The organism is Niabella sp. ZPM-14 (genome assembly GCF_055693045.2).
The window spans coordinates 1,840,261-2,070,946 of record NZ_CM181148.1; the positions used below are offsets into that span (position 1 = coordinate 1,840,261).

The following is a 230,686-nucleotide window of genomic DNA, read 5'->3' on the forward strand; positions in this document are numbered from 1 at the left end:
ACCTTCAAAACCGGAAAGGCCAAACTATTGCCAGCGCTTACAGTGTCCGTCCTAAAAAGGGTGCTACTGTATCGGCGCCGCTCGATTGGAAAGAAGTAAAAAAAGGACTGCACCCCTCGCAATTTGATATTTACACGATGCCTGAAAGAGTGGCCAGGATCGGGGATATTTTTAAACCGGTGCTGGGCAAAGGTGCTGATATCATGAAATGCCTGAAAAAAATGGGCGGTTAACCGCTGTCTGATATCTCCAACATGCGATGCAAAGCGATAAAATTTACACCACAGAACTACGAATGAATGATCTTGCGAAGCCTGCGCGTCAGCGATTACGAATAGCGAGTTTGCGTGTCTGTCCCCTCATATTACGCGTACCGGATGGACAAGTCGGGAAATCCTAATATCTTCGCAGCCTTTTAACAGACAACGAATGAAGTTTCACGACGAGATTATGAGGCGGCGGACTTTTGCCATCATCAGTCACCCGGATGCCGGTAAAACAACGCTGACGGAAAAGTTCCTGCTTTTTGGCGGTGCTATCCAGGTGGCCGGCGCCGTAAAAAGCAATAAGATCAAAAAATCGGCGACCTCGGATTTTATGGAAATTGAGCGCCAGCGTGGTATTTCGGTGGCCACTTCCGTGATGAGTTTCGAATATAACGGCACTCTCATTAACCTCCTGGATACCCCGGGCCACAAAGATTTTGCGGAAGATACGTACCGAACCCTTACTGCGGTAGATAGCGTTATATTGGTTGTGGACAGCGTGAATGGCGTTGAAGATCAGACACGCCGCCTGATGGAAGTGTGTCGCATGAGAGATACACCGGTAATTGTGTTTGTTAATAAAATGGACCGCGACGGGAAAAACCGTTTTGACCTGCTGGAAGAGATTGAAAAAGAATTGAATATCCAATTACACCCGATGACCTGGCCCATCAACAGTGGCAAGGATTTTAAGGGTGTGTATAACCTGCATGATAAAAACCTGCGGCTCTTTACGGCCAACACCAAGGCCGACGACGAAGATGCCATTGCCATCGCTGACATCAACGATATGGTGCTGGAAGATAAACTGGGAAAGGCTGACGCGGCGGCCTTGCGGGAGGATGTTGAATTAGTGGACGGCGTGAACGGACCACTTAACGTGGACGATTACCTGGCGGCTAAAGTATCACCGGTATTTTTTGGAAGTGCGATCAACAACTTTGGCGTTAAGGAAATGTTGGACACTTTTATTCGCATTGCACCGACACCACAGAGCCGCGAGACGACCGAAAGAGAAGTGAACGTTGAAGAGCCGAAGCTGAGTGGCTTTGTATTTAAGATACATGCGAATCTGGACCCTAAGCACCGCGACCGTATTGCATTTTTCCGCGTCTGTAGCGGCAGGTTTGAAAGAAACAAATATTTTCATCACGTGCGGCTTAACAAGGACGTGCGCTTCAGCAACCCCTATAGCTTTATGGCACGGGATAAAAGCGTGATTGAAGATGCTTATGCCGGCGATGTGGTGGGCTTATTTGACACGGGTAATTTTAAGATCGGAGATACGCTTACAGAAGGGGAAAATTTCTTCTTTACAGGTATACCATCTTTTTCACCGGAAATCTTTAAAGAGGTCGTGAATAAAGACCCGATGAAAACCAAGCAGCTGGAAAAAGGCTTGCTCCAATTGACCGACGAAGGCGTGGCCCAGCTGTTTACGCAATTTGGCGGAACGAAAAAGATCATTGGCTGCGTGGGTGAACTTCAGTTTGAGGTGATTCAATACCGGTTACTTCACGAATACGGCGCATCGGTGGAATTCAGAGCTTTACCATTCTACAAAGCCTGCTGGCTGACCAGTAAAGATGAAAAGAAGCTGGATGAATTTACAAAGTTCAAATTAGCTAATACTGGTGAAGACAAGGACGGGCACGTAGTGTACCTGGCGCAAAGTGAATGGTTCTTGAATACGGAGATCAGTAATAACCCTGATATTGAGTTTCACTTTACCAGCGAGATTCATAAATAAATTGAAATGCTTACCTCATATATCTAAGATCGTTATGAGATAAGCCCCATTGCTAAGCTTTTATAATTTTAAAAAAAACACTTAATGAAAAAGACAAAACAAACGATTATGAGAATGTTGGCAACTATCACACCGCTACTTCTATTACTCCCGATGTCATGTTCGAAAGACAAGGATATTGCCCGCGTCAATGCCAAGGTTCTAACTTCCTCCTCATGGCAGATGCAATCGGTCTATGGCATGTTTGGGAACAATGTGTTTGGCTATACCAGGGGTCACGAACACAACACGCAAAGCTTTGATAATGAGTATTACGTTTTTAATGATGATTTTACCGGCTATGAGATAGATAACAACGGAGTAAAACACGAAATTCCCAAGTGGGAGCTTTTGGAATCGGAAGGCAGAGTAACTTTAAAAATGATTTATTATAATGATAAAAGCGGTACCAGAAGAATGAATATCGTTTGGGATTATATCATTTTAAAAGATGGTATGCTACATTTTGATGAATACTATTTTAATCCAGAGCTATATATGTCTTTCCAAGGGAAAGTAATACGATCCAAAAGGAAACAATAAAATCTTTAGTTAAATTGCTTTATTTACATTTAAGAGTCCGCATAATTTGCGGGCTCTGTTGTTAATAGCGAATAAGGAGCCTCTGAAATAACTTGTATTTTTGAGAAAATTGCTGTCAATGATCACCGATATATCTCAATTAGACCGAAAGAAAAAGTCATTGCAAAGCTTTCTTCGCTCCTCTCGATGTCCGTCTGACGAAGCACCCAAAATCGGATAATGAAGTATACACTGTCGTGCAGCCTGATATCTGCGTGATCTGCGATGAATCTAAGATTGATGAACGCGGATGCATCGGCGCACCGGACCTGATCGTGGAAATCATTTCCCTTACACGGCCAAAAAAGACATGAATGATAAATACAATCTTTATGAAGAAAACGGTGTAAGAGAATATTGGATCGTTTTCCCGGACACCAACGCGATCAACCAATACACGCTGAAAGAAGGCGTGTACGACTCCACCGATCCGCAGTTTATACAAGATACCATTACGAGCACCGCATTTCCAGAGCTTTCAATAGCGCTGACAGACGTGTTCCGAAATTAATATTCAGCCACGATGCACGTATGAGCTATAAGATTTGTCAAGGAACGTGCGATTCTACAGCCTTATGACAAATGATAAATCATTATTGAAGACGCTATGTCCAGAATGGAGGATTTATTCTACATAGGGAATTTAGACCGGAGATGCCACTAACAAAAGAAGGAAATTGGATCTTGACAAGCGTCCCGTCTTTTCAACAGAAATACTCTTCGCCTTTTCCTACGTCTATAGGACAAACTACTAAAATCATTTCAAAATATGATATATTGCGACTATATTCGCTTCTACAAAAAATAAAACTATGAGAACTTCAAAACTGGCCTATCTTATCTTATTTTTTTCTGTTATTGTTTCAGCACTTTTCACAACAACAGCCTGCACCAAAGAAACCGTCATTGAAAGGCAGGTAGAAGATACTCTTGTTGACGCTGCTCTTTTAACTTCATCTCGATGGAAGGTTGAGTCAGTTTATGGCATGCTAGGCAATAGTATACTAGGTTATACAAGGGGAGCCAATGATAATACCGAAAGCTTTGACAACGAATATTATTTATTTAATAAGGATTTTACCGGATACGAAAAAGATAATAGTGGTTCGAAGCATGAAATTTCCAAATGGGAGCTTATACAATCTGCTGGCAGAACCACGCTAAAAATGACTTATAACAACACGGCAGATGGCAGTATAAAAATGAACATTATATGGGATTACCTAACCTTAAAAAACGGGATGCTACACTTTGATCAGTATTATTTCAACCCACAGCTTTATGCCTCTTTTCAAGGAAAGGTAGTTCGCTCCAAAATGAATTAATATTTTGCCACGATGCCGGTATAGTTATGGGGCGTTATCTTTTTCAGCTCCGCCTTGATGGCGGCCGGCACTTTCAAAGTGCCAATGAACTCGTGCAGCGATTGTTTTGTAATGCCCTCCTTCCCTCTTGTAAGATCTTTCAAAGCCTCGTAAGGATTTGGATATTTCTCACGCCTTAATATCGTTTGAATCGCTTCGGCTACCACCGCCCAGTTGTTTTCCAGGTCCGTTTTAAGTCTGGCCTCGTTTAAAACAAGCTTGCCAAGGCCTTTTTCAATACTCCGAATAGCAATAATAGTGTGGGCTACAGGCACACCAATATTTCTGAGCACCGTGCTATCGGTGAGGTCACGTTGCAAGCGGCTGACCGGGAGTTTGGCAGCCAGGTGCTCCAGCATAGCGTTCGCCATGCCTATATTTCCTTCGGCATTTTCGAAATCGATAGGGTTTACTTTGTGTGGCATAGCAGAAGAACCAACCTCACCCGCCTTTGTCTTTTGCTTGAAATAGTCCATGCTGATATAAGTCCAGATGTCCCTGCACAGATCCAGCAAGATGGTGTTGATCCGTTTTATGCAATCAAAATGGGCCGCCAGGTTATCGTAGTGTTCTATTTGCGTAGTAAACTGCATACGTTGCAGACCCAGTACTTCTTCTACAAAATGATTTCCGAATTTAATCCAGTCGGTTTTTGGATAGGCTACGTAATGGGCATTAAAGTTGCCGGTAGCACCGCCAAATTTTGCAGCAACAGGAATATAGGAAAATAACTGGATCTGATGCTCCAGTCGCTCTACAAACACCATGATCTCTTTGCCCAACCTTGTAGGAGATGCAGGCTGACCGTGCGTTTTGGCAAGCATCGGAATTTCCCTCCATTGCTGGGCCAGCTCTAACAGGTGATTTTGCAGGTTCAGATATGCCGGGAGTAGTTCAAACTCAAGGCTGTGCTTCCAAAGCAAAGGGATAGCCGTATTATTGATATCCTGCGAAGTGAGGCCAAAATGGATCCACTCTTTCGCCTCGCCGGCATCCGTCTTGTCTAGTTCTGACTTTAAAAAGTATTCAACCGCCTTTACGTCGTGGTTCGTGGTTTTTTCGATCTCTTTAATCGCCTCAGCCTGTGCAACGCTGAAGGATTCCTTCAACCCGCGCAAATGCTTTTTCGCTGCTGCAGAAAGTTTCAGAAATTTTTTGTCTGACAATAATAGCAAATACTCAATTTCTACTATGACACGATATTTAATCAATGCATATTCACTGAAATATTCCTGAAGTCCCTGCACTTGCTTGCTATAGCGGCCGTCGATGGGCGAAATGGCGGTTAAAGACATTTTGTTTAATGTTTAAAGTTGAACAAGTTTAACGTTGAACGTAGAACATTAAACCTGGAAACCTGCTAATTTCGCGCAAAAATAAAGGAATAAAGATTGGAACAAAAGATAAGAGTGGGAATTGTAAGCTATTTGAATACACGTCCGCTCATTTATGGCCTTCAAAGGTTGCCTATAAAAGAAAAAATAACGCTGGTCGAAGCTTACCCGGCGTCTCTCGCCACCATGCTGAACAACGGTGAAATTGATTTAGGGCTGGTGCCGGTGGCAGTGATACCAAAGCTGCCGCACTATGTCATCAATGGCCATTATTGCATCGGCGCGGTGGGAGAGGTAGCTTCAGTAGCCCTATTCAGCGATCAGCCGATCGAAAAAATAAGCAAAATATACCTGGATTATCAAAGCCGTTCTTCTGTGCAGCTCTTAAAATGGCTGGTGAAACATCATTGGAAGATTTCACCTGAATTGGTGGATGCCCGGGATGAGTCCTATATTAACGAGATCAAAGGCGATACAGCCGCCCTGATCATTGGAGACAGGGCCTTGCAACAGCGGAAGAATCACCAATACATCTATGACCTCGCGGGAGAATGGAAAGCTGCGACAGGTTTGCCATTTGTATTTGCCGCCTGGGTCAGCACCCAACAGCTACCGCACGGTTTTATTGAAGAGTTTGATGCGGCTAATGCTTATGGCCTGCAGCATATCGATGAGATCGCCGCCGAACATGCAAACGGAGTATATGACCTCAAAAAATACTTTTCGGTGAATCTGAGTTATGAGCTGGATAATGAAAAAAGGAAGGGGCTGGCTCTTTTTTTGAAGGAAATAGAGAATAATTCCTAGTGTTTTCTAAAGCAGAATATGTTCAATTGTACATCATAGCTGCTTTTATCATTAGTCTCCCGGTTAAATGGATGAGGGTATGTATTATGTGCTTCTTTTATATAAAATGTAAACCCCGCATCAGACACCCAGTTCAGCATATCTAAAAGTTCATTTTGCTGAGAAAAAAGACCGTGATACTCGATAAAAATATTTTTAAGCAAGTGTAATTTTTCCGTAACGTCCTTCAATACTTCATACTCCGCGCCTTCAATATCCAGCTTAAGAAAATCCACTTCGTTTGTTAGTAAATCTTTTAATCTCACAGCTTCAACCTCGTGCCCGTATCCCTCGCCGTTCACAATTTTACTTGACATGGAAGCTTGTGATGCAAACCTAAGTGTAGTATTTTGATTCCAAATGGCTTCTCTTCTCAAAAGAATATCGCTATAGCCTTGCGCTGAGACATTCTTTTCTAAAAAAGCAAAGTTCTTCTCGTCGGGCTCAAATACTGTGATCTTAGCGTTAGGATACATCCGTTTAAAGTAAATTGCACTCAACCCGATGTGTCCACCACAATCCAATATCACGGGACGTTTATTATCCAGATTTACGCAATAAATATTATTAATAAAGATTTCTTTCAGGCCATACAAAAACTCTGAAACATCATTAAACCGGATTTTTCCATTCAAAAAATGCTGCTCATAGACCTCTTTTTTGGGCATATTTTTTAAAACCCTAAGGTCAATCCAGCCAATACCAAAATCCTTATAAGGATTGTTGAAAACTTGTTTCACCTTTTTGCCAACACCGTTAATTATATTTTTGAAAGTAGGTGCCATATAAAAATTAATTCAGTTTGCCCATTTTGCCGATTTTGTAATGCCAACATGCTAAAATTAAATATCTAATAAGAAGCGCCTTTTTCTCACCATAAAGAAAATTATTCTTTATTCGATTTAAAATAGCAGCTTTTCTTTTAGGAAACGTTTTCGGCTGCTCTCTTCGGTATATATTACTTACATAAAGGTAATTTCGCACCATATAATAAACCCTGATTGGGGAATGGAGGGTACGAGGCGTCAACTTTAAACTCTTTAATGATCGATGAGTCGATACAGTACCAAGTGAGTGATTGAGGAAAATGTTATTGAACTTTACAGTTTTGTACCCGTTTTTATTTGATTTAAAACAATATTCAGAATCCACCTCATCAATAAACAAGCGTTCATCGAAACCGCCATTTTGCTCGAATAAGGAAAGGTTAACCAGACTGCCAGAAGTAATTAAAAAAGTCGTCTCTTCTGATTGGCAGTTTAAATGATCACGTCTGTGTTCATACTCTAGTCCAAACATGGCCACTTTGCCTCTATTCTTGAACTCATAAACACAAGAAAAATAGCTGTCCAGAACTTGCTTATCAAAGAAAGAATCCTGATCCATGGTGAGTAACCAATCACCTCCCTGTTTAATCGCGGCGACAGCAGCCTGATTTAAGCGTTCGGAGATGCCTCTGTTTACTCCATCAGCAATATATTCGATATTATCACCCAGCACGCTGAAATCCAACGGGCTAATTATTTCGCTATTGTCAAATATGTAGAGCCTCGACACTTTCTGCGCATAACTTGTAATATTTTGAATTACATCATTTGCAGGATGATACAGTATAACTACACCAAAAACATTTTTCATTGTTGTTTAAAAACAAATTATTTTGCCAAGGTATGAAATAAGCGATAAAAAATCCCTTTGCAAGGCATTGAAATAGCTTATTTTTCTGGTCCTTTTTCAATCATTAAAAAAGCAAATCCTTGAAGTTATCTGACTCCATAATCACTGCGATAAGTTCGCTTAGACATACCGACAAAAGGGATACCATCGCATCGGCAAGATCTTTAAAGGGAAAAACCGGAATCGAAATTGGAGGCCCGAGCGACTTCTTTAAGCAAAAGAGTTATTTTCCAGCTTATTTGTACGCGTCTCGTATTGACGGGGTCAACTTTAATACCAGCACGGTTTGGGAAGGGAATATCATGTCCGGACAGAATTATCAGTACCTGAAAGGATACCCCAAAGGAACGCAATATATTACAGAAGCTGCAGACCTAAATGGCATTGAGAACAGCCGCTATGACTTCTTGTTATCTTGCCATAGCCTGGAACACATTGCCAATCCCATAAAAGCATTAAAACGCTGGAGGGAGGTATTGAAATCTAAGGGAGAAATCGCATTGATCGTACCAAACAAGGAAATAACATTTGATATGAACAGGCCATACACCAGTTTTCAGCACTTGCTGGACGATTATATCAATAATGTAGATGAGACAGACGCTACTCATTTCGCCGAGATACTACAATCCCATTTGATTGCAAAAGACCCGGGTATAAACAGTCTTAAGGATCTGAAAGAAAGAACCATAGCTAACTTTCATAACAGGTGCGTACATCATCATGTCTTTTCTCTAGATTTAGTGAATGAGTTGCTGAAATTTTGTGGATTTACAGTTTCTCTTCAGAAAAAAATTCATGAACTTCACCTATTCACACTCGCTACGAAGAACGACTAACAAATGCCATTTATTTCAATTTGCATACCCGCTTATAAAAGAAGCCAGTATCTGGAGCGGTTGCTGCAATCCATAACTATTCAAAGCTTCCGCGACTTTGAGGTCGTCCTTACCGATGACAGCCCTGACGACGAGGTGCAGGGGGTATACGAACGATATAAGCATCAGCTGCCTTTACATTATTATAAAAACAATACTGCTTTGGGCACGCCCCGCAACTGGAACCAAGCCATTTCACTAGCTAAAGGGTTCTGGATCAAGCTGATGCACGACGATGACTGGTTTTCTGATAAATCGTCATTGCAACATTTTGCAGATTGCGCAAAAAAAAATAATGATGCATTCATCTTCTCGGCCTACATGAACAGTTATGAACACAACAATACAGAAAAGCAGGTCTTCCCTGAAAAGTTTCGTTTGTTGCAAGCAGACAAAGAGCCTTCAATACTGGTAGCCAAAAATTTTATAGGTCCGCCGAGCGTGACCATGCATAAGAACGATGGAAAACATTTATACGACCCGGCACTAAAGTGGCTGGTAGATATAGACATGTACAGGCGCCGCATCGAAACTGATAAATTGGCTTATATCAACCAGCCATTGGTAAATGTCTACATGAGCCAATCGCAGGTGACCGCCTACACTAAGAATATCGGAGCCGTAGAGATTCCCGAGCACTTCCACGTTCTAAACAAAATGGGCATTGAAAAGCTTAAAAACATCCTGGTGTATGATTATAACTGGCGCTTCCTGCGAAACTTTAATATAAAGCATGAGAAACAAATCCGGGAATACGGTTACTCGGGGCCCATCCATCCGGTGTTAAAATCGATGATCTCAGCACAGGCAAAAATCCCTGGCGCACTGCTACGTAATGGAGTCACCTCAAAGATGCTTATGACCTTTCATTTCATAACGCATAAAAAAAATCTAGAATCAATTCTTTAACAGCAGGTTTCTGTAACTGTTTATAAACTCTTCTTTGGAGAATGCTTCACTAACATAATTGTAGCCGTTCAAAGAGATATTGTTTAACATGCCTATATCTCCGCACATCAGAGTGATTCTATCAACAAACTTCTTCACCAAAGCATCTTCATCCAACAGGTTATTTACCAAAAAGCCCGTTGCGTCATCCTGAATGAACTCTGGAATGGCGCCTACATCGGTCGTGAGCACAATTGACCCGTAAGCCATCGCCTCCATAATAACTATAGGAAAGCCTTCCCAGGCGGACGTCATCAAAAGCACATCATTTTGTTGATGAAAGGTGTACATATCATCCCCGCCCTTTATTTCTCCAACGTATATGTCACCGTCGATAAGCTCTTGGGGCATTTCTTGTTCGAATGGCCCTGCTAACTTGAACTGTACTGGTAAATTTTCCTTTCTACACGCTTCAATAATCCTTACTATCAGCCAAAGTCTCTTTTGAGGGCCTCCCCGTCCCGCGTAGTATATTTTCAATGGTAATGAAAAGGAGGACTTCGGATATAGCGTTGGGATTTGCTCTAAACAGTTTCTGATAACTATGATTCGTTCGGCATAGGCAGACGGTATTCCTAAGATACTATACAGTTTTGAAAACTCCTTTTGAAAATGCTTTGCTAAAACCACCCTGGCTTCAATAAATTTTATAAACGGAGCCCACACCCACGTAAAATTCCTATCTAACATATGTATCAACTCATATATGTGGACACCTTTCCTTATATGCGGAGTCAGTTTATATCCAAAGTTGCACTGGCCTATAAAAACTACAGGCTTTGATTTTTGAAGATTGATATAGCTACTACATATACCCCTATAGATAAAGTTATTCCAGTACCGAAATTTATTATCTGTCAATGAGCTGATATCCTTTAAAGTCACATTTGGCGCTGAAAAGAAATGTCTCATACCCGCGTTCGGCGATCTTTTAGTAAAAAATATGATAATCTTTTTATCAGGAAACGATTTCACTATTTCCGCATTCACTCTTTCCGCCCCCCCAATGGCATAACCAGGGAAAAAGAAAAAAATATCAAACTCTTCGCATAACGGAGATCTACGAGCTTTTAGTTTGCCTATGAGGACAAAAGGAAACATTATCAGTTGTTCTAAATATCTCTTGATAAAAAATAATCCGTATAACATTCTTTTCCTGTTTGGGTAATAAGTTATTTAAACTAGCAAAAGATTAATTATTAAAAATAAAAATCTTTTTCGCATATTGAAAATACTTCATATATTTACGTCGCAAACCTTGTATGCTAACGTTACATTCTAAGTTTACGCAATTTTTTTAACACCAATTCTTAACACCAAAATTTTAAAAATGAAAAAACAATTGCTTACTGCTGCGCTTTTAATTGCCAGTTCCGTGTCCTTTGCTCAAATCAAATATTCAAACAACCTTTTGACTGTTGGAGCAGTCTCTCCTATTCAGCATTATGCCAATGTGATGCATGGGAGTCTTTTTTTGACTGCTACAGATGCTCACACCAAGTTTTTCCAGTTTGACATTTTTAATGGCCGAATAGCTACCAATAACAACTGGTGTGTGTTTTATAACTCGCAAACAAGCACGTTTAACGACCTTGCTGTTGGAACAGTTTATAATTATTCCGATCTACGCGCCAAAACTAACATAGTTACTTTGAAATCAGGTCTCTCGGCTATTTCCAAGTTAAGGCCTGTAAGTTACAATCTTCTTAAAAATCCTTTGGGCGAAAACGACCATAATCAAATCGGTCTTATTGCCCAGGAGCTCGAAAAGGTATTCCCTGAATTGGTAAGGACCGACTCAGAGGGAAAAAAGCTGGTAAACTACACCGGTCTTATCCCTGTATTGATTAAATCGGTGCAAGAACTGCAGCAGCAGGTTGCAGAGCTAAAAGCTGCTCAAAGGTAACCTCGCACGAAATTCCTATCGTAATGTATTTAAGACATATGAACTATCAATGCTGAATACCGATTACATGTTTCCGTAAAAAATAAACAAGAATTTTATGAAAAAAAGAGATAACGTCCTATGGCGGTGGCTATGTTTTGGGCTTGTCCTAACAGTTAGCTTCGGATGCGCAAAAACAAAAGATATTATGCGCAATGAAGGAACAACAGCCCGTTCTGTGGACTCGACAAATTGTACACCAGTCAATTATACTAACAAGACAGTGTCTACAAATACTACTGTTGCTGGCTGCGCTGTGGTGACCCAAAATGTGACTGTTAACAGCGGAGCAAAACTTACATTAAACGGTTTACAATACGTGTTGCTTAACAACAATTTCACGGTGAAAAGTGGCGCTAACTTTGAAATAGCCCAGCAGTAAACTTTTCTGGGACTTGACTAATCTTCGGCACAGACTTTTCTGTGCCGGGGATTATTATTTAAAAGGTTCCCGATCAAGCTGTTTACCGAATCGTTTAAGTTAAACAATGGGTAAAAACGTCTCGTCTATAAAAGGCAGGCTGTTGTTTCCCACTTTCGTCGCTTAAGCAGCCCGGGCCTCCTAGAAATATTGAAGAGCTAGCAGTCGTTGAATTAATCCAGCCTAAAAATTCAATATCAGCGCTTGTAGAAGGGTTACCTGTTCAGCCCCATAAACGTCCGAAATCCGAAAGTTCAGACTTTTGATAAGGAATATAACTCTGGATGCTTGAAGTTTGCTATCACCCATCGTCCACAGTAAATCAACCCAAGACCTACATCCTCTTCCGAAAAACCTAATATGCGTAAAAGGCCACGTCTTCGTAAACATAATCCGAAAGATTTGCTTCATTTTTATCTTTCGTATAATGATGATCATTTTCTGCTAAATTAAAATACCGGTACACAGGAACAGATCCGTTTGTTTGGGAAGCGTAAACATAAAATACTATGCCCTCATAGGTATACCACGGCTTCGCAATTCCTTCACTCTGCCTCGTGGTGTAAAAATGATCATTAAGATCTTGCCGATAATATCTGTACACCGGAACTGTTCCCGGTTGCGGCTCAGGAAAAGCGAAAAACCCAACTCCTTCAAAGATATAGCCGTTTGACACTGCAACTGTCCCCTCATACAGACCGGTTGTAAACAAGTGGTCAAGCTTTTCATAGCCTCTTATCGGATATAGATATCTTAAAATAGGTACTGTCTTTGGAGCACGGCGATTCGGTGGATAAAGAAATTGAAAAGCAAGAATATCGTAGCCAGAAAGTAGTGTGCGACCAATTCCACATTCGCTTCCATTCAATAAAGAATGAATGTAAATGCCGTCCGAAATCTCCAGAATTTGCATGGCAGAGTCTCTGGCCTCTTTGTCCGGAAATGGTCTTGATAAATTGTTATAACCTTGCCAGTTCGTATGTCTGAGTCCGATTGTGTGTCCTAGTTGATGTGCTATAGCTCTTTTTCTTTGCTCGAAAGAGTTTGTATCCATTTTATCCCTATTAATCCTTATTAAACGACCCGGCAAATTGTTCAAAGGAAAAGATGCAGCTCCGCAAACTTCATCACCCCATTCAGCTTTTTCAATTAAAACGTGCTGATTTGCAGAATTAGTCAGTGTGAATTTGACCCTGCAATTGGGCACGCCGTTCCATAAATCAATAGCCCCATTAATCTCGTTTAAATATTCATTCATCGAAGGATCAATTCGTACAGTCACGTTAGGCTGAACGTCATATTTAACATAAGAAATCTCTCCATCCGGGTTTGCATTTGTTGCGGTACCTGCCGACGAAATGCCTATTTTAACGTTTTTAGAAAATAGTATGTCCCCATCCACAACATATTCGTCCCCGGCATCAACTATTTCATTCTCCTTAAACCCAAGCTCTTTGATATAATCATAAACTGTTTGCGTAGGTTCGGCTGCGTCGTTCTTTTTAGTACATGCTACGATAGTCATCAATCCTAAGGCTAGAAGGCCATAAATAATATTTTTCATGGTTTGTTTGGCTATTGAATTTGTTGTTATTGATTTAATAAATCGGTTTAGTTTTAAACGGGCAACGATGTCATTGTTACAAGCAGATTTTCGTGAGGCTTTAAAAGCGGAAACCTGGCAGATAGCAGGCGAAGATAAGACCGGAATCTAATCTTCCAACTTAAATTGTAAAAAACATATCGCGTTATACTATTTTAGTTGATTGCGAAGAGTCCTTTTACTACAGAAATTTCTTGTGTTAATCCAGACCATTTTTCCGGGCAGTTGTCAGCTCATATTGCAAGCTTTAACAGAATTCATTATAACTGATCAATCGCACTCAACGCTTTCCTCGCAATCGCATCCCAGCTAAAATGCTGGAAAAAAGCAGCAGGAATGTCCGCGTAGGGCTTTTGCAACTGGTCGATGACCGCCTGAGCCAATGCCGCACTATCCCCATCGGCAACGATTGTAAGATGGCTGCCTGTTACCGATACAGGGATTCCGTAAGCTCCGGCCTTAAAAGATATCGCCGGCGTGTTTGCACCCAAGGCTTCCACCAGCTTGGTTTTGATGCCTCCCCCGTCAGTAATAGGATTAATAAAAATATCAGCCGCCTTAAAATACTGATCAATATCATTCACAAAACCTTTGTAAATAATATGCTGGTCTTTAAAGGCTTCCAGGTTTTCATAACGTTGCGGCAGACGCAAGCCGCAAATAATGATCTTATAAGGAACAGGGCTGTGCTTTAACAAGTAAGGGTTGATCTCGTTTAGGATCCGGTCTAAACCATCACGGTTGGGCCTGTAATCTAAGGTACCATTGAAAAGAATCAGTTGCGTTGCCGGGGATAGACCGAGCTCTTGCCTTACGGCGTCCTTACATATAGCCTTCTCTTCAGGCGAGGGAGCGGCAACCGCTTCGATACCATAAGTAATAACAGCGCATTGAGCCGGGTCGAGGCCGTATCGTGCGATAGCGTAATCTCTATCCTCAGCAGTAATGAAAAAATTGAAATCGGCGTTGCGGTGTGCAAACTTTTCATAAAGATGCATCATACGCCACCAGGGCTTGTTCATGCTTCTGAACCGTGCAGCTTCGATATTATGCGAGTGAATGATCAATTTAAGGCCTGCCAGCTTTTTCAGTGCATAACCAAGCCATCCATAGTAAGGATGCTCGATAATAACATGCCGGATACCTTTTTCTTTGCATGATCTTTTTATCGAAAAAAACAAAGCGGGGTTGACATAACGAAGCTTGTGACCAGCACTTCCCAATCGTGATGTAAAATCGACCTCGTTGCTCCGTCCACTATTTTCATCCACTGTATACGCAGTGACTTCTGCATATCGTGCCAGGTATTTTAAAAAGAAAAAAATGCCCTTCTCTCCTCCTTTGACAGGTGGCACCACTTTATAAGGTACTATGGAGGCTATCTTAATCAGGACATGTTATTTGGCAGGTACTGGATATAACTGTAAAAGGATATGGTTCCGTCAAACTATGAACCATTGGCCACCGCCCCTTTCTTCCGTTCCAGCCACCATTGCATGAAGAATCCACCGATGACGATAATCATCACCAACCAGGAGCTGATATAAGAAATATTCATTCCCGCCTTGACCACTTCCGGATCGAAAACCAGTTTGATGGTATGCTGTCCGGCCGGAACCGATAAGCCCCGCATGAAATAATTGGTTTTTACGATTGGGGCGGGCTTTCCGTCGATGAAGGCCTTCCATCCTGCCGGGTAATATACTTCACTCAATACAGCAAATCCACCGGAGGCAGTATTCGCCTTATATTCAATTTCATCGTTGGTATATTTTATCAGCTCGATCTTCGATGCTGAGTCAGCCACTACAGCCGCGCCCTGCGGCAACGCGCCTTGTGGGACGACTGCCGTATCTTTCAGATTGGTATTCCCGATAGTCTGCAACGCTTCTACATCGGTGCCTACCGGTTTTACCGCTTTCACAAACCATGCCGCTCCGTAAGCGTTAGGGTTCGGAATCAACTGCTGCTGGCCTTGCTGATCGGCATTAATAATGTATCGTACATCCAGGACATTCAGGATCTGTTCATTCGGCATACCACTGAAATATCGTTCGATGATATCCTGGTAGATACGCAGTTTAGCCGGGTGATATCCCAAAGCGGACCTGTGATAATAAGAAACACGGTTATCGTTCATCCCTCTCACATCATATACCCGGAAGTGAGGGTCTTTATCTTTTAATATTTCCTGGTCGATGGGAGTAGGCGTTGCCTCTGCTGTTTGAAGTTCATCTTTAGCGATGTATTGCTCATCACTGAAGTACACCTTACCTACCGCCCAAAGATCAATTAAAGTAATAACTGCAAGCAGGGATACCGTAACAACCGGCTTGATCATGTTCTTCATAGTTGCATACAGCGCTCCTAAAACAAGGATCATGAACAATACGGTTCGCAACACCTGACCACCAAACATACTTTGACGATCTGCTTTTAAACCGGCTACTATGGCGCGGTTCAAAGTGTCGTTACCGTCCTGACTCAAAGGCATCTGCATGATCTGCTCATCCAAACCCGACGAGTAACTCTGGCCCAGGTATAGCAAAGCAAGCAACAGCGTGATACCACCAAGCGTATACAATATGTTTTTAAAGTTGTCCTTTAATCGGGCGTTGGCGTCTTTTGTAAACAAAAGGGTGTACACCGTGATCACCGCCATCAAAGGCATTGTGAACCCCGCAATGACCAGCGCCATGGATGGGGCACGAAACTTATTATAAAGAGGTAGATTGTTCAGCAAAAATTCATTGAATCCTAAAAAGTACTTGCCCCAGGCCATTAAAATGGAAAGGACGGTGACTACCAGAAGCGCCCATTTTACGGGGCCTCGTACCACTACAAACCCAATGACCGCTAATATAAAAATGATAGCACCAACATAAGGAGGTCCGGCAGTACCCACTTCCCCGGCGCCTATCATTCCTCCCCAATATGCGGGGAAGGGCATCTGACTTAAAAATTGAGAAGCCTGCATTTCAGGTACGCCAGCTTCGATCAGTTTCTCAACCACTTTCGAGTCCTCCTTCAGCGGAGTACTACTGCTGCCGCCGAAAGCCTTTGGCATCAACATGACAAGTGGTTCGGCATTTCGCATACTATACTGCATGGCATAGTCCACATCCAGACCCTGCGTGTTGACGGCCTTAACTTCGTCGCCTTTGATCTCCACATTTTTTCCGCCCCTCATGGTGTATTCTGCATACTCCTTGGTCGACATAAAGGCTAAAGCATAGCATCCCAGCCCTACAAGAGCCGCTACGGCGCTTAAACCAAACGAAATTCCGATATGCTTAAAATCTTTGTCTTTGATCCACTTTACCAGATAAGCGATTGTGACCGCACCGGCAACTAAAAAGAAATAGTAACTGATTTGGGGGTGATTGGCCATCAACTCGTACATAGCACCCAGCGTGGCCACAGCCAGACCGATCCAATACCTTTTCGTGTAGATCAGCAATAATCCGGCTAATAGTAAAGGCATGAAAGAGATAGCCATCATCTTGGTTTCGTGGCCGGCACCGATGATCATAGGATTATAGGTGGAATAAGCAAAAGCCAGGGCGCCGAATATGCCAATGGCCGGATGAAACCGCAATACCACGCAAAGAATGTAAAAACACACGCAAGCAATGAAAAAGAAGTTCATCGGCTTGGGCAAACCTAATCCGATCACTTTATTCAGATCGACAGGAATGGCACTCTTTCCATCCATCGCGATCTGGTAGTTTGGCATGCCGCTAAAAACACTGGTGCTCCACAAAGGCAGGACACCGGTCTTTTCTTTAACATCAAAAGCATTTTGTGCCGACCCCTTCCATCCGCTGATACCCGTATCATGTTGATTTAACACTTTTCCATCCAACACAGGTTTGCAGAACAGAACAGATACCAGTAAAAATATCAGTATAGCTAACACATGTGGAAGTGCTTGTTTCACCCGACTATTCATTATTTTGAATGTTTTATTTTTTACTTGATGTATGAATCAGACAACAGAGATGGCAGAAGTGAATTTCAGAAATAACCGATCCCCGATTGCCATTGACTATTAACCTTTTCAGTGATGGGCAAAATAATACTATTTTATACGAAACCTATAAAAATTTTCAGGCCAATTGACGAAACAAAACCTTAATTTTTTTTAGCTAACGACCATCATGCCTAAGTTTAAAATAATACATTTACAAGATAAATTCGCTTATGCGTTGGTTAATACTATTGTCGAAAGCAGCATTCCTTAGCGGCATTTTCATGTTGCTGGCCTTTTCGCTGTTAATGTTAAGGCGAGATGAAAGCGAAAACATTTCATCCACCATTATCCTTGCAGGGTATGGGCTGGCCACCGTGGCATTGCCTTTAACCGGCTTTTTATATCTTATTGTAACTTTAGCTGGCAAAAAGCCAACCCGCTATATGCCCCGGTGGCTTGTGTTCACCAACATTGCTTTTCTAATCCTATTGCTCATCTTTACTTTCTATATCAATGATCCGTACTATCATCGGGGATAAATCGACCAAACTCTTCATTTTATTGGGCGGCTTTTTCATCGCCAACGCTATTATTGCCGAGGTAATTGGCGTAAAGATATTCTCACTGGAAAAAACGCTGGGCATTACGCCATTTAACCTTACAATTTTTGGCAATAACTTTTCCTTCAACCTTACAGCGGGCGTGCTGCTTTGGCCGGTGGTTTTTATCATGACTGATATTATCAATGAGTATTTTGGTGTCAAAGGGGTGCGGTTTTTGTCATTTATTGCAGCGGCGCTGATAGCTTATACCTTCATTATGTTTCAGGGAGCGATCGCATTGAGCCCTGCTGATTTTTGGACCGGTAATTATCAGGCTCAGGGCATTAACGATGCGAATGACGCTTACCGGATCATTTTAGGCCAGGGATCATGGATCATTATCGGTTCACTGGCCGCGTTCCTGCTCGGACAAATTTTAGACGTGTTAGTATTTCACAGCATTAAAAAAGCTACCGGTGAAAGGGCTATCTGGCTCCGGGCCACAGGATCCACGTTGGTATCGCAGCTGGTAGACAGCTTTGTAGTACTCTTTATTGCATTCTATGTGGGCCCGCGGGTGTCCGCCAATCAGGGAACACCCTGGAGTCTCGGCCTGGTGCTATCGATCTGTGTAGGAAATTATATCTACAAATTCATCGTAGCCGTAGTCATGACACCCGTGATCTACCTGGTTCATGGCGTCATAGAAAGATATCTTGGACCGTCTATTGCTGCTGAAATGAAACGGCAGGCGATGACGGGGATAAAGATTGCGAATTCACGGTAATACGCTGTAATAACTGATCTTGATTATTCATGATGCAATTTTCTACATGCGATTTACAAAATAATCCGCCGGAGTCCATAAATTTTAACCTTCAAAGCAATCAAATCCCAAATTTTAGCCCTATTTTTGCACGATTTTTTTGTTGAGATCTTTTCCATCAGTTGAAGCGTGTGCCCCTTCCACCAACTCAGGATAAACTCCTATATGGTTGATTGACAATCGGAACGATCGACCGGGCCTGCCGACTTTCGTTCAGGCGCCCGCCCGTGCCGGTACGGACGGGGGCGTGGCAACGAAGATGATAGCAGCACTTCAGCTGGTAACATAAAAAATAAAATACATGTCTGAAACACAATCCCGCGCTATTTTATTACTGGAAGACGGAACCGTTGCCGAAGGTTTTGCTTTTGGCGCCATCGGTACGACGACCGGCGAAATCTGCTTTAACACAGGAATGACCGGCTACCAGGAAGTTTTCACCGACCCTAGCTATTATGGTCAGATCGTTATTATGAACGCCGTGCATGTCGGTAACTACGGGGTAATTCCCGAGGATGTGGAAAGTGACAGTGTTAAAGTGTTGGGTGTTATTGCTAAAAACCTCAACGAAAATTATTCCCGCAAAAGAGCGGAAGGCTCGCTGGACGCCTATCTTAAGAAAAACAACATCGTTTCCATTCATGGCGTTGATACGCGGGCGCTGGTGTCGCACATTCGTACTAAAGGGGCGATGAACTGCATCATCTCATCAGAAACCTTTGATATTGAAGAATTAAAGCGCCGCCTGGCGGATACGCCTGATATGAGCGGCCAGGAATTGGCTTCGAAAGTGTCCACAAAGGAAGCGTATGAACTGGGTGATGCCGGAGCTGCGGTTAAGATCGCGGTGATGGATTATGGTACCAAACAACATATTTTAAAATGCATGGTGGATCGGGGTGCACATGTGAAAGTGTTCCCGGCCAAGACGCCTCTGGCTGAAGTTAAGACCTTCAATCCGGATGGCTATTTTATCTCCAATGGTCCCGGGGATCCTGCGGCGATGGATTATGCTGTGGACACCGTTAAAGAGATCCTGAAAGAAGATAAGCCGGTGTTTGGCATTTGCCTGGGCCACCAGTTACTGGCATTGGCCAACGGAATCAAAACCTTTAAAATGCACCACGGGCACAGAGGTCTGAACCACCCGGTGAAAAACCTGGTGACCGGCCGGTCGGAGATTACGACGCAAAACCATGGATTTGGCGTAGATCCCGAATCGGTTAAAGCATCTGACAAAGTGGAAATCACGCATGTTAACCTGAATGATCAGTCAATTGAGGGGATCCGCGTGAAAGGTAAACCAGCATTTTCGGTACAGTATCACCCGGAAAGTACACCCGGACCGCATGATTCCAGGTATTTGTTTGATGATTTTATCTCAATGATTAAAGACGCTAAGAACTAAGTCTTTTATTAGTTAGATCATATTTTGAAGCCAGGTTTTAATTAAAACCTGGCTTTTTTGTTTGCAGCGTCTTACGATAAACTTGCGGCCTTCTTCTGACTTATGCAAATTTTTTCTGCTTTTTGCGGTTTTGTGCAGGATTTTATATTATCTTTAATACGGCCTTAACAAAACTTAAAGAGATTGCCCGACGACGAAAACTGATCTACGTAGCCCTTAGACCAACGTAGAACTGAAAATGAGAAGCGGTTTTGTTCCATAGATTCTGAGTAATTGACGCCGTCATCCTTTTTTATTACGCTTTAACACAAGTGCGTGTGTTTTATGCCCTTTTGTGTACGGACGACGCCTTTTAAAATATTGAAACTGATTTCAACCTAAAATATAATAAGTATGAGAAAACTTCTTCTCTTAATTGCGCTCTTTACCGCCCTCGTATTTTCGAGTTTTACTGCAACGGCACAGGACAACAAAGTTTCTGGTTTTGTCCGCTCGCCGGAAGGCAGTCCCCTTACGGGTGTTACCGTTTCGGTAAAAAATACGAATAAAGCGACCCTTACGGAGTCTTCCGGATTCTTTTCAATTAGCGCTGATCCGGGTCAGACGCTGGAATTTTCTTCCGTTGGATACACTACTCAAAATATTTTGTTGGGCGATTCAATCCAGATAGAAATTACATTAGTTCCGCGAGAAGCAGATTTGGATGAGGTAGTAGTGGTAGGATACGGACAGCAGCGCAGAAGCAATGTTACCGGAGCTGTTGCTACGGTAGACGTAGAGAAGACATTAGGAAGCCGGCCGATAGCTGATGCGGGCCGTGGTCTTCAAGGCGCCATTCCAGGTTTATCTGTTAGAATTCCTAGCGGCGAAGTAGGATCCGACCCTCTGATGCGAATCCGAGGATTTGTTGGTTCCATTGAAGGTTCCAGCCAACCTCTTATTCTGGTCAACAACGTTGAGGTGCCGAGTATTCAGATGATCAATCCAAATGATATCGAAAGCGTGAGTATACTTAAGGATGCGTCTGCCAGTTCTATTTACGGAGCGAAGGCGGCCTTCGGTGTGATACTGATCACGACCAAGCGCGGTGCCAAAACGGATGGAATCAACCTGTCTTATACCAACAATTTATCCTGGCAAAACCCCGCCAAAAAAATTGAAATCGCCGGTATTGACGGCCTCGAATACACATTGGAAGCCCATAAAAACATGAAAGCAAGTGGACCGGCGGGGGGATTTTGGCGGATCAGCGAAGAAAGCCTGCAAAAATCCCGGGAGTGGCAGCAAAAATATGGAAACACTGTGGGCGCTTTTGATCCGGTAGTTTATAATCGGGATTGGTATTTTGACGGTGTGGACAAATTTGGTATCAGGATCTACGATCCGGTTGAAGCGATGATCAAAAAAGTAGCTTTCACACAAAATCATAACATCTCTCTCAACGGCAAATCCAATAACACAACCTATAACGCGAGCTTCGGTTACTTCGGACAAGAGGGCATGATGAAACCAGCGCCGCACGATGATTATACCAGGTACACTGCTAATCTGAATATCTCTTCTAAGGTGAGTGACCACATTACCATACGTGGAGGTACTTTGTTTTCTGACCGAACTAAAAGATATCCCAATTCAGCAACCGGGTTCGGTGCAGACCCTTGGTTATATCTATACAGATGGAGCCGCTATTTTCCCACCGGCGTAAAAGAGTTGGGAGAGGAAATACGTGATCCCTATTGGGATACGAAAAACGCACACACGGCGATTCTGGGAAATAAATATACCAACCTGAACTTCGGAACGACGATTGATGTAAATAAAGACTGGCAGATCATTGCAGACTATACTTACGACGTGCGACAGGATTTATCGAAGTCTTCTTTACCCACTTTTTCGGGAGCCTGGCATTGGTACGCTCCCGTAGCCTGGAACGACGAGGAAGGAAACCGCGTGTATGTTGACGACGATGGTAATCCAACAGAGTCGGGCGGTGTTCCTGGTTACAGGTTCCCCGTGAGCCAATATATCACGAAAGATCAAACCTACATTTATCAGTCTACGTTAAGAGCACAGAGGCACACGATCAACGCATACTCTACTTATAACTGGAACCTTAACACGAACAATGACTTTAAATTCATGCTTGGTACGAACATCGTATCCAATAAATGGGACAGCCATTGGTCTAGAAAGACGCAACTTATCAACGAAGAGAATCCACAGTTTGACTTTGCAGTGGGCACAGAGACGACGGGCGGAGATGCCAACTGGGATGCTCAGGTGGGTTATTTCGGAAGAATCAACTATGCCTTTGCTAACAAATATTTGCTTGAGGGTAGTTTGCGATACGACGCTACTTCTAAATTTCCCGCACATCTGCGTTGGAAATGGTATCCGTCTTTCTCTGCCGGATGGGTCCTCAGTGATGAAAAATTTATGAACGATGTGAAACCAGTCCTGAGCTTTGCTAAATTCCGCGGCTCCTGGGGTTCTATTGGCGATCAGTCCGTGTCCAACAGCTTGTACCTATCCACCATGGACATATCGAAAAATTCCTGGCTCAATAGTGCCGGCAACCAATTTGTTCAATTAGGTACGCCAAACCCGATATCGGCGGGTATAACCTGGCAGGACATCGTTACACTAAACTTTGGTGCCGATCTGCGCTTTTTCAAAAACAAATTCGGCTTAGTCTTCGATATCTATCAGCGTGAAACTAAACACATGATCATTTCGGGAAGAAGTCTTCCTGAAACCTATGGAGCCGCGGCGCCGAAGGGGAACTACGGAAATCTTAAGACCAAAGGCTGGGAACTTGCGGTGGATTACAACCACAGATTCAAAAGCGGGCTGGGCATTAACCTGATGGCTAACTTGTCCGACGCTGTAACAGACATAACAAAGTCCGCAGACTGGAATATGGCATACGAAGACCGGAATATTGATGGAACTTATACTACGGGTAAGCGCTACGGCGATATCTACGGCTACGTAACTGACCGGCTTTATCAAAAGGAAGACTTTATTTATGATGCCAATGGAAACTTTGTGCAGGAAACGATTGTATGGCAGGGGACTGCTAAAAGAACGAACAAACTTGCGGGTAACAATCCCGTGTATCAAACATATTTTGAAGACGGCAACCAGATATTATTAATAAGCCCGGGTGATGTAAAATTTGTCGATGTGAACGGCGATGGATATATCACGCCGGGTAAAGGAACATTTGGCGATCCGGGCGACAGGGTGGTCATCGGCAATATTCTTCCCCGGTACGAATATGGTTTCAGAATAGGGCTGGATTATAAATCCTTCGACTTTTCAGTAATGGGTCAGGGTGTTGGCAAACGTCACATTTGGGGCGCAGGTCAATTGGCCATTCCCGGCTTCCATGTAAAAGATGGCGCCATGCCTCAAACGTTTGCAGAAGACTTCTGGAAGGAAGACCGCACTAATGCTTTTTATCCAAGAGCCTGGAATCTGAATGGAGCCAATTCCGGTTTCGTGATGGTGCCACAAACAAGATACCTGTTGAACATGTCATATTTCAGAATCAAGAACATTACGTTGGGGTATAACGTTTCGCCGAATATCCTTAACAACATAAAACTGAAGCAGGCGCGCGTTTATGTTTCATTTGAAAACTTCATCACTTTCGACAAACTACGAGGGCTACCGATAGATCCTGAAGCGATCTCCGGTAGCTCCATGTTAGCCGACAATTATAACCTGGGCCGCACTGGCACATCAAACCCCACCTTCAAAATAGCTTCTGTGGGCGTAAACGTATCACTATAATTAAAAACAACTATTGTCATGAAATATACAAACACTTCGCTTTTTATACTTGCTTTTGTAGTAATGACCTCGTTGGGTTGTAAAAAATTTTTAGACCGCCCGCCACTGACCGTTGCTAACGATGAAACTACCTGGACTACCGAGGATAACGTGAGGCTTTATGCCAACAAGTTTTACCCCACCTTTTTTACAGGATATGGTTTGGGCTTTACCACTGACGGCGCAGCGATGATGGGCTACCAGTTTAGTGATGATGTTTTTCTCATGGGCAACCAAGGAAATTTTACCCGCGCCGTGCCCAACAGCAGTATATGGAGCATGACGAATGTCAGGTCTATTAATATCATGTTAGACCGTTTGGAAAACAGGATGAAAAGTATATTGGAAGAGGAAGCTTTTAATCACTGGACTGGTATCGGCCGGTTTTTTCGAGGCCTTGAATATGCGGAATTATCCACCAGATTTGGGGACGTTCCTTATTACAGCAATGTCCCTACCGATCTCGATTTGGATAATTTATTCAAACCCAGGACACCGCGAAATGAGGTGATGGATGCAGTTTATGAAGATTTAAAATTTGCGCTTGAACATGTGAGAGCCAATGATGGAGACCAGTTCGTTAACAAATACGTTGTTGCTGGCTTCACGTCGAGAGTAGCGCTTTACGAAGGAACCTGGCAAAAGTATTATTATAACAATAATGAAAGAGCGAGGAAATTTCTGGAACTTTCAATGGAAGCCGCCAACATTATTATTTCCAGCGGTAAATATGATATTGTTACAGATTTCAGATCGTTGTTTGCATCCAGCACCCTTGCCAATAACAAGGATGTAGTGTTTTACAGGCATTATGATCAAGCTGTTAATATTCTGCATTCAATAGCTTCATATAACAATCTGTCAGAGACCCTGGCATTTGGGCCTACTACTGATCTGATCAAGTCCTTTATTTGTGTTGATGGCGAAGTTTGGCAGAACTCTTCTGAAGAAGATGCGGATAACTTCTCATTAACACAAATCATCACCACGAGAGATTCCCGCCTGGAAGCATCCTTCTACGATAAACCCACGCCCCGTAACAGAGCTGCCTTTTGGTATGTCAACAAGTTTATCCCCCGAAACGTAATCACTTCTGTGGAGGCCGGAAACATTCTTCCCAACGAGTTTACCAGCAACAAAAACGAAACAGATTATCCGGTATTCCGATATGCTGAAGCGCTGCTAAACTGGATTGAGGCCAAAGCAGAACTGTCTACCGTCGGAGGCGCAGTGGTTACCCAGGCTGATATAGACGCATCCATCAATAAGATCAGGAATCGCCCGCTGGCTCCCGAAGCCGTTGATAAAGGCGTTAAAAAAACCGCGCCTTTAGACCTTAGCGATATGCCCAATGACCCCACGAAAGACCCGTCTGTTTCATCATTAATTTGGGAGATCAGGCGCGAACGGCGTATGGAACTGGCGTTCGAACATTCCCGTTTTGAAGATCTGAAACGTTGGAAAAAACTGGCGTATATGGATACTGATACCAGAAAAGACATCACTTCCGGCGGCTGGGTTAACTTCCCTGCCGAAGTTCCTTCCGAATTAAAAGCAGGCGTATCAGTAGTTGACATGGCGGGTAATACAATTGTCTACAACGGATCTAATGGAGCTTTATTAAAAGGCTTTTTCCGTACGACCAATACCAATGGGCGGTTGCCGTTCCTGAATCAAACCGGCATCAATCCTTACTTATCACCGGTGGGAAGAGTGCAGATAGACGAATACACCACTAACGGCTATACACTCACCCAAACAGAAGGCTGGCCTCAAAATTAATCAGTACTCAGTCCAAACTTTAAAAAGATAGATATGACTCACTATATATCAAAATCACTGTTAATGCTGGTTTCATCAATACTGGCACTGCTCGTCGTAGCCTGCACGAAAGACTTCCCGAAAAATGTAGATTCTTCAGACGAAGTAGTACTCAAAACTATCAAAATAGTAAATGCAGGAGCTGCGGGAAACGTAGTATTGGAAGGCGTTATAGACGAAAACTTGAAAACGGTATCGTTTCCACGAATTGACACTTTAACAGATTTTACCAACATCAAATTTGAAGCCACCCTTTCGAACGGCGCTCAACTTGACCAGGACTCCTATACTTTCCCATTCACAGAAGGAGCCGCCTCTAACACATCTATTGTTAAAGTGATAAACAATAAAAGATTCCGAGAATACAGAGTTACATTGCGGTTGGACATACCTGTATTTGGCGCTGATTTTGCCAAACCGCAAATCTTTGATTATACTAATAATGAACTAGGCAATCCGGTTTACCCCACCTTCATATCTCTGTCAACAAGAGGTTCGGGTTTTGACGGTGAGCATGTCTTGATTGTAACACGTGCCGCAGGAGGGTCGCATTTATTGAAAGCTTCTGATCTACGTAATAACACAATCGCTCCGATCACGTTGAACCAAACCGGTGTAGCAGGCGGCACCTATCCTGTTAATGTCGGTGCCCAGATCAATGGACATACCTATATCGCCAACCTATCCGGCGGGCAGGCTTCGCCATTTAAAATTTACCACTGGACAGATCCTGCAGCAGCGCCCGATATCATCGCTAATCTGAACATTGCCACGATACCAGGAGCCGGCGTTCGGCATGGCGATAACATGTCTCTCAACCTCGATGCCAATGGCAACGGCTTCATGTATTTCGGAGACAACGCTGTTTCAAAAATCCTACGTTTAAAGGTAACTGGCTATACCAATATATCTGAGCCGACTGTGTTACCTAACGCCACCGGTTCCACATTTGTAATGTCATTCAACCAGGTAGGAAACACTTCGGATTACATTTACACAGGATACGATGCTCCGATAAGGGTCGCTAATGAATCCGGAGGGATCACTTATTCATTAAGCAATACCGCTGTTCCTGTGAGAGGCTCCGCCGCGCGTGTTATTCAATTCAACGGAGAGCGATATTTAGTGATGACTACCGCTGCAAGGTCTGGTTCAGATCCGGTGGTCTTATATGTTTATGATATCACCCGCGGCAACAACACAGTAGAAGCATTAACGCTTTTCAATGAAAGGGCAGACAAGTCTCCGGTATACGAATATTCTCTTTTAGGCCCCGCGAATACAGCTCCTTCTACGCAAACAGGCTGGTATATCACCAAAGATGATGAGGGCAGAGACGCTACGCTTACGCTATACACAGCTTCAGCAGACGCCGGATTTGTACTAATCGATTTTCCCAGGAAAGAACAAACCGATTAGTAGACCAATAGTTCTATTTTTCCATAAGTGGCTGATCATATTTATATTCAAATGAAAAGATACATACCCTTAATCCTGCTGGTGTCAATAAGTCTGATGACCGCTTGTAGCAAAAGTGATAAGGACATTCCTAACCCTCCCGATCCTGAGCCCAAAGAGACTTCCATGCTTCTTCCTAAAAAGCAGATGCGCGCGGCGTGGATGGCTACTGTATGGGGCCTTGACTGGCCGCAGGGAGATTACGACGCAACCTCCCAAAAGCAACAATATATCGCTTATCTCGACAAGTTTAGGCAGCTTAATATGAATGCAGTTTTTGTACAGGTAAAAGGAATGGGTGATGCTTTTTACAACTCGGCCTACGAGCCCTGGAGCGCCAATATATCCGGAAGCAGAGGCCAAGATCCCGGCTACGACGTGTTACAGTTCATGATAGAAGAGGCACACGCTCGAGGCATTGAATTTCATGCCTGGATCAATCCGTTCCGGATTGCCACGAGAGCGAACAGTGGAACGCCCTATCCCCCGCTGCATCCATCCATTCCCTCCAATTGGGTAGTAAGCCACGAAAAATGGCAAACCTATAACCCGGCGATCCCTGAAGCCCGGCAACGCCTGGCCGACATCGTAAAAGACATAATCACAAAATACAACGTTGATGGCATACACATGGACGATTACTTTTACCCGGATCCTGCATCTGCTGGTCAAATGGTATCTGATGCGGCAGATTACGCCGCCTACGGCACAGGGTTCAGCACGGTAGAAGATTTTCGCAGAAGTAATGTGGATAAAGCCATTAAAAGTGTCTACGATGTGATCGTTGCATCTAAACCAGATGTCGTATTTTCCATCTCTCCTACTTCGGATTTTAGTTATAACAGGAATACGCTTTTCGCCGATGTCAGGAAGTGGGCGCAAGAAGGTTGGATGGACATAGTCATCCCTCAAATTTATCATAATAACACTTTTGCGACCAAACTGACAGAATGGGATACCTTTAATAACAAACCTTTTCTGATGATCGGCCATGGTTATTATCTGATGAACAACCCTTCAGAACTCACCAATCAATTGAATCTCACCAAAAATAAAAAAGCTGTCGTGGGCAATTTGTTATACAGTGCGAAGTACCTGAATGAAAGCCCGGCACTTACCACTAAGCTGGCTGAGTTTTTTAGTAGTCCTGCAGTCATACCATTTTTAGGTAGAAGTGTGGCGCCTCAGCCCATTACACCGCAAAACGTAAGAATAGAAGATGGTATGCTGAAGTGGAGCAGCACGGGCAACACAAAATCCGTTATTTATCACACTACGGACCTGCAGCAAGAGAGCCGTGTGTTAGCGATTACTACAACGACACAATGGGAAGCCAGTGCTCCTGGTTATTACTGCGTGACCACATTGAATCAGGATAACAAGGAAAGCAGTGTTTCGGCAATCGTCTCAAAATAATATATCAGCTATCGAAAAGAATTTATTTATCTTAGTCACTTAGTTTAACAATCAAAAGGTGCTTAAAAAAGAACGGCAGGCCTATATATTGCATCAGCTCAACCTCCATAACAAGGTGTTGAGTGTTGATTTATGCAGTGAAATAGCGGTTTCCGAAGATACGATCAGAAGAGATCTTCAGGAATTATCGGAGGCAGGACAATTAATAAAAGTGCATGGCGGTGCTCTTTCAATGGCTTTTAACGAAGTACAGTTTGAGCCCGTAAATGTTTACTCCCAGTCTCAAAAAAAGATTATTGTAAACAAAGCATTGCGATTGATCGAAAACGGAATGTTTATCCTGACAAGCGGCGGCACGACCATCCTGGAGTTGATCCGGGCTCTACCGCCCCACCTAAAACTAACTATAATGACAGGAAGCATTCCGGTGATCAATGCATGTATGGTGCATCCCAAAATAGAAGTGGTAGTTATAGGAGACAAGTTATCAAGAGATTCTAAAATAACCGTCGGTGCAGAAGCGATTCAAAAGATCAGCAATGTCAACGCTGATCTCTGCTTTTTAGGAACTAACGCTATTGACGTTGATCATGGCGTAACGGATAATGATTGGGAAGTTGTCCAGATCAAAAAAGCGATGGTAAGCTCTGCATCCAAAGTTATTTGCATGACTATCTCAGAAAAGCTGCAAACGTATCAGCCTATAAGCGTTTGCGGCGTTGATAAAATTGACTACCTAATAACCGAACTGGATGCTACGGATGAGAAGCTGAATCTTTTTGGCCAAGCCGGTGTTCACCTGCTGTAATAACCGATAAGGACTAAGTAATCCACATAATAATAAACAAAGAAAACATGAGAAAGACTATCTCAAGCATTATCCTATTTTGGATGTTCTACTGCTTATTGCCTATCCAGGTCTTTGGACAGTCCCGGACAATAACAGGAACCGTCGTAAATGATGCAGGCCCGATTCAGGGTGTTACCGTGTCTGTGGCCGGTACTCAAACGGCTACATCGACCGATGCAGAAGGCAAATTTTCGATAGCCGCAGAAACGGGGCAGGCGCTAGCGTTTAGCTATATTGGCTACACCACCCAAACTGTCGTGGTCGGCCCAACAAACAACATCAAGGTAACACTGATTCAGGGCCAGGGTGTACAGGAAGAAGAGGTTGTAGTTACCGCCCTGGGAATCAGGCGGGAAAAGAAGGCGCTGGGTTATGCTGTCCAGGACATTCAATCCGAGGAGTTGATGAAAAACAAGCAACCGAATTTGATCAATTCCTTAAACGGTAAAATAGCCGGATTGAATATCACCAATTCAGGTGGAGCACCGGGCGCGTCCGCTTCCATCATCATCCGGGGTGGTACTTCGCTGGAACGCGACAACCAGCCGCTGTTTGTGATCGATGGAATCCCGATGGACAACTCTACCGGCGTGGGCGATATGTCTGCTTTTGATGGGAATACTAACATAGCTACAACCAACGGTAACCGCGCCATGGACATCAACCCTGAAGATGTAGAGTCGATCTCTGTGCTGAAAGGTCCGACCGCCGCCGCGTTATACGGGATAAGAGCCGCAGCAGGTGCGATCGTTATTACTACTAAAAAAGGTAAACAAGGCTCGGTGTCAGTAACGCTGAACTCGAGGACCGGCGCAAATTGGGTAAACAAATTACCAGAGCAGCAGTCAAAATATAAGCAGGGATCGAACCTTGATAATAATTATACTGAAGAGTCGTATTTTTCCTGGGGTAATGAATTTGCCAGCGGAGAGGCCCAGTATGACAATCTAAAAGACTTTTTTGAAACGGGGTATACTTTCGATAATAATTTCAGTGTGACCGGAGGGAATGCCAATGGCAATATGTATTTGTCGGGCGGGAACCTGTATCAGACAGGTATCGTACCGACCACATTGTACAAAAGAACAAATTTCAGGTTCAATGGCGAACAAAAACTAGGGATATTCACGTTCGGAGCCACCACGGCTTATTCTCAAAGTGCAACAACGAAAACGCTGACAGGAACCGGCCTGTATGGATCGGGGGGCAATGGATATATGGAGTCTATTATAGCCTGGCCGCGCAACCGGAACATGAAGGATTGGAGAAAAGCAGATGGCTCGCAAAATATTTTATTTCCTGACATTCCGCTCGAGGACAATATTGACAACCCTTACTGGACTATCAATATGAATCCTCAAAAAGATAAAACCAATCGCTTCCTGGGGTCATTTTATACCAATGCCAAAGTCGCCAAATGGTTAGATTTAACTTATCGACTGGGTGTAGACAACTACACATCCACTTATTCCACGCGCATTTCTGCCGGTTCAGCGACTATCGAGGACTATCAAAGAGGTATGATTTCGCAAAATGTTCGTCAGTACAATTTCCTAACCAATAATTTCTTAGCAAATGCACACAAGGTATTTGCCGAAGATTGGGATGTAAACTTTTTGCTGGGAGCGGCAACAGAAGATATTTACACCAAATCCACATCAATTAAAACTCAGAATTTCACTATCCCGAACTATTATTCTTTCAATAACGCGTCTGATAATGACAAGTTCTCTACCGATAACCTTGTTAAAATTCGCAGAGTTGGTGTATTTGGAGATCTGAAGTTTGGATACAAGAATACAGCCTTTATCGGGGCGACATTAAGAAATGACTGGTCTTCGACATTACCTAAGAAGAACCAATCATTTATGTACCCCTCTTATAGCGGTAGCCTGATATTTTCCGAATTTATTCCTAAAAATAACTTCCTGACTTACGGTAAAATAAGAAGTTCCTGGGCTGAAGTGGGTAAAGACGCGCCGGCTTATAAGACAGCGACCTACCTTGATATTCCTTTGAATACAGTTGGCGGAGGGGTGATCAATCAATACACTTTGGGCAACCCCGACTTAAAGCCTGAAAAAACAAAGTCTTTTGAAATTGGGACAGATCTGCGTCTTTTCAGGAACAAGCTCGGTATTGAATTTACCTACTACAACAACCAGTCCGTTGATCAGATTCTGTCACCCAGAGTGGATAACGCAACAGGAGGTATCTTGAAATATGTAAACTCCGGAACACTTCAGAATAAAGGTATCGAGTTAACGGTGAACACTACCCCGGTCAAAAGCGACAACTTCTCGTGGAACGTGGCACTGAACTTTTCTCACAATACAGGCATTGTTAAAGATCTGCCAGGCGATATCACCATTCTTTACGTAACCGACGTACAAGTAGCTGGCGGAAAAGCGGCCTCTTTCGAAAACGGAGATTTTATGGGTCTTAGTGGTCAGTCATGGACAACTGATGACAATGGCAAGTATATCTTGAATTGGACTACCGGGTTACCTTCTATTAATACAAATACTACTCAGATAGGAAACCGCGAACCGGATTTTATCGGAGGACTTAACAACAATCTCACTTATAAAAACTGGAATCTTTCGTTTCTGTTGGATTTCAGAAAGGGCGGCGATGTGTTGAACGGGACAGAGTACCTGTTAACTTATTACGGTTTGAGTAAACAAACCGAAAACAGAGGACAAACCGTTACTTTAAACGGAGTCGCTCGAAATCCTGCAACCAATCAATATGAAGATGTTACCCGCGAGGTGGTGGCCGATCAAAGCTTTTATCAGCGCTACTACAGCCAACAAACCAGTAACTTCATCGAAGAAGTGAATTGGCTGCGCTTAAGATCCGTAAACCTTACCTACGATTTTCCTAAAACATTTTTATCTAAATCGAAGGTGATTAAAGGGGCATCCTTGCTGCTGAACGCCACAAATGCGTTTCTGTTGACCAACTATTCCGGTATGGATCCGGAAACAAGCGCGGCTGGCGCAGGTGTTGTAGGTTCGGGCTCTGTCGGAGTCGATTATGCGGGCGTACCCAGCACCAGAAGTTTAACCTTAGGTATAAACGTAAAATTCTAAACAAAATGAACAAGAAATTAATATACATGACCGTGCTGTTATCGGCTTTAACAGCAACCTCCTGCCAAAAATGGCTTGACGTAAATGCTGACCCTAATAATCCGACCGCCGAAGTAGCCACTGCTGAAATCAGGCTACCGGCCATTATGGCTCAATTTATCGATGGCTATGAAAGCGCTGGCACCAGGGCTGCACTGATATCCGGGCAATTGGCGGCCACCGGCACTTCGAGCAATAACTACAAACTGGCTTCGTGGGAAATCACTTCCGCCGCCGTAAACTGGCCTTACCAATCCTGGTATATTTTTTCGGCTGTCAATATTCCCTATTTATATGATGCGGCTGAGAAAGTAGGTGCCTACCATTACATAGGTGTTGGTAAGATCATTTGGGCATGGGGTTTTGGAAATCTGGCCGATATGTATGGCATGGTGCCTTATGATGAAGCGTTTAACAGCACTGTTATGAGCCCAAAATATGACCAGGGTGATCATATCTATGAGCAAATCTTACCGATGCTGGATGAAGCAATCACTTATCTTGGGAAAACTCAGGACGCTGGAGCCCCGGCCTTATCCGAGGGCGATTATCTCTATCAGGGCGATGCTAATAAGTGGATAAAATTAGCTTATGGTTTGAAAGCAAGATTTTTAAACCATCTATCCAAGACAAATAAATATGACCCGGATGCTATCTTGGCGTCGATTGCTAAAGGCCCCCAAACCGTTGGTGAAAGTGCTATATTTCAATACCAGGATGAAGCCGTTTCTGGCTTTTCTGCCACCCACGCGCTCCAGTATCAAAACAACAGTGCCACCCGTGTTTCTAAATTATACATCGACTATTTATTGAATAACTACACAGGAGCACCAACCGGTACTGCCAATGTCCAGGATCCGCGACTGAAAATTCTTGTGCCATACAAAATCAACGGAACAGATTCGGTTCGTACAAAAGGTGTAGACATACCAAACCTAACCACCGCCGGAATTACCTCAGGCAATCCTGATTATCTTCCATTGAGACCCGCCGCGACCACGACAGGAACCTGGTATACAGCAAAAGGTTCAAAAGGCCTTTTACTTACCAGCTCGGAAATGCAGTTTATCAAAGCGGAGATCTATTTGAATAAAGGCAACAGACAGCTGGCTTTACAGGCATACAAACAAGGTATTGCGGACCATTGCAAGATCTTGGGAATTGATCCGGACGCCTTCCTGGCGAGTTCTTCCGTAGTGCAAAATGCATCTGATCTGACATTGAGCCATATCATGATCCAGAAATACATCGCGCTATCCTATTCTCCCGAATTATTCAATGATGTGCGGAGAATGGAGTATTGCACGGACGCTTCCGGAAACTACAACGAATCGGTGGGTGTTTACAAGGGTCTTAAAAGACCAGGAAATGTGTATGCGATTGCCTTTCCGGGAACGAATACCTGGCCAAGAAGATTCAACGTAACCGTATACGGCATCAGTTATAATATAGACCAGGTTAAACTTGCTGATCCAGACGCAACCTCGCCTACCTATACAGGCAAGCGTATCTGGTGGGATGTAAAAAGATAATCTACCTGAAAAATAAATAACTCACTGCGATTGCAGTGATGATACCCGCTAAGTCTGCCAGCAGCATCGCTCCGACAGAATAGCGGGTATTTTTTATGCCTACGGCACCAAAATAAACTGCGATGATGTAGAAGGTTGTATCGGCCGATCCTCTGAATACTGAGGTAAGATTTCCTGCAAAGGAGTCCGGGCCGTGTGTTTTCAAAGTATCGATCATCATCGCACGGGCGCCGCTGCCGCTAAAGGGTTTTAGAATAGCGGTAGGCAATGCGTCTACGATGCGCGCATCGCCGCCGAAAAACGCAAAAAGGGCTTTGATCCCGTCCATGACAAAATCAAAAGCGCCGCTGTTACGCAGCAGGCTGATCGCTACCAACAGGCCTACCAGGTAGGGAATGATCTTAATCGCTGTGTCAAATCCGCCTTTGGCCCCGTCGATGAAGGCGTCAAATATGGGCGCCTTCTTATAAATAGCACCGGCAATGATCAGCAGGAAGATCAGCAAGATCAGGCCGTTACTCAGGCTTGTCGAAAACAGCTGAACCCCTTGTATGTCAAGTGTCCGGACATATAAGATCAACGCCGAAAAAATGGCGGTAATACCCAACACCCACGCTATAATCACGGGCTGAAATATTTTGATGCCCTGCTTAAAAGCCACTATGGTCATGGCGGTGATCGTTGCTACAAACGTGGCGATCATACAGGGAATAAATATTTCCGTGGGAAACTGCGATTTCAGGGCTACCCTGTCTGCTATGATCACGGTAGGTATTAAAGTGAGGCCGGACGCGTGCAAACACAGGAACATGATCTGCGCATTGGTAGCCTTCGTCTTATCAGGATTCAGCTCCTGGAGGCTTTCCATTGATTTGATACCGAATGGCGTGGCCGCATTGTCCAACCCTAAGAGATTGGCCGAAAAATTCATCACCATATGTCCCATCGCCGGGTGATTGCGGGGCACTTCCGGGAAGATCTTTGAAAAAAAAGGGCCGATGATCCTGGATAAAAACCTGACGCCTCCCGCCTGCTCGGCAATATTCATAAATCCCAGAAATAACGCCATAATGCCTATCAGCCCGATGCAGAGCATCACGGCATCTTTGGTCGTTTCAAACACGCCATTGGTAGCCTGGAGATTGTACGCCACAACGCGGCCATCTTCGCGGGCGGCCACCTGATGCCCTTCCCAGGTCACCGTCTGTCCGGTGGCTACTTTCGATTGCAGCGGAGCCGGAAGCATGGCAGCGTTAATGTCCCTTACATAAGTGGTGTCGCCACTTTTGCCGGTCACCATTTGGGTGAAAATGAGTTCCTGCCCCGGCTGAAACACAAACTTTCCAAGGGCGACTGCCAATGCTATGATAATAAAGGCACTCCAGATTCTGCTTAAAACCATAATCAGTAAAAATAATACTTTTCTTAACCCGACTTAATAATAAGTCGCGCCTGTTCGTAGACCTTTGACTGGCCGGCCAGGTAACCGAACACATTGGGTTATTCTTCTTCTCCCTCAACATTTGCCCTTCCCCCTCCTCCTATTCAGCCATAACACTTAACTTTGCGGACTTTTGTGATCAAATCATACATCTAAAAATCGTAAATCTCCAATAAAATATGGCTTTACAAGCAGGAATAGTCGGATTACCCAACGTAGGAAAATCAACTTTATTTAATGCCGTAAGCAATAGCGCCAAAGCGCAAGCCAGCAACTATCGTTTCTGTACCATCGAACCGAACGTGGGCCTGGTAGATGTTCCGGACGAGCGTATCTCCAAGCTGGCGGAACTGGTTCAGCCCGACCGCACCGTGCCTACACAAATTGAGATCGTGGATATCGCCGGCCTGGTGAAAGGAGCCAGTAAAGGTGAAGGGCTGGGTAACAAATTTTTAGCCAATATCCGCGAAGTGGACGCTATCATTCATGTGATACGTTGTTTCGAAGATGAAAACGTATTGCGCGAAGAAGGCGCGATCAATCCTGTGAGCGACAAAGAGATCATCGATACTGAGTTGCAGCTGAAAGACCTGGACAGCGTGGACAAACAAATCCAGAAAAAGGAAAAGCAAGCCAAGACTGATCCTAAAGCGAAGCCGGAATTGGAAGTGCTGCAAAAATGTAAAGCCCACCTGGAACAGGGAAAAAGCATCCGCTCATTAGATTTAACCAAAGAAGAAAAAACAGCAATCGCTGATCTGTTTTTGCTGACGGATAAACCTACGCTTTACGTGGCCAACGTGGACGAGCCGTCCATGCACACAGGCAATAAATATTCCGAAGCTTTGAAAAAAGTGGCTGAGGAAGAAGGCGCTGAAATCATCATCATGAACAATTCTATCGAAGCGCAGATCTCTGAAATGGAAGATCCGGACGATAAAGCTTTGTTTATGGATGAATATCAAATGAAAGAACCGGCGTTAAACCGGTTGATCCGCTCTGCCTACAGGCTTCTGGGCCTGAATACCTACTTCACGGCCGGCGTGCAGGAAGTAAGAGCCTGGACCTTCCACGAAGGCTGGAAAGCACCGCAATGCGCCGGCGTTATCCACACCGATTTCGAAAAAGGATTTATCAAAGCAGAAGTGATCGGCTACGACGATTACCTGCAATACAAAAGCGAAGCGGCCTGCCGCGAAGCGGGGAAATTAAGAATTGAAGGAAAAGAATACCTGGTGAAAGATGGCGATGTGATGCATTTCCGGTTCAATGTGTAACAGTCCGGAAACAGCATAATCTGTTTCGATTTCCTGATTCGTTAATATCATTCGTTTACCCGCCGACCACACAATTCGGACCGGGAGCGGAGCGCGATTCTTAAATCGCCATTAAGCTACATCCCCTTAAATCGCTGTTATCCCTGCGGCCGGTAATTTCAAAGCTGCTATCCGCATGCAACACCCCCAGATCATCCGTTGCAATGAAGCTGCAGGAATAGATATTGGCCAAATCGATCACATTGATCAGCCCTCTTGTTTTGCCGGCAGCCGGGCTTTGCTTTATGGTTAACGGATCGTCTTCATCTCTCAACACGATACGCATCCAGGCCGGTGTTTGGAACAGCCCCCCGCCGCTGGAATAAGCCTGCGACAAGAGTTCGGTCATCCCGTATTCAGAATGTATCGCATCCACCGAAAACGCTTGTTTCAGAACATCATGCACTTCGTGCCGGATCATCTCTTTTCTTCTCCCTTTCATACCCCCGGTTTCCATGATGGTGGTGTGCTTTAACGGAAGCCGATGTTGTTCTGCAAAATCGAGCAGACCGAAAGTAACGCCGATAAGCAGTGTCTGTTGTCCTTTCGCCTCCAGTTCCTGGATCGTTGCAAAAAGTTTGTCAAATTCGTTCAGGTAAAAACCGCTTTGCTCGTGCCCGCTTCGCGCAACGAGGTGTTGCACCATATACACCAAAGACGAGTGTTGCCGCTCCAGATAAGAAGGCAGCAAACCTAATATACACCAATCTTCCGGCTGTTGATAGAACTGTTCAAAACACCGGTTAAAGCTCGCTTCATAAATGCTTGCTTCCTTTACATAATGCCGGCTGTTGATCGTTTCCGTAGTGCCGCTGCTTTCAAAAACGAGCTCCGCGTTGAAGGGTGTGGTAGTGACCGGGTGACTTTTAAAGAACCTGATCGGTAAAAAAGGAATTTGCGTATGATGATGGATATCACCGGCCCGAACACCCAACGCATCTACGAACTTTCTATAAATGTCGTTGTGATGATACTGAAAACGGAACACTTCAACGCAGGTTTCATCAAAATCAAATGTGCCGTTAAAAATATTTGTTATCTGCTGCGGGCCAATATCCATCTAATTTTTAAATACTTTTGAATAACAAAAATAGATGTAATTGCGGGCTTCCTACAACAGAAAATTTTTCGATTTTATTGTCTTCAGCAACATTTTTATCGCGCTTTGCGCGGTAGCGATGGCCGGATACAGCACCCATCTGTTTGCATTAGGATTTCCGCCGCCTCATTTTGCCGGCTTCCTGTTTTTTTCCACCCTCGCCAGTTACAGCATTCATTGGTACCTTACTGATGAAAACACTGAGGTCACGGCCTCCCGGACGTATTGGCTGGCAAGAAATAAATGGATACATGCCTTGTTCTTTCTTATCAGTTCCGTCGGATGCTGCATCTTTTTGCTGAAGGAGTTTAGTTACATCAAATGGATATTACCCGCCGTGTTCCTCACACTGATGTACACTGCACCCAAGTTTCCTTTTCAGCCGTTTATCTCTCTCAAAAGATTCATCCTCGGCAAAACGATCCTGCTGGCGTTAATGTGGACCTATATCACTTCAGCATTGCCGTTTTTTATTCTGGAGGAAAAGTGGAGCACGGCGTTTGGACTGTTTTTTTTCAACAGGTTTTCCCTCATCTTCCCTATTTGTATCCTGTTTGATCTGCGCGACAAGGAGTACGACAAAGCGACCGGGGTGAAAACCTTCGTCACCCTGCTTCCCAATCAGAAAGTCAAAAAACTCTTTGATATATTTGTCATTCTTAATGTAATCAGCATCCCCGTCCTCGGCTGGTATGCCTCCCTCTCTCTTGTGGATAATTTTATTTTATTGATTCCTATCATCTTAACCTTTGGCTTGTACGCTAATGCCACAAAAACCAAGAATGATTATTTATTTTATTTTATCTTAGACGGCTTAATGGCGCTGTCGCCGATATTGTACTTCATCAAAATATACCTGACCGGTACAATATTTGCGGCCTAATTAAATATCTTATTCTGGCAATGCACACTTCATTTGTAAAGATTATACATTTCAGCAGACTGGTAAAAATCAACGGTAGGTTACGGGAGTTCAACTATAAAAAAAACAATAACGCTGGTGACTACGTGTTTGATGTTGATACAGCAGACGACCGCGGCAACAGATTGTTTTTCCGGCTGAGCAAAATTGATAATGAATGGACGCTCCACTCAACACAAGCCATTCCTGACTGGATCGGGCAACATTTACAACAGCTGGTAACAGAACTGGAAGAAGGTATCCAGTCCAACTAATCAACCCGCTCCACTTTTTCTAATTTTCTTCTGCTAATCAAAAGCTTATAACTTCTTCACTCTGGTTGTGAAGTGAGTGAATTATAGTTAGTTTTGTTCCACCCGGTACGCCGTTCCGGATATTTATTAACTATACAATTTTATCGTTGAAATCATTTCAGATCCAGGGCCGGTTTGTCCACATTAAGAGCAGAAGTATTACCCCAGCTGAGATCGTCATCAGCAACGGACGTATCACGTCTATTGAGCCAATGGAAGGTCTTAGCGACACCGCGCCTTTTATACTACCCGGGTTTATTGACAGCCACGTACATATAGAAAGCAGCATGCTCATCCCCTCGGAATTTGCGAGGCTGGCAACAGTGCATGGCACAGTGGCCACCGTGAGCGATCCCCACGAGATAGCCAATGTTTGCGGGCTTCCCGGCGTCAATTATATGATCAGCAATGGCGCAACGGTTCCCTTGAAATTTAATTTCGGAGCGCCGAGCTGCGTGCCTGCCACTTCGTTTGAAACCGCCGGTGCTGTATTAGGTGTTGAAGAAGTCACTTCATTGTTACAGAAAGATGAGATCAGGTATCTCAGCGAGATGATGAATTTTCCCGGAGTATTGAACCAGGATCCGGAAGTGATGCAGAAAATAAAAGCAGCCCATGAGGCAGGGAAGGTCGTCGATGGACATGCGCCCGGACTGCGTGGCGCTGACGCGAAAAAGTATGCGGAAACATTGAGTTCACCTTCGGGTCAGGCTGCTACCGATCATGAATGTTTTACAGCTGAAGAAGCGCTCGATAAATTGCAGGCTGGCATGAAAATACTGATACGCGAAGGCAGTGCCGCCAAAAATTTTGAAGCTCTGATCGATCTGTTGCCTCAATATCCCGACAGGATCATGTTTTGCAGCGATGACAAACATCCGGATAGCCTGGTGGAGGGGCATATCAACCAGCTGTGCGCCCGCGCCGTCGCCAAAGGGATCAATATATTTCATGTGCTGCAGGCCGCCTGTGTCAACCCGGTGGAACATTATCAACTCGATGTAGGATTGCTGAATATCGGGGATCCGGCCGATTTTATCCTGGTGGATAACCTGGAACAGTTCAATGTGTTGCAGACCTATATCAACGGCGAACTGGTAGCCGATGGAGGGCGCACGCTGATTGCATCGCAGCCGGCGGAGCTGATCAACTTCTTCGATTGCCGGCCCAAAGAAGTAAGCCAGTTCGGCATCATGGCCGGTAATGAACAAACCATTCCCGTGATCGAAGCGCTGGACGGACAACTGATCACCCGCCGACTTCAGTTCACGCCCAAAATAGAACACGGGCAGATCGTGAGCGATGTGGAACGCGACCTGATGAAGATCGTGGTAGTGAACCGGTATCACGATGCCCCGATAGCCACCGCGTTCATTAAAAATTTTGGATTGCAGAAAGGAGCGCTTGCCTCTTCAGTAGCGCACGACAGTCATAACATTGTGGCCGTCGGCGTTGACGACGAGAGCTTGTGCAGGGCGGTGAACCTGGTGATCGCTCATAAAGGAGGTATCAGTGTTGCAGGCCATGAACAAGAAGAAATGATATTACCATTGCCGGTGGCCGGACTCATGAGCACGGAAGATGGCTATACGGTTGCCGAAAAGTATACAGCGATCGATGCAAAAGCCAGGGAAATGGGCAGCCGGTTAAGCGCCCCTTTTATGACGCTTTCTTTTATGGCATTGTTAGTGATCCCGGAATTGAAGCTAAGCGATAAAGGACTATTTGACGGTAATCGATTTGAATTTATAAGATAAAAATGCGGGGAAACTTGATTGATATCACGAAAACTCCTTTTGTGCGGACGTACCGGTTTTTAAGCATCCTGCCACTCACCGACCGAACCCCCACATTCACCGATATATTAAGTTTATATACAATAAACGTGTTGCACACGCCGTTGCGTCGTCCTATTTTTACTTAAAATTGAAAACAATGAGCGAAAACAATCCATACAACACAGAAATGTATAAAAGTGAGCCGGGCGGCTACCCTCAACCGGACCCTAACAGCTTTCGGCCCAAACCCTCTCAAAGCCACCTTTGGATTGGTGGATTTTTGTTGGTTGTCGGCATCGTATATCTTTTAAGGCGTATCGGCATCGATCTGCCCGACTTTATCTTTTCCTGGCAGATGTTCTTAATTGCCCTGGGTATCTTTATCGGTATCCGTAAAAATTTCGAAGGGCCGGGATGGATGATCATGGTTTTGATCGGTTCCATTTTTCTGATTAACGAATATTTTGTCTTTGGGGAGCTGAAGCGGTTTATTCTCCCGATCATCCTGATCGGATCCGGTCTGTTCTTCATCTTCAGGCCTAAAGGGTCCAAAAATTATATCCAGTTTGACGAAAGCGGCACAGCGCCACTGGCGGGCGCCAGCGGACAGGATTATATCGACACGACCTCCATTTTTGGCGGCTCAAAAAAGAAAGTTTTTTCAAAGAGTTTCAAGGGTGGAGATATGACCAACGTGTTTGGTGGCAGCGAAATAGACCTTTCACAGGCAGATATCAACGGAACAGCCGTGCTGGACGTGACCGCACTCTTTGGCGGAGCTACTATGATCGTACCCTCCAACTGGAACGTGATCTCCGAAGCGGTAGCGATCATGGGAGAAGTGAAGGATAAACGCGTGATGCAGGGTGTGCCGGATATCAATAAAACTTTGCTGATCAAGGGAACCGTAATATTTGGCGGAATAGACATCAAAAGTTTTTAATTTAGCTAATGGTTCATAGTTTACGGTTATTGATAGAGAGCTGTCAACTATGAACCCTATATCATAACCCTGATCAATAATGCCTTCTCCCTTATCGGAAAAACGATTTATCGGTTCGCTTATCGCCGGATGGATCCTGCTGATCATCCTGCAGGCGCTGATCCTGCACCGGCTCAATTTCCAGCTCAGCATTGCTTTGGTGGATAGCTTCCTGAGTATTTCATTGTTGTTTCTTGCAGGGCTTTTGGTCTTAAATATCACCAAGTATTATCTGCCGACTACCTATCAATATGTGGGCGTAGTGGCCTCTTCTCTGATCCTGGCGGCGCTTTGGCTGCTGGTTTCTAACAGCTTTCTTAAAATTATTTTCACCGGGGAGACCGCCTATCTGCCGTTCTTACACAATTCGCTGGTCATAAGATTTGCATTCGCTTTCCTGGTACTGACGATCATTACCATTGCCTCCATCCTGTGGTACAACTGGCAGGAAAAACAAAAAGAGGCACAGAGAAAGTCCGATGTAGAAGCCCTTTCGCGGGAAGCGGAGTTATTCAAACTCAGGCAACAGCTTCAACCGCATTTCTTATTCAACAGCCTCAACTCGATCAATGCGCTCATCGGCCTTGATCCGCAGCTGGCACGGAAAATGGTGCAGCAGCTTTCAGACTTCCTGCGCGGCACGCTTAAAAAAGAAGAGTCGCAAATGGTAAGCCTGGAAGAAGAAATAGGATACCTCAATCTATATCTTGAAATCGAAAAGGTACGTTTCGGCAACAGGCTGCAGACCAGCATTAACATTAGTGACGGATGCAAGCCAGCCTTGCTGCCAACGCTTTTATTACAGCCGATCGTAGAGAATGCCATAAAGTTCGGGCTGTACGACACAACCGGCCAGACATTGATCACCATCGATTGTCGTTCGGATGGAAATGAGCTGATCATCAGCGTGAAAAATCCATTTGATCCGGAAACGTCCATGCCCAAAAAAGGCACCGGGTTCGGATTATCTTCCATTAAGAGAAGATTATATTTGCTCTTCGCAAGAAATGATCTGTTAACGACCGCGGTGCACGACACAATTTTTGAAACAACTGTTAAAATCCCTCAGCAGCAATGAGTAAAGTAATCATTATAGATGATGAGTTCCTGGCCAGGAGCATGGTTAAAGAATACCTGAAAAAACATCCCCAACTCGAAGTGGTGGCGGAATGCGGCGACGGCTTTGAAGGACTGAAAGCCATACAGGAACACGAACCCGACCTGATCTTCCTCGACATACAAATGCCGAAGATCAGCGGATTTGAAATGCTCGAGCTGGTGGAAAACCCGCCCGCGGTCGTGTTTGCCACGGCCTTTGACGAATATGCGATCAAGGCTTTTGAAGCGCATGCTATTGATTACCTGCTGAAGCCTTTTGACCAGGAACGTTTTGATAAAGCAGTGGCCAAGTTTGAGGCCCAGAACCGGCCTGCTATGGCCGAGCAGACCAAAGAACTCCTCAACGATGCCCAACTGCCCGGCAGCAACACCCGCATTGTGGTGAAAAACGGCAGTAAGATCAAGATCATACCGGTGCAGGAAGTGCTATACCTTGAAGCTGCAGATGACTTTGTGAAGATCTTCACCAAGGACGGCTATTTTCTGAAGAATAAAACGATGGCATTCTTCGAATCCTTTCTTCCGGCGGATATGTTTGTACGCAGCCACCGTTCGTTTATTGTCAACATCCAGGAGATCACCCGCATCGACCCTTATGAAAAAGATGGCCACGTAGCCGTATTAAAAAACGGCGCCAAAATAAATGTAAGCCGCAACGGGTACAGCAAATTAAAAGGAGTACTAGGATTATAGTGATCCGCAGAGTTGTTGGGATGTATCACATTTTTCCTCTTTTCTATTTTTGCTTCTTGCGTATTCTCTTTGAGATTTCTGAGATAAAAACACAATAAAATCGAAAAAAGTAATGCACCCGATTTGTTTACTTGAAATATTTTAAGCATATTTACGGTAAACAAAAGCAGCTTACTATGGGAAAATTTGTAATCTCTATCCGGAAAAACGACGACTACCAATTTAATTTACATGCCGACAATGGCCAGGTGATCCTCTCCAGCCAGGGCTATTCCAGCAGGGCCGCCTGCGAGAATGGCATTGCATCTGTTAAGACCAATGCGCCTGACAACTCCAAATACGAATTGCTGGATGCTGTCAATGGAAAGTTTTACTTCAATTTGAAAGCAGGCAACGGGCAAGTCATCGGCACCAGCCAGATGTACGAAAGCCGTCAATCGCGCGATAACGGCGTATCCTCGGTAAAAGCCAATGCGCCCGATGCCAGTGTAGAAGAAAATAAATAACCGGCTTTACAGAACATCAAAATTAGCGCTGATGATCTATCAGCGGCAGGGGTCTTGCATGTGTCGAAGACAGGAACATTACGACTTTCAAAATAAATTTATTGAATTACAATAAATTTATTTTGTTTATTGATAATACACTCGTAGCTTTGGCATTAAAAATAATTACTCATGAATGCCAGAACCTCTATCCGCATCTTACTGCCGATCAGCACCATCGGCTACTACGCCTTGATCTTCTTAACTGCAGGCTTCCTGATCATTTCCCTGCTTAACATCGCAGGCTTCCGCAGCGTGCCATCTACCAAGAGTTACGATGTCGTGGCTTTTGGCGTAAAGAGTGAAGGCGATACGCAGGCTGCGAAAAATGCAACGTCGTCTTATACCAGGATCTTAAATCATTTTAAGTACAATGTGCGGTTGAACAGCCCATCCGGATATTATAACGTGGCCATTACCCTTTTTTACATGTGCCTGGGCATTCTGACGCTTTGGTATTTCCGGAGCATTTTGAAAGATGTATCTGCGGAGCGGCCTTTTCACAGTAAGATTGTCCGATACATGCATATATTGGCTTTCCTGTTTATCGGCAATGAGTGTCTGAAGATCGTTGATTATTTTATCAAGAAGCAGATTCTGCAGCAAGAGTTCCCGGGTATGTTTTTCAGCCCGGCGGTCAATATCGGCAGCGGGTTCATCATCGGGCTGATACTGTTTGTAGTAGCCTCCGTATATCAAAAGGGCCTGATGATCCAGCAGGAACAGGAACTTACTATCTGATCCGCTCCCGAGAAAAGCGACCATTCATCGCAAGTGAACACTTCAAACTCCCGTCAATGAAAACAACATTTATACTCAGGGTTCTCCAGGTGATTGCCTGGATCATATTTGCCGGCCTTTGTGTGCAGGCCGGAGGCTTACTTACCAATGCCATCTTCGTCCTTGTCCGACCAGAAACTGTTCCTTATTTGTGGCAGGAAGCGGACCTGACAGCCCTATTCAACTACGACCATCAATACTTCCTGGCACAGGTAGTAACGATGGCAATCACTGCTTTGTTGAAAGCTTATCTTTTTTACCTCATCATAAAAATGCTTCACAATAAGAAGCTCGATCTGGCAAGACCTTTCACCCGCCAGGTCACACATTTTATTTCCGGGGCAGCGTTTCTTGCCTTATTGATTGGCCTATTTTCGGCGTTCGGCAGTAAGTATGTTTATTGGCTGAAAGGCGGGGGGGTACCCATGCCCGATTTACAAGATCTGAACCTGGCCGGCGCTGATGTGTGGTTGTTCATGTGCGTTACCTTGTTTGTAATTGCACAGGTGTTTAAAAGAGGGATTGAACTTCAAACGGAAAATGAATTAACGGTGTAGTATGGCAATTATAATTAATCTTGATGTGATGATGGCGAAGCGTAAAATGTCGCTTAACGAGTTAAGCGAGCGGGTAGGCATTACGCTGTCCAATTTATCCATTCTCAAAAATGGCAAGGCCAAAGCCGTCCGCCTTGAAACGCTGGACGCCATTTGCAAGGCGCTGGATTGTCAGCCGGGCGACCTTTTAGAATACAGACGCGAATCATGGAAAACACAACCATGAAAATTAAAAATTAGATTTACAATTTTCATGGTTAGTTAGTATCTTTAAGTATCATGATAAAGCGGATACTTATCAAGAAGGTACACGAGTTGTTGAAACAGTTTCCCGCTGTTGCCATCCTCGGTCCCAGACAAGTGGGAAAAACTACTTTAGCAAAAACAATCGTAAAAAATCTTGCTAAAGAAAGCGTTTACCTTGACATTGAAAGGCCTTCGGACAGATTGAAGCTCTCCGACCCGGAAACTTATTTACAGTTTCAAAAGGATCATTGCGTCATACTGGATGAGATCCAATACATGCCTGAACTATTTAACGTACTTCGATCCCTCATCGATGATAGCAAAAAGCCGGGACGCTTCATTATAACGGGCTCCGCGTCGCCAGACCTCGTAAAAGGCGTCTCCGAATCGCTGGCCGGCAGAATCGCTTACATAGAATTGACACCCATAGGTCTTACTGAACTACCCAAAAGCATTTCTTTACAAAAGCATTGGTTCCGGGGTGGCTTTCCCGATGCTTTAACTGCAAAAACCGAGAATCTCAGCAGAGACTGGATCGACAACTTCATAAGAAGTTATATAGAACGGGACTTGAACCAACTTTTTCATATCAACCTGAACGCCTCACTAATCCGGAATTTTTGGCGGATGCTTTCATATAATAACGCAGCTCTTTTAAATGCTGAGAACTATGCCCGGGCCCTTGGCGTTACAAACCCTACCGTGCATCGTTATCTTGACTACCTCGAAGGTGCTTACTTAATACGAAGACTGCAACCCTGGTTTATCAATGTTAATAAACGGCTTGTCAAATCTCCTAAGATCTATATACGCGACAGCGGACTGCTGCACAGGCTTGCCGGCATTGAAACAGTGGATGAGTTAAGAGGAAATGTTCTTATCGGGGCATCATGGGAAGGATATGTTATTGAACAGATAGCCCAGGCGCTTTCCCCAGGCATCTCCTTATTTTTTTACCGCACCCACAACGGTGCCGAAATAGACCTGGTCCTGGTAAAACGAAATAAAGTTCAGGCCGCTATCGAAATAAAAACCAGCACACAGGCATCGGTATCACGTGGCTTTTACGAAAGTATAGAAGCATTAAAGCCACCTAAAAAATTCATCATTACGGCCTATGGAGACGTGTATCCCGGGAAGGATAACGTTATTCATTATAACTTAAAACAGTTTTTGGAGCAGGAACTGCCCAAAATATAAACATGAAAATTGCAAATCTCATTTACAATTTTCATGGTTAATAATATTGAAGACCTAATGTCTTTTTTTACTATTTCGCGCTTACTTTCCAGATAATACCTGAGGTATCATCATTTACCAGCAAGGAGCCGTCTGTAGCAACCGTAACGCCCACCGGCCTTCCATATACTTCGCTCTTTTCTTCGCTGGCAATAAAGCCGGTCAAGAAATCAACCGGTGGCTGTGGCTTGCCTTTAACGAAGGGAATAAAGACGACTTTATATCCTGAGAGTTTGGAGCGATTCCAGGAACCATGCTGACCGATAAAAGCCCCGTTTTTGTATTTCGCCGGAAACTGGCTGCCTGTATAAAACGTCAAGCCTAACGAAGCCGTATGCGGGCCCAGCGGCACATCAGGAATGATGGATTTTTTCACCAGGTCTTCATGCGGCTCTTCTTCCCAGCGGGGATCCCTGACCTTTCCATAATAGCTGAACGGCCATCCGTACCAACCGCCCCGCTTTACGCTGGTAGCGTAATCCGGCACAATATCGTCACCCAGACCATCCCGCTCGTTAACTGCCGTCCAAAGCGCTCCGGTAACAGGGTTCCAATCGAGTCCCACCGGATTGCGTAAGCCGCTCGCATATATTTTCAAACCGGAGCCATCAGGATTTGCTTCATAGATCAGGGCGCGTCCTTCTTCCTTTTCGATGCCCTGCTCGCCGACGTTACTGGCAGACCCTACGGTGATGTATATTTTATTTTTTGCTTTATTAGTAATGATATTCCGTGTCCAGTGGTTGTTATAGCCGCTGGCAGAAAGCGGGATGATCTTTTCCCCCTCCCCTTTAAGACTGGTGGCACCGGGTTGATACGGATAGCGATAAACGCCATCTGTATTGGCGACGTAGAAATAATTGCCCAGCACCAGCATTCCGAAATTGCGGTTCAGTCCTTCGATAAACACATGTCGTTCATCTACCGATCCGTCTTTGTTCAAATCTCTCAGCAGCGTGATCCGGTTGGCGCTTTTACGCGTACCCGCTTCTGCAACAAAATAATCACCATTCGGTGCAAGGTAGGTCCAGCGCGGGTTTTCCAGCTTGTCAGCAAAGCGCGTAACAGTAAACCCTTCCGGTGCTTGCGGTGTGCGTCCCTCCGGCCAATCAATGGTCTTACTGTTCTTGTTAGCCGACTCTGTTTTAAAAGGAGGTTGTAATACCAGCGGGCCTACAGCGGTTTTTACCGTTACCGGCGATTGTTCCGCCCACTTCTTCTTCGCCTCATTATTGATCTTGCCCTGAGCAGATACAGCGGCAGGCAGGATCGCCAGCAGCAGCAGGGGCATCGTATTTTTTAACCGGGTCATAATAGAAATTTGAATATTTAATAGATGATCCAAGTATTTCGGATGAAGACTACGACGCTCGTCTGAACGCCATTCCACCAGTTTATGCCGGAGGGGCCTTATCCGAGCAAGCAATATTGATGCCATCCCGATTGCGAAAGAGCGGCGGCCCGGCAACAAAGAAATTACGCGCCGAATTCGTAGCCAATATCTTTCCGGAAATACATATCATCAAACGAAATTCCGGAGAGCGCTTCCCTTGATTGGGCTACAGCGCCCGGAATATCATCAGCAAAGGACGTCGCGCATAACACGCGGCCACCGCTGGTAACGATATGATCATCTTTGGCTTTTGTCCCTGCCTGGAAAATGATAACCTCCCCCGGCGCTTCCGAAGGAGGGGGGAAAGTAATTTTATATCCCTTTTCAAACGCGCCCGGATAGCCGCCGCTGACAGCTACCACCGTCGCCGCGCTGCGTTTGTCGGTTTCAATCGCAACCTGGCTCAACCGGTGCTCCGCCGCCGCGAGACAAAGTTCGGCCAGGTTATTTTTCAGACGCGGCATGACCACTTCTGTTTCAGGATCGCCCATGCGGCAATTGTATTCGATTACGTAAGGTTCGTTGTTCACTTTGATCAGGCCAATAAATACAAAGCCGGTGTAGTTGATCTTTTCCTGTGCTAAACCTGCAACCGTCGGCTCAATGATCTTGCGGGTCACTTTTTCCATAAACTCAGCTGACGCAAACGGCACAGGGCTTACAGCGCCCATGCCACCTGTGTTAAGGCCGGTATCTTTCTCACCGATCCGTTTATAATCTTTTGCTTCGGGCAACAACACATATTCTTTGCCATCGGTCAGGATGAAGACACTCATCTCGATCCCATCCAGGAACTGCTCCACCACCACCGTCTTACCCGCCTCACCAAACTTGGCCTGCACGAGCATCGCTTCAAACTCGATAATTGCATCGGCATGCGTCTGGCAAATCACCACGCCCTTACCTGCTGCGAGCCCGTCTGCTTTCAAAACGATCGGCAATGAATGTTCCTTCAAATAATTAACGCCTTCTTCAAACTGGGCAGCAGAAAATTCCCGGTAGGCAGCAGTGGGGATCTGGTGCCGTTGCATAAAGGCTTTGGCAAAGGCTTTGCTGCCTTCCAGCTGAGCGCCAAACTGGGAAGGGCCTATAAAATGGATATGCTTCAGCGCATCTTTTTGAAAATAGTCCCAGGCGCCCTTTACAAGCGGCTCTTCGGGACCTGCAATCACCATATCGATTTTTTGCTGAAGGCAAAACTGGCCCAACGCTTCAAAATCAGTCACTGCAATATCAATATTAGTACCGCATTGTGCAGTGCCCGGATTCCCCGGTGCGATAAACAGCTCATGTTGTCCCTGCCCTCTTTCCTTGATATTCCAGGCCAGTGCATGTTCTCTTCCACCGCCTCCGAGTATTAATATATTCATTTCTTATGCGTTTTTAGTGGGCGTGAAGGTAACAAAAAGAATTACCGGGCGCAAGGTTGGTGGCCGGTAAAATATTCAGAAAGTTACCTTTAGCAGTATGCGCGTGTGGGCCGGAGCAGCTGAAGCCTACAAAAAAGGGGTTGGCGATCAAAATCGTGCAACACCCCCTATATTTGCCCTGTTGCATTTGCTTACAGGTAAATTATTATATTTACCAATATCGTTAAAAAAAATTAATATGTCCGCAACCGAAAACGACTTTTTTAAGAGCCGCGTATTGGGTCATCCCTCAGGCCTGTTTGTATTATTTTTTACGGAAATGTGGGAACGGTTCTCCTACTATGGCATGAGGGCACTGCTTGTATTATTTCTCACTTCATCTCTTATAGGCGACAATCCAGGCTGGGGATGGCCGAGGGAGCATGCATTGGCCTTATACGGATCCTATACGGCGATGGCCTACCTGACCCCGATCCTGGGAGGCTATTTTGCTGATAAGATCCTCGGATACCGGTGGGCAGTGGTTTTGGGCGCGTCGCTAATGACCCTGGGACACGCATCGATGGCCATAGAAACGGACAAGGCCTTTTTATACATCGGGCTGGTATTGCTCGTATTGGGCAACGGTTTCTTTAAACCCAACATGACTTCCATCGTCTCTGAGTTGTATAAAAAACATCCTGAAAAAAAAGATGGCGCCTACACGATCTTTTATATGGGCGTGAATTCAGGATCATTCCTCGGTATGTTGTTGTGCGGCTATCTCGGTGAGAACGTGGGATGGAGTTACGGATTTGGTTTAGCCGGTATCTTCATGCTGGTGGGTATGCTACAATTTTATTTCACCCAGGGAATCTTTGGCAATGTGGGACTAAAGCCTAAGAAGGCGGCTGACACTGCTGCTGCTCCTGAAGTTGCAGAATCTGTGGAAGCGGTTATTGCAGAAAAACCAGCCGTCGGCGACATTGATAAAGTAAAGATCAATCCTTTTTCAAAGTTAGACCTGGTGCTGATCGTACTGGTTTCTGTGCTCGGACTGACGTGGGTGATCAACGATCCGGTGTCTAAAATATCATCTTTCAACATGTTCCCTTTCAGTGTTGGCAGCCTCGACGGAAGCAATTTTGTCGTACTGGTGGCGCTGATCTTGTTTGTGCTGGTGCTGTTCAAAAGAATTTTTCAATATGAGGCACTGTTGCGCGACCGGATGATCGCGATTGTGGTACTGGCCTTTGTTTCGATGTTTTTCTGGGCATCGTTTGAGCAGGCCGGAGGCTCTATGAGCATTTTTGCAAGAGATTATACAGACCGCGTGTTAACGGATCATAGCAAACTTATTTTCAATATTGTGAATACGCTGATCGTGATCATCCCGATGGTCGTGATCACTTACGTGCTGCTGAAACTATTCGGACAAACCTTTAAAAATTATGCTACCGGTAACCTGATCCTGGCAATAGGCTTTGCTATCATCTGGATCCTGGTGATTTATATGCTCTACAACCAGTTCATTGCCGCAGCTACCGAAGTGCCTGCTTCCTGGTTTGGCTCTTTGAATGCTTTGTTCATTATTACGCTGGCACCGCTGGTGTCCAAAATTTGGGAAAGCCGCTTCAATCCGCCGGCGACAGTGAAGAACGGCTTAGGCATGATCCTGCTGGGGATCGGCTTTGGCGCATTAGCGTTTGGCGCATCAGGCATCCCGGTAGGCGCCAAGGTAGCTTCTGTCAGCATGATCTGGCTGGTGATCGCTTATCTGTTTCACACGCTTGGCGAACTGTTTGTATCACCAGTGGGTCTTTCTTATGTGAGTAAGCTGGTACCGGGACGCATGGTGGGCATCATGTTCGGTATCTGGTACCTCCAGATGGCTATCGGTAATAAACTCGCAGGCACCATGGGCGGTATGATCGATGAGATCACCACCAAATATTCCATGCAAACCTTCTTCCTGATCTTCACATTGATTCCGATAGGTCTGGGCGTCCTGATCATGCTGCTTACACCCGTCATGAAAAGGTTAATGCACGGCGTTAAATAAATTATTTTACTTTTAAACAACCAGTCCTAAACATTGCTTTAGGACTTTTTTAATTGGACTATATGACCCAAAGAGCCGTAGGCAAACAGCCCCGCCAGTTGTATCTCTTATTTTTTTCCGAAATGTGGGAACGCTTTTCCTTTTACGGGATGAAAGCCTTGCTGATTGCCTACATGGTGACCGAGCTGAAATTTGATGAGCCCAAATCTTATGGGATCCTTGGCGCTTACTCGGCCCTCGTGTACACGATGCCCATGCTGGGCGGTATGCTGGCAGACCGGTTCCTGGGCTATCGCCGCGCGGTGATCTATGGTGGTGTGTTGATGACCATCGGGCACCTGGTGCTGGCGCTACCGCAGGAGTGGAGCTTTTTTTACGGTATGGCCTTTATCATTTGCGGCAACGGTTTTTTCAAACCTAATATTTCAAGCCTCGTGGGCACTCTTTACGAGGAGAATGATCCTCGGCGCGACAGCGGCTTCTCTTTGTTTTACATGGGGATCAATATCGGCGGAGCGCTGGGCGGACTACTATGCGGTTACGTAGGCCAGGTGATCAACTGGCATTATGGATTCGGACTGGCCGGTATTTTTATGGCAGTCGGATTGATCGTGTTTTTGTTGGGTCAAAAATCTCTCGGACACCGGGGATTACCACCTAACCTGTTGGCGCTGCAAAAAAGAATCGCCGGCGTTAACCAGGAATACCTCATCTATCTTGCCTCCTTGCTGGTAGTGCCCATTGTAGTGGCGCTTTTCAACCGGCACGAGATCATGGACTACTTCATGAGCATTCTCGGTATTGTGGCCGTTGGCTACGTGTTGTGGGAAGCCTTCCGGATGGAGCCGGCAGAAAGAAACAAGCTGATCGCAGCGCTGTTCATGATCATCTTTTCAATATTGTTCTGGGCATTTTACGAGCAGAACGCCGGCTCGCTGAACTTGTTTGCCATGCGTAATGTGGATATGAACGTCATGGGCGTGGAACTGGCGCCCCTGGCCGTTAATAATTTTTTACCGCCGGGTTGGGTGGTAGTGCTTAGCTTTTTCTTTGCCTGGCTGTGGACCTGGCTGGCAAAAAGAAATGCAGAGCCTGCTACACCGGTTAAGTTTGGATTTTCGTTTGTCTTTATGGCCATCGGCTTTCTGGTGTTCTACCTGGGCTGTCTCCATGCGCAGGCGGGCCTCATCAGTCTGATCCCCTTCATCATGGGCTATATGTTTATTATCGCGGGAGAGCTTTGCCTCTCGCCTATCGGCTTATCGATGATCACCAAGCTTTCGCCCGTGAGGATGGTCGCAGTGATGATGGGTATCTGGTTCTTTGCAAGCGCCGGCGGCGAGTTCCTGGCGGGGAAAATAGGCAAGCTGATGAGCGTGCCTTCGGCGGTACAAAATAATGCGATCGCTTCGCTCCCTTATTACGCTACCATATTGAAGCAAATTGCGATTGCATCTGCTGTTGCAGGGGCATTAATACTGCTCTTATCTCCGCTCGTGAAAAGGTGGATGGGTAATGTTAAATAGTTGATGCCGATAATCTATGGACTATGGACCATGGACTATGGTCTATATTCCATGGTCCATCGCTCCTACATAAAATCATCCACCTCCCTGTAAGCCTGTACGAGCCTTTCCTCACCCGCCTTGCCGGGTTGCGAAATGCCATGCTCCATGCCTACCACACCTTTGTATCCTTTCTCGTGTAAAAATTTGAATACGTTTTTATAGTTGACCTCACCTGTTGTCGGTTCTTTACGGCCGGGGTTGTCACCCACCTGTATATAAGGAATCTCATCCCAGCAGAGCTCCATATTCTTAATGAGGTTGCCTTCATTTTTCTGCATATGATACGCATCGTACAAGATCTTACAACTCGGGCTATCCACAGCTTTGCAAATCTCGTAAGTCTGTGTGGAATATCTCAGGAACAAGTCGGGCGTATCACTGAGCGGCTCGAGCACCATCACGATACCATGAGGTTCAAAGATCTCGGCACCGCGGCGCAGCGCTTCCACAACGTTGGCGGTTTGTACCGCCAGAGGCAGTGATCTTTCAAAATCACCCGGAACAACCGTCACCCATTTGGCATTACAGCGTTTAGCTATCTCTACAGATTTCCGGCAGCCATCGAGGAAAATATCGATATGTTCCTTCTTCTTAGCAGCCAGGGTATTCGCACCGTTCCCACCTTTGGGCACTACAAAAACACCCATCCGCATACCCAGCTTGGAAAGGGTTTCCCCGATCTTACTTTGCATGTCGGGCGACCTGCCGGCCATGCCGTTGTCCTCTATCGACCTGAAACCGCGATCATACATATACTTGATCTGATCGATAAAATCTTTACCGCCGCTATTGGCAAACATGCCATCGTGTGGCGCATAGTCGAGGTGAAAGGGCTGATCTTTCCATTTTTGATTATTGCTGAAACCGGTTGAAGTGACAGCGAGGGCGCCGGTTGAGAGCACAGTTTTCTTTAAAAATGACCTGCGTTGCATCGTTACGTTTTATTTAATAAAATGCTTTCTGTTGAAAAATAAAGGAAAATAGATACCGGAAAATAGCAAAACTTGGCGATCCAACCTAAACAATCGTTTGCACAACATTTTTTTCCCGTTAGTTTTATATCTTTAAGGCCATGCAATATTCTCTTGTAACGATGTGTGCTGTGATTGCCCTCTCCAGTGCGCATGCCCAAAATGTTTCTTTTGAAAAGTACGAACAAGCCATTCCGGGATCAAGCATCCGTTTTACGATGGTACCGATAAAAGCAGGGAGCTTTGTAATGGGAAGTGAAGTGGAAGCGGATGAGCGTCCGCCCCATCAGGTGAACCTTAGCGCTTTCTGGATGGGCGCCAAAGAGGTGACCCACGATGAATTTGGATTATACCTTAATGATGAAACCTACGCGGAAAACAGTGAGGTAGATGCTATATCCCGCCCGTCAAGGCCTTATGTAGATGTTACGCTTGGAATGGGAAAAGAAGGTGGTTTCCCTGCCAATAGTATGAAGCAACATGGTGCGATCATGTATTGCAAATGGCTATATGAAAAGACCGGTGTGTTTTATCGACTTCCTACGGAAGCTGAATGGGAATATGCCTGCCGCGCCGGATCCAAAACGGTTTATCCCTTCGGAAAGGACAGTGCGCAATTAAAGGACTACGCGTGGTACAGTGCTAACAGCGAAAATAAATATCACAAAACGGGTCTTAAAAAACCCAATGCCTGGGGATTGTTCGACATGCTGGGCAATGTGCAGGAATGGGTGCTCGACCAATATGCCGAAGACGCTTATGGCAAGGCCGGAAAAGGAGCTACAGACCCGGTGAACACCCCGACCACCAGACATCCTTTGCTAGTGCGCGGTGGTGATTATGACGATCCTGCTGACAAACTAAGAAGCGCCAATCGCGAACCTTCTGATCTGATCTGGAACAGAAGAGATCCCCAGATTCCTAAAAGCAAATGGTGGAACGCAGATGCCCCTTTTGTCGGGTTCAGACTGGTGAGACCTGTAAAGCAACCGACGAAAGCCGAAGCTCAGCAATTTTTTGATACTTACCTGAGCTTGTAGGCCTCGGTTGGAACGGTCGTTGAATGATAGTTGAAGAGTGGGTTCAGAATTGCGAAGCATTGTATCCGGAAATGGTAACCCATCATTCAGCCTTCTTAAGCTGACGTAACGAATACTTCATACATTAAACATCAAAATAAAAAAGATGGACAATAAAACAACTCGTAGAAAGTTTGTACAACAATCCGGTTTGCTTGCCGGTGGCCTGATGGCCGCACCTCTTCTCAGCAGGGCCAATTTCTTTTCCGGCGCTGCGGGTACCATAAAAATTGCATTAATCGGATGTGGCGGCCGCGGAACGGGCGCTGCATTTCAGGCCCTGAGCACTAAACAAAACGTGCAGCTGGTGGCGATGGCAGACGCTTTTAAAGATCGTATCGACAGCTGCTATAAAGCGATTACGGGCAACCTGGCGGAGAACGGACTGGACAAAAGCCGCGTGGATGTTCCGGAAGAAAGAAAGTTTGTAGGCTTCGACGCTTATGAAAAAGCGATCGCGCTGGCAGACGTGGTCATACTCACCACACCTCCGGGTTTCAGACCGATCCATTTTGAAGCAGCAGTAAAACGCGGCAAACATGTATTCATGGAGAAGCCGGTTGCGACCGATCCTGCAGGCATTAAGAAAGTACTGGATGTAGCGGAGATAGCTAAACAAAAAAAGCTGAACGTAGTAGTCGGGTTACAAAGAAGGTATCAAAACTCCTATCGCGAGTTATTTAAAAATAAAGACCTGATCGGCGACATCACTTCCGCACAAGCGTGGTGGAATAATGACGGCGTGTGGGTGAAAGAGCGCGAAGCGGGCCAGACAGAGATGGAATATCAGATGCGCAACTGGTATTATTTTAACTGGCTGTGCGGTGATCATATCGTAGAGCAACACGTGCACAATATCGATGTGATCAACTGGTTCAAAGGTGGTTTCCCTGTGAAAGCACAAGGCATGGGCGGTCGGCAGGTACGCACCGATAAAAAATACGGAGAGATCTTTGATCACCATTTTGTGGAGTTTCATTATGCTGATGGCAGCATCCTGAACAGCCAGTGCCGCCATATTCCGCGCACCATGAGCAAGGTGGATGAACTGATCGTGGGCACTAAAGGAAAAATTTTCGGAGACGCCGCCGTAATAAAAGACCATACCGGCAAGACCTTGTTTGCTTTTGATAAAAAGAAAGAAAACAACCCCTACCAGACCGAGCACGACGAATTGTTTGAAGCGATCGCGAAGGGTGAATACAAATTTGATAACGCAGAATACGGCGCATTGAGCACACTGACCGGTATTGTAGGACGTATGGCAACCTATAGCGGACAGGTGATCGATTTCGAAAAAGCACTGAACAGTGGCATTGATATCATGCCGAAGAAATACAGCTTTGACGCAACCCCGCCTGTTGTTCCCAACGCTGACGGAAGCTATCCGATAGCAGTTCCCGGCAAAACGAAATATATGTAAGCATACTGCTTATGATCTTTTTAAGACCTGCTTCCCGGCAGGTCTTTTATTTTATTCAACTTTGGAACATCCTTTAGTACTTTGCAAAAAAAACGCCATGGGAAAATTGCCTGTACATCAATTTCATGCTATTCTGGAGATCATTGGTATCAACCCGTATGTCCCCGTCCCCGATGATATACTTACAGCAGTTTTTAAACAGGCCGGTAAAGACAAAGGCCCTATACCGGTTAAAGGCACCGTTAATAAACAACCCTACCAGCAGACTTTGTTAAAATACCAGGGCGACTGGAGGTTATATATTAACACGACCATGTTAAAGGATTCTCCGAAACGCATCGGCGAAACCCTTGATATCACGATATCTTACAACACTTCTCCGCCAACCGTCACTGCTCCACCCGCATTCCTGAAGGCGTTGCAGCAAGATAAAGAGGCAGCATCTGTGTACGAATCACTCCCTCCCTCACTGCAAAAAGAGATCACCCGGTATCTCGCCGGGTTGAAGACAGAGGACAGCCTCAACAGGAACATACAACGCGCACTCAACTTTTTAAAAGGCAGGGAACGATTTATTGGTAGAGATGAACCGAGGTGACTGAGTGGCTATTTAGGAATAACAAAGGCATGCATCTCCGCCAGGAACTCACGCAGCTCCGTCATGGATGGAATCGGTTCAGCAATCAGCAGGAATAATTTGCCGGTCTGTTTTAACCGGGCCTTATTGGTTTGTGTTTGCAGGTATTCAATGATCTTCTGGAAAATATCCGATTCGAAATAAGGAGAATCCGGACGATTGATGAAGTGACAACGCAGTGTCTCATTTTTGAGACTCATCTTTTCAAAACCCAGGTCTATCGCCAGCTTGCGGCATTTGACGGTTTCAAACAGGTCATCTACCTGCGCAGGCACCGGTCCAAAGCGGTCCGCCAGTTCATCATGCATGGCCTGCAGTTCTTCATCATTTTCACAGTTATCCAAACGCTGGTAGAGCGACAGCCTTTCGGTGATATTCTCAACATACTCATCCGGGATCAAAATTTCCAGGTCTGTATCGATCGTACAATCGTGGACAAAATCATCCTGCTTGCTGATCTCTTCTTTAAACAGATCTTTAAACTCCGTACGCTTCAGTTCGCGGATAGATTCGTCCAGGATCTTTTGGTACATTTCAAAACCGATCTCGGCCATGAATCCGCTTTGTTCTCCGCCGAGCAGGTTTCCTGCCCCGCGGATGTCCAGGTCGCGCATCGCAATCTGGAAGCCGCTTCCCAGCTCACTGTGTTGCTCAAGGGTCTGAAGCCGCTTCCGCGAGTCGCTGGGCAATGTGCTCATCGGCGGTGCCAGCAAATAGCAGAAGGCCTTTTTATTACTCCGGCCCACACGACCCCGTAACTGGTGCAAATCACTCAAACCAAAATGATGCGCGTTGTTTACGATGATCGTATTGACATTCGGTATGTCTACGCCGCTCTCTACAATATTGGTACATACCAGCACGTCATATTTCCGGTCGATAAAATCCAGGATTTTTTCTTCCAGCTTATGCCCTTCCATTTGCCCGTGGGCGTAGCTCACTGACAGATCGGGACATAGACCCTGTATCAGCGTAGCCATCTCTGCCAGACCCGCCACCCGGTTGTGAATGAAAAACACCTGTCCGCCCCGCTCCGTTTCAAAATAAATAGCGTCCCGCACAAAGTCTTCATTAAATACCTGCACTTCCGTCTGGATGGGTTGGCGGTTGGGCGGCGGTGTATTGATAATACTCAGATCCCTTGCTCCCATCAGCGAGAACTGTAAAGTACGCGGGATCGGCGTTGCCGTCAAAGTCAGGCAATCCACCGTGGTACGTATCGTCTTTATCTTTTCCTTGTGGGCCACACCAAACTTCTGCTCTTCGTCCACGATCAATACGCCAAGGTCTTTGAACTTCACATCCTTCCCGATGATACCATGCGTACCGATCAGGATATCGATCTTGCCGGCCTTCAGCTTTTCGAGCGTTTCCTTCTTTTCTTTCGCAGTCTTGAAACGATTGATAAAATCTACCGTTACCGGGAACTCTTTTAGTCGCTCGCTGAAAGTTTTATAATGCTGAAACGCGAGAATCGTGGTCGGAACGAGTACCGCAGCCTGTTTACCGTCAACACATGTCTTGAAAGCCGCGCGGATCGCGACTTCTGTCTTTCCAAAACCTACATCGCCGCAAATCAACCGGTCCATGGGCGAAGAGGACTCCATATCTTTTTTTACATCAGCAGTAGCCCGGCTCTGGTCAGGCGTATCTTCATAAATAAATGAAGCCTCCAGCTCGGTTTGCATGTAATTGTCGGGCGTATGCGCAAAGCCTTGCTGGGCCTTACGTTTAGCGTACAGCTTGATCAGGTCAAACGCGATCTCCTTAACCTTGGCTTTGGTCTTTTCCTTTAACCGGTTCCATACATCACTACCGAGTTTATTGACTTTCGGCACGCTGCCGTCTTTGCCCGTATACTTAGCTATTTTATGGAGCGAGTTGATATTGACATAGAGTACATCTTTGTCTTTATAGATCAACCGGACGGCTTCCTGCAATTTGCCGTTGACGTCCATCTTCTGTAACCCGCTATAGACGCCCACTCCATGATCTATATGCGTGACATAATCGCCGGGCTGCAGCTCACGCAACGTGCGCAAGGTGATGGCTTTATTTTTATTATACGCTTGCTTGACCTTGTATTTGTGGTACCGTTGAAAAATTTCGTGGTCGGTATAACAAACGATTTTAAGATCATCATCAATAAAACCCTGGTAAATAGAGAGCGAAACCGGGTTGAATACAAGCTCCGCTTTCAGATCATCAAAAATGGTCTGGAGCCGCTGAAGCTGCTTAGGGTTTTCAGAAAAAATATAAATGTTATAGTTCTTCCGCTCTTTTTCTTTGAGATCTTTGATCAGCAATTCGAACTGCCGGTTGAACGCCGGCTGTGATTGGGTGTTGAATTCAAATTCCTCTTTGGCATTATAATCATTCCCGCCAAAATGCACGACCGGCCTGCGTTCTATCGACTTCAAAAAGTCTTCCGAATTAATAAAATCATCCACAGAAAGATCTTTCCTGATCAGTTTATCTTCATCTCCACTCGCGGAAACGGATGGCGTGGGATAGGCTTCTAAAAAATAGTTGAGCTCTTCAACATTGTCCTTGAGCCGTTCTTCACACAGTTCCCGGTCCTGCAACCAGATAGTCGTGTTATCGGGCAGAAAATCGAATAGTGACGTTCTCTCTTCCGAAGTAAACTGTGTGTCCACATTGGGAATGATAGACACGGAAAGCAGCTTTCTTTCGCTCAGCTGTGTTTCAGGATCAATGATACGGATAGAATCAACCTCGTTCCCAAACAGCTCAAAACGGTAGGGTTTCTCATTCCCAAAAGAATAGATATCAAAGATCCCTCCGCGCAATGCATATTGACCGGGCTCGTACACGAAATCGCTGCGCACAAAACCAAAGCTATCCAGCTTCAGCAACAGCGCGCCAATATCAATACTTTCTGAAGTTTTGATATGAATAATGTTATCTGAAAGCGTTTTGGATATGACCACTTTTTCAAACAGCGCTTCGGGGTAGGTCACCAGTATCTTCCGCCTCACTTCGCGTCCATCATTGCCGGAAGCGAGCTTGGTCAGCGCCTCGGTTCTCAACATGACGTGAGAGGCATTGAGGAGCCTGTAATTTTTTCTTGTCTTGAAAGAAGAGGGAAAATAAAATATATCCAGCGCGCCGGTGATATTTTCAAGCGTATTCTGAAAATAAGCTGCGTCCTCGGCTTCATTTAAAACGACCACATGATTGAGCTCGGGCGAATGGTGTGCCGCAGCCGCCACAACGAAGGGAACAGAGCTGCCGAAAAGTCCGTTGAGTGCGATAGACGAACCGCTTTCGGAAGAACGGGGCAATAGAAGGCTGGCCGCTATCTGGGAACAGCGGGGGTCATCCTGATAAAAATTCTGCAACACTTCCTGGCTCATCCGTGTGCAAAGGTACAGAAACTTTGGACTTTTTACCGGTGGAACCTGCCTTGATTCAGATCGGTGCGGCGTGGAAAATAATCCTGAAGTCGGAAAGATGTAAACGGTTTTTGAATGATAAGCATTTATATATATGTAACTTTCGAAGTATGTCGCTGCATAGAAAACAATATAAACGAAACGGTCACGTCAAAGAAACTTAGCCCTGTCCCCTTAGACATAATGATTGACAAACACATTGGAAACGTGGAACTAAAAAGCGCGAGGCATTTGAACAGGAGCTCAGAATTGACCTTCCGGGACAAGCTATAAGGCAGGCGAGACAAGAGCGTCAGTTGACTCAAGAGCCATTCGGCGACCTGGTTGGCGTGCAAAAAGCTCAAATCTCTAAAATTGAAAACAGTATGAAAAATGCACGCTTGGAAACGGTCCTGAAAGTGTTGGATGCGCTTGGTGCAAAGGTGAACTTCAGCGTGGGGCTAAACGATAAAAGTCTCATGTACTAACATGTTCCTGCCTACACATGCATGGGCCCGGAATCACTACCCACTCACGCATCTCGGTTATGTTTTACGCCCTCACAAAATATGATCGATACTCAGTCGTTCAGAACTGTAAACCAGCGGGATCAGCGAAAGAATTACCAGTAAACGTTTCATTTTCGTTATGTTTTGATGGTCAAATCGATGGGAGCCATTTCGTGATGCTCCTTCACGGGCGCTGCCTGGCGCCCCTGATTCAGGACGTTTTTAAAAAGCCATTCGTAACAGCAAACTGCAACTTTTTGCGGTTATATTTGACATTTATAAAAATTCTTTAACATTTATGCGTAAGATAACGGTCACTTTTGCTTTGCTGCTCTGTACCATTTTAACGTTCGGCCAGTATGAGCCCAACTGGAAATCTCTCGACGCCAGACCTATACCTGAATGGTTCACGAACGCTAAATTCGGCATCTTCATTCACTGGGGATTGTATAGCGTCCCGTCGTGGGCCACGAATTCTAACGCCGATGGCTTTGGCAGTAACTATGCCGAGTGGTATTGGGAGCGACTGAACAATGAAAAGCTGAAGATCCATAAAGAATTTGTTGACTTTCATAACAAAAATTATGGCCCGCAATTCCATTACCAGGATTTTGCCAGCATGTTCAAAGCAGAGCTGTTTGATCCGCAACAATGGGCAACCATCTTTAAAGATGCAGGTGCTAAATACGTAGTGCTTACCAGCAAACACCATGACGGGTTTGCGCTGTGGCCCAGTCGTGAGTCCTGGAACTGGAACGCCGCTACTGCCGGCCCTCATCGCGACCTGGCAGGCGACCTGAGCCAGGCAGTGAAAAAAGCCGGACTGCACATGGGCTTTTATTATTCCTTGTACGAATGGTATAATCCGCTGTATAAACAAGATGTACATCAGTATGTAGATGAACACATGTTGCCCCAAATGAAAGATCTGGTGACGCGTTACAAACCGGATATTATCTGGCCGGATGGCGAGTGGGATCAAAGCGACACCACCTGGCGCAGCCGCGAGTTTCTAACCTGGCTGTACAATGAATCGCCCGTAAAAAATACGGTGGTGACCAATGATCGATGGGGCGGTGGCCGCAACCATGGCGGCTTTAACACGACTGAATACGGCAGCGGGAACTCCAGCCTGGAAAGGCCCTGGGAAGAATGCCGGGGCATCGGTGAATCATTTGGTTATAATAGAAATGAAAACCTGGAACAATACCAGACCAGTAAACAGTTGATTCATATGCTGATCCATATCGTTTCGCGCGGCGGCAACCTGCTACTGAATATAGGCCCCGCAGCCGACGGTACCATCCCCGTGATCATGCAGCAGCGTTTAAAAGACATGGGCGACTGGCTAAAAATCAATGGCGACGCTATTTACGAGACCACCGCCTGGAAGGAAGCCCCCAAGCAAAAGGACACCACCGCTTTTTATACCCGGAAAGGAAATGACTTATACCTGTTGACCACCAGCTGGAAAAAACAAATCGCGGTACCTGGAGTTAAGGCCACGAACGTGACATTGCTGGGCTACAAGGGCAAAGTTGCTTTCGCTAAAAAAGGAAACAGCATCGCCATAACAGCGCCCAACCTTGCTCCGGGCGAGCATCCGGGACAATACGCGTGGGTCTATAAAATAGCTGATGCCTTTTAAGAATAAAGTACCGCATATTATCCTCGCCCCTAATGCTTTTAAAAACAGTCTTCCTGCGGACGAGGTCGCGCAGGCACTGCAGGAAGGTTGGAAAAGCAGTGGATTGCCTGGTACCATGGAAGCCTTGCCCGTTGGGGACGGAGGGGATGGCACCGGAAAATTACTTTCTAAATATTTAAAGACATACACCCGCTTTTACAAAACGGTCGATCCGCTGGGAAGGACGATCACAGCGCCTGTCTACTACACGAAAGATAAAAAGACCGCGGTTATCGAACTTTCTGATGCATCTGGATTAAAACTATTGACACCGGATGAATACGATCCGATGACTGCTTCCACCTTTGGCACTGGGATATTAATCAAGCGGGCGTTAAATGCACAAGTTTCAAAGATTATTTTAGCCATCGGCGGGAGCGCCACTGTTGACGGAGGTGCGGGATTATTGCAGGCTCTGGGTGTTCGGTTTTCAGACGAAGACGGGAACACGATATCCAATATTCCTTTTGAATTAGGATCGGTGAAAAGTATAGACCTGACTACAGTAAACAGGCGGCTGATGCGGACAGAGGTAGTAGTGATGTGCGATGTGCGAAATAAATTGTTGGGGAAGCATGGTGCCGCTCGTGTATTCGGGCCGCAAAAAGGAGCCGCAACAAACGATATCCCAAAGCTGGAACAAAACCTGGAAGCCCTTGATAAAGCGGTTTACAACATATCCGGGATCCATATGAGTTCATTGCCGCACAGCGGCGCTGCGGGCGGTATTGCGGCGTCGCTTGCTGCACTCTGCAACGCTACGTTGGTCAATGGCATTGACTATTTTTTAGACCTGATAGATTTTGAAGCCGCACTTCAAAAAGCGGATCTGGTTATTACCGGCGAAGGCGCCGTTGATCACCAAACGCTGCAAGGCAAGGCGCCGTATGGCGTGGCACTGTTGGCTAAAAAGGCGCACCTCCCGGTGATCATCGTTGGTGGCACCGTTGATGATACCGAAAAGAAATTGACACGTTATTTTAATCAGCTAATATCTATCAATAACAAAACGACCAGCCTGGAAACGGCAATAAAAAACACCAGGAAAAACCTGGTTCAGAAGGGAAGGGCATTGGCACTTCGCTATTTTGAAAAGCAGAAAAAACCTTTGAAGTTTTGAAAACCTTACAGGCCTTGCATGTCAGGCTTACAATCAAAGCGCGCTGTACACCGGCCAGACAGTATTCTACCCGGGTAAAGTAAAATGTGCCGTCGTCTGTTAAATGTGCCGCGCAAAACCTACAAAGTAGCTACTTTTACAGTAACAAAAACGAATGATCATGCAGGAAAGTAAACGTCAGAAACAGGTAGCCGGGTTATTGAATGAAGAGATGAATACTATTTTCCAAAGGCTGGGACTGAATATGGTCGGCGGCGGAATGGTATCTATTTCTTCTGTGAAAGTGACCCCCGATCTGTTGGAAGCAAGATTTTATTTGAGTTTTTTCCAGGTCGATGATAAAGAGGCCGCGCTGAAAAAAATAGAAGACCGCCACCATGAAATTAAAAAAGAACTGACCGCATCCGTAAGACACCAGCTGCGCAGCATGCCGGTATTGCGCTTCTTCGCGGATGATACACTGGATCATGTATTTCGCATGGAAGAATTGTTCAAGAAGATCGAAGAAGAGCGGAAAGAGAGAAACGATTAAGTCGAAAGTCTGATGTACGATGTCTGATATATGAATTTAAATGATGCTTCTGAGGTCAGACATCAGACATCATAAATCCTAAATCTCAAATTCTAAATTATTGACTTCTCTTTTTGCGTGGCGCTATTTTAAAGCCAAGAAATCCACGAATGCGATCAATATCATTTCGTGGATCTGTATTGTTGCTATTATTGTAGGAACTGCCTCGCTCATTTTAGTATTAAGCGTTTTTAACGGTTTCGAGGGGCTCGTCAAGTCCCTTTACGCCTCTTTTTATCCGGACCTCAAGATCGGCCCTGCCTCCGGCAAGATCATATCGCTGACGCAGGAGCAGATACAGCAAATACGCGGCCTTTCGGGAATTAAAAATTTCTCGCTCGTGGTCGAAGAGAAGGCCATCCTGCAAAACGGCAACAACCAGTCCATTGTTCACCTAAAAGGAGTGGACCATAACTATGAAACAACCACAACGGTAAATCAACATATTTATTCGGGTAAGTTTGACGTGGGCAACAGCCAGCATCCTTTGCTGGTGCTGGGCGTGGGCATAGAAGGCGCGCTGGGCGTGAGGGCCGGCAGCGATGTGGATCCACTGACCATTTACATTCCACGCAAAAGCGACTCGGAGGAATTGAACGAGCTGGAAAACATCAGCACGGACACGATCCATACAGCCGGGTCGTTTATGATCCAACAGGATTTTGACAATAAGTATGTGATGACCAACATCGATTTTCTGCAACGGTCTATGCAATTGAATGCGAATGAATACAGCGGAGTCGAGATCGCTGTGAAAGATCCGTCGGAGACTGAACAGATCGGCCAGCAACTTGCCTCTATCTTCGGACCGAAATACACTGTTCAAAACCGCTACCAGCAAAACCAAAACCTGTATGCGATCATGAACCTGGAGCGGTGGATCTTTTATGCTGTATTATGTATTATACTGATTGTAGCCGCCTTTAATATGGTGGGCGCCCTGACGATGCTGGTCCTGGAAAAACAAAAAGACATCGGCGTGTTAAACGCCCTGGGAGCGCCTAAAAGTTTTATCCTGAAAATATTCCTGGGCGAAGGGTTTTTGTTGGCTACCATCGGTGCAGGCATTGGCATGATCATCGCGCTGGTACTGGTGTTGCTGCAACAGCAATTTCACCTGGTTCCTCTTGAGGGCGGTTCGTTTCTGATCAATTACTTTCCCGTAGAACTAAAAATAACAGACTTCCTGCTCGTAGCCATTACTGTGATGGTGGTCTCATTCCTTGCTTCCTGGGCACCGGCGGTCAAAGCTTCGAAGCAATACTTTTCCTTGCGAAGTGAATAATTACCGGTTTACCTCTCCTACCAGGAACACACTTCCACACACCAGGATCAAATCATCCGTATGCGCGTGAGCAAGCGCTTCGCGAAGAGCATCGTTCACATTTTCATAGACATGACCAGACAGTCCCAACGGGCCGGCCATCTCTTTTAACACAGCACCTTCGAGGGCGCGCGGAATATGAGCATTGGTAAAATAATACCGCGCCTGCTGCGGCAGTAACTGCAACACCGTACTCACATCCTTGTCCTTTACCATCCCCAGCACTATATGCAGGCGATGGTAAGTCGTCAGCTCCAGTTGATTCATCAGCTCGCGCATGCCGCTTTCGTTGTGGGCCACATCCAGCACAACGCGCGGCTGTTGCCGGATCGTTTCCCAGCGGCCGTGCAGGCCGGTTTGCTTTTTAGCATGCCGGAGTCCCTGTTGCAGATGGGCTTCCGTAATCATAAAGTCTGCCTCTTTCAACAGCTGACAGGTTTCCAATGCCGTCAACAGGTTTTTTGATTGGTATTGCCCCGTCAGGTCCAGGTGATAGTTTCTATGATCAGTTTTGCCACGCTCCGCTACCTGTACGATCAGCTCGTGGTCTGTTGCAGTCCAATCCATGACCTGGAAATGATCTCCTGCAAAATAGAGCGGCGCCTGTCTTTCTGCTGCAACATTAGTAAAAACGGCTTCGGTTTCACTGTTGCGTTCGCCGATCACCACCGGCACCTGTTCCTTGATGATGCCTGCTTTTTCCATGGCGATCTTCTCCAGTGTGTCGCCCAGCAATTGCATATGATCAAAGCCGATGTTCGTAATGACAGAGACTACAGGGCGTATGATATTGGTACTGTCTAACCGCCCTCCCAGCCCCGTTTCGATCACCGCAACATCGACATCACTTGTCATAAAATGATGAAAGGCCATGGCAACGGTTATTTCAAAAAAGCTAGGGCGGATCTCCTCGATAACCGGTTGCAGTTTCTCAGTAAAATCAATCACGACTTGTTCAGGGATCATTTCCCCGTTGATTTTAATGCGCTCGCGAAAGTCTTTCAAATGAGGGGAAGTATATAAACCTGTCCGGTAACCTGCCGATTGCAGCACGGATGCAAGCATGTGGCTCACCGATCCCTTGCCGTTCGTGCCGGCAACATGTATCATTTTTTTATGCTGATGCGGGTGGCCCAGTATTTCGCAGAGGACTTTGATATTGGTTAATCCCTCCCTGATCGCCAGGCTTCCGTCGCGGCTGAACAAGGGGAGGCGGTGGTATAGATAGTCTAAAGTTTCCTGGTAGTTCATGATGAGCAAATATACGATGGCGCCCGCCTGGAGAAGTGCGAAACCCGATGATAATCGTATTAAAAACTAGTCGTCCGGCCGTACATTTGCCGGATGAAGAAAGTTGCGATTATCGTTGCCGGAGGTTCCGGGAAAAGAATGGGCGGCAACCTGCCGAAACAGTTCCACATGCTGCATCATAAACCGGTATTGTTTTACACCCTTCAGACCTTCCTGGCTGCTTATGAAGACATGCAGATTGTGCTGGTGCTGGCGGAAGATTATGTCGATATGGGACGCGAGATCATTGACGCCTATTTTGAGAAGGACCGCATCCGGATCACAACCGGCGGACCGACCCGCTTCGACTCCGTGAAGAATGGTCTCTCGCTGATCACGGAGGAAGCGATCGTCTTCGTCCACGACGCGGCAAGATGCACACTTTCTACTGCCTTGATACAGCGCTGTTATGAGACAGCTTTAGAGACCGGCAGCGCCATTCCCGTTGTTCCCTGCAGCGACAGTTTGCGCATCATCAACGAAGATGGCAGCAACGAGGCGCTCGACCGCAGCAAAATCGCGCTGGTACAAACCCCGCAGGTATTTCACAGCAAGATCCTCATACCGGCTTTTAACATTGATTATAAAGAGTGGTTTACAGATGAAGCGAGTGTGGTAGAGGCTTTCGGCATGATGGTGACATTGGTAGAAGGAGAAAAAGAAAATATCAAGATCACTCATCCGGCCGACCTGGCAACGGCAGCAAGCATTTTGTCGGCATCCACTCCGGCAAAGAACAACTAAGCAAGTGATTGTTGCCGGCGATTATCCGGCGATGCTGGCATTGCCAATTTTAGCCAGGATCTGGTGGGCCACATCCATGGCTTTAAGGCCGTCAATTTCCGATACCACCGTCTGGGTATTATTAATGATGGCATCTTTAAATTCTTCGAGCTCTTTTTTGATCGCATTCACCTGTGGCACAGGTGGATTAGCAATGGCAATGGTCTTGGTGCCGCCAGGCGTAGCCATTTCAAAAGCAAATACATCTTTATCCTGCGGCTCTTTGAGCTTGATGATCTCTGTTTTTTTATCCAGGAAATCGATCCCGATATAAGCATCTTTCTGGAAGACCCGCATTTTACGCATTTTCTTCATGGAGATCCGGCTCGACGTCAGGTTGGCCACGCAGCCGTTATCGAATTCGATCCGCACGTTGGCAATGTCAGGCGTGTCGGTCATCACGGCGACGCCACTGGCAGAAATTTTCTTCACGTCGCTCTTAACCAGGCTCAGTATGATATCGATGTCGTGTATCATCAGATCGAGAATCACGCTGACTTCCGTTCCCCGCGGGTTGAACTGCGCCAAACGGTGCACTTCAATGAACATGGGCTTGAGATCGATTCCTTTCAAGGCTAAGAAAGCGGGGTTGAACCGCTCTACATGGCCCACCTGCAGTTTGATATTGGACTCTTTGGCCAGCTTCACCAGCTGGCGGGCTTCGTCCATCGTATGGGCAAAAGGCTTTTCTACAAATACATGTTTTCCCAGCTTGATGGCGCGCTCACACCATTCATAATGATAATTGGTAGGGGCTACAATGTCTATCGCATCGCATAAGCTTAAAAATGCATCGGTATCGGTGAACCGCTTGATCCCGTATTTTTCTACCACGGCGTCAGCATTCTCATCGTTAGGGTCTACAAACCCTACCACTTCCACGTCGCTGATCTCGATCCAGTTGTTCAAATGAAATTTTCCCAGGTGACCGACGCCTACTATTCCAACTTTAAGCATGTCCAAAAGTATTCATTTTTAAATTTCCGTTATCTTTTTTCGGCCGGGTGATAAAAAAAAGAGCAAGTCTGTTAGACCTGCTCTTTTTGCGTTGACCCATAAGGATTCGAACCTTAACTGACTGAACCAAAATCAGTAGTGCTACCGTTACACCATGGGTCAATCCTGTTCCGATTTCTCAATCGGGTCGCAAAAATAAGCAATTCAATTATTTTGAACAAACGGATTTCAAAAAAATATTTTGAAAAAGAAGCGGCCCATAAATATCAGTAAGTTATGAATGGGGTTTGGACCATAACAGTTAATTTAGCAATACCTTATTTTAAAACAAAAACAGATGTAACACATGGCTTGATTCCCCGGATTCTGATGCTTTTCCGGGCTTCCTGCGACCGACACCGTTCGGATCGCCGCCAGGTCAGGCACATGCGGTCTTAAAAAAACAAAAAAATAAACATATGAAAGTAACCGTAGTGGGTGCCGGCGCCGTTGGAGCTACCTGCGCCGATAATATTGCCCGCAAAGAGTTGGCGTCTGAACTGATCTTACTGGATATTAAAGAAGGCGTTGCAGAAGGTAAGGCCATCGATATGATGCAGACCGCTGCGCTCCTCGGCTTTGACACAAAGATCAAAGGGGTGACGAACGATTATGTAGCAACCGAAAATTCGGACGTGGTGGTGATCACTTCCGGTCTGCCCCGGAAACCTGGCATGACGCGGGAAGAACTGATCGGGGTGAACGCCGGTATCGTGAAAAGTGTGACCGAGAACATCTTAAAACATTCTCCCGATACGATCATCATTGTGGTGTCGAATCCCATGGATACCATGAACTATCTCACGCTGAAAACTTCCGGCCTGCCTAAAAATAAGGTGATCGGGATGGGCGGCGCGCTGGACTCAGCACGCTTCCGCTACTACCTGAGCCAGGAACTGCAATGTTCCCCCGCTGATCTGAACGCCGTAGTGATTGGCGGACATGGCGATACAACCATGATCCCGCTGATCAAGCATGCCACCTGGGGAAGCACTCCGGTGACTAATTTCCTGAGCGAGGAACAGCAGCAAAAAATCGTATCGGCAACAATGGTTGGGGGCGCAACACTGACCAAGCTGATCGGCACTTCGGCCTGGTATGCACCGGGAGCAGGCACAGCAGCGATGGTGGAGAGCATTCTCCGTGACGAGAAAAAACTGATATCCAGCGGCGTATACCTTGAAGGAGAATACGGTCAAAGCGATATTTCCCTCGTGGTGCCCGTGACCATCGGAAGAAACGGCTGGGAACAGATCCTGGACTTTAAACTAAGTGAGGAAGAGCAGGCGACCTTTAACAAAAGCGCCGACGCTGTCAGAACGATGAATGATGTATTAAAAACATTATAAAGAACAACTCCTTATCAAAAGCTTCGGTCCACCCCGGAGCTTTTTGATTTTATAATCAGTCCCGTTTTATGAATATGAATAACCGCATGTTAACAAGCCAAGTCCGCACCTCTGTTGTTGGGATGATCCTTCTTTTGATTTGCAGTAGTCCTGCTTTCGCCCAGAGCAAGTTGAAGCCCGGCTTTGACGCCAAGGAATACGTTGCCTTGTTTTCACTATTCTATTTCGGCAGCTCGATTCCCGACAGCAATTTGAGGAAGACAGCGACGGATCCCTATACCCGTCTCTACCGTTCGCCGGAAGTGGGGCTGAAAAACCAGTGGTCTCTGTATCTGAGCAAGGATAATGTGGCGGTCATTTCTATCCGGGGAACGATCGGCGACAAGATCAGCTGGCTGGCCAATTTTTACGCGGCAATGATTCCCGCTGTGGGCAGCCTGCACCTGAACGACTCCACTGATTTTAAATACAAGCTGTCCGCTGACAGCCAGGCTACGGTACACGTGGGCTGGACGGTATCCATGGCCTCGATGGCGCCGGATATTGTCAGCAAGATCGAAGACCTCTATCAAAAGGGCGTGAAGGACTTTTATATTTTCGGGCATAGCCAGGGAGGCGCTATCGCGTTCCTGCTGAGGTCGTACCTGCACTATCTCCAACAAGACGGTAAACTTCCGCGCGATGTTCAATTTAAGACCTATTGCAGCGCCGCTCCTAAGCCGGGGAATATGTACTATGCCTACGATTATGAAAATATCACGCGCGACGGCTGGGGCTTCACCATCGTGAACAGGAAGGATTGGGTGCCTGAATCACCATACACCATCCAGCGCATCCAGGACATGAATGAGCCAAACCCGCTTATCAATACTAAAACGCTGTTGAAAAAGCAAAAATTTGGTGTCCGGCTGATCGGTGGTATTTTATTTGGCAGGGTCAACCGGAAGCCCCAGAAAGCGCAGAAAATGTACACCAAATACCTGGGCAGCACCATTTATAAGCTGGCGATTAAAGACGCTCTTCCCGGCTTTAAAGAACCGGAATATGTTGCTACAAGCAATTACATGAGGGCCGGCACGCCGGTGGTGCTGATGCCGGATGAAGCGTATGACAAGCGATTTAAAGATGAGGGTAAGGACAACTTCCTTCATCACCACTTTGCGCCTTATTATTACCTGGTGCAGAAGCATTATCCCGAATAAAAAAAGCCGGGATCTTTTACGTCCCGGCATTTTTTAACCTGTTCAGACCAATTTCTACAGAAAAATGATCTGCCAATACTTTATTAATAGCAGTTAGGCCAGTAGTTCCTTAACCATCGCTGAAATGGTCTTCCCGTCTGCTTTTCCTGCGAAGGCCTTGCTGGCAACGCCCATCACTTTACCCATATCCGCCGGAGAAGAAGCACCCGTATCTGCGATGATCTGCTGAAGTGCGGCTTTCAATTCTTCAGGCGACATCTGGGCCGGCAAATATTTTTCGATCACGACAATTTCCTGTCTTTCTTTCTCAGCCAGGTCCGGACGATTTTGCTTTTCGAAGATTTCCAGGGAGTCCTTGCGTTGCTTTACGAGCTTCTGTACGATTTTAATTTCTTCGTCTGCAGATATTTCATCCTTCGCGCCTTCCGCTGTTTTGGCCAGCAAAATTGCGGCTTTAATAGCGCGCAGGCTGGTCAGTGCGTTAGCATCTTTTGCTAACATGGCGGTTTTGATATCTGCATTGATCGTTTGTTCTAATGACATGTCTTTACGATTTATTTCAAGGTGTGAAAAATTGATAAAGGAAACTGCTGCACTTCAACCCGCTCATCAAGATGACCTTTTTTTCGCGGGCGCTTTACGGGCAGCCGGCGGCTTAGAAGTGGCAGCCGTTTTACGGGCGGGCTTGTAAGAGGAAGGTCTTTCTGATGCCGGTTTTATACCCGCATTTTTGGATTTGTATGACCCTGGCTCGAACCTCCTGGATGCTGGCTTTGTCGCCGCCTGTCTTGCCTCCGGCTTTTGAAAGCTTTTCCCTTTTGATTCGAACTTTTTTGCTGCCGGTTTTGCAGCCGTGGGCTTTGATTGAAGTCCGCGGGGCTGAGCCGCCTCCTCTCTCACTTCGGCCTTTTTGGCTTTTCCTTCCTTGCCAAAATATTTAAGATTTCTAACTTCCTTTTCTGAAAGGAATCGAAATTTACCCCTTTCCACATTCTTTTTGGTGAGGCCTGCAAACATCACCCTGTCCAGGTTTTTCACTTCATAGCCCTGGCTCTCAAAAATCCGCCTCACAATCCGGTTGCGTCCGCTGTGTATTTCAATGCCGACCTGTGTCTTATCCTTGAGATCGCTGTAGGCCAATACATCTACATGAGCAGGGCCGTCTTCCAGCGTCACTCCTTTTAAAATATTGTCGAAATGCGCTTTATCCAACGGCTTGTCCAGCGTCACGGCATAGATTTTCTTCACCTGGTTGCTCGGATGGGTCAACTTTTGAGCCAGTTCCCCATCGTTCGTGATCAGCAAAACACCGGAGGTATTCCTGTCCAGGCGACCCACTGGGTACACCCGCTCAGGCGTTGCATTTTTAATGATGTCTAAAACAGTCTTACGCTTTTGAGGATCATCGGTCGTGGTGATGTAGTCTTTAGGTTTATTCATCAGGATATACACCAGGTTCTTCGTGATCACCACTTTTTTGCCATTGGCCGTTACCTCGTCTCCTTCGGCCATTTTGTATCCCGGCTCAGTAACCACTTTTCCGTTGACCTTTACTTTCCCGTCGCGGATGAAGTCGGCCGCTTCCCGGCGACTGGTCACCCCGCCATGAGCCAGGTATTTATTCAGAGGCATCTGGGCCACTTCCACTTTTTCGCGAATGATCTTGGGAGCTTCAGCCTGCTGCTGCCGGGCTTCTTTCTTTTTCTGCTCGAAAAACTCGGCCCGCTCTTTTTTGTATTTTCTTTTCTCTTGCTTGAAAGCTTCCTTTACAGCGGCGTTGCTTTTCTTTTTAACAAACTTCGCGAAGCGGGGATCAACTTTTTTCATCCGTAAATATTTTATGTTTTTAACGGTCGAATGGAACTTATCAGGTATATCCCGATGGCTATCGAGATCATTCCCCCGTGTGATAAACTATTTGCTGTTTTTCAACAGTAATTTTAAAAAACAAAGATAGCCATTGATAAAAGAAAAAGCCACCTTATTGCTAAAGTGGCCCTGTCATTTTTGACCATGGAGCTTTTTGCCTGCTGCTTACTGTTATTCCGCTTTTGTCTTCTTGCCCCTCTTGCCTCTTTCTTTCATTTTTGCTTCGAGCTTTGTTTTTTGATCGGCGGTCAGGATACCGTTTACCTTTTCCATACGAGCTTTTCTAAGTTCCATCATTTTTTGTCGCCTGGCGTCATCGCTCAATGCCTGGTCATCTTTCAGCGCCTGGAATTTGGTTCTTTGCTCCTCGTCGATGGCTTTCATTTTGTCCTTTTGATCCTTGGTCAGGTTCAGGTCTGCATACATATCGCGTTGGCCGCCCCTTTTCCGGTCACCCTGCTCCTGTTTGTCTTTGGCAGGCGCATCCTGCGCGAAAGCAGAAGTGATGCTGAAAGCGCTGATCATGGCAGCGAGAAAAATTGTTTTTTTCATGTGTTTATTTTTTATTTTTTTATTAATTCGAACTGTTTGAAAAATGGTCGATCATTTCGCAGTACCGTTTGTTTCGCCGGCATAGCGCTGTGGTGCCTTCAGCAATGTGTTCTGACGCGAGCGGCGCTGGCGTTCATCCCAGGCGGCTTTCTGTTCAGCCGTTAAGATCATTCCCACCCTTCGGCTATACTCCTGCTGAACCTGCCGCAGCTGCTGTTGCTTATCACGTCCCTTTCGCACTTCATCATTTCTTATCGCCTGCAGCCGTAATTTATATTCCTCGCTCAGTTGCTTCAGCTCCTTTCGTTGATCAGCAGTCAGGTTAAGCTCGCTTCCTCCGGTGGCCCATACTTTACTGCTGCGCTTTGGTGTCTTCGTTGCATTTGCCGCTTTGCTTAGTCCGTTCAAATCTTTCCCTGCGCCGGAGGTAGTGTTATTGATCACTCGCCCGGGCGCCTGAGCTGTATTATCTTTTTTACGGATCGCCTGTGCCTGTTTGAGATACTGCTCCTGCTGCTCCGGCGTCAGGATCTCATCCCGCTTTTGCGCCAGTTCCTTTTTCGCCTCGAGCAGCTGCTTTTTTTGCAGTTGTGGCGTCAGGGAAGCGTTTCCCCTGACCTCTTTTACCTTTTGCTGATACTGCTTTTGTAACGACTGCAATTCACGGGCCTGCTCCCGCGTGAGATTGAGATCAGCAAAGGCGCTTTTCTTCGCTTTCTTTTGGGAGGTTGTCGCCACCCCATCGTGAACGCGGGAGGGGATCTCCTGGGCCAATAACGAGCTGGTTATCAATACAAGCCCTGCGACAAAAAACGATCTGATCTGTGCACCCATATTTCCCGGTTTTTGGATTAGATGATTTTCCTGCATCCCACCTGTTGCTGCTTACTGTTAAAACATTTACAAACGATATGTGACCTGATTTTATTTACCGGGTTTAAAAGGCAAGCGTTAAAGGATGCACAAAACGCCCGCCGGTAAATTTTATACCCAATCCTTTTAAAGCAACGCCCCACTTCGTACCTTGCGCCCATGCAGGATTATTTAAAAGGATTGAACGAGCGGCAAAAGGAAGCTGTTTTACATATTACCGGCCCGATCATGATCATCGCAGGAGCGGGAAGCGGTAAAACCAAGGTATTAACCACGCGGATCGCCCATCTGATGGCAAGCGGCGTGGACTCTTTCAATATATTGGCGCTTACGTTTACTAATAAAGCCGCCAGGGAGATGAAAGAGCGGGTTGAACATATTTTAGGCAACAACGAAGCACGGAATTTATATATCGGAACCTTTCATAGCGTGTTCGCCAGGATATTGCGGGCCGAAGCGCACCGGCTGGGTTATCCCAACAGCTTCACCATCTATGATACGGACGACGCCAAAAGCGTAGTAAAAACGGTGATCAATGAAATGCAGCTGGATGATAAACTGTATAAGCCGTCGACGGTATACAACCGCATATCTTCTGCCAAGAACGCCCTGGTGACACCGGCCGATTACGCCAGTGATTACTATGTGCAGCAGGAAGATATCCGCGCCAATCGCCCGGCAATGGCCAAGATCTACGATGCCTATTGCAAGCGGTGTTTTAAGAACGGGGCGATGGATTTTGATGATCTCTTACTCAAGTTTTATGAATTGCTGAAAACCTATCCGGATGCACTCAGCAAATACCAGCATAAATTCAAGTTTATCCTGATTGATGAGTACCAGGATACCAACCCCGCACAGTATGAGATCATCAAGCTGCTGGGCGCCATGCATGAAAATGTATGCGTGGTGGGCGATGATGCCCAGAGTATCTATAGTTTCCGGGGTGCTACCATTCAGAATATCTTACAGTTTCAGAAAGACTACGACGAAGTGAAAGTGGTGAAGCTGGAGCAGAACTACCGCAGTACGCAGACGATCATCAACGTAGCCAACGAGGTCATCAGCAATAATAAAGGACAGATCCCGAAGGTACTGTTCACTGAAAACGCCACCGGCGAAAAGATCAGGATCGTTAAAACGATGTCGGACAATGAAGAGGGAAAATTTGTTGCGGACAGTATCCAGGAGCAAAAGCTCCGCAACCATTTCCTGAATAAGGACTTTGCCATACTTTACCGCACCAATGCCCAGAGCCGTGCCTTCGAGGAAGCCCTGCGCCGCATGGCCATTCCTTACACGATCTACGGAGGCATCAGCTTTTACCAGCGGAAAGAGATCAAAGACCTGGTAGCTTACCTGCGCCTGGTAATTAATACAAGAGATGAAGAAGCGCTCAAGCGCATTATTAATTATCCCGTTCGCGGCATTGGAAAAACCACTATTGATAAGATCATTCTGCTCGCCAATACCCATAATAAAACGATGTGGGAAATATTGACGGAAGCGCCGAAGCATGGTTTCCGCGCGGGCACACTCGACGTGATCAACCAATTTGTAACGATGATCAAAAGCTTTTCGAGCATGCTGGAAAAGCATAATGCGTATGAAGTAGCGTTCCACGTAGGCAAGCAAACGAACCTGGTGAAAGAGCTGTTCAATGATAAGAGCACCGAGGGATTGCAGCGATACGAAAACATTCAGGAGTTGCTCAACTCCATTAAAGAATGGGTGGAAAGCCCCGACAACGAAGAGGGCGAAGTGGTGGATAAAACATTGGGCGCCTACCTGCAGCAGATTACTCTGCTAACGGACGCGGATGAAAAAGATCCGGAGGCGGACACGGTGAAACTGATGACGATACACGCCGCTAAAGGGCTGGAGTTTCAATGTGTCTTTGCCGCGGGGCTGGAGGAGATGTTATTCCCCAATGCGATGAGCATCAATACGCGCGAGGAGCTGGAAGAGGAACGCCGTTTGTTTTATGTGGTAGTGACGCGGGCCAAAAAGAAACTCTGGATCACTTATGCTAATACCCGCTATAAATTCGGGCAGCTGGTACAAAACGAACCGAGCCGCTTTATAGAAGAGCTGCCGGAAGCCCACCTGGACCGGAGCTATTCGGGTGGCGGCACCAAGATGTCGGGCGGTTTTGGCGGAGGAGGCAGCGCCTTCGAACGCATGAGCGGTGGCTGGGGAAGCGGCAGGAAGGCCGTGGCCGATGCGCAACAACGGTATGGCCCGCCTCCCACAAAAAAAACTACTACTCCGAGCTACCTGCCGCCTAAAGCGGAACAAAAAGTGACCGAACATACGCCGAGCGAAGACTTTACGCCCAGTGATATTTCGGAACTATCCGTGGGCAAAAAGGTGGAACACCAGAAGTTTGGATTTGGAGAGATCGTGAAAATGGAAGGCGCCAGTCACAACCCGATGGCCGTGATCCGGTTTGACACGAACGGAGAAAAGAAGATCCTGCTGAATTACGCCAAACTGAAAGTGGTGGGGTGATCTGCGGATCGTTAGTCGCAGATAAAACATTCATCAACGAAACATGGTTAATGTGAAGCGGTTGCGCTTCACATTTTTTTTCCTTAAAACGCCTGTTTGGCCTGCCTTCTCCCGGTCTCCGGCCATTAAATTTATCGTTTGTATCTTTGCGGCTCTCTAACAGGGCATCTCTGCATGCTTCGAATCTCAAAAATGAGCCCGTGCAAAGGAAAAAAATCATCACCCATAACTATTTTAAATTAGGATTGATATCAGCTTTAATAGGCATCATCAGCTGCCTGTTGGCATTTTCATTGAAACACCTGACGGAATATGTTGAGCACAGCATTTGGACCACCGCCAATTCGGTGTCCGCTGCGCTTTTCGTCGTCCTGCCGACCATCGGTATTACTTCGATTTATTTTTTAAGAAAATATGTGTTCCGAAACCGGAAAAATAAAGGCATTACCGAGATCTATAAAACGCTTGATCAACGCAAAGAGCACCTGCCCTTTTTCAAGATTCCGTCTCACTATATTAACGGTTTTCTCACCGTGATCTTTGGCGGATCCACGGGCGTGGAAGTCTCGACCGTTGTGGCTACGGCTACCGTAGGAAACATGGGGTATAAAAGAGAGTTTTCAGCTAAAATGTATAAACGTGAACTAATCTGTGCGGGCGTCACCGCGGGTGTCGCCGTTCTTTTTGCCAGCCCTTTGGCGGGTTGGCTTTTTGCTATGGAAGTCATCGCGCGCAGGATCAGTAAATCGCTGATCATTAGCTGTACAGCTTCTGCCATCGTTGCCGGTCTCTTTGTTTTCTTTTTTGACAATAGCCCGCTGTTGCATTTCCGGATCGGGGAATGGCACTGGTATGCCATCCCGTTCTTTGTCCTGCTGGGTTTGCTGAGCGGGACCCTGTCAATGTATTTTACGCTGCTGGTAACACGCATGAAAAGCCTGTTTGCCCGCATTCATAATAATTTTATCCGGGTGAACCTGGGCGCACTGGTCGTGGGCGCGCTCATCCTGTTCTTTCCGACGCTGTATGGCGATAGTTATCACGGGCTGCACGAGATCCTTCAAACCGTTATCAGCCAGGAAAGCCTTTCGCTGTTACTGCTCGCTGCACTGATCTTGTTAAAGCCGCTGGCCGCCTCGCTGACGCTGGGCGCCGGTGGTGATGGCGGTGTGTTCGCTCCCAGTATCGTGGCCGGTGCTTTCCTGGGCCTGTTGTTCGCCTTGTTCTGCAATCATTATCTCGGTACACAACTCGTGCCGCTCAATTTTGCATTGGTGGGCGCAGCGGCTACACTTTCGGCAGCCATCTTCGCTCCGTTTACCGCGCTGATCCTTGTTTGCAACCTGGTGCCCAATGGCTATGATTTGTTCCTGCCCATCCTGATCGGCTGTTTCACCGCCAAGTTGTTTTCGCAGAGGTTGTTGCCTTACAACGCTTATACGTATGATTTTTACAAAGCGGTAAAAACGGCAGAGACAAGATAGATCTCTCGCTTTCGTTTAGGACTTTGATTGAGATATTTATCTGTAAAATTGGCGTAACTTTAAAATATGAAAACGCTGACAGTTAATATTCCCGACAGCTTAGACGAACAGGAGGCAAAGGTTTTATTTGCCGCAAAGTTATATGAAACAGGATCCTTGTCCCTCGGGCAAGCAGCAGAGATGGCCGGTCATACAAAAAGCACATTTATGGAACTCTTAATTAAGTACGACGTGTCCGTTTTTAATCATTCGGAAGAAGAACTGGAAAAAGATCTGATCAATGCAGAAAGCTATCGTATCTGACACCAGTTGCCTCATCCTTCTCTTTAAGATCGGAGAGCTGAAGTACTAAAAAATTTTTTTGGTATTGTCATTACCACACAAGAAGTTCAACAAGAGTTTGGACATCCTCTTCCCTCTTGGATTAACATTCAGCAACCGAGAGATAAAAATTATCAATCAATACTTGAGGCCACTGTTGACAAAGGAGAAGAAAGCGCTATCGCATTGGCTGTCGAACTTCATGACTGTCTTCTTATTCTCGATGACAAAAAAGGGCGTGGATTAGCAAGAAGGCTGGGTTTGTCCATCACCGGCACAATCGGAATATTGCTTAGCGCAAAACAAGCAGGCTTGATTCATGCAGTGCGGCCCATCCTGGACAAAATTAAAAAAACGAACTTCAGAATCGCACCGGATCTGGAACATGCCATCTTAAAAAAGGCAGGGGAATAGCCCGCCTCGCTTTTCTACATCAATAGAAACAAGGATATTTGCCACCTATTTTTGATAGTATGGATGCAAAAAGAACATATGCGCTTGACGAGATCCGGCCAGCGGCACAATGGCTACTGGATCAGCTTAAAGACAGCAAGGTGGTGGCACTTCATGGAAACATGGGTGCGGGTAAAACCACGCTGGTGAGCACCGTTTGCGAACTGCTGCAGGTGGGTGATGCCGTAAGCAGCCCAACTTTTTCCATCATTAATGAGTATCAATCCCCAGGAGGGAGTGTGTACCATATTGATCTTTACCGGCTCAAAGATGAGGAGGAAGCGATTCGCGCCGGTGTGGAGGATTGCCTGTATAGCGGAGACTATTGCTTCGTGGAGTGGCCCGAACGCGCACCAGATCTGTTTCCTACGGAAACGGTTCATGTCCACATCTCGCTCGAAGATGATACCCATCGAAGGATCGAATTAGCGCAGAAATAGCTAAATTTGGAAATGGGAGCGAATATCGATAGAACATGGGCTATCGGTTCGCTGCCGGTAACCGGATGACGATATTTTTTAGTCGTATTAAATATTATAAACCAAGATAGTATAGTCCAACCTGTATGAGCAAAAGACAGCCTGTTATCAGCACATCCTTCAGCTACGAGACGCTGGAAGAAACCCTTGATATAAAAGTGAAGGGTGAAGGCATGACGATCGGGATACCGAAGGAAATCGCTTTCCAGGAAAACCGGGTGGCGCTGACGCCGGACGCGGTAAGCGTGCTGGTAAGCAATGGTCACAGTGTGATGCTGGAACATAACGCGGGTGATGCCTCTCATTTCAGGGATAAGGAGTACAGCGATGCCGGCGCCAGGATCGTGTATAGCCGCGAAGAAGTCTTTAAAGCGCCCATACTGGTAAAGAGTGCGCCCGTGATAGAAGAAGATCTACCTCTGCTACAAATGAACCAATCCATCATTTCACCGCTACACTTATCGGTATTACGCTCGGAAGTGTTGTGTACGATGATGAAGAAAAAGATTACGGCACTTTCTTTTGAAAATCTCAAGGACGACAGCGACTCCTACCCCATCGTGCGTAGTATGAGCGAAATTGCCGGAAGTGCGGTAATGCTGATCGCCGCTCAATACCTCGGTTCTGCCAATCATGGAAAGGGTGTGCTGCTGGGGGGCATCTCGGGCATTGCTCCTACGAAAGTGATCATCCTGGGTGCAGGCATTGTGGGCGAATATGCCGCGCGTGCAGCACTGGCGCTGGGTGCCTCTGTAAAAGTGTTTGACAATAACGTAAGCCGTTTAAAAAGGCTTCAGAATACAATCGGACAACGCTTGTGGACTTCCGTGATCGAACCTAAATTATTAGCCAAGCAACTGCGCACCTGCGAGGTGGCGGTGGGTGCATTGGCCAACCAGAACGGCCGGACGCCCATGGTGGTAACCGAAGAAATGGTAAGTGGCATGCGTCCGGGGTCAGTGATTATCGACACCAGCATCGACCGCGGCGGCTGTTTTGAAACTTCAGAAGTCACTTCCCACGAATCGCCGATATTCATGAAATATGGCGTCATCCATTATTGCGTTCCTAATATTCCTTCGGGCTTTGCGCGCACCGCTTCCCAGGCAATCAGTAATGTGTTGATGCCCCTGCTGATCGACGCGGGTGAAGAAGGCGGCATTGAAGATCTCGCCTGGCACCGCATCCACCTGCGCAACGGCATTTACCTGTTTAAAGGGCACCTGACTAACTTTTACCTGAGCCAAAGATTTGATTTAAAATATACCGACCTGAATTTGCTGATTGCCAGCCAGAGATAGTAGTTTGAAGATTGCGTATTTTGTATTGCCGGGTAGTTGCGCATGTTATATTGTCACGTGTTCCTCAAAAGTAATTGGCTGATAAGTAGATTGTTAGGGCAATTGTGTGTTCAGAGGAGTTGCGTATATTTGAGAGTTGTAGGCAATACTACCGACCCCATTCCAAGACTTAACATATGGAAATAAAAAAAGTACTCTCTTATAGTTTTTTAGCACATACTCAAACGTCAGGACTTTTAATAAATGACCTATTAGATGTCTTTTTACCACTTGTAAAAAAGGGTTTATCGAACCTATGTCAAAAGGGGTTGAATCGTGACAAAAAAATAACAGTCATTCAAAAAGAAATATTTGATGTTTTTGGAATTGACATTCCAATACCTGTATTAAAACGAGTGCTAGCTAAAATTTCCAATGAGATAAACGATGATTCAAAAACCAAACTCATGCTTTATGGAGATGATTCTTATATTCTTGATGAGTTCGTTTTTTTAGAATATGATGAGTTTGAAGAAAAAAAGAAAATTGAAATAAAAAAAATTGAAAAGTACTTTGAAGAATTTTGCAAACTGAATAACGTTAACAAAGATGACTATTCCTCAATTTTTACATTTATAGAACTCAATAAAGCCTCTCTTTCCAAATATTTTAATGAACACAGAAGTAGCAAAGGACCTCAAGACTTTTCAACTGAGGCAAATTTTTTAAATTTTTTCAAAGGTATACCAGTTGTTTTTGACGAGGTTAAATCAATTTATTTGGGTTCTATCATTTCTTCATATTTAGATTATCAGCCCAATGGAATGTCCCAAAATATGTTAATCCTTTTGGACACAAACTTTTTAACCAGTCTAATAGATTTAGATACACTTGAAGCATACGACACCTGTAACAAATTTATTGAACTCTGTAAAAGTTTAGGCTATAAGACAGGTGTATTGGAAACCACTATACACGAGAGCCAAACATTGTTAAATAAGTTTGCAGAGAACTACAATAAAACATTCCTTGTAAAAAGAATTTATAAGGAAGGAATTTATAGTGCCTGTGATAGGAACAAACACAATCAGGCAGACTTATATAGAATATCAGACAATTTGGAAGATACTTTATTTCAAAAGGGTATTCACATAATGCAGGTTCCGCAGAATATTATTAATACGGCAAGATATAGTAACGAATACGAAACATTAAAAAGAGTTAGAAATAATGATAAAGCTGCTCTTCACGATGCAATAGCAATTTATTATGTGAAAAACCAACGCGGCAATAAACGAATTAAAAAATTTGAAGAAGTAAACTGTTGGTTTGTTAATAATTCGGCAAGTATACTACCTAATACAAGCACGAGTAATAGACTTATACAAAATGGCAATGAATATTTTCAACCGGAAGATATTAAGGTTGATGACTTGATTAATATTTTTTGGCTAAGTAACCCAAACTTTTCAGCGAAGATATCTTTAGACAATTTAGCTGAAATAGGGCTTCACACTTTAATATCACTTTCAATAAATGAAAAATTACCCAAAACTCAAATTTTAAGAGAATTGGATGAAAATATTCAAAAATACGCTAAGGAGAAGATTACAGAACGAGATGTCATTAGAATTGCTACAAGAATTTCGCAACGGAATTTCATTGATATTGATGAACTAAATAACCTTGCTAAAACTGATAATGAAACATTTGTTTCCAAACTTCAAATAGAAGCACAGAAGCAAGCAGATGAAGAAGAAGATAGACGACAAAAAATGGAAGCTCTTTTTAAGGAAATTCAAACCCAGAATAGAAAACTAAAAGAAAGTCGTATTTCCTACCAGAACAAAACAACAATGGTTTCAAAAAGAGAAGCCGAATTGATGCAAGAAAGAGATAGGCTTAAGCAAGATTTTGAGAGAAAAGAAAAAGAGTTTCATAACTCAAATCGACAAAGACTTAGAGAAGATTTTATAAAATCGAAATTGTATAATTGGCGAAGAAAAGGTTGGATAGAACTAATTGTTTGCCTCTTACTTATTAGTGGTATATTAATGTATTGTTTTTATTTATCAAAGTGGAATTGGGATTCGTTTTTTGACAATTACAAGAATAATGTGGTTGTATCAGTAATGCTAACGGCGGTGCTTGCTTTTATGCAAATTGTTACAGTTAGGTCGTTGGTTGACAAGTATCGTAATCATAGTAACATCAAAGCATTTAAAGAACAAATTGTAATCCCTGATGAATTAAGACATATACAATAAAAGTACTGGCACCAACATGGTATTTGCAATAGTGCGGCTTGACGTTAATACTCAACTCCGGTATTTCTATTTAGCTTCAGTGCAAAATCAGCTGACGGAATACTATTTCTGCACCATCGCAAAACCGTACCGCTGGTAGCAATTTTATCCGACAAGCTGCCAACACAAAACACGGAAAATTTTATATCGGAAACCCGCCTATTTACCAATTTTTGGTAACTTTGGAGAAAGTTTATAAAATGAAAAATACATCAATATCACTAGGGGACTATTTTGACCAATTTGTAAGTAATCAAGTATCAGCAGGCCGTTATAAAAATGTTAGTGAAGTTGTTCGGGCTGGACTTCGGCTTTTAGAAGATGAAGAAAACAAAGTAATTGCTTTGAAAGCAGCAATCCAAAAAGGATTGGATAGTCCACGAGTTGAGAATTTTGACTTTAAAGCAAATTTGAAAAGGCTAAAAGAAGAAAAATCAAAAAATGGCTAAAGTTATTTTACTACAAGAAGCCATTAATGACCTAAATGATATTTGGACTTATACTTTTGAAGAATGGTCGGAACAGCAGGCAGACAAGTATTATGCGACTTTGGAATTTGCCTGTGCACAAATTGGAGAAAACCCTGAGCTAGGAAAAGGATATGAAGGAATAAACAGTAACTTGATGGGACTGAGAAGTGGTAAACACATTATTTTCTATCAAGTTATAAACGAACAGGAAATTGAAATAATCAGAATTTTGCACGAACGAATGGACTTGAAAAATAGACTTAATGACTGAAGGTAGAATGGAACCTGCAACGCACAATTGCCAAGATCAATTACCGCATTCACACCGACGCTATCAAAGAAAATCTCATACCACAGCAGGTTACAAAACAGCAGACCGGTTTCGTTTACTCAAGCGAAGCAGACTTATTAAACGTGGCCTGTTCGGAATCACCGCAAAAGAATGGAGCGCCAGCCATCCTGGCCAAAAAGGAAACGTCAGGGATTTCGCAACATTGGAACAATTAGTGGTGTTGAGCAATATGGAAAGCATTAACGCCTTGCTGATCCAGCAGGGATTATCGCAAAGCGAAAGATTAGTCCAGCTCAATAAGGTCGCCATTACGCAAATGAAATCCTTGTTGCAAAGTCACTCGATCAAGACGTTGAAGTAAGAGGATAGTCATAAATAGCGTAACTTAATCACCTCAACCGACTTCCATGATCAACGACGAAGTAAAAAAATATATTGAGCAGAGCGTCTTGTGCTGGTTGGCCACCGTTAACCGGCATCACGAGCCAAACGTCTCGCCCAAAGAAATGTTCACCTGCCTGGACGATCATACGCTGCTTATCGCTAACATCGCCTCGCCTGGCAGTGTCAGCAACATCCGGGAGAATCCCCATGTGTGCGTCAGTTTTGTAGATGTCTTTGTTCAGAAAGGGTATAAGCTAAAAGGAAGGGCCACACTAATCGGTAAAGAGGAGATCAGTTTTCACACACTGGCAAAGCCACTAACACACCTGTTTTCCGACGCCTTCCCCATCCAGTCGATCATCAAAATAGCTGTTACTAAGGTAGACCTCATCCAGGCGCCCAGCTATTTGTTGTATCCCGAAACAACCGAGGAATTACAGGTAGAGCAGGCCATGAATACTTATAAGGTTCAGCCCGCCCGCCGGTAACGGCCTGTCCCCAAGCAGGCTCCTTTGCTGGCCGAGGTGATTGACCGCTACCGCTATCCGCATTTGTACTTACTTTTGCAAAATGCACTCAAGCGCGTAAGACACAGCCGTGCATCTTTTAACATCCAATATCGTAACATATGTCCATAACAAAAGAAGCTGAACTGACAGGAATGCAGAAAGCGAGTCAGGCCGTGGCCGAGACGCTGAGACAAATGATCGATCATGCCCGGCCCGGCATGAGCACCCGGGAACTGGACGAGTTCGGCGCAAAGGTCCTGGCAGACTATGGCGCCAAATCAGCACCTTATCTTACTTATGGATTTCCGGGGTGGACCTGCATCAGCGTTAACAATGAATTTTGCCACGGCATCCCTTCAGGCAAACGCCTGTTGCAGGAAGGCGATCTTGTTAATATTGATGTATCAGCAGAACTGGATGGATTTTGGGCAGATAATGGCGCCTCCTTTGTGCTGGGCAAGGATATTCATCAGCATCAGCAACTGGTAGACGCTTCTAAACATATTCTTCAAAAAGCGATCAGCCATATCCGCGGAGGTGTTAAAATAGCCGACATCGGCCACCTGATGGAATCTGAAGCGAAAAAGCGTGGGTACAAAGTGATCAAAAACCTGGGAGGACATGGCGTAGGCCGAAGCCTGCACGAGCAGCCGGTGGACCTGCTGAATTATAAAAACCGGTCAGACCAGAGAAGGTTTAAAAAAAACTCGGTGGTGGCCATTGAAACTTTTATTTCGACTGCATCTTCGTATGCGGTTGAGCTGAATGACGGGTGGACCATGGTGGGAAACAAAGGTGGATATATGGCGCAGCACGAACATACAATTGTCATCACTGACGGGCAGCCCATAGTGCTGACCGAAGCCAACGGTATTTTACTATAAACCTCAAACGGCTGAGGCCGGCTGAGGCTTCGACAACTAGCCTGATGGCTAAGAATGACTGAGCATTTTCAGTGTGTATTCAATGCGGCGGATCGTTTCGTCCTTACCAATAAGTTGTGCGATCTCAAATACACCCGGGCCGAACTTACCCCCGACCAACATGATGCGGAAAGGAAGCATCACTTCTCCCGGCTTTAGCTGGTTGGCAGCGGCGATCTCTTTAAAATTGTTTTCAAGGTCTGCTGCTTCCCAAAGGGATGCCAGCTCGTAGTTGCGGATGAGCTCCTGGAAGAAGAGTGTCTTTGTCTCGTTCCACTTGGGCTGAATCGGCGACAAATCAATAGCCTCCGGTGTTTTGAAGAAATAGCTGCTCTGCTCGTAGAAATCAGTAAGCAGCGCACATCGGTCCTTTACAAGGTCGATCACCTTGCGCAATGTAACTTCATCTTTCACATCCATATCCTGAAGCTGCTCTTTTACCAGTGGCAACAGGCTATCTGCGGGCAGCTTTTTGATCCACTCATGATTGAACCACCTGGCTTTTTCATAATCAAATTTGGCCCCGGCACTGTGAACCCGGTCCATAGAAAATTTTTGCACCAGTTCTTCCAGCGAAAAAATTTCCTGTTCGGTTCCGTCGTTCCATCCAAGGACGGCCAACAGGTTGATAAATGCTTCCCGAAGAAATCCTTTCTCTTTAAAACCTTCTGTCAGCTCTCCGGTTTTGGGATCGGTCCAGTTCATAGCAAATACCGGGAAACCGTACTTAGCACCGTCTCGCTTGCTGAGCTTTCCGCTGGGACCTAATATCAGCGGGAAATGTGCCCATTGGGGCATCTTGTCTTCGCCAAACAGATATTTCCAGAGCAGCACATGTACCGGTGCGCTGGGCAACCATTCTTCTCCGCGGAAAGCGTGAGAAATTTCCATCAGATGGTCATCTACCACGACCGCCAGGTGATACGTAGGCATCCCGTCGGCTTTGAGTAACACCTTATCGTCCACCAGCGATGTGTTGAAGCTCACATCTCCGCGGATCATGTCATTGAACCGCACGATCTCTTCCTCAGGCATTTTAATACGCACCACATAAGGCGTATCGCTGTGCATCAGCTCGTGAACCGTATCGCCGTCTAATGTCAGGGAGTTGCGCATTTGCATCCGCACTTTATGATCATATTGAGGCTGCGGATTCTCTTCCGTTTTAAAATCTTTGCGCATTTGTTCCAGCTCTTCAGGGGTGTCGAAGGCATAATAGGCATGTCCTTCGGCCACAAGTTGCTCCGCATAATTCTTATACAACTCTTTGCGCTCACTTTGGCGGTACGGGCCAAAGCTTCCACCATGTTGAACACTTTCATCCGGTTCCAGGCCCGCCCATTTCAAACAATCGAAAATATATTGCTCAGCCCCCGGCACAAACCGGGTCTGATCCGTGTCTTCTATTCTTAAAATAAAATCGCCTCCATGCTGTCTGGCAAACAGGTAATTGTATAAAACCGTTCTCACTCCGCCCAGGTGCAGTCCCCCGGTGGGAGAAGGGGCAAAACGTACTCTTACTTTCTTATCGCTCATAGCGCAAATGTACATTGGTATCAGGAGAAGTTGAAAAGTTTATCAGTGCTGCTTTTTAGCAAAAAAATAGCCCATCGACGATGATCGATGAGCTATAGTATTCTTCGGTATGCAGGCTACCGGTACTTCCGGTTTCCTGAGATTACAATTCTTTCAAAATAATATCTTTCCACTTTACTTTGATACCACCACCATCGTGGATCTGCAAAGCGATGAATCCGTTGCCTGCACCTATTTTACTGTCAGAAAAGTCCACCATTTGGTGACCATTCAACCAGGTAGTCACCCGGTCATCTACCACGCGGATCTTCATAGTGTTCCATTTACCGGCTTTCAGGTGCTTTTCATCTTCGGGTTTGGGCTTTATCAGCCATCCACGTCCGTACGACTCATAAATGCCGCCTGTGTGCTTCCCTGCCGGGGCCACTTCCACCTGCCAGCCGTTGATCTTAACCCCTTCAATAGAAGAACGGATAAAGACGCCGCTATTGCCATCTGCTTCCTGTTTGAATTTCAGATTGAGCTCGAAGTTTTTATATTTCTTGTCTGTTGATAAATAGCCGTATTGCTTATCAGGTCCGCTTTCACAAACCAGCTCTCCTTTCTCCACATACCATTTTTCAGTTCCATGCACCGTCCATCCGGTCAGATTTTTACCGTTGAAAAGCGCCACCATTTTCTGCGCATGAAGCACATTAGCGACTAGTAAGACAAAAGCAATAGCCAAGACTTTTTTCATGAATTTGTTTTTTATTGCCCGCCCGGATAAATTCCGGTCGGACGGGTTTTTAATGATCGGGAACTAAAATACGAACTTTTGTTGCACGCACCATATTCCGGTCGCCATTCCTCGCCAAGTCGTTTTGATGCCGGTTTAAAAAAGTCGTTTTCCTTCAGATCCCAATTTAACGTAAGTTTACAGTAAACCAGACATATATGACTGACCTCTTCTCTCAGGAAGGCGTGAACGCTTTCTTACAACGCATTCATCAGCTAACCCCTGACGCAAAGCCGCTGTGGGGTAAAATGAGCGTAGACCAGATGCTTGCGCATGTGAATGTTGCTTACGAAATGGTGTACGAGCCGGGCAAACATCGCAAGCCGAAGGGCCTGATGAAGTGGGTGCTGCGCAAATTCGTGAAGAAAAACGTGGTCAATGAAGTCCCTTATAAGCGGAATACCCGTACGGCACCCGCTTTTATTATTTCCGGCTCCAGGGACTTCGAAAGGGAGAAAAAACGATTAATTGATTTTGTGATAAAAACCCGGGAGTTGGGACCTGATCACTTCGAGGGCAAGCCGTCGCTTTCCTTTGGTCCGCTTACCACAACCGAATGGAACAATATGTTTGCGAAGCACCTGGATCATCACCTCACCCAATTTGGCGTATAATTTTTATCCTTTATTATGAGAAAGATTTTATGCTTCCTGCTATTCCAACTGCCGCTGGTGTTGATAGCACAGGACAATCCGGGCTACGATAAACATCTGGCTGACAGCCTTGGCGCTGATGCTTATGGCATGAAGCGGTATCAGTTTGTCATTCTGAAAACAGGCAAAACGACCATCGAGGATAAAGATTCTGTTCAGCAGATCTTTAAAGGACATATGGCTCAGATCAACCGGCTGGTAAAAGATGGCTACCTGATCGTGGCGGGCCCTTTCGGCAAAAACGATAAGCAATATCGCGGGCTGTTTATTTTCAACGCGACCGATCAGCAAACCGTGCGGCAACTGATCGCCGCCGATCCGGCCATCCGGTCGGGCCTGCTGGATTATGAAATATACGACTGGTACGGATCGGCGGCTTTGCCTCTATATTTACCTCACAGCAAGAAAATAACCAGGACCAATCATTAGATCGGAGGTTCCGGCCTGAGTTCCGGCGCCAGGTTTTCAGTTCCTAAAATTTGACCGGGGCTTTCGTTCGTGTATTGTGAAATACATGTTGTAACTTTAATTAGAACCGGCAAAAACCAAGACGATGCAGGCATTTAAAAAGACCCTCTTATCCCTTATAGTCCTGGCAGGCCTACTGCTGGTCATTGCTTATTTTATCGACGGGACCTTTACAGTTGAGCAATCCATAGATATCGAGGCACCGGTGGCTACTGTCTGGAAATATACCAACAGTCTGGGTCATATGAATCAATGGAACAGCTGGTTTGAAAAGGATCCGCGTATGAATACGACCGTATACGGCACGGAGGGCAAACCAGGTTCAAAGTTTTGCTGGGATAGTGATCATACCAAATTGCGGAAAGGATGCCTGACGCTCGCCGCCCTGACGCCACAACAATCGGCAGAACTTCACATCCGCTTTTACATGCCTTACGAGGCGGACGCCAGGCTCATGATCCGGCTGAAACCGCTGAACGGGCACACCAGGGTCACGCTCCGTTTCGTTGGAGCCCGCAAGTATCCGTTTACCATTATGAAAGTTTTCCGGCGGACTGAACAATCTATTGCTGAGAATTATGCCATCAGTCTCAGGAAGTTAAAAAGGCTCAGCGAGGCGCAATAAACAAAAGTCATTTTTTTCTGTTTTTAACAGCATCTGAAAAAGTATTTCTATGCAGTAATTTTGCTGCGTTGTACTTTATCCAATTCAACTTGTTTGTATGATCCAAACTTATGTACTGATCGCTATAGCTGTAGCTTTTAGCGTTATGATGCTCGTGCTTCTGGGGCAGAAGCTGAAGGTGGCCTACCCGATCTTCCTCGTGATCGCCGGCCTGATCATCAGCCTGATCCCGAAGATGCCCACTTTTCAGATCGATCCGGACATTGTTTTCCTGATCTTCCTGCCACCGATATTATTTGAGGCCGCGTGGTTTACGTCCTGGAAAGATTTCTGGAAGAACCGTAAGCAAATATCTTCCATGGCCTTTGGCCTGGTATTTATAACGTCGCTGGTCATTGCCTATGTGTCGTCTTCTCTTATTCCGGGAGTTACTCTGGCGATGGGTTTTTTACTGGGCGGTGTCAACTCTCCGCCTGATGCGGTGGCAGCAACCTCCGTGCTAAAACACCTGAAAATACCTCAGAAAACAACGACGATACTTGAAGGGGAAAGTCTGCTGAACGATGCTTCGAGTCTTATCGTTTTCAAGTTTGCGCTGGCAGCTGTAATGACCGGGCATTTTGTGTTCAAAGAGGCGGTAGGCGATTTCTTTGTGATGGCGGTAATGGGCATCGCAATCGGATTGGCGATTGGTTATCTTTTTTCGGCTTTGCTGCGTATTATCCCCTCTAATTCAAATATCGATACGATCATTACCCTGATCGTGCCTTACGTGATGTACATTACCGCAGAGCATTTCCATTTTTCCGGCGTACTCGCGGTGGTGGCGGGCGGACTGATGATGTCTTACCACTCTCATTGTTTCCTCAGCCACACGACGCGGTTGCAGGCGGGTTCTGTATGGAGCACGTTGATATTTGCTATCAATGCCTTTGTATTTATCCTGATCGGGCTGGAGCTACCCGTTGTGGTCTCACACATGAAAGGTTATTCTATTGCCGACGGTATTAAGTATGCTGTGATCATCGGCGGGGTGATGATCGGCATCCGGCTGGTCTACAGCTATGCGCTGGCTTACCTGCCGGGTTTCTGTTTCAAAAAGATCCGGTTGACCCGTCCGAAACCTAACTGGAAAGAGCCTTTTGTGATCAGTTTTGCAGCAATGCGCGGCGTGGTGTCGCTGGCAGCGGCTTTATCCATTCCGCTTGATATGCCGCACCGGAATATTATTTTATTTGTCACCTTCGTGATTATCCTGATCACGCTCGTCGGCCAGGGGTTGCTCCTGCCTTCCGTGTTAAAATGGTTGAAGATCGAAGATACCGAGCAGCGCGTGCCTCATGAAAAACAGGAAGCGATCATTCAGCAACAACTGAAACAGGTGGCGTTAGAAAAGATCAACAGCGATTACAGTAATGAATTGACTGAGAACAGCCTGATCCGTCATCAAAAAACAAAGCTGGAAAGCGAGCTGGAATTGTTGACCGATAAATTCAGTTGTATCGACCATTCAGAACATTTTCAACTGGCAGCGGCCCGCAACAGGGAAGTAGTACGCGATATCCTCCGGCTGCAACGCCAGGAGCTGCACCGGATCCGCAAGCAGAAAAAATATGATGATGTGGTGCTTCGTAACCTGGAAATGCAGCTTGATTTTGATGAGACCAAGATCACCGGGTTTCAACACTAACCGATATTGAGAGGGCTGCCATTGAGTAGAATTGGATCAGTCCGAATGAACGCCTGTGTCATGCAAAAAGCGCCACCCCGGAAAAGGTGGACGCTCAGAAATTTCTTACGAAAAGAAGATCTGCCTTAAGTACTACTTCGCGTCTACCCCGAAGGTCGGCGCGCCAGTGAACAGATAAACGAAACGGAATAGAAGTATTCAGCGCTTCGTTCGCCCTACTTCTTCCAAAACTTCTTCCGGATTCGTTTGCCGGCCTCATTGATGGCTCCAAACTGCTCGCTTATCGTTTCGATCAGTTTAGCATCGGCTTGTTGAATATCCGTCATGTTAATGCTGGTATCCAATTGCTCAGGATAAAGAATGATATAGCTATGTTTGGTGAAATAGTTCGACAAATAATAAGGTAGCTTATTCAGCTGCTCGATATACGAGTTATAGCCTTTCCTGGATGAAACGATAATGAACAGATCGTTAGTAACCAATTCTCTTGAGAAGATCAGAAAGTCATCCCAGGTTTCAAACCGGTTGTAAGTGATCTGTAGCGTGTCGCTAAAACGTTGGGACACGATTTCCACCGCAGAAAGCGTTTGTTCAGTACCATGAAAGCTCATCTTCATTCCCGATTCCTTCGCTACTTCCGCCAGCTTATGTACCCAATGGGTAAAGCCGGGCTCTGTTTCTGCGTTGGGCGGCACCGCGACCAGCATACGTTTCAAGGTATTGAATGGCTGGGCCGGTTTATAGATATAGATCGTTTCGTAGATCTTACGAACTACATTTTCAGTAATGTCGCCAAAAAAGACTTTTTCATCGGCGCCTTTGTGCAACCCGATCACGATATCAGTGATATCCTGCTCTTTAATGGTATATACGATCCCATTGCTGATGCTTGAATCGTGCCTTACCAGCGGTGTGATCTTATTCTCGGCCGCTTCGGCATGAGCAACCGCCTTGTCGAGGATCTTTTTGCTTTTGACAGCTGCGTTTTTAGATTCGCTGTCTTCATCAATAATATGCAATGCGTATAAGGGGATCACGCTCTTCTTAGGCTTTAGCATCACACCCAGATCGACCAAGTCCTCGGCAATGTCCAAATGCGCCAGCGATACCAGGATCTTCTCCGGATGTTCTGTCTCGTGCTGCCCGGGGTCTTCATCCTCCTGCATGATCGCAAGTGTTTTCGAAGCTTTCTCCGTGATAAAGGACGCCAGACCACAACTCACCAGGATGAGCAATACTGTTGCGTTCAGCACGTCTTCAGTAAGCAGCCTTATTGGCTCGCCGTCAGTGGTTTCGCCGATGATGATATTGTAGCCCACCGTCGCGATAGCCAATGTCGCGGCCGCATGAGAACCGCTCAGCCCGTGCAGCAATCGCCCTTCCCAATAATTCAGACGGAAGATCTTTTGCGTGATCCAGGCCGCAGTAAATTTTGAAAACAGCGCTGTTCCAATAATAAGCCCGGCTACTTTGGCGGTTTCCCAGCCCTTGAACAACACACCCATGTTCACAAGCATCCCCGCACCGATAAGGAAGAAAGGGATGAAGATCGCGTTGCCGACAAAATTGATCCGGTTGAGCAGGGCGGATGAATGCGGGATGAACCTGTTGAGCACAAGGCCGGAGAAGAACGCCCCGATGATCGCTTCGATGCCGGCGAGTTCAGCCAGAAAGGAGGCGAGAAATACCATCCCCAGCACAAAAATGTATTGAGACACACTATCATCGAAGCGTTTGAAAAACCATCGTACGATAATTGGGAATACGAAAAATACGATACCTACAAAAATGATAGACGACACACCGAGCTGGATCCAGAATGCGGGCGTTACCTGGCCCTTGGTCATTCCCGTTAAAGCCGCCAGCAGCAACAGCGCAATAGTATCGGTGATCATAGTGCCACCGATGGCCATCGCCACCGACCGGTTGCCGGTAATGCCATATTTACTGGCAATGGGATACGCCACCAAGGTATGGGTTGATATCATCGCTCCAATGAGCAGCGAAGGGATCAGGTTAAACCCGAGTATGTAGTAAGAGGCCAGTCCTCCCAGTGTGAAGGGCAACAAAAACGTGATCAGTCCAAAAACAAGTATTTTCTTTTTGTTCTTTTTAAATTCAGCCAGGTCGATCTCCAGGCCCGCGAGGAACATGATGTAAAGCAGTCCTACGGTACCGAACAGCACAATACTGGTATCGCGTTTCAACAGGTTCAATCCATAAGGACCCACGATCACGCCGGCAATGATCAGCCCGATGATATGGGGCACTTTGATCTTGCTAAAAATGATCGGTGCAAAAAGAATGATGAAAAGCACCAGCGCAAAAATGATCACAGGGTTAGTAAGCGGCAGTGTCAGATCAACAGATGATGATAGTAAAGCTATCATAGATAAATTTTAATCGCTAAAGTTATAGTCTTCCAGCAGTTATTGAATAAGTAGTTTTGCAGTCCGGCAACCTGATTTCGCGTATACCGTCCATTTTTCCTTCGTTGAGGATTCGAAGTGTAACTTCCATGGTAGTGGAGCTGTGAGAGTTTTGATCCACCAGCTGGAGGCCGCTCCGGGTGTAGGTACCGTTATAGATCCTGGAAAGGCTTTTACCCGCGTAAGCTTTTACAACGATCGCGTTGTTCTCGGTGCTGAATACCCATTGTTCATTTTTGATATCGCCGATAGCAGATCCTTCGCAGGAAGTTTCCACACACTGCATTTGCACCTGCCATTTACCTTCCACCGACGGACCATGGATCACGACAGAGTCTATTTCCCTTTTGGTGCTATCCAAACGGCGTTCCCGCTCTCCCAAAGCCATTTCCCTTTGGGTCAGCTGCTGTTCCCACAGCAACAGTTCCTGTTGTTTTTCATTAAGCGCTGCCTCCTTTTCTTTTCTTAACTTATCCCGCTGGTTCACACCGCAGGAACAGCACAAAAACAAAAAAATCAAAAGGGCATGTATTATTTTCATTTCGTATATATTTTATTCTCAGTAAGGATATGCGATGACCGGTATCGTTACTAGCAACGACATAGACCTAGCGACTTGCATAGGTTATACGAAGGAGGGACATCGGGGTAAATATAAGTAATCTGGGGAAGTATTGCAACACCTATTTGCCGTCCAGCCTCTTCTGGATGACTCGTTTACTGCGTAATACATTGAGATAAATATACAGCACGGTATATGAACTCATTTAATAATATGGTACCTTTGCGTTTTGGATGCCAGGCGGCTACAGCGTAGAGTGCGGTAAGATCAACCGAAAGGGAGGAGCGACAACAACTTATAGCGCTCCCAGGTGTTTAATCAGATGTAGCCAACATAAAAATGAATAAATGAACAACACATTTTCTGCAGATAGTATTAAGATAAGCGATACAGCTAAGGAAAGGATCCAACAGATCCTGTCTGAAAAAGCGGAACAGGGCGCTAACAGCTTCGTGCGTGTGAGCGTAGTGAGTGGTGGCTGTTCCGGTTTGAGCTATAAGCTGGATTTTGACAGCGAAGAAAAGCCCAGAGACCAGGTATTTGAAGATAATGGCATTAAAATAGTGACCGATATGAAGAGTCTTCTTTATTTGCTCGGCACGACGCTTGACTTTTCCGAAGGATTGAGCGGGAAAGGATTTTTCTTTAACAATCCCAATGCCGCCCGTACCTGTGCCTGCGGTGAAAGTTTTGCAGTCTAGCGTTCGCATATTTATCATTATATAATTATTCATGACACCCGATCAAATTTCCTACCTCGTATTCGGTATTGTAATCGTCATTGCCCTTGTGTTTGACATGGGACTTTTCAGTAAAAAAAATACTGCTATTACCATCAAGACAGCGCTGTGGCAATCCATATTCTGGGTGGCGCTGGGACTGGGCTATTTTGTGTTTCTCCTGTTTGAAGAGAATCAGACTGTAGCGCTGGAATACCTGAGCGCCTACCTGATGGAAAAGAGCCTGAGCATTGATAATATCTTTGTATTCATCCTGATATTCAACGCCTTCAGGGTTAAGGAAATTTATTACGGCCGGTCCATCCTTTTCGGTGTGTTGATGGCCATTGTGTTCCGCGTGATTTTTATCACGCTGGGTGTTGAGCTGGTAGACCGATTCGAATGGGTGTTATACATCTTCGGAGCCTTCCTGGTCTATACGGGTATCAAGATGTTTACCGCAAGCGACGATGATGAGTTTGATCCCAAGGCACATCCCGTCTACAGATGGATGAAAAAAGTCCTGCCACTGGTTCCTCACGACGGCGGAGGTCGTTATATTATTAAGGAAGACGGCAAACGACGCTACACTATCTTATTCGTGGTAGTGATCATGCTATCGGTGATCGACCTGGTGTTTGCTGTAGACTCCATACCCGCAGTGATGGGTATCTCCAAAAATAAAATGGTGATCTACACTTCCAACATTTTTGCGGTATTGGGGCTGCGTTCGCTCTTCTTCCTGTTGCGCGGCGCCGTCAATAAATTCGATTACCTGCAACAAGGGGTGGCGATCGTACTGGTCTTTATCGGAGTAAAAATGCTGGCCGAGCACTGGGTGTCCCAATGGATCGGGAAAACAGAGCAGGTGCTCCTGTCACTCGGCGTGATCATCTTGTGTATTGTGGGAAGCATCATCTATTCCAAATACCATGATAAGCCTAAGCCACTGAACAACACGAACACAACTCCCGACGGAAGACCGGAATTATAAACGCTATGTATCCACTGAAGGACATAGCACGCATCCTGAAGATCCCGGCGAAGCAATTGCCCGATCTATCGATTGGTACATTGCTGACGGATAGCCGCAAGCTAACGCATCCGGAATCTTCGCTTTTCTTTGCCCTGAGCGGTCCGCGGAGAAACGGGCATCTTTTTATCCCCGAATTATATAAGGCAGGCGTCAGGTATTTTGTGGTTTCGGAAAAAATACCAGCCAAAGCCTACCCCGGCGCCGCGTTTTTGCAGGTCGGCGACGTGTTGGCCGCCTTGCAGCAACTGGCTGCTGCCCATCGGTCAAAATTCAATATTGAAGTGATCGGTATCACGGGCAGCAACGGGAAAACCATTGTAAAAGAATGGCTGTACCAGGTACTGCAACAGGATAGGACTATTGTCAGAAGTCCCAAAAGCTACAACTCACAGATCGGCGTGCCGTTAAGCGTATGGGAATTGCAGCCGCAACATGACCTGGCAATCTTCGAAGCAGGGATCAGTCAGAAACACGAAATGGCGGCGCTGGAGACCATCATCCGGCCAACGATAGGCATTCTGACCAATATCGGGGCGGCCCACAGTGAAGGTTTTAAAAACGATACAGAAAAGCTCAAAGAAAAACTTCGTCTTTTTAAACGGTCAAAAGTCCTGGTCGCCAACGCGGATGACCCGCTCATCCGGCGGGAAACGAAACAATTGGGTATCCCCGTGTTTTACTGGGGAAATGAAGCGGGCTGCGACCTGCAGGTACTGAACGTACACAAGGAAGCGCTCACCACGACGATACAACTGCTCCACGAAGAAAAAAAATTTTCCGTTCAGATTCCTTTTACGGACGACGCGTCTATCGAAAACGCACTTAGCTGTTGTGCCGCCGCGTTGTATCTTGGAGTCGGTACAGAACGGCTCATTGAACGCATGCAAACGCTGCAGCCGGTGAATATGCGGCTTGAGTTCAAGAAGGGCGTTAACAATTGTGTTATTATCAACGACAGCTACAGCGCAGACATTGACTCTTTTTCGATTGCCCTGCATTTCTTGCAACAACAGGCGAAAGGCCTTCGAAAAACTGTTATCCTGTCTGATTTTATGCAAACCGGGCACGACCTCGAACCGCTTTATCAAAATATTCTCGCACAGCTTCAACAACACAAAGTGACCCGGCTGATCGGCATTGGCAGCCAGCTGCAGGCTTTAATGCCCGCGTTGATGAAAGCAGGCAAAAGCAGGATGGAAGCGAGCTTCTACCCTACCACCCGCGACTTCATCAAACAGTTCCGGACCTTTGATTTCAGAGAGGAAGCCATTCTGATCAAAGGTGCGCGCGTTTTCGGATTTGAAGAGATCGCTGCGTTGCTGGAACAGAAGGCACACCAAACGATACTGGAAATTAATCTGAATGCGATAGCTCATAACTTTAAGGTTTTTCAGCAGCTGCTGCAACCGCGCACCAAAATGATGGTGATGGTGAAAGCCTTTGCCTATGGCAGCGGCGGCACCGAAGTAGCCAGCCTGTTGCAATACCATAAAGCAGACTATCTCGGTGTAGCTTATGCGGACGAAGGCGTTGAAATCCGTGATGCCGGCGTTACCACGCCAGTAATGGTACTGAATCCCGAAGAGAGCGCTTTCGACGCCATCACAGAACACCGCCTGGAACCCGATCTGTTTTCTTTTGATCAGTTAGCGGCGTTCGAGGCGCACGTACAACAAAGTGGATTGACGGATTATCCCGTCCATATAGAAATTGAAACCGGTATGAACCGGCTGGGATTCAGTGTAGAAGCCGTCCCTAAGCTGATTGACAAGCTTAAAAAGAACCGATACCTAAAGGTGCAGTCCGTTTTCTCTCACCTTGCAGCAAGTGAAGACAAGGTAGAAGACGCGTTCACACTGCATCAGTATGAATTGCTTTTGAACGCCGCTTCCGATATAAAAAAAGGGTTGGGCTATAACTTCCTGCGGCATATTGCCAACTCTTCTGCCATTGCACGTTTTTCCGAACTTCAATTGGATATGGTACGTCTTGGCATCGGACTTTACGGCATCAGCGGCCCCGAAATATCATCCCGGCTGCAGCCGGCGCTGACGCTGAAATCGACGATTGCCCAGTTGAAGGAGGTGAAACAAGGCGAAACCATCAGCTATAATCGCCGCGGTGTAGCTGCCAAAGCATCATTGATCGCCACCGTGCGCATCGGTTATGCTGACGGCTATTCACGGCGGCTGAGCAACGGAGTAGGTTATATGTTGGTCCGCGGGAAAAAGGCACCTGTGATCGGTACGGTGTGTATGGACATGGTGATGATCGATGTCACGGATATTGCGGGAGTGAAAGAGGGGGACGATGTAGTCGTTTTTGGCAGTGGCTTACCCGTAGAAGAGCTGGCAGAACGCATCGGGACAATACCTTATGAGATCATGACGGGCATTTCTCAACGCGTAAAAAGAGTTTATTGGAGTGAGTAGCTTGCAAAAATTAATCCCCGAAAATTAAAAATTAAAAATCATCTTTGCAAACTTATGAAGGCAGGGAAGTTAAGTACATCTATACTGATTATCTTATTGGTCCTGATCGTTGACCAGGTGGTCAAGATCTACATCAAAACACATTATCCGGTAGGCGAAGTAACGCGCATTTTCGGATGGGATTGGGCACGTATCCACTTCATTGAGAACAGTGGTATGGCCTGGGGCTGGAAGTTTGGCAACGAAGGCGGGAAAGTCGCTTTGACGCTGTTCAGACTGGTAGCGGTAATATTTGGAAGCTGGCTGATCGTCAAATTTGCAAGAGAAAAGTATTCTCGCGGTTTCATGGTTTGCGTGGCCCTGATCTACGCCGGCGCGCTGGGCAACCTGATCGATAGTATGTTTTATGGAATGCTGTTTGACAAAGGCCTCCATTTCGATCCCGCGGTAGGCGACTATGTGGGCTACAGCGGCATTGCTACGCTGGGCGGCGAGGGATATGCTTCCTTTCTGCATGGTAGCGTGGTAGACATGCTTTATTTCCCGATGGTGAAAACCACTTACCCTTCCTGGGTGCCTTGGGTGGGAGGCGAACCCTTCGAGTTCTTTGGACCGATCTTTAATATCGCCGACATGGCCATTTCAACCGGGGTGATCACACTGCTGGTATTTCAAAAGAAATTTTACAGGAAAGCGGATACAGTAGAAACACAAGAGCCGCTGATCGGACAGCCATTACAATAAAAATCCGCTGAACGCAAACTCAGCGGATCAACGGTGTTTGTCAGAATATCTTGAAGTTGTGGTGGCTTGTCTTCGAGGGCGGCTTGCAAAACCGGCTCAATGTCCAACTCGGCTGAACGTCGGCTTTCAGCCCTTATCTTCCGCACAAAGTTACGGTCATTTATTACCACTCCCGATAAAGCCCTATCACCTATTCGGGTGACCCTGCCGCCTTTAGTTGGTCCTGACCGGTTCATTTTTACGAAAGCGTTCAAATATTGCTTTACTGGTTGACTCATCTATCGCAGAAGATTTTTTGAGTACGCTAATGAAATGTTCCACTTCGTTGGCAGCCGCCGGGCAACCGGCATTAGTACCGTCGGGCATGGTTGCATCGCCGAGTACGTGACCTTCAGGATCAAAAACAATCCAAAACGGAATCCCTGAATTGGCGGGAGCATGCTTATTAAACAGTGCTTCAGCTCCGGGATTTTCCAAATGCTTCTTATCCTTTGACTCAAGGACGGTGAGATGCTCTACGACATAATTATCCGAAAAGAACTTCTTGCAGGCCACATCATTCATGGCTGTATCCATCTTCCGGCACCAGCCACACCAGGAAGCATGAAAAATTATGAACACATTCTTTTTTTCTGCTTTAGCTTTGCTGAAGGCTCGCTTCAGTACTGCATCAGCGGTTGGCGGTGTTGATTGTGCAAACGCACCGTAACTTAAAAAGCCTACGAGCAAAAGGAACATTAAATTTTTTATCATATCGTTGTGTTTTATTTAAGCAGTTTAACGGCGATGAAGCGCAACAGAGGTTAAAGGATCCACCGCGGCACAATAGCGCTCCATCATTCCCTGATCGCCTCTAATTAAAATTGTAGAATAATGACGAAACTCTCTGTAAATATAAACAAAATCGCTACCCTTAGAAATTCGCGCGGCGGGAACAATCCCGACCTGGTGAAGATGGCCAAAGATGCCGAACGGTTTGGTGCCTCAGGAATCACGGTTCATCCGCGTCCGGATGAACGACATATCCGGTATGCCGACGTTCGTGAATTAAGACCGGTGTTAACCACAGAATTCAATATTGAAGGAAACTGTCGCGAACAAAAATTTATTGATTTAGTATTAGAGGTTCGACCCCACCAGGTGACGCTGGTACCAGACGCCCTGGGCCAATTGACGAGTGACCACGGATGGGATACGATCGCCCATAAAGACTATCTTAAAGAGATGATCGGCACTTTTAAGGAAGCAGGCATCCGGGTGTCGATTTTTGTAGACCCTGATGAAAGAATGGTAGAAGGTGCTGCTGAAACCGGTACTGATCGTATTGAGTTGTACACAGAAGGGTACGCACGACGTTATCATGAAGACCGCCAGCAGGCTATCGCGCCTTATTTGAAAGCCGCCGAAACGGCAAAAGCACTCGGCTTAGGGCTCAATGCGGGACACGACCTGGACCTGAAGAACTTACAGTTCTTTGCCACCCGGATTCCCTGGCTGGACGAAGTCAGCATCGGTCATGCGCTGATCTGTGACGCGTTGTACCTCGGTTTCGAAAACACAATACAATTGTATAACAGACAGTTGGCCGGCAGTTAAGATCCTAACCCGGATATCACCAAGGCATTACCGCTGTTTCAGGGTCTTCCTTCCAACTTTTGCGGCTCTTTTTGCGTCAATTGGATGAATTGAGACAAATGAAATATTTTTTGACCATAGCATCGTTGTTCCTGCTCTTTGCGGCAAAGGCGCAAAAGGTGGAGAGTATCCACTTTCACCTGTACACCGACAGCCTGAAAAAGGGAACGCATAATTATATAAACGTCGATGGCAAGCTGAGCGACGGCAACTGGAAGCCGCTGACGGCGAAAGAAATTGAGTTCAAAACCGACTATGGAAAATTTGAAGGCAATGACCTGGTGCTCCCGGAAAACACCCATGTGCAGAAGCTTACCGTTACTGCTACGCTAAAAGCCAACCCTCGTGAATGCAAAAAGATCACCATCTGGATCAAGCAACGGCCTGATCCACCATTACAAACGGAGAAAAGGCGCCGATAGTTAACAGCGCTCTCCTAACCAGCCGGTTCCATTAAGCCTGTGCGGTAGGACCGCCAAAATTGACGGGAATCTGAACTTCATCGAGGTCTTTGATCTCTCCTTGTGCGGCTTCAAACTTTTCAATATTATCTACCAATGCTTTCATGAAACGCTTGGCATGTTGCGGTGTTAAGATGATCCGTGACTTGACCTTACTTTTGGGTGTACCTGGCATGATATTCACGAAATCAACGACAAATTCTGCGTGGGAGTGGGTGATGATCGCCAGGTTAGCATATGTTCCTTCTGCTACTTCTTCTGAAATTTCTATGTTAAGCGGATTCGGCTCCTGTTGTTGCTGCATGAAAAAAATTTTGGGTGAAGATAAAGAAAAAGGAACCAAGACCGAAAGGCTCGGCGTTGGTTCCTGCCTGTTTTTAAAAAGATGAACAGATCACTTAAGAAGGAGGGTATTATAATCGAACTAGCGGTTGGGCACGACCCAGGTCTACCTATTAACATCTGGAGGAGTGATTGATTTTGCGGCCAAGGCCGAAGGTGAACTACCGCGGTTTTCAGTATTGCCCCGACTGATCGTGTCGCCCCATCTTTCAGGTCAAACCTGTCAACCCTTTGCCCCATAATTTAATAGATACATTTTATTTCTTCCCATAGTTCAGCACCCATTTTAGCAGTGGTGAACGCAGGAGCCCGGTCGGAAGTTTTATTAAGCTTAACTAAACCAGCTATCCATTTGAAGCGTTCATCGCTTGTGCACGCATAAAAAATCCCTTCGCTCTTGCAGTGCGAAGGGACATTAATGGAATGTTCGACAATATTATTTAGATTCTTTGACCATTGATCCAGGTCGATAAGCATTGAAAGCAACAACAGCTTTTGTACCTTCTGCTGGATAACCTAATCTGAGATTTCCGTATTTGGGACTCGTTGCTGATGTTAAGGTTATCGTTCCCTTGACAACGTCAACTCCGGACGGAAAGTCAGCGTCAGGAATAGTTATAGATACATTTTGAGAGGTAACAAATTTTTTATACGAGACCTTCGTAGTCCGACTGTTTCCTCCCGTTATCTGTATAGTTAGCGCAACATCTATATCTTCCGCAAAACCGACTCTGGATTCTAACGCAATATTTTTAGGGGTTAATGTATAAGACGGTGAGCCCCCGGTAGTTTTACCGTCGTTGAAAACGATAGACGTTGTAGTAAACCTTAAATAATTGTTCGTTTTATCCGAAAAATTATATGAGTCGCCATCATATTTTTGACACGAAATAATTCCGAAGGCAAATAAGATCAGCGTCAGAATGAGATTCATTTTGTTGTTCATAATTTTTTATTTTTCAAACCATAATTTATCAAAGTACTGTGCCTGCGCCGGCGCATTAGGGTTAGCTGATAACTCAGCAGATACAGGATAAGGCCATCTGTGAAAGAGGTTACCAGCCGGCGCGCCTTGAGGGATAGAAAGAAGAGGAACCCGTAATTCATCATTGGGCCCACCAGACCTTCTCCAGTTAACCCATGCATCAAACGGCCGATCCATAAAATCAATAAATTGCTGTAAATGTATTTCAGAAACGGCGTTGGCAACGGCGTTCAGAGATTTGGAAGTGGCCCAGGCCTTAGCATCTGTTCTGCTCACTCCATAATAAACACATGCTTCCTCTAATGCCTGCTGAAAGTACTGATTCGCTTTTGTTAAATCCTGGGCAACTCCCAATCCTCTGGCATATATTTCTGACAAAAGAAATAATTGCTCCTGGAAAGACAGTACTAGTTCGGGGGCGTTCATAGCGAAAAGAGGCGACTTAGCTCCCGCGGATAAAGCAACTTTGGAGGAGGATATGGTCGCGGTATTTGCATTGGCTGTTTGTCCGCCATTTACACCCACATAAGCACTGCTCCCCGCTGGCAGGTCAAAATATTTAGAAAGACGCGGATCTTTGCGTTCGATCATCGGCTGTAAGATGGCATTGTGAGCAAAGAACTGGCTATTCCTCCCATCTTCCAGGTACAAACCATAGTTGTCTAAAACAGAAAATTTGGGGTTTTGATTTCCTTTGGCAGTTCCATAAGGAAATTCCATGTTATCAGCAGCAGATGCAAGTAGATTGTTGCTTTGCACTAATGTGGCGATTGCAGCAGCTTTTGTCGGGTCTTTATCCACCATTACCATTAAGATCCGCAACTTCATTGCGTACGCTGCCCTTTTCCACTTGGAGAGATCGCCTTTATAGAACAGATCACCTTCGGTTATCGCCGTAGCATTGCTGGCCGGAATTTGAGCAATCGCTTCATCAAGTAATCGAAGTAGAGACTCAAGTACCTCTTTTTGAGTATCGAACTTCGGATAGGGAATAGTAGACGCCTGCCACGCTTCCGAAAAAGGCACATCTCCCCACAACATAGTTGCCGTGTATATCTCTTGAGCTAACAGAATTTTACATTGCGCCGCAGCAGCATCATTTCTGGGCGTGCTATTTTCTGAAATATCAATAGCTAGATTCAGATTTTGTCCTCCGTTCACATAGATAGCTGTCCAGGTATTACCTGTAGAAAACGTACTAATGTCATATGCATCTCCGGCCGCCCAGCCGTATGTGCCGCCATCAGACTGTGTTTGCGCGGCCAATATTAATGGAACGTAAAAGTCCCCGGCAGATCTGTTCGAACCATATGTCACGATAGCGTAGTTAAATAATAGCTCAGGCTTGATAGTAGTAACCGCATTCGGGTTATTGTTAACATCAAGATACTTTTTACACGACGATAGCAGGATCGAGGTCAAAGCAATTAAGAAAAGTATATTTATCTTTTTCATTATCTCTATAGTTTAATTTTCAGGTTAAAGCCTAGTGATCTTGTAGTAGGGAAACTGTTGAATTCAACACCGTCACCAGCGCTATTATTTCCAAAGAAATTCAATTCAGGATCCACATGCGGCGCATAGGACTTTATCAACCAGAGGTTTCTTCCCTCTAGTCCGAATTCTAGTCCTTTTATTATACCTCGGAATGGAACTATAGCCTCGGGAAATCTATACGATAAGGTTACTGATCTTAATTTAACATAGGAAGCATCAAAGACATTTCCCTCCGTATTAGCTGTGGCAGAATAGGTAGCCCAAAAATCCTGCATGCTTTGAACGGGAGTGGTATTTTCTACATAGGTAACACTTCCATCATCCTTCGTAACAGCATTCACGCCTTTGTCAATAAACGTCCCGTCCCTGTTAGCTTCCGTTTCCGCTACCATACCTGACGCACGAAGAGAGGCTACAGTCCCTGAGTAAAAAACGCCACCTTGTCTAATATCAATCAAGAAGCCTAAGGAAGCGCCTTTGTATGAAAGATTGTTATTAATTCCCAACAGGTATTTCGGATTGATGTCTCCTAAATACTGGTCTGCATCTGTTAACCTTAATCCAGTGGCTGCGTTGATTACAAACTGACCATCGGGAGAGCGACGCCATTTGTTACCATACAAAGCGTACGGTTTACCAGGAACAGCCTTTATTTGCAAATTGCTCCAGCCGCTTGCGATGCTATATTGAGTCAAAGACGGTTCTAATTCATTAACAACTTGCCTATTAGTGGAGAAATTCCCTGTGAGATTCCAGGTAAAGCCGCTTGTTGTTTTGACAGGAATCAGGTCGAGGGTAATTTCATACCCTCTGTTCGTAATAGACCCGGCATTAATCGTTTTCGAATAATAACCGGTCGACCTCGGAACCGACAAATTCAATATTTGATTTCGGGTCTTTGTATTATAGTAAGTCAAGTCGATACCAATCCTATTGGCAAGGAATTTCAGGTTGGTTCCTATCTCAAATGAGCTGGCAATTTGTGGTTTTAAACCAGCATTCGGCAGTACCTGTGGTGCATTGAAGCCTTGTATACCCAGAAACGGGAATGTTCCCGGCAAAGAAAATTGAACAAAATAGGTTGAAGGCGCTCCATATGTTGTTTCAAGCAAATAGGGATCTGCATCAGACCCCACCTGAGCGTAGCTAAGACGTAGGTTACCGAAACTCAACACATTTCTTCTCTGAAGTAGCTCTGAGAAAACAAAACTACCACCCGCAGAATAATAAAAATAAGAACGATTTTCGACAGGCAGGGTGGAGCTTATGTCATTCCTGCCCGTCAACGTCAGATAGATCATATTCTTGTAAGAAGGGGAAATCTCCCCATAAAAACTTATGAGTCGCTGTTGTCGGAAGCCTTCTGTAGTAGTTACGGTTTGAGCATTATTAGGACGATAAAATCCGTCTATTATTAAGTTGCTGGCATCAATATTTATCGCGAAGGTTTTACGATCCAGAATACTACTTCCTATCATCGTTTTTAAATCGATGTCTGAAGTCAGCTTAGTCTTTGCAGTCGCCATAAGATCATTGCTCACTCTTCTCACGGTTAAAGTATAATCTTCGTAACTACCCAGCATATCGCCCGCAGTCCCTTGCCTGTTAAAAGAATTTTGTAGTTGATTGGCGTAATCATATCCTGTATTGTTCGTTATCGAAAGCCAGGGTGCTGGTTTGTACTCTAAAAAGGCACTCCCAAAAAAACGATCCTGATCGCTGTTGTGCATATTTTTGTTCGCTATCCAATATGGGTTATTCCCATTCCTATCGGTACTGAGGTAAATTTGATTACCCAAAGAGTCCTGATAATTATTCTTTAAGTCGTTGACATTTACTGTAACAGGAATACTGTAAACTGAGGTGGTAAGAATATTAGGCGAATTAGAGCTTTGCTCAGGACGCCCGAATACTAAATTTTTAACATAATTGGTCGAGACGCGCGCCGAAAGCTTCTCAGAAAAATGATACCCTGCATTAGCACTGATATTGTACCTGTTTTGTTTTTGGTTGGGCACGATGCCATTTGCTGTTACGTTACCGAAACTAACCCTGAAGTCTCCTTTCTCGGACCCACCGGAAAGTCCGATTGTATTGATATACGAATTGCCCGTGATAAAGAAGTTCTCTGCATTATCGGGGTGAGACTGCAACTTAACATCTCTTCCCAGAAAATCAGGAAAAGTCTGATCCTGAACGTCTGATATTTTCGGGCCCCAGCCATTTGTATATCTTAGATTGTAAACGCCGTAGTTTCCCTGGGCGTACTGTGTTTGAAAATCGGGGAGTCGTAAGGGATTATCCATCCTGTAGGATGAGTTGATGTCAATTTGTGGCTTTCCTTTAGTGCCGCGTTTTGTAGTAATTACTATGGCTCCGTCTTTTGCAAGAGAACCATATTGTGCCGTTGCAGCCGGACCTTTTAGAACCGTCATGGTAGCTATGTCATCGGGGTTAATATCACTTATACCATTTCCGTAATCAACGTTTCCGGTAGTTCCGGCAGTAAATGCGGTATTAGATAGAATAATACCATCTACGACGAATATCGGCTGGCTGCTTCCTGACAATGAAGATCCGCCACGGATTATTATTTTAGAAGATCCTCCTAATGCTCCCGACTGAGCGTTAATGCGGACGCCCGAGGCCTGGCCGGCCAAAGCATCCACTACATTTAAAGCCCTCGCGTTTTCCAGCTTATCAGCAGAAATGGTTTGCGCACTATATCCTAAAGACCTATTTTCTCGCTTAATTCCCAACGCCGTAACGACTACCTCCTCAATTAACTGTCCGTCGCGTCTCAACACGACTGTAACGGCAGGGCCTTCCACTTTAATTTCCTGAGCCAGATAGCCCGTAGCCGAAAAGACCAACACAGCACCATTTGCTGCACTGATACTAAACTTTCCCTCGGCATTGGCAGATGTGCCGGTAGTTGTTCCCTTAACTGACACTGAGGCGAAAGGCACAGGATCTGCCAATTCGTTGAGTACTGTCCCGGTGATAGTTTTGGTTTGTGACCATACAACGCACGCGTTTAACAGTAGCAGCGTCGTTAGCATTAGCCTTAATTTTGTCATGCATTAAGTTTTTATTAAATAATGCTAAAGTAACCAAACACATTAAACTATAAACGAATAAAATATAATCTATCTTTTTAAATTTAATAAATTCAACAAATTAAGTATATATATTAAAACTTATTTATAAACAGTCGGATGGATAAGGAATTTAAAGCCCCAGACGCTGAAAAATTTTGATGGTTTAAAAAAGGAAAAGCCGCGAGTTTTCTCGCGGCCTTATATTTATGATTTTTCTTTCGTCTATTTCCTGGCGCAATAGCTGATCATCTTCTTTAAGCCTTCTACATCATCCAGCTTTATGTCATTCTTCTTAATGAAGGCGGTTATTTCCTTCCGATTAATATTACAAACATGGGAAATGTCGGCCGTGGTACTAAATGGTTTCAGTTTAGCTCCCTTTAACAGCCAAAACTCCCTGACATACTTTACACCGTTCGTGTTATTATACCTCTTCACCAGGCCAACATTAGAAATGTTATTACTGATAGCAGCAGTTTCCTTTTGTGTAACCCCTTCCTTTTCAAGCGTGCTCATCTTAGAAACGGGCTTGTTTGAATAGGAAATAAGCAGATCGGTATGAGAAGTTTGCTCGTAAAATTTCCCAGACAGCGGGGTAAAAACACTTTTTCCAATCCTAACTTCCTTTATATCTTTCAAATTTGCCAGCTCCATCATTTGCCCACCCCCTATAAAAACGATCGCCTGATTATTTGTGTTGTAATTCAATTCTGCTTTTTCAATACGCCCTGAGGTCATTATTACCTCTCCTTCAATAAAACTTCTGAACAGCAAAGGTCTGGTGTCGATAGAGCCCTGACAAAAACCATTGGACACCGAAATCGATAACAGGAATAAAAAGAAGACTTTCATAAAAGTAATTTTTGGGTTTATAAAAAACACGAGGTCACCTCGTTTAACGTGGCGACCTCGTGCTATGAATAGCAGAAGGATTTATTAATCTCTTGGTCCTATATATTCGAGAGTATCAAAAAAGGCCCTCTGAGGATTGTTTGCATACATCCACGATACAAAAATATCTTTTGTCGCGGGATCCTGACGATTAGATAACGCCCCAGGTCCGGTGCTTTCGGTATAAAGCGAAATCACAGTTGCGCCGCCAATATTGTATGCACTAACAATCTTATCTGTGCTTGCATCAAACACGATAACAGGAGATATTGCAGAGCCATACCAACTCATTTGATTGTTAGGGCCGATTCCGATCGGATGTCCACTGCTAGCAGCGTCCGGCCAGTAGAACATAACCGAAGTCGCTCCTGCGGTTATCAGCTCTATCTCGGTTTCATACGGGAAGTTGTATGGAGTTCTGTTATGGTATCCTGTAAGCTTATAAAGCCCATCGTACTTGTTCCTCACAAGGAAGGAATACACAGCAATTCCGAAATTCCCACTGATAATGTGTGAAGGGCTGGTCGATGCAATTTTCAAAGGAACACCATAGGTTTTATTAAAATCAAACTGCTCGTTGATATTTATTTTCAGCTCAACAGTAGTTTGCCTTGTCCCTGCCTTAATGACAACACTAGAGGGAAATGAAAAAATACTTGCATCCGGCATCTCAAATTCGCTACCGTTTTGCTCGTTAAATAATTCTAGTGCAGCAGCGTCCAATTCAAGATTCACTGTTATATCACTCGGTGCAGCGTCAACTCCGGAATAGCCAATATTCACATTCATAGACGTTGACTGGCCAACAGCGACTACGCCTAAGTCCTTATTGTAACGCGGGTACTTCGATGCTTGAAGTGACAAGTTGTTACCGGTGTTTTTAAATTCCACCACGTTAGTAGTGTTTCCGTTGCCGGTATCGATATTTCCAATCCTTTCCTTAAGGCACGAACTCAGGGAAAGCGAAAGCAAAATCAGAAGGAACGAATAATTAAAAAGTTTCATAATTGTTATTATAAATTAATAATTTATGTTGCATTTACTATGGAAGTGCCCAGAATATCAGAGATGTGTACTGGCTGATTCCTTTGGGAACGTTGTCCGGATTGTAGGTTCCTTCACTTGTCGGATATAATATGCGTGTAGGCAACTTATCAGGTCTTGTTGACTTCGATTGAAGTGACGCAAAGGTTTGCACACCTGTAGCACCGGCAGAATTGACAATCGAAGGATAACGGGTTCTTCTGTAGTCGTTCCAGGCTTGGTCTGAGTTGATTGTATTTAACGCAATATACTTTTGTGTGATGATAGCTTCTTGCCGCTGAGCCTGCGTTGTAGCCAGGGAGAAGTTTACCAGCCGGCTTTCTGCGTTATTCGTTATGTAAGTATTAGCCGCAGCCACCGGATCACCGCTATACGTAATGTTGTCCGGCAGTTTATATAGATAATCAAACGAAGCTCTAATCCCTCTGTAAAAAAGAGTATCGGCAATAGCCTCGGTAACAGTTGAAGAAATCAAACCACTGTTAACAGCTTCGGCCTGGATAAAATAACTTTCTGCTGCGGTGATTATAGGTACACCGGCGTCAGGTCCTTTTAGCACTCCTCTTGAGTTACCGGCACTAGCCCCGGTCCTGTTAGAAGAAGAATACCAGTTGCTGCCGCTTGGGCTGGAGGGAACGTCCTGAGCTTCATTGCCCAATCTGTTTTTTCCAGTATTAGGAAATTGGTAGTAAACAGCGGCGCCTCTTCCGGGGTCATTGAGTTTAGTATTATTATAAAACGCAAACACAAATTCATTTGGCATCCAGGCTTTGTTAGCATCCGACCCGGTATAGCTGAATGCCCAGCTATTCCACATTGGATTTTGCCTTCCGTTGTCCCTTTTATAACCAGGATCAACAATTGCATCTTCTGTCAAGAATCCAGCATCGTCGAAAGCCGTATTTGCGAACTGCACTTTACCATTGGAGGTCACCATGATTCTCAATTTTAAAGTGTTGGCAAATTGCTTCCATAACATCATATCTCCGCCAAACATAGGATCTTGTGCTTCGGTTACTGCAACCGGAGCGACCGTTGCTTCTGCTCCGGCGTTGATATCCGCTATAGCTGTGTCAATCTGCGCTGCCAGATCTTTATAAATAGCAACAGGATCGTCATACTTGGGAGTTAAATCCCCCTGACCTTTAAGCGCGTCAAAATATGGGATGGAGTTATAGGCATCGACTAACATCTGAAAGCCATGAGCCTTCATAATACGGGCAATCGCATCGAAATAAATCAAGGAAGCGTCTTGCTCTGCCATCTGCATCACCAAATGATAATCCTCCAGAACATCATACATGCCCCAACGCGCCTGGTTATCACTGTTTGAAAATTCATACGTAACCGAGGATCCAAAGCCACCGAAACCGCCGGCATTGGCCCAATAACCCACTAATTGCGCACCCATAACATTGTATCCCACTACTTGGTTAGCGGATGCAGTTATGGCCTGCGGCAGGATTAGCTGAGGCGTAGATGATACAGCCTCATTAGGGTTTTGATTTATATCCAGGAACTTTTTACAAGACGTTCCTGCTATAATCAGTACCACTAAAAAAAGAATATTATATTTTTTCATTTGATCTATTTTATTCTGCTCAATGAAATGAATGATGTCTAGAATTTAAAGGTTACAGTTGCACCGTAAAACCTTGAAGGAGGAGTTTGTCCGATACCTGTCAAACCGATACCATTGCTGTCTGCCCCGGCATCACTATACTCCGGATCGGTGTAAATATTATCTTTCGGTAAAAGTATAAACAGATTCCGGCCTTGTAAGCTTACCCGAACACCTTTAACAATTTTTCTGTCTCCGAGGATTCTGTCGGGGAATTCATAGCTGATAGCCATTTCTCTTAATTTCCAGAAGTCGGCAGATGTTACGTAGTTAGAGCTTACATCTCTGTTAACACCATCCGTCCAGAAACCAGCATTTCCGTTACCATCTTTCACCGTGATATTTGTGTTTTTCACATAAGACTCTGTTGCTTCATCCCAATAAACAGAATTAGGAAATACAAATCGCTCACGATTATAGGTAGCTGTTCTGATACCTGTTCCTGACCAATCCATTTCAGCACCCATGTTATTATACATAACGGCTCCTCCCCTGTATTCCATCAAAGCAGAGAATGATAGATTTCTCCAGGAAACAGCAGCATCAAGACCCAACCGATGTTTGTATACCGCACTACCTAATACCTGGATGGCATCCGTACGTTTGGGCAGACCGGTAATTGCATCAACGATTACACGACCTTGATCATCTCTTACATAATCGAATCCCTGAATTACAGGAAAGGGCATACCGGCTATAGCATATGAGCCCGCACCGTTTCCGTAAGTTGCTATTGAAAGCGAAGGCAGATCTGCCGTAATAGAAAGAACATTATTATCAAGACGAGTATAGTTACCACCTACTGTTACATCCCAGTCTGAGTTTCTAACCGGCGTAACGTGAGCAGACACCTCTAATCCTTTACTTTCTGTCTCACCCACATTCGTCAATAAGGCTGTAAATCCGGAAGACGCGGCAACTCCTGTGCTGATAGTCTGATTATTGGTTCTGGTTGCGTAATAAGTAACAGATGAAGTGAATCGGTCCCTGAATAAATTTAAATCAAAGCCAAATTCAGGTCCTGTAGTAATCTCTGGCTGTAGTCCTTCAGCAACCAGTTGATTGCCGATCGTAAAACCAGGCGAGGTTTCGTAAGGGTACCCGTAAGCCTGATTATAAACAGGGAGCGTAGAATAAGCTCCGTAAGGCCGGCCACGTAAATTCACCTGACCCACTTTAGCCCAGCCTCCGCGTACCTTCAGATAGCTGATAACATTGCTGTTTTTAATTACATCAATGGCATCGCTTAAAATTACCGACGCATCTATCGAAGGATAAAAGAAAGTATTATTGCCCGGATCTAAAATCGACACAGCATCTTGTCTGGCCGTACCGTGCAGGAACAAAAAGTTCTTATAGCCAACTCTAGCCTCTGCGTACACACCAACTTGTCTGGCTTTGTAGTTGCCCTCGCTAGCGCCAGGAGTACCAACCCCATTACTAACGTTAAACAGATCGGGCACAACCAGGCCGGACGCACTCACACCTACAGACTTCTGCTCATCTTGCCTTATCTGTACGCCGCCCAAAACACGCAAGCTAAAGTCTTCGGTAAGATTTGCATTGTTGTATTGTGCAAATAAGTCGGTAAGTAACTGAGTTGTAAAGCCGCTTCCGTCTGACACGCTTGCTGGAATGTCTGCCTTCTGGCTAGACTCAGTATGTTTAGAGTATTCACTGTAAATGTATTGACCAACCGTGTTTTTATTGGAAAAATTTCTCGTCGCTAAACCCTGACGGCCAACGATATCCAATCCTTTTATCGGGGTAAATTTAATTTCCACGTTTCCAGTCAAATAATCGTTGCGTGTTTTTGAGCGATAGTTATCTGCACTGAAATAAGGGTTTAAATACCAGGGATTGTAAAAGCCGATAGGACTGGCAAAGTCATCCGTACGCCAATTTGCGTATTTAGTAATATCAACGTTTTGAGGCATGTTCAGCATGTTAGTGTACATCGAAGCGGTCTGGGTAGTGATGTCATAACGATTTTGAACGTATCCAGTGCTATAGGTCAACAAGATTGAATTGCCGATTTTACGGGTTCCGTTTAACCTCATACTAGCCCTGTTATATTTATCTCCGGGCGTCGTACCAGTTACATTGGCAAATTGACCAGAAAAGTATAAGGTAGACTTGTCATCACCTGTTGTCAGAGATATATCTTCCTGATTGGTGACGCCGTTTTGCCAAAAATCTTTCCAGCCGTCATTATAAGAATAATAGGCTGAATCCTGACGCCCGTCTTCCAATGGAGCTCCTAAAGGTCTGTAGCTTCCATCGAACGCATCACCGTAAGATTGGTTTTCAATATAAGACCAAGTTACTTTTCCGAACTCGTCGTATCCGTAGCTGGAACCACCTGCACCAAATAATTTCTGATTCTTGGGATAAAAGGCAACATTTTCTAATGTGGTTGTATGAGAAAAAGTAACTGCAGTTTGTCCGTTACGACCTTTTTTAGTAGTAACAATCACCGCACCGTTTGACGCCTGAGACCCATAAAGAGCGGCAGCACCTGCACCGTTCAATACAGTTATATCTTCTACATCATTTGGATTGAGGTTGCCCAAAACATCGTTTGGCACAATCACATTATCCAATACTAATAATGCCTGGTTGTTACCGGTTAACGATCGTTGTCCTCTTAAGATCAAACGATAATTAGGGTTAACGCCACCGCCAACACCATTGATCATTAGACCTGCCACTTTTCCCTGGAGACCGCTGGCAACGTTTATGGCCCTGCCTTTAGTAAGCGTTTCGCCTGTTACCTGTGTTGCAGCGGTACCTATTTCCTTTCTCTTCGTTTTCACACCACCAGCTGTAACAATCACCTCCTCGATGGTACGTCCCACGCCCTTGAGGTTGATTGTGATAGTGGTACCCGAAGGCGTCACCTCCTGATCTTCGAATCCGGTAGCAGTAATAAGCAAAGTAGCTTTCTCGGCAACTGTAATACTAAAGTCGCCGCTCTCATCAGCAGAAACCCCATTGTTGGTTCCTTTCTCGGTAACTGAAGCGAATGGAATTGCGTTGCCGGTTTCATCATAAACATGGCCAGTGATAGTTTTAGTTTGCGCGAATACACAAACAGAAAAAGCCATACTCATTGCCAGAAGCAATAGAAATTTTCTCATGTAAAACTTTTTTGTTAAAAATGTTAAAAAAGGGCGGTTGATTCTATTAAGCCAGTCAGCTTTTTAAGGATTAACCGAGTTTTCGTACAGGGCAAGTTATATTTTTTTTAACAAAAAGATCATTGACTTTTAATAATTTTTTAAAAGTTATTATTCTATTAAAATAGTAGAAAAATATTAAAAAATTGATAATCAATCATTTAATAAGATAAAATCTAACATATTCTGGAAAAAAATATTGATAGCCGTCAATAACAGCGTTGCAACATCAAACGAATGTTAGCTTTTTGCTTTTTTCTAATCATTATCGCCTATCGTTAACAAATATTCATATAGCAGACAGACATCATTTGACAAAAAGGAGACTTTTGTTTTAATTTTTAGAAAAAAAACAGGTAATCTCAGGTCATTATTTAAAAAATGGAGTTGTTCTTCCCTTCATAGTTTTTCTAAAAAAATAGGCCGGTGTGTAACCGGCCTATATGCGTCTTGCACCAGGACTGCTCAATTAATTCACGTCCCAAAACACTTTAGTTGTTAAATTATCGCCGCCTATGGCGTCTGACGCTGCTCTCCAATTGGCACCGTTCACTGTTTGTTCATTGATCGGATAGGTCATTCTCACGGGAACTTTCCCTTCCGCCGCAGGTACGGCATTCGGTGCTGTCAAAGCCGGGTAATCTAATCTTCTGTAAAAATTCCACGATTCAAAAGCGCGGTTAAACATTGCGATGTAAGCCTGCCGACCAATCTTCTGCTTCCAATCGCCTGCCGCAGTTGCATAAGCAACGGCAGGCCTGGCCAGGTAGGCGGTAACTGCCGATCCCAAACCATATTGGTTAAAGGAGGCGGTAATGGCCGCGTTGTAGTAAGATGCTGCGCTTCCACCTACGGAAAATCCTCTTGCTGCTGCTTCGGCCAGATAGAAGTTAACCTCCGCTGCATCGAACAAATAGCCCGGCGCTTCAGGCAATACCAATTGCTCCCCGACATGTGAAAAGTCAGAATACATCTGGTTCGCCGCTCCCAGCTCGGCACCTCTATATTGTCCGTTTACGGTGGTGAAATAAACCGTCCGCCGGGGATCAGACAAACTGTTCATCATGTTTACAATCGTTTCTTCGACGATATAATCATCACGCCCGCTGGCGATCACGTTCGCATGTATCGGGTTGAATGTAGGAGCCCCAATGGTATAAGTAAATTCAACATTATTGCTATTCTCTTTGATCACGCCAGCTGCCACGGCACTTTCTACGGTGGTCTTTGCCAAGGCATTGTTAACGTCGGAAAGATTGATTCCGATCTTTAATTTCAATGAATTTCCAAAGAGCTTCCACGCTGCCACGTCGCCGCCCAATAAATATTCCTCAGCCTCGGTGAACGAACCTGCCGATACGTCTAATGCGGATAAGTCTGCATTTAAGCGTTCGATCAGGCTTTCATATACCGCCTCATCATCATCGTATTTCGGCAATACATTCTCCGGCGTCACGGATTCAGAATAAGGGATATCACCAAAAGAATCGGCCAATATCTGATAAGCATAAACCTGCAGGATATCGAGAATGGCTATTTTGTTTTGCTGTTGCTTGTCCCACTCACCCTGCGGTACGGAAGCCGGCTTTGCTTCAACATTTACGGCTGCTTTGGCAGACTCAAGGTTGCTTAACACATCGCCATACAGCGCATTCCAGTGGTTGTCGGGCACTCTCCTCGTTCCGGAAAAATTGAATCTTGCATCGCTAAAATAGGTGGTCATCGTCCAGTAGTGCTGGAAGAACCTGAATACGTTCAGGTTCACATCCGGCGTCGTCATCTGGTCCGTCAGCTCCCGTTGCGCGTTGGTCAGCAGCAGCGAAGGCGCCACTTCGTACGGTTTGCCATGGTCATTATTGAAGTCGGGGGTGTCTTTCACACAGCCCGAAATGATTATCGAAAAAACAATAGCCAGGGTGGCTGTTATCTTAAATTTTCTTAATTGCATTGCTTACTGATTTAAAAATTCAACTTAGCATTAAATGATATCACACGTGTTGTAGGCATTACCCCACTCTGATAACCTTGTATGTTACCTGAAGAAGTACCCGCTTCGGGATCTGCGAAGGGCACATTCTTATGAATAATCCAAAGGTTGTTACCCACCAGCCCCAAGGTGATACCTTTAATAACACCTTTCTTAAAAATATTATCACCCAATGTATAAGAGATATTGGCCTCCCGCAGCTTGACATAAGAAGCGTCATAAATGAATGCCTGATCGGGAGACACGTCAATATTACCTCCTAATGTTCCATATGCACTTGCATCTAACCGGATATCGTTGGGTGTACCGTCTTCTTTCACACCGGGGAAGATGACGCCGCCGCCTTCATCGATTGGGTTTCGCAACGGATTGCCCAGGTCATTTAAACCTGCTGTGTTCGGGTATAAGCCTGTCGACTGGCCGTACGCCTGATCGAGCGAGAAGAGATCACCGCCACTTTTCACGTCTATCAAAAATCCAAAGGACAGATTCTTGTAGCTTAATCGGTTATACACACCGCCTATCCAATCTGGTTGGATATTACCCAGCACCTGGTCCTGAACGTTGATATAAATACCATTTTCATCCACCACCGGCTGACCGTTTAAGAACTGGTATCCGATACCCCGGAAAGTCCCGTAAGGCTGACCAACAGTGGCATTCAGCGATGTCACCTGGAAATTTGCCAATTGGAGGTTTTCTCTTCCTTCGTTGAGAGCTACTACCTTATTCTTGTTCTTAGCCCAGTTAATATTCATGCTCCACTCGAAATTCGGTGTGCGCACGGGCACCACGCCCAAGGCTACTTCAATCCCTTTATTCTCCGTTTCGCCCGCATTCACCAACGAAAATGCGTAACCGGTGGCTGTCGACTGAGGCACGTTGAACAACAGATCTTTTGTATTGGTCTTATATAAAGATAGATCGACAGTCAGCCGCTTTTCGAGCATAGAAGCCTCGAGACCTACCTCCCAGCTTTTTTGTCTTTCGGGGCGAAGGCTTTCATAATCTACGAAAGTGTTGCTGTTGGACGCCATCGGATAACCTGCGATCAAACCATTGTTGCGCCTGAAGCCAGGTAAGCCCGGAGGAAGATCGTTACCCACTTCGGCGTAACTTAAACGCACTTTGGAAAAATTAAGCCAATCTGCGTTGCCATTTTTTCTCAGCAATTCTGAAAACACAAAACTGGAACCTAACGAGTAATACACATAGTCGCGGTTGTCCTTCGGTAAGGCGGTTGTTTCATCCCTTCTGATCGTTCCTTCCAGGAACAAGGTTCTTTTATAATCAGCTGAAGCCTGCGCATAGATACCTGATTTTTCTAGTGTGATATCGCCTTGTATGGGCGGGAAATATCCCACTGAATTGCCTAAGGTATAGAGTTTAGGGATCACCAGGCCACCAGTTGTTGAGGCTTCAAAATCTTCCTGGTGCGATTTGATGAACGTACCACCCGCCAGAAAATTCACAGCAAAATCATTGTTCACCTTCCAATCGTAGGTACCGATGAGGTCATAGGTTTGCTGAATGAATTTGTTAGTAAACAACCAATAGCCCGAGGTTTCTCCTGCAGCGGATTGGGCAACACCAAATTCTTCAGAATGGCTACCGATCGCTTTGCGGATCTCCTGTTTGCTGTTAGAGTAGTCGATCGTAGCACGACCCAACACATTCAGGTTATCGGTGATGTCCCAGCTCAGGTTCGCGCCGGTTAATATCCTTGTGCGATCATCTGTTGGAAAGTTTTCATAGCGATCCCAGTATGGATTATTCCAGAAGGCAGGCGCCAGGTTACCCTCCCATGGACGCGCCATATTCCAGGTCACATTTTCATGATTTCTGAAATATTCCTGCTCCAGCTCTTTAATGTCAACATTAACGGGCCACCACTGCCTGAAACCGGTAAGAATATTATCTCCGTAACCCACACTGTTTCTACCTATTGTGGACTGATCCACAAATGTTACAAATGCTGAAGATTTGAACCGGTCAGCGATTTGCCGGGAAAAGTTACCGTTAATAGTATTTTTTGCCAGGCGGCTGTTGGGCATAACGCCTGTTTCATAGTGATTCGTGTAAGTGAAATTGTATGTTGTATTTTCTCCCCCTCCATTAAAGTTCACGCTGTTAATAGTAGTAAAAGCTTTTTTGAAGAAAGTAGACGGATCATTAGCCGCTGCTACCCAGGGCGTTGCCTTGCCAAAGTTCGGGTTTCCGGGTGCAAATGCGTTCCATTGATACACCATCAAATTGGGATCGAACGCTGTACCGTAAGATGCATCGTCACCGGTAGAAGCGATCAGTTCGTTGACACCATCACCGTCCAGGTCCCGCTCTACGAAGCCAGGCCCGTAGCCTTGTCCGTATTGCTTTTGATAGGTAGGAAAGGTACTTTTATCAATACCTCCCACTGATACGGTTGAATTAAGCGTAACACCCACAGATTTGTTGAGCTTTCCTTTTTTCGTAGTGATCAACAAGGCTCCGTTAGAAGCCTGGCTACCATAGAGTGCAGTGGCAGCGGCACCTTTCAACACGTTGATCGACTCAATATTATTAGGATCGATATCAGATGCAGAGTTACCAAAGTCAATACCATCACGCCCTCTGGCAGCATCGCCTGTATTGAGGTTACTATTGGATACCGGCACCCCGTCTACCACGATGAGCGCCTGGTTGTTGTAAGAAATACTCTTTGTACCGCGAAGCACAATATTTGTGGAGCCCCCAAAATTCGAGTTGGTCTTAATGTCCAAACCGGCCACACGGCCCGATAAGTTGTTTAAGAAGTTGTTTGTAGGCCTGGAGTTTACTGCAGAGCCGTCGATCTGTTGCGACGAATAACCAAGCGCTTTCTTGTCCCGGGAAATACCCAGAGCAGTAACCACGACTTCGTCAATCGTCGTTCCTTCTCCACGCTTCAGTACGACTGTTGCCGCGTTAGAGGCGAGGACTTCCAGATCGGTAAAGCCGGCGGCACTCACTACAAGAGTAGCGCTGCTGTTCACTTTGATCGTGAACCGCCCTTCGGCATCAGCCGACACGGCATTTTGTGTACCTTTCTCAGTAACAGTAGCAAAAGGCACCGGAGCGGCAGTTTCATCGAGGATCTGGCCCGCAATGGTTGGCGTTTGAGAAAACGACAGGAACGGGCATGCGACAAGCATTGCCAGTAGCAATAGAATTTTCTTCATGAAAAAACTTTTTTGTTAAAAATTTTTGTTTTTAAACCGGATTAAAAAATGAATACGGACGTACGGTGCAAAAGGACTTTTTCTTAGAATTAAAGGGGAAAGTTATTCGATTTCTTAACAAAAAGAACACATTGGCGTTAATATTTTCACAACGCCGCTGCAATTATTCCAGGAATTTAAGCGTAATCAATTGTATGACAGTCGCTTTGAAATCCGGGACCTTCCTGCATTTATTGATCTGGATTAACGGCGAAAACTGACCTTGAACATGATATTTCGCTCGCGATTATTTTTTATGACCTCTAAAAAAACTTATGCATCTTTGCACGATGCAAATACTGGATGGAAAAAAAACGGCCAAAGCTATTTTAAACACGTTGAAAATCGATGTGGCACAACGTGCTGCAACCGGTAAGAAAGTACCACATTTAGCCGCTATATTAGTTGGGGCAGATGGTGCCAGTCAGACATATGTCAATTCGAAAGTTAAAACCTGTAACGATATCGGGTTTAATTCAACCATGATCGAGTATGAAGAAGATATCAGCGAGATGAAACTGCTGGATAAAATCCAGGAGCTTAACGAAGATATCTCGGTCGACGGCATCCTGGTGCAATTACCGTTGCCCGGCCACATTTCGGAAAAGAAAGTAATTGAAGCGATTGCAGTCACCAAGGATGTAGACGGATTCCATCCGGAAAATATCGGGCGCATGATCATGGGGGAACCGGAGGCTTTCATTCCGGCTACACCTTACGGTATCATGTTGCTGCTCGAACACAATAATATTAATACCAAAGGAAAACATGCGGTAGTATTAGGTCGCAGCAATATCGTCGGCCGCCCCATGAGTATCCTGCTAAGTAATAATGCGAATCCCGGCAACTGCACGGTAACCGTATGTCACTCAAAAACAGAGCGTCTCGAAGAAATCTGCAGTCAGGCAGACCTGGTGGTCGCTGCGATTGGGAAACCAGAGTTCCTGAAACCGGAAATGGTGAAGGAAGGAGCAGTGGTTATAGACGTAGGCATTACCCGTCTACCCGATGCCTCCAAAAAATCCGGTTATAGACTGGTAGGTGATGTTGATTTCGAGAAAGTAGCGCCTAAATGTTCTTTTATCACGCCCGTACCAGGTGGTGTCGGTCCCATGACCATCGCAGCGCTGATGAAGAATACGTATAAAGCCTGTGTTGAGAAGGATTAGCGGCTGTTCCTTTGTTAATTACGATCAACTTCATTTCCATAGTGACCACATGATCACTATGGGTTGTACATTGCAGTGATTTTACGCTCTAAACAAGATCCAGATACAAAAGTGATCAATCTTAAGCCAACAATATCATCCACATTGCCCGTGATGGAACATTTTTACACCATCCAGGGCGAGGGCTATCACCAGGGACGTGCCGCCTACTTCGTTCGGCTCGGCGGGTGTGATGTAGGCTGTGTCTGGTGTGATGTAAAAGAAAGCTGGTCACCCGAGGGACACCCGGTGATGACCGTGAACGAGATTGTTTCCGTGATCAAAGAATCAGGAACGCCTCTGGCCGTTATTACAGGCGGTGAGCCCCTGATGCATCAACTGGACGGATTGACCACCGCGATTCAAAAGGAAGGGATCGCTACCAATATAGAAACGTCCGGCTCCTCGCCGCTAAGCGGAAATTGGGACTGGATCTGTCTTTCACCGAAAAAATTTAAAGCGCCCTTGCCAGAAATATTACCGCGGGCCAATGAATTAAAGGTCATCGTTTATAACAAAAGTGATTTTGAATGGGGCGAAAGCTTTGCCAGGCAAGTGTCACCGGAATGCAAACTCTATCTTCAACCTGAATGGAGCAAGGCGGCGGCGATGACACCGCTTATTGTAGATTATATCAAACAAAACCCTCAGTGGGAACTCAGTTTGCAAATCCATAAATATATTGATGTGCCATAGGCAAGGCTTGCAGATGATGGCTGATAGTAAATAGTGATTATCGATCAAAGTCAACAGGCAAAAAAAGCACCCTTTATAGAAATAAAGGGTGCACTCTCGAAAACTATCTGCTTAAGGAAAACTATACTTGTTTGTTGGTGGGCATCCTCTCAAAAACTACCAGTATGTACTGATATAAAAAGCCAGAGAAACCCGATTGCTTTTGTTAACACAAAAATAGACGGCTCTTCAAATTAACGTTGTCGAAATCGGGAAAACCATTTACGAGATGCGGAAAAAGAAAAATCCATTCATGCAAGGGATATAAAAATATCCGGTGAATGAATGGATCCTGCGTTATTGTTACAAAGAATTTACCGCCTTCCTCTTCTGTATTTCTTTTGTTGGCCCGGCGCAAAGTGTTTTGCAGACTGGGCTCCGTAATATTTTTTAGCTTGTCCGGGCGGAAGGTGCCGGCTATGACCATAACCTGGCCCGCGATGATAATGAGGATGCGCACAGGACATGAGTCCAAACAGGAACGCCACTATAACAACCAGTGACAAAACCTTCATTGATAACCATTTCATAATTTTACTTTAACAGATGAATAGTCAAACGCTGTACCACATTACAACGTGATACACATTTATGACGGCCTTTATGCCTTGAGAACTGTTAATGATATTCAAATATTAAAGTCAATTATAGTACCTGGCAATTTTCTCGATATTTAAACTCCTGGCAGACGCATCGAAGATCTCCTTATATACGCCCTCTTTCCTGATCAGCTCGTCATGCCGGCCCGATTCCACCAGGCGCCCTTGCTTTAGCACGTAGATGGCATCTGCATCTACAATCTGCGAAATCGAGTGCGAGATAATAACGACCGTCCGGTTGGCTTTAATAGCGTCCAGGCTGTTCTTGATCTGCTCGGCAGCAATAGCGTCGAGGCTGGCAGTAGGTTCGTCCAAAAAAATGATCGGCGGATCTTTCAAAAATAATCTTGCAATAGCAATCCGTTGTTGCTGGCCACCGCTAAGCAACTGTGCATCGCTTTGATATTGATCAGGCAGCTCCATGATCTGATCATGCAGATACGCTTTTCTTGCCGCCGCTACTACTTCTTCAGAAGAGGCACCCATTTTTCCATAGCGTATATTCTCTTCTATCGTTCCTTTGAAAATGTGATTTTTTTGAAGGACCAAACCAATATCGCTGCGCAGCGAACTGTTGTTATAGGACCTCAGATCAAGACCATCTAATAATATCCCGCCACTGTCCGGCTCATAAAATTTGTTGAGCAGATTCAGGATCGTGCTTTTTCCGGCGCCACTCAGGCCCACGAGTGCCGTAGTTTTTCCCCGTTCGATCCTGAGACTTACGTGGTGCAAGGCCTTGGTACCATTGGGATACGTGAAGGTCACATCCCGCATTTCAAAGTTGCCTTCCAATTCAGCCACGTGATGAGTGCCCACTTGCTCTACACTTCCGTCGTCTTCGATGATCTGGAAATATGCTTCAGCATAAATGAAGGCATCATTCACCTCGTCGTAAATACGGTGAAGCTGGCGGATCGGCGCTGATACGTTGTTGAATAGCATGATGTGCAACATGATCGCACCGATGCTGATTTGATGATTGAGCACCAGGTAAGTGGTCAGAATAATGATCAGCACCACTCCTATCTGCTCCACAAAAGTCTTCACCCCGTCGTAAGTAAAATTGGTTTTGCGGGTGTATAATTGATCGTTGGTCAATTGTTGTTGAATCACCAGCTGCTTTCTCTCTTCCACATCTTCTCTTACAAAACTTTTGATCACCGTCATGGACTCAATCAGGTTGAGCAGTCCATTGCTTTTATTTTCTCTTCCTCTGCGCAGCTGCCTTCTGACGCCCTGTAACTTTTTGGCCTGTCGCGCGCTTACGTAGAAATAAGCCGGCAGGATGGTGATAGCCACGAGACCCACGTACACGTTCGCCATAAACATGATCACCAGGGCCAGTATGGAATTGCAGAACAACGGAAGGATGTCAATAAAAAAATTCTGAACGAGTCTTGTTAGGCTTTCTACACCCCGATCGATCCTTGTCTGCAGCTTTCCTGATTGATTTTCGGGAGCGGTAAAGAAACGCATCTGGTAAGTGAGTATTCGCGTAATGGCTTGCTGCGCAAGACTATTGCTGACATTGATCCTTATCTTTTCCCCGTAAAATTTTTGCCCGAATTGTATAAACACATTCAACACCTCTTTCGCTAATAAGACTACCGATATAAAAATCAGCAGCCTCGCTCCTTCTTTCATCGGATTGACGGCGGGCAACAGTGCATCGACATGATCCACCGTATATTTAAGGATGAGCGGATTCACCTGAGCAGCCAGGGCACCGATCAGCGTCAGCGTCAAAGTGCCGGCAACCATTTTCCGGTAAGGCTTTACAAAAGGCCATAACTGCTTTACGATATTGACCAGGTTTAAGGTTTTAGTAAACGGTTTAGCCATTTGTTGATGACAGTTTTTTTGTTGGACGTTGAAACAGATCAAAACTTTTAAAAAAAAGAGCCGCTAAAAGCAGCCCTCTTATCAATATGCAGTAACGGTGCGAATTACAACCGCTCAATGATTCCCGCGATGCCCTGTCCGCCACCTACACAGGCAGTAACCATACCATATTTTTTATTTAACCGCTTCAGGTCGCCCAGCAGTTGTATCGTCAGTTTGGTTCCTGTACATCCGAGCGGATGGCCCAGTGCGATGGCACCACCGTTGATATTTACTTTTTCCGGATCGAGTTGAGCTTCCTGTATCACCGCCAGCGATTGCGAAGCAAAGGCCTCATTTAATTCTATCAGATCAATATCGTTCAAACTTTTGCCGGCCTGTTGTAATGCCTTAGGAATGGCCGCAACCGGCCCTATACCCATGATGCGAGGATCCACACCGGCTACAGCCGAGGAAACGAGGCGGCCAATCGGTTGCAGTTGCAATTCATTCATCATCTTTTCACTCATCACGATCACAAAGGCAGCACCATCGCTGGTTTGTGAAGCATTACCCGCTGTAACAGTACCTCCTGCAGCAAATACCGGCTTAAGCCTGGCCAGCGCTTCGAGAGACGTATCAGCTCTGGGCCCCTCATCTGTGTCTACTGTATAACTTTTCTTTTGCCTTTTTCCTTTTTCATCCAGGTAGATCTCTTCCACGTTGACAGGTAAAATACCCTCCTTGAAATATCCTTTGCTGATGGCTTCTATAGCTTTCTGATGCGAGTTATAACTGAATTCATCCTGTGCCGCTCTGCCGATCTTAAAATCTTTAGCCACTGCCTCGGCAGTTAAACCCATGTTGAGGTAATAGTCGGGCGCGTCACTGGCGATATTAAAAGAAGGAACCGTCTTCCATCCCGATGCCGGCACCAGGCTCATGCTTTCCGTACCACCGGCGATGATGCAATCGGCCATACCCGTTCTGATCTTGGCGGTGGCCATGGCAATGGTTTCGAGGCCCGACGCGCAATAACGATTAACAGTAACACCTGGCGTATCAATGCCCAGTGCTCTTGCCGCTATAATGCGGCCCACCTGCAACCCTTGCTCCGCTTCAGGTACGGCGTTACCTACAATGACGTCATCCACCCGGCTGGCTTCCAGCTGAGGCACACTTGCCATCAGTCCGCGGATCACCTCTATAGCCAGGTCATCCGGCCGGTAAAAACGGAATCCACCCTTTTTGGCTTTTCCGACCGCTGTCCTGTAACCTGCAACAATATATGCTTCCATAGTGTCGATTTTATTTCTAAAAATAGTTGCATAAACAACTTTATACCTCAAATTTAAGAAAAATTGAGCAGTTTATAGGTAGTGGTTGATAAGTAACCGTGTCAGATGGGACACACAGCCTGATACGATTTTCAGGCAGGGTCATACACATCTCTCAGGACTTCGCAGACTCCTGTGCTTCCTTCAAAAACCTTTTTCATGCGGCGTCCATCTGAACGAACGGGCGGGCAATGCTGCTGCCACCTGTTCTGCTGCGGGTATTTGAGTCAGAAATCTCAAATCATAAATCTGAAATGGAAGTATATTTGCGCCCAATGTATTCTTTACTTCGAAAATTGTATTTTTTATTCCCTCCGGAACAGGCCCACTACATGGCGATGAACCAGCTGCGCCTGCTCGCTGGGTCGAAACTGGGAAAAAAGATCGTTAGTGCCGCAGCAGCCCCATCACGGGTCCATGAAACCCGGTTTCTACATATGGTACTGAAAAACCCGGTAGGCTTGGGCGCGGGATTTGATAAGAACGCCAGATTTCTGAACGAACTGGAAGCGCTGGGTTTTGGCTTTGTAGAGATCGGAACGGTAACACCGTTGGCACAGGAAGGCAATCCGCAACCGAGGTTGTTTCGTTTGCCCGAGGATAAAGCGCTGATCAACCGCATGGGGTTTAACAACGACGGAGCGGACGTGATTGCGGAAAGGCTACGGCTCTGGAGAGAAAAAAAGGCGGGCAGCTCTGAAAAATATCCATTGATCATCGGGGGGAATATTGGAAAGAACAAAGTGACTCCCAACGAAGATGCCTGGAAGGATTATGCCACCTGCTTCAACAAGCTACATCACTACGTCGATTATTTTGTAGTGAATGTGAGCAGTCCCAATACGCCGGGCTTGCGGGAGTTGCAGGAAAAGGAGTCGCTGCGAAAGATTATCTGGAACCTGGCCATGATCAACAACGGAAAGGCAACGGCGAAGCCGATCCTGTTGAAAATCGCACCGGATCTGACACAGGCGCAGATCGACGACGTGATTGCCCTTGCCGGCGAGGTAAAGCTCGACGGCCTGGTGATCAGCAATACCACGATCGACCGCAGTGGATTGAATACGCCGGTGGCCGTGCAGGAAAAGATCGGCGCGGGCGGATTGAGTGGTAAACCGGTGCGCGCAAGAAGCACGGGCATTATTGAATATGTGTATAAACAAACGGGTGGGTCGATTCCCATCATTGGCTCGGGTGGTATTTTTACCGGCGTCGATGCGAAGGAGAAAATGGCCGCAGGCGCTTCGCTCGTGCAGGTATGGACCGGCTTTATCTACGAAGGGCCTGGCATTGTTAAACAAATTTGTAACGCTTTATAATATCATTTATGGATCTGCTCTTTATATCTGGTTCAGAATTGTTCACCTTTGAGTCATTGATCAGCTTTGTCATCCTTGTAGTACTGGAAGTGGTGCTGGGAATCGATAATGTCATATTTGTAAGTATCATTCTTAACCGGCTGCCGGAGCAGTTGCAAAAGAAGGCACGCCGCACCTGGATGATCACTGGTATTATCAGTCGCTGCTTGTTATTGGGAGCGCTGAGCTGGCTGCTGGCACAAAAGGGTAAATACATCATTCCGGAAAGCTGGTTTGGGAAAGGCTTTGACCTGGCGAGCATTGTCATGCTGGTGGGAGGATTATTCCTGATCTATAAGTCCGTTAAAGAGATCCACCACAAGCTGGAAGGGGAAGATCCGAATGAAACCACGCAGGCGAAAAAGAAACTGAGCTTTGGACAGGCTATTGCACAGATCATGATCATTGACGCGGTCTTCTCATTTGATAGCGTTATTACAGCGGGCGGAACCGCTAAACACCTGGAGATAATGATCGGCGCTGTAGTGGTGGCCATGATCGTGATGTTTACCTTCAGTCCGAAGATCGCAGCCTTTATCCAAAAACATCCTACTTTGAAAATGCTGGCTTTGTCGTTCCTGGTAATGATCGGTGTCAGCCTGATCGTGGAAGGATGGAATTCGGAAATGGCTCATGAGCTGCACCTCAAAAACTACATTTACTTCGCGATGGCTTTCTCCTTCATTGTGGAGCTTCTAAATATGTTTATGCGCAAGAAGACGGCGCCGGTGGTGCAGTTAAAATCGCCTTCGCTTGAAAATGCGGACGCCAGCAAGAAGAATTGATATTGCATGAAGCCTCCCTTCAGCCGGAGCAATAACGATAAACAGGGCCTTGTAAAGGGGCCCTTTTCTTTTGCGCGCAAGGCTGAGTTGTTTGCTAAAACGCAGGCTATCAGCACACTTTAGGATTTAATTGACAGTGTAAATAACGCTTTGGTAATACTAAACGATCTTTTTATGCGTTTATAGTTAATATGTCAGGAAGAATACATAAATTTACTCCTATTTCTTACCTCTTGCAAAGCCCCAGAACTCTTTTATGAGCCATACTTCTATTTTACAGTGCCACACAGAGCCTATTCATATATCAGGCAAAATTCAGAGCAGGGGATTTCTGATCGGGATCGAGAAGGATAAGGAATCTGTATCTCATGTCAGCGAAAATCTGAGCGCCTTTATCGATCTGGAAGCGCAGGATATCATCGGCAGAAATTGCAAGGTGCTGGACAAACATATAATCAATCCTGATTTTGTTTTTTCTAACTACGTCAAATCCATCAATAATAACGAGCCCGGAACCCAGAATCAGTATCCTGTCATCCGTTGCAAGGGAGAAGATTTTTACCTGGTCCACTCATACAGCAGCCATGTGCTCATTTTTGAGGCGGAGCCGGTATTGCAAAGTGATGACGTATCCAATAAGGTCTTTGAAATTGTCGATACCGTTATCGGCCAGAATTCCATTTCAGATATTATGGATGCTGCGGTTTCGGAGATCAAATCCCTGACAGGCTTTGAGCGGGTCATGGTGTATCAGTTTAACGAAGACGGCAGCGGACAGGTTGTGGCGGAAGCCATCGACGCGGAGCTCGAGCCTTTCATAGGGTTAAGATATCCTGAAACTGATATTCCCCGCCAGGCGAGAGAGCTGTATAAAAAGAATCATATCCGGCTGATTCATGAGGCAGGAAGCGATACACCGGCGATACTGTCGGCGATTCCTTCACCGCTGGATCTTACGTTTTCGGTATTGAGAGCTGTGTCGCCCACCCATATCGAATACCTGAAGAACATGCAGGTAACCTCCAGCTATAGTGTATCTATCATGGATGATAATGTGTTGTGGGGACTGGTCTCCTGCCATCACAGTCATCGCAAGATCGTTGACTTTAAGGTGCGCCAGGCCACTTTGCTGGTAGCCAAGGTAATGATGTCGCGCATTTCTGAAAAACTGAAAGATATTGCAAAGCAGGCCGAACGCAAGTTTGCAACGAATTATTCCCGCTTACAGGAATATATCATCCAGGAAAACAATTTAAAGTCCAGCTTAAACAAAGGCATTCAACATCTTTATCAAACCACCAATGCATCGGGGTTTGCGATGTTGTTTGACGGACAATTATACAGCTATGGTCAGGTTCCGGAAAGAGATCAGATCACAGCTATTGCAGACTGGCACAGGAACAATAAAGTATTGGGACTCTATTTCACGCAACGCTTTTCCAGTGAAGATCCCAACGCTTTGGATTATTATAAAAAGGCCAGCGGGATCCTGGTAGCGCCGTTATCCATCGAAAACAGCTACCTGATCTGGTTCAAAAAAGAACACCGCTACCTGATACAGTGGGCCGGCAACCCGAATGATAAAGATACAAAGCCGGTCAAAGGACATGAGGACATGCGTCAGTATGTGCCGCGTAAATCCTTCGCTGTGTGGAGAGAAAGTGTTACCCGTCAGTCAGAACCGTGGTCCAACGAAGAAGTGGCTTCTGCACAACGTGTGGTTCATCTCTTAGAATCGTCTTTCGAGAAAGAAAACAGGCAGATCCTCGACTACCATAACAAACTGACGCGTGTGACCAAAGACCTGGAGTTTTTCAGCTACACAGTTTCGCACGATCTTAAAACTCCGTTAACCGTTATCAGATCTTATGCCCAGCTATTGATGATGGCGGGAGACTCGATGAGTCCGAAGGAACGGGAGATCACGAAAAAAATCCTGGGGAGTGTAGACAAAATGGACGAGATGATCTCTGGTGTCAACCAGTTAACACGCATCAACAAGAATGACATCGCTTACCGTGAGGTAGATGTCAATAAGCTGATCAGAGATATTGTGAGCGATCATACGATTGCGCATGAATACTATAAAACAAAAATTGTGATCGGCAATACGCCGGAAGTGTTGGGCGACTATCAGTTGCTGTATCACTGTTTTTCCAATATTATCGGCAATGCTTTGAAATACAGCTCGAAGATCAACCAGCCGCGGGTTGAGATCAGCGGAATCAAAAAAGACAAATACACTTGCTATAAAATCCTGGATAATGGCATCGGCATTCCGCCGGAAGACCATGCACATATATTTGATTTGTTCAACCGTTGTCAGAATGCAAGTGAGTTTGAAGGGTCCGGAATTGGCTTGCCCATTGTCCAGACCATTCTCGAAAAGCACAAAGGCTTTGCCTGGTGCATCAGCAACCTGGGAGAAGGGACTGCCTTTTACCTGGTTTTTCAAAATACTCCGTCTTAAATGCTAAGTACGATACTAAAGAATGAAACAGCCGGTTTCCACAAGGAATTGGAGCAGGCATTGTTTTCAGATGATATTTTTAACGGCAGTTTTACTCCTGAAAAATACACGACAGTGTTGCAGGTCAATTATGAAGTGCACCGCGCGCTTGAGGATCCTATATTACAAGCTGTTTCGCCGGAAGACCTTCAAGCCATTCACGCAGATAAAAGAAAGAAGTTATCTTCTTTGTTGCAGGACCTCGAGGCCTCGCAATTAACAGCTGTGGACGAAAGTTCGCTGCAGCCTCCTGCCTTTCACAATGCGGACGAAGCCATCGGTGGATTATATGTATTGGAAGGTGCCACACTGGGCGGACAAGTAATTATGAAGCAGCTAAAAAAAGACCCTTTTTTTGCTGATTTGCCATTGGCCTATTACAATGTGTACGCAGCCCATACCGGTCCGATGTGGAAGCAGTTCCTCGAGCTCGTGAACCAGCCGTCCAGGGAACAGGAGGCAGTGCTGGAAGGCGCTAAGAAAGTCTACCAATATTATCTCACCGTTACAGCCGCTGTCAAATCCCGCGGTCTGCACGGCGCACAATAACAGCTTATTTTTGCTGCCGGCAAGGGCGAACTATCCGGGCATCCATCGCCGGCATACGCGCCGGGATCTATTCTTATTCTATCTTTATTGCAAAATAAAATGCCATGAGCAAAAGGGAAGATTATATCACCTGGGACGAATACTTTATGGGAGTGGCCTTGCTTTCCGGGAAGCGGAGCAAAGACCCGTCCACGCAAGTCGGGGCCTGCATTGTCAATCCGCTCAATAAAATTGTAGGTGTAGGATACAATGGACTGCCGATCGGCTGCAGCGACGATGAGTTTCCCTGGCAAAAGCAGGGCGACTTTTTAGAGACCAAATATCCTTACGTTTGTCATGCAGAGCTGAATGCCATTCTTAATAATATAGGCATTAGTCTTCAGGGCTGTAAAATCTATACGGCGCTCTTCCCCTGCAATGAATGTACAAAAGCTATCATCCAGGCCGGCATTACGGAAGTGGTTTATTTGTCTGATAAATATGCTACGCGTGAAAACTTTATCGCTTCGCGTAAAATGCTGGAAAAAGCAGGCGTCAGTATTCGCAAAGTGAAAACAGAGGCGATGCAGATTACGCTTTCACTGAGCGAAGAGGATGTGTGACCGTCACAATAACAACGGCTCAAAAGCCGTTAGGGCATCGTCGAACACTACAAACCTGGCGTCATACCCCGGCTTAATGTGCCCGATCTTATCGTCCATATTGATCGCCCGGGCTACCCGGCTTGTACTCATAACGATCGCTTCGGAAAGCGGAATACCCACATGATGTACGGCATTGCGTACTGCGTCGATCATAGAAATAGCAGCCCCTCCCAGGTTACCGGCTCCATCGCGGTAGAAGCCATCAGTCATTTTAATACTCAGGTTGTCCCAGTCAAATTGTTGTTTCCGCCTTCCCAGGAAAGCCGCGTCAGATAAAAGGATCAGCCGGTCTTTCTTCTGCTGGTAAGCGATACGCGCCGCTGCATAGTGGCAATGCCCGCCATCCAGGATGATCGGTGCGTAGACCGAAGGGTTATCGAATATGGCTCCCACCAAACCGCACTCGCGGTGGCCCATCTGGTTCATCGCATTGTACAAGTGCGTCACCAGCCTGATCCCCTTCGAAAAATAATACTGCGCCTGATCATAGTTAACATCACTGTGCCCGGTAGACACAGTTATCCCGCTATCGAGCAATAGCTGCAACTGCGCTTCCGTAAACACTTCGGGCGCTATGGTGATGATCCTGATGACGTCACGCCCGCGCCTGACGATCTCTTGTAACTCGTCGTCGGTTGGTTGCCGGATAATATGCTCCGGATGGGCGCCGCGTTTTTTCTTATTGATAAACGGTCCTTCCAAATGCATTCCCAATACGCCCCGGTCCTTTTGCATAAACGTTTTGACAGTATCGATGGCTTTGAGGATCGTTTCCGGTTCAGAGGTAATCAATGTCGGAAGTATATATCCTGTACCATGATCCACACTCGCCTGCAGCATATCCTGCACAGCTGCTTCGGATACCTCTTTGGAAAAATACAGGTCGTATCCGCCATTGGGCTGAATATCTATGAACGACGGGGCGATGTTTTTACCGCCGATGTCTATAATGGTGGAATCACTGGGTTGATCGGCAGTTATATCGAGTATTTTACTCCCGGCAACGATAATATTTTTATCCCTGATGATTTCTGTCTCCCTGAAGATAGTCGCGTTGGTAATAGTGTGTAACATCCTATCAAATATAGTGCAACTACCGCTGGATTATCGCTGCGAGACGATTTCTTACCTCCTTAGTTTCCAGTAAGGGAATGTTTATTCAGGTGTAATGTGTACAGATAGTGCAGAAAAGCAAAAGATTTCATCGATATAAAATACTTCTGTGGTGACTCATATCCGAGGGGAAAAAACACTATCTTTTAAACTGCGTTATCCTCTTATTCGCAACAGCGTCGCAGCTACCATTCCGGCGGTTTCTGTTCTCAGCCGCGTATCACCCAGCGTCACAGGCTGATAGCCTTTGCTGATCGCGTCTTCAATTTCTTCCGGCGTAAAATCGCCTTCGGGTCCGATGAGAATGACAGATGAGGATGGCCGGAAGGTCAAAGGCTGTTTGTCTGCCTCCGCGCAATGTGCCACATATCTACAGGTAATAGAAGTATATGTAGTATCAGCCATGAAGTCGCTGAATGCAACAGGCGCCTTTAGTTGCAGCACCCAGGTTTGCTGGCTTTGTAAAAGCGCACTGATCACAATGTTCTGCAGGCGTTCTTCCTTGAACTTTTGTTTCTCGGTTCGTTTAGTAATCAAAGGCACTACGCTATGAACGCCCAGCTCTGCCGCTTTTTCCAGGAACCATTCAAAGCGGCTGGTGTTTTTGGTGAGCGCTATCGCGATGGTCACTTGGGGAGAGGCAGGCTCAGATTGTTTAATATCGGTTATCTGAACCTCGCAATATTTTTTGTGATCGTTGACAATGGTCGCTGTTAATAAATGTCCTTTACCATCGGTGAGATGGAGCTGGTCTCCCGTTTTCATCCGCAACACCTGGACCGCATGGCGCGAGTTGTCTTCATCCAGCACCATGGATGCCTGCTTCGAATCAAAGTCTTTTATGTAGAAATAGGGAAGAATACTGATTGCTGATTTATGATGTAGGATTCACGAATCGAATCTATATGCAAATTTGTCAAATATACGGCGTAAGCGTGTTTTATCAGGCCCTTCCGAAACATATATCCGATGTTACCGGAACCGGGGGGGAGCCGGTTAACAAAACCAAAAACCACGGGCTATACACTACACTAAAACGGCGCTTCGTCGAGTTCGTCGTCGCTCATATTGTTCATCTTGCTTTGTGCCTGGAACAGTCGTGCACCGCCACCTTCAGCATCATCATTTACCGGGCGCCAGGTGCCGCCTCCTAAACCAATCGCATTGTACGGATCATCATCCCAGGTGATGAACTTCTGTATATGTAACAGCGCTTTCAGCTTGATCGTCTCGAGCGAACCGTTACGGTGCTTGGCGATCTTCACCTCTGTCAGCCCCTTTTGATCTTCGCCTTCAGAGTTGGTATTCATATCGTAGTAATCCGGGCGATACAGGAACATCACCATATCCGCATCCTGCTCGATCGCTCCCGATTCCCGAAGGTCACTCAACTGGGGAACACGGCTACCATCCTTGGTACCCCTTTGTTCCACCGCACGACTTAACTGGGAAAGTGCGATGATAGGAATATTCAACTCTTTCGCCAGGCCCTTCAGATTACGGCTGATGGTGCTGATCTCCTGCTCACGATTACCATTCCGATTGTCTCCTGCCCCACTCATCAGCTGCAGGTAATCGATGATCACCATACCGATGTTATGTTTGTTCTTCAGCTTGCGACATTTGGCGCGCAGCTCAAAGATATTCAAGGCAGCAGTGTCGTCAATAAACAAAGGCGCCTGCGATAAACGCTGTATCCCTTTTGTATACAGCTGCTTCATCTCATGCTCTTCCATCTTACCACGAGCGATCTTTTCCAGCATGATCTCACTCTCAGCAGACAACACCCTTTGCACCAGCTGTGCGGCGCTCATCTCTAAAGAGAAAAATGCAACAGGTGTGGGTTTGGCCGGGTTCATAATGGCGTTCCTTGCCAGGTTTAGCGCAAAGGCGGTTTTACCCACCGCCGGCCTCGCTGCCAGGATGATCAAATCACTGTTTTGCCAGCCATAGGTCACTTTATCTAAAGGTTTAAAACCGCTTGTAACCCCCGTCACGTCTTCGTTTCGATGACGCAGGTCTTCTATTCGTTTGATGGTATCCACCAATACCGAGTCGATGGATTGCATCGTACTCTTCATGTGGGAATTGGTGATTTCGAACAGCTTGGACTCTGCATCATCCAGGAGATCAAACACGTCGGCACTGTCTTCGTAAGCATCCGAAAGGATTTCGCCGCTGATGCGGATCAGTTCCCGCTGGATGAATTTCTGCATGATGATCCGCGCGTGAGACTCTACGTTCGCGGCAGAAACCACCGTATTGGTAAGCTTGGTTACATAATAAGGTCCGCCCACCATTTCCAGCTCTTCCTTGGACCGGAGCTCTTCCACCACGGTCAGAATATCAATGGGCTGGCTCTTGTTGGCCAGCGATTGTATGGCACGAAAGATGCGCTGATGAGCATCGACATAAAAACATTCAGGATTGCGGATGGTCTCTATCACGGCATCAAATGCGCCCTTCTCCAGCATGATAGCGCCCAGCACCGCTTCTTCCAACTCCCGTGCCTGGGGCGGCACTTTGCCGTACACCATGGTGCCCAGGTCTACAGCGCTCCCCGCCCTCCTTTTTTGCCCGCCCGGATTACCTGGTCGGACGGGCTTCCTGTCTTTATTTAAGTTTATTGGATCCATTGTTCAATTCTAACGATAAAATATCCTGTCATTAGTTACTACCAATGATTCGATGGGTGCAATCCTGCTTGTAATTGTGTTAAAATAATTAGTTGAGGCCGGCTAACCCGCGAAATCAAAGGGCGAATTTAGACCCGAAAGCGGGTAGAAAAAAATCTTTATTTCCAAACATTTTCCTTACACAAAAACACAGGTTATGCACATTTGGGATAGCAAATACATTATAAATAAAATTATTTTATCTAATTTAAAATAATCGGTTTCCATAGGTTGGCCATTGTACGATCCAAGCCAGCTGTGGATTTGAAGAAATTAGTTTCCATCCTATGAAAATATATCAGGTATATACTTTCAGTCCTTCACTTGCATATTTTAATATGGTATCGTCAGCGGTTATCATGGTATAGCCCTTAGCAATTGCAGTCCAGATCAGCATCCTGTCGAATGGATCCCTGTGATAGGTGGATGTGAGTTGGTGGTAAGAGCCGCAGATGTCTGCATGCAGCGGTTCTATCGTGAAAGCCATCGCCTCACAGAGTCCTGGTAAGTCTTGAGGCTGCACATTTTGCAAATGCATCTTTCCCAACGCGCTCTTTAAAGACACCTCCCAAAAGCTGATCGCACTTATGATGATTTCATTTTCCGGGTTCGTAATTACAGTTTTTAACTTTTTGGAAATACGTTTACTATCCATAATGGCCCATAACATATAAGGTGTATCTAAAAGGTATTTCATCGGTGTCTTTATGTATACTATTTATATTCCCAGAAACTCCTTTTCAGATATTTTTCGATCCCCTTTTACAGTGACCCTGGCGATATTGTCCAGCACCCCTATTCTCCTTCTTAGCGTAGGATCCTTTTTAGGTACCAGCCTGGCAACAATTTCCTTCTTCTTTCCATAAGATATGGCAATCTCTTCCCCCTTCAATACATGTTGGAGCATTTCTGAAAAACGGGCTTTGAATTCGCCTACGGTGACTGTTTGTATAAGCATCCTTTTTTACAAAGATACTTTTTCCTGACAACTTGTCAAGAACAGTCATTCGCATTGCAGGGCAACCGTATCTTAAATACACCTCAAGCACATCATTGGTGTATGAGTCGCCTTTCTCTCATGGTTTTAACCAGTATATCCACCCTTCTTACCATTTCAGATGCATGGGTCCTGGTAGTTAAACGGGCTCTTATGCTCTGATCTAAACATTGCTTATCTTCGCCGCTAATAAATTTTTTATCAAAAGATGACCATTTCTTACAATTGGCTGAGCGAATACCTGCCTGAAACAGTGCAACCCGAAAGGCTGAGCCAGATCTTAACTTCGATCGGACTGGAAGTAGAAAGCACCGAGCATTATGAATCACATAAAGGCGGTCTGAAAGGACTTGTTGTAGGCGAGGTGTTAACAGCTGAGAAACATCCGAACGCTGATAAGTTGAAATTAACCACCGTCAATATCGGAAAAGAAGCGCCTTTAAAGATCGTATGTGGCGCGCCCAACGTGGCTGCGGGTCAGAAAGTAATTGTAGCGCCGGTTGGCACGACTATCTACCCGATCGGCAATGAGCCCGTTACTATGAAAGCGGCTAAGATACGCGGAGAAGAAAGCCAGGGGATGATCTGCGCAGAAGATGAGGTAGGATTAGGCAGCTCTCACGATGGCATTCTTGTGTTACCGGAAACATCCATTCCCGGAACACCGTTGTCTTCGTTGTTCAATGTGTATACCGACCTGGTTTTTGAAATCGGGCTCACGCCCAACCGCATGGACGCTATGAGCCATTGGGGTGTGGCAAGGGATGTGTCGGCCTACCTGGCACACCACGATAAGAAAAAAAGCGGCGTCCGCCTGCCCGAAGTCAAGCCGCTACCGGCTTTCAAAGGAAAGAACCCGATTGAAGTGGTGGTAGAAAACGCCGGTGCCTGCCCACGCTACAGCGCCATCTGCATCAATGATGTGAAGATCGGCCCCAGCCCTGCCTGGCTGCGCGACAAACTGCAGGCAATCGGTGTCAAATCAATTAATAACCTGGTCGATATCACTAACTATATCCTCCATGAAACCGGCCAGCCACTTCATGCTTTTGATGCCGATAAAATCAACGGCAACAAAGTGATCGTTAAAAACCTGCCACAGGGTACGCCCTTCGTCACTCTCGACGGCAAGGAAAGAAAGCTTAATGACTTTGATCTGATGATATGCGACGCCGCAGGCGGCATGTGTATCGGCGGTGTCTATGGCGGTCAAAACAGCGGTGTTACAGAAACGACAAAAAATATTTTCCTGGAAAGCGCCTGCTTCGATGCAGTCACCATCCGTAAGACATCTTTTGCTCACGGTCTGAGAACCGACGCAGCTACCCGGTTTGAAAAAGGGACCGACATTTCGGCCACCGTCAACGTACTCAAACGCGCGACAGCACTGATCCTCGAGTTATGCGGCGGAAAGCCCGCTTCGGGAATTATTGACGTTTACCCGGAAGAAAAGCCGAAAACAGTTGTCACGCTTAAATATCATTACTTAAAAAAGATCAGCGGTAAAAATTACCACCCCGATGCTGTAAAGAAAATATTGACCGCCCTGGGATTCGTGGTGGATAAGGAAGATATCGACTCCCTGCAGGTTGCCGTGCCCTATCACAAGCCCGATATCAGCCTGCCTGCGGATATCGTGGAAGAGATCCTTCGCATTGACGGACTGGATAACGTGGCCATCCCCACATCGGTGACGATGACCCCCGCGGTAGAGGAACATCGGGAAGCAGAAGTTCTGAAAGAAAAAACAGCTGATTACCTGATGGGACTGGGTTTTAACGAAACGTTGACCAATTCGATCACGAACAAAGCCTACTTTAGTGAAGCGGTGCTGGAGCGGACCGTGAAAATGAAGAATAGCCTGAGCGCAGAGCTGAACATCATGCGTCCGCAAATGTTGGAGACCGGACTCGAAGTGGTAGCCCATAACCTGAACCGGAAAAATGAGCACCTCCGCTTGTTCGAATTTGGCAAGACCTATTCAGTAAGCGAAAAAGGTGGTTTTGAAGAGCAGGAACACATTTGCCTCTATCTGACAGGAAAGAAACAGGCAGACGCCTGGAAAGGAAAGTCGCCGTCCAACGATTTCTTTACGATCAAGGGCATTGTTGAAAAATCGCTGCTCTTGGCAGGCATCCGGGACATCAGTTATGAAGAAACGACCAATCCTTCATTGCAATATGGCCTGAATATACTGGCAGGCAAAGAAGTGATCGGGAGCCTGGGACAGGCATACAAAAAGACGCTTGATCTTTTTGATATAAAACAGCCGGTGTTTTTTGCTGATCTGAACTGGGACCTGATCGTGAAAAGATCAAAAGAACAGAAGGTTCAGTTTAAGCCTTTGTCTAAGTTCCCTTCTGTTCAACGGGATATCGCGGTAGTGATTGCTAAAGATCAGCCCTATGCTGCGATCGAAGCCCAGGTAAAAAAATTAAATCTGAAAAAACTGAAATCTGTTCAGCTTTTTGACGTTTTTGAAAGCGATAAGATCGGTAAGGATAAAAAATCGATTGCTGTAAACTTCACCTTTCTGGACGAGGAAAAGACGCTGACGGACAACGAGATTGACGGATGGATGAAAAAGATCATGCAGAGCCTCGAAAGGGAATTGCAGGCAGAAATAAGAAAGTAATCGGAGATTGCGGTTGCTGGTTAGGAGTTGGCGAAAAACATCTGACTCAGGCAACTTTGGAACCTTAATATAAATAACGTTCATGTCACAGGTTCTTGAAAATAAAATCAAGTCGGTCCAGGACAAGCTCCAGGTATTGATCAAACAGTATGCGGCTGTCCAAAAGGAAAATCAATCCTTGAAAGAGGCGTTATCGGAAGCCCGCCTTCAGGCGAAAACAGCCTCTGACGCGGCCGACGCCCTTCAGCATCAGCTGGATGCAAAAAAATACAGCCAGGCGCTGATGGATCCGGAAGAGAAAAAGGCGTTTGAAAAGAAGATCAACGGTTATATCAAAGAGATCGATAAATGTATCGCGCTATTAAGCGTGTAGCTCAACCGTTGTCAATAGATCATTGTCCAAAGATTAAAAATTACAAAACCCATGGCAGAAAATCTGATTCCCGCTAATATCAATATCGCCGACAGGATCTACCGCGTGCAAATGTCGCCCGGAGATGAGCAGACCGTGAGGCAGTCGGTAAGAATTATCAACGATAAAATCGTTGAATTCAAGACGAAGATACCCGGCAAGGACATGCAGGATTACATCTCGATGGTACTGGTCTGGTTTGTCACAGAAAGCAGTAATAAAAATGTGTCCATCGCAGATGAGAACCATTTATCAGGCAAGCTGGATCAGATAGAAGCCTTGATTACAGAAGCTTTGAAGTAAGCAGACAAGAAGAATACGTTGGCAGGAACCCATTGCAAACCAACATCACTCAAATCTCACCCCTAAATCCCAAATTTATTTTTATCTTCGCCCACTACCCAACCCATTGGCTGGGTATTTTTTTGATAGATATTGATTTGTAGAACCATTTTTCGAAAGAAAAAACAAATGACATTTAATGGATCCCATAATAATTACTGTAATTGCTGCTGCGATAGCCCTCGTGGTGGGCATCATAGCGGGCAAATTTATTTTTGCTAAAAACACACAACAAAAAATCGATGAGGCGGAATTAAAAGCCAAAACAATCGTCAGAGAAGCGGAATTAAGTGCAGAGAACATCAGGAAGGAAAAAGAGCTGCAGGCCAAAGAAAAATTCGTAGCGTTGAAATCAGCTCACGACAAAGAAGTGAACGAACGCAACCGCAAACTGACAGAAAGTGAAAACCGCATCAAACAAAAAGAACAGTCGCTCAGCCAGAAAGAATCGAATCTTGAAAAGCAGGTAAAAGATAACGACGTTATCAAGGACAACCTGAACAAGCAGATTGATGTTGTCAATAAAAAGCGTACAGAGCTGGAAAAGCACCAGGAAGAGCATATCCGCCGCCTGGAAAAGATCGCTAATCTGACGGCTGAAGAAGCAAAGACCCAACTGATCGAGAGCCTTAAAAACGAGGCACAGACCCAGGCAGTGGGCATCCAGCAGGACATTATCGACGAGGCCAAACAAAAAGCCAATAAGGAAGCCCGCAAAATCATTATCCAAACCATACAGCGTACCGCTGCAGAACAGGCCATTGAAAATGCGATTACCGTATTCAACCTGGAAAGCGACGAAATCAAAGGCCAGATCATCGGCCGTGAAGGACGTAATATCCGTGCGCTGGAAGCAGCTACAGGCGTGGATCTGATTGTAGATGACACGCCGGAGGCCATCCTGCTTTCCTGCTTCGATCCGCTGCGCCGCGAAATTGCACGATTGAGCCTGCAGCGCCTGGTAACAGACGGAAGGATCCATCCGGCCCGTATCGAAGAAGTAGTAGAAAAGACACGTAAGCAAATTGAAGAGCAGGTGATGGAGATCGGCGAACGTACCGTGATCGACCTGGGTATTCACGGCTTACATAAAGAGCTTGTAAGAATGGTAGGCCGCATGCGCTACCGGTCTTCTTACGGTCAGAACCTGCTGATGCACAGCCGCGAAACAGCGAACCTGTGTGCTACAATGGCCGCGGAGCTGGGCCTGAACCCTAAACTGGCGAAACGCGCCGGCTTATTGCATGATATAGGAAAAGTTCCGGATGAAGAAAGTGAACTGAGCCACGCCTTGTTAGGTGCGAAACTGGCCGAAAAATATGGAGAAAACCCGGCGGTGGTGAATGCCATTGCAGCGCACCACGATGAAGTGGAGATGCAGTATGTGATCTCGCCGATTATCCAGGCTTGTGATGCGATCAGTGGTGCCCGTCCCGGTGCGCGACGCGAGATCATGCAGCAGTACCTGCAGCGTATCAAGGACCTTGAAAACCTCGCTACCAGCTATCCCGGCGTAGAAAAAGCCTATGCCATCCAGGCGGGACGCGAACTGCGGGTGATCGTAGAATCGGATAAAGTGACCGACCAGGACAGCGATAAACTGTCGTTTGAGATCGCTCAAAAGATCCAGACAGAAATGACCTTCCCCGGTCAGATCAAAGTGACCGTGATCCGCGAAAAAAGAGCAGTAAACGTGGCCCGCTAAGAGCTGCGTTTCAACAATAGTCAGTCCGGAAGCCTTGCGACTTCCGGATTTTTTTATTAATAATATCTGACGTTATTCTGAAGGTTTCTTGGTCGGATATATCTACAGTGTTACAGCTGCTAAACAAACACTAAAAACTATTCGTTATTTTTGCCTTTAAACAAACCAAAATTGACTGAAATGAAAAGTGGACAGCACCTTTTGTTATGCACTGTATTTTCCCTAATGTTCTCAATTGATTCATTTTCCCAGGTCGGTTACAGTCCGGCGATGGGCGGCCTGGCATATACACGGATGCCTGGAACTTATCGGAATTATGGCGGCGTTGACGCCCTTAAAGGAAGTTATCGCATTTATATGAAAGATGAAAAACAAATCGGTGCAACCGGAACCGTAAAATCGGTAAAGGGAGGTGTTGTTTTTAAAGGAATGAGCCAGTACGGCGGAAAACTTAACCTGAGTCCAAAAGAAACCTTGAAGATCGCGCTTTATGTAGAAGGAAAATTGGTGGAGTTTCTGAGCTTTGATGATAATTATTGGCTGGCGAGTGCGGGTAGTGCATTGCCGAATGTATACTATGCTTTAAAAGCGGAGCACGTGGCGGTTATCAAAGAAAACGACAAGCTGAGGATGCTTTCTGAACAAGAGGTCGCTGATCTGCTGAAAGGACATAAAAAGGCGCTAAAGTTTGCCAGCAAAAAAGAATATGACAGAGCGTTTGCGGAATACAATGGCATCAGCACCAGTCCTTACAGACAGGGAAAAAAAGGAGCTGAAAAAGGGAAAGAATAAATCGCTAATCGAGGCGCTCTGCCTCGAATTAAAAAGCCGGCGCCTCCGGGCGCTTAATGCAACCGCATGATTTCATGTTCCAGTAACAGCGTGAGGTAATAGGCTTGTGACTGGTAAAAGAAATTGGTTTTCCTGCTTTTTACAAAAGCGCCTTTTACCGGATTGGGAAAAACCGAAGTCATATTCGCTACGAAAAAATAGAAATGATCCATGTCGTGCTGCGAAACGGAAACACGATTCTTCACTTGTTCGCCAAGTCTTAACAAAGAAGTTTGCAGCAGTACGCGTTCCATCTCGTTGTCTACTTCTTCAAGCTGATGTTGTATATCCCCGATAAGCAACGGCTTCATCGGCGCCAGCAACGGATGCTGTTCGTAAGCGCCTACCAGCCTTGATAAATGATACAAGATGATGGAGGGACGTTGGTAATGAGGTGATACATACGCAGACCTCCGGAGATGCTCATCGCGTTGAACCATGCTGCTTACAAGCTCGATGGTAGCACTGTCATATTGATTTAACGGCAAACGGTTATCCAGCACGAAACGCAACCCGTTGGCCTGTACACAAATATCAAAATCCACCGGCATATTCTTTCCAAACCAGGTTGAATAGGCCGGTATCTTTTTATACCGCCGAAAGGTGTTGCGGATGGCGGCTTTGTGTCCATTAGCATTTTCCGCCATAAGCGCTTTAACCATCTGCTTCAAACTGTCAGGATAATCGGCCGACAGATAAAGAATGGCCGTGTCGTCCAGGTCGTCAGGAATAATATATTTAGTCCTCGAAGAAAAATATCGGCTGTTGGGAAAATGCCGTGAGGGTTGGGTTTGCCAGAAATTATATACCGGCTTTCCATCCTTATTCCGGTACCGGTCATAATTGACAATGGCTTTGCGCGCTATCGCATCCGCGATGACCTGGTTGCCGGAAGAAAGCTGTGACCGGATACTTTTTAACGTCCAAATGATTAAGCCTGTAAAAAATATATTATCATCTTCTTTTGTAGGTTTCCGGCGCGAGCGATACACCCTCTGGGAAGGAAACATACCGGCTTCATAGAAAGGATTTTTCTCCGCGACCTGCAAACTGGCGATCCTGGTAAGCAATGAATCGACATACGGATTTTGTGACCACGCGCCGGCAGTGGCGGCACAGAGTGCCACGATCGTGAGTGAAACCTTCCGTATCAGTTGTCCATTGCCCATTGCTGTGCGCAAAGGTACAGGCATCGGTTCTCATGATCGTCAACAATCGTCAATGGAGGATAATGAACCGAAAAGCATAAGCCCATGAATCAGACCCGGTAAAGCAACGACGGAATTATCCTTTGCCTGCTGATCAAATTTACTTTAATTTCGCCGCTCTCGATACCCGCAACATTGCTTGCCCAAACACAAATTTTAGCATGAAGGGCAATAATAATTTTTTCAAGATATTCATCCTGGGTTTGCTTTCGGCGATCGGTCCGTTTTCGATAGATATGTACCTGCCGGGCTTTCCTGATATAGCGAAGGAGCTGCAAACGGATGTCAGCAACATCTCGCTTACTTTATCCAGTTTTTTCATCGGTATCTCGGCCGGGCAGCTGCTTTATGGCCCGCTGCTGGACAAGTACGGCCGCAAAAAGCCATTATATTTTGGTCTTTCCCTTTACATCGTCGCTTCGTTGGGCTGCGCCATGTCTACTTCTGTGGGCATGCTGATTGTCTTCCGGTTCTTACAGGCGCTGGGAGGTTGCGCTGGAATGGTAGCGTCTCGCGCGATGGTAAGAGACATGTTTGATGTGAAAGATAACGCGAAGGTGTTTTCGTTACTGATGCTGGTCATCGGCGTGTCACCGATCATTGCACCCACCCTGGGAGGCTATGTTTCTGCCACGTTAGGGTGGAGATACGTTTTTGGTGTACTGCTCCTGATAGGGATCGGCATCTTATGCCTGTGTCTCTTCAAATTGCCGGAGAGCAAAAAGCCCGAAGAGGGATATTCATTAGCGCCGCGTTTTATCCTGAAGAAATTCGGCGAGGTGTTCCGGCAGCCGCAATTTGTGATTTATACCTTCACCAGTTCCTTTACCGCTGCGGGACTGTATGCGTACATCGCAGGTTCTCCTCATGTATTTATGGAAATTTTTGGCGCCAGTGAAAAAACGTACGGCCTGATCTTTTCGGTCGTTGCTGCCGCGCTGGTGGTGGCCACTCAGATCAACGCGCAGATCTTAAAGTTCACATCAAGTCGCCAGATCATTCCTGTGGCGATCGCCTTCCAGTGTGCCGCAGGTATTTTGCTGGTTCTCGGGTTCATGAACGGCTGGTGGGGTATGACGAGCAGCATCGTATTGTGCAGCATCTTCCTGGCCTGCCAGGGGTTCACTTTTCCGAACGCCTCCGCATTGGCACTGGCTCCGTTTGAGCAAAATGCCGGCAGCGCTTCTGCGCTCATCGGGTGTATCCAGATGGCGACGGGTACGTTGTCCTCAGCCATGGTGAGCGTGTTTCATAACGAAACGGCCCTGCCGCTGAGCTTCGTAATGGCTTTTTGCGCCATCACCGCATTGACGATTTTGCTGGCCGGGAAGGGGATCGTGAAGCACCGGGCCCGCAAAAGACAGGTGGAAAGAAACGCTGTAGAAATGCTGTCCGACATGTAGGATCAATCCGGAGCAGAAAAACTTTGGGAGACTTGTACTAAATTAAAAAATTCTCCCTACCTTTGCAGTCCTTAAAAAAATAAGTTATGAGCAGCGCAATAGCTTTCGTTCACGAGCAATTGACCCAGACAAAGAAATTCCCCGCTTTCAAAGCAGGCGATAATATTACTGTAAACTATAGAATTATAGAAGGAAATAAAGAACGTATCCAGTCTTTTAAAGGAGACGTTATCAAGAAACAAGGTAGCGGTCAAACAGCGACTTTTACTGTTAGAAAGATCTCTGACGGTGTAGGTGTTGAAAGACTGTTCCCATTTGCTTCTCCTAATATCGATTCTATCGTATTGCACAAAGTAGGACAAGTGCGCAGGGCTAAACTGTTTTATCAGAGAGAAAGAAGTGGTAAAAGTGCCCGTATCCGTGAAAAACGCATGGCCGTTGCCCTTAAAAAAGTGGCTGAAAAAGCTTAATAACAAGCTTCATATAATTAAAAAATCCCGCAACAACAGCGGGATTTTTTTGTTACACTAGATAGAGGATGAAGGAACCTTGCCATTTTTTAGTATTTCAACATCCAAGTTTGTACAGTTCTCGTATCTTTGACAACTAATTTTTATTAATTATGACACAAATTCAACTATTAGGAGCTTTAGGCACTAATGAGATCATCATTATCATGGTGATTGTATTGCTTTTATTCGGAGGCCGTAAGATTCCTGAATTGATGAGAGGCCTGGGTAAAGGCGTTCGCGAGTTTAACGATGCTAAGGACAATGTGAAAAAAGAGATCGAAGAAAGCGCAAATACGATCACCACTGAACCTAAAAGAGCTGAACCATAAGGCTCTTCTCATTTTTATTTTACTGACTTACAAAAGCCAAACCTTTTGCCAGATTTCGTTTCTATTGCCCGGTATCATCAAGAATTAAAAGAGGGCAACACTTCCTGTTTAGCTACTGTCGAAAAGTATCTTCAAAGAATAAAAAAACAAGCGCATCTGAATGCGTTTGTCGAAGTGTACACAGATGAAGCGATCTCCAGGGCAAAAGAGTTAGATAGCCTGCCCTCCTTCCAGGGAAAGTTGCATGGTGTCGTAGTCGGCATCAAGGATGTGATCTGCCACAAGGACCATGCTTTAACCGCCTCTTCCCGTATACTGGAAGGCTTTACCTCCATTTTTTCAGCAACAGCCGTTGAGCGGCTACTGGCCGAGGGTGCGATCATCATCGGCCGCCTCAACTGCGATGAATTTGCCATGGGTTCGACCAATGAAAATTCAGCGTATGGGAAGGTGTTGAATGCGGCGGATGAAACGCGGATTTCCGGCGGCTCGTCCGGTGGTTCTGCAGTAGCGGTACAAGCGGGCCTATGCATGGTGTCGCTGGGAAGCGACACGGGCGGCTCTGTGAGACAGCCTGCAGATTTCTGCGGCATAGTAGGCCTGAAACCCACTTATGGCCGCATTTCACGCTACGGATTGATTGCGTATGCTTCCTCTTTCGATCAGATCGGTATTTTTTCAGTCAATATCCCCGACGCCGCGCTGCTCCTGGAAGTCATGGCTGGTAAGGATGACTTTGACAGCACGGTATCGCAACAGCCTGTTCCGGAATATTCTACTCAACTTAACGAGGGGAAAAAATATAAAATTGCTTACTTCGGCGAAGCACTCTCTCATCCCGGTCTCGACCCCGCGATTGCTTCTGCTATCGAAGGGAAGCTTGAAGCCTGGAAGGCAGCCGGGCATACAGTAGAAGCGATCCATTTCGATTTGCTGGACTATATTGTTCCGGCTTATTATATCCTGACCACAGCAGAAGCTACTTCTAATTTATCCCGCTATGATGGGGTAAAGTATGGATACCGCGCGCAAAATGGCCTGAATGACCTGGAATCATTCTACAAACAAAGCAGATCAGAGGGTTTTGGCTGGGAGGTGAAGCGCCGGATCATGCTGGGCAACTTTGTATTAAGCTCCGGCTATTACGACGCCTATTTTACCCAGGCGCAAAAAGTTAGGCGAATTTTAACAAATAAGATTTCCCTGATTTTCAAAGATTTCGACTTTATCTGCCTACCGGATGCACCATCGGTCGCCTTCAAAATAGGCGAAAAAATGGAAGACCCCGTTTCGATGTATATTGCTGATATATACACAGTTATGGCCAACCTAACCGGCGTTCCTGCCATCTCACTCCCCCTATTTACCCATCCCGACAATAACATGCCTTTCGGGCTTCAGCTTATGTCGTCTCACTTTAATGAACTATCTTTGCTTTCTTTTTCTAACAATATTTTGCAGAATTAAACGTTATTACTAATTCGGAAACTACCAAACCCAATCCTACACACTTAATTGACTCATTTTTAAAAAACATTTTAAAAAGAATGATTAATAAAAAGCAGGCAGTGAAGCATTATGGAATGGCTGTTCTTTTCTCTTCCCTTACATCTCTTTCATTTGCACAGATCAGTCCTTTAGCGGCTGTTTCTCCAACGATTAGCAATACTTCCGAAGCTGTTAAAAAGGCAGACCCTAAAAGCGGTTTTAAAAATCTTTTTGAGGGAGCATCGGGAACCGCGTCGAAACGTATTTCTCTGAAAGGTGTTAATATGGAACACCTGAATCCACAGGCGCTGAGTTTTGTCCAGGATTACATGGAAAAGCACTCGGACGATCTGAAGGAATTACAAAGCTGGGGGAAACCTTATTTTGATATGATGGACGATGTCCTGACTCAGAATGATATTCCCAAACAATTAAAATACCTGGCAGTCATAGAATCGAATCTGAGGGCTTCAGCGACCTCATGGGTGGGAGCTGTCGGTCCCTGGCAGTTTATGCCCGCTACGGCCCGCACAATGGGTCTGCACGTGAGCCGCGGAGTGGATGAGCGCCGGGACTATTTAAAAAGCACCAAAGCGGCGAGCAAATATCTTAATTACCTGTTCGACATTTATGGCGACTGGCTTTTGGTAGTAGCGGCTTATAATTGCGGACCGGGTCGCGTAAACTCTGCCATTGCTAAGGCGGGTACCAGCGATTTCTGGAAATTGCAATATTATCTTCCCACGGAAAGCCGTAATCACGTGAAGAAATTCATCGCTACTCACTATATCATGGAGGGCGAAGGAGGCATTACGACGGTTACCAAAGAAAAAGCGCTGGCTTTGATGGCGACTGTTAAAGACGAAACCACGCACAAAGACGTAAAAGTTCAAACGATCAGTGGTCGTTATAATTCCAAAGCGATCATCAAGCACCTGGGCATGGATCTGGAAGAGTTTACCACGCTGAACCCCAGTATGGACAAAGTACTGGCGTCAAACAGCACGTACCAGTTGAAATTACCGGTTGAAAAAATGGAGATCTTTCTTTCTAAAAAGAATGAGATGCTGAACGAGTCGATCCAGATGCTGATCAATCCCGAATACAGAAATTAAAGGTTTAATATATGATCGAGGCCGTCCGGTAAACCGGGCGGCTTTTTTTTGGCGCTACAATCATCGGGTTACACCGGCTTCCTCCGGACATGTAACTGCCTTACAGGAATATCACCCTCTCACTTCGCATAGCCAGAACCGGCTCCGGTGTCCAAGAGACCTCCAACCATTTTGATATCATGTTCTGGAAGCACATAAAGATCATCTTCGGATTTGCAGCGTGTTCTATCGATCATCGCGCCTTGCATTTCTGTAAAAACCTAAAGTAATCACATAAACAGCAAACCATCCAAGGTTATCTCTGCCCCCCCGTTGCCGGAAGGATGGGATGAAGTGCTACGAAATAATACCTCGCGACAAGTCGATTCGGGATCGTTACTGCTGCAACCGAGTATAAGCTCGCTACACACTGATCGCAGATCCTCTTCCCGGAATGGAGCCCAACTTTTTACCGGAGCTGCCAAGCCACAGGCACTTCTATTATCCTCATGGTCCCCCGCCAATGGCGGCCAACAGTTCCTCTAATGCCGATTCTCTACTCAGGTACCTAAAAAAACCCGCCACAATGTGACGGGTCTTACTAAATAAAGTGTAACGTGATTATTGATCGGTTACCTGGAAAGTGATAGGCTGCTTCCTGTAAGCTTTTACCTCTCTACCATTCTGGATGGCAGGTTTCCATTTACCAGATCTTTTAATAACCCTCATCGCTTCCTGTTCCATTCCGTAACCCTGCTTAGTTAATGCTTTTACATCACTAACGTTACCGGCAACGTCCACGATGAACTGGATAATTACAGTATAGGTTCCGGGAGAAGCACCGTTATCAACCGCTACCTGTCCGTCCAGGTTTCTGGTGAGGAAGTTCACCCAGTTACCAGGGTAGCTGGCATCAACCTCCACTTTAGTAAATACCTCTGGTTCCTTTTCTACCGGCTTAGCCTCTACGAGACCTTTACCAGCATCCACTGCTGCGGGAGGCGTAACGATACCAATATCTTTGATACCTTCCTGGTTGATGGTACCAATCTTGGTCTCCTTCAACTCTTCTACTGCGGGTGGCGGCTCCTTCACTTCCTCGTCTTTTACGATCTTAGGAGGTGTAAATTGTTTCATTTCAATTTTGGGAGGCGGGGCCTGCTTGGGCGGCGGCGGTGGTGGCGGGGGTGGTGGTTCCTCCGGCTTTTCCTGTTCGATCTGCTGGATCGTAACCTCATTGATCTTAACTGCCTCAGTATCTTCAGGGCCTTTTAACTGGCTCTTCAGATAGATAGCACCTGCAATCACACCAAAGCCAAGGATCGTGAACCCTAACGCCATGATCAAACGCTTCCTGTAGCTACGGCGAAGCTCGTAAGCTCCGTAGCTCTTGTTGCGACCATCGAAAAGAAGATCGAGGAAGTCGGTGCTTAAAATTTTATTGGCTTCCATTGTTCTTTTAAGTTTGTTAATGATTAGATGCTGCTCGTGTCAATTTCCACACAATCAGCCATGTTTTATTGCGCTGGCGCCGCAGCCGGAGCTGTTCCCTGCGATGCATTGATCAGGTCCTTTTCGGTATCGAAAGGCTCTAACAGCGCATAACGTGCTACTTTATTGATCGTCATTTCATCTAACAGATCGATCACGTTTTTGTAGTTGGCCTCTTCTGTTGGCTTGATCAACACGAAGAAGTCTTTCTGACGACAGTCCGCGGGATCCTTACCTTCCTGCCTTGCTTTTGCCTCACACGCGGCATCCGTAACGTAGGTAGACTCTACCTGCTTTTTCTTGTTGATGATCGCAGTTCTGATCTCCTTAAAGCTGGTCGACTTGAAGTTGCTGCCATCGGGTGCCAGTTCTCCCTCATAATAAAACAGGTTATTATCCTTGCCTACCATGATGGTCAATGCACCGGATTGCTTCACTTTGGTCTGGTCTTCCTCGTTTTTATTGTCTTTAGGCATGTTGAGGTCCATTGTCGTCGGAGAGCTCATTGTTGCTGTAAAGATAAAAAATGTAATCAGCAGAAAACCCAGATCCACCATCGGTGTCATATCCACGCGCGTGCTTAGCTTTTTGGCTTTTTTAACGCCGGGGCCTTTTTTGTGGCCGCCGCCGCCATCACCAGTATCTAAACTTGCCATAACTAAAAATTAGGTTTAAAAAATTAAAAACTATTTGTTCCTTTCTCTCCACAACTCGCTTCCTTCAGGAGCACCTTCCGGCATGGTAACCAGGTTGTACTTCTGCTCATCATTACGTTTCAGCGCGTCGATTACTGATTTGAAAGCGGGGTATTTTGATACGTTGTCCCCTTTGATCAAATATTTCATCGGCTTACCGGCGAAAACAGTACGGGTGGCCGCGATCCAGTAATACAACTCGTTATTAGCTGAGTCTTTTACCGGGATGCCTTCCTGAACGTACTTCTTCTTTTCGTCGTTGGACATCGATAAGAACGATCCCAGTTTATTGAAAGGCACGCCGATCATATCGCCGGGAAAGTAACTTTGCGCTTGCGCATCGCTAACAGGAATATTTCTTGCCTGTGCAGCTCCTTTGATAATATCAACGGCTGCCTGCTTATCATTTTGTGTCATGATAGAAAAATAAACCTTATCATCTTTGTCGATGCTGATCATTACCGCATCATTTTCCGGCAATTTTTGAGAGGAAACCGAGTTAGGCGTCTGAATGGGAACTGCCTCATCTGGCTTAAATTTCGTAGCCATGATGAAGAACGACAGGATCAGGAACGCCACATCCACGAAGGGGGTCATGTCCGTATCGGTCGACTTTCTGGCTATTTGAACTTTTGGCATTTCTATTAAATTTTGATATATGACGAATTAATCCGGATTTTCCATAAAACACTATCCGTCTTCTTTGCAGCTTATTTATACAAAGAAGCGAATGACTGAGTTAAAGTAAATCCTGATTCATCGATACCATAAGTAATGCTATCAATACGAGTAGTCAGCATGTTGTAGAAGATCAACGCTAAAGCTGAAGTACCGATACCCAACGCTGTGTTATACAGGGCCTCAGAGATACCAACCGCCAGAGCTGAAGAATCGCCGCCTCCACCGCTGCTACCTAATGCTGCGAATGAACGGATCATACCCATTACCGTACCTAATAACGCGATCAGTGTTGCACCTGATACGATCGTTGATAAGAATACGAGGTTTTTCTGAAGCATAGGCAATTCTAATGCAGTAGCTTCTTCTACTTCTTTCTGGATAGCTGCTACTTTTTGTTCAGTTTCCAGGTTAGGCTCAGTGATCATTTCTTTGTAACGACGCAGACCTGCTTTCATTACATTACCTACAGAACCTTTTTGTTTGTCACACTCTGCGATGGCAGCGTCTACATTTTTATTAGCCAGGTGGTACTGCACTTTGCGTACAAAGTTGTTGATGTTACCTTTTCCTAATGCTTTACCAATGGTTAAAAACCTTTCGATGGCGAAAACAATTGTCATGAATAAAGTACCAATCAGCAGAGGTACGATGATACCACCCTCGTAGATCGCGTTGAACGCTCCTTTAGGTCCTTTATGGTGGGGCCAAAATCCGCCCGCCTCGTCAGGGGCATCAAATCCCGCAGGATTACCCATTCCGAACCTCCACACACAATAACCCAAAATAATACACAAAATTGGGGCAAGCCATGAGATAGCGTTACCGCTCTTTTTAGGTTGCACAGATGTCGTTGCTGCCGCTACCGGCTTAGCTTGATTTTCAGCCATGATCTTAGTTTTTTTAGTTTTTTAAATATTAAAGCTTGTGAAATAGATTACAATTCTAACAAAAAAAAATTTATAACAAAATTTTTCTCTGTTATTTTTTTCTCATTTAAAAACAGAGAGATTCGGGTATTTTCTTCAATTCTGGCAATAGCAACAGCACGTTTAAAGATAAATAAAAAGGCCTTTCCTTTTGCAGATTAGCCGGTCAAATTCCGCATGAATATAATACTTTGTTGGTTACAATATTCATTTTTTTAAAAAGCGTTTATTTAAAATGATTTAACCGATACTTTTGTCTGAGCTTAAAAATTAAAATAAAAAAACAATTCACATGTCAGAAATCACACTCAAAGGCAATACGATCCACACCTCAGGCTCGCTCCCCGAAGTGGGCAGCCCGTTAAAGGACTTCACGCTTGTTAAAGACGATCTGTCTGAAAAAAGCTTGGGCGATTATCAGGGAAAAAAACTGGTTCTCAACATCTTCCCCAGCGTGGACACCGGTGTTTGTGCCGCTTCGGTCAGAAAATTTAATGAGCAGGCCAGCTCTCTGGAAAATACAGTAGTGATCAACGTTTCAAAAGATCTACCCTTTGCATTGAAGCGCTTTTGTGCGGCAGAAGGTCTGGACAATGTCGAAAATCTTTCGGATTTCCGCGGCAGCTTCGGGGCTGATTACGGGGTAACTATCGAGGATTCCGGCATGAGAGGTCTGCTGAGCCGCGCGGTGGTGGTGGCTAATGAAAAAGGCGAAGTGGTATATACCGAGCAGGTGCCGGAGATTGCGCAGGAGCCGGATTATAATGCCGCTCTTGCTGCGTTGAAATAAGCCTGGACATTACCGAATTATGGAAGCCCTGGTTTTTAAAAATCAGGGCTTTTTTTTTGATGGTAACTTTTTGAAAACTGTTAAGACAACAGGGCATTAAGATGAGTGCATGACATTTTAATTTACCACAGAGGCATCAAAGAAATACACAGAGAAGCACAAAGAGAAGAGAAATATTATGCCGGCGTTGAGACATTATTAAGATAGTGAAGTCGAGTGCGTCCTAGCTTCTTAATGGTTGTCGTTCGCATGCGGTGAATATCATCCGCGGCAGTCTCAAAAATATCTCACGTCTCACCGCCTCTTCACGCGTTGAAAATGTTTCAGTGTACACAATAGTAAAAGGAATATAAGGTCGAATGGAGCGTGTCTTTCCCGCATTATGCCGGGCCAACCGCTCTTCCATATTTTCACAATGTCCTTTGTAAAACACGTCGAAATGGACGCTTTTCAATACGTAAGCAGTATACATCCAGGTTAGCTTGTGATGGCCTCGCCCAGAATCCCCGCCCGTACCGAACGGTACGTTCGGGCGGGGAACCGGGATCCGGAGCTTCGCATGGTAGGGTCACTACATCTGAATCTTTGTTTTCAAAAACCTTCTGCCAGCTGCAGTCTTAAAATACCGCTCACGTCTCACCGCCTCTTCACGCGTTGAAAATGTTTCAGTGTACACAATAGTAAAAGGAATATAAGGTCGAATGGAGCGTGTCTTCCACGCATTATGCTGGGCCAACCGCTCTTCCATATTTTCACAATGTCCTTTGTAAAAGACATCAAAATGGACGCTTTTCAATACATAAGCAGTATACATGAAGGTTAGCTTGTGGTGGCCTCGCCCAGAATCGAACTGGGATCTGGAGCTTCGGAAACTCTTATACTATCCATTGTACTACGAGGCCATTGATCCGAAATACTTTTTCGGGGTGGCAAAATTAAGGTTAAAACAGCTAACGGTTGCGCAATTATTTGCAGAATATCGGGCTGTATATGAAAAATAGTCCTATGGTATGCTTTTTGGGAGCATATATTATAATTAATCCCTAATTCATTAAATTCTAGCTTATGGCAAAATATGGTAAAGCCGCTTCCAAGTCTGTAAAGACGGCCATGCACGAAATGAAAAAAGGCAAGTTAACGTCTGGCAAGTCTGGCAAAAAAGTCACTTCCAAAAAACAGGCAGTAGCCATCGGCCTCTCCGAAGCGAGAGAAAAAGGCGCTAAAGTTCCTGCAAAGAAAAAAGCAGCGGCCAAGAAAAAAACGGCTCCTAAGAAAGCCGCTGCAAAGAAATCTGCTGCGCCTAAAAAGGCAGCGGCCAAGAAAAAAGCAGCACCAAAAAAGAAAACCGCTCCCAAAAAATCAGCCGCAAAAAAATCGTCCGGAGCCAGGGCTTCAGCTAAAAAAGCTGCCACTCCTAAAGCAGCGCCAAAAAAGAAAGCCGCTGCTAAAAAGAAATCTCCTGCAAAGAAAAAATCGGCGCCTAAAAAATCAGCCGCTACTTCTAAAGCCAGGATGCCGATCGAGACTTCCGATACCGGTGCGTTTGTAGACAATGATGCCAAAACCACCACCGACGATATTGTCACCAACAGCGATGTGAGCAACGATATTACGCCGGAAGCGGAAAGCGAAACAGCCGTTTTTTCAGGAACAAGACCTGACCAGCAATGGATGCCCGAGGAGATGAAAGCAACGCCCCATGATCCCTTTCATGGCAACGTTCATCCTTCAAAGGCAAAAACAACGATGAAACCTTCCGGGAAAAAGCCCCTCTGGGATTCCCGCAAATAAATACTTCTTTTCAAACGGTATCAACTGATCGTTCAAGGTCACCAGATAAAAGTGATCTATCGTGCGGCGGTCGATACCGTTTTTACATTCTTCCACTACAGATCCTGAAACGCTTTGCCTGCATCCCGTATTAACAGCCGGTTCTTTACTTCACCGATGATCTGACCCTTGTAAATACTGTTGTGGCCAGACATGAGATAGGCGATGACACAACTTAGGCCAACATAAACGCCGCATTCAGCTCCGAACAATTCTATTCCCATTAATGTACAAGCCAACGGCGTGTTAGTAGCACCCGCAAACACCGCCACAAAACCCATTCCGGCCAGCAGCGCCGCGGGCAAAGGCAATACCAATGACAGCGCGCTTCCGAGCGTAGCCCCAATAAAAAATAGTGGCGTCACCTCGCCCCCTTTAAAACCGGCCGCTAACGTGATCACCGTAAAAATGATCTTTAAGATAAATACCTCCGGATCTGAAGCCGCGGAAAACGCCTCGAGAATGCCCGGTATTCCCAAGCCTAAATACTTGTCGGTTCCCAACAGGTAGGTCAGTAAAATGATCAAGGCCCCTCCGACAACCGGCCTCATCGGCGCATAGGCAATCGTCCGTTTGAAAATATCGCTTGCCCGGTGCAGAAGCCGGCTGAATAGTGCGGCACACAAGCCAAAAATGATTCCCGCACTGACAATATATAAAAGAAGCACCGGCGAGAGATCCGGTACCCAGGGAATATGATAGTGGGTATGGCCCACGTTCCAAAGTTTTGTAACCAAATCGGCTAAAACAGATCCGGCAAAGGCAGGAAATATAGCGTTGTAGCGCATGCGCCCGATCAGGAATACTTCGAGCCCAAAAACCGCTCCCGCCAACGGCGTTCCGAATACGGACCCAAATCCCGCGGCTACCGATGCGATCAGGAGAATCTGCCGGTCTTCCGTTGTAAGCCTGAAGGGCCTCGTCAGTTGATCCGCGATAGAACCCGCCATTTGTATGGCTGTTCCCTCCCGGCCTGCAGAACCGCCAAACAAATGCGTGATAACCGTGCCGGCATACACGAACACCGACATCTTCAAAGGGATGATCTCGCGCGGATTTTGAATGGTTCGCAATATCTGGTTGTTGCCCGCCTCGACATTTTTACCATAACGATGATATACCCAACCTATAACAAAGCCCGCTACAGGCAGCAAAAACAGGATCCAGGGAGTGGCCTGGCGTATGGACGTCACCCATTTTAATGATTCAAGGAACAGTGCTGAAGCGGATCCGACGAGGATGCCGAGAATGCTGCAAATAATCAGCCATTTGCCGATATAGGGAAGACCCGGATATTTTGAAAAGAAAGCGTTACGAACGGAAGAAGTTTCTGAAGCAGACATAATGATCCTGATTAAAATGTTTTTATAAAAAATTAATCAGGCGTCATCAGCATCGCCGTGGGACGAGCGGTTGGGTAAGGAAGAACACCATTTCCTTTTGAGTCGCAAAGATAAGTGGTATGCAGGAATTATGATGATTCGTCTCCCCGAATCAAATAAATTTCATGCCCCCTGCCGATACGCGGGAAATATTTCCCCCAAAAATCCTGTCAGGCGGGCTTGTCCGAACGGTACGGGCGGGCCTGTCCGAACGGTACGGGCGGGCATTCCGGAGGAACCCGGCAGAGAACGCAATGCATTTTGCGGAAGACTTCTGATCCAACAGCTTTTTTACGAGCGCTTAAAATCTCTTTGAGATCCTTCCAGGCAGCAGACACGCAACATTATTGTGTATGGCTGCAGACATTTACCGTGTACCCGACGCTGCAAATCACTGCAAGAGTCCGGCCGCATTGGCTGCGAAGATCTTCACAGAGATTGCCAGCAGGATCACTCCGAAAAATTTACGAATGGCCGTCAAACCGCTGGGTCCGAGCAATCTTGAAATGCCGCTCAATGATTTTAAAACAATGTAAATAACCACCAGGTTCAGGAGAATAGCGATCAGGATGGTTTGCACTTTATAATTGGCCTTGAGCGACATGATGGTGGTCAATGTACCCGAGCCCGCAATCAGCGGAAAGGCCAGTGGCACTAATGTAGAGCCCTTCACATCATCGTCCGACTTGAAGAATTCAACGCCCAGGACCATTTCAAGACCCAAAATGAAGATCACTATAGACCCCGCCACGGCAAAGGATTTCACATCCAAACCGAGTATGTTCAAAATGGGATCACCCAAAAAAAGAAACAGGATCATCAACGCGCCGGCAATAAGCGTCACTCTCAGTTCCCTGATTCCTCCGGCCTTATTTTTTATAGAGATCAGGATGGGTACAGACCCGATGATATCAATGATCGCAAAAAGGGTAAATGCAACGGTCAGAATGCCTTTGTAGCTGAAGTCCATAGTATCGGTTTGGTTTATCGACAATCAAAATACCGCTACGAATATATACCATTGTTTTCGCTCACGCGATGCCGACACACTCGAAATCTGATTTGACACAAACCCCGGTCTCACTGTCCGTTATAACTTCAGCCTCAATCCTACCGTAAGAGAACGCCCCAGCACATCATAGCCATAGACCTCGTAATAATCAGCATCGAGCAAATTGGTCAGCTGGGCGAAAGTGCTCACCCGTTGTCCGAGAAAACGGTATTCAGCGTACAGATCCCACAGGCTGTAGGCTTCAAGAGGCACGTTTAACTGGCGGTACGGCGGCGCGGATTCAAAATACAAGTCGCTTCTTTTTCCAAAATGCTGGAAGTTGGTACTTACATATAAGGCGTTGGTGACCTGGTAGCCCAGGTTGGCGCCGAAGATATGTTTCGGCCTTTTGAACAGATTGTTATAGGTGGTATCGCCCGCCGCTGAAGCAGTCGTTACTTTTCCTTCCGTAAAGGTATAAAACAGCTTCAGCCGGATATCATCAGTGAGACGCCATGCAGATTCCACTTCCAGGCCATGATCCTTTTGACGATTGTAATTAACATATCCCTGGCTTTGATAGGTGATGATATTTTTGGTATTGCGCGCAAATCCGACTACCCGGATATCCAGTTTTTCGTCAAGTGTGGTGTATTGCACTCCTCCGTCCAGGGTACGGGAGGTTTCCGGCTGAAGATCGGGGTTGGCGCCAAAAGCACCATACAGCTCTGATAAGGCAGGCGCTCTGAAGGCCGTTCCGTAGTTGATAAAGAGCTTGATCTGCCGGTTGATGGAATAGGATGGGCTGAAAGAATACGTGAAGTTGTTGCCATACCGGGAATGGTGATTCCAACGCGCTCCGGCTTCTATGTTCAGCCCCTTCCAGTTGCGGAGGAAAAGAGAAAGATAAGGGCTGATCATTTGCGTGCTGGTGTCAGCAGTTTCCGGATTAGGATTTTGCATTGTGATGTCATCATACCTGATGCCTGCTAATGTCTGGAAATGCGGATGCCAGTCGATGTTGCTGAACAGCTCCGCAGTTTTCTTATTACCTTTATAAGACTTGACGAATCCTTCAGGATACTGCCGTTCCACGTCATCAAAAGAAAATATCCCGTTTATACTGGCTTTGTCAAAGCGATACCGCGCCTGCGTTCCGGCTGAAAGCAATTCGGATAAAAACCGGTTTTGACCGCCCACAAAAGCATCGTTGGCAAAACTACTTTTAAAATAAGCGTAGCGGAAGAAGGGCTGCACATGGAACCGATCGGTCACTGCGCCATCGATATCCAAGCTGACAGCGTTTCTCAGCATGCCATTTCTCGGGAAGTCCTGTGTTCCCAACGTATCTTTTGCTTCTGCAATGCCTCCCGTTTCATCGTGCATGAAAGATATATTGTAAGAAGATTTGTCAACGCTTCCGCTGAGGCCTGCATGCGCCTTCAATGTGTTATAGCGCCCGTAGCTTAGTCCGCCATACAGGTTTGCCGGCTTGCCCGCGCCTTTTTTCGTAATGATATTGATCACACCGGCCAGCGCGTCTGTTCCATACAGCGTGCTCTGGGCGCCTTTTAATACTTCTATTCTTTCGATTGCATCCACCGGAAACATTCTCAGATCGTAGGCACCACCCACGCCGGTAGGATCATTGACCGGTACTCCGTTGACGAGGATGACGGTGTAGGCATTGGACGCGCCACGCAGGTAGACGCTCTTATCCTTACCTGGATTGGTGTTAGCCCCGTTGATGATCAGGCCTGCCTGTTCGTTGAGCAACTGCGCCAGGTCTTTTCCGCCGGCCTTCTCGAGTTGTGCACTGGTAATGATGGTTACCACCTTGCCTGTTTCGCTGACATCTTTGGGAAACCGGGTTGCCGTTACGGTCACTTTTTCTAATTGCTCATCAGCAGTTGTGTTTTGCGCTTCAACGAAGCCATAAGCCATTAAGGCGGTCATGGCCAGAATACATTTTTTCACTTTGACTGTTTTTGGTGATGGCAGGGAGAACGGGGAAGTATATAACGCACGGCGGTTACATCTTCACACTTTTCACCCGAAAGCCTGAATAATAGTTGATGTTGGCAGGTCTTCTGGCTCAGGGTTTACTTTGATGCCTTCCCGCCTGCGGAGTGCAGGCAGTGGCTCGTCTCAAAGCTGCTCTTCCATGAAGAGGCCCTTTACAGCTACGGGGATAGCGCCGGTCTTTCACCGGACTTCCCTTTTAATCCGCTGCCCGGTGGCAGCGAAACCAAAATCGCCGCAAAAGTAGTGAAATATGCCCATGTTGAATGATTGGACCTCAGAGGTTTTTGACACCTGCGAGGTTCGACAATGATTACCGCGCGTGGGGCGTGCTTTTATTTTACCAGCCCGGTCACTTCATGAAAAATAATGTAGAGACCCATGAGCAACACAAACCAGCCAAATCCCCGCTTTAACGTTGCGCCGTCCAGGTTGCGGCCAACAAAAGCGCCGAGCAGGATCCCGGCGACGGATATGGCAGTTATTTTCAACAGCAAGCTCCAGTCCATTTGATGATGCGTGACGTCGTCTGCAAAACCGATGAGACTATTGATGGTAATGATCACGAGCGAAGTCCCGATAGCGGTCTTTACAGGCAATCGCAATAAAATCACCAGGGCAGGGATCAGCAAAAATCCGCCCCCGGCGCCCAGCAAGCCAGTCACCAGGCCCACGCCCGCTCCATAACCTGCAATCCTGAACAGTCCTGCAGGTTTTAGAGGCTGAGCCGCTGCTTTGAGAGCACTGTCTTTGATCATGGAAAAGGAAGAACCGATCATCAGGACGGAGAAAAGTATCATGGTGAGAAATGAAACCGGAACCACCGTCCCCAGGATCACCAGCTCGCGCGGCAGATGTGGTATCACATAGTGCCGGATACAAAACACGGTGACGACCGATATCATTCCAAATACCACTACCGTTTTAAAATCGACCTGCTTCCGGACGAGGCTATGAAAAGAGCCGACGAGACTGGTAACGCCGACAATAAAAAGAGAATAAGAAGTGGCCAACACCGGAGCGACACCAAACAAATACACCAAAATGGGCACGGTCAAAATTGAGCCTCCTCCTCCGATAAGTCCAAGAGATAAACCAATGAGCAAAGCAGCCATGTATCCAACAATCTCCATAATCTGAATTGATGCAACGGTGCAAATATCTCATAAAATCCGAAAGCGCGCCCAACGGTCCGCTCGAGAGAAAATAAAAATGTCGCCGGTTCCCTTTCCCGTGAGGAATGCAAAGACCTTTTTCTTTATCTTCCAACTTGAATGAAAAAACAACTCGGACTGTTTGATCTTACCATGATCACCGTAAGCTTTGTGATCGGCATGGGCATCTTTCGCGCACCTGTCAACGTGGCTGCGGCCACTCCGGATATCACCACCTATTTTCTTTGCTGGCTCGCGGGAGGGATTGTTGCTTTTTGCGGTGCATTGACCTATGCGGAGATCGGATCGCGCATGCCCGCGACCGGTGGCTATTACAAAGTTTTTTCTTTCACTTATCATCCTTCAGTGGCATTTGCCATTAACTGTATTATTCTCGTGAGCAATGCCGCTTCCCTGGCTATGGTGGCTATTGTTGGCGGCGAATACATTGCCGGCATCCTTTTTCCTTCGGCTACCCATGTGCAAACAGTAGAAGTAGCCTTGGCGCTGACGGCGATCGTTATTTTTTATGGCGTCAACATGCTTGGATTGAAGATGAGTTCCAAAACACAGAACGTTTTAATGCTGATCAAGATCGGACTGGTCGCGCTGCTGATCGGCTCCATCTTTTTTGCGGAAGCCGCACCAGCGAGCGCTGCTGTATCCGATGCCGCCGACACGCCGTTTATGGATCATGTAAAGGCATTTGGCATCGGCCTGGTGGCCGTCAGTTTCACCTTTGGTGGTTATCAGCAAACCATCAATTTTGGAGAAGAAGTGAAAAACCCGGCGCGTACCATACCCCGAAGTATTTTTGCCGGCATCTTCATCATCGTTGCCCTATACCTGCTGGTCAATTATGCTTACGTGCGCGTCATCGGCTTTGAAGAGCTGAAGACGAGTAAGAATATCGCCGCCATCATGGCTTCAAAAGTGTTGGGAGCGAAAGCCGAAGCGGTCTTGTCGGTGTTATTGTTCTTAGGTGTGTTGGGTTATATCAACGGATCACTGCTGAGCAACCCCCGCGTGATGTATGCGATGAGCATTGATAAAGTATTACCTGCCGCCTTTGCCAAACGCAATCAGCAAGGGGTGCTTATCACGTCATTAAGCGGCTTTTCAGGCATCGCGGCATTGGTGGTGTTTTGGGCTGAAGAGTTTGACCGGATCCTGAGCTTTTCTATTTTCCTGGATTGCTTTGGTATGGCACTTTCTGCAGCCAGCATATTCGTCATCAGGAAAAGAACGACGCATCTTAGCGGGCCGGGCGTTTTTCGTATGAAGCTGTATCCCCTGTTACCGCTCATTTTTATCGCAGCGTATCTTTTTTTGGCAATCAGCATCTTAATGGATTATGATAAAAACCATTACGCCGGTCTAATAGGATTGGCTGTATTGGCATTCTTTACGGGGATCTATTTTTTGTTTATCCGTAAAAGAAAAGGATAGTAATTGATGGGGATGCCAATTGACTTGCAGGGCCTCCAGTCCAAACAATATTCCACAACATTCAACTATATTCAACAATACCAATATGGACCTATCATCGATTATCACTGAATTAGGCGAAGACCGCAACCGGTATTTTAATGCCGTATCACCTCCCATCTGGCAAACCAGCAATTTTTCTTTTGACAGCGTAGAGCAATTCAGTCATGCGTTTGAAGACGAGCGTAATGAATATATTTATAGCCGGGGCATCAATCCGACGACGGACATCCTGAGAGAAAAACTTGCCGCTTTGGATGGCGCTGAGGATTGCCTCCTTTTCAACAGTGGCGCAGCAGCGATCTTTGCAGGAATATTTACCCAGCTAAAAGCGGGTGATCATATCGTTTCTGTGAAGAACCCCTACAGCTCTGCCAAAAAAATGTTTGATGCCATCCTTCCGAGGTTCAACGTGAGCGTGACCTACGTTGATGGTAAAACCATTGAAGACTGGACCGCCGCGACAAAAGACAATACGACTTTATATTATCTCGAATCCCCCAATAGCTGGACCTATGAATTGCAACCTTTGCAGGAAATCGCTGATTTTGCCAGGCAGAAAGGAATCGTAACCTTTATTGATAATACTTACTGCACGCCGATTTACCAGAATGTGATTTCGATGGGGATTGATATTGCCATGCAAACGGCAACAAAATATATTGGCGGGCACAGCGATACCCTCGGCGGGGTGCTCTGCGGCAGCAAGGCGATGATGAAAAAAATATTTGACACGGAATTCATGACCATCGGAAGCGGCCTGCAACCTTTCAATGGCTGGCTGCTCCTGCGCGGACTGAGAACGCTGCCCATGCGACTCGAACGCATCCGCCAGACCACCGCGCAACTGGTTCACTTTTTAGATCAGCATGAACAGATCGAAACCATCATTTTCCCTTTTCATCCTTCCTTCGATCAGCACGAGCTGGCCAAAAAGCAAATGAAGGCAGCGCTGGGTTTGGTGACGATCACGATCAAAGATCCCACGCGCAAAGGCATTATCCGGTTTTGTGAAAGCCTCAAACATTTTTTGATGGCGGTCAGCTGGGGCGGCCATGAAAGCCTGGTGATCCCCCGTTGTGCCTTCATCCCCGAGCATGCCTACCAGGAAGACCAGGAGCATCACCGGCATATCCGTCTTTATTTCGGACTGGAAGATGCTGACTATTTACAAGCGGATCTGGCTCAGGCTTTAAGCCAGTTTGACTAGCGTCTGCAGAAAGCAGCGGCGTATTGTATGAATGGATAATCAATGCTTTATAGTTGATTCGTCCTCTCAAATAATGCTTTCGTCCTTGAACCGATATTATAGGCAGCAGGGGTTCCTTCCAAGCTGATGGGGCACTTATCTTTGTGCAAGAAAGACACTTTGGTATGTCTTTTGCTCGAAAATTAGTTTTGGCTGATTTTAAACCTCATCTAATAAACACGGTTCATTAATATGAATAAAATCATTGCTGTTGTATTTATTGTACTCCTGGCCACCTTTAATGCCGACGCTCAAAAAGGACAAAGACTCAAAAAATTAGTAGGTAAAAAGTCCGCTATCTCTTCCACACTGCCTTTATCAGTTATTGAAATTCCCACCGGTACCTTTGTTATGGGGGATCAGTCAGATACTTCTTCTGTTCTGAAAAGAGAACAATCCAAACCTGTACTGATCAGCGGATTTTATATGTCGCAGACAGAGATCACCAATGCGCAATACAAGGAGTTTGTATACTGGGTGCGTGATTCGATAGCCGCACGGTTGCTGGGTGGAGAATATGTAACGATCGTTGCGGGCGACACGGCCGTCAACTGGGACCGGGCTTCTAAGATCAATTACTCAGACCCCGCGATCATGAATGGTCTTGGCGACATGTTGCTCGATCCTTCTAAAACGATCAATAACAAAAGGACCATCGACCCGCAGAAACTGGTTTATTTACTTCAAGGTTTCAACTACCAGGAAGCGGCGAAACGAGAGAACCGCAACCGGGCACCCAGCGAGTTCATTTATAAATATGCGGTGCCCATCTATCCCGACACGTTGTGCTGGATGAGAGATTTCGGCTATTCCAATAATGAGCAGATGGCCGTGGGTTATTTTGCCAGCCCCAAATACCAGAATTATCCTGTTGTTGGCGTCAGCTGGAACCAGGCCAATGCTTTTTGTGATTGGATGACCAAACAGAAGATCAATTCCTATCAGAATAAAAATAACCTGGCGCGGGGCGGTAAGTGTCGCCTCCCTACCGAGGCCGAATGGGCTTATGCGGCCAGCCTGAATAAAGCCAACAACCCCGACCAACCGGTCAACACCGACGCTGATGCAGACGGCATCCCCGATATGAATGCGCAAGGCAGGATCTTTCCTGTATATGTCAACCAGCGCAAAAAAGGCGAAGCCGGATTATATAATATGAGCGACAACGTTTCCGAATGGATGATCACTTCTTATTACGAAGGAGGTGAAAACTTTCAAAACCGGTTCAACCCTGATATACAATTCGGAACCTCTCAATCCCAATCCAAATTTCAACGACGCAAAGTATTGAGAGGCGGTAGCTGGAAGGATGCGCCTTCCCTGATCACTACGGCCAACCGGTCGTATGAAGACATGGACGCCACCCATTCCTATATTGGTTTTCGCGTGGTGGTCAACCTACCGGAATAATTATCAAACCTCAAAAAATCAAAAAAGACCTATATGCAGGCAGAAAAAAACTCGAACATTCAGCGCTATCTGAACATCTTCTTCTCGTTAGGTGCAGTACCTGTCTTATTGGGTGCTTTATTTAAACTGACCAATACCGCGCCCGTCGGCGACCCTGACACCTGGCTTAAATTCGGGATGTATACAGAAGCCCTGGTGTTCCTGATCTACGCATTGATGTATGCCTTTAAACCCGAAGCCTTGGACGATGCTACAACCGTAGCGGTTGTCGAAACGCCTGCGGTTGCCAGGACCTCCCGGACCGGCAGCGCGCTTGCATCCATGGATGAAATGTTGCAGGCGGCAGACATTACTCCTGAATCGCTGAATAAATTAAGTGAAGGATTTAAAACCCTTGAGACCAATATCAACCGGATCAGCAGCGCCTCTAACAGCGTGGTGGAAACTGAAGAATATGCTAAGCAGGTAAAAGAAGCCACTTTATCCATTCATCGCGTGAATACCTACTATAACAAGCTGGCAGAAACCTCTCACGCGTTGATCAACAGCGCCGAAGATGCGAAGGCGACACAGAGAGAGATGGCTGAGCTGGCGCAGAACCTGGCCAAACTCAACCAGATGTACAGCAGCATAATCTCGGCCATGCAAATGAAAGGTGGGTAATCAGCCTTCCTATCCGTTTAGATCGACATTTAATTCGACATTTAAAATCCTACATTCCAAATGGCTTTACCTAAAGAGCCCCGTCAGAAGATGATCAATGTGATGTATTTGGTGCTGACAGCATTGCTGGCACTGAATATATCAAGCGAGGTATTGAATGCTTTCAGAACTATGGATAAAAGCTTTTCTAATGCCAACGCCACGATCGATAAAAAAACGCAGACCATCTTTGCTTCACTGGAACAAAAGATCAACGATCCCAAAACCAGAGACCTGGCCGCCATCTGGAAACCAAAGGCAGACAGGGCAAAGCAGTTGTCTGATGAAATGGTGCAATATATCGACAACATTAAAACACAGATACAAAACGAAGCCGGTGGCGCTAACGGCGGACATTTCAACGAAAAGAATACGAACGCCGCCACCAAGATCCTGGTAGATGGAACAGCGGGAGCCACCTTATTCAATAAACTGACCGATTATAAAAAAAGTTTGCTGGGCATTGATGCGAAGATCAACAGCCAGTTCCAGAACAGCCTGCCGCTCGATCTGAGCATGCCTGAAGTGCAAAACAAAAGTAACAACACCTGGGAAGCCGCTTATTTCAGAAGAACGCCTGCGATCGCGGCGATTACCCTTCTTTCGAAGTTTCAAAGTGATATTAAAAATGCTGAAGCACAGGTGGTAGAATATTGCCACAACCAGATCGGGGAAGTACAAGTAGTGTACGACGAATTTCAGGCGCTGGCCACCGCCAATGCGCAATTCCTGCTTCCGGGCAGCGAATTCACCATTACCGCCGGTGTGGGAGCGTTCAGCAAAAATGCAAAGCCTACCGTTACGATCGACGGAACACCGGTTCCTTTGAATGCAAACGGACTGGCGGAATATAAAACAACGGCAGGTGGCCCCGGGACCTACACACGCAAGGTGAATATCTCCTTCGTGAAACCCGACGGCACTACCGCGACACTTACAAAAGATATTACATACGTGGTGGCCTCTCCTACAGGCCTGACGGTGAGCGCGGACGCTGTAAAAGTATTATACATCGGGCTTGAAAACCCGGTATCTGTGGGTGGGGGCAGTGGCACCAACGCCAGCAACCTCCGCGTTTCCATCAGCCAGGGATCTATTTCCGGAAGCAAAGGACGGTACGTTGCGAAAGTGACCACGCCCGGGATCGCGAAAATTACGGTGAACGACGGAAAACAAAATACCACTTTTGATTTCCGTGTCAAATCCGTTCCCGCGCCAACCGCGATGGTGGGCAACAGCAAAGGAGGCCGCATGAGTGTGAACTCCTTTAAAGCGCAGGCCGGTGTTCGTGCCGAACTGGAAAACTTTGTATTTGAAGGCGTGAAGTTCACGGTGTCAAGCTACACCATGACCTTTACCGGTGCGGGATATCCTGAATTCATGCACAAATCCGTAAGCGGTAACTCGTTCAATTCTGTACGTTCGCTGATCGAAAGGGCCAGACCAGGCGCGACGATTACAATTGATGAGATCAAAGCAGCAGGGCCGGGTGGTATGCGCACCTTGCCGCCGATAGCATTTAACCTTTACTAATTAATATATAGTTTTGGTTTAATATTTGAGGCATTACAAGGCATATTTGAAAGTACTGCTTGAACAAAATAAAAATGTTAAACGGTTGATTTTGATGGATTAGCCACCCGCTGACCAAAGAATCGCTATAAAAAATATAAACGAATGAAGTTTCTTTTTTACTGTACGCTACTTTTTTCATTGCTGCTCAGTAGCGGGGTGATGGCTCAGCGCGCACCGCGCAGTGCATATGACACCCCTGCTCCGTCCAAAAGAACGAACACGCCTCCCGAAAGCAACACGGGAAGAACCAACCAGGGCGACACGGTTCCCGCTCAGGGCGGCGAAGGCGGCGATTATAACAGCGGCATGCCTGAAGCGAACTTACCCCTCGAAGTCATTGAAGACGATGGAGAGGGCGGCTTGTATGGCACCAGTCGCCGCTCGTTAAGAAAAGACAATATTTTAGCAGACGATAATACTGACAGCACAGCAACACCTCTTCCCTACACGCCGCTGTATTCTGCTGATGCCTTGTACCGTGTAAGAGTATGGCGCACTATTGATGCCCGCACCGATCAGAACGCGCGGTATTTCTACAACAAAGCAATTGAAGGAGAAGATAACAAACGACTGATCAACATCATGCTCAAAGCGATTAAAGAAGACAGTGTGCAGGCCTTCAGTAACATTGATGACCGGTTCACCACACCTATCAGCTTCGAAGAAGCCTTGCAGGGTTTTGGTGGCGGCATGGATACATCGGCGCGCTATGATATGGAAGGAAACATTGCCGGCTACCAGGTGAGAAGCCGCGCAGTATCTCCCGACTCCATCTACAAGTTCCGGTTGAAGGAAGAATGGTTGTTTAACAAACGCGACGGAAAAACCTATGTAAGGATCCTGGGTATCGCACCGGTGACCAGCTATACGACTTCAGACGGATATACCATGGAAAACAGCGAGCATGCGGTTTTCTGGATCTATTATCCCGACCTGAGGAAGGTATTGGTAAGAAACAATATCAGCAATCCGCTCAACCTGGGTGGCTATGTAACCTGGGAAGAAGTGTTTGAAAACAGGCTGTTTGAAAGCCGCATTCAAAAGTCCACGCTGGATGCAGAGAACGGGTTTAAGAATACGCCGTTAACAGCAGAACAGGCGGAGATCACGCAACGGCAACTCAACAACCTGAGTGCGCAGGGATGGGCCCGCTAAATCTGTTGTTACCATCTGCGCGCGATGCATCCAGCCCAAAGAGAGGCACATTATTTGCGGCATCGTGAGGCGGTTGTATGCGAGTAGGGCCGTTAACAGGCTGTACAACTCAATGCTACTACATATTTTCGTTAGAAACTACATACGATGATCTTTATTAAAAAAACCTTTTGCCTTCTATTCGTTGTATTCAGCGGTTCCTGTTTGCTGAATGCACAGGATTACCGGCCTCAAAAAAATAGTGTTGGTTTAAACTTCGGCGCTCTTTCTTATTCAGGACGCTTTGCAGTAGGGAGCTCACTGGCGGATCATACGTCTTTGTATGCCTCCGTGGCCTACAGAAGGAGGGTCTGGGATAAGCTATACGTCCGGGCAGAGGCTTTTGGCGGACGCTTGAGAGGTGATAACCTGCGCGCCGAATCCCAGCAAGGCAAACCGACAGGGCGATTCCAGACAGAAATGGCGGAGCTATCGGTAAAAGGCGAATACGATTTTATGGAACTGCACCGGCATAAGTTCACACCCTTCCTTAACCTCGGTGCAGGTGTCTATACGCTTTTTAACTACACTTCCAGCCTGGGCCCGAAGGACAGCCGCGACAGAACAGGCTTTGTAATGCCCGTTGGCGGCGGCGTGAAATACAAGCTGAACAATCGCATCAAACTGCTGGCAGAAGGTAACCTGCGGTTTTTCCCGAAGAACCTGGACAATCGTGTCGGAGAAGGTATCAGCAATCCCAACCGGTATTACAGCTTTGGCTTCGGCGCTATTTACGAGCTGGAGCCTTTTAACGTTTTGTGGTAAAAGAAAAGGTCTCTTTCAAACAGGATCACCAATGATCCTGATGCTGTAATTCGTTTTACGAAGTAAGCTCAAACAACGTGATCTCCGGTCTTACATTGAATCTTACGGGCCAGTAGTGACCTAATGCCCGGTTGATATAGAGTTTCCGGTTGGTTCCCCAATCGATTTCGCCGGCACTGTACTTTTTATTGTTCACCGGGAGCATCGGCGGCGGAAGAAACGGTGGCTTGCATTGCCCGCCATGTGTATGTCCGGCCAATACCCATCCTTCATATTCATTCCAGATATCAAGATCGCAGGCATCCGGGTTATGACATAATACCAGGTTGCAGGCTTTGAGATCATAGGTTTGCATCACTAATTCAGGCTTAAAATAATTGCCCCACAGATCATCCAACCCCAGTATATTCAACCCATTGACATTGTAACGCGCATTTCGCAACATCGTAATTCCTGCCCCGGCTGCCAGGTTCGTCACCGCATCAGCTACATCGGGTTCGGACCAGTTGTAACCGTAATCATGGTTGCCCAAAATACCAACCGTCGCCAGTGTTCCTTTCACCGCATGGCCTAAGACTTCTTTCAGCGGCGCAAACTTTCGTTCCATATCAAAGCTGATAAAGTCACCGGTATATACAACAATGTCCGGCTGAAAGGCCGCGGCACGTTTGAATGATTGCACCAAATAGTCCTGGTCTACCTTACCCGCGTGGATGTCGCTGATCTGCATAAGTGTCTTACCAGCCAGGGCTTGCGGGAGCTGAGACAATGGCAGCTTACGGTGAACAAATTCAAGCCAGTGAGGCTCTATTTTCCACGCATAAAGACCCGTGAGTATAGAAGCGCCGCCCAGCAGTCCCAGTGCTTTGGTGAATTTCCTGCGATTCATGGAATAGTAATTCGCTTATTTGTTTTTATTGCGCCACGGCGTACGGTTCAACATCGACTCCAGCACAGGCCTGACATCCGGAGATAACCTCAGATAAAATACGCCTGCAATGTATAAACCTGAGAACAGGATGCTTCTGCCCGCCAGGGCCCAGAACCCATCCATATTGTTGAAGACAATATAGGTAATTCCGTAGGTTACCAACGCCAGCAGGATATTGTACAACGTATTTTTGCTAAAAGGAAACAGGCCAAACTTGCGCCATAAGAAGAAAATCCGGATCCCGTTGTACACTGAATAAGAAATCAGTCCGGCAATTGCCGGCCCCACGATGCCATACATTTTAGTAAATGAATAAGACAGCGGAAGCATAATAAGCAGCAATATAATGCCACTCCACAGCTCAAACCGCCAATACCTGGAAGTAGCAATCACCTGTGCGTTGACGCCCGTGCCCAAATCGATCACCCTGGTCAGGCCCATGACCACAAAGACGGTAAATCCTAAAGCAAATTCCGGCTTCAGCCTGAAGAAATGTATCGCATCTACAAAGTTCAGGGCAATCAGGCAAAACAAAAATAAAGACACCATCAGCAGGTTGATAGAAGAGCGGACATAAATCCTGTTTACCTTATCCACGTCTTTATTTTTCCAGGCTTCTGATAAGTGAGCCACGGACACATTGATGACACTACGCTGGGGCGCCTGGATCACACTCGTCATCAATTCCGCCAACGTGAATATGGCCAGGTTGGTCAAACCATCTTCTACTACAGATCCGATCACCAGCGAGTCAAATACCTGCGACAACATCGACACGACCAACGCCAGATAGACAAAGCTGGTAAACCGGGTCAAGATCCTGCGGATACGCCGGGTCACAAAGCTGATACGGAAGGTAAATTTTATAGCTCCTATCGATACCAGATAAATAAACATGGTAATGGCAATACCCCAATAGGTAAGCGCATACAGCTTTACAAACAGACTGAAGTCACTGATAACGCCTGTAGCAAAGAGTATGATCAATATCAAGATCAACAACCGCCATTCGACTTCTTTCAGAAAGGTCGCAAAGACAGGCCGGTGCAGGCTTTGGCAATAAGCCTCCAAAATATTGTATATAGAAAGTCCAAAGCCCAGCGCATATACCCAATAATAATAATCTACGAACAACGGAGAGTTAGTGCTGTACTTCCGCACCACCATATGCTCGAAGGCGTAACCAAATGCAAACACGAACAGGAAGCCTATCACGCCCGTCACCAGCGCGATCGTGAGCATATCATTCTTCTCCGGCTTCAGGCGGTCTTTGTAGTAGGGAAAGAATTTGAGGATATAGTTGGGCATCGCCAGCGTACCGAGCGACGCCAGCAAAGCAGATAGTTTCACAAAAAGCTGGGTCAGCCCGTATTCTTCGCTTGTGAACAGATCCTGCTTCCCGAAGAAATACGTGTTCAAAAACCCGATGGCAAAGCCAAAGTAAATGACTAACGATGAGATAATACTTTGCCGCCTTATTTTCCCGCTCATTTCATCTGTATGTTTTTTTACAGGCAGCTTCGCTGCGTTTTTTTGTTCTAACGACCGCTGAATAGTTCTCAAGGTCGTACGTCATGGAAGAGAAAATCCTTAACCGCATTGCTGTAATCAGATCACATACCTGTCTTCTTCCTCATCTCTTCTTCGTTCTTATTGTCCAATCAGGCTCAAACATAGAACAATTTGAAGATTGTAAGCCAAAGTAATGACTTAAAAAATGGCTTCTTTAACATTTACGTAAAAATCGGGAACTACATGAAGTATTTTGCCTCCCGCTGCAGCCGTACTGATCTTTCGTGGTTGTTGCGACACCTGTAGCCGGCGGCCGTTCGTCAACTGTACCGGCATGTTGAAACCTTCTACCACATTCGCCCACCGGTAGATGATCTGGTCTCCTTCCGTTTTGAACTGTAATTCCGGGATTTGGGTGGTCCTCAGATACTGGTCAAAGATCTTGCTCAGATCTTTTCCGCTTTTTTGAGTCATGTAGTCCTCCACCTGTTGGGTCGTAACAGTCTGATGATAAAATTCTTTGTTCAATCCCCGCAGTATTTTTTTGAAGAGTGCATCGTCGTTGATCACCTGCCGGATCGTATGCAGCATGTTGCCGCCTTTATTATACATGTCGCCGCTGCCTTCCTCGTTCACACCGTAATGACCAATGATAGGAATATCGTTCGCAATCGTCTTGCGGGTTCCGATAGTATATTCACTGCCGGCCTTTTTACCGAACTGGCATTCGACGAACATCGTTTCACTGTAATTGGTAAAGCTTTCATGAATCCACATATCTGCAATATCTTTTGAAGTGATATTGTTGGCAAACCATTCATGTCCGCTTTCATGAATGATGATGAAATCAAACTTCAGCCCCCATCCGCTGCCGCTCAGGTCCCGGCCCAGGTAGCCCATTCCATATTTGTTGCCATACGCCACACCACTTTGGTGCTCCATACCCAGATGCGGCGCATCGATCAGCTTATAACTATCTTCATAGAACGGATAAGGGCCCATCCAGCTTTCAAAACACTTGATCATCGGTTTCACAACAGCAAACTGCTTTCTGGCTTTCTCCAGGTTATAATCCAATACCCAGTAACTGAGGTCCAGCGTGCCCTTCTCGCCTTTCATCTGGTCTTTAAAGTTGACATACTTCCCGATATAAGGAATAATATTATAATTGTTGATCGGATTTTTGACTGCCCAGGTCCAGGTGCTTGTGCCGTCTCCATGTTTCGTGGTCTTCATCAGCCGACCGTTGCCCACAGCCACCAATGTGTCAGGCACTGTCATGGATAATGAAGCGCCGCTGTCGGGTTCATCACTTTGATGATCTTTACAAGGATACCAGACGCTGGCGCCCAATCCCTGGCAAGCTACACTGGCCCAGTCTCTTCCTTTTTCATCTTTGGTCCAGATCCAGCCGCCATCCCAGGGCGCATGTTTCGCTTCCACCGGCTTGCCATGAAAATAAACATCGATCGTTCTGTTGCCAGGTTTTATTTTGTACATCGCTTTCGGATCGCGATAAGTAACCCAATACACATTTCCTTCTCTTTCCAAAGGCAGGGGGCGACCTTCGTGTACCACACTGTCAATGATCATGGGCTCCTGCATATCGATCTGCATGAGCTTAACTCCTGTATCGTAAAAAGTGATCTTGTTGTGACCGGCAATGGTATGCGCCGGAAAGTTCGGCTTTACGGTCAGATCATATCTCAAAACGTCCCACCCGGTTCGTCCCGTACCATATCCGCCCCGTAAACTATCCTGCCGTGTAAATGCCTTTTTTGAAACACCTAATTGCGCATGAACCTGTTGAGTGATCAGCGCTGCAAAAAATAAAACTATTACCTTCCAAAAAATTTTAACCATAGTTATGATTGAACTGTAAATTTAACCCATCAACTTAAACAATCCTTCAAAAATTGATAAACGGCGTTCGACAGCATTTTTTGAAACTCATGGCAGCTCCTGTATTTTCCGGCATTACATGGCGATTGATCCCTGCAGTCTTTATCAGCCTGCTGGTATTGATTTCCTGCGCTGACAGCCATCGTACTGAGAAAAAGATATTTCATTATAATGAGTATACAGGCATTGCCTCGCTGGATCCCGCTTTTGCAAAAAACCAATCCACCATGTGGCCGGCTCACCAGCTATTCAATACCCTGGTAGAGATCGACGATAGTCTTAACATACAGCCATCACTGGCTACGCGTTGGGACATATCTGAAGATAAGCGTACCTATACTTTTTATTTAAGGACTGATGTGTTCTTTCATGATGATGCCTGCTTTCCAGGGGGCAAAGGCCGCCGCATGGTAGCAGGCGATGTGGTATTCAGCCTGAATCGCATCATTGACCCTGCCACTGCAAGTCCCGGCGCCTGGATCTTTAATGGAAAAGCCGATACCCTACAGCCTTTTACCGCGCTCAATGATACCACGTTTCAGCTAAAACTACAGCGACCTTATCAGCCTATTCTTGGCATCTTGTCTATGCAGTATTGTTCTGTGGTAGCTCCCGAAGCCGTGCAGCACTACCAGCAACAGTTTCGCAGGCATCCCGTGGGCACCGGTCCTTTCAAGTTTGTTGTATGGGAAGAAGGACAAGCGCTGATCCTGGCTAAGCATGAAAATTATTTTGAGCGCGACAGCCTCGGCAAACGATTACCCTACCTGGATGGCATCAAGATCAGCTTTAAAGACAGCCGGGCCACAGAATTCCTGTTGTTCCGCCAGGGACAGCTCGATTTCATCAACGAGCTGGACCCAAGCTTTAAAGATGAGGTGCTGACCAAAAAAGGGGAGCTGCGTGAGATCTGGAAAGATAAGATCGAGTTGCAAACGCAGCCCTACCTCAACATAGAATACCTGGGTATCTTGGTCGATCCCGAAAACCCGCTCGTCAAAAACTCACCGCTCCGTTTTAAAAAAGTGCGCCAGGCCATCAACTATGGATTTGACCGGCGCAAGATGATCCTATACCTCCGCAACTCTTTGGGCACGCCGGCTGAAAGCGGATTTGTACCGAAGGGGCTTCCTTCGTTCAATGACTCCCTGGTCAAAGGGTATTCCTATAATGTATCCAAAGCGGCGCAGCTATTGAAAGAAGCCGGCTTTCCCGGCGGCAACGGATTACCGATGATCAAACTGCTGACCATTTCCATCTATGCGGACTTTGGAAATTTCATCGCCAAACAGCTGGAAGAGATTGGTATTCCCGTTCAGGTGGAAGTAGTACAAAAATCATTGCTGTTCGAAATGACTTCCGGCTCAAAGGCAGCATTCTTCAGAGGCGGATGGATTGCGGATTATCCGGATGCTGAAAATTACCTTTCTGTTTTTTATTCTAAAAATCCGGCGCCGCCCAACTACACGCGGTATAAAAATCCTGAGTTTGACGAGGTATTTGAACAGGCTATCCGCGAAACAAATGATTCTGTACGCTATGCTTTGTATCGAAAGGCGGATCAGATCGCCATCGATGATGCGCCCGTAGTACCGCTTTGGTATGATAAGGTCATTCACCTGGTGCAAAAAAATGTAAAAGGCTTTCCTCCGAATGCTCTGAATCTGCTGGAGTTGAGAAGAACGACAATTGATTAATTAACTGAACAATCATGATCTCCCATTTGACCATATTTTTGACAGAGTCTGCCTCCTCTTTACTGGGCTGGCTGGGTACCGGTTTTTACCTGCTGGCGTATCTGCTGATCAGTCTCAACAAAGTGAAGGCAGACAAACATACCTATCATGTATTAAATGTATTGGGAGCGGGTGGATTGATCGCTCATGCCATTTATATGAATGACGGGCCTAACCTGATCTGCAACCTGGCGTGGTTGTCTATCGCACTGGTCGCCATCGTATCCATCAGTCGCCGCAGGCTACGTAAAGTTAAGTAAGGTCAGGGCCTGCTTTTTATATCTCCTTAAGCCGGCTTCATAATCTTTGTCATTCTTTACCAGGCTCAGGTAATAATAAGCGCCATCCACCAGTACAAAGATGAGATCGGCAGTAACAGCGGGGTTGGCCACATCCAATGCTCCTTCTTTCTTACAGGCTTTAATATGCTGCTCCAGGTTTTTACGCAACGTTTCCAGCAATTCACGGTAGCGCGCTCCTATCGATTCATTTCGCAAGGCAAGTGCATAACAGCTGTAGGACACGCTATCGTCAAACAAGATGTTCCACTTTTTGGAAAAGACATTATCGATAATTTTCAGCAGGATCGTTTTGGGGCTGGCGGTTGCGGAGCCCGGAACAGTAAATATTTCAAGATACCGGTCCAGTATAAATTCGATCAACGCGTTTACTAAGTGGTCGCGGCTTTTAAAGTAGTGAATGATCAGGCTGGGGTTCATCCCCGCCAGCTCAGCCGTTTTAGCCAGCGATGCGTTTTCCAAGCCTTCCTGCTTGGCAATCTTATAAAACACTTCGACAATTTCCTTTTGTCTGGCGTCTTTTAAACTTTTTCTTCCCATATTTCGTTCGTATCATTTGTTTGTCCGCCGCGGCGGACGGTTTTTTGGTCGAATGCCCGCCTGAACGAGTCTTTCGGGCAGGCCCGCCCGTTCGGGTTCGGACGGGGAACGATTCAGCCCTGCCGGTCAGGCGGAGATTCCCCTTTGAAAAGATCACATGGGCATTTCATGTAACTTTCATTATTACGAAAATATGCAGTATTCCCGTGTTATTATTTGCCGGTGACTTATGCAGCAAAAGTTCTTTCTCACAAAAAACACCTAAATATATAAACCTTCTGAATACAAAAATCCGCGTAACAAAAAAATAATAATAAATTAATTGAATGTTCATTCAAAATAATTTTTTAGTATTGTGACGCCATATACTTTTGACCACGCAAATAGTTGCCCGGGGACAGACCACTAAGCGATGCCCGAACCGTGTACCGGATCCCTGTTGCTGCTCGTAATACCATTTAAAAGCTTATAAACAATAAACCCCGGAATATGAGAAAATCCTTCTTTATCTGCTGCTTTCTGTTTTTCCTGAGCTACTGCTCCGTCGCACAAACACTGACTGTATCCGGAACCGTAAGGTCCGCAAGGGACAGTAGCTTACTGCCCGGCGCCAGTATCATTGAAAAGGATAAAAGAAACGCTGTACAAACCGATGCACAAGGCCGGTTTACCATTTCCACCAACCGCGGCGCGCTCCTCATCTTTAGCTCAGTAGGATTCGCTTCGCGGGAAGTAACTGCTACGGATGAATCCATGGTCGTACTCCTTGAGGATGCGACCAGCAACGACCTGGCGGAAGTGGTGGTGACCACGGCCCTTGGCATCAAAAAACAACAGAAAGCTTTGGGCTACGCACTCCAGGAAGTGCAGGGAGAAAGCCTGGAGAAATCCCGAACCCCGACCGCTGTCGGCTCCCTGGTTGGTAAAGTAGCGGGATTGAACATCACTAATACTACCGATCTCTTCAGAAACCCGGGGATAGAGCTGCGCGGTAAAACACCGCTCATCGTGATCGACGGTATCCCCGACCCCAACGCCGACCCTTACAAAATAAACGCGGACGATATCGAAAGTATCACCGTGCTTAAAGGCCCGGCGGCGGGCGCCCTGTATGGCCAGATAGGCATCAACGGTGCCATCATGTATACCACCAAGAGGGGCAAAAAAGGCGTGGTAAGTGTGGAACTTAACTCGTCTACTATGTTCCAGGGCAGCTATACCGTCATCCCGGAAGTGCAGCATCAATACGGCGGCGGAGATGCAGGTAAATATGCCTACATCAACGGATCGGGAAGCGGCATCGAAGGGGGCGGCTGGTTGTGGGGACCCAAGCTGGATCAGCGCGATCCCAATACCGCCAGCGGCTTCGTGGAACTGCCTCAGTATAACAGCCCTTACACACCCGATCAATCCTACACGGTAACCTTCCCTGATGGCACTACATCGACCGGGAACTACCAACCGCTCCCCTGGGTTTCCAGAGGAAAAGATAATATCAGGAATTTCTTTCAGACAGGTATTTTATCGACCAACAATATCTCTGCATCAGCGGGCAATGACAAAGGCTCGTACCGCCTGTCTGCCGGCCACATTTACCAGAAAGGCCTGGTGCCGAATACGGGCGTGAACAACTCATCTTTCTCGATCGGAGGCAATTATGCGCTGAGTCCCAAACTGAACGTGGATGCAAAGCTTACTTATAACAGGGAGTATTCCGATAACTACCCGACAGTAGGCTACGGGCCGCCCAACATCCTCTACAACCTGATCCTCTGGATCGGAACGGACGTGGACATTCGCGACCTGAAAAACTACTGGATACCAGGGAAAGAGGGTTTGCAACAACGCAACTACAACCTGTCCTGGTATAACAACCCTTACTTTGTGGCCTACGAATACCTGAATGGTTATAAGAAAAACAATGCGTTCGGCCAGATCACCTTCGATTATAAATTCACGGATAATCTTTCGCTGAAGTTCCGGAATGGCTTCAACCAGTATTCAGAGAACTCGGACGTGAAAGAGCCTTACAGTTACGTGAATTATAGCTTTATTTCGAAAGGCAATTACAGTGTTACGAATACCAACTATTTTGACATCACTTCGGATCTTATTCTAAACTATAATCACCAGTTCAGTGACCGCTTCAAACTCAATGTCAGTGCGGGCGGCGCCAATGCTTACCGCAATTTGAAAAGCGCGACGTCTGCTACAGATGGCCTCACGATACCAGAGTTTTACAACTTAAGCAATACTACGAATCCTCTTACCGGCAGCAACAGCCTGCAGGAGCGCAGAACCACCAGTGCCTACGCAACGGTGGATATCGAAACGCTTAAATTTTTATACCTCAACCTCACCGGCCGTTACGACAAGTCGTCAACATTGCCGCTTGACAACAATACCTACTTCTACCCTTCTGCCGGTTTATCTGCAGTACTGTCTGACGTGCTGGAGTTGCCGACAGCAGTATCCTTCTTAAAAACACGGGCTTCATGGGCCAAAGTGAATACCGGTTTCGTAAGTCCCGGTAATCCTTATGAACATATCCTGACTTACTCCATCGGTGGCAAGTGGAACAATACGCCTTCAGTGGTATGGCCCGGAACCGCCATCACGCCCCAGCTGATACCCAGCACAGTGGAGTCGGCCGAGTATGGCGTGGCCATCGGTTTATTGAAAAACCGCATTAACATCGACGCTACTTATTTCCGGAATAAAGAATATAACGGATTTACAACCGTGCCCCAATCTCAGGCAAGCGGCTATACCGGTGTGTTGCAGAATGCAAACATTTATGTGAGGAAAGGATGGGAGTTTGTTGTAAGCGGCACTCCTGTCAGAAACCAGGACTTTAAATGGGAAACCACTTTTAACTTCAGCAATAGTCATCTCTGGCTGAAGAAAGCCACAGCCCCGGGCGCCGATGGTTTTGTAGGAAATATAAAAGAAGGCGACCGTACCGACCGCGTGTTCATCACGTACTCGCAAACAGCGGATGGCAGACCGATCTACAACAGCAATGGCTCCTTAGCTTTCGACGCTAATCCTCACTTCTTTGGCTACGCCGATAGCAAATGGTTGTACGGATGGCAGAACGCTTTTAATTATAAAAACTTCGGACTTAGCTTTTCGTTTGACGGCCGCCTGGGCGGACTTATTTACTCCACTACCAATCAAAAGATGTGGTGGGGCGGTGCCGCTATCGAAACGGCTAATTCATTCCGCGATGATGCCATTGCCGGCAAGAACACTTATGTTGCGCCGGGCGTCGTGATCAAAGAAGGATCCGTAACTTATGACAGACGGGGTGAGATCGTTTCCGACACGCGTCAATACGAGGAAAACAGCACCGCAGTGAATTATATTTCCTTCATGCAAAGCGATGCAGGCAACGCACTGAACAATTACTTTTACTACAGCGGCACTTATCTCAAGATGCGCGAGCTGATACTGTCTTACAACCTTCCCGGCAACTGGACCAAAGGCTTTTTCAAGTCGGCTGCTGTTTCATTCATAGGAAACAACCTATTCATCCTTTCTAAAATTCCAAATGTGGATCCCGATGCGGAATCGGACAATCTTCAAACACCCTCAGTAAGAAGCTTAGGATTCAACATCAATCTCAAATTCTAAAAAAGCCAACATCATGAAATCTTTATCGTTATATATTTTTCTCCTGGTGGCAGCGGGCTTTAGCTCCTGCAAGAAGTTTGAATACTTCCAGGAAAACCCCAACCGCCCCACCCTAACGGACCCATCACTCTTATTGCCCAACATCGAGCGCGTTGCCTTTTCCAATATCAGCGCAGACGCGGGTCTCGCGAGCCGGCAACTGGTATACACACAAGGGAACAGTACTTCACAGTACTACAACTGGACAAGAAGCTCGATGAGCTATTCGAACATCGCGCAGGTGGTGAGGATGGAACAGGAAGCGCAAAGAGTGAACAAGCCCAACTATCGCTACCTGGCTAAATTTTTTAAGGCCTACTTCATCGTTTCGATGACCCAAACCTTTGGGGATATTCCTTATTCGCAAATGATGCAATCGATCGAACAAAATAACTTCACCGATTCTTCAGCAGTAAGACCCGCCTACGACCGGCAAAAGGATATCTATGTAAAAGTTTTGAATGAATTGAAAATTGCCAGCGACTCTCTGGGTAGTACGTCGGACGCCATTTCGGGAGATGTGGTGTATAACGGTTCTATCAGCGCGTGGAAAAAACTGATCAATTCTTTTTCATTACGCGTACTGATGAGCCTTTCCCGCAAAGTAGCTGATACGGATCTGAATATCCGTCAAAGATTCAACGAGATCGCTTCTAATCCAACAAAGTATCCTTTGATCTCGGGCAACGGCGAAAACGGCAAATTATCTTATTATGATATCAATAGTAACCGTTACCCCTATTATAATAACAACTCGATGAAGACGGACTATTACCTGGACAGTTCTTTTGTGGATATACTTCAGGGCTTCAACGATCCGCGCCTGTTCACTTACGGACAACCTGCAGGTACTGTCAACGCTACCACTATTAAAGATTTTACAAAGTATGACGGGCTGGTTGGCAGCGCTCCATTGTCTTACAACACCGGGAAGAAAGGCCGCAGCCAGGCATCGCCGATCAACCGGAGGTATGCTTACGAAATCGTGAACGAACCGAGCTTGTTAATGGGCTACGCTGAAGTACAGTTCTTATTGGCCGAAGCAGTGGTGCGGGGCTGGATCACGGGCAATGCCAACGATCTTTATAAGTCCGGGATCCGGGCATCCATGGAGTTCTCCAATTTTAATTATCCAGGCGTATCAGGCGTTGCGTATACCGGCCGCCAGTATTCGGATGCTGAGATTACCGCCTATCTGAATCAGCCCATCATCAACCTGCAAAGTGGCAAAGAAATAGAGCAGATCATCACACAAAAATATATCAGCATGTTCATGAACTCCGGCTGGCAGGCGTTTTATGAACAAAGGCGAACCGGGTTCCCTGTTTTCGAAACCGTGTATTCTGGCGTACTCAACAATAAGAGAGTGCCCAAACGGTGGATGTATCCCCTGGAGGAGCAGAATTATAACACTACCAACCTGAGTGCCGCTATTGCGCGTCAATATCCTGAAGGGGATGATATCAACGGGGTGATGTGGATCCTGCAATAGCACAATGAACTAATAAAAAAAACGCATCTTTGAAGATGCTGTATCAAAAGCAAAGAACTTTCACACCCGCCTGAACGAACCCGTCGGACAGACGTGAAAGACTTTTGAGACAGCATCTTCATTCTATTTCTCTACATCCAATTGCTTTGTATATAATGAAACAAAAACGCAGAGACTTTCTAAAAAATGCAGCTATACTGTCCGGCGTGGCAGGTATGAACAATGTAATGCCCTCGAGCATACAACGGGCCTTATCCATCAATGCCGACAAAGGCACTACTTTTTATGATGCCGAGCACATCGTGTTCCTGATGCAGGAGAACCGGTCGTTTGATCATATTTTCGGATGCATGAAAGGGGCCAGGGGCTTTAACGATCCGCGCGTTAAAACCCTTCCTGATAAAAATAAGGCATGGATCCAAAAGTCAAAGAACGGTGCGGCACATGCACCTTTTCATATCGATATCAACAAAACAAAAATAACCTGGCAAGGTGGCCTTCCACACGACTGGCCCGACCAGAGCCGTGCCCGCAATAATGGCAAATATGATCAGTGGATCCCGCACAAGTCGGAAATGTGCATGGGCTACTACAACCGCGCCGATGTGCCATTTTATTATGCATTGGCCGATGCCTTCACCCTTTGTGATCATTATTTCTGCTCGTCGCTGACGGGCACCACACCGAACCGGTTATTCTTCTGGACCGGCAAAGTGCGCGAACAATTGAACGGCACCTCTAAACCGGCAGTTAGAAACTCGCAGGCTGAATCCCGCACCAACACTTATGTGGACTGGAGTTCATTCCCCGAACTGCTGGAAGATCATGGCATCAGCTGGAAGATCTACCAAAATGAATTGTGGAGTGCGAAGCTGGAGGACAATACGGATTACTGGATGGGAAATTATGGCGATAACGCTGTGGAGTATATTAAGAAACACCAGGTGAAACTTTCGGCTTACTTCCGTAAGAACGGCGATGCAACAGCTACGCCGGCTTTGAGCGCAGCAGAAGTGCTGGAAAGATATAATAAGCTTAGCCCGAAAGAAAAGAACCTGATCGATAAAGCGTTTACCACGAACATCGAAGTGGAAGATTACCTGAAATTGCAATCTTACACCTTCACCGACGACACGGGCAAAGAGCAAACGATTCAAATACCGGCAGAAGACATTTTCCACCAGTTCCGCAAGGATGTGGATTCGGGGAATCTGCCCACTGTTTCCTGGCTGGCGGCGCCGCAGGCTTTTTCTGATCACACGAGCACTCCGCTATACGGCACCTGGTACGTATCTGAAGCACTGAACATCCTGACCAAAAATCCCGAAGTGTGGAAGAAGACGATATTCATTCTGAACTACGACGAGAACGATGGTTATTATGACCACCTGCCGCCTTTTGTGGTGCCCAACCCCGGCGACCCATCTTCAGGAAAAGTATCTGAAGGCATTGACATCGAATCTGATTTTGATGCGGCTACCGGCTGGCCTATCGGGTTAGGCTATCGCGTGCCCATGATCATCGCGTCTCCCTGGAGCAAAGGAGGGTTTATTAATTCGCAGGTACAGGATCACACGTCCACGCTGATGTTCCTTGAAAAATTTCTTCAGAAAAAAACGGGACGGAAAATAAGTTCAGACAATATCAGCAGCTGGCGAAGAACGGTTTGCGGCGACCTCACATCGGCGTTCCGTCCCTACAATGGTGAAGCATTCCCGCTGCCTGAGTTCCTGAAAAAAAACCAGGTGATTACCGATATTCAGAATGCACGTAACAAACCCAAACAAGTGGTGCCGGATCCTTTATCGGACCAGGAAATCAAAAAGATCAATCAATACGCTTCTTATGCTCCTGAAAATTCTAAATGGATGGCAGAGCAGGAAAAAGGCACAAGGCCGGCCTGCGCTTTGCCTTATAAGCTGCATGCAGACGCCCACCTGAATAAGAACAGCGGCTCGGTGGAACTGTCTTTCGAAGTGGAAAGCAACGATCATCATGCCGGGTCTGCCTTTAATATGTATACGCCTTCCAGCTACGGACAGGAGGCGGGCAGAACCTGGTTTTACGCGGTGAAGGAGCGCGACCGGCTGAAGGATGAAGTGGCGCTGCAAAAATTTGACAACAGCATTTATGACCTTTGTATCAATGGACCTAATGGCTTCTTCAGGCAATACCAGGGAGACGCCCGAGACCCCGAGCTTTCGGTGGCCTGCGGTTTTGAAAAGAAGGGAGCTTTCAATAAAAAATATACAGGCAATATCCTGTTGGAGCTAGAGAATAAAGGTGACAACGCATTAGAGATTGAACTTCGTGATAACGCTTACGGCGCGAAGCCGCAAAATATTTCCCTGGCTGCGGGAAACAAGAAGACGGTCAGGATCAACCTCGAAAAGAGCTCGGGCTGGTACGACTTTACCATCTCCACCCCGGGAAATAAAGTATTTACAAAGCAATATGCGGGTCACGTAGAAACGGGCAATATCTCTATGACAGATCCGTTGATGGGAGGTGTGCTACAGGGTTGATGATTAGGAACGGCGAGTAAACGCAGCGAGTAATGAATGAGTAAAATAAGACCTTTCTTATTATCATCACGCATCATCACCCGCGCTTCTCATACTTCCAGTTTCGCCCTTTCCCTTCCGCAATCCATTCAACCGCAGCTGCCACACGCTTATCGCGCGTGGCATCTGTTTTTGCTTCATTGATCCATTGGATATATTCCTTTCGATGAGACGGCGCAAACCGTTCGAATACCTCTTTGGCTTTCTTATGCTTCTGCAGTGCCCGGGATAATACTTCCGGTACCGGCAATTCGGCGGCACGCTTTGCCGGCGTGCGCTTCATGGTCACGCCCATCTCAATTAAAGCAACAGCCTCTTTCACGGCGGCAATGAGTGCTTTCTCTTTGGGCATCTGCTCAATAGCGGTAATACCGGAGAGGCGCCAGAACTCAGAGCTGCCTTCGGCGTCTGATGGCAGGTAACCTTTCAGCGCTTTGATGCTGCCACCGAGCCAGAAGCCAATAGCACAGTGCTTCTTAAAGGCGGCCATGCTGCACATCATTTTCCCGTTAAAGTCAAAACTGGGCACGCCCCACTTGATCGATTCTGTAATATCAGGAGAACCCTTGTGAACAGCCTCCCTGAAAAACTCAAGTATCGGCCGGGCAAATTCCGGAGCTTTGGCAATATACGCGTCGGTTTTTGGATGATACATCATAGCAGGACATTAAAAAAGCAAGTCCAACGACTTGCTCTAAATTAACATTATTTCAGTACAATCAGGAGTTACCGAAAAGGTTTCCTACCGCGCCTTCCAGCATCGGGAATTTTTCAATCACGTACCCTTTGATTGTTTCCAAAGTTTTTGCTGCCTGCTCGTCGGTCAAACCCGCTTCTGCTTTCAGTTTTTCTATTAATTCGTTCATATGAAATTTTTTATTTCTGATTTAGGATTTGAAATTTCTGATTTTTAGAACCTCGTACATACATCATAAATTTAAACATCCGACATTGTAAATCATACTTCCTGCATTTTCTTATGCCGCTTTTACCAGTCCCATCTTGCTCTTGCTGAATTTTCTTTCGGCATAATCCTTCGTCAATGTGAATACTTTCTCGGAAGATGATGGTAACTCATACATTGCATCCGTAAGGATACTCTCACAGATACTTCTTAAGCCCCGCGCCCCTAATTTATACTCAACCGCTTTCTGCACCATGTATTCGTACACTTCTTTTTCTATCTTCAACTCGATACCTTCCAGTTCAAACAGCTTTTTATACTGCTTCATCAGCGCGTTCTTAGGTTCGGTCAGGATATCACGTAGAGTGTCCGCGTCCAAAGGTTCGAGGTGGGTTACAACGGGCAGACGGCCCAACAGCTCAGGGATCAGACCAAAGGCTTTCAGATCCTGCGAGTTGACAAACTTCAGCAGGTTTTTCTTCATATCCTCTTGCTGCGCCTTATCGACATTGAAGCCGATGGTGTTGGTTTGTACCCGGCGTCCGATGATCTTGTCGATGCCATCGAACGCACCCCCACAAATGAAAAGGATGTTGTGCGTGTTTACCTTGATCAGTTTTTGATCAGGATGTTTACGTCCGCCCTGCGGTGGCACGAGCACATCTGTTCCTTCCAGCAATTTGAGCAATCCCTGCTGAACACCTTCGCCGCTCACATCGCGGGTAATGCTTGGGTTATCGCTTTTGCGCGCGACCTTATCAATTTCATCAATATACACAATGCCGCGCTCGGCCGCTTCTACATCGTAATTGCAAACCTGCAACAAACGGGTCAGGATGCTCTCTACATCCTCTCCCACATATCCGGCTTCAGTAAACACTGTGGCATCGACAATCGCAAAGGGCACATTCAGCACTTTGGCGATGCTCCGCGCTAATAAGGTCTTACCTGTACCGGTCTCTCCCACCATCACGATATTGCTTTTCTCAATCTCGACTTCGCTATGCGGGTCAATATCGCGACCGGATCTTTGTTTTAATCTTTTATAGTGGTTGTACACCGCTACAGCTAACACCTTTTTGGCGTCGTCCTGGCCAATCACATAATCATCCAGAAAGGTCTTTATCTCCATAGGCTTTTTCACGTTCAGTGAAAAGCCCTGGCTTTGAGGATTTTCTTTCAGATGTAATTCCTGGTCAATAATTTCCTGGGCGTGCTCTACACAGTTCTCACAGATATGGCCGTCTTGTCCTGCAATGAGTATTTCTACCTCATCGCGGCTGCGACCACAGAAAGAACAATGCAAAACCGAACCCGATATTTTTTCCTTCATAATATAGCTGCAAAGGTAGAAAAAAGCGCTCGTATCGGCCCGCCTGGTATCGTTAAAATTTTGCCGCGAACGCAGCCAGCCTTATTCTGCCCTGACAACACTTATGACCTTGCTATACTGCATATCACCGTCGATATCGACCTGTACAATTCGTACGAATAACGGCGTATTCAAACGATCCAGAGGAACAGCTGTACCCTTTTTGCAGGCTGATATACCGGCTATTGCTGCAAGAACCAGCAAAGCGATGCGCCACTTATTTTTTCTGGAGGCTCCAAAACCTAACAGTGCTATAATCGCCGGAAAGGTCAGCAGTGAGGCCCAGTCGGCAGCCTTAATTTCAACTTCATAATATTGCGGCTGATCCGAGCCCGCTTGGTGCGCCTGCACCGTTTTTACGGTCGTGAAATCTTGTCCTGACGCAGAAACCTGTACTTCAAAGTGACTGGCGTTCACCTCGGCCAGCGTTTGCCAGCCAACTTTGATAGCCCCCACCTGCCCGACGGCTTGCAGCACACCGAATGTAACAGGAAGTGCTTCACTCACAGTTCCGTCGAATTGAAATTCGTCAAGGCTGAACGTTCCCGTTTCACCCCCCGAATTGTATCCATACAGCCGAAAAGTAATGGGCGTTTCAATATTTTGAAATTGGGAACCTGACAGATCGATCGTCGTGCCGGTGCTGATCGTTGACGCAAAATTGTCTAAGCTGGACCTCAAGGCTAATGTCCCCGGCCCGCTGTCGCGACCGCCGCCGCCGGCAGAAATAAAGCCACTGTAACTAAAGCTGCTAAAATCAATCGTTTCCCCCTCCCCGGGTGTCAGGGTAAAGGTGAAATAATCATCGTTTCCAGGCGAGCTTCCGGCAGTCCATCCTTCTGCGCTGTAAGTACCGGCAGCGGCTACTCCCGCGATGCCCGGCCCCCTGCCGACACCTGACACGGTTATTCCGGTAGCTACACTATCCCCTTCGGTGTAAGGGCTTGGCGGTACCTCTGTTCCGGAATGGTTGATTTCATTGCTCCACAAGGTCTGGCCTGCCAGATCACTGTTTGCATAGAGGAGCACCAATAAAAAGTAAATGATTTTTCTCATGACTTGAATTTTCGTTAGGAATAAATTATAACGTAAATTTATATATAATATTTTTAATATTAAATATAAAAATATTATAGCTTTTTACATATCTCCTTACGAGCCGTGGCGGGTAAACGGTACAAGTACATGAAATCCGGCTTGAGATGGCTTCAAATAAAAAAGCTATCTCCGAATGGAGATAGCTTAAAAACGTCTGTCAGAGCGGTCCTTACAATTTTTCGACCACCTTGTCCGCAATACCATATTGTATGGCTTCCTGTGCGTCCATCCAATAGTCCCGGTCAAAATCGCGCATGATCTCATCGATCGTTTTGCCGCAATTTTCGGCCAGTATCTTTGCACCGATGTGCTTCACGCGTTGTGTCTGACGGGCCTGGATCTCCAGGTCCGAGCTTACGCCGCGGATATAGCCACCCAGTGAAGGTTGGTGGATCATCACTTCCCCGTGGGGATAGATGTACCGATGCCCTTTTTCTCCGCCGCTCAGCAAGATACTTCCCATCGACGCTGCCAGTCCCATACAAATCGTGTGCACGGGGCTGCTGATCATCTTCATGGTATCATAGATCACCATACCGCTGGTTACCACGCCACCAGGGCTGTTGATGTAAAAATTGATTGGCTGGCCGGGCTTGTCAGCTTCGAGCAGCAACAGCTTAGTCGTTACCTCACGCGCACTTTTATCATCTACAACGCCCCACAGGTATACTGCACGCTTGTCAAAAAATAATTTTTCGAGGCGCTTGTTGAGCATCATCAGATCATCCCGCTTATCCTGCGGTTCTTTAGGCTCTTCCTCGTCGCCCTCTTCTTCGTTGAGCATCGGGCGTTGCCATTTGTTGTTGTATATATTTGAAAAATTCATTGTGAAATTTTTTTTGATTGAAGTTGAAGTCCATGGACGATGATCCATCGACCCGATCTATTTCTTCTTGTTGAGCAATAATACTTCATCAACGATGCCATATTCTTTAGCTTCAGGCGCCGTCATCCATTTGTCGCGCTCGAAATCTTTTTCGATCTGCTCGATAGGCTTGCCGGTATGTTCGTTCACGATTTCGTAAAGATCGGTTTTCAGTTTCCGGATCTCGTTAACGGTGATCTCAATGTCACTGGCCTGCCCACCGATAGCGCCGCTTGGCTGGTGCATCATGATCCGCGAATGCTTCAACGCGGCTCTTTTACCATTGGTTCCTGCTGCCAGCAGCACACAAGCCATGGAGGCTGCCATACCGATACAGATCGTAGCTACATCAGGGCTCACATACTGCATGGTATCATATACGCCTAAGCCTGCGTATACGCTGCCCCCCGGGCTATTGATATACATGTTAATGTCGCGCACACGGTCGGTGCTATCGAGGAACAGCAATTGAGCTGTAATGATATTGGCTACTTCGTCCGTAACAGGATAACCGAGGAAGATAATGCGGTCCATCATCAAACGGCTGTATACATCCATCACCGCCACGTTCATAGGACGTTCTTCAATGATGTTCGGTGTTAATGCTGTAACCAGGTGATTACCATAACTGTGAAGTGTATTGCTGGAAATACCCCGGTGTTTGACAGCGTATTTCTCAAACTCAGAATTATAAGTCATAAAAGTTATTTGATATGTCAGTAAACGTACTAATTTTTTTTTCGTTTTCAGGAACGTGCTGAAAAAAATCTCCTGCGGATCAGATTTTTCAACGGCCTGTTTCATTAAAAGGACCTGAACAAATATCTATCCATTTACTAAAACGCAAAAAACTGTGACAGGTTGACCGGGTGAGCGCTTTTTTTAGGGTCATTTGGGCAGTTCGTTATCGTTCATCTTTTGCAGGTAGCTTTTGGGAAGGATGAGGTTGAGGCTTCCCGGCTGTATGGCGGCGGAGATCTTCTTAACCTTGCCCATATATTCGCCATCGACCTGGAAATGAATGCGGCTTTTAGACATGATGTCAATTGACCTGGACTGGTATATTTCAATATTTTTTTTATCAAACCCCAGCGAAAACATCATTTTCAAAATCGGGAAGAAGGAAAGTCGCTTCACCACCACCACTTCGAAAAGCCCGTCGTTGATCTCGCCCACCGGGTTGATCACCGCTCCTGTGCCATACTTACCGGCGTTTGCAATAACAACCATGAACGCCCGGCGCCGGATCACCTTGTCTTTATGTTTGAGCTTGATGTCGAGGACCTGCCGCCTTACTAAGGTCTTCCAGGCTACTTTGAGGTAACCGATCTTGCCACGGGTATCACCCTCTTCAAAATTTTTGATCAGCTGTGCATTGATGCCCGCATCACTGAGATGAAGACACAGATGTTCTCCGTTCAACAGGATCGTATCAACACTGGTCACTTCTCCCTTGTCAATAATATCGAGCGCCTCGTTTAACTTTTCAGGGATCAGCAGCTCCTTGGCCATACCATTAGCAGAGCCCGCAGGTATGATGCCCAGTGCAGCGCCGCTATCCTTCAGGAAGCGCGCTACCAGGGTCACGGTACCGTCGCCGCCGGCGGCCACTACCTTGTCTGCTTTGGCACCTTTTATGTAGTCTTTGAGGGAATCGCAATCAACGGGATCGGGCAGATGATAGAAATCCAACAACACGTCTTTGTCCTTAAAATAGGATTCGATGTCTGATTTTAAATCCACCTGCTGACTACCGGCAGTTTTATTGATAACGAAAAGAATTTTAACCGACATTAGTTTTTATTAAAATTGTTTAAGTGCTTAAAAACTTCCTTTTCAAAAAGCTTCGACTGATCACCAAGCCCCACCTGAAACTGTATGAAGGATATGGCAACACCAGCCATTTCAACGTGATAGGACACGCCTTACACCGTTCTGCTTCCCCGCGGGAAATATACAGAACCGGTATTTTCCACAACACGTTGTCTCTGTTAAAGACTTTTATGGTAAAAACAATGCCAGATGCGTTGGTGGAGGTGCATTGGCAGGGAAAAAAATATGTCACCCGGTCGCAAAGTGATGGTTTCTTCGCCCTGAACATCAACAACGACAAGGGGTTGGCCAGCGGCCGCTACGAGGCGGAAGTGACCCTGAAAGACGGCAACACCGGGCAATTATTACATAAGGCTACTGCACAGATCACGATTCCGGCGTACAATCAGTACACCTTTATTTCTGATATTGACGACACCTTCCTGATTTCACATTCCGCCTCGATCCTGAAAAGGTTACAGTTACTATTGACGCGGAATGCCTACAGCCGTAAACCTTTTGAAGGAGTTGTGAAGCACTACCAGGCGCTTCAGCTGGCGCAAACCACCGCCGATGATCCGAATCCTTTTTTCTATGTGAGCAGCAGCGAGTGGAACCTGTACGACTTTATCAGCGTTTTTATCCGGAGGAATGAATTACCTGACGGCATTTGCCTGCTCAACCAGATACAAAGCCTGTCCCAGGTGTTGAAAAGCGGCCAGAAAAACCACGCAAGCAAATTTGCACGGATCGTGAGGATCCTGGACGCTTATCCCACGCAGCGGTTTATTTTACTGGGGGATGACTCGCAAAGAGATCCTTACATATACGCCTCCCTTGTGAAGAATTTTCCTCAACTGATTCATTGCGTTTATATAAGATGTGTAGGGAAAACAAAAAAACCGGCGGTGATCGCCGCGTTAGACGAAATATCCGGGCGGGATATTCCCGTGTGCTACTTTGAACACAGCCGGGATGCCCTGGAGCATTCTTATGAAGTGGGGTTGATCTCTTCAATAAAAAAGGCGCTGTAACAGCGCCTTTTTCCATCAACTATTTGTGATTAGTGATGAGCATGCTGATGCTCGTTCACCAATTTTGTAAAATCTTCTGCACTGATCTGCTGGGCAGTAGGTTTGATCTGGGTTTCAGCCCACTCAAACACTTTCTGAGACTGGATCCTGTTGTAAGCATCTTCTACATACTTACGGTCTTTCATCATCCTTTCAATATAGTCATTTACCCAAGGCTGTTCTGTATCGTTAGGCATCATTCCGCCCATGTAGCTGAATAACTGCGCCTGGGCAAATGCTCTCAGTTCTTCTGGCTTCACTTCGATTCCCTGATCTTTCACGATCTTTTCAGAAATAAGCGTCCATTTCAACTGGTTCAGGAAAGTAGGCATCTCCGCATCGATCTGCTCTTCCGTCTTTGCCGGCTGCCCTTCCTGGGGCTGCGCGTTTTGTGTCACCAGCCATTTGCGTAAAAACGGCTCAGGAAATTCAATGGTCGTATTATCTACTAATTTATGGAAGATCTGATCCTGGATCTGGTTGCGGCTTTGAGAGGCCCAATAGCCAAAGATCTGGTCTTTTACTTTGGTGCGAAACTCTTCTTCGGTTTTCACATCTCCTTCCGGATACAGCTGTGTGAAAAATTCTTCGTTCAGTTCTTTCTTTTCCAGCTCGCTGATCTTGGCGATGTTTAATTTGAAACTTTTTTGTTTGTCAGCCTCCTCGTCTTTGTTAAGACCCAGGTCCGCTGCAATAAATTCCAGTTCTTTATCTTCAAAAGCGTCGGCCAGTTTGATCTGGATGCTGTCACCCACTTTCTTGCCGTTCAGCTCTTGTTGAATTGCTTCAGTGAAATAGCTCAGCAGAAGAGAATTCTCTTTTTTCACACCGTCTTCTACTTCATTGCCTGTTGCATCTGTTTCAACGAAAGTGACATTCAGCACGTTGTTAGCGCCGTCTACCACGTCCTTATCGGTCATATTGCCGTAGCGGTTTTGCAGGCGATCGATCTCTTCGTTGATCATCTCATCGGTGATGTCAATATTGTAGCCGGTGATATCCGCTTTCGCTAAATCAGCCAGTTCAAATTCAGGCTTTAACCCGATTTCGAAATCGAAAGTATAATCGTCAGGATTGTTCACATCCAGTTTGGCCAGGTCAGTATCCAATGGCAGGGGCTGCGCAAAAATCTCTGCTTTTTCCGTCTGCAGGTGATTGATCAGTTCCTTGTCAACAGATTTCAATACCTCGTCTGTAAAAAGAGAAGGACCATACATTTTCTTGATCAGACCTGCAGGTACTTTACCGGGTCTGAAACCTTGTATGCTCGCTTTTTTACTGTATTCTTTCAGAGACTTTTCGAAGGAAGGAAGATAGTCGGCCTTGTCAATTTTTACACTGATCTTTTCGTGTAACTGGCCTATCGGTTCTTTAGTAATTGTAGCCATAACCCCAAACCCCGAAAGGGGCTTTTAATACTTTAAAGTCTTTCACTGCATCCCTTAATGAAAGCTGAAAATTAAAGAAATATTGAAGCACCCCCCTGTAGGGGCTGGGGGTTTGTCCGGATGAAGGGACTCGAACCCCCACACCTTGCGGCATCAGATCCTAAGTCTGACGTGTCTACCAATTTCACCACATCCGGTAAGAACTTTTCTTCCGACAGTCATCGGAAGGGCAGCAAAAGTAATGCTTTTATTCAATATTTCAACTTTTATGTTCCCTTTGTGCACATGCGTTTTACAGAGGGATATTGGCCGGTGATTGCCCCGCAGATCTGCATCTTTTTGGTCGCGCAGATTGTTATAGTTTTTACATATATTACATTTACAAACCCGTAGCCCTGCCCTTTTGGGCAAAGGCTGTCCGGGAATAGACGCAGGACACTGACAATGAAGACAATAGAGCAAAAACCCAAATACAACCTGAACGAGGAAGAGGAGAAGAAACTCATCGTACGAGAATACCGCTCGCTGATGCGGCTGTTAAAAGACAAATTAAAGCCGGGCGACAAGGATCTCACGCGTGCCGCATTCGAAATGGCAGCAGAGGCGCATAGCAGCATGCGGCGGAAGAGCGGCGAGCCTTATATTTTACATCCTATTGCAGTAGCCAAGATCTGTGTGGAAGAGATCGGCCTGGGGGTGCGCTCCACGATCTGTGCTTTGTTGCATGATACGGTGGAAGACACCGACATCACTTTGCAGGACATTGAAAAAGAATTCGGCCCGGAAATCGCCCGCATCGTGGACGGATTGACCAAGATCTCCAACTTCATCGATACAACGGTGTCCCAGCAGGCAGAGAATTTTAAGAAAATACTCCTGACGCTGACCGACGATCCGCGCGTGATCCTGATCAAGCTGGCGGACCGCCTGAACAATATGCGGACCATGGACAGCATGAAGCGGGAGAAGCAGCTGAAGATATCATCCGAAACGGTCTACATGTTTGCACCGCTTGCCCACCGGATGGGATTGTACGCGATCAAGACGGAATTTGAGGATCTGGCGATGAAGTACCTCGAGCCGGATATTTATAAAGACATCGCCCGCCGGCTCGCCGAGTCGAAGCGCGAAAGAACACGCTATATCAACGAGTTCATTAAGCCGATCCGGGAAAAGCTGGAAAAAAATAATTTCGATTTCGAGATCTACGGCCGCCCGAAGAATATTCATTCCATCTGGAACAAGATGAAGAAAAAACAGGTGGCTTTTGAAGAAGTGTATGATCTTTTCGCCATCCGGATCATTCTCAACAGCCCGCCGGAGAAAGAAAAAGAGGAGTGCTGGAAAGTGTATTCTTTAATTACAGATGAATATACGCCGTCGATCGAACGCCTGCGCGACTGGGTGAGCAATCCCAAAGCCAACGGATACGAGGCTTTGCACACGACTGTGATGGGCCCCCGCGGAAAATGGGTGGAGGTACAGATCCGCACCAAAAGAATGAACGAGATCGCGGAAAAAGGCCTGGCTGCTCACTGGAAATATAAAGAAGGCAGCCCCGACAGCTACCGCGATGAAAACCGCTTTGACAAATGGTTTCAGCAGATACGGGAAACCCTCAATAATGAAGACCCGGACAGCGTCAACTTTTTACAGGAATTTAAAAGCAGCTTTCTTACCGAAGAGATTTATGTGTACACGCCTAAAGGCGACATTAAGATGTTGCCGGCCGGAAGTAGTGCACTGGATTTTGCGTTCTCCATCCACTCAGCGATCGGCGTAAAAACCATCGGTGCTAAAGTGAATCATAAACTGGTCCCCATCAGCCACAAACTGATGAGCGGTGACCAGATCGAGATCATCACAAGTAACAAACAAACGCCGAGCGACGACTGGCTGAAATTTGTGGTGACCGCCAAAGCCAAAGCGAAGATCAAAGAGGCGCTGAAGGAGGAAAAGAAAAAAGTGGCGGACGAGGGAAAATACACCCTCCAAAGAAAACTGGAAAACATGGGTGTGACCATGTACCAGGGAAATATTGAAGCCATTGCACAATTTTATAAGCTCAATTCCAACCTGGAGCTCTTTTACCAGATCGCGATCAAGAATATCGACCTGAGAGAATTAAAAGAGTTCAAGGTGTTTGGCGACCGCCTGGAGGCGCCGGCACCGGTAAAACACACGGAACCGAAACCAGAAACGCCGCATCAGCCTGCCACACCCGCAAAAGACGCAGAGCTGATCATCTTCGGCGAGAGCAGCGATAAGATCATGTATAATCTCGCCAATTGCTGCAAGCCTATTCCCGGTGACGACGTATTTGGTTTTGTAACGACGGGCAAGGGCCTGACCATTCACCGGACCAACTGCCCGAATGCGGCGAAACTGATGGCCAACTACGGCCACAGGATCGTGAAAACAAAATGGGCGAAAAACAAGGAGATCTCCTTCCTTACGGGCGTTAAAATCATCGGCATAGACGATGTAGGCATGGTGAGCCGGATCACCAACCTGATCTCCGGCGAGTTGAAGATCAACATCGCGGCGCTCACGATCGAAGCGACAGAGGGCGTTTTTGAGGGGAACATCAAAGTGTTTGTACACGATAAGGAAGAGCTGGACAACCTGGCGAACCGGCTTACGGAACTCAGCGGCGTAGAATCCGTAGAGCGGTACGATACCGAAGATCTGCCGAAGTAGCGTAGTTTATAGCTGACGGTTCTGGGTCGATAATTTATTACTGTGGACCGTGATTAACAATTCCCTCACATCACTACGAACCCTTATTTTTGCACTTCATTTTTAAAATCAAAAAATCAGTAGATGGTAGATGTAATTTTAGGGCTGCAGTGGGGAGATGAGGGGAAAGGTAAAATTGTTGACTATTTTGCTAAAGACTACGATGTTATAGCCCGTTTCCAGGGTGGCCCCAACGCCGGCCACACTTTATACAAGGATGGCAAAAAACTGGTGCTGCACCAAATACCATCTGGCATTTTCCATGAAGGGAAAATCAATATTATCGGCAATGGCGTGGTACTCGATCCCATCACGCTGAAAAAAGAATGTGAGAAAGTAGCAGAATTTGGCATCGACCTGAAAAAAAATCTCTTCATTTCTGAGCGTACCAATATTATCATTCCTACCCACCGTGCGCTGGACAAAGCTTCGGAGCAGGGAAAGGGAAAAGGTAAGATCGGATCTACACTAAAAGGTATCGGACCTGCTTATATGGACAAAACCGGCCGGAATGCTTTAAGAGTGGGCGATTTGCTGCTGGAAAATTTCAAAGAGTTGTATGAGCAGCTGCGCCAGAAACACCAGGTCATCATCAATACCTATCATTTTACAGAAGATATCAGCGAAGACGAGAAAGCATTTTTTGAAGCAGTAGATTTTCTGAAAGAGCTCAATATTGTTAATGGTGAATACTTCATCAATAAACAATTAAAAGAGGGAAAAAAAATCCTGGCCGAAGGTGCCCAGGGAAGCATGTTGGACATCGATTTCGGTACGTTCCCGTTTGTTACTTCCTCTAATACGATCTCAGCTGGCGTGTGCAGCGGACTTGGCATTGCCCCGCAGCATATCAAAGAAGTGATCGGTATCACAAAAGCTTATTGCACGCGCGTGGGAAGCGGACCTTTCCCCACAGAGCTGGAGAATGCGGATGGACAAAAACTACGCGACGTGGGTAACGAATACGGCGCTACAACCGGCCGTCCACGCCGTTGCGGATGGATCGACCTGGTAGCTCTGAACTTTGCCTGCATGATCAATGGTGTAACCAAGATCGTAATGACGAAAGCAGATGTACTCGACAGCTTCGAGGAGCTGCACGTTTGTACCGCCTACAGCAAAGAAGGACAGGAACTGACCGAAATTCCGTTGCGCCTCGACCTGGATCATTATGTACCGGTGTATGAAAAATTTGATGGCTGGCATACCAATATCAGCCAGATCAAGGACCTGGCAGCCCTGCCAGAGAAAGCAAAATCCTATATCAGTTTTATCAACAGCTATCTCGGCGTAGAGGTGAAATTTATCTCTAACGGACCAGAAAGAGATCAGCTGATCGTAGTGTAATTTTTGTAAAAAAAATTAATTTCAAAAATTTGGCGATTTAAAAAGTTCGGCTAAAATTTACACTCTAATTTATTAGATCATGGCAAAGTCAAATAAATCAAAATCAAGTGAAAAAGATAAGGCTTACGATGAAGAAAAGCCTGTAAAAAAAGCTTCATCAAAATCGAAAAACGAAGACCCCGAAGAGGATGATGATTTCCTTGACGAAGAGGAAACTCCTAAGAAAAAAGGCAAGGCTTCGAAAAAAGAGGATGACGAAGAGGATGACGTGGACGACGTGGATGACGACTGGGACAAACCCGAAGAGGACGAAGATTGGGACAAGGACTTTGAAGAGTTTGACCTGCCCAAATCGAAAAGCAAATCAGGCGGCAGCAAAAAGTCTTACGACGACGACGACGATTTCAAAATGGATGACGAGTTCAAGGACTTGTTTGGCGGCGGCGGCAAAGATGACTTTGATGACGAGGATGATGATTATTAATCCACTTTTATGCACTCATTCAATTGCACGGTAACTTTGTTGTAAAAGATATCCATGTTTTTAAACAGAAAGTGTTGAATTGGCTCAAACAGTTCAACACTTTTTGCTTTTTAGACAGTCTCCACTACCAGGGCGATTATGACCTGTTAGTAGGCGCGGGTGTGTCTGACAGTTTTCAATCATCTGCTCCTGATGCGCTCGATCGGTTCCAGGATTTTATCGACCAAAAGGACCGATGGCTGTTCGGACACCTGGGTTACGAGCTGGCCACTTTTGAAAAAGTCAGTCATTCCAACAAACAAGACGCGCTCGCTTTTCCCGACCTTTTTTTCTTCGAGCCGGAGATATTGCTCACCTTCAAGGGTCAAACCGTTCAGATCAAGGCCCCTGATGCGGCAGCAGTTTTTGATTCTATTCAAAAAACTTCATCCGCTGCATCGCCATCATTATCGCCCTTACCTGAGATTCGCAACAAGATGTCCCGCGACGTTTACCTGGAAAAGCTCAACCGCCTGAAACAACATCTGCAGAGAGGCGACTGCTACGAGATCAATTTTTGCCAGGAATTTTTTGTAGAAAACGTCTGGACCGACCCGGTCGCGCTGTTCCATAAATTATGCACGGTATCTCCCAACCCGTTTTCCGGTCTGTACCGGATCGCAGATAAATGGCTGCTCTGCGCCAGTCCGGAACGATTCCTGAAAAAAGAAAGTAACCGGCTAATCAGTCAACCCATAAAAGGCACTTTACGGCGAAGCCCTGACCATTGCCACTTTGACGAGGAAAGAGCGGCACTGCTGGAAAGCCGGAAAGATCGCGCAGAAAACGTGATGGTGGTGGACCTGGTACGGAATGACTTGTCCAGGATCTGTGAAGAAGGCAGCGTGAAAGTTGATGAGCTGTTTGGCATCTATAGTTTTCCGCAAGTGCATCAGATGATCTCGACGATCAGCGGCACGCCCAAAAAGGATATTACATTCAAAGACATTATCAATGCTACATTCCCGATGGGATCGATGACGGGTGCTCCCAAGGTAAAAGTGATGCAGTTGATAGACCGGTATGAAGAAAGCAGGCGCGGCATTTTTTCAGGCGCTCTTGGTTATATAAGTCCCGAAGGCAATTTTGATTTGAATGTAGTGATCAGGAGTATCATGTACAACGCCTCTTCGCGTTACCTGTCTTTTCAGGCGGGCGGCGGGATTACGATTTACAGCGATCCCGGGAAGGAGTGGGAAGAGAGCCTGTTAAAAGCAAAAGCGATCAAGGAAGTATTGGAGGCCGGGTGAAACGCGATCATCCGCCAAACGTTTTAAACGTAGGTGAATATTGTTCGCTAATGAGAAGAACCGCAGGTTCGCTTTGATTTATAAGGCCGTGCTCAATACGGTTAAGAAAGTCTGATTGCAGTGCCTCAGGCACGAGATATTGTATCCCGAGCTACTGAAACGGCCAGCACCTGGTTAAACCGCCTTCTCTTGAAACCCCGCACTATTTCCACAGTTCAGATCATCTCCTTTCAATCCTGATAACGAAACGAAAGGCTTACTTCTCCGCGATATAAAACAGGTCCAGGCAATCGTTGCCCGCTTCTGCCAGGAAATAATCGCTGATCTTGATCTTGGACACCATTTGATTGTCGCTGCTGAGCATCTTTTTCCGGTTCCACCGGTTCATGATATCATAAGGGATTTGAAGGCACCAGCGCGGCAGGTTGTATTGCAGATTGAAGATATCAAAACGCGTTATTTTTTCAACCGCCTTCTTGTTAGCATGATAATATTCCATCACGGTATCATCGCCATAGACGCCGAGCGTCTTCACAAAGCTGAAATTTTTCAAGAGGAGATCTTTAAGCTCCGGCACCTGGTACTCGCGTATATGCCAGGGGTTGCGGGTGAGCGACATTTTTTTATTGGGCGTCGTAACGATCAGTTTGCCGCCGGGCTTGAGTACGCGATGAATCTCTTGCGTAAACAATTGGTCGTTCTTGATATGCTCGATCACCTGGAAGGTGATCACGAAGTCAAAACTATTATCGGCCAGCCCGCTGAGCGGCGGAAAAGTCATTTTTAAAAATTCAATATTCGGATGGGTCTTCACCAGTTGCGCCACATTGCCGTTTTCAAATTTATCGATGGTCACGAACCGGTCCGCCCTGGAAGCGATCATATCAATGCCATACCCACTCCCCGTTCCCAGCTCCAGTATATTGCCATACACCAGCTTGGCTGCTTCCGCATAAGCAAAAAGCGAACGCTGATACACGTAGTTGTCTGACGCTTCCACGTGTGATACTCTTTCCGCCGTCTGAACTAATGCCATATTAAATAGTTGAAATGAAATTAAGCCAGCAAAAATAGCCAGTTATAGCAGCATTTACTCTAAAAGCTGTTAGAAAAATGTCATGCCTGTATTCATCAACAAAACGTAAACCGGCAGAAACACCAGGCAGAAGCCCAGGGAAAGCGTGAAATATTTTACCACCGGACGACTCCCTTTTTTAAACGGCGCTAAGAAAATGAGGTTAAACAATATCGCCAGCAGGGCAATAATAAAATTAATAACGACCAGGACGGTAACGTAGGCTACACTGAACACTGCGGGCTGAATGACAATGCCTGAAAACATGCCATAGAAAGCGCCCATAACAGCGGCTGTCAAAAGACTCCAGCCGGCATATCGAAAACTTTTCTTTAAATGAATACCCATGTAACGCATGACCGGCGTTTTCACTGCAATGTTTACCGTCTCCTGAACCAGCACGACCATCTCTGCTTTAGCCGCATTCCGCGCTATTTTTTTCTGCTCGCTGCGCTTCTGTTTTCGCCATCTCGGATACCAGATGATGAATCCGGTGATGAACAGCAACAGCGGCGAAAGACCGCCGATCAACGCCACTATTTTGGTAGGCATCCCTCCGAATGACCCATAGTGAATAGGCGTAAGCCAGGACAGGTAAGCGTTTCCGACATCCGGAAAATCTTTCTGGCTGTCCAGGTATACTTTTCCGCTATACTGATCTACTACTACCATTTCCCTTCTGCCACTTTTTGGCAATCCCGGACTGATCACATCCAGCCGGTAAACGCCGACAGAATCAGCGGGCAACGCAACGCCAGCTACGCGGCTTCCCGGACGTTGGGCTAAACCGATCTCACCGGCTTGCTTTACACTGATCGGCGCGGCCCCTTCTTTATAAACCGATTGGCTGCTGAATATCTGCGCAATACCCTGCGGCGACTTTCCACTAAGCATAAACAGAAAGGGTATGACCACAGTAGAGAACGTAATGCAAACACCGGTAACAGCCAGCAAGGTAACGACCGGTGCTGTATAAAAGCCGATCACATTGTGCCAATCATAATTTTGACGTTTGAAGCTGGTTTTAAAATTGACCGTAAGAACCGACTTCAGTTGCTTCCATTTCCTGGGGATCCACAAGCGTAGTCCTGAGATCGTAAGCACAATGAGGATCAGAGAAGCCAGACCCACGATATAGCGCCCTGCCGTTGGGATGAGTAAGGTGCGATGTATTTCCGTAACGATATGAATAAAAGAACTTTCGTGTAGTCTTTTCCCGCTCAGTGTGGCCGTGTACGGATCTATAAAAAATTCATCTCCTGTCTTGAAATTAAAAAACTGATATGCCCGGTTGGGATGATCCGTTTCGTTCATGGCATAGTCAAATTGAATATGCGGATACTTCTCGCGGACGATCGGTATTATTTCTTCTAATGGAATTTTATGCTGCCGCGCCTGGGTAAGAAACAATTCCCTGTTCAACGCTCTGTCAATATCATCCTGAAACACCAGAATGCTGCCTGTTACGCCAACGATCGCAATAATGAACCCAGCAATAATGCCGAGGTATACATGCCATTTTGCAAACCACCGCTGCTGATGCTTCGCCCACTGAAGCCTGCGTGATATACGGGACATAAGATTATATTATGGTCAGAGGTTTTGATATTTGCTCAGACAACCTTGCCCTTTGTTAAAATTTTACAGCGATGCTTCCGATGGCCTGTCTGGGCATTTGCGGAATAATGCTGCTCCATCCCATCCAGTACCTTTGGTTCGTGAGGTTGTTCACCTTAACACCCAGTCGCAACCTCCTGGTATCATAGGTCAGATGAGCGCCGGCGATGGTGTATGCAGGAAGGATCAATTTACCGTCCGGAACCTGGTTGAAAGCATAAGTCTCGCTGGCGTGATTCAAGCTGACACCTATCCCCAAACCATTCAGCGCCTTCTTAGTGAAAGTGTAATTGCTCCAGAAATTAAATGCATTTCTCGGACCCGATGCTACAGGGCGCAAGCCGTTTACATTTTCTTCGGCCTTTAAAAGTTTGCTGTCATTATAACCATACCCGAATAGAACGATCCAGCCTGTCGCAGGATTGGCCACTATTTCTGCATCGATTCCTTTACTTTGTTGTTCGCCATCCTGGATACTGAAGTTCAGGTTCTGCGGATCAGCGCGAACGATATTATTTACCAGGATATCATAGTAGCTTACACTTCCGGTCACCAGGTTGTTAAACAGGGAATATTTAATACCGACTTCTTTTTGATTCGCTTCTTCGGGATCAAATCGCTGACCGTTCACATCCATTCCAAACTGGTTGGTAAAGCTGTTTTGATAATTGGCAAAGATGGAAAGCTGGTCTTTCAAAGGCATAACGATCAATCCAAATTTAGGAGACAGCTTCGTCTGCTTTTTGGTTTCATCCGTTGCAGCGAGGTTATCAATGAAATGATCTACTCTGACACCCGCATTGACAATCACGTAGTCAGTTATGTTCATGACATCATTAATATAAGCGGAGTATATTTTTGAATCCGAATCATATTGTAATATCGAGGTAGCGCCTGAGCCAAAAGCCTGATGCACTTTAGGTGCTGTGAAATCATTATAGTTGGGAGCCGAACCGTCGGCCGCTGTCATGTCGAAAACATCGGGATAGGGCACCCCTGCCAGGGTTCCTATAAAGCGGTTATAAGTAACAAATGACTGGTAGCTGACATAGTCCAACCCCACAACCGCGCGGTTCCTGACACGTCCCCACTGATAATCCGATACAAAATTTTGCTGCACGTTAAATGTGTTGGTATTCCCGATCGGATTCCAGACTGCACGCGCCAACGTGTCTACACCCGGCGTGCCAAAACCGGGAGTGCCCCCTGTGGAAACAGCATTCATAAAGGCGGTCAGGTAGTTCGGGATCAGGTACTGGAATGCAGAAAACCCATCGTTTTTACTTTGCCCGTAAGTAATAGCCGTTTGCGATTTCCAATGGTTGGATATCTCGTAAGCGGCATTGGCAAAAAAAGAATTGGATTGAGTGGATGTGTACAGATCGTTGGACAGGAATGACCTGTTGTAATCCAACTTCAGCTCTTCTACTTTATTCGTCCCAAAAGCCTCTTTAAAAGTCTGCGGCGCCTGTGCCACGATGGCCGCTGCATTTTGCGCCGGAATACCATTGCCCACCAGGGCCTGGTACAAAGCGCCATTGATTTGCGACGGGGTTGCCACAAACATGAAATTACCTCCGTTACTATTGCCTTTGGTGCCGACTATTTCGGCATCGAAGTTAAACGTCAACCTGTGGCTAGGCTGATACACCAGCGACGGCGCAATCATGTAGCTCTTCTGGAAGCCTCTGTCCTGCCAGGTTGTTTGGTTTTGAGTAGCAATGTTGACCCTTGCGGCTACCTCGTTTTCCTTCAGCACAAAGTTCGCATCTCCCGAAGCACGGAAGAACCCGTAATTCCCGAATGAAAAATCAGCATACCCTTCATTTCTGAAAAAAGGTTTTTTGGTAACGCGGTTGATGATCCCTCCGTAGGAGCTTACCACACTTCCGAAAAGCGTTGCTGACGGACCCTTTATAATTTCAATTCGATCGAGATTGGCCATGTCTACATTCGTGTTAAGAATATTCGGAAGGCCGTTCCTTACGTTCCCCAACACCTGGAATCCGCGGCTCGTGAAGATTGAGCCGCCATCGGGGCGGCTGGTCGCATCCCATAGTTTGGTAACCCCGGGCGCATTTTTCATGGCGTCTTCCAGCGTCATGGCGTTTTGCTTTCTCAAAATGACGTCCGATATAGAATGAACCACCTGCGGGCTTTCCAGGGGAGTCAGCGGCATTTTATTCGCGGTGGCGGCACTCTTATTCAGGATACGATTGCTTTCGATAAAGACCTCTTCCAGGCCTTCCTTAGAAAGCGCTATCACAAACCTGACCTCCGCCGTTTCACCGGAGCTAACGGTCACGGCATCTTCACTCTTGTTATAGCCGATATACGTAACCGTAACCTTATAATCGCCGTCTGGCAGGTTATTGAAGAAAAACCGTCCATCCTCATTGGTGATCGTTCCTTTGTTCCGGGCACCTTCCAGCTTGACGGTCACGCCGGGAGTCGGAGTGCCATCCTCCGTTAACACAATGCCCCTGAGGGCTCCGTTAGCATCGTTTTGGGCAGAAACCGCGTTGCATAGCCAGAGTAAAAAACCCATTAGTACCAGGCTAATAATATTTTTTTTCATTCTTAATACTTTTAAAATAATAGCTATATATTGCTGCTGGTGCCGCTCATATAGACAGGGCTGATTATTGCGGCGCTAAATTATTATACACTGATACATACTTATTTACGAATTCGGGAAATAATTTTACAAAAATTAATATGCTATGAACAGGAAGGTTTTTGGCTGGTACAGCCCATCGTTAGGCAAGGAGATGCCGATTGTTAGTTATGGAGACTTTGGGTTCGCCTTATTGCTGGTGCCCACTGCCGCTGCCGACTACCTGGAATATGAACGGTTTCAGCTGATCGACTCATTAGCTCCATTCATCAACGGTGGTAAAATAAAGGTCTTCTCTGTAGACAGCGTAAATAATGAAAGCTGGCTGAACGACAACATGGCGCCCTGGGACAAATCACACCGACACGTGCAATGGAACCATTATATCTACAACGAAGTGATCCCGCATATCAAAAATGAAACGAGCCCCGAAACACCGGTGTATATCAGCGGTGCATCTTTTGGAGCCCTGCATAGCATGAACCTGTTCCTCAAACGCCCGGACCTTTTAAACGGCGTCATTGCAATGAGTGGCGTGTATGACCTGACCTATTACTCAAATGGTTATATGGACGACAACGTGTACTTCAACAGTCCCCAGCATTATATGCCCAACCTGAGCGACCATGGCATCCTGGAAACCATTCGGCGCAGCCAGCATATTCATATCCTTACGGGAAGCGGTGCTTATGAAGACCCGAGAGCCGGTGGTGAATTTGCAAAAACCTTGTATGACAAAGGAATTCATTACGACTTTGACAACTGGGGTGAAAATTATAAACATGACTGGCCTACCTGGCGGGATATGCTGCCTCATGTTTTGGCTACGAGATTTTAAATGCGACCAGTGCATCGTCTGGTCAGACCGGGACGGTCAGACCAAACCGTGCAGCAAGGCTTTAAATTCGGCGCCATCGAGCATGCGGGCGCCCAGGCTTTCGAGGTAGTCGGTATGCACCTGGCAATCGATCAGCTCCACTCCTTCTTCCTGCAGCTGACGGACATACTTCGTGAAGGCATATTTAGAAGCGTTGCTAACCAGGCTGAACATACTTTCCCCGAAAAAAACTTTTCCCAGACGAATACCGTACAGGCCGCCCACCAATTGTCCGTCCTGCCACACTTCCACGCTGTGGGCGTAGCCCAGTTCATGCAGGCGCGTGTAGGCAGCAATGATCTCCGCGCTGATCCAGGTGCCATCCTGGCCGGGTCTCGGGACATTTTTACAATGGTTGATCACAGCTGTAAAATCCCGGTTGACGGTAAATGAAAAAGCCGCTCTGTTGAGCAGGGGCCGTAAACTTTTGCTGATCTTCAACTCCCTGGGAAACAGGACAAATCTTGGATCCGGACACCACCAGAGGATGGGCGGCTCGCTGTACCACGGAAAGATGCCGGAACGGTAGGCCAGCAGCAATCGCTCAACAGAAAGATCCCCTCCTATCGCCAGGAGGCCGTCCTTTTCAGCTAAATGGGTGGGTGGAAAACTGAGCGATTCATCAAGGGCAAAGATGGCCATCGGCAGTGATAATTATTGTCTTATAGGTTGATCTTTGAAAGACCCGACTACGAAACCGTCTCTTCAACGGTTGCGTTGATGCCTCGGTCGAGGATGGCTTCGCACATGGGTTTTAAGTCATCATACTCCCCTTCTTTCACGGCATATTTGCCTTTAAAATGAATGAATAAGGAGCATTGCTCTGCCTGCTCGAAAGTATGACCACACACTTCCATCAGCGTTTCTATTACCCAATCAAAAGTGTTCACCTCATCATTCCAAACAATCAACTGGCACGAGGAGGCGGTAGCGGTCAATACATCCACTTCTTCAGAATACTTTGTATCAGTGTTGTTTTGCATGCTGCAAAGATAATTTTTTTGATGTAAAAGCCATTCCCCGCAGGTCCTGGTGCAACCTATATCCATTTGGCACGCTCCTTGTCTTATACAGGTACTGATCCAACCCCAAACCAGGAAAAAACCAAGAAAACTTATCTCTAAACATTAAAAGTGTAAAAATGAAGAAATTCACATCGTTCGCTCTCTTAGCAGTAATCGCCCTATTCACGCTGGCTTCTTGCAGCAAAACCCGCGATGGACTTGGACTTGACACGATCAGCAACAACGCAAAAACAGGAAAATGGGAAGTTACCCACCAGATTTATGTTGGCACCGCTTCTGAGCCTGCCACAACCGATAACCTGACTGAAGGAGCTGGCTACGCTCAGTTCAGTTCAGACGGAAACGTATACTACTACAATGAATCCGGTGTGAAAGACGCTGGTACTCCTTACTCATTTATAGACACAAAGTCAATTCGTTATGACGGTGATGAGTATGACATCCAGGAAAACCTGGCAGGTTCTTTCAGCAGGATGACCATCCAGCGCAACACCACTACAGGCCGGGAAGTATATATCTTCCAGCGATAACTTATTTCAGGTCGAAGTCAACTGTTAAGCTTTTCAGGGCCCGGTAAATTTCCGGGCCCTTTTAATTTTTGCAAATCTTTTTTTTCTGCCGATAAAATTTTTTGCGTTTTTTGAATATCTTTAAAGCCTGCTTGCTACGAAGCGCTTGTCTATACTTTTGATCGAAAACTATTATTAAAAAGAAAACTTTTTATGGCAGAAAATACTTATGACGCTATCGTTATTGGTAGTGGCATTTCGGGCGGTTGGGCTGCAAAGGAGCTCACCGAAAAGGGCTTAAAGACGATTATGCTCGAAAGAGGCCGTGATATTAAGCACGTTCAGGACTACACCAACGCCAACAAAAATCCCTGGGATTTTCCTCATCGCGGCGGTCGGACGCAGGAGATGATCAAAGACTACCCCGTCTTAAAAAGAGATTATCCGCTGAATGAAACGAACCTGGATTATTGGGTCAACGAAAAAGATTGTCCCTACACAGAAACTAAACGCTTCGACTGGTACCGCGGCTATCATGTAGGTGGGCGCTCGCTCATGTGGGGCCGTCAAAGCTATCGCCACAGCGATATTGATTTTGAAGCCAACGCAAAAGACGGTATTGCGGTAGACTGGCCTATACGATACAATGACATTGCACCGTGGTATAGCTATGCAGAAAAATTTGCCGGCATCAACGGAACCAACGAAGATTTTCCGGGCTATCCCCATGGCGACCTGATGCCTGCGATGCCGATGAACTGCGTCGAAAAGGATGTGGCCAAAAGAGTGCGCGACCACTATAAAAACCAGCGCATCATCACTAACGCGCGCGTAGCCAACATTACGCAGCCATTACCAGGCCGTACCGCTTGTCAGTACCGCAACAAATGCTGGCTGGGATGTCCGTTCGGTGGCTATTTCAGCACGCAGTCTTCTACACTGCCCGCCGCCATGAAAACCGGCAACCTGACCTTGCGACCCTTCTCTATTGTTACCAAGATCATTTACGATAAGGATACTAAAAAAGCCAAAGGCGTTGAGATCATTGATGCAGAAACCAACAAGACCTACGAATACTTTGCAAAGGTCGTGTTTGTATGTGCCTCGGCTTTAAACTCGACATGGGTGCTGATGAACTCAGCCACTGATGTGTGGGAAGGCGGCCTGGGTAGCAGCAGCGGCGAATTGGGGCACAACCTGATGGACCACCACTTCCGTTGCGGAGCCTCCGGACGTGTCGAAGGCTATGAAGACAAATACTACTTTGGACGGAAGCCAGGCGGCATCTACATTCCACGGTTTGCCAATATCGGCAACGACAAACGCGACTACCTGAGAGGTTTCGGATACCAGGGTGGCGCAAGCCGCCAGGGCTGGCAGCGTCATATCGCTGAATACAGCGTAGGACCAGAATTGAAAGAAGCATTGTCTGAGCCCGGATCCTGGACCATGGGATTAGGTGCATTCGGAGAGATATTGCCATACCACGATAATAAAGTAACGCTGGACAAAAACGTGAAAGACAAATGGGGCTTACCCGTGTTGAATATCGATGCAGAGATAAAAGAGAACGAGAAGAAGATGCGCGCCGATATGATGAATGACGGAGCGGAGATGCTGGAAGCTGCTGGTCTGAAAGATGTTCGTACCTACGAAAGCGAATATGGATTCGGACAAGGCATCCACGAAATGGGCACAGCGAGAATGGGTCGCGATCCTAAAACTTCAGTACTGAATGGCAACAACCAGGTATGGGATTGTAAGAACGTGTTTGTTACAGACGGCGCTTGCATGACAAGTGCAGCTTGTGTAAATCCGTCTCTTACCTATATGGCGCTGACTGCAAGAGCTGCAGACTTTGCCGTAAACGAACTGAAAAAAGGAAATATCTAAGAAACAGACAGTAGCTGATTGATAACAGACGGCACGTTTTACAGTCGGTCAGCCTGTCAAAGACCAATCCAGATATAAACATTTAAGGAACGACAAATTAATCTTAAAAGACAGACGATGATACGCACAACGACAGATTACTTTTTTATACTGTCAACTATCATCTCTCCTACTAAATAACAAATCATGAACAGAAGAAAAGCCGTACAAAGAGTAGCCCTTCTCATGGGTGGTACTGTATTGGGAGCAGAATTGTTCATTCAGACAGGGTGCAAGACCACGCCAAAAAAAGAAGCTGGTGAAGCCGGCGCCGAACCACTGCCTGATTTCTTCAACCAGGAAGAAGTCGCTTATCTCGACGAGATCGGGGAAACGATACTGCCCAGAACTTCCACACCCGGAGCTAAAGACGCACAGGTAGGCGCTTTTATGAGCGTGATGGTGCGCGATTGCTATACACCTGAAGATCAAAAGATATTCAGAAGCGGTTTGGAGACAATCGAAAAGCGCAGCAAAGAAAAATATGGCAATGGCTTTATGCAAATGCAGCCGGAGCAAAGGGCAGAGCTTTTGACCGCTTTAGATAAAGAAGCAAAAGAATATACCGATACAGATGATTACAAGACAAAGAGGGAAAAACTCGCTGAAGAGGAAAAAATAAAAGATTCACTTGCAGAAACGAAAGGTAACTTTGGTTATATGCGGGCCACTTTGGCTAAACATTATTTCAGCATGATGAAGGAGCTGACGCTCCTGGGATTCTTTACTTCAGAGCCGGGCGCTACCAAGGCATTAAGATACTCAGCAGTACCAGGCAGATACGAGGCATGTATGCCTTATAAAAAAGGCGACAAAGCCTGGGCAACTTAAATTGAAAACCCCGTTATCCGGGGTTTTCGCTTAATAAGAAGTAATTGATATTCTTTCCCTGCAGAGACTCTTTCCATCTGCCCAGCAGTGGCTGCTCCAGTTTAAAATCGCGGTATTGATCCGGATTGAGAATAGGTATTCCTTTAACAATCGGATATAACCTTCTGCAGTTACTGCAAATGAAATATCCTTCTATCACACGGCCTTCGAGATCTTTGGCAATGGTCGTTAATTCCAGATCGTCCTTGTCAAAAGGACAGCATAATTTACTGATCGTTTCAGGTTTCATATCAGGTTTTTATAAGTTGTTATAATAATCATCAACGGCTGCCACCGGATCAGGGCTTTTCATCACACCCGATATTACCGCTACACCGGTATAATGCAATGCTTTCAATTGTTGCATGTTTACCGGAGTGATGCCGCCTGCCAGGAAGATCGGTCCTTTGAAAAGGGTCGCTGCCTTTTGCACCGTGTCAAAAGAAACCAGATCACAACTGTTGGCAGTGGCCGAAGGAAACATCGAGCAAAACGAAATGTAGTCGGCATGATGTTCAGCTGCCCATTCCACCACCGACAAATCATTATTACAGGTGATGCCCCATCGCAATTTTCGACCTAGCTTCCATTTGATGCCTTGCAGGTCTGAAGGCATTTCGTCAAAATGAATCCCGTCCAGCCTGGTCTTCTCAAGCAGCTCCCATTGATTGTTGATGAAGACCGGAATATTCATTTCATGAGCTATCGAACATATCTCCTTCACCAGCGATACCGGACTTTCATTGGCGGGAAAATGATCCCAGACCTGTATCGCTACGATTTTATGTGACACCACTTTCTTTAAAACATCAAGAAGCTGCTGCCGATCCATCGACGGATCTACTACCAAATAAATACCCGGCTGTGTCATGTGTATATTTTTTGTTTTTTTATCACAAGCCCACCTGACCGAACGGGCAGGGAATGTTGCATGAAAGTTTTCATCGATTTAAGTATGAATTTGCCCGAAAATTTTTATGGTCATTTCTTTATCTTTTATCAGCATATCTTATTTCCATCCTTGCCCGTACGCCTTTGAAAACGCAGCCCAGTAAGGATCTTCCGGTTGATAGCTCAGGGGGTGGGCCTCGCCATTCTCAACGATATGAATGCCTTGGTCAGCCTCTGTCAATACCCCTACTTCCACGCATTCAATTCCCTCGTCCTGCAGCCGTTGAATCAGCGACGCGACAGACGGCCTTTTACAACAGACAAGCATCGCACCGGCACCGATACAACGCCGGGGGTCCAAAGAAAAAAGTGCGCATACTTTTTTTTGCACCTCATGAATGGGTAACCGCTCATCATAAACAACGGCTCCGTTTCCTGAGGCGCTACACAGTTCATAAATCGCTCCCAACACCCCGCCTTCGGTAACATCGTGCATTGCGGTTACGGCCCGCTGTTCTTCATTTGCTTTAACCGCTACCAGGGCGTCTTTCAGAGAAGAGGTGCTGTAAAACGCGTTGCAGGCCTGCTGATATATTTCCTGCCCGCAGTGTTGCTTTACCGTTTCCGGGAAACTCATCGCAAGGATAGCGGTAGAGGAGATGGCACAACCTTTTGTAACCAGGAGCACGTCACCCGCTTGTGCAAAAGACGACAGGAGCATGTGACCGGCAGGCGCCACACTGATCATGGTGCCGCCACCGGCGATGGTACTGCCTTGTCCTTCAATGAAGCCCGTATGCCCGCCGGTAACCGCTGCTCCGATATCGTCGCAATATTGATGAATATGCTCCCAGTAGATAGAAAAATCCTTTTTTGAAAACCCGGCAGGTAGATTCAACACCAGCTGGGCATACATGGGCGGATAGCCTGTAGTAGCAATGTCATTGGCCATGAGATGCACCGACAACCAGGCCGACTCTTGCAACCCAAGCGCCGGGATCAGCGACAGCGGATCACTGGCCATGGCCAGGGTCATGTTCCCCGGAAGATTCACCAACGAAACATCTACGCCGAAGGCCGGACCAGCCACTACTTCCTGCCGCTGACATCCGTAGCGGTTGCGCAGCAGCTGATCGAATAGACCCGCTTCCAGCTTGCCCTGACTTTTTGTTTCCGCACTATTCATCAACATCGTTTAAGCTCACATACAGTCCGAAAAAGTCACCAAACGGTAATCCCCATTGCTGCACCGGAAACCATTTGGGTAACCCTGTACAGGTCCACTCGATCGTATATTTTCTACCGGCTAACGCCTGGTGGATAATCTCCGTTAGCTTTTGAGGCGTGTAAAAGGTCGCCGTTACATAAAATGGATTTTTGCCAAAAAACTGCTGCACCCTCCGGCGCAACACTTTAGGTGAATTGCGGTTCATCATACCCATGGCAATGCCACACTTCGCAACACGGGCTGCCTCCCTGATCACCTTGACGGGATCTTTATAGTATTCAAAAGTGGTGATGAAAGCCAGTGCATCGAAGCTGTGGTCTTTAAACGGCATGAAATGAGAATCGGCCATGACCAGGTCTCCGTCAAAAAGATGCCGGGCCTGTGATAACATCAATGGGGAGATGTCGCCACCGGTAGCTTCAATACCGATCTGCTTCCACCATCGGGTGAACCTCGTGGTGCCGCAGCCAAACTCCAGCAGCTGCTTTATCCTTTTGTCTTTGGACACCAATTGCTCCATCACTTTTTTCTGCCATATTTCGGCACGTTTATAACGGCCCTCATACCACTGTTCGTAAGTGTCAGTATGCTCCCGGTTGAAAAACCATTCAGGCCGCTGTTGCCAGCTTTGCTGATGGGCTGGAATTAATTCGAGAGATGTTTCGCGTGACTCCATGTGTTACTACTTTTATGCTTGTTGCCGACTGCTATTGCGTCAACTTATTTTAACGAACAATGGTTGGTACCTGATCCGGAGATCCACTATATCAACGTCCGTTACCAAATAAAAAAAACCATCCAGCGGGTATACCAACGGATGGAGCATAAAAATGAAAGTCAGCCTTCATTAGCATCCCTACGTTGGCATTACCCAAATCAGGTAGCGGGTATAATCTCAGCCCAATGGCACCCCGTGCTACAGGAAGTAAAAGTAGTAAAAACTTTATTGCAAAAGAAAATATGGATGCATAACATTTTAATCCGCGGCTGTACGCCTGGCAAATGTTGCTTTGTTAGCGCATAGATGAGCGGGCTATCGTTAGCAAAAGAAATTTTAACAGGTCCGAGGAGGCAGTGTCACGCTATCTGCCTGCCCTGGAAAAATTAGACAAAACAATCCTACATCTGTTAATAATATTATGTTTATTTTTTTGACTGGATCGTCTGGTTAATGACTTTTAAATATCCGTCCCGGGGCTTATCAAGACTCAGCTCCCAAAACATAATACCGCCTAAACCCTTGTCCAGTGCGTATTTCGTCTTTTTAGCGACAGATCCTGCGTCATCAAAAGTTGCGAAAATTTTCTCCTTTTCATTGTACGCATAACTTGCCTTAGCCACTTCATCATAGTAAAAGTTGAACCCATTTTCTTTATTGATCCGGCTTTCCAACATGCGATAAGGAATAAAGCTCTTAAACACGCCGGGCCGGTAAAGACCCCTGTTCACGTTTTCGACCTTTTCCCAGCTCCGCCCGTAAAACGCCGCACCAATGATCAATTTATTTTCAGGCACCCCGATAGATGTAAGGTAACTCACACAGGCATCTGCCGATTCGGTTTGTTCTTTGGTTGAGTACAAGGGCGTGTGGTGACCGGTATGCGGCGTGGCGCCATTGACCAGGTCGTAGGTCATCAGGTTGACATAATCGACAATCGGCATGACACTTTTCCAATCAACGGATTCTTTGAGGTATTTTGAAAAGCCACCTGCCGCAAAACTGATTTCCTGCTTTTTGCCCAGTGCCGCTCTCAATGCTTTTACCAGCGCGGTGAAGTTTTCTTTATCCTCCAGCTTATAGGGATGGCCGGGGTGACCTTCAATCGTGGGATATTCCCAATCCAGGTCAATGCCATCGGTCTTAAAGTAGTCCGCAAGCGCTTTTACAGAAGCCGCAAATTCCATTCTCCCGGCCTGCGTGTCAAACACCTCGGAGCAGGTTTTGCATCCACCCCATCCCCCCAGGGATAATAACACTTTCAATCGCGGGTGAGCCGCTTTTAGAGAGACCAGCTTCCTGATAGTCGCAGAGTCCCGGGCATTATCGACAGCCAGTTTATTGCCGCGTAAATGACAAAAGCTATAAATGATATGAGTAAGTTGCTCCACCGCATAATTGTCGATAACCGACGCATCGGAGGAATAGTAGGCGATGACACGGAAGGGTTTGCCAGACTGCGCGTATACCGGAGCTACCGCGAGCAAAAACAAAAATACCAAAAGAGTGCAGGCGAGTGATCGCATCATTTCGAGAGGAGTTTAAGTGAAAAAACTAAAGTTAAAAAGATCCGATCCATCGACACAAAAATTTTAAGCCTGTTACACACACGTCCAACCGCTCAGAAATCAGTTCATAGCGATAGTTTAGGCGTCGTTAACTACTTTTGCGGTTTATATATGACACCCCTGATTAAACTATTCGATTTTTCCCAAAAAGTAGATTACAGAACTGAAGTGTTGGCCGGTCTTACCGTGGCCATGACGATGATCCCTGAATCTTTATCGTTTGCCATATTGGCCGGCCTCCCGCCACTTACAGGTTTGTATGCCGCGTTTATTATGGGATTGGTCACGGCCATCTTGGGCGGCAGGCCGGGACTGGTATCCGGCGGGGCAGGAGCAACGGTCGTGACCTTGATCGCGCTGATGAAGTCGCACGGCATCGAATACGTATTTGCTGCGGTAGCGCTTGCGGGAGTGGTGCAACTGCTTGTCGGAATTTTTAAGCTCGGGAAATTTATCAGGCTGGTGCCACAACCGGTGATGTATGGCTTTGTCAATGGGCTCGCCGTGATCATCTTCATGTCGCAGCTTGCGCAATTCAAGATAGCGGACGGGAGCGCCTGGCTTACCGGCGCCACTTTATACACGATGCTGGGCCTGGTAGCCGTCACGATCGCAGTGGTTTTGCTGTTTCCCAAAATCAGCAAAGCCATCCCTTCTTCTCTGGTAGCGATCATCGTTGTGTTTGCACTGGTGGAGTTGCTGGGCATTCAAACGAAAACCGTTGCCGATATCGCATCAGTCGCGGGCGGCTTCCCTCCTTTTCACATTCCCGCGATCCCTTTCAACTTTGAAACCTTAGAAATTATTTTTCCCTATGCATTGGTCATGGCCTGCGTGGGCCTAACGGAAGGATTGTTAACCCTCAACCTGGTGGATGAAATGACAGCCACCAAGGGCAACAGCAACCGCGAGTGCCTGGCACAGGGCACGGCCAACTTATTGAACGGATTCTTTACCGGCATGGGGGGTTGCCCTATGATCGCGCAGACCTTTGTAAACCTGTCAGCCGGCGCCAGGGCCCGCCTGTCGGGCATTATAGCAGCTATCACCATCCTGGCCATCATTTTATTTGGTGCGCCGCTGATCGGGCGCTTGCCGATGGCGGCATTGGTCGGTGTTATGATGATGGTAGCCATCGGCACTTTTGAATGGGCCAGCTTCAGGATCATCAATAAAATGCCGAAAGCCGACATCCTCGTTGGCATCCTGGTGGCAGCGGTAACGGTATGGCTGCACAACCTGGCTTTGGCCGTACTGATCGGTGTCATTATCGCTGCGCTGGTTTTTGCCTGGGAAAGCGCCAAGAGGATCAGAGCCAGGAAATACCTGGATGCGGACGGCATCAAGCATTATGAAATCTTCGGGCCTTTATTCTTCGGTTCTACCACCGCTTTTGCCGAAAAGTTTGACGTAGCCAACGACCCCGGGTTGGTTATTATTGATTTTCGTGAAAGTCGCATCAGCGATATGAGTGCGATTGAAGCAGTCAATAAGATCACAAAACGATATGCGGATGCCGGAAAGAAAGTGCGCCTGCGCCACCTGAGCCCTGATTGCAGGCGGTTGCTTTCCAACGCAGCGGGAGTGATTGAAGTAGATGTTATGGATGATCCGGATTATAGAATTCCGGAGCAGTAGATTATACACCAACCCGATAATGGTCAGCAGCACTTGCTGACAAACTGCCGATCGCAATAGATTCTTCTAAGAAATATTTATGCACTGCCCCCCCCTTTTTCCTTCCTCAAGGGTCTATATTGATACAGCGTTGCAAATAGAGTGGTTAAAAAGCGACTATGCAAAACAGGCGTCTTCAAAACCATGTCTATTTACACTATAACATTGCTCTTATAACTATATACACTCTAAATTTTAACTTCAATGAAAAAACTACAACTTCACTTGATCGCATTTGCTTGCGGATTACTTCTTTTTAACTCGTGTAAAAGAAGCGGGGTGATAATCCCAGAAATTGATAACCCATTGGATAGCACGGCCTATTACGAAGCCTTGCGTGCCTACAAGAAAAGTGATCATGCCGTATCCTTTGGATGGGCGGGCAATTCCATTGCTTATGGACGAAATATAAACGGGGTATGGGATCCAACCTGGGTACCAGGCTTTGAGGATTTACCCGATAGTATGGATATTGTAAGCTTATGGGGAGATGGAGGCGGCTTTTGGGTAGCCCCTGACCCCACCCTTCCCAAAGATACTGCACGATGGAGAATGCTACAGTCTGTGCGTCAGCGAAAAGGAACGAAGTTCGTTGTCTGCGCATGGACATACCAGGTTGTGAACATAATGAGAAATGATTTTCCCGACCTTTTTTTGAATAAGAAAGATACCATGGCCGCAATCGACAGCGCTGCAAAATATATAGTAGATTACATTGACTACCACCAGCTGGATGGATTTGACCTTGACTTTGAAGCGGATTATGGAGATAGAAATCTATTTGGCGATCAGCGTGGGAAAGGTACATTTGGATACACAACCGATGACCCTCATATACAACGCTTGTTTAAATCGCTCTCTAACCACCTGGGACCCCTGTCCGGTACAGATAAGTTATTGATTATTGACGGGCAGTTTGATTTAGGCATAGAACCCTACATTAATTATCTGGCGCAACAGGCTTATAGGGCTACGAGTGCCAGCGTGCTTCAAAACCGGTACGACAACTTCGGGGGAGGAATTCTTCCATCGAAAAAATTCATCGTCACAGAGGACACTGAAAAATATGGACCGGATGGCACTTCTTTTATCTATGAAGGCAAAGATATAGGCAGTGTTCTGGGCATGGCATACTGGAATCCTCTGCAGGGACGCAAAGGTGGATTCGGTGTTTACAGACTGGATTTAGATGCTGCTCCCGACAGCACCGGGCGAAAATACTCTTATATGAGAAAAGGAATTCAAATTCAAAACCCCGCACCGGTCACTATTAATTAGATTGACCTATTTTTAATATAAGGAATAGCCTGAGCCACTTCAAATGGTGTCTCAGGCTATTGTTATTGTACTTATAATCGTTGTTTAATCATGAATGAAGGCGGTACAAGCTGATGCTTTCGTTTTCCCGCGGTTCCTGTCATAAAAAATTTACATCAACTCCTTCAGTTTCGCAATTACGATATCAATCTCTTCTTTCGTATTGTTTTTGCTAAAAGAAAAACGGATGGCCACTTTGTTAGGATCGCCGCTTACTTCGTTGATCACATGGGAGCCCTGGTTGGCTCCGCTGCTGCAGGCGCTGCCACCGGAAACACAAATATTGTTGATGTCTAAATTGAACAATAACATTTCAGATTTTTCACTCAACGGGAAAGAGGCATTCAACACGGTGTATAAAGAACTGCCATTATAATCCCCATTGAAAGTGACAGACGGTATTTCTTTTTGCAATTGTTCCGCCATGTATGTTTTCAACGACTTGATATAGGCCGAGTCCTTTTCATAATGGGCCATAGCCAGCTCAAGCGCTTTTGCAAAACCTACTATGCCATAAATGTTCTCTGTTCCGGCGCGCATATTGCGTTCCTGGCCACCACCGTGGATCATGGGTTTGATCCGCAAATCGCGGCTAACATATAAAATACCGGTGCCTTTCGGACCGTGAAATTTATGGCCGGCGGCAGAAATAAAATCGACCTGTATACGACTCAGATCGATAGGGTAATGCCCCACGGTCTGAACGCAATCAGAATGGAAGATCGCATCATACTTTTTACACAATGCGCTTACTGCATTAATGCTCAGCAAATTCCCGATTTCATTATTAGCATGCATGAGGCTGACCAGGCATTTCTTACCGGCACGCTCCAGTTGCGTTTCCAGGTCCTTCAGGTCCACATGTCCATCGGGCAGCAATTTTACAAAGCTGTGCGATACATCGCCGGCAGCATAATGAGACACCGTGTGCAGCACGGCATGGTGTTCAATGGGCGATGTGATAATGTGCTTACAACCCAGATCACGGAGAGACGCCAGTATAGCCGTATTGTTGGCTTCTGTGCCGCCGCTAGTAAAAAATATTTCGCCAGGATGCGCACCCAGAAGGCGGGCTACCGTCTTACGGGCATTCTCGATAGCCAGCCGGGTTTCACGTCCATAAGAATATATAGAGGACGGGTTTCCAAAATGAGTGGTCATATAGGGCAACATGGTATCCAATACTTCCTGGTCCAGAGCGGTAGTGGCCGCATTATCTAAATAGATTCTATCCATAACAAAGCGTAGCGATTTAGCGCGCAAAGTTATCACAAATAAATATATAAGATAGATCGACTAATAGACAGGGAGCAGAACGCTTGTTGGCTACTCACGTTGACCGGTCATCCGGCCGTGGCGCGGATACGCATAAATGGCTTCTTTCTGACCTGAAGCTTACGAAGTAGGATAGGCAACGCCTTTTTTGGACATCCACACCTCAGGCTCGGTTACCGGCTCGAAGCCAAATCGCGCATACAGGCCATGAGCATCCCTGGTAGCCAGCATCGTGCGTCTTAATCCGAAGCGTTCCACGAGCTGCGTAAAGGCTTGCACCATCATCTTGGATAAACCTTTCCCACGATGGGATTCCACAATGAAAACATCGGCCAGATAGCCAAATACAGCCTGGTCTGTGATAAGGCGACCGAATCCGACCATCGCCCCTTGCGGCTCATAAATGCCGAGACATATGGAATGTGCTATCGACTTTTCAACGGTCTCTACAGGAATACCTTTGGCCCAATAGCTTTCCTGGCTGAGATAAGCAAAGACAATGTCAATCTGAATTCTTGACGGATCCACGGAAAATTCGTATCCGTTGAAACTAAAGTCGGGTAATAGGTTATTGGTTGTCATACTCTAGAGGGAAGAAATATATATTTACTTAAAATGTCATCGTTCGGATCATTCGTCGGAAGCGGCGTCAACAGGCATTTTGTCACCCCGGTCCGCCCTTTTTTTATACTTGCGTAATTTCTTTTTGGCTCCGGGCAGACCGATGCTGGACTTGATACCTTCCAACGTGGTTTTGATAATATAATTGATAGGAGATTTGTCCTGCCACCGCTCAAAAAACACCAACGACTTTTTGCCCTTGTTGTTATTTCTTACAATGAAGGTCATGGCAGCCCAGCTCACCACTTTGTTTATAAAAGTTTGGTTGGGCAAATCCTTTTTATTCAACAAGCCAAGTTTTAAGCCATCATAATACATGTAGGCCGATCCAATGGCCGCATCATTATTTCCGATAGCGTTCACCTGCAGTTGACCCAGCTGACCTTTGAACACCTTGGCACCCACCAGCGGCACCAATACGGCATTGAATTTCGTCAGATCCATCGGGCCAGTGGTTAATTGCATGCGCATATAACCAGTCGTATCTACATAAGACTGGGCCACGTTAAGTCTCGTGTGCAATTCATTCAACACGTCAGCCGAGGCAATGATATAGATACTGTCATTCGGTTGGATGTTATAGTTTTTAATATTCTTTATCGCTGCATTGAGATTGGCCACTGGTATGATCCCCAAAGTATCTGTGTTGGGATTGATTTCCCAATACGTTACGTGCATATTATTCAGGTTCACACTGTCAATATTCAGGCTGCTTTTCAGCTTTAGCAACATCTCGGCCGGCAGCGGTTTGTATCGCTTCGCCGTGTCGGGTTGCGTCTTATCTTTAAAAGTAAACAGATCGACATCATTCAGCTCGATGCGACCGATACTCAAAATGCTGTCGTTGTTATACTTTTCAAGGTCAATTGGTCCGCCGATAATTTTCCCGGTTTTGATTTTCAGATAGTCCTCATTGAAGGCTTTCGAAACCCGGTATTCTTCTACCGATTGCTGCGGCACCAGGCTCAGCGAGTCGACACCCAATACGCGATCTTTCACGGTAAAACCGTACCATTGAAGATTACTTTTAGCGGTAGTAAATTTACCATTCGTTCCGTTCACACTCAGCCGGTCACTATTAGTAATGATGTCACCGATGCTGCCCATATATTTCGAATTCAGTGCCACATGCCGGACATCACCTTTGTCCAGCTCCAGCACCGCATTGTTTTTTCCTAAACTGTCGAAGGCCAGTTTGTCTAATGAAAGAATGTTCAGATCTGCACGCCAGTCCAGCTTATTCCCGTCGCTCTCCTTTACCAGAACATCGTTAAGCTCTATATTAAGCTTGTTATCATTGGTCGCATATTTTTTGGCCCTGGCGGTGATGAATTGAAAATTAGTGAGATACATTTTGATCTGCTCCGCCTTCACCGGCGCTTCAGGCGTAGACGTAAACTCTTTGATCCGCAGATAACTGTTGGATTTAGCCCCGTCCCAGCTGATATAGCTGGCCGAGTCCTGCTTGTTCACCAGTTCCAGCCGGATATCCGGGCGTTCCAATAAAGCGGAACCGAGCTCGATACGAAGCGGTTTTTTGGCTGCCTTATCTGCGCTGTCTTTGTAACCGATCTTCGCGTCGACTTTCGGATCGGTGAGCACGAGGCCCTGAAGGGTCAGGTTGCCGCTAACAATCTCCGTGATATTAGGTATAATCGTCAATCTCGGGATCATCGCGACAATAGAGTCAAGCATATTGATTTTTTCAACCTGTATATCTTCGATGATACTGTGATTTTTGTCCTTGATGTCAAGCTTGCTTACTGAAACCCGCAAATCCGGGCCCAGCATTAACACATCTTGTCCATCCAGGCTAAGCCCCTGTATTTCCGGCTTTCCTGCCACATTCTGCGTAAACTCGTTCAGCAGGATCGTATTGAAAGTGCCCGTGATCTTATTGTCTTTGATCAGCGCCTCAATAGAAGTATTAGCCCCGTGTATATTTTTAAGTACGAGCGGCGTCTTTTTCTTTTGCGTAGGTCCGGGAGCCTTCCCGGCGCCGGCTTGCGTGATATTTACGGAAGCATTCTTCCATTTGACGCCATCGATCATCACACTTTGACTGGCGCTGTCCAGCACCACAGTTCCGATATACATAGCATTGGCATCCGCCTTTACTGCGCGGGAAGTCAGCAGCATCTTCGCCGCGGATAAACCGCTTTTATTCTCTGAAAGATGGACCTGGTACAGGTTGGCAGTGAGATCACCTTTTTTAAAGATCCCCCTGTCGAAACTCAGCAGGTTCACAGAACGTTGCACGCTCTTGATCCGGTTGGCACTCGTGAACTCGTTGGCGCGCAGATCAAGATGGGTATTGGTGAGATGCAAAGTGCCGCCTTTCGGAAATGTCAACACGATATCACCGCGATAGATGCCGAGATTTTTCAGATCCATGACGTCATCCACATTATTCAACGTTTCGAATAAGTTTTTTGATCGGGTTCTTTTCTTATTGGTTAAGACATAATTGACTTTGGGGTCATAAAACACGGCGCTTTGCGCGGAGAATACGTTCTCATATAAAAGTGCTTCCCATGAAAGCCCGCGAACCTGGAAGCTCGGCATAGAAAGGCTTTTGATCGGTTTTCCCCGGTCAAACTCTTTGAAATTAAATTTACTCAGGTTGATCACATCGTCCTCAAACCGGACGCTGTCAAATGAAATAGCGTACCGCCCATCGCGCAGCACGTTTTCATAATTGTGAAGCGACATGACGAATTTGTCGAGCGAGATGGGTCGCTCTTCGTTTTGCCGAACCACTAGCCCATACATATCGAAATTATTGTTGCGGGAGGAGAATACGCTGGTCTTACCACCGCGTATGGTATTCACGTCAATATCGGCATTGTTTACGCCAACATAACCCAGTTTCATATCGCCCAGCAGCTGCTGGATCACATCGTCAACACGTTCTCTCCGCCCTTTCTTTTTCTTGTCATCTTTTCCATTGCTCCGGTCACTGTCAATGTCCAGGTAGATCTGTGGCCGGTTACAGAATACGGAATCAGCGATGATCGTTTCTGAGCTGTATAAAGAATCGAAGTTGATATTGGTAAGCTGCAGTTTGTCGAAAAAGATCCGGAATGCGGTCTTGGAGCTGTCGCCTTTGATGGCCCGGAGCGTACAGCTGTCAAACTCGACCCGCTGGTTCTGCAGGTTCACCCTGAAATCTTTAAACGATATGAAATGCCTGCCGCCCGGAAATGCGATGTTTTGATTGAAGGTTCTTATTGCGATATTGTCGGTAAAAGAGATCTTTTCCTTGTGCCTTCCGCCGGTGGTGCTATCAAGCTGCAGGTTGTCCAGTTGTACAAAGATGTTGCTTACGGCAAACGGCCGCTCACTGGCTTTGGTCCTGTCGATCAGTGAAAAGCTTCCATTGTCCAGCCGGAATTTATCTATCTGCAATACATTAATCGCCTCGGTGAGCGACTTGGAGATCCGCCCCATTTCCTCGGCTACTGAAAAGCTGCTGTTGTCTGTGGTTGTATCCTTACGGCTTTTACGGCGCGCGCGGTTACGCGTAAAGACGACCTTTGGCGCATCGAGCTTTATGGAGTCGATGAGTATTTCCCTGTTGAACAATAAGGGCAAAAATCCCCTGGCTTTGATACGGATGCTTTTGGTATTGACCGCATAGCTTGTCGATGCCGTCGAGTCTGTACTGAATATCGAGGCGTCTTTGAGCTCGATCTTATTTTTAATCCAATTGAATTTGAACTCAGCTACTTTCAGTCTCAGCTTTCCTTTCGATTGGGTGGAAACTATTTGCTCGAGGGCTTCCTCAGCGTGATCAATGAACCAAAAATTAAATGCTAATACAACGGTGGCTATGACCCCAAGCAATATGAGCATGGTCCGGTAGCGCAGCCGTTTAAAACGCAGCTTTTTCAGCTTCAGTTCTCGTAAACTAATCCTCTTCTTCAAATGCCGTATTTATGGTTTATAGTCAATGATTACATAGGAACAGCCAATGCTTAAAAATAAACAAAAGGCCGGACAAAACATCCGGCCTGCTGTAAACAATTGTTAAGTTGTGCTAACTTACGTTACTGCCATTCGCCACCGGGGCGTCTGCATTTACAAAAATTAATTTGCCGTCCGCATCCTCTGCCATCAATATCATGCCATTACTTTCAATTCCTCTCATTTTTCTGGGAGCGAGGTTGGCCACTACCACCACTTTTTTACCAACAATACTTTCAGGATCAAAGTGTTGGGCAATACCGGACACGATCGTTCTTTTTTCAAAACCCAGGTCCACTTCAAGCTTTAATAACTTATCGGCTTTCTGCACTTTTTCTGCTGACAGGATCGTGCCTGATCTAAGATCGAGTTTAGCGAAGTCATCATATACAATTTCAGGTTTCAGGGTATTCGCCCTTGTCCTCTCCGAAGGAGATGGAGCTTCTGCAACTTTCGAATCCCCTCCGTTGGAGGAGTTGGAGGAAGCCGACGCTGCGCCCGCTTTCAGTTTTTGTATCTGCGCCTCGATCTCTGCATCTTCAATCTTTCTAAACAGTATTTCCGGCGCACGCAAGCTGTAGCCGACACTAAGCAGGTTGGTCTTTCCCGCATTCTCCCAATCCAGCATCTTATCTACCACTTTCATCATGTGCAACATTTTTTTAGCAGTTGCAGGCAGAAACGGATTGACCAAAATCGCCAGGTTGGCCGTTAGCTGTAAACAAAGGTGAAGACAGTTATCTATGCTCTTTTGAGCTTCAGGGTCTTCAGCCAGTTTTTTAGCTGCGATCCAGGGCTCTTTTTCCTGCATGTATTTATTGCCCTTGCGGCTCAGATCAATTACTTCATATAAAGCATCGCGAAACCGGTAATGCTCCAATGCAGTTTGTACTTTCCCTTTGGCAGCTTCAATATCGGCGATAATACCTTTGTCTTTATCATCAAGGATCTCCGCATGGAGCTTCGGCACCTTTCCTCCGCACAGCTTGTGCATCAATACGAAAGTGCGGTTGACAAAGTTTCCAAAGATAGATCCCAACTCGCTGTTGTTCCGGTCCTGGAAGTCTTTCCAGGTGAAATCGTTATCCTTATTTTCCGGCGCATTGGCACACAACACATAACGCAGCACATCTTCGCAGCCGGGGAAATCTTTAATAAATTCATGTACCCACACGGCCCAGTTGCGGCTCGTGGAAACCTTGTCTCCTTCTATGTTAAGGAATTCGTTGGCCGGCACATTATCCGGCAATACAAACCCGCCGTGCGCTTTCAGCATGGAAGGGAAAATGATGCAGTGAAACACGATGTTATCCTTCCCAATAAAATGGACCAGTTTGGTGTCTTCCTGGCACCAGTAATCGGCCCATTGATCCGTGAGCTCTTTCGTAGCCGAGATATAACCGATAGGCGCATCAAACCATACATACAGTACTTTTCCTTCCGCATCCGGCAAGGGTACTTTAATGCCCCAGTTGCTGTCGCGTGTCATTGCGCGGCTTTGCAATCCGCTGTCCAGCCAGCTCTTACATTGGCCGTACACATTATTCTTCCACTCTTTATGATCTTCGAGGATCCATTTGTTTAAAAAGGACTCATATTGCTGCAGCGGAAAATACCAGTGCTTTGTCTTCTTTTTGACAGGTATCGCATCACTTAATGTGCTGCGCGGGTTGATCAACTGTTCAGGGGAAAGAGAGCTTCCGCATTTCTCACATTGATCGCCATAAGCATTGGGATTGTGGCACACCGGGCATTCGCCGGTTATGTAGCGATCTGCTAAAAACGTGTTCGTCTTTTCATCAAAATATTGTTCGCTTTCCTTTTCTTCAAACAGCCCCTTATCGTATAAGTTCTTAAAAAAAGCGGATGCCGTTTCATGATGCACTGGGCTGGACGTGCGGGAATAAACATCGAAAGAAATACCCATCTGCTCAAAGCTATGCTTGATCTGTTCGTGGTACCGGTCCACAATTTGCTGGGGAGACACGCCTTCCTTCATCGCACGAATGGTAATAGGAACGCCGTGCTCATCGCTTCCTCCAATAAACTTCACGTCTTTTTGCTGCGCCCGCAAAAACCGGACATAGATATCTGCCGGTATATAACATCCCGCCAGATGTCCGATATGTATAGGCCCATTTGCATACGGCAGGGCGGCCGTAACCAATACTCTTTTATATTCGCTCATATATTACTTTAAAATCCTGTAATTAACGGCCAAAGGTAATTATTATTGATTAAGCGGAGGAATATATGGCGGGTGGTTTGAACGCGTGGCGTAGAGGGACGGGTGCTTGCTAATAGTCTTTCGGTTTCATGCTGGTGTGGCGTACTCTTAATATTCTTATTATATTTTTCAATACCCGATAACTTACTCGATAGCGATGTTTTTCGAAAGCCCGGTAGCTCCCGTCATTTTCGATTTTATATTTATCAAGATTGTACTTGCACGGATGCTTTGTAAGCCCTTTAGTGATTGCTATAATGGCTGCTCTCACTTTCTCTGCGTTTGCCAACGAATCCTTTTGTATAAATTCATAAGCAGCTTCCAACTGTCGCCACGCTCCACGGCTCCATACAATTTGTAGGTGGTCATTTACCATTTCAGCATTTCTTTTTCCAACTCTTCCTGCGTTATGAAATCTCCCGCCTCAATTTGTTTCTCAGCCTCATCCAGCTCACGATTATATTGCTCGATAGTTATTGCCTCTTCTCTTTTACGCCCCTTCACAAAAGCACGAATCATTTGCAAAACAGATTTTTTTTCTGTTTCATTCAACTGCATAAAATAACTATTCCATTCTTTTTCTAATACGTTTGCCATTTGAATGTTTTTACAAATTTAATTTTTAATCCGGTAATCGAAAAATCATCTCAATCCGCTGCGCTCTTGCCAAATGAAAGGTTCAATGATAGTTAATTAACAAATTCTTTCCAGCTGAAAAGTGGCAGGCTTTAATTTTCAGAAGTACCGATCAACAAATAAAATAAGAATCGATTTGCCGTCTTCGAACTTCCGTCTTCCGTCTTCTGACTTCTGACCTCCGACTTCCCGACTTCCCACCTCCATCTTCCCGACTTTTCTAGCTACATTTGCAACCCAAACAAGAAATTATATGCCTCTAATAAAAAGTATTTCAGGAATACGCGGAACGATCGGCGGACAGACAGGTTCGACATTATCGCCTGTTGATGTGGTGAAATTCACAGCCGCGTACGGTTCCATTTTAAAAAAGAATGCCACCGGCAACACCGTGAAAGTGGTAATCGGGCGGGACGGCCGCATCAGCGGCGCCATGGTAAGCGCCCTGGTTCAATCAACATTGTCTGCTATGGGCATTGACGTGGTAGACCTCGGATTGAGCACCACTCCAACTGTTGAAATAGCGGTGCCAATGGAAAAGGCGAACGGGGGCATTATCCTGACAGCCAGCCACAACCCCAAAGAATGGAACGCGCTGAAGCTGCTGAATGAAAAGGGCGAATTTATCTCCGGAGCCACCGGTCAGGAACTGTTGCGCATCGCGGAAGCGGAAGACTTTACCTTCAGTCCTGTTGACAAGCTGGGTAAAGTAACGACTGACGACAGCTACATGCAAAAACATATTGATGCGATTCTGAATTACCCCCTGGTCAATAAAAATGCGATTAGTGGCAAGAACTTCAAAGTAGTTGTAGATGCGATCAATTCTACCGGAGCCACTTTTGTTCCGGCTTTACTCCGGGCATTAGGCGTTGAAAAAATCATCGTACTGAATAAAGAGATCAACGGAAACTTCGCGCACAACCCTGAGCCGCTGCCCCACCATCTCACCGAGCTCAGCAATACAGTAGTAAAAGAAAAAGCACACCTGGGAATAGCTGTAGATCCCGATGTAGACCGGCTTTGCTTTGTTTGTGAAGATGGTAGCATGTTTGGCGAAGAATATACCCTGGTGGCCGTTGCCGATTATATTTTATCTCAGCGTCCAGGAAACACGGTCAGCAACATGAGCAGCACCAAGGCATTGAAAGAGATTACGCTGAAAAGAGGCGGCGAATACTTCCCTTCTGCTGTTGGAGAAGTGAATGTGGTTCATAAAATGAAAGAGGTTAACGCTGTGATCGGAGGTGAAGGCAACGGCGGTATCATTGTTCCGGACTTCCACTACGGACGGGATGCCCTGATCGGCATTGCATTGTTTCTCTCGCACCTGGCAAATCAGAAAGGCGGCATCAAATCGCTGCGTAACCATTACCCCGATTATTTTATCAGCAAGAATAAGATCGAGCTGGATAGCAGTGTGGACGTAGCAGCGATCTTTAAAAACATTAAAAAGAAATATGCCAAGAACCCGATCAATGACGAAGACGGGCTTAAAATCGAATTCGATAACGATTGGGTACATCTTCGCACCTCGAATACGGAGCCTATTATCCGCATTTATTCAGAAAGTGATTTTGAAAGCAAAGCCAATCATATCGCGCATAAATTGATGGAAGATATCAAAGAGGAGCTGAAATAATTAGCGGCTATTGCTGCGCAAAGCGTGTCTTAAAAGTTACAGCTTTAAGGCACGCTTTTTATTTATCGCCAAGTCATCAATACTATTTGATCGCTGATCATCGCAACAGGGCTTTAGGCATTCCTTAATGGGTAATGGCACTGTATTTGTTTTTTTGTAAGAGAACTAAACCCTCGTATCTATGACAAACTTACATACAGATCTGCCCGATTCAGAAAAAGATAAAAAAGAGTTAGCGCCCGAAGAAGTAACAATGGATCTTCCGGAAGTGAGCGACATCCCCGGACAAGAACATGTAAAACCTCCTGAACCCAGTCTGGATGAGAATCTGACAGTCGCGTCCGACGATGAAGAAGGAGTGGGCATTTTGGATGATCCGCAGGAAGGAGAAGACCCGGACCTCGATATGGACACCGACGTCAGCAAAGAAGAAAAAGAGCTGCTTCGGCAGTCCGAATTCATGCAAACTGATGATGATCAGGACCTCCAAAGTGCGCAATTGGACAACGCAGACTTTGAAGGTGAAAAACTGAATGAAAAGATTCCCAGAGATGGAAAAGATCTGGATGTTCCCGGACAGGAAGCGGACGATGAAAATGAAGAGATCGGCGAAGAGGACGAAGAAAACAACGAGTATAGCTTGGGTGACAACCAATGATCCGCTCCATTAATTTTTAAGAGCCCGGCGTATAGACGCCCGGGCTTTTTCTTTTAGCAAATAGTTATCAACGTTTTATAACGCCTTCAGCCGGAGCCCATGCGACAGGCGAAGTCCAATTGATCCCTTAACTTTCAACGGTAATTAATAAACTTAAATTTGCGGACGCCGCTTCACGCCGGCTACCGGAATTGGCAGGGCCTCCGAAATTCTGATGCGGCAACGGTTACACCGTCTTTTAGAAGAAAAAACCTATCTTTGCAGCCCCTTAGCAAAACGCTGGGGAAATTTTTATTTTTTAACCAAATTTCACAGGGTAATGAACAATTATGAATTGATGGTGATTTTTACCCCGGTTTTAAGCGAAGATGAGTTTAAAGCTGCTCAGAAAAAGTTTGCCGACATGGTAACAGAAGCAGGTGGCTCTATCGTTCACGAAAATCCATGGGGATTGAAATCACTGGCGTATCCGATCCAGAAAAAAACCACAGGTTTATACTGGGTAATGGAATATACTGCGCCATCCGACTTCAATGAGAAGCTGAAGATCCAGCTTCTTCGCGACGAGGCTGTGCTTCGTCACCTTTGCACTAAACTCGATAAATACGCCGTTGAGTATAATGCAAAAAAAGCTAGTGGCGTAAAAACAGGAACTGAAAAAGCAGTGGAGGCTTAATATTATGGCAAAGAATGAAATCAAATACCTTACGGCCATTAAAACCGACAAGCGCGTAAAAAAATTCTGCCGCTTTAAGAAATATGGCATCCGCTATGTTGACTACAAAGACATAGAGTTCCTGAAAAAGTTCCTGAACGAGCAAGGTAAACTGTTACCTCGTCGTTTAACCGGCAACAGCCTGAAATTTCAGCGCAGAGTATCTGATGCTGTTAAGAAAGCCCGCCAGATGGCACTTTTACCTTACGTAACAGATCTTTTAAAATAGTTCATAGCTATAGTTGATGGTTCATAGCGAAAAACGACGAGCCATCAATCATGAACCAATTAGTAACCATCCCTAACTCGCCGCAGGCGAAGGACAGTCACAATCAAGGATTGGGCAAGAGGGAACTAAAAACCACACAATGGAAGTAATTTTAATCCAGGACGTAGACAATCTGGGCGCTGCGAACGAAGTAGTAAATGTAAAAAACGGCTATGCCCGTAACTTCTTACTGCCTCGCAAATTAGCAGTTGAAAACAGCGCAGGTAACAAAAAACAGTTAGAGGAAAGGCTTAAACAAGCTAAGAAAAAAGAAGATGCTATGCTGGCTGCCATCAATGATGTGATCAGCAAACTGAGCGCTTCGCCTTTAACTATCGGCGCTAAAACAGGTACGACAGGTAAAATTTTTGGTAGCGTAACTAATCTTCAGATCAGCCGCGCGATCCGTGAACAAAAAGGCTACGAAATCGACCGTAAAAAGATCCAGATTAACGAAGAAGTTAAAGAATTAGGAACCCATAAAGCAACCATTGACTTCGGGAATGGTCATTCTACCGAGGTTGATTTTGAAGTAGTTGCTGAGTAATTTGTTCTTTTGACAATTCATTTTCAGCGCCCGCCTTTCAGGTGGGCGCTTTTTTTGTTTGCCTTTTAATACAAAATTATTACAGTATTTATTAAATTACGGGTTATATTTGTAATATATTATGGTGTATATTCAGTATTAAGGTTCCATGTTACATAAATGTTCATTGATCTTGGTTACTGTTTCTCACTTACTTTAAAATTCTTTAAAACAAAAAAAATGAACATTTACGTTGGTAATTTAAGCTGGAACCTAAAGGACCAGGATTTACAAAACCTTTTTAGCCCACATGGCGAAGTATCTTCTGCAAAGATCGTTTTAGACAAGTTCACTAACCGTAGCAAAGGCTTTGGTTTTGTTGAAATGGCAAGCGATGATGAAGCACAAGCAGCTATCGACGCTTTAAACGGAACTGAAGTTGACGGCAGAAACATTGTCGTAAACGAAAGCCGTCCAAAAGAAGGCGGTAACAGCGGCGGCGGATTCAAAAAAAGAAGCTTCGGCGGTAACAGCGGTGGCGGTTACGGCGGCGGCGGTTACAAGAAAAGCAGCGGCGGTTATGGCGGCGGCGGATACCGTGACCGTAGCAGCGACTACAACAAAGACTTTTAATCATTTGATATTAAATAGTTGACAAGAGCCTGTGTTTTAAAGACACAGGCTCTTTTTTTTGCTGTACAAGCGTTGTATTTTGTACCTTTGCGCTCTTAAAAATTATCCAATTATGAAAATGAAATTCGTTCTTACAATGGCCTTTGTATGCGCTGCTACTGCACTGCTGGCGCAAAGCGAGTACAGACAATCGATCGGCCTCCGGTTGGGAAGCGGTTACTACGATGTAGTGTCAGCTGCGTACAAAACTTTTTTAAATGATGCTTCGGCTTTAGAGTTTAACCTCGGCGTTAATCCTGACAGATTTGGAGGAGCACGCTGGACAAGCGTTTCCGCTTCAGGAACCTATCAGCACCACTTTGACATTAAACCTGTGCCCGGATTGAAATGGTTCGTGGGCGGCGGTGTGGTATTGTCTAACACTTTCTCTGATGATAAGTATTACAGTGGTTTTGGTGTTGGGTTGTATCCAACCGGTGGCGCTGACTACAAATTTTCTAAGATACCTTTAGCTGTTTCAGCTGACGTGCGACCCACTATTGCCGTAGTGGAGCCTTTTGATTATCACAAGTACAAGAACTTCTATCCCAGCGTAGGAGTTTCCGCACGATATACCTTCTAAATTAAGATTATCGTATAAATAAGGAGCCGTCTGATCTACAGACGGCTTTTTTATGAAGCGGATTTGGCGTGTTTGTTGCGAGTATTCCAGAAAAATCAGGATAATATGAAAGTTCGCCCTTTAAGCTACTTGTATATGTTGCTGGCAACAACAGCCATTATCGTCGCTTCCTGCGCTCCTCCAAGGCCACCGCGCCCGCCGCGCAGACCTAAGCCGCCAAAGAGACCGCACGCCCAAATACAACAATTACCCATGCAGTATCTGGCAAATTCAGTTGTTTACGATCAATATTCTGGCGTGCTGTAAACAGCAGACCAAATCTTTTCGTACTTTAATCTACGGAACGCGTCGGACACGCCGGCCCCTTCCGTTGTTTTACATGGGAATAAGGAGATCTTGGACTGTCAAGGTCTCTTTTCTTTTTCATTGACATAGAATACTTCTCGTCAAGTCAGCCTAAATAAAATGATAAAAAAATGTGAAAATTTGATAAAAGTATTAACAATCGTTTGCTAAATATCCCTTTATGTCGTAATTTCGAATTGAATTTTCATAGGATAAGGTTTAATGGTTAATGGTTTTTGATGAAGTCCCCAACATCTTTAATGTTGGGGATTTTTTTTGCTTTTTGCGATTATTATTCGTCCAAGGTTACTTTTTCCCGGCCCACTTGTAGCCGGTATTCCACTCCGATCTTCAAAGCATAGTTCTCCATCTCATGGCTCACCGGGAAATCGAAACAAACGGGATAGCTATATGATTTTACCGCATTTAAAACGATCTCCTGTATTG

199 protein-coding genes, 3 tRNA genes and 3 riboswitches (2 of these 205 running past the window's edge) are annotated in these 230,686 nt (G+C 46.1%); of the genes, 117 read left to right on the forward strand and 85 right to left on the reverse strand.

The features are described from left to right. The 5 genes from ligD to ACU37H_RS07850 form a co-directional block, all read left to right on the forward strand. Positions 1–233, forward strand: partial view of a DNA ligase D gene (gene ligD / locus ACU37H_RS07830; RefSeq protein WP_472702365.1) — the 3' portion only. The gene continues 1,666 nt to the left of window position 1, outside the view; 233 of the gene's 1,899 nt are visible here — the last part of the coding sequence; its start codon lies beyond the left edge, outside the window; its stop codon occupies positions 231–233. Positions 234–429: 196 nt separating this feature from the next. Next, positions 430–2,016, forward strand: a complete 1,587-nt coding sequence (locus tag ACU37H_RS07835) for a peptide chain release factor 3 (protein WP_472702084.1) — start codon at positions 430–432, stop codon at positions 2,014–2,016. Between the two features lie 84 nt (positions 2,017–2,100). Continuing rightward, positions 2,101–2,598, forward strand: a complete 498-nt coding sequence (locus ACU37H_RS07840) for a hypothetical protein (protein ID WP_472702083.1) — start codon at positions 2,101–2,103, stop codon at positions 2,596–2,598. Positions 2,599–2,887: 289 nt separating this feature from the next. Beyond that, positions 2,888–3,148: a Uma2 family endonuclease gene (locus ACU37H_RS07845; RefSeq protein ID WP_494407596.1), complete on the forward strand. Its 261-nt coding sequence runs from the start codon at positions 2,888–2,890 to the stop codon at positions 3,146–3,148. A 301-nt stretch (positions 3,149–3,449) separates the two neighbouring features. Beyond that, the gene (locus ACU37H_RS07850) at positions 3,450–3,962 is read left to right on the forward strand and encodes a hypothetical protein (protein WP_472702081.1); all 513 of its coding nucleotides are present in this window, start codon (positions 3,450–3,452) and stop codon (positions 3,960–3,962) included. Here ACU37H_RS07850 and purB read toward each other — a convergent pair. Continuing rightward, a complete protein-coding gene (gene purB, locus ACU37H_RS07855) occupies positions 3,959–5,296 on the reverse strand; it encodes an adenylosuccinate lyase (protein ID WP_472702080.1) in 1,338 nt (445 codons plus the stop codon). The two genes, ACU37H_RS07850 and purB, sit on opposite strands and share 4 nt — an antisense overlap. Positions 5,297–5,392: 96 nt before the next feature. Here purB and ACU37H_RS07860 point away from each other — a divergent pair, with 96 nt between their 5' ends. After that, complete coding sequence (locus ACU37H_RS07860; protein WP_472702079.1) at positions 5,393–6,142, forward strand: menaquinone biosynthetic enzyme MqnA/MqnD family protein; 750 nt, start codon at positions 5,393–5,395, stop codon at positions 6,140–6,142. On the opposite strand, the gene ACU37H_RS07865 is transcribed toward ACU37H_RS07860, so the two are convergent. Together ACU37H_RS07865 and ACU37H_RS07870 are read right to left on the reverse strand one after the other, a co-directional pair. Beyond that, positions 6,139–6,966 (reverse strand): FkbM family methyltransferase, encoded by an 828-nt coding sequence (locus ACU37H_RS07865; RefSeq protein WP_472702078.1) that lies wholly within the window; start codon positions 6,964–6,966, stop codon positions 6,139–6,141. The genes ACU37H_RS07860 and ACU37H_RS07865 overlap by 4 nt on opposite strands. 7 nt (positions 6,967–6,973) lie before the next feature. Further along, a complete protein-coding gene (locus ACU37H_RS07870) occupies positions 6,974–7,819 on the reverse strand; it encodes a glycosyltransferase family protein (RefSeq protein ID WP_472702077.1) in 846 nt (281 codons plus the stop codon). A 119-nt stretch (positions 7,820–7,938) separates the two neighbouring features. On the opposite strand from ACU37H_RS07870, the gene ACU37H_RS07875 reads away from it, so the two are divergent. Continuing rightward, positions 7,939–8,697: a class I SAM-dependent methyltransferase gene (locus ACU37H_RS07875; protein WP_472702076.1), complete on the forward strand. Its 759-nt coding sequence runs from the start codon at positions 7,939–7,941 to the stop codon at positions 8,695–8,697. 3 nt (positions 8,698–8,700) lie between these two features. After that, on the forward strand, positions 8,701–9,645 hold the full coding sequence (locus ACU37H_RS07880) for a glycosyltransferase family 2 protein (protein ID WP_472702075.1): 945 nt from the start codon (positions 8,701–8,703) through the stop codon (positions 9,643–9,645). Here the strand turns inward: ACU37H_RS07880 and ACU37H_RS07885 are convergent. Then, positions 9,634–10,833: a glycosyltransferase family 4 protein gene (locus ACU37H_RS07885; RefSeq protein ID WP_472702074.1), complete on the reverse strand. Its 1,200-nt coding sequence runs from the start codon at positions 10,831–10,833 to the stop codon at positions 9,634–9,636. The two genes, ACU37H_RS07880 and ACU37H_RS07885, sit on opposite strands and share 12 nt — an antisense overlap. 181 nt (positions 10,834–11,014) lie before the next feature. Here ACU37H_RS07885 and ACU37H_RS07890 point away from each other — a divergent pair, with 181 nt between their 5' ends. Beyond that, positions 11,015–11,590 (forward strand): tail fiber domain-containing protein, encoded by a 576-nt coding sequence (locus ACU37H_RS07890; RefSeq protein ID WP_472702073.1) that lies wholly within the window; start codon positions 11,015–11,017, stop codon positions 11,588–11,590. Positions 11,591–11,687: 97 nt separating this feature from the next. Continuing rightward, positions 11,688–12,011: a hypothetical protein gene (locus tag ACU37H_RS07895; RefSeq protein ID WP_472702072.1), complete on the forward strand. Its 324-nt coding sequence runs from the start codon at positions 11,688–11,690 to the stop codon at positions 12,009–12,011. 394 nt (positions 12,012–12,405) lie between these two features. On the opposite strand, the gene ACU37H_RS07900 is transcribed toward ACU37H_RS07895, so the two are convergent. Next, the gene (locus tag ACU37H_RS07900) at positions 12,406–13,614 is read right to left on the reverse strand and encodes a M57 family metalloprotease (RefSeq protein ID WP_472702071.1); all 1,209 of its coding nucleotides are present in this window, start codon (positions 13,612–13,614) and stop codon (positions 12,406–12,408) included. 7 nt (positions 13,615–13,621) lie between these two features. Here ACU37H_RS07900 and ACU37H_RS07905 point away from each other — a divergent pair, with 7 nt between their 5' ends. Further along, positions 13,622–13,765: a hypothetical protein gene (locus ACU37H_RS07905; protein WP_472702070.1), complete on the forward strand. Its 144-nt coding sequence runs from the start codon at positions 13,622–13,624 to the stop codon at positions 13,763–13,765. 148 nt (positions 13,766–13,913) lie between these two features. On the opposite strand, the gene ACU37H_RS07910 is transcribed toward ACU37H_RS07905, so the two are convergent. Both ACU37H_RS07910 and ACU37H_RS07915 read right to left on the reverse strand, forming a co-directional pair. After that, positions 13,914–15,008, reverse strand: a complete 1,095-nt coding sequence (locus tag ACU37H_RS07910) for a glycosyltransferase family 4 protein (protein ID WP_472702069.1) — start codon at positions 15,006–15,008, stop codon at positions 13,914–13,916. A 92-nt stretch (positions 15,009–15,100) separates the two neighbouring features. Continuing rightward, positions 15,101–17,593, reverse strand: coding sequence for a YfhO family protein (locus tag ACU37H_RS07915; RefSeq protein ID WP_472702068.1), 2,493 nt, complete (start codon positions 17,591–17,593; stop codon positions 15,101–15,103). Positions 17,594–17,856: 263 nt separating this feature from the next. On the opposite strand from ACU37H_RS07915, the gene ACU37H_RS07920 reads away from it, so the two are divergent. From ACU37H_RS07920 to ACU37H_RS07965, 10 genes are all read left to right on the forward strand, one after another. After that, the gene (locus ACU37H_RS07920) at positions 17,857–18,165 is read left to right on the forward strand and encodes a hypothetical protein (protein WP_472702067.1); all 309 of its coding nucleotides are present in this window, start codon (positions 17,857–17,859) and stop codon (positions 18,163–18,165) included. Further along, positions 18,140–18,955: a queuosine precursor transporter gene (locus ACU37H_RS07925; protein ID WP_472702066.1), complete on the forward strand. Its 816-nt coding sequence runs from the start codon at positions 18,140–18,142 to the stop codon at positions 18,953–18,955. Before ACU37H_RS07920 ends, ACU37H_RS07925 begins: the two co-directional genes overlap by 26 nt. 340 nt (positions 18,956–19,295) lie before the next feature. Continuing rightward, on the forward strand, positions 19,296–20,402 hold the full coding sequence (gene carA, locus ACU37H_RS07930; RefSeq protein WP_472702065.1) for a glutamine-hydrolyzing carbamoyl-phosphate synthase small subunit: 1,107 nt from the start codon (positions 19,296–19,298) through the stop codon (positions 20,400–20,402). Positions 20,403–20,795: 393 nt separating this feature from the next. Further along, the gene (locus ACU37H_RS07935; RefSeq protein WP_472702064.1) at positions 20,796–24,200 is read left to right on the forward strand and encodes a SusC/RagA family TonB-linked outer membrane protein; all 3,405 of its coding nucleotides are present in this window, start codon (positions 20,796–20,798) and stop codon (positions 24,198–24,200) included. An 18-nt stretch (positions 24,201–24,218) separates the two neighbouring features. Then, positions 24,219–26,021, forward strand: coding sequence for a RagB/SusD family nutrient uptake outer membrane protein (locus ACU37H_RS07940; RefSeq protein WP_472702063.1), 1,803 nt, complete (start codon positions 24,219–24,221; stop codon positions 26,019–26,021). 33 nt (positions 26,022–26,054) lie between these two features. After that, positions 26,055–27,479: a DUF4623 domain-containing protein gene (locus ACU37H_RS07945; protein WP_472702062.1), complete on the forward strand. Its 1,425-nt coding sequence runs from the start codon at positions 26,055–26,057 to the stop codon at positions 27,477–27,479. A 51-nt stretch (positions 27,480–27,530) separates the two neighbouring features. Then, entirely contained in the window at positions 27,531–28,934 is a 1,404-nt protein-coding gene (locus ACU37H_RS07950; protein WP_472702061.1) for a glycoside hydrolase family 10-like protein, read from the forward strand. Between the two features lie 58 nt (positions 28,935–28,992). Further along, positions 28,993–29,742, forward strand: coding sequence for a DeoR/GlpR family DNA-binding transcription regulator (locus tag ACU37H_RS07955; protein ID WP_472702060.1), 750 nt, complete (start codon positions 28,993–28,995; stop codon positions 29,740–29,742). A 47-nt stretch (positions 29,743–29,789) separates the two neighbouring features. Beyond that, complete coding sequence (locus tag ACU37H_RS07960; protein ID WP_472702059.1) at positions 29,790–32,879, forward strand: SusC/RagA family TonB-linked outer membrane protein; 3,090 nt, start codon at positions 29,790–29,792, stop codon at positions 32,877–32,879. Between the two features lie 5 nt (positions 32,880–32,884). After that, a complete protein-coding gene (locus tag ACU37H_RS07965; protein ID WP_472702058.1) occupies positions 32,885–34,450 on the forward strand; it encodes a SusD/RagB family nutrient-binding outer membrane lipoprotein in 1,566 nt (521 codons plus the stop codon). 1 nt (position 34,451) lies between these two features. Here the strand turns inward: ACU37H_RS07965 and ACU37H_RS07970 are convergent, their stop codons facing one another. Beyond that, positions 34,452–35,852, reverse strand: coding sequence for a nucleoside recognition domain-containing protein (locus tag ACU37H_RS07970; RefSeq protein WP_472702057.1), 1,401 nt, complete (start codon positions 35,850–35,852; stop codon positions 34,452–34,454). Between the two features lie 218 nt (positions 35,853–36,070). On the opposite strand from ACU37H_RS07970, the gene ychF reads away from it, so the two are divergent. After that, entirely contained in the window at positions 36,071–37,168 is a 1,098-nt protein-coding gene (gene ychF / locus ACU37H_RS07975; protein WP_472702056.1) for a redox-regulated ATPase YchF, read from the forward strand. A gap of 100 nt (positions 37,169–37,268) precedes the next feature. Here ychF and ACU37H_RS07980 read toward each other — a convergent pair whose 3' ends face one another. Next, positions 37,269–38,267 (reverse strand): long-chain-fatty-acid--protein ligase, encoded by a 999-nt coding sequence (locus ACU37H_RS07980; RefSeq protein ID WP_472702055.1) that lies wholly within the window; start codon positions 38,265–38,267, stop codon positions 37,269–37,271. A 40-nt stretch (positions 38,268–38,307) separates the two neighbouring features. Here ACU37H_RS07980 and ACU37H_RS07985 point away from each other — a divergent pair, with 40 nt between their 5' ends. From ACU37H_RS07985 to ACU37H_RS08035, 11 genes are all read left to right on the forward strand, one after another. Further along, positions 38,308–39,189 (forward strand): UbiA prenyltransferase family protein, encoded by an 882-nt coding sequence (locus ACU37H_RS07985; RefSeq protein WP_472702054.1) that lies wholly within the window; start codon positions 38,308–38,310, stop codon positions 39,187–39,189. 20 nt (positions 39,190–39,209) lie between these two features. Then, the gene (locus tag ACU37H_RS07990; RefSeq protein WP_472702053.1) at positions 39,210–39,482 is read left to right on the forward strand and encodes a hypothetical protein; all 273 of its coding nucleotides are present in this window, start codon (positions 39,210–39,212) and stop codon (positions 39,480–39,482) included. Positions 39,483–39,628: 146 nt separating this feature from the next. Beyond that, positions 39,629–41,278, forward strand: coding sequence for an adenine deaminase (gene ade, locus ACU37H_RS07995; RefSeq protein WP_472702052.1), 1,650 nt, complete (start codon positions 39,629–39,631; stop codon positions 41,276–41,278). Positions 41,279–41,456: 178 nt separating this feature from the next. After that, a complete protein-coding gene (locus tag ACU37H_RS08000; RefSeq protein ID WP_472702051.1) occupies positions 41,457–42,242 on the forward strand; it encodes a LiaF transmembrane domain-containing protein in 786 nt (261 codons plus the stop codon). Positions 42,243–42,321: 79 nt separating this feature from the next. Next, positions 42,322–43,359 carry a sensor histidine kinase gene (locus ACU37H_RS08005; RefSeq protein WP_472702050.1) on the forward strand — a complete coding sequence of 346 codons (1,038 nt, stop codon included), beginning with the start codon at positions 42,322–42,324 and terminating at the stop codon, positions 43,357–43,359. After that, a complete protein-coding gene (locus ACU37H_RS08010; RefSeq protein ID WP_472702049.1) occupies positions 43,356–44,093 on the forward strand; it encodes a LytR/AlgR family response regulator transcription factor in 738 nt (245 codons plus the stop codon). Before ACU37H_RS08005 ends, ACU37H_RS08010 begins: the two co-directional genes overlap by 4 nt. Before the next feature lie 176 nt (positions 44,094–44,269). Then, on the forward strand, positions 44,270–44,599 hold the full coding sequence (locus ACU37H_RS08015) for a YegP family protein (RefSeq protein ID WP_472702048.1): 330 nt from the start codon (positions 44,270–44,272) through the stop codon (positions 44,597–44,599). Between the two features lie 171 nt (positions 44,600–44,770). Further along, positions 44,771–45,379, forward strand: a complete 609-nt coding sequence (locus ACU37H_RS08020) for a DUF2975 domain-containing protein (protein ID WP_472702047.1) — start codon at positions 44,771–44,773, stop codon at positions 45,377–45,379. 56 nt (positions 45,380–45,435) lie between these two features. Further along, positions 45,436–45,975 carry a DUF2975 domain-containing protein gene (locus ACU37H_RS08025; protein WP_472702046.1) on the forward strand — a complete coding sequence of 180 codons (540 nt, stop codon included), beginning with the start codon at positions 45,436–45,438 and terminating at the stop codon, positions 45,973–45,975. Position 45,976: 1 nt separating this feature from the next. Further along, the gene (locus ACU37H_RS08030; protein WP_472702045.1) at positions 45,977–46,201 is read left to right on the forward strand and encodes a helix-turn-helix domain-containing protein; all 225 of its coding nucleotides are present in this window, start codon (positions 45,977–45,979) and stop codon (positions 46,199–46,201) included. 53 nt (positions 46,202–46,254) lie between these two features. Next, positions 46,255–47,421 (forward strand): ATP-binding protein, encoded by a 1,167-nt coding sequence (locus tag ACU37H_RS08035; protein ID WP_472702044.1) that lies wholly within the window; start codon positions 46,255–46,257, stop codon positions 47,419–47,421. A 70-nt stretch (positions 47,422–47,491) separates the two neighbouring features. Here ACU37H_RS08035 and ACU37H_RS08040 read toward each other — a convergent pair whose 3' ends face one another. Next, a complete protein-coding gene (locus ACU37H_RS08040; protein WP_472702043.1) occupies positions 47,492–48,772 on the reverse strand; it encodes a PQQ-dependent sugar dehydrogenase in 1,281 nt (426 codons plus the stop codon). A 164-nt stretch (positions 48,773–48,936) separates the two neighbouring features. After that, positions 48,937–50,223 carry a phosphoribosylamine--glycine ligase gene (gene purD / locus ACU37H_RS08045; RefSeq protein WP_472702042.1) on the reverse strand — a complete coding sequence of 429 codons (1,287 nt, stop codon included), beginning with the start codon at positions 50,221–50,223 and terminating at the stop codon, positions 48,937–48,939. A gap of 238 nt (positions 50,224–50,461) precedes the next feature. On the opposite strand from purD, the gene ACU37H_RS08050 reads away from it, so the two are divergent. Further along, positions 50,462–52,264, forward strand: a complete 1,803-nt coding sequence (locus ACU37H_RS08050) for a peptide MFS transporter (RefSeq protein WP_472702041.1) — start codon at positions 50,462–50,464, stop codon at positions 52,262–52,264. A gap of 62 nt (positions 52,265–52,326) precedes the next feature. Continuing rightward, on the forward strand, positions 52,327–53,790 hold the full coding sequence (locus tag ACU37H_RS08055; RefSeq protein ID WP_472702040.1) for a peptide MFS transporter: 1,464 nt from the start codon (positions 52,327–52,329) through the stop codon (positions 53,788–53,790). Between the two features lie 65 nt (positions 53,791–53,855). Here ACU37H_RS08055 and ACU37H_RS08060 read toward each other — a convergent pair whose 3' ends face one another. Next, positions 53,856–54,764, reverse strand: coding sequence for a hydroxypyruvate isomerase family protein (locus ACU37H_RS08060; RefSeq protein ID WP_472702039.1), 909 nt, complete (start codon positions 54,762–54,764; stop codon positions 53,856–53,858). 140 nt (positions 54,765–54,904) lie between these two features. On the opposite strand from ACU37H_RS08060, the gene ACU37H_RS08065 reads away from it, so the two are divergent. The 3 genes from ACU37H_RS08065 to ACU37H_RS08075 all read left to right on the forward strand — a co-directional run bounded on the left by ACU37H_RS08065 (position 54,905) and on the right by ACU37H_RS08075 (position 57,903). Beyond that, complete coding sequence (locus tag ACU37H_RS08065) at positions 54,905–55,843, forward strand: formylglycine-generating enzyme family protein (RefSeq protein WP_472702038.1); 939 nt, start codon at positions 54,905–54,907, stop codon at positions 55,841–55,843. A 145-nt stretch (positions 55,844–55,988) separates the two neighbouring features. Then, positions 55,989–57,305, forward strand: a complete 1,317-nt coding sequence (locus ACU37H_RS08070; protein WP_472702037.1) for a Gfo/Idh/MocA family protein — start codon at positions 55,989–55,991, stop codon at positions 57,303–57,305. Between the two features lie 97 nt (positions 57,306–57,402). Then, positions 57,403–57,903 (forward strand): YdeI/OmpD-associated family protein, encoded by a 501-nt coding sequence (locus ACU37H_RS08075; RefSeq protein ID WP_472702036.1) that lies wholly within the window; start codon positions 57,403–57,405, stop codon positions 57,901–57,903. 8 nt (positions 57,904–57,911) lie between these two features. Here the strand turns inward: ACU37H_RS08075 and mfd are convergent, their stop codons facing one another. After that, positions 57,912–61,319 (reverse strand): transcription-repair coupling factor, encoded by a 3,408-nt coding sequence (gene mfd, locus ACU37H_RS08080; RefSeq protein WP_472702035.1) that lies wholly within the window; start codon positions 61,317–61,319, stop codon positions 57,912–57,914. A gap of 335 nt (positions 61,320–61,654) precedes the next feature. Between mfd and ACU37H_RS08085 the strand changes: the two genes are divergently transcribed. The 5 genes from ACU37H_RS08085 (at position 61,655) to ACU37H_RS08105 (ending at position 66,509) form a co-directional block, all read left to right on the forward strand. Continuing rightward, positions 61,655–61,825: a helix-turn-helix domain-containing protein gene (locus ACU37H_RS08085; RefSeq protein WP_472702034.1), complete on the forward strand. Its 171-nt coding sequence runs from the start codon at positions 61,655–61,657 to the stop codon at positions 61,823–61,825. A gap of 319 nt (positions 61,826–62,144) precedes the next feature. Beyond that, entirely contained in the window at positions 62,145–63,494 is a 1,350-nt protein-coding gene (locus ACU37H_RS08090; RefSeq protein WP_472702033.1) for an alpha-L-fucosidase, read from the forward strand. Further along, entirely contained in the window at positions 63,484–64,653 is a 1,170-nt protein-coding gene (locus ACU37H_RS08095) for a glycerate kinase (RefSeq protein WP_472702032.1), read from the forward strand. Before ACU37H_RS08090 ends, ACU37H_RS08095 begins: the two co-directional genes overlap by 11 nt. A gap of 160 nt (positions 64,654–64,813) precedes the next feature. Beyond that, positions 64,814–65,185 (forward strand): 30S ribosome-binding factor RbfA, encoded by a 372-nt coding sequence (rbfA, locus tag ACU37H_RS08100; RefSeq protein WP_472702031.1) that lies wholly within the window; start codon positions 64,814–64,816, stop codon positions 65,183–65,185. Positions 65,186–65,285: 100 nt separating this feature from the next. Then, complete coding sequence (locus tag ACU37H_RS08105) at positions 65,286–66,509, forward strand: FtsX-like permease family protein (protein WP_472702030.1); 1,224 nt, start codon at positions 65,286–65,288, stop codon at positions 66,507–66,509. On the opposite strand, the gene ACU37H_RS08110 is transcribed toward ACU37H_RS08105, so the two are convergent. Next, positions 66,510–67,799 carry a bifunctional folylpolyglutamate synthase/dihydrofolate synthase gene (locus ACU37H_RS08110; protein ID WP_472702029.1) on the reverse strand — a complete coding sequence of 430 codons (1,290 nt, stop codon included), beginning with the start codon at positions 67,797–67,799 and terminating at the stop codon, positions 66,510–66,512. 93 nt (positions 67,800–67,892) lie between these two features. Between ACU37H_RS08110 and ACU37H_RS08115 the strand changes: the two genes are divergently transcribed. Further along, positions 67,893–68,582, forward strand: coding sequence for a 2-C-methyl-D-erythritol 4-phosphate cytidylyltransferase (locus tag ACU37H_RS08115; RefSeq protein ID WP_472702028.1), 690 nt, complete (start codon positions 67,893–67,895; stop codon positions 68,580–68,582). Between the two features lie 21 nt (positions 68,583–68,603). Here the strand turns inward: ACU37H_RS08115 and ACU37H_RS08120 are convergent, their stop codons facing one another. Together ACU37H_RS08120 and ACU37H_RS08125 are read right to left on the reverse strand one after the other, a co-directional pair. Next, complete coding sequence (locus ACU37H_RS08120; protein ID WP_472702027.1) at positions 68,604–69,578, reverse strand: Gfo/Idh/MocA family protein; 975 nt, start codon at positions 69,576–69,578, stop codon at positions 68,604–68,606. A 91-nt stretch (positions 69,579–69,669) separates the two neighbouring features. Next, positions 69,670–69,740: transfer RNA gene (locus ACU37H_RS08125), tRNA-Gln, on the reverse strand. 296 nt (positions 69,741–70,036) lie between these two features. Between ACU37H_RS08125 and mdh the strand changes: the two genes are divergently transcribed. Both mdh and ACU37H_RS08135 read left to right on the forward strand, forming a co-directional pair. After that, on the forward strand, positions 70,037–70,966 hold the full coding sequence (gene mdh, locus ACU37H_RS08130; RefSeq protein WP_472702026.1) for a malate dehydrogenase: 930 nt from the start codon (positions 70,037–70,039) through the stop codon (positions 70,964–70,966). An 86-nt stretch (positions 70,967–71,052) separates the two neighbouring features. Next, positions 71,053–72,168: a lipase family protein gene (locus ACU37H_RS08135; RefSeq protein WP_472702025.1), complete on the forward strand. Its 1,116-nt coding sequence runs from the start codon at positions 71,053–71,055 to the stop codon at positions 72,166–72,168. Positions 72,169–72,261: 93 nt separating this feature from the next. Here the strand turns inward: ACU37H_RS08135 and ACU37H_RS08140 are convergent, their stop codons facing one another. The 4 genes from ACU37H_RS08140 to ACU37H_RS08155 all read right to left on the reverse strand — a co-directional run bounded on the left by ACU37H_RS08140 (position 72,262) and on the right by ACU37H_RS08155 (position 75,423). After that, a complete protein-coding gene (locus ACU37H_RS08140) occupies positions 72,262–72,711 on the reverse strand; it encodes a GatB/YqeY domain-containing protein (protein ID WP_472702024.1) in 450 nt (149 codons plus the stop codon). Between the two features lie 66 nt (positions 72,712–72,777). Further along, positions 72,778–73,995 carry a pseudouridine synthase gene (locus ACU37H_RS08145; RefSeq protein WP_472702023.1) on the reverse strand — a complete coding sequence of 406 codons (1,218 nt, stop codon included), beginning with the start codon at positions 73,993–73,995 and terminating at the stop codon, positions 72,778–72,780. A gap of 213 nt (positions 73,996–74,208) precedes the next feature. Further along, positions 74,209–74,589, reverse strand: coding sequence for a Spy/CpxP family protein refolding chaperone (locus ACU37H_RS08150; protein ID WP_472702022.1), 381 nt, complete (start codon positions 74,587–74,589; stop codon positions 74,209–74,211). A 51-nt stretch (positions 74,590–74,640) separates the two neighbouring features. Further along, complete coding sequence (locus tag ACU37H_RS08155) at positions 74,641–75,423, reverse strand: hypothetical protein (RefSeq protein ID WP_472702021.1); 783 nt, start codon at positions 75,421–75,423, stop codon at positions 74,641–74,643. Positions 75,424–75,621: 198 nt separating this feature from the next. On the opposite strand from ACU37H_RS08155, the gene ACU37H_RS08160 reads away from it, so the two are divergent. From ACU37H_RS08160 to map, 12 genes are all read left to right on the forward strand, one after another. Further along, complete coding sequence (locus ACU37H_RS08160) at positions 75,622–77,973, forward strand: ATP-dependent helicase (RefSeq protein ID WP_472702020.1); 2,352 nt, start codon at positions 75,622–75,624, stop codon at positions 77,971–77,973. A 200-nt stretch (positions 77,974–78,173) separates the two neighbouring features. Further along, a complete protein-coding gene (locus ACU37H_RS08165; RefSeq protein ID WP_472702019.1) occupies positions 78,174–79,457 on the forward strand; it encodes a chloride channel protein in 1,284 nt (427 codons plus the stop codon). A gap of 66 nt (positions 79,458–79,523) precedes the next feature. Then, a complete protein-coding gene (locus tag ACU37H_RS08170) occupies positions 79,524–79,760 on the forward strand; it encodes a UPF0175 family protein (RefSeq protein ID WP_472702018.1) in 237 nt (78 codons plus the stop codon). A gap of 69 nt (positions 79,761–79,829) precedes the next feature. After that, positions 79,830–80,192, forward strand: a complete 363-nt coding sequence (locus tag ACU37H_RS08175; RefSeq protein ID WP_494407607.1) for a PIN domain-containing protein — start codon at positions 79,830–79,832, stop codon at positions 80,190–80,192. A gap of 59 nt (positions 80,193–80,251) precedes the next feature. Then, a complete protein-coding gene (gene tsaE / locus ACU37H_RS08180) occupies positions 80,252–80,671 on the forward strand; it encodes a tRNA (adenosine(37)-N6)-threonylcarbamoyltransferase complex ATPase subunit type 1 TsaE (RefSeq protein ID WP_472702017.1) in 420 nt (139 codons plus the stop codon). A gap of 125 nt (positions 80,672–80,796) precedes the next feature. Further along, positions 80,797–82,011: an alanine dehydrogenase gene (locus ACU37H_RS08185; protein WP_472702016.1), complete on the forward strand. Its 1,215-nt coding sequence runs from the start codon at positions 80,797–80,799 to the stop codon at positions 82,009–82,011. Positions 82,012–82,187: 176 nt separating this feature from the next. Further along, a complete protein-coding gene (locus tag ACU37H_RS08190) occupies positions 82,188–84,257 on the forward strand; it encodes a hypothetical protein (protein ID WP_472702015.1) in 2,070 nt (689 codons plus the stop codon). Positions 84,258–84,496: 239 nt separating this feature from the next. Continuing rightward, on the forward strand, positions 84,497–84,745 hold the full coding sequence (locus ACU37H_RS08195; RefSeq protein WP_472702014.1) for a type II toxin-antitoxin system ParD family antitoxin: 249 nt from the start codon (positions 84,497–84,499) through the stop codon (positions 84,743–84,745). Then, positions 84,738–85,037: a type II toxin-antitoxin system RelE/ParE family toxin gene (locus ACU37H_RS08200; protein ID WP_472702013.1), complete on the forward strand. Its 300-nt coding sequence runs from the start codon at positions 84,738–84,740 to the stop codon at positions 85,035–85,037. Before ACU37H_RS08195 ends, ACU37H_RS08200 begins: the two co-directional genes overlap by 8 nt. Next, positions 85,030–85,419 (forward strand): hypothetical protein, encoded by a 390-nt coding sequence (locus tag ACU37H_RS08205; protein WP_472702012.1) that lies wholly within the window; start codon positions 85,030–85,032, stop codon positions 85,417–85,419. The genes ACU37H_RS08200 and ACU37H_RS08205 overlap by 8 nt, the downstream gene beginning before the upstream one ends. Before the next feature lie 46 nt (positions 85,420–85,465). Beyond that, positions 85,466–85,930 carry a pyridoxamine 5'-phosphate oxidase family protein gene (locus ACU37H_RS08210; RefSeq protein ID WP_472702011.1) on the forward strand — a complete coding sequence of 155 codons (465 nt, stop codon included), beginning with the start codon at positions 85,466–85,468 and terminating at the stop codon, positions 85,928–85,930. A 140-nt stretch (positions 85,931–86,070) separates the two neighbouring features. Continuing rightward, the gene (gene map, locus ACU37H_RS08215) at positions 86,071–86,835 is read left to right on the forward strand and encodes a type I methionyl aminopeptidase (RefSeq protein WP_472702010.1); all 765 of its coding nucleotides are present in this window, start codon (positions 86,071–86,073) and stop codon (positions 86,833–86,835) included. Positions 86,836–86,883: 48 nt separating this feature from the next. Here map and gltX read toward each other — a convergent pair whose 3' ends face one another. Both gltX and ACU37H_RS08225 read right to left on the reverse strand, forming a co-directional pair. Beyond that, positions 86,884–88,410 (reverse strand): glutamate--tRNA ligase, encoded by a 1,527-nt coding sequence (gene gltX, locus ACU37H_RS08220; protein ID WP_472702009.1) that lies wholly within the window; start codon positions 88,408–88,410, stop codon positions 86,884–86,886. 142 nt (positions 88,411–88,552) lie between these two features. Beyond that, entirely contained in the window at positions 88,553–89,149 is a 597-nt protein-coding gene (locus tag ACU37H_RS08225; RefSeq protein ID WP_472702008.1) for a 3-keto-disaccharide hydrolase, read from the reverse strand. A gap of 197 nt (positions 89,150–89,346) precedes the next feature. Between ACU37H_RS08225 and ACU37H_RS08230 the strand changes: the two genes are divergently transcribed. The 4 genes from ACU37H_RS08230 to ACU37H_RS08245 all read left to right on the forward strand — a co-directional run bounded on the left by ACU37H_RS08230 (position 89,347) and on the right by ACU37H_RS08245 (position 92,624). Further along, on the forward strand, positions 89,347–89,802 hold the full coding sequence (locus tag ACU37H_RS08230; RefSeq protein ID WP_472702007.1) for a DUF1569 domain-containing protein: 456 nt from the start codon (positions 89,347–89,349) through the stop codon (positions 89,800–89,802). A 15-nt stretch (positions 89,803–89,817) separates the two neighbouring features. Beyond that, complete coding sequence (locus ACU37H_RS08235; protein ID WP_472702006.1) at positions 89,818–90,270, forward strand: YciI family protein; 453 nt, start codon at positions 89,818–89,820, stop codon at positions 90,268–90,270. 124 nt (positions 90,271–90,394) lie between these two features. Next, complete coding sequence (locus ACU37H_RS08240; RefSeq protein WP_472702005.1) at positions 90,395–90,934, forward strand: SRPBCC family protein; 540 nt, start codon at positions 90,395–90,397, stop codon at positions 90,932–90,934. 97 nt (positions 90,935–91,031) lie between these two features. Further along, a complete protein-coding gene (locus ACU37H_RS08245) occupies positions 91,032–92,624 on the forward strand; it encodes a Na+/H+ antiporter (RefSeq protein WP_472702004.1) in 1,593 nt (530 codons plus the stop codon). A gap of 215 nt (positions 92,625–92,839) precedes the next feature. Here ACU37H_RS08245 and ACU37H_RS08250 read toward each other — a convergent pair whose 3' ends face one another. Both ACU37H_RS08250 and ACU37H_RS08255 read right to left on the reverse strand, forming a co-directional pair. Further along, positions 92,840–95,014, reverse strand: a complete 2,175-nt coding sequence (locus ACU37H_RS08250) for a cation:proton antiporter domain-containing protein (RefSeq protein ID WP_472702003.1) — start codon at positions 95,012–95,014, stop codon at positions 92,840–92,842. Between the two features lie 22 nt (positions 95,015–95,036). Next, a complete protein-coding gene (locus tag ACU37H_RS08255; RefSeq protein ID WP_472702002.1) occupies positions 95,037–95,594 on the reverse strand; it encodes a hypothetical protein in 558 nt (185 codons plus the stop codon). A gap of 368 nt (positions 95,595–95,962) precedes the next feature. On the opposite strand from ACU37H_RS08255, the gene ACU37H_RS08260 reads away from it, so the two are divergent. Genes ACU37H_RS08260 through ACU37H_RS08275 form a run of 4 tightly spaced genes read left to right on the forward strand, consistent with a single transcriptional unit; the run spans position 95,963 to position 100,546 of the window. Continuing rightward, positions 95,963–96,316, forward strand: coding sequence for a HesB/IscA family protein (locus ACU37H_RS08260; protein WP_472702001.1), 354 nt, complete (start codon positions 95,963–95,965; stop codon positions 96,314–96,316). A 31-nt stretch (positions 96,317–96,347) separates the two neighbouring features. Continuing rightward, complete coding sequence (locus ACU37H_RS08265; protein ID WP_472702000.1) at positions 96,348–97,328, forward strand: TerC/Alx family metal homeostasis membrane protein; 981 nt, start codon at positions 96,348–96,350, stop codon at positions 97,326–97,328. 5 nt (positions 97,329–97,333) lie between these two features. Continuing rightward, on the forward strand, positions 97,334–99,802 hold the full coding sequence (locus tag ACU37H_RS08270) for a bifunctional UDP-N-acetylmuramoyl-tripeptide:D-alanyl-D-alanine ligase/alanine racemase (RefSeq protein WP_472701999.1): 2,469 nt from the start codon (positions 97,334–97,336) through the stop codon (positions 99,800–99,802). A gap of 54 nt (positions 99,803–99,856) precedes the next feature. After that, positions 99,857–100,546: a lipoprotein signal peptidase gene (locus ACU37H_RS08275; RefSeq protein WP_472701998.1), complete on the forward strand. Its 690-nt coding sequence runs from the start codon at positions 99,857–99,859 to the stop codon at positions 100,544–100,546. 213 nt (positions 100,547–100,759) lie between these two features. On the opposite strand, the gene ACU37H_RS08280 is transcribed toward ACU37H_RS08275, so the two are convergent. Further along, positions 100,760–101,299: a thioredoxin family protein gene (locus tag ACU37H_RS08280; RefSeq protein WP_472701997.1), complete on the reverse strand. Its 540-nt coding sequence runs from the start codon at positions 101,297–101,299 to the stop codon at positions 100,760–100,762. A 120-nt stretch (positions 101,300–101,419) separates the two neighbouring features. On the opposite strand from ACU37H_RS08280, the gene ACU37H_RS08285 reads away from it, so the two are divergent. Both ACU37H_RS08285 and ACU37H_RS08290 read left to right on the forward strand, forming a co-directional pair. Further along, complete coding sequence (locus tag ACU37H_RS08285) at positions 101,420–102,142, forward strand: pyridoxine 5'-phosphate synthase (RefSeq protein WP_472701996.1); 723 nt, start codon at positions 101,420–101,422, stop codon at positions 102,140–102,142. 98 nt (positions 102,143–102,240) lie between these two features. Continuing rightward, on the forward strand, positions 102,241–102,603 hold the full coding sequence (locus ACU37H_RS08290; protein WP_472701995.1) for a hypothetical protein: 363 nt from the start codon (positions 102,241–102,243) through the stop codon (positions 102,601–102,603). Between the two features lie 31 nt (positions 102,604–102,634). Here the strand turns inward: ACU37H_RS08290 and ACU37H_RS08295 are convergent, their stop codons facing one another. The 10 genes from ACU37H_RS08295 to ACU37H_RS08340 form a co-directional block, all read right to left on the reverse strand. Next, positions 102,635–102,946: a DUF3467 domain-containing protein gene (locus ACU37H_RS08295; RefSeq protein WP_472701994.1), complete on the reverse strand. Its 312-nt coding sequence runs from the start codon at positions 102,944–102,946 to the stop codon at positions 102,635–102,637. A gap of 474 nt (positions 102,947–103,420) precedes the next feature. After that, positions 103,421–103,930 carry a hypothetical protein gene (locus ACU37H_RS08300; protein ID WP_472701993.1) on the reverse strand — a complete coding sequence of 170 codons (510 nt, stop codon included), beginning with the start codon at positions 103,928–103,930 and terminating at the stop codon, positions 103,421–103,423. A gap of 6 nt (positions 103,931–103,936) precedes the next feature. Continuing rightward, the gene (locus ACU37H_RS08305; RefSeq protein WP_472701992.1) at positions 103,937–105,424 is read right to left on the reverse strand and encodes a SusD/RagB family nutrient-binding outer membrane lipoprotein; all 1,488 of its coding nucleotides are present in this window, start codon (positions 105,422–105,424) and stop codon (positions 103,937–103,939) included. 5 nt (positions 105,425–105,429) lie between these two features. Continuing rightward, the gene (locus ACU37H_RS08310; protein WP_472701991.1) at positions 105,430–108,546 is read right to left on the reverse strand and encodes a SusC/RagA family TonB-linked outer membrane protein; all 3,117 of its coding nucleotides are present in this window, start codon (positions 108,544–108,546) and stop codon (positions 105,430–105,432) included. A gap of 243 nt (positions 108,547–108,789) precedes the next feature. Then, positions 108,790–109,419, reverse strand: coding sequence for a hypothetical protein (locus ACU37H_RS08315; protein ID WP_472701990.1), 630 nt, complete (start codon positions 109,417–109,419; stop codon positions 108,790–108,792). Positions 109,420–109,503: 84 nt separating this feature from the next. After that, the gene (locus ACU37H_RS08320) at positions 109,504–110,463 is read right to left on the reverse strand and encodes a DUF1735 domain-containing protein (protein ID WP_472701989.1); all 960 of its coding nucleotides are present in this window, start codon (positions 110,461–110,463) and stop codon (positions 109,504–109,506) included. 37 nt (positions 110,464–110,500) lie between these two features. Then, positions 110,501–112,084: a SusD/RagB family nutrient-binding outer membrane lipoprotein gene (locus ACU37H_RS08325; RefSeq protein ID WP_472701988.1), complete on the reverse strand. Its 1,584-nt coding sequence runs from the start codon at positions 112,082–112,084 to the stop codon at positions 110,501–110,503. Between the two features lie 38 nt (positions 112,085–112,122). Then, positions 112,123–115,263, reverse strand: coding sequence for a SusC/RagA family TonB-linked outer membrane protein (locus ACU37H_RS08330; protein ID WP_472701987.1), 3,141 nt, complete (start codon positions 115,261–115,263; stop codon positions 112,123–112,125). Positions 115,264–115,771: 508 nt separating this feature from the next. Further along, on the reverse strand, positions 115,772–117,250 hold the full coding sequence (locus ACU37H_RS08335; RefSeq protein ID WP_472701986.1) for a SusD/RagB family nutrient-binding outer membrane lipoprotein: 1,479 nt from the start codon (positions 117,248–117,250) through the stop codon (positions 115,772–115,774). 11 nt (positions 117,251–117,261) lie between these two features. After that, on the reverse strand, positions 117,262–120,486 hold the full coding sequence (locus ACU37H_RS08340; RefSeq protein WP_472701985.1) for a SusC/RagA family TonB-linked outer membrane protein: 3,225 nt from the start codon (positions 120,484–120,486) through the stop codon (positions 117,262–117,264). Positions 120,487–120,800: 314 nt separating this feature from the next. Between ACU37H_RS08340 and ACU37H_RS08345 the strand changes: the two genes are divergently transcribed. Then, positions 120,801–121,694 carry a bifunctional 5,10-methylenetetrahydrofolate dehydrogenase/5,10-methenyltetrahydrofolate cyclohydrolase gene (locus ACU37H_RS08345; protein ID WP_472701984.1) on the forward strand — a complete coding sequence of 298 codons (894 nt, stop codon included), beginning with the start codon at positions 120,801–120,803 and terminating at the stop codon, positions 121,692–121,694. A 153-nt stretch (positions 121,695–121,847) separates the two neighbouring features. Beyond that, positions 121,848–122,429: a 7-carboxy-7-deazaguanine synthase QueE gene (locus ACU37H_RS08350; protein ID WP_472701983.1), complete on the forward strand. Its 582-nt coding sequence runs from the start codon at positions 121,848–121,850 to the stop codon at positions 122,427–122,429. A gap of 353 nt (positions 122,430–122,782) precedes the next feature. On the opposite strand, the gene ACU37H_RS08355 is transcribed toward ACU37H_RS08350, so the two are convergent. The 3 genes from ACU37H_RS08355 to ACU37H_RS08365 form a co-directional block, all read right to left on the reverse strand. Next, positions 122,783–122,998, reverse strand: a complete 216-nt coding sequence (locus tag ACU37H_RS08355; RefSeq protein WP_472701982.1) for a hypothetical protein — start codon at positions 122,996–122,998, stop codon at positions 122,783–122,785. Positions 122,999–123,109: 111 nt separating this feature from the next. Then, positions 123,110–124,912 carry an ABC transporter ATP-binding protein gene (locus ACU37H_RS08360; protein ID WP_472701981.1) on the reverse strand — a complete coding sequence of 601 codons (1,803 nt, stop codon included), beginning with the start codon at positions 124,910–124,912 and terminating at the stop codon, positions 123,110–123,112. Positions 124,913–125,016: 104 nt separating this feature from the next. After that, positions 125,017–126,189, reverse strand: coding sequence for an acetyl-CoA C-acyltransferase (locus ACU37H_RS08365; RefSeq protein WP_472701980.1), 1,173 nt, complete (start codon positions 126,187–126,189; stop codon positions 125,017–125,019). 314 nt (positions 126,190–126,503) lie between these two features. Between ACU37H_RS08365 and ACU37H_RS08370 the strand changes: the two genes are divergently transcribed. The 5 genes from ACU37H_RS08370 to ACU37H_RS08390 all read left to right on the forward strand — a co-directional run bounded on the left by ACU37H_RS08370 (position 126,504) and on the right by ACU37H_RS08390 (position 132,031). After that, entirely contained in the window at positions 126,504–127,547 is a 1,044-nt protein-coding gene (locus ACU37H_RS08370; RefSeq protein ID WP_472701979.1) for a quinone-dependent dihydroorotate dehydrogenase, read from the forward strand. Positions 127,548–127,555: 8 nt separating this feature from the next. Next, positions 127,556–128,371 (forward strand): TerC family protein, encoded by an 816-nt coding sequence (locus ACU37H_RS08375; RefSeq protein ID WP_472701978.1) that lies wholly within the window; start codon positions 127,556–127,558, stop codon positions 128,369–128,371. A 256-nt stretch (positions 128,372–128,627) separates the two neighbouring features. Continuing rightward, the gene (locus ACU37H_RS08380) at positions 128,628–130,841 is read left to right on the forward strand and encodes an ATP-binding protein (RefSeq protein ID WP_472701977.1); all 2,214 of its coding nucleotides are present in this window, start codon (positions 128,628–128,630) and stop codon (positions 130,839–130,841) included. Next, positions 130,842–131,429 (forward strand): biliverdin-producing heme oxygenase, encoded by a 588-nt coding sequence (locus ACU37H_RS08385; protein WP_472701976.1) that lies wholly within the window; start codon positions 130,842–130,844, stop codon positions 131,427–131,429. Between the two features lie 104 nt (positions 131,430–131,533). Beyond that, positions 131,534–132,031, forward strand: a complete 498-nt coding sequence (locus tag ACU37H_RS08390) for a deoxycytidylate deaminase (RefSeq protein WP_472701975.1) — start codon at positions 131,534–131,536, stop codon at positions 132,029–132,031. A 3-nt stretch (positions 132,032–132,034) separates the two neighbouring features. On the opposite strand, the gene nagA is transcribed toward ACU37H_RS08390, so the two are convergent. From nagA to ACU37H_RS08415, 5 genes are all read right to left on the reverse strand, one after another. Further along, the gene (nagA, locus tag ACU37H_RS08395; protein ID WP_472701974.1) at positions 132,035–133,147 is read right to left on the reverse strand and encodes an N-acetylglucosamine-6-phosphate deacetylase; all 1,113 of its coding nucleotides are present in this window, start codon (positions 133,145–133,147) and stop codon (positions 132,035–132,037) included. A gap of 195 nt (positions 133,148–133,342) precedes the next feature. Continuing rightward, the gene (locus tag ACU37H_RS08400; protein WP_494407597.1) at positions 133,343–133,999 is read right to left on the reverse strand and encodes an RsmE family RNA methyltransferase; all 657 of its coding nucleotides are present in this window, start codon (positions 133,997–133,999) and stop codon (positions 133,343–133,345) included. Positions 134,000–134,217: 218 nt separating this feature from the next. Continuing rightward, entirely contained in the window at positions 134,218–135,822 is a 1,605-nt protein-coding gene (gene dnaB / locus ACU37H_RS08405) for a replicative DNA helicase (protein WP_472701973.1), read from the reverse strand. Positions 135,823–136,159: 337 nt separating this feature from the next. Beyond that, positions 136,160–136,558, reverse strand: a complete 399-nt coding sequence (locus tag ACU37H_RS08410; protein ID WP_472701972.1) for a type II toxin-antitoxin system VapC family toxin — start codon at positions 136,556–136,558, stop codon at positions 136,160–136,162. 21 nt (positions 136,559–136,579) lie between these two features. Next, the gene (locus ACU37H_RS08415; RefSeq protein ID WP_472701971.1) at positions 136,580–136,819 is read right to left on the reverse strand and encodes a type II toxin-antitoxin system Phd/YefM family antitoxin; all 240 of its coding nucleotides are present in this window, start codon (positions 136,817–136,819) and stop codon (positions 136,580–136,582) included. A 247-nt stretch (positions 136,820–137,066) separates the two neighbouring features. On the opposite strand from ACU37H_RS08415, the gene pheT reads away from it, so the two are divergent. The 5 genes from pheT (at position 137,067) to ACU37H_RS08440 (ending at position 142,744) form a co-directional block, all read left to right on the forward strand. After that, complete coding sequence (gene pheT / locus ACU37H_RS08420) at positions 137,067–139,493, forward strand: phenylalanine--tRNA ligase subunit beta (protein WP_472701970.1); 2,427 nt, start codon at positions 137,067–137,069, stop codon at positions 139,491–139,493. Between the two features lie 82 nt (positions 139,494–139,575). After that, positions 139,576–139,866, forward strand: coding sequence for a hypothetical protein (locus ACU37H_RS08425; protein ID WP_472701969.1), 291 nt, complete (start codon positions 139,576–139,578; stop codon positions 139,864–139,866). Positions 139,867–139,917: 51 nt separating this feature from the next. Next, positions 139,918–140,208, forward strand: coding sequence for a cell division protein ZapA (locus ACU37H_RS08430; protein ID WP_472701968.1), 291 nt, complete (start codon positions 139,918–139,920; stop codon positions 140,206–140,208). 178 nt (positions 140,209–140,386) lie between these two features. After that, positions 140,387–141,952 carry a ribonuclease Y gene (gene rny, locus ACU37H_RS08435; protein ID WP_472701967.1) on the forward strand — a complete coding sequence of 522 codons (1,566 nt, stop codon included), beginning with the start codon at positions 140,387–140,389 and terminating at the stop codon, positions 141,950–141,952. A 225-nt stretch (positions 141,953–142,177) separates the two neighbouring features. Further along, the gene (locus ACU37H_RS08440) at positions 142,178–142,744 is read left to right on the forward strand and encodes a hypothetical protein (RefSeq protein ID WP_472701966.1); all 567 of its coding nucleotides are present in this window, start codon (positions 142,178–142,180) and stop codon (positions 142,742–142,744) included. A gap of 53 nt (positions 142,745–142,797) precedes the next feature. On the opposite strand, the gene ACU37H_RS08445 is transcribed toward ACU37H_RS08440, so the two are convergent. Continuing rightward, complete coding sequence (locus ACU37H_RS08445; RefSeq protein ID WP_472701965.1) at positions 142,798–143,976, reverse strand: hypothetical protein; 1,179 nt, start codon at positions 143,974–143,976, stop codon at positions 142,798–142,800. A gap of 176 nt (positions 143,977–144,152) precedes the next feature. Between ACU37H_RS08445 and ACU37H_RS08450 the strand changes: the two genes are divergently transcribed. The 5 genes from ACU37H_RS08450 (at position 144,153) to ACU37H_RS08470 (ending at position 148,838) form a co-directional block, all read left to right on the forward strand. Beyond that, the gene (locus ACU37H_RS08450) at positions 144,153–145,394 is read left to right on the forward strand and encodes a multidrug effflux MFS transporter (RefSeq protein ID WP_472701964.1); all 1,242 of its coding nucleotides are present in this window, start codon (positions 144,153–144,155) and stop codon (positions 145,392–145,394) included. Between the two features lie 86 nt (positions 145,395–145,480). Continuing rightward, positions 145,481–145,864 carry a 50S ribosomal protein L19 gene (gene rplS / locus ACU37H_RS08455; protein ID WP_472701963.1) on the forward strand — a complete coding sequence of 128 codons (384 nt, stop codon included), beginning with the start codon at positions 145,481–145,483 and terminating at the stop codon, positions 145,862–145,864. A gap of 152 nt (positions 145,865–146,016) precedes the next feature. Beyond that, positions 146,017–146,235 (forward strand): Sec-independent protein translocase subunit TatA/TatB, encoded by a 219-nt coding sequence (locus ACU37H_RS08460; protein ID WP_472701962.1) that lies wholly within the window; start codon positions 146,017–146,019, stop codon positions 146,233–146,235. Positions 146,236–146,280: 45 nt separating this feature from the next. Beyond that, the gene (gene gatA, locus ACU37H_RS08465) at positions 146,281–147,702 is read left to right on the forward strand and encodes an Asp-tRNA(Asn)/Glu-tRNA(Gln) amidotransferase subunit GatA (RefSeq protein ID WP_472701961.1); all 1,422 of its coding nucleotides are present in this window, start codon (positions 146,281–146,283) and stop codon (positions 147,700–147,702) included. A gap of 80 nt (positions 147,703–147,782) precedes the next feature. Further along, positions 147,783–148,838, forward strand: coding sequence for a lytic transglycosylase domain-containing protein (locus tag ACU37H_RS08470; RefSeq protein ID WP_472701960.1), 1,056 nt, complete (start codon positions 147,783–147,785; stop codon positions 148,836–148,838). Between the two features lie 600 nt (positions 148,839–149,438). Here ACU37H_RS08470 and ACU37H_RS08475 read toward each other — a convergent pair. The 4 genes from ACU37H_RS08475 to ACU37H_RS08490 all read right to left on the reverse strand — a co-directional run bounded on the left by ACU37H_RS08475 (position 149,439) and on the right by ACU37H_RS08490 (position 152,571). Then, on the reverse strand, positions 149,439–150,269 hold the full coding sequence (locus ACU37H_RS08475; protein ID WP_472701959.1) for an energy transducer TonB: 831 nt from the start codon (positions 150,267–150,269) through the stop codon (positions 149,439–149,441). 65 nt (positions 150,270–150,334) lie between these two features. After that, the gene (locus tag ACU37H_RS08480; RefSeq protein WP_472701958.1) at positions 150,335–150,964 is read right to left on the reverse strand and encodes an ExbD/TolR family protein; all 630 of its coding nucleotides are present in this window, start codon (positions 150,962–150,964) and stop codon (positions 150,335–150,337) included. Between the two features lie 30 nt (positions 150,965–150,994). After that, the gene (locus ACU37H_RS08485) at positions 150,995–151,642 is read right to left on the reverse strand and encodes an ExbD/TolR family protein (RefSeq protein ID WP_472701957.1); all 648 of its coding nucleotides are present in this window, start codon (positions 151,640–151,642) and stop codon (positions 150,995–150,997) included. Between the two features lie 71 nt (positions 151,643–151,713). Beyond that, positions 151,714–152,571: a MotA/TolQ/ExbB proton channel family protein gene (locus tag ACU37H_RS08490; protein ID WP_472701956.1), complete on the reverse strand. Its 858-nt coding sequence runs from the start codon at positions 152,569–152,571 to the stop codon at positions 151,714–151,716. A 331-nt stretch (positions 152,572–152,902) separates the two neighbouring features. On the opposite strand from ACU37H_RS08490, the gene tpx reads away from it, so the two are divergent. Further along, positions 152,903–153,400, forward strand: a complete 498-nt coding sequence (tpx, locus tag ACU37H_RS08495; protein WP_472701955.1) for a thiol peroxidase — start codon at positions 152,903–152,905, stop codon at positions 153,398–153,400. 223 nt (positions 153,401–153,623) lie between these two features. Here tpx and ACU37H_RS08500 read toward each other — a convergent pair whose 3' ends face one another. The 3 genes from ACU37H_RS08500 to ACU37H_RS08510 form a co-directional block, all read right to left on the reverse strand. Continuing rightward, a complete protein-coding gene (locus ACU37H_RS08500; RefSeq protein WP_472701954.1) occupies positions 153,624–153,872 on the reverse strand; it encodes a GIY-YIG nuclease family protein in 249 nt (82 codons plus the stop codon). Between the two features lie 99 nt (positions 153,873–153,971). Beyond that, on the reverse strand, positions 153,972–154,214 hold the full coding sequence (locus ACU37H_RS08505; protein ID WP_472701953.1) for a GIY-YIG nuclease family protein: 243 nt from the start codon (positions 154,212–154,214) through the stop codon (positions 153,972–153,974). Between the two features lie 13 nt (positions 154,215–154,227). After that, positions 154,228–154,302: transfer RNA gene (locus ACU37H_RS08510), tRNA-Arg, on the reverse strand. 163 nt (positions 154,303–154,465) lie between these two features. Between ACU37H_RS08510 and ACU37H_RS08515 the strand changes: the two genes are divergently transcribed. Further along, entirely contained in the window at positions 154,466–155,191 is a 726-nt protein-coding gene (locus ACU37H_RS08515; protein WP_472701952.1) for a DUF6496 domain-containing protein, read from the forward strand. A 95-nt stretch (positions 155,192–155,286) separates the two neighbouring features. Here ACU37H_RS08515 and ACU37H_RS08520 read toward each other — a convergent pair whose 3' ends face one another. The 4 genes from ACU37H_RS08520 to ACU37H_RS08535 form a co-directional block, all read right to left on the reverse strand. Beyond that, on the reverse strand, positions 155,287–156,573 hold the full coding sequence (locus ACU37H_RS08520) for a voltage-gated chloride channel family protein (protein WP_472701951.1): 1,287 nt from the start codon (positions 156,571–156,573) through the stop codon (positions 155,287–155,289). 30 nt (positions 156,574–156,603) lie between these two features. Beyond that, positions 156,604–156,677: riboswitch (Fluoride riboswitch) on the reverse strand. A gap of 326 nt (positions 156,678–157,003) precedes the next feature. Beyond that, positions 157,004–157,582: a MarC family protein gene (locus ACU37H_RS08525; protein WP_472701950.1), complete on the reverse strand. Its 579-nt coding sequence runs from the start codon at positions 157,580–157,582 to the stop codon at positions 157,004–157,006. Between the two features lie 120 nt (positions 157,583–157,702). Then, positions 157,703–159,580: a TonB-dependent receptor plug domain-containing protein gene (locus tag ACU37H_RS08530; protein WP_472701949.1), complete on the reverse strand. Its 1,878-nt coding sequence runs from the start codon at positions 159,578–159,580 to the stop codon at positions 157,703–157,705. A gap of 86 nt (positions 159,581–159,666) precedes the next feature. After that, positions 159,667–159,871, reverse strand: a riboswitch (cobalamin riboswitch). An 89-nt stretch (positions 159,872–159,960) separates the two neighbouring features. Further along, a complete protein-coding gene (locus tag ACU37H_RS08535; RefSeq protein WP_472701948.1) occupies positions 159,961–160,758 on the reverse strand; it encodes a sulfite exporter TauE/SafE family protein in 798 nt (265 codons plus the stop codon). Positions 160,759–160,899: 141 nt separating this feature from the next. Here ACU37H_RS08535 and ACU37H_RS08540 point away from each other — a divergent pair, with 141 nt between their 5' ends. From ACU37H_RS08540 to ACU37H_RS08570, 7 genes are all read left to right on the forward strand, one after another. Then, on the forward strand, positions 160,900–162,228 hold the full coding sequence (locus ACU37H_RS08540; protein WP_472701947.1) for an APC family permease: 1,329 nt from the start codon (positions 160,900–160,902) through the stop codon (positions 162,226–162,228). Positions 162,229–162,313: 85 nt separating this feature from the next. Then, positions 162,314–163,477 carry a trans-sulfuration enzyme family protein gene (locus ACU37H_RS08545; RefSeq protein WP_472701946.1) on the forward strand — a complete coding sequence of 388 codons (1,164 nt, stop codon included), beginning with the start codon at positions 162,314–162,316 and terminating at the stop codon, positions 163,475–163,477. A 231-nt stretch (positions 163,478–163,708) separates the two neighbouring features. Next, positions 163,709–164,926 carry a T9SS ring complex lipoprotein PorK/GldK gene (porK, locus tag ACU37H_RS08550; RefSeq protein WP_472701945.1) on the forward strand — a complete coding sequence of 406 codons (1,218 nt, stop codon included), beginning with the start codon at positions 163,709–163,711 and terminating at the stop codon, positions 164,924–164,926. A 33-nt stretch (positions 164,927–164,959) separates the two neighbouring features. After that, positions 164,960–165,589 carry a GldL-related protein gene (locus tag ACU37H_RS08555; RefSeq protein WP_472701944.1) on the forward strand — a complete coding sequence of 210 codons (630 nt, stop codon included), beginning with the start codon at positions 164,960–164,962 and terminating at the stop codon, positions 165,587–165,589. A gap of 60 nt (positions 165,590–165,649) precedes the next feature. After that, positions 165,650–167,161: a type IX secretion system motor protein PorM/GldM gene (porM, locus tag ACU37H_RS08560; protein ID WP_472701943.1), complete on the forward strand. Its 1,512-nt coding sequence runs from the start codon at positions 165,650–165,652 to the stop codon at positions 167,159–167,161. Between the two features lie 144 nt (positions 167,162–167,305). Then, complete coding sequence (gene porN, locus ACU37H_RS08565; protein ID WP_472701942.1) at positions 167,306–168,358, forward strand: type IX secretion system ring subunit PorN/GldN; 1,053 nt, start codon at positions 167,306–167,308, stop codon at positions 168,356–168,358. Between the two features lie 147 nt (positions 168,359–168,505). After that, positions 168,506–169,162, forward strand: a complete 657-nt coding sequence (locus ACU37H_RS08570; RefSeq protein ID WP_472701941.1) for an autotransporter outer membrane beta-barrel domain-containing protein — start codon at positions 168,506–168,508, stop codon at positions 169,160–169,162. Between the two features lie 55 nt (positions 169,163–169,217). Here the strand turns inward: ACU37H_RS08570 and ACU37H_RS08575 are convergent, their stop codons facing one another. From ACU37H_RS08575 to ACU37H_RS08585, 3 genes are all read right to left on the reverse strand, one after another. Beyond that, entirely contained in the window at positions 169,218–170,051 is an 834-nt protein-coding gene (locus ACU37H_RS08575) for a metallophosphoesterase (protein WP_472701940.1), read from the reverse strand. A gap of 15 nt (positions 170,052–170,066) precedes the next feature. Then, the gene (locus ACU37H_RS08580; protein WP_472701939.1) at positions 170,067–171,584 is read right to left on the reverse strand and encodes a lipopolysaccharide biosynthesis protein; all 1,518 of its coding nucleotides are present in this window, start codon (positions 171,582–171,584) and stop codon (positions 170,067–170,069) included. 219 nt (positions 171,585–171,803) lie between these two features. Further along, entirely contained in the window at positions 171,804–173,468 is a 1,665-nt protein-coding gene (locus tag ACU37H_RS08585) for a M1 family metallopeptidase (protein ID WP_472701938.1), read from the reverse strand. Between the two features lie 89 nt (positions 173,469–173,557). Between ACU37H_RS08585 and ACU37H_RS08590 the strand changes: the two genes are divergently transcribed. Beyond that, positions 173,558–175,204: an ABC transporter substrate-binding protein gene (locus ACU37H_RS08590; protein ID WP_472701937.1), complete on the forward strand. Its 1,647-nt coding sequence runs from the start codon at positions 173,558–173,560 to the stop codon at positions 175,202–175,204. A gap of 14 nt (positions 175,205–175,218) precedes the next feature. Then, positions 175,219–175,503, forward strand: a complete 285-nt coding sequence (locus tag ACU37H_RS08595; protein ID WP_472701936.1) for a CBU_0592 family membrane protein — start codon at positions 175,219–175,221, stop codon at positions 175,501–175,503. Here the strand turns inward: ACU37H_RS08595 and ACU37H_RS08600 are convergent. Next, entirely contained in the window at positions 175,486–176,082 is a 597-nt protein-coding gene (locus tag ACU37H_RS08600; protein ID WP_472701935.1) for a TetR family transcriptional regulator C-terminal domain-containing protein, read from the reverse strand. The genes ACU37H_RS08595 and ACU37H_RS08600 overlap by 18 nt on opposite strands. A 489-nt stretch (positions 176,083–176,571) precedes the next feature. Between ACU37H_RS08600 and ACU37H_RS08605 the strand changes: the two genes are divergently transcribed. The 3 genes from ACU37H_RS08605 (at position 176,572) to ACU37H_RS08615 (ending at position 183,774) form a co-directional block, all read left to right on the forward strand. Next, on the forward strand, positions 176,572–179,718 hold the full coding sequence (locus ACU37H_RS08605) for a SusC/RagA family TonB-linked outer membrane protein (protein WP_472701934.1): 3,147 nt from the start codon (positions 176,572–176,574) through the stop codon (positions 179,716–179,718). Between the two features lie 13 nt (positions 179,719–179,731). Continuing rightward, positions 179,732–181,249 carry a SusD/RagB family nutrient-binding outer membrane lipoprotein gene (locus ACU37H_RS08610; protein ID WP_472701933.1) on the forward strand — a complete coding sequence of 506 codons (1,518 nt, stop codon included), beginning with the start codon at positions 179,732–179,734 and terminating at the stop codon, positions 181,247–181,249. Between the two features lie 155 nt (positions 181,250–181,404). Next, a complete protein-coding gene (locus ACU37H_RS08615) occupies positions 181,405–183,774 on the forward strand; it encodes a phosphocholine-specific phospholipase C (RefSeq protein ID WP_472701932.1) in 2,370 nt (789 codons plus the stop codon). 76 nt (positions 183,775–183,850) lie between these two features. Here the strand turns inward: ACU37H_RS08615 and ACU37H_RS08620 are convergent, their stop codons facing one another. From ACU37H_RS08620 to ACU37H_RS08650, 7 genes are all read right to left on the reverse strand, one after another. Then, positions 183,851–184,471 carry a YdeI/OmpD-associated family protein gene (locus tag ACU37H_RS08620; protein ID WP_472701931.1) on the reverse strand — a complete coding sequence of 207 codons (621 nt, stop codon included), beginning with the start codon at positions 184,469–184,471 and terminating at the stop codon, positions 183,851–183,853. A gap of 61 nt (positions 184,472–184,532) precedes the next feature. Then, a complete protein-coding gene (locus ACU37H_RS08625; RefSeq protein ID WP_472701930.1) occupies positions 184,533–184,679 on the reverse strand; it encodes a hypothetical protein in 147 nt (48 codons plus the stop codon). 111 nt (positions 184,680–184,790) lie between these two features. Further along, on the reverse strand, positions 184,791–186,050 hold the full coding sequence (clpX, locus tag ACU37H_RS08630; protein WP_494407598.1) for an ATP-dependent Clp protease ATP-binding subunit ClpX: 1,260 nt from the start codon (positions 186,048–186,050) through the stop codon (positions 184,791–184,793). Between the two features lie 81 nt (positions 186,051–186,131). Then, positions 186,132–187,145, reverse strand: a complete 1,014-nt coding sequence (locus ACU37H_RS08635; protein WP_472701928.1) for a hypothetical protein — start codon at positions 187,143–187,145, stop codon at positions 186,132–186,134. Between the two features lie 211 nt (positions 187,146–187,356). Further along, complete coding sequence (locus tag ACU37H_RS08640; RefSeq protein WP_472701927.1) at positions 187,357–188,013, reverse strand: ClpP family protease; 657 nt, start codon at positions 188,011–188,013, stop codon at positions 187,357–187,359. Between the two features lie 57 nt (positions 188,014–188,070). Next, positions 188,071–188,751, reverse strand: coding sequence for a ClpP family protease (locus ACU37H_RS08645; RefSeq protein ID WP_472701926.1), 681 nt, complete (start codon positions 188,749–188,751; stop codon positions 188,071–188,073). Between the two features lie 189 nt (positions 188,752–188,940). Next, positions 188,941–189,846, reverse strand: a complete 906-nt coding sequence (locus tag ACU37H_RS08650) for a diacylglycerol/lipid kinase family protein (RefSeq protein WP_472701925.1) — start codon at positions 189,844–189,846, stop codon at positions 188,941–188,943. 23 nt (positions 189,847–189,869) lie between these two features. Between ACU37H_RS08650 and ACU37H_RS08655 the strand changes: the two genes are divergently transcribed. Continuing rightward, positions 189,870–190,898 (forward strand): App1 family protein phosphatidate phosphatase, encoded by a 1,029-nt coding sequence (locus ACU37H_RS08655; RefSeq protein WP_472701924.1) that lies wholly within the window; start codon positions 189,870–189,872, stop codon positions 190,896–190,898. A 29-nt stretch (positions 190,899–190,927) separates the two neighbouring features. On the opposite strand, the gene tig is transcribed toward ACU37H_RS08655, so the two are convergent. Together tig and ACU37H_RS08665 are read right to left on the reverse strand one after the other, a co-directional pair. Further along, positions 190,928–192,325, reverse strand: coding sequence for a trigger factor (gene tig / locus ACU37H_RS08660; RefSeq protein ID WP_472701923.1), 1,398 nt, complete (start codon positions 192,323–192,325; stop codon positions 190,928–190,930). Positions 192,326–192,440: 115 nt separating this feature from the next. Then, positions 192,441–192,522, reverse strand: a tRNA-Leu gene (locus ACU37H_RS08665). Positions 192,523–192,769: 247 nt separating this feature from the next. Here ACU37H_RS08665 and ACU37H_RS08670 point away from each other — a divergent pair. The 4 genes from ACU37H_RS08670 to ACU37H_RS08685 all read left to right on the forward strand — a co-directional run bounded on the left by ACU37H_RS08670 (position 192,770) and on the right by ACU37H_RS08685 (position 198,184). Further along, the gene (locus ACU37H_RS08670; RefSeq protein WP_472701922.1) at positions 192,770–195,025 is read left to right on the forward strand and encodes a RelA/SpoT family protein; all 2,256 of its coding nucleotides are present in this window, start codon (positions 192,770–192,772) and stop codon (positions 195,023–195,025) included. 123 nt (positions 195,026–195,148) lie between these two features. Then, positions 195,149–196,411 carry an adenylosuccinate synthase gene (locus tag ACU37H_RS08675; protein ID WP_472701921.1) on the forward strand — a complete coding sequence of 421 codons (1,263 nt, stop codon included), beginning with the start codon at positions 195,149–195,151 and terminating at the stop codon, positions 196,409–196,411. Positions 196,412–196,490: 79 nt separating this feature from the next. Continuing rightward, on the forward strand, positions 196,491–196,895 hold the full coding sequence (locus ACU37H_RS08680) for a hypothetical protein (RefSeq protein WP_472701920.1): 405 nt from the start codon (positions 196,491–196,493) through the stop codon (positions 196,893–196,895). A gap of 71 nt (positions 196,896–196,966) precedes the next feature. Further along, complete coding sequence (locus tag ACU37H_RS08685) at positions 196,967–198,184, forward strand: anthranilate synthase component I family protein (protein WP_472701919.1); 1,218 nt, start codon at positions 196,967–196,969, stop codon at positions 198,182–198,184. A 256-nt stretch (positions 198,185–198,440) separates the two neighbouring features. Here ACU37H_RS08685 and ACU37H_RS08690 read toward each other — a convergent pair whose 3' ends face one another. From ACU37H_RS08690 to ACU37H_RS08700, 3 genes are all read right to left on the reverse strand, one after another. Next, complete coding sequence (locus tag ACU37H_RS08690; protein WP_472701918.1) at positions 198,441–199,220, reverse strand: class I SAM-dependent methyltransferase; 780 nt, start codon at positions 199,218–199,220, stop codon at positions 198,441–198,443. Positions 199,221–199,289: 69 nt separating this feature from the next. Beyond that, on the reverse strand, positions 199,290–200,837 hold the full coding sequence (locus ACU37H_RS08695; protein ID WP_472701917.1) for a PepSY-associated TM helix domain-containing protein: 1,548 nt from the start codon (positions 200,835–200,837) through the stop codon (positions 199,290–199,292). A 55-nt stretch (positions 200,838–200,892) separates the two neighbouring features. Next, entirely contained in the window at positions 200,893–203,454 is a 2,562-nt protein-coding gene (locus ACU37H_RS08700) for a TonB-dependent receptor domain-containing protein (protein WP_472701916.1), read from the reverse strand. A gap of 145 nt (positions 203,455–203,599) precedes the next feature. Here ACU37H_RS08700 and ACU37H_RS08705 point away from each other — a divergent pair, with 145 nt between their 5' ends. Continuing rightward, on the forward strand, positions 203,600–204,331 hold the full coding sequence (locus tag ACU37H_RS08705; protein WP_472701915.1) for an esterase family protein: 732 nt from the start codon (positions 203,600–203,602) through the stop codon (positions 204,329–204,331). Between the two features lie 36 nt (positions 204,332–204,367). Here the strand turns inward: ACU37H_RS08705 and aat are convergent, their stop codons facing one another. Together aat and ACU37H_RS08715 are read right to left on the reverse strand one after the other, a co-directional pair. Next, positions 204,368–205,012, reverse strand: coding sequence for a leucyl/phenylalanyl-tRNA--protein transferase (gene aat, locus ACU37H_RS08710; protein ID WP_472701914.1), 645 nt, complete (start codon positions 205,010–205,012; stop codon positions 204,368–204,370). A gap of 47 nt (positions 205,013–205,059) precedes the next feature. After that, positions 205,060–205,353, reverse strand: a complete 294-nt coding sequence (locus ACU37H_RS08715; protein WP_472701913.1) for an ATP-dependent Clp protease adaptor ClpS — start codon at positions 205,351–205,353, stop codon at positions 205,060–205,062. A 158-nt stretch (positions 205,354–205,511) separates the two neighbouring features. Between ACU37H_RS08715 and ACU37H_RS08720 the strand changes: the two genes are divergently transcribed. The 3 genes from ACU37H_RS08720 (at position 205,512) to ACU37H_RS08730 (ending at position 208,667) form a co-directional block, all read left to right on the forward strand. Beyond that, positions 205,512–205,925 (forward strand): hypothetical protein, encoded by a 414-nt coding sequence (locus ACU37H_RS08720; protein WP_472701912.1) that lies wholly within the window; start codon positions 205,512–205,514, stop codon positions 205,923–205,925. A gap of 192 nt (positions 205,926–206,117) precedes the next feature. Continuing rightward, complete coding sequence (locus ACU37H_RS08725) at positions 206,118–207,797, forward strand: GMC oxidoreductase (protein ID WP_472701911.1); 1,680 nt, start codon at positions 206,118–206,120, stop codon at positions 207,795–207,797. 186 nt (positions 207,798–207,983) lie between these two features. Next, positions 207,984–208,667 (forward strand): gluconate 2-dehydrogenase subunit 3 family protein, encoded by a 684-nt coding sequence (locus tag ACU37H_RS08730; RefSeq protein WP_472701910.1) that lies wholly within the window; start codon positions 207,984–207,986, stop codon positions 208,665–208,667. 13 nt (positions 208,668–208,680) lie between these two features. On the opposite strand, the gene ACU37H_RS08735 is transcribed toward ACU37H_RS08730, so the two are convergent. The 5 genes from ACU37H_RS08735 to ACU37H_RS08755 all read right to left on the reverse strand — a co-directional run bounded on the left by ACU37H_RS08735 (position 208,681) and on the right by ACU37H_RS08755 (position 213,072). Beyond that, positions 208,681–208,956, reverse strand: a complete 276-nt coding sequence (locus tag ACU37H_RS08735; protein WP_472701909.1) for a Trm112 family protein — start codon at positions 208,954–208,956, stop codon at positions 208,681–208,683. Positions 208,957–208,965: 9 nt separating this feature from the next. Beyond that, entirely contained in the window at positions 208,966–209,577 is a 612-nt protein-coding gene (locus ACU37H_RS08740) for a thiamine phosphate synthase (protein WP_472701908.1), read from the reverse strand. A 138-nt stretch (positions 209,578–209,715) separates the two neighbouring features. Next, positions 209,716–210,783, reverse strand: coding sequence for an AIR synthase family protein (locus ACU37H_RS08745; protein WP_472701907.1), 1,068 nt, complete (start codon positions 210,781–210,783; stop codon positions 209,716–209,718). Next, a complete protein-coding gene (locus ACU37H_RS08750; RefSeq protein WP_472701906.1) occupies positions 210,776–211,501 on the reverse strand; it encodes a class I SAM-dependent methyltransferase in 726 nt (241 codons plus the stop codon). Before ACU37H_RS08750 ends, ACU37H_RS08745 begins: the two co-directional genes overlap by 8 nt. A 160-nt stretch (positions 211,502–211,661) precedes the next feature. Continuing rightward, positions 211,662–211,749: riboswitch (TPP riboswitch) on the reverse strand. Positions 211,750–211,968: 219 nt separating this feature from the next. After that, a complete protein-coding gene (locus tag ACU37H_RS08755) occupies positions 211,969–213,072 on the reverse strand; it encodes a glycoside hydrolase family 18 protein (RefSeq protein WP_472701905.1) in 1,104 nt (367 codons plus the stop codon). A gap of 150 nt (positions 213,073–213,222) precedes the next feature. Between ACU37H_RS08755 and ACU37H_RS08760 the strand changes: the two genes are divergently transcribed. Together ACU37H_RS08760 and ACU37H_RS08765 are read left to right on the forward strand one after the other, a co-directional pair. Next, positions 213,223–214,749 carry a SulP family inorganic anion transporter gene (locus ACU37H_RS08760; RefSeq protein ID WP_472701904.1) on the forward strand — a complete coding sequence of 509 codons (1,527 nt, stop codon included), beginning with the start codon at positions 213,223–213,225 and terminating at the stop codon, positions 214,747–214,749. A gap of 243 nt (positions 214,750–214,992) precedes the next feature. Beyond that, positions 214,993–216,066 (forward strand): glycoside hydrolase family 18, encoded by a 1,074-nt coding sequence (locus tag ACU37H_RS08765; RefSeq protein ID WP_472701903.1) that lies wholly within the window; start codon positions 214,993–214,995, stop codon positions 216,064–216,066. 150 nt (positions 216,067–216,216) lie between these two features. On the opposite strand, the gene ACU37H_RS08770 is transcribed toward ACU37H_RS08765, so the two are convergent. The 6 genes from ACU37H_RS08770 to ACU37H_RS08795 all read right to left on the reverse strand — a co-directional run bounded on the left by ACU37H_RS08770 (position 216,217) and on the right by ACU37H_RS08795 (position 224,791). Then, positions 216,217–217,341 (reverse strand): cysteine desulfurase family protein, encoded by a 1,125-nt coding sequence (locus ACU37H_RS08770; protein ID WP_472701902.1) that lies wholly within the window; start codon positions 217,339–217,341, stop codon positions 216,217–216,219. Positions 217,342–217,500: 159 nt separating this feature from the next. Continuing rightward, entirely contained in the window at positions 217,501–217,962 is a 462-nt protein-coding gene (locus tag ACU37H_RS08775; protein WP_472701901.1) for a GNAT family N-acetyltransferase, read from the reverse strand. Positions 217,963–218,010: 48 nt separating this feature from the next. Next, entirely contained in the window at positions 218,011–221,928 is a 3,918-nt protein-coding gene (locus ACU37H_RS08780) for an AsmA family protein (protein ID WP_472701900.1), read from the reverse strand. Positions 221,929–222,040: 112 nt separating this feature from the next. Continuing rightward, positions 222,041–224,155, reverse strand: coding sequence for a methionine--tRNA ligase (gene metG, locus ACU37H_RS08785; RefSeq protein ID WP_472701899.1), 2,115 nt, complete (start codon positions 224,153–224,155; stop codon positions 222,041–222,043). A gap of 109 nt (positions 224,156–224,264) precedes the next feature. Then, positions 224,265–224,570: a type II toxin-antitoxin system RelE/ParE family toxin gene (locus ACU37H_RS08790; protein ID WP_472701898.1), complete on the reverse strand. Its 306-nt coding sequence runs from the start codon at positions 224,568–224,570 to the stop codon at positions 224,265–224,267. Further along, entirely contained in the window at positions 224,564–224,791 is a 228-nt protein-coding gene (locus ACU37H_RS08795; protein ID WP_472701897.1) for a hypothetical protein, read from the reverse strand. The genes ACU37H_RS08790 and ACU37H_RS08795 overlap by 7 nt, the downstream gene beginning before the upstream one ends. Before the next feature lie 292 nt (positions 224,792–225,083). Between ACU37H_RS08795 and glmM the strand changes: the two genes are divergently transcribed. From glmM to ACU37H_RS08830, 7 genes are all read left to right on the forward strand, one after another. Continuing rightward, positions 225,084–226,472 (forward strand): phosphoglucosamine mutase, encoded by a 1,389-nt coding sequence (gene glmM / locus ACU37H_RS08800; protein ID WP_472701896.1) that lies wholly within the window; start codon positions 225,084–225,086, stop codon positions 226,470–226,472. 181 nt (positions 226,473–226,653) lie between these two features. Then, positions 226,654–227,130 carry a hypothetical protein gene (locus tag ACU37H_RS08805; RefSeq protein WP_472701895.1) on the forward strand — a complete coding sequence of 159 codons (477 nt, stop codon included), beginning with the start codon at positions 226,654–226,656 and terminating at the stop codon, positions 227,128–227,130. A gap of 319 nt (positions 227,131–227,449) precedes the next feature. Beyond that, positions 227,450–227,806 carry a 30S ribosomal protein S6 gene (rpsF, locus tag ACU37H_RS08810; RefSeq protein ID WP_472701894.1) on the forward strand — a complete coding sequence of 119 codons (357 nt, stop codon included), beginning with the start codon at positions 227,450–227,452 and terminating at the stop codon, positions 227,804–227,806. A gap of 4 nt (positions 227,807–227,810) precedes the next feature. After that, on the forward strand, positions 227,811–228,074 hold the full coding sequence (rpsR, locus tag ACU37H_RS08815; protein ID WP_114792984.1) for a 30S ribosomal protein S18: 264 nt from the start codon (positions 227,811–227,813) through the stop codon (positions 228,072–228,074). A 139-nt stretch (positions 228,075–228,213) separates the two neighbouring features. Further along, on the forward strand, positions 228,214–228,660 hold the full coding sequence (gene rplI / locus ACU37H_RS08820; RefSeq protein WP_472701893.1) for a 50S ribosomal protein L9: 447 nt from the start codon (positions 228,214–228,216) through the stop codon (positions 228,658–228,660). 219 nt (positions 228,661–228,879) lie between these two features. Continuing rightward, on the forward strand, positions 228,880–229,272 hold the full coding sequence (gene rbp / locus ACU37H_RS08825) for an RNA-binding regulator (protein ID WP_472701892.1): 393 nt from the start codon (positions 228,880–228,882) through the stop codon (positions 229,270–229,272). Positions 229,273–229,384: 112 nt separating this feature from the next. Beyond that, on the forward strand, positions 229,385–229,894 hold the full coding sequence (locus ACU37H_RS08830; protein ID WP_472701891.1) for a hypothetical protein: 510 nt from the start codon (positions 229,385–229,387) through the stop codon (positions 229,892–229,894). A 637-nt stretch (positions 229,895–230,531) separates the two neighbouring features. On the opposite strand, the gene ACU37H_RS08835 is transcribed toward ACU37H_RS08830, so the two are convergent. Beyond that, positions 230,532–230,686 carry the 3' end of a S66 peptidase family protein gene (locus ACU37H_RS08835; protein WP_472701890.1) on the reverse strand. Its footprint extends 760 nt past the window's final position, so the window shows 155 of its 915 coding nt (coding positions 761–915); the start codon falls outside the window, past its right edge — the gene reads right to left on this strand; the stop codon is at positions 230,532–230,534.

Excerpts from the sequence above, each read along its gene's own strand:
- ACU37H_RS08240 (WP_472702005.1), top strand. The coding sequence starts at position 90,395 with ATGCAGGCATTTAAAAAGACCCTCTTATCCCTTATAGTCCTGGCAGGC.
- ACU37H_RS08255 (WP_472702002.1), bottom strand. The coding sequence starts at position 95,594 with ATGAAAATAATACATGCCCTTTTGATTTTTTTGTTTTTGTGCTGTTCC.
- ACU37H_RS08740 (WP_472701908.1), bottom strand. The coding sequence starts at position 209,577 with ATGACACAGCCGGGTATTTATTTGGTAGTAGATCCGTCGATGGATCGG.
- ACU37H_RS08005 (WP_472702050.1), top strand. The coding sequence starts at position 42,322 with ATGCCTTCTCCCTTATCGGAAAAACGATTTATCGGTTCGCTTATCGCC.
- ACU37H_RS07880 (WP_472702075.1), top strand. The coding sequence starts at position 8,701 with ATGCCATTTATTTCAATTTGCATACCCGCTTATAAAAGAAGCCAGTAT.
- ACU37H_RS08680 (WP_472701920.1), top strand. The coding sequence starts at position 196,491 with ATGGCAAAGTCAAATAAATCAAAATCAAGTGAAAAAGATAAGGCTTAC.
- ACU37H_RS08120 (WP_472702027.1), bottom strand. The coding sequence starts at position 69,578 with ATGCTTAAAGTTGGAATAGTAGGCGTCGGTCACCTGGGAAAATTTCAT.
- ACU37H_RS08090 (WP_472702033.1), top strand. The coding sequence starts at position 62,145 with ATGCGTAAGATAACGGTCACTTTTGCTTTGCTGCTCTGTACCATTTTA.
- tsaE (WP_472702017.1), top strand. The coding sequence starts at position 80,252 with ATGGATGCAAAAAGAACATATGCGCTTGACGAGATCCGGCCAGCGGCA.
- ACU37H_RS08610 (WP_472701933.1), top strand. The coding sequence starts at position 179,732 with ATGAAATCTTTATCGTTATATATTTTTCTCCTGGTGGCAGCGGGCTTT.
- ACU37H_RS08795 (WP_472701897.1), bottom strand. The coding sequence starts at position 224,791 with ATGGCAAACGTATTAGAAAAAGAATGGAATAGTTATTTTATGCAGTTG.
- ACU37H_RS08360 (WP_472701981.1), bottom strand. The coding sequence starts at position 124,912 with ATGGCTAAACCGTTTACTAAAACCTTAAACCTGGTCAATATCGTAAAG.
- ACU37H_RS08515 (WP_472701952.1), top strand. The coding sequence starts at position 154,466 with ATGGCAAAATATGGTAAAGCCGCTTCCAAGTCTGTAAAGACGGCCATG.
- ACU37H_RS08585 (WP_472701938.1), bottom strand. The coding sequence starts at position 173,468 with ATGGTTAAAATTTTTTGGAAGGTAATAGTTTTATTTTTTGCAGCGCTG.
- ACU37H_RS08535 (WP_472701948.1), bottom strand. The coding sequence starts at position 160,758 with ATGGAGATTGTTGGATACATGGCTGCTTTGCTCATTGGTTTATCTCTT.
- rpsF (WP_472701894.1), top strand. The coding sequence starts at position 227,450 with ATGAACAATTATGAATTGATGGTGATTTTTACCCCGGTTTTAAGCGAA.
- ACU37H_RS08745 (WP_472701907.1), bottom strand. The coding sequence starts at position 210,783 with ATGAATAGTGCGGAAACAAAAAGTCAGGGCAAGCTGGAAGCGGGTCTA.
- ACU37H_RS08025 (WP_472702046.1), top strand. The coding sequence starts at position 45,436 with ATGAAAACAACATTTATACTCAGGGTTCTCCAGGTGATTGCCTGGATC.
- ACU37H_RS07990 (WP_472702053.1), top strand. The coding sequence starts at position 39,210 with ATGCACACTTCATTTGTAAAGATTATACATTTCAGCAGACTGGTAAAA.
- ACU37H_RS08450 (WP_472701964.1), top strand. The coding sequence starts at position 144,153 with ATGAAGGGCAATAATAATTTTTTCAAGATATTCATCCTGGGTTTGCTT.
- ACU37H_RS07920 (WP_472702067.1), top strand. The coding sequence starts at position 17,857 with ATGCGTTGGTTAATACTATTGTCGAAAGCAGCATTCCTTAGCGGCATT.
- ACU37H_RS08265 (WP_472702000.1), top strand. The coding sequence starts at position 96,348 with ATGACACCCGATCAAATTTCCTACCTCGTATTCGGTATTGTAATCGTC.
- ACU37H_RS08725 (WP_472701911.1), top strand. The coding sequence starts at position 206,118 with ATGGCAGAAAATACTTATGACGCTATCGTTATTGGTAGTGGCATTTCG.
- ACU37H_RS08580 (WP_472701939.1), bottom strand. The coding sequence starts at position 171,584 with ATGAGCGGGAAAATAAGGCGGCAAAGTATTATCTCATCGTTAGTCATT.
- ACU37H_RS08160 (WP_472702020.1), top strand. The coding sequence starts at position 75,622 with ATGCAGGATTATTTAAAAGGATTGAACGAGCGGCAAAAGGAAGCTGTT.
- ACU37H_RS08030 (WP_472702045.1), top strand. The coding sequence starts at position 45,977 with ATGGCAATTATAATTAATCTTGATGTGATGATGGCGAAGCGTAAAATG.
- ACU37H_RS07940 (WP_472702063.1), top strand. The coding sequence starts at position 24,219 with ATGAAATATACAAACACTTCGCTTTTTATACTTGCTTTTGTAGTAATG.
- tpx (WP_472701955.1), top strand. The coding sequence starts at position 152,903 with ATGTCAGAAATCACACTCAAAGGCAATACGATCCACACCTCAGGCTCG.
- ACU37H_RS08095 (WP_472702032.1), top strand. The coding sequence starts at position 63,484 with ATGCCTTTTAAGAATAAAGTACCGCATATTATCCTCGCCCCTAATGCT.
- rbfA (WP_472702031.1), top strand. The coding sequence starts at position 64,814 with ATGCAGGAAAGTAAACGTCAGAAACAGGTAGCCGGGTTATTGAATGAA.
- ACU37H_RS08190 (WP_472702015.1), top strand. The coding sequence starts at position 82,188 with ATGGAAATAAAAAAAGTACTCTCTTATAGTTTTTTAGCACATACTCAA.
- purB (WP_472702080.1), bottom strand. The coding sequence starts at position 5,296 with ATGTCTTTAACCGCCATTTCGCCCATCGACGGCCGCTATAGCAAGCAA.
- ACU37H_RS08235 (WP_472702006.1), top strand. The coding sequence starts at position 89,818 with ATGAGAAAGATTTTATGCTTCCTGCTATTCCAACTGCCGCTGGTGTTG.
- rbp (WP_472701892.1), top strand. The coding sequence starts at position 228,880 with ATGAACATTTACGTTGGTAATTTAAGCTGGAACCTAAAGGACCAGGAT.
- ACU37H_RS08205 (WP_472702012.1), top strand. The coding sequence starts at position 85,030 with ATGACTGAAGGTAGAATGGAACCTGCAACGCACAATTGCCAAGATCAA.
- ACU37H_RS08375 (WP_472701978.1), top strand. The coding sequence starts at position 127,556 with ATGGATCTGCTCTTTATATCTGGTTCAGAATTGTTCACCTTTGAGTCA.
- ACU37H_RS08765 (WP_472701903.1), top strand. The coding sequence starts at position 214,993 with ATGAAAAAACTACAACTTCACTTGATCGCATTTGCTTGCGGATTACTT.
- ACU37H_RS08275 (WP_472701998.1), top strand. The coding sequence starts at position 99,857 with ATGAAGGCAGGGAAGTTAAGTACATCTATACTGATTATCTTATTGGTC.
- ACU37H_RS08325 (WP_472701988.1), bottom strand. The coding sequence starts at position 112,084 with ATGAAAAAATATAATATTCTTTTTTTAGTGGTACTGATTATAGCAGGA.
- ACU37H_RS08300 (WP_472701993.1), bottom strand. The coding sequence starts at position 103,930 with ATGAACAACAAAATGAATCTCATTCTGACGCTGATCTTATTTGCCTTC.
- ACU37H_RS08365 (WP_472701980.1), bottom strand. The coding sequence starts at position 126,189 with ATGGAAGCATATATTGTTGCAGGTTACAGGACAGCGGTCGGAAAAGCC.
- ACU37H_RS08245 (WP_472702004.1), top strand. The coding sequence starts at position 91,032 with ATGATCCAAACTTATGTACTGATCGCTATAGCTGTAGCTTTTAGCGTT.
- ACU37H_RS08140 (WP_472702024.1), bottom strand. The coding sequence starts at position 72,711 with ATGTCATTAGAACAAACGATCAATGCAGATATCAAAACCGCCATGTTA.
- ACU37H_RS08060 (WP_472702039.1), bottom strand. The coding sequence starts at position 54,764 with ATGCAACGCAGGTCATTTTTAAAGAAAACTGTGCTCTCAACCGGCGCC.
- ACU37H_RS08830 (WP_472701891.1), top strand. The coding sequence starts at position 229,385 with ATGAAAATGAAATTCGTTCTTACAATGGCCTTTGTATGCGCTGCTACT.
- ACU37H_RS08355 (WP_472701982.1), bottom strand. The coding sequence starts at position 122,998 with ATGAAATGGTTATCAATGAAGGTTTTGTCACTGGTTGTTATAGTGGCG.
- ACU37H_RS08050 (WP_472702041.1), top strand. The coding sequence starts at position 50,462 with ATGTCCGCAACCGAAAACGACTTTTTTAAGAGCCGCGTATTGGGTCAT.
- ACU37H_RS08650 (WP_472701925.1), bottom strand. The coding sequence starts at position 189,846 with ATGTCGGTTAAAATTCTTTTCGTTATCAATAAAACTGCCGGTAGTCAG.
- ACU37H_RS08410 (WP_472701972.1), bottom strand. The coding sequence starts at position 136,558 with ATGAAATACCTTTTAGATACACCTTATATGTTATGGGCCATTATGGAT.
- ACU37H_RS08305 (WP_472701992.1), bottom strand. The coding sequence starts at position 105,424 with ATGAAAAAGATAAATATACTTTTCTTAATTGCTTTGACCTCGATCCTG.
- rpsR (WP_114792984.1), top strand. The coding sequence starts at position 227,811 with ATGGCAAAGAATGAAATCAAATACCTTACGGCCATTAAAACCGACAAG.
- ACU37H_RS07845 (WP_494407596.1), top strand. The coding sequence starts at position 2,888 with ATGCATCGGCGCACCGGACCTGATCGTGGAAATCATTTCCCTTACACG.
- ACU37H_RS08520 (WP_472701951.1), bottom strand. The coding sequence starts at position 156,573 with ATGTCTGCTTCAGAAACTTCTTCCGTTCGTAACGCTTTCTTTTCAAAA.
- ACU37H_RS07870 (WP_472702077.1), bottom strand. The coding sequence starts at position 7,819 with ATGAAAAATGTTTTTGGTGTAGTTATACTGTATCATCCTGCAAATGAT.
- ACU37H_RS07945 (WP_472702062.1), top strand. The coding sequence starts at position 26,055 with ATGACTCACTATATATCAAAATCACTGTTAATGCTGGTTTCATCAATA.
- ACU37H_RS08570 (WP_472701941.1), top strand. The coding sequence starts at position 168,506 with ATGATCTTTATTAAAAAAACCTTTTGCCTTCTATTCGTTGTATTCAGC.
- ACU37H_RS08010 (WP_472702049.1), top strand. The coding sequence starts at position 43,356 with ATGAGTAAAGTAATCATTATAGATGATGAGTTCCTGGCCAGGAGCATG.
- ACU37H_RS07900 (WP_472702071.1), bottom strand. The coding sequence starts at position 13,614 with ATGAAAAATATTATTTATGGCCTTCTAGCCTTAGGATTGATGACTATC.
- ACU37H_RS08670 (WP_472701922.1), top strand. The coding sequence starts at position 192,770 with ATGAAGACAATAGAGCAAAAACCCAAATACAACCTGAACGAGGAAGAG.
- ACU37H_RS07840 (WP_472702083.1), top strand. The coding sequence starts at position 2,101 with ATGAAAAAGACAAAACAAACGATTATGAGAATGTTGGCAACTATCACA.
- ACU37H_RS08425 (WP_472701969.1), top strand. The coding sequence starts at position 139,576 with ATGTCACAGGTTCTTGAAAATAAAATCAAGTCGGTCCAGGACAAGCTC.
- map (WP_472702010.1), top strand. The coding sequence starts at position 86,071 with ATGTCCATAACAAAAGAAGCTGAACTGACAGGAATGCAGAAAGCGAGT.
- ACU37H_RS08545 (WP_472701946.1), top strand. The coding sequence starts at position 162,314 with ATGGACCTATCATCGATTATCACTGAATTAGGCGAAGACCGCAACCGG.
- ACU37H_RS08705 (WP_472701915.1), top strand. The coding sequence starts at position 203,600 with ATGAACAGGAAGGTTTTTGGCTGGTACAGCCCATCGTTAGGCAAGGAG.
- ACU37H_RS08555 (WP_472701944.1), top strand. The coding sequence starts at position 164,960 with ATGCAGGCAGAAAAAAACTCGAACATTCAGCGCTATCTGAACATCTTC.
- ACU37H_RS08640 (WP_472701927.1), bottom strand. The coding sequence starts at position 188,013 with ATGAATTTTTCAAATATATACAACAACAAATGGCAACGCCCGATGCTC.
- carA (WP_472702065.1), top strand. The coding sequence starts at position 19,296 with ATGTCTGAAACACAATCCCGCGCTATTTTATTACTGGAAGACGGAACC.
- ACU37H_RS08115 (WP_472702028.1), top strand. The coding sequence starts at position 67,893 with ATGAAGAAAGTTGCGATTATCGTTGCCGGAGGTTCCGGGAAAAGAATG.
- metG (WP_472701899.1), bottom strand. The coding sequence starts at position 224,155 with ATGAGCGAATATAAAAGAGTATTGGTTACGGCCGCCCTGCCGTATGCA.
- ACU37H_RS08185 (WP_472702016.1), top strand. The coding sequence starts at position 80,797 with ATGAGCAAAAGACAGCCTGTTATCAGCACATCCTTCAGCTACGAGACG.
- ACU37H_RS08015 (WP_472702048.1), top strand. The coding sequence starts at position 44,270 with ATGGGAAAATTTGTAATCTCTATCCGGAAAAACGACGACTACCAATTT.
- ACU37H_RS08195 (WP_472702014.1), top strand. The coding sequence starts at position 84,497 with ATGAAAAATACATCAATATCACTAGGGGACTATTTTGACCAATTTGTA.
- ACU37H_RS08135 (WP_472702025.1), top strand. The coding sequence starts at position 71,053 with ATGTTAACAAGCCAAGTCCGCACCTCTGTTGTTGGGATGATCCTTCTT.
- ACU37H_RS08035 (WP_472702044.1), top strand. The coding sequence starts at position 46,255 with ATGATAAAGCGGATACTTATCAAGAAGGTACACGAGTTGTTGAAACAG.
- porN (WP_472701942.1), top strand. The coding sequence starts at position 167,306 with ATGAAGTTTCTTTTTTACTGTACGCTACTTTTTTCATTGCTGCTCAGT.
- ACU37H_RS08335 (WP_472701986.1), bottom strand. The coding sequence starts at position 117,250 with ATGCAATTAAGAAAATTTAAGATAACAGCCACCCTGGCTATTGTTTTT.
- ACU37H_RS08225 (WP_472702008.1), bottom strand. The coding sequence starts at position 89,149 with ATGAAAAAAGTCTTGGCTATTGCTTTTGTCTTACTAGTCGCTAATGTG.
- ACU37H_RS08480 (WP_472701958.1), bottom strand. The coding sequence starts at position 150,964 with ATGGCAAGTTTAGATACTGGTGATGGCGGCGGCGGCCACAAAAAAGGC.
- ACU37H_RS08525 (WP_472701950.1), bottom strand. The coding sequence starts at position 157,582 with ATGGACTTCAGCTACAAAGGCATTCTGACCGTTGCATTTACCCTTTTT.
- ACU37H_RS08490 (WP_472701956.1), bottom strand. The coding sequence starts at position 152,571 with ATGGCTGAAAATCAAGCTAAGCCGGTAGCGGCAGCAACGACATCTGTG.
- ACU37H_RS08625 (WP_472701930.1), bottom strand. The coding sequence starts at position 184,679 with ATGAACGAATTAATAGAAAAACTGAAAGCAGAAGCGGGTTTGACCGAC.
- ACU37H_RS08600 (WP_472701935.1), bottom strand. The coding sequence starts at position 176,082 with ATGGGAAGAAAAAGTTTAAAAGACGCCAGACAAAAGGAAATTGTCGAA.
- ACU37H_RS08485 (WP_472701957.1), bottom strand. The coding sequence starts at position 151,642 with ATGCCAAAAGTTCAAATAGCCAGAAAGTCGACCGATACGGACATGACC.
- ACU37H_RS08065 (WP_472702038.1), top strand. The coding sequence starts at position 54,905 with ATGCAATATTCTCTTGTAACGATGTGTGCTGTGATTGCCCTCTCCAGT.
- ychF (WP_472702056.1), top strand. The coding sequence starts at position 36,071 with ATGGCTTTACAAGCAGGAATAGTCGGATTACCCAACGTAGGAAAATCA.
- ACU37H_RS08400 (WP_494407597.1), bottom strand. The coding sequence starts at position 133,999 with ATGGTGCTGGATGAAGACAACTCGCGCCATGCGGTCCAGGTGTTGCGG.
- ACU37H_RS08695 (WP_472701917.1), bottom strand. The coding sequence starts at position 200,837 with ATGTCCCGTATATCACGCAGGCTTCAGTGGGCGAAGCATCAGCAGCGG.
- ACU37H_RS07835 (WP_472702084.1), top strand. The coding sequence starts at position 430 with ATGAAGTTTCACGACGAGATTATGAGGCGGCGGACTTTTGCCATCATC.
- ACU37H_RS08340 (WP_472701985.1), bottom strand. The coding sequence starts at position 120,486 with ATGAAGAAAATTCTATTGCTACTGGCAATGCTTGTCGCATGCCCGTTC.
- ACU37H_RS08075 (WP_472702036.1), top strand. The coding sequence starts at position 57,403 with ATGGGAAAATTGCCTGTACATCAATTTCATGCTATTCTGGAGATCATT.
- ACU37H_RS08620 (WP_472701931.1), bottom strand. The coding sequence starts at position 184,471 with ATGATGTATCATCCAAAAACCGACGCGTATATTGCCAAAGCTCCGGAA.
- ACU37H_RS08000 (WP_472702051.1), top strand. The coding sequence starts at position 41,457 with ATGAGCGAAAACAATCCATACAACACAGAAATGTATAAAAGTGAGCCG.
- tig (WP_472701923.1), bottom strand. The coding sequence starts at position 192,325 with ATGGCTACAATTACTAAAGAACCGATAGGCCAGTTACACGAAAAGATC.
- ACU37H_RS08280 (WP_472701997.1), bottom strand. The coding sequence starts at position 101,299 with ATGATAAAAAATTTAATGTTCCTTTTGCTCGTAGGCTTTTTAAGTTAC.
- ACU37H_RS08540 (WP_472701947.1), top strand. The coding sequence starts at position 160,900 with ATGAAAAAACAACTCGGACTGTTTGATCTTACCATGATCACCGTAAGC.
- ACU37H_RS07865 (WP_472702078.1), bottom strand. The coding sequence starts at position 6,966 with ATGGCACCTACTTTCAAAAATATAATTAACGGTGTTGGCAAAAAGGTG.
- ACU37H_RS08730 (WP_472701910.1), top strand. The coding sequence starts at position 207,984 with ATGAACAGAAGAAAAGCCGTACAAAGAGTAGCCCTTCTCATGGGTGGT.
- rplS (WP_472701963.1), top strand. The coding sequence starts at position 145,481 with ATGAGCAGCGCAATAGCTTTCGTTCACGAGCAATTGACCCAGACAAAG.
- ACU37H_RS08760 (WP_472701904.1), top strand. The coding sequence starts at position 213,223 with ATGACACCCCTGATTAAACTATTCGATTTTTCCCAAAAAGTAGATTAC.
- ACU37H_RS08790 (WP_472701898.1), bottom strand. The coding sequence starts at position 224,570 with ATGGTAAATGACCACCTACAAATTGTATGGAGCCGTGGAGCGTGGCGA.
- ACU37H_RS08380 (WP_472701977.1), top strand. The coding sequence starts at position 128,628 with ATGAGCCATACTTCTATTTTACAGTGCCACACAGAGCCTATTCATATA.
- gltX (WP_472702009.1), bottom strand. The coding sequence starts at position 88,410 with ATGAGCGATAAGAAAGTAAGAGTACGTTTTGCCCCTTCTCCCACCGGG.
- purD (WP_472702042.1), bottom strand. The coding sequence starts at position 50,223 with ATGAATATATTAATACTCGGAGGCGGTGGAAGAGAACATGCACTGGCC.
- rny (WP_472701967.1), top strand. The coding sequence starts at position 140,387 with ATGGATCCCATAATAATTACTGTAATTGCTGCTGCGATAGCCCTCGTG.
- ACU37H_RS08040 (WP_472702043.1), bottom strand. The coding sequence starts at position 48,772 with ATGACCCGGTTAAAAAATACGATGCCCCTGCTGCTGCTGGCGATCCTG.
- porK (WP_472701945.1), top strand. The coding sequence starts at position 163,709 with ATGAATAAAATCATTGCTGTTGTATTTATTGTACTCCTGGCCACCTTT.
- ACU37H_RS08230 (WP_472702007.1), top strand. The coding sequence starts at position 89,347 with ATGACTGACCTCTTCTCTCAGGAAGGCGTGAACGCTTTCTTACAACGC.
- ACU37H_RS08150 (WP_472702022.1), bottom strand. The coding sequence starts at position 74,589 with ATGAAAAAAACAATTTTTCTCGCTGCCATGATCAGCGCTTTCAGCATC.
- ACU37H_RS08590 (WP_472701937.1), top strand. The coding sequence starts at position 173,558 with ATGGCAGCTCCTGTATTTTCCGGCATTACATGGCGATTGATCCCTGCA.
- ACU37H_RS07895 (WP_472702072.1), top strand. The coding sequence starts at position 11,688 with ATGAAAAAAAGAGATAACGTCCTATGGCGGTGGCTATGTTTTGGGCTT.
- ACU37H_RS08145 (WP_472702023.1), bottom strand. The coding sequence starts at position 73,995 with ATGAAAAAAGTTGATCCCCGCTTCGCGAAGTTTGTTAAAAAGAAAAGC.
- ACU37H_RS08775 (WP_472701901.1), bottom strand. The coding sequence starts at position 217,962 with ATGACAACCAATAACCTATTACCCGACTTTAGTTTCAACGGATACGAA.
- ACU37H_RS08270 (WP_472701999.1), top strand. The coding sequence starts at position 97,334 with ATGTATCCACTGAAGGACATAGCACGCATCCTGAAGATCCCGGCGAAG.
- ACU37H_RS08755 (WP_472701905.1), bottom strand. The coding sequence starts at position 213,072 with ATGATGCGATCACTCGCCTGCACTCTTTTGGTATTTTTGTTTTTGCTC.
- ACU37H_RS08690 (WP_472701918.1), bottom strand. The coding sequence starts at position 199,220 with ATGGCATTAGTTCAGACGGCGGAAAGAGTATCACACGTGGAAGCGTCA.
- ACU37H_RS08330 (WP_472701987.1), bottom strand. The coding sequence starts at position 115,263 with ATGAGAAAATTTCTATTGCTTCTGGCAATGAGTATGGCTTTTTCTGTT.
- mdh (WP_472702026.1), top strand. The coding sequence starts at position 70,037 with ATGAAAGTAACCGTAGTGGGTGCCGGCGCCGTTGGAGCTACCTGCGCC.
- ACU37H_RS08720 (WP_472701912.1), top strand. The coding sequence starts at position 205,512 with ATGAAGAAATTCACATCGTTCGCTCTCTTAGCAGTAATCGCCCTATTC.
- ACU37H_RS08735 (WP_472701909.1), bottom strand. The coding sequence starts at position 208,956 with ATGAAACCTGAAACGATCAGTAAATTATGCTGTCCTTTTGACAAGGAC.
- ACU37H_RS08505 (WP_472701953.1), bottom strand. The coding sequence starts at position 154,214 with ATGTATACTGCTTATGTATTGAAAAGCGTCCATTTTGATGTCTTTTAC.
- ACU37H_RS08805 (WP_472701895.1), top strand. The coding sequence starts at position 226,654 with ATGACAAACTTACATACAGATCTGCCCGATTCAGAAAAAGATAAAAAA.
- ACU37H_RS08675 (WP_472701921.1), top strand. The coding sequence starts at position 195,149 with ATGGTAGATGTAATTTTAGGGCTGCAGTGGGGAGATGAGGGGAAAGGT.
- ACU37H_RS08460 (WP_472701962.1), top strand. The coding sequence starts at position 146,017 with ATGACACAAATTCAACTATTAGGAGCTTTAGGCACTAATGAGATCATC.
- ACU37H_RS07885 (WP_472702074.1), bottom strand. The coding sequence starts at position 10,833 with ATGTTATACGGATTATTTTTTATCAAGAGATATTTAGAACAACTGATA.
- ACU37H_RS08345 (WP_472701984.1), top strand. The coding sequence starts at position 120,801 with ATGCATCTTTGCACGATGCAAATACTGGATGGAAAAAAAACGGCCAAA.
- ACU37H_RS08415 (WP_472701971.1), bottom strand. The coding sequence starts at position 136,819 with ATGCTTATACAAACAGTCACCGTAGGCGAATTCAAAGCCCGTTTTTCA.
- ACU37H_RS07960 (WP_472702059.1), top strand. The coding sequence starts at position 29,790 with ATGAGAAAGACTATCTCAAGCATTATCCTATTTTGGATGTTCTACTGC.
- ACU37H_RS07950 (WP_472702061.1), top strand. The coding sequence starts at position 27,531 with ATGAAAAGATACATACCCTTAATCCTGCTGGTGTCAATAAGTCTGATG.
- ACU37H_RS08170 (WP_472702018.1), top strand. The coding sequence starts at position 79,524 with ATGAAAACGCTGACAGTTAATATTCCCGACAGCTTAGACGAACAGGAG.
- ACU37H_RS08155 (WP_472702021.1), bottom strand. The coding sequence starts at position 75,423 with ATGGGTGCACAGATCAGATCGTTTTTTGTCGCAGGGCTTGTATTGATA.
- pheT (WP_472701970.1), top strand. The coding sequence starts at position 137,067 with ATGACCATTTCTTACAATTGGCTGAGCGAATACCTGCCTGAAACAGTG.
- ACU37H_RS08470 (WP_472701960.1), top strand. The coding sequence starts at position 147,783 with ATGATTAATAAAAAGCAGGCAGTGAAGCATTATGGAATGGCTGTTCTT.
- mfd (WP_472702035.1), bottom strand. The coding sequence starts at position 61,319 with ATGAGCCAGGAAGTGTTGCAGAATTTTTATCAGGATGACCCCCGCTGT.
- ACU37H_RS07890 (WP_472702073.1), top strand. The coding sequence starts at position 11,015 with ATGAAAAAACAATTGCTTACTGCTGCGCTTTTAATTGCCAGTTCCGTG.
- ACU37H_RS08430 (WP_472701968.1), top strand. The coding sequence starts at position 139,918 with ATGGCAGAAAATCTGATTCCCGCTAATATCAATATCGCCGACAGGATC.
- ACU37H_RS08370 (WP_472701979.1), top strand. The coding sequence starts at position 126,504 with ATGTATTCTTTACTTCGAAAATTGTATTTTTTATTCCCTCCGGAACAG.
- ACU37H_RS07980 (WP_472702055.1), bottom strand. The coding sequence starts at position 38,267 with ATGGATATTGGCCCGCAGCAGATAACAAATATTTTTAACGGCACATTT.
- ACU37H_RS08210 (WP_472702011.1), top strand. The coding sequence starts at position 85,466 with ATGATCAACGACGAAGTAAAAAAATATATTGAGCAGAGCGTCTTGTGC.
- ACU37H_RS08260 (WP_472702001.1), top strand. The coding sequence starts at position 95,963 with ATGAACAACACATTTTCTGCAGATAGTATTAAGATAAGCGATACAGCT.
- ACU37H_RS08310 (WP_472701991.1), bottom strand. The coding sequence starts at position 108,546 with ATGACAAAATTAAGGCTAATGCTAACGACGCTGCTACTGTTAAACGCG.
- ACU37H_RS07970 (WP_472702057.1), bottom strand. The coding sequence starts at position 35,852 with ATGGTTTTAAGCAGAATCTGGAGTGCCTTTATTATCATAGCATTGGCA.
- ACU37H_RS08250 (WP_472702003.1), bottom strand. The coding sequence starts at position 95,014 with ATGATAGCTTTACTATCATCATCTGTTGATCTGACACTGCCGCTTACT.
- ACU37H_RS08770 (WP_472701902.1), bottom strand. The coding sequence starts at position 217,341 with ATGGATAGAATCTATTTAGATAATGCGGCCACTACCGCTCTGGACCAG.
- ACU37H_RS07935 (WP_472702064.1), top strand. The coding sequence starts at position 20,796 with ATGAGAAAACTTCTTCTCTTAATTGCGCTCTTTACCGCCCTCGTATTT.
- ACU37H_RS07965 (WP_472702058.1), top strand. The coding sequence starts at position 32,885 with ATGAACAAGAAATTAATATACATGACCGTGCTGTTATCGGCTTTAACA.
- ACU37H_RS08445 (WP_472701965.1), bottom strand. The coding sequence starts at position 143,976 with ATGCCTGTACCTTTGCGCACAGCAATGGGCAATGGACAACTGATACGG.
- ACU37H_RS08055 (WP_472702040.1), top strand. The coding sequence starts at position 52,327 with ATGACCCAAAGAGCCGTAGGCAAACAGCCCCGCCAGTTGTATCTCTTA.
- ACU37H_RS08295 (WP_472701994.1), bottom strand. The coding sequence starts at position 102,946 with ATGCAGCAACAACAGGAGCCGAATCCGCTTAACATAGAAATTTCAGAA.
- dnaB (WP_472701973.1), bottom strand. The coding sequence starts at position 135,822 with ATGGATCCAATAAACTTAAATAAAGACAGGAAGCCCGTCCGACCAGGT.
- ACU37H_RS08605 (WP_472701934.1), top strand. The coding sequence starts at position 176,572 with ATGAGAAAATCCTTCTTTATCTGCTGCTTTCTGTTTTTCCTGAGCTAC.
- nagA (WP_472701974.1), bottom strand. The coding sequence starts at position 133,147 with ATGTTACACACTATTACCAACGCGACTATCTTCAGGGAGACAGAAATC.
- ACU37H_RS08390 (WP_472701975.1), top strand. The coding sequence starts at position 131,534 with ATGAGCAAAAGGGAAGATTATATCACCTGGGACGAATACTTTATGGGA.
- ACU37H_RS08350 (WP_472701983.1), top strand. The coding sequence starts at position 121,848 with ATGGAACATTTTTACACCATCCAGGGCGAGGGCTATCACCAGGGACGT.
- glmM (WP_472701896.1), top strand. The coding sequence starts at position 225,084 with ATGCCTCTAATAAAAAGTATTTCAGGAATACGCGGAACGATCGGCGGA.
- ACU37H_RS07925 (WP_472702066.1), top strand. The coding sequence starts at position 18,140 with ATGATCCGTACTATCATCGGGGATAAATCGACCAAACTCTTCATTTTA.
- ACU37H_RS08750 (WP_472701906.1), bottom strand. The coding sequence starts at position 211,501 with ATGGAGTCACGCGAAACATCTCTCGAATTAATTCCAGCCCATCAGCAA.
- ACU37H_RS08615 (WP_472701932.1), top strand. The coding sequence starts at position 181,405 with ATGAAACAAAAACGCAGAGACTTTCTAAAAAATGCAGCTATACTGTCC.
- ACU37H_RS08320 (WP_472701989.1), bottom strand. The coding sequence starts at position 110,463 with ATGAAACTTTTTAATTATTCGTTCCTTCTGATTTTGCTTTCGCTTTCC.
- ACU37H_RS08385 (WP_472701976.1), top strand. The coding sequence starts at position 130,842 with ATGCTAAGTACGATACTAAAGAATGAAACAGCCGGTTTCCACAAGGAA.
- ACU37H_RS08645 (WP_472701926.1), bottom strand. The coding sequence starts at position 188,751 with ATGACTTATAATTCTGAGTTTGAGAAATACGCTGTCAAACACCGGGGT.
- ACU37H_RS08110 (WP_472702029.1), bottom strand. The coding sequence starts at position 67,799 with ATGAACTACCAGGAAACTTTAGACTATCTATACCACCGCCTCCCCTTG.
- ACU37H_RS08715 (WP_472701913.1), bottom strand. The coding sequence starts at position 205,353 with ATGCAAAACAACACTGATACAAAGTATTCTGAAGAAGTGGATGTATTG.
- ACU37H_RS08575 (WP_472701940.1), bottom strand. The coding sequence starts at position 170,051 with ATGAATCGCAGGAAATTCACCAAAGCACTGGGACTGCTGGGCGGCGCT.
- porM (WP_472701943.1), top strand. The coding sequence starts at position 165,650 with ATGGCTTTACCTAAAGAGCCCCGTCAGAAGATGATCAATGTGATGTAT.
- ACU37H_RS08315 (WP_472701990.1), bottom strand. The coding sequence starts at position 109,419 with ATGAAAGTCTTCTTTTTATTCCTGTTATCGATTTCGGTGTCCAATGGT.
- ACU37H_RS08070 (WP_472702037.1), top strand. The coding sequence starts at position 55,989 with ATGGACAATAAAACAACTCGTAGAAAGTTTGTACAACAATCCGGTTTG.
- ACU37H_RS08475 (WP_472701959.1), bottom strand. The coding sequence starts at position 150,269 with ATGGAAGCCAATAAAATTTTAAGCACCGACTTCCTCGATCTTCTTTTC.
- ACU37H_RS07850 (WP_472702081.1), top strand. The coding sequence starts at position 3,450 with ATGAGAACTTCAAAACTGGCCTATCTTATCTTATTTTTTTCTGTTATT.
- ACU37H_RS08595 (WP_472701936.1), top strand. The coding sequence starts at position 175,219 with ATGATCTCCCATTTGACCATATTTTTGACAGAGTCTGCCTCCTCTTTA.
- ACU37H_RS08635 (WP_472701928.1), bottom strand. The coding sequence starts at position 187,145 with ATGAGAAAAATCATTTACTTTTTATTGGTGCTCCTCTATGCAAACAGT.
- aat (WP_472701914.1), bottom strand. The coding sequence starts at position 205,012 with ATGGCCATCTTTGCCCTTGATGAATCGCTCAGTTTTCCACCCACCCAT.
- ACU37H_RS08440 (WP_472701966.1), top strand. The coding sequence starts at position 142,178 with ATGTTCTCAATTGATTCATTTTCCCAGGTCGGTTACAGTCCGGCGATG.
- ACU37H_RS08020 (WP_472702047.1), top strand. The coding sequence starts at position 44,771 with ATGAATGCCAGAACCTCTATCCGCATCTTACTGCCGATCAGCACCATC.
- ACU37H_RS08200 (WP_472702013.1), top strand. The coding sequence starts at position 84,738 with ATGGCTAAAGTTATTTTACTACAAGAAGCCATTAATGACCTAAATGAT.
- ACU37H_RS08500 (WP_472701954.1), bottom strand. The coding sequence starts at position 153,872 with ATGTATACTGCTTACGTATTGAAAAGCGTCCATTTCGACGTGTTTTAC.
- ACU37H_RS08290 (WP_472701995.1), top strand. The coding sequence starts at position 102,241 with ATGAAATATTTTTTGACCATAGCATCGTTGTTCCTGCTCTTTGCGGCA.
- clpX (WP_494407598.1), bottom strand. The coding sequence starts at position 186,050 with ATGAAGGAAAAAATATCGGGTTCGGTTTTGCATTGTTCTTTCTGTGGT.
- rplI (WP_472701893.1), top strand. The coding sequence starts at position 228,214 with ATGGAAGTAATTTTAATCCAGGACGTAGACAATCTGGGCGCTGCGAAC.
- ACU37H_RS08285 (WP_472701996.1), top strand. The coding sequence starts at position 101,420 with ATGACGAAACTCTCTGTAAATATAAACAAAATCGCTACCCTTAGAAAT.
- ACU37H_RS08700 (WP_472701916.1), bottom strand. The coding sequence starts at position 203,454 with ATGAAAAAAAATATTATTAGCCTGGTACTAATGGGTTTTTTACTCTGG.